This window comes from Methylocella tundrae (genome assembly GCF_038024855.1).
In the GTDB taxonomy this organism is placed as follows: Bacteria; Pseudomonadota; Alphaproteobacteria; order Rhizobiales; family Beijerinckiaceae; genus Methylocapsa; species Methylocapsa tundrae.
The window spans coordinates 1,535,109-1,765,794 of record NZ_CP139089.1 but is presented as its reverse complement, the minus strand read 5'-3'; the positions used below and the strand labels follow the sequence as shown (position 1 = coordinate 1,765,794).

183 protein-coding genes, 2 tRNA genes, 1 other RNA gene and 8 pseudogenes (1 of these 194 running past the window's edge) are annotated in these 230,686 nt (G+C 61.8%); 107 read left to right on the top strand and 87 right to left on the bottom strand.

Annotated features, from left to right (window positions below; all coding sequences use genetic code 11):
• Both SIN04_RS10565 and SIN04_RS10560 read right to left on the bottom strand, forming a co-directional pair.
• Nucleotides 1-321 carry the beginning of a sigma-70 family RNA polymerase sigma factor gene (locus tag SIN04_RS10565; protein ID WP_134488972.1) on the bottom strand. 1,854 nt of this gene lie to the left of the window's left edge, so 321 of the gene's 2,175 nt are visible here — the first part of the coding sequence; the start codon lies at nt 319-321; the stop codon falls past the left edge of the window.
• Nucleotides 305-1,168, bottom strand: a complete 864-nt coding sequence (locus SIN04_RS10560; RefSeq protein WP_197731964.1) for a WYL domain-containing protein — start codon at nt 1,166-1,168, stop codon at nt 305-307. The genes SIN04_RS10565 and SIN04_RS10560 overlap by 17 nt, the downstream gene beginning before the upstream one ends.
• Before the next feature lie 167 nt (nt 1,169-1,335).
• Here SIN04_RS10560 and SIN04_RS10555 point away from each other — a divergent pair.
• Nucleotides 1,336-1,488: pseudogene (locus tag SIN04_RS10555) on the top strand (IS21 family transposase); the annotation flags it as partial.
• A 32-nt stretch (nt 1,489-1,520) separates the two neighbouring features.
• On the opposite strand, the gene SIN04_RS10550 reads toward SIN04_RS10555, so the two are convergent.
• The 8 genes and pseudogenes from SIN04_RS10550 to SIN04_RS10515 form a co-directional block, all read right to left on the bottom strand.
• The gene (locus SIN04_RS10550) at nt 1,521-2,222 is read right to left on the bottom strand and encodes a spermidine synthase (RefSeq protein ID WP_134488968.1); all 702 of its coding nucleotides are present in this window, start codon (nt 2,220-2,222) and stop codon (nt 1,521-1,523) included.
• A 108-nt stretch (nt 2,223-2,330) separates the two neighbouring features.
• On the bottom strand, nt 2,331-2,870 hold the full coding sequence (locus tag SIN04_RS10545; RefSeq protein ID WP_134488966.1) for an exonuclease domain-containing protein: 540 nt from the start codon (nt 2,868-2,870) through the stop codon (nt 2,331-2,333).
• A gap of 209 nt (nt 2,871-3,079) precedes the next feature.
• The gene (locus tag SIN04_RS10540; protein ID WP_134488964.1) at nt 3,080-6,433 is read right to left on the bottom strand and encodes a UvrD-helicase domain-containing protein; all 3,354 of its coding nucleotides are present in this window, start codon (nt 6,431-6,433) and stop codon (nt 3,080-3,082) included.
• The gene (locus SIN04_RS10535) at nt 6,433-9,081 is read right to left on the bottom strand and encodes a PD-(D/E)XK nuclease family protein (RefSeq protein WP_341264433.1); all 2,649 of its coding nucleotides are present in this window, start codon (nt 9,079-9,081) and stop codon (nt 6,433-6,435) included. Before SIN04_RS10535 ends, SIN04_RS10540 begins: the two co-directional genes overlap by 1 nt.
• Before the next feature lie 2 nt (nt 9,082-9,083).
• Nucleotides 9,084-9,362: an ADP-ribosylglycohydrolase family protein gene (locus SIN04_RS10530; protein WP_134488962.1), complete on the bottom strand. Its 279-nt coding sequence runs from the start codon at nt 9,360-9,362 to the stop codon at nt 9,084-9,086.
• 201 nt (nt 9,363-9,563) lie between these two features.
• Nucleotides 9,564-9,807, bottom strand: a pseudogene (locus tag SIN04_RS10525) (transposase); the annotation flags it as partial.
• A gap of 81 nt (nt 9,808-9,888) precedes the next feature.
• Nucleotides 9,889-10,881 carry a helix-turn-helix transcriptional regulator gene (locus SIN04_RS10520; RefSeq protein ID WP_341264432.1) on the bottom strand — a complete coding sequence of 331 codons (993 nt, stop codon included), beginning with the start codon at nt 10,879-10,881 and terminating at the stop codon, nt 9,889-9,891.
• A 145-nt stretch (nt 10,882-11,026) separates the two neighbouring features.
• Nucleotides 11,027-11,395: a hypothetical protein gene (locus SIN04_RS10515; RefSeq protein WP_134488958.1), complete on the bottom strand. Its 369-nt coding sequence runs from the start codon at nt 11,393-11,395 to the stop codon at nt 11,027-11,029.
• 461 nt (nt 11,396-11,856) lie between these two features.
• On the opposite strand from SIN04_RS10515, the gene SIN04_RS10510 reads away from it, so the two are divergent.
• Together SIN04_RS10510 and SIN04_RS10505 are read left to right on the top strand one after the other, a co-directional pair.
• Nucleotides 11,857-12,015, top strand: a complete 159-nt coding sequence (locus tag SIN04_RS10510; protein WP_166795907.1) for a hypothetical protein — start codon at nt 11,857-11,859, stop codon at nt 12,013-12,015.
• 42 nt (nt 12,016-12,057) lie between these two features.
• Nucleotides 12,058-13,149 (top strand): IS5 family transposase, encoded by a 1,092-nt coding sequence (locus tag SIN04_RS10505; protein ID WP_134488956.1) that lies wholly within the window; start codon nt 12,058-12,060, stop codon nt 13,147-13,149.
• A gap of 527 nt (nt 13,150-13,676) precedes the next feature.
• Here SIN04_RS10505 and SIN04_RS10500 read toward each other — a convergent pair.
• Nucleotides 13,677-13,863 (bottom strand): annotated as a pseudogene (locus SIN04_RS10500) (IS3 family transposase); the annotation flags it as partial.
• Nucleotides 13,864-14,226: 363 nt separating this feature from the next.
• On the opposite strand from SIN04_RS10500, the gene fae reads away from it, so the two are divergent.
• Entirely contained in the window at nt 14,227-14,745 is a 519-nt protein-coding gene (gene fae, locus SIN04_RS10495) for a formaldehyde-activating enzyme (protein ID WP_341264431.1), read from the top strand.
• Between the two features lie 233 nt (nt 14,746-14,978).
• On the opposite strand, the pseudogene SIN04_RS10490 reads toward fae, so the two are convergent.
• Nucleotides 14,979-15,121: pseudogene (locus SIN04_RS10490) on the bottom strand (transposase); the annotation flags it as partial.
• Between the two features lie 602 nt (nt 15,122-15,723).
• Nucleotides 15,724-15,915, bottom strand: a complete 192-nt coding sequence (locus SIN04_RS10485; protein ID WP_134488952.1) for a hypothetical protein — start codon at nt 15,913-15,915, stop codon at nt 15,724-15,726.
• A gap of 557 nt (nt 15,916-16,472) precedes the next feature.
• Between SIN04_RS10485 and SIN04_RS10480 the strand changes: the two genes are divergently transcribed.
• Complete coding sequence (locus SIN04_RS10480) at nt 16,473-17,414, top strand: IS630 family transposase (protein ID WP_134488950.1); 942 nt, start codon at nt 16,473-16,475, stop codon at nt 17,412-17,414.
• 32 nt (nt 17,415-17,446) lie between these two features.
• On the opposite strand, the pseudogene SIN04_RS10475 reads toward SIN04_RS10480, so the two are convergent.
• A pseudogene (locus SIN04_RS10475) lies at nt 17,447-18,213 on the bottom strand (IS5 family transposase).
• Nucleotides 18,214-18,245: 32 nt separating this feature from the next.
• On the opposite strand from SIN04_RS10475, the gene SIN04_RS10470 reads away from it, so the two are divergent.
• Nucleotides 18,246-18,770, top strand: coding sequence for a transposase (locus tag SIN04_RS10470; protein WP_134488946.1), 525 nt, complete (start codon nt 18,246-18,248; stop codon nt 18,768-18,770).
• Nucleotides 18,771-19,170: 400 nt separating this feature from the next.
• On the opposite strand, the gene SIN04_RS10465 is transcribed toward SIN04_RS10470, so the two are convergent.
• Both SIN04_RS10465 and SIN04_RS10460 read right to left on the bottom strand, forming a co-directional pair.
• A complete protein-coding gene (locus SIN04_RS10465; protein ID WP_134492433.1) occupies nt 19,171-19,845 on the bottom strand; it encodes a response regulator in 675 nt (224 codons plus the stop codon).
• A gap of 14 nt (nt 19,846-19,859) precedes the next feature.
• Entirely contained in the window at nt 19,860-21,272 is a 1,413-nt protein-coding gene (locus SIN04_RS10460; protein ID WP_341264430.1) for a sensor histidine kinase, read from the bottom strand.
• Nucleotides 21,273-21,459: 187 nt separating this feature from the next.
• Here SIN04_RS10460 and SIN04_RS10455 point away from each other — a divergent pair, with 187 nt between their 5' ends.
• The 5 genes and pseudogenes from SIN04_RS10455 (at nt 21,460) to SIN04_RS20255 (ending at nt 24,013) form a co-directional block, all read left to right on the top strand.
• Entirely contained in the window at nt 21,460-21,972 is a 513-nt protein-coding gene (locus SIN04_RS10455) for a DUF2380 domain-containing protein (RefSeq protein ID WP_166795905.1), read from the top strand.
• A 26-nt stretch (nt 21,973-21,998) separates the two neighbouring features.
• The gene (locus SIN04_RS20260; RefSeq protein WP_166795904.1) at nt 21,999-22,388 is read left to right on the top strand and encodes an SRPBCC family protein; all 390 of its coding nucleotides are present in this window, start codon (nt 21,999-22,001) and stop codon (nt 22,386-22,388) included.
• An 82-nt stretch (nt 22,389-22,470) separates the two neighbouring features.
• Nucleotides 22,471-23,007, top strand: a complete 537-nt coding sequence (locus SIN04_RS10450; RefSeq protein ID WP_166795903.1) for a DUF3280 domain-containing protein — start codon at nt 22,471-22,473, stop codon at nt 23,005-23,007.
• Between the two features lie 140 nt (nt 23,008-23,147).
• Nucleotides 23,148-23,717: a hypothetical protein gene (locus tag SIN04_RS10445; RefSeq protein ID WP_341264429.1), complete on the top strand. Its 570-nt coding sequence runs from the start codon at nt 23,148-23,150 to the stop codon at nt 23,715-23,717.
• Nucleotides 23,718-23,771: 54 nt separating this feature from the next.
• A pseudogene (locus tag SIN04_RS20255) lies at nt 23,772-24,013 on the top strand (Tn3 family transposase).
• Between the two features lie 105 nt (nt 24,014-24,118).
• Here SIN04_RS20255 and SIN04_RS10440 read toward each other — a convergent pair.
• Together SIN04_RS10440 and SIN04_RS10435 are read right to left on the bottom strand one after the other, a co-directional pair.
• Nucleotides 24,119-25,210 (bottom strand): IS5 family transposase, encoded by a 1,092-nt coding sequence (locus SIN04_RS10440; protein ID WP_341264428.1) that lies wholly within the window; start codon nt 25,208-25,210, stop codon nt 24,119-24,121.
• A gap of 70 nt (nt 25,211-25,280) precedes the next feature.
• Complete coding sequence (locus tag SIN04_RS10435) at nt 25,281-25,574, bottom strand: hypothetical protein (RefSeq protein WP_244605768.1); 294 nt, start codon at nt 25,572-25,574, stop codon at nt 25,281-25,283.
• A 722-nt stretch (nt 25,575-26,296) separates the two neighbouring features.
• On the opposite strand from SIN04_RS10435, the gene SIN04_RS10430 reads away from it, so the two are divergent.
• The 3 genes from SIN04_RS10430 to SIN04_RS10420 all read left to right on the top strand — a co-directional run bounded on the left by SIN04_RS10430 (nt 26,297) and on the right by SIN04_RS10420 (nt 29,807).
• Complete coding sequence (locus SIN04_RS10430; protein ID WP_134488931.1) at nt 26,297-26,545, top strand: hypothetical protein; 249 nt, start codon at nt 26,297-26,299, stop codon at nt 26,543-26,545.
• Between the two features lie 12 nt (nt 26,546-26,557).
• Nucleotides 26,558-28,948 carry a heavy metal translocating P-type ATPase gene (locus SIN04_RS10425; RefSeq protein ID WP_134488929.1) on the top strand — a complete coding sequence of 797 codons (2,391 nt, stop codon included), beginning with the start codon at nt 26,558-26,560 and terminating at the stop codon, nt 28,946-28,948.
• A 274-nt stretch (nt 28,949-29,222) separates the two neighbouring features.
• Complete coding sequence (locus SIN04_RS10420) at nt 29,223-29,807, top strand: Spy/CpxP family protein refolding chaperone (RefSeq protein WP_244605767.1); 585 nt, start codon at nt 29,223-29,225, stop codon at nt 29,805-29,807.
• 114 nt (nt 29,808-29,921) lie between these two features.
• Here the strand turns inward: SIN04_RS10420 and SIN04_RS10415 are convergent, their stop codons facing one another.
• The 6 genes and pseudogenes from SIN04_RS10415 to SIN04_RS10390 form a co-directional block, all read right to left on the bottom strand.
• Nucleotides 29,922-30,287 carry a hypothetical protein gene (locus tag SIN04_RS10415; protein ID WP_134488927.1) on the bottom strand — a complete coding sequence of 122 codons (366 nt, stop codon included), beginning with the start codon at nt 30,285-30,287 and terminating at the stop codon, nt 29,922-29,924.
• Between the two features lie 19 nt (nt 30,288-30,306).
• Entirely contained in the window at nt 30,307-33,444 is a 3,138-nt protein-coding gene (locus SIN04_RS10410) for an efflux RND transporter permease subunit (protein WP_341264427.1), read from the bottom strand.
• Nucleotides 33,445-33,449: 5 nt separating this feature from the next.
• Nucleotides 33,450-35,036 (bottom strand): efflux RND transporter periplasmic adaptor subunit, encoded by a 1,587-nt coding sequence (locus tag SIN04_RS10405; protein WP_341264426.1) that lies wholly within the window; start codon nt 35,034-35,036, stop codon nt 33,450-33,452.
• Between the two features lie 136 nt (nt 35,037-35,172).
• Entirely contained in the window at nt 35,173-35,616 is a 444-nt protein-coding gene (locus SIN04_RS10400) for a hypothetical protein (protein WP_134488923.1), read from the bottom strand.
• Between the two features lie 170 nt (nt 35,617-35,786).
• Complete coding sequence (locus SIN04_RS10395) at nt 35,787-36,512, bottom strand: DUF5681 domain-containing protein (RefSeq protein ID WP_134488920.1); 726 nt, start codon at nt 36,510-36,512, stop codon at nt 35,787-35,789.
• 7 nt (nt 36,513-36,519) lie between these two features.
• A pseudogene (locus SIN04_RS10390) lies at nt 36,520-37,104 on the bottom strand (DNA-methyltransferase); the annotation flags it as partial.
• Nucleotides 37,105-37,175: 71 nt separating this feature from the next.
• On the opposite strand from SIN04_RS10390, the gene SIN04_RS10385 reads away from it, so the two are divergent.
• The 5 genes from SIN04_RS10385 (at nt 37,176) to SIN04_RS10365 (ending at nt 42,192) form a co-directional block, all read left to right on the top strand.
• Nucleotides 37,176-38,069, top strand: a complete 894-nt coding sequence (locus SIN04_RS10385) for an ImmA/IrrE family metallo-endopeptidase (protein WP_134488918.1) — start codon at nt 37,176-37,178, stop codon at nt 38,067-38,069.
• 1,060 nt (nt 38,070-39,129) lie between these two features.
• Nucleotides 39,130-40,155, top strand: coding sequence for a helix-turn-helix transcriptional regulator (locus tag SIN04_RS10380; RefSeq protein WP_166795902.1), 1,026 nt, complete (start codon nt 39,130-39,132; stop codon nt 40,153-40,155).
• A gap of 184 nt (nt 40,156-40,339) precedes the next feature.
• A complete protein-coding gene (locus SIN04_RS10375; protein ID WP_134488914.1) occupies nt 40,340-41,365 on the top strand; it encodes an ADP-ribosylglycohydrolase family protein in 1,026 nt (341 codons plus the stop codon).
• Between the two features lie 348 nt (nt 41,366-41,713).
• Nucleotides 41,714-41,959: a hypothetical protein gene (locus SIN04_RS10370; RefSeq protein WP_134488912.1), complete on the top strand. Its 246-nt coding sequence runs from the start codon at nt 41,714-41,716 to the stop codon at nt 41,957-41,959.
• Nucleotides 41,959-42,192: a hypothetical protein gene (locus SIN04_RS10365; RefSeq protein WP_134488909.1), complete on the top strand. Its 234-nt coding sequence runs from the start codon at nt 41,959-41,961 to the stop codon at nt 42,190-42,192. Before SIN04_RS10370 ends, SIN04_RS10365 begins: the two co-directional genes overlap by 1 nt.
• Here SIN04_RS10365 and SIN04_RS10360 read toward each other — a convergent pair.
• Nucleotides 42,165-43,172 (bottom strand): zinc-dependent alcohol dehydrogenase family protein, encoded by a 1,008-nt coding sequence (locus tag SIN04_RS10360; protein ID WP_134488907.1) that lies wholly within the window; start codon nt 43,170-43,172, stop codon nt 42,165-42,167. The genes SIN04_RS10365 and SIN04_RS10360 overlap by 28 nt on opposite strands.
• A gap of 591 nt (nt 43,173-43,763) precedes the next feature.
• On the opposite strand from SIN04_RS10360, the gene fdnG reads away from it, so the two are divergent.
• The 4 genes from fdnG to fdhE are packed head-to-tail and all read left to right on the top strand — an operon-like array spanning nt 43,764 to nt 49,375.
• Nucleotides 43,764-46,835: a formate dehydrogenase-N subunit alpha gene (fdnG, locus tag SIN04_RS10355; RefSeq protein WP_166795901.1), complete on the top strand. Its 3,072-nt coding sequence runs from the start codon at nt 43,764-43,766 to the stop codon at nt 46,833-46,835.
• Nucleotides 46,836-46,849: 14 nt separating this feature from the next.
• A complete protein-coding gene (fdxH, locus tag SIN04_RS10350) occupies nt 46,850-47,761 on the top strand; it encodes a formate dehydrogenase subunit beta (RefSeq protein WP_134488901.1) in 912 nt (303 codons plus the stop codon).
• Entirely contained in the window at nt 47,758-48,429 is a 672-nt protein-coding gene (locus tag SIN04_RS10345; RefSeq protein ID WP_341264424.1) for a formate dehydrogenase subunit gamma, read from the top strand. The genes fdxH and SIN04_RS10345 overlap by 4 nt, the downstream gene beginning before the upstream one ends.
• A 22-nt stretch (nt 48,430-48,451) precedes the next feature.
• The gene (fdhE, locus tag SIN04_RS10340) at nt 48,452-49,375 is read left to right on the top strand and encodes a formate dehydrogenase accessory protein FdhE (protein ID WP_134488897.1); all 924 of its coding nucleotides are present in this window, start codon (nt 48,452-48,454) and stop codon (nt 49,373-49,375) included.
• A 10-nt stretch (nt 49,376-49,385) separates the two neighbouring features.
• Here the strand turns inward: fdhE and SIN04_RS10335 are convergent, their stop codons facing one another.
• The gene (locus tag SIN04_RS10335; protein WP_134488895.1) at nt 49,386-50,438 is read right to left on the bottom strand and encodes a permease; all 1,053 of its coding nucleotides are present in this window, start codon (nt 50,436-50,438) and stop codon (nt 49,386-49,388) included.
• Nucleotides 50,439-50,727: 289 nt separating this feature from the next.
• Between SIN04_RS10335 and selD the strand changes: the two genes are divergently transcribed.
• Nucleotides 50,728-51,774, top strand: coding sequence for a selenide, water dikinase SelD (selD, locus tag SIN04_RS10330; protein ID WP_134488893.1), 1,047 nt, complete (start codon nt 50,728-50,730; stop codon nt 51,772-51,774).
• A gap of 70 nt (nt 51,775-51,844) precedes the next feature.
• On the opposite strand, the gene SIN04_RS10325 is transcribed toward selD, so the two are convergent.
• From SIN04_RS10325 to SIN04_RS10300, 6 genes and pseudogenes are all read right to left on the bottom strand, one after another.
• A complete protein-coding gene (locus tag SIN04_RS10325; RefSeq protein WP_134488891.1) occupies nt 51,845-52,225 on the bottom strand; it encodes a hypothetical protein in 381 nt (126 codons plus the stop codon).
• A gap of 26 nt (nt 52,226-52,251) precedes the next feature.
• A tRNA-Sec gene (locus tag SIN04_RS10320) sits at nt 52,252-52,344 on the bottom strand.
• 120 nt (nt 52,345-52,464) lie between these two features.
• Nucleotides 52,465-54,294 (bottom strand): annotated as a pseudogene (selB, locus tag SIN04_RS10315) (selenocysteine-specific translation elongation factor); the annotation flags it as partial.
• 105 nt (nt 54,295-54,399) lie between these two features.
• Entirely contained in the window at nt 54,400-55,809 is a 1,410-nt protein-coding gene (selA, locus tag SIN04_RS10310; RefSeq protein WP_134488886.1) for an L-seryl-tRNA(Sec) selenium transferase, read from the bottom strand.
• Nucleotides 55,810-56,210: 401 nt separating this feature from the next.
• A complete protein-coding gene (locus SIN04_RS10305; protein ID WP_341264423.1) occupies nt 56,211-57,932 on the bottom strand; it encodes a carboxylesterase/lipase family protein in 1,722 nt (573 codons plus the stop codon).
• A gap of 322 nt (nt 57,933-58,254) precedes the next feature.
• Complete coding sequence (locus SIN04_RS10300) at nt 58,255-59,181, bottom strand: helix-turn-helix domain-containing protein (RefSeq protein WP_134488884.1); 927 nt, start codon at nt 59,179-59,181, stop codon at nt 58,255-58,257.
• A 606-nt stretch (nt 59,182-59,787) separates the two neighbouring features.
• Between SIN04_RS10300 and SIN04_RS10295 the strand changes: the two genes are divergently transcribed.
• From SIN04_RS10295 to SIN04_RS10250, 10 genes are all read left to right on the top strand, one after another.
• The gene (locus SIN04_RS10295; protein WP_341264422.1) at nt 59,788-61,737 is read left to right on the top strand and encodes a sigma-54-dependent Fis family transcriptional regulator; all 1,950 of its coding nucleotides are present in this window, start codon (nt 59,788-59,790) and stop codon (nt 61,735-61,737) included.
• A 229-nt stretch (nt 61,738-61,966) separates the two neighbouring features.
• The gene (locus tag SIN04_RS10290) at nt 61,967-63,049 is read left to right on the top strand and encodes an ATP-NAD kinase family protein (protein WP_341264421.1); all 1,083 of its coding nucleotides are present in this window, start codon (nt 61,967-61,969) and stop codon (nt 63,047-63,049) included.
• Nucleotides 63,050-63,066: 17 nt separating this feature from the next.
• On the top strand, nt 63,067-64,050 hold the full coding sequence (locus tag SIN04_RS10285; protein WP_134488882.1) for a thiamine pyrophosphate-dependent dehydrogenase E1 component subunit alpha: 984 nt from the start codon (nt 63,067-63,069) through the stop codon (nt 64,048-64,050).
• A gap of 20 nt (nt 64,051-64,070) precedes the next feature.
• A complete protein-coding gene (locus tag SIN04_RS10280; protein ID WP_134488880.1) occupies nt 64,071-65,093 on the top strand; it encodes an alpha-ketoacid dehydrogenase subunit beta in 1,023 nt (340 codons plus the stop codon).
• Nucleotides 65,094-65,105: 12 nt separating this feature from the next.
• Nucleotides 65,106-66,224 (top strand): acetoin dehydrogenase dihydrolipoyllysine-residue acetyltransferase subunit, encoded by a 1,119-nt coding sequence (locus SIN04_RS10275; protein WP_134488878.1) that lies wholly within the window; start codon nt 65,106-65,108, stop codon nt 66,222-66,224.
• A gap of 506 nt (nt 66,225-66,730) precedes the next feature.
• Nucleotides 66,731-67,552, top strand: coding sequence for a transporter (locus SIN04_RS10270; RefSeq protein ID WP_166795900.1), 822 nt, complete (start codon nt 66,731-66,733; stop codon nt 67,550-67,552).
• Nucleotides 67,553-67,611: 59 nt separating this feature from the next.
• The gene (locus SIN04_RS10265) at nt 67,612-69,297 is read left to right on the top strand and encodes a pyrroloquinoline quinone-dependent dehydrogenase (RefSeq protein ID WP_134488874.1); all 1,686 of its coding nucleotides are present in this window, start codon (nt 67,612-67,614) and stop codon (nt 69,295-69,297) included.
• Nucleotides 69,298-69,604: 307 nt separating this feature from the next.
• The gene (locus SIN04_RS10260) at nt 69,605-69,985 is read left to right on the top strand and encodes a c-type cytochrome (protein WP_166795899.1); all 381 of its coding nucleotides are present in this window, start codon (nt 69,605-69,607) and stop codon (nt 69,983-69,985) included.
• A 16-nt stretch (nt 69,986-70,001) separates the two neighbouring features.
• Nucleotides 70,002-70,787, top strand: coding sequence for a substrate-binding periplasmic protein (locus SIN04_RS10255; protein ID WP_166795898.1), 786 nt, complete (start codon nt 70,002-70,004; stop codon nt 70,785-70,787).
• 494 nt (nt 70,788-71,281) lie between these two features.
• Nucleotides 71,282-71,509, top strand: a complete 228-nt coding sequence (locus SIN04_RS10250; protein ID WP_134488868.1) for a hypothetical protein — start codon at nt 71,282-71,284, stop codon at nt 71,507-71,509.
• Nucleotides 71,510-71,649: 140 nt separating this feature from the next.
• On the opposite strand, the gene SIN04_RS10245 is transcribed toward SIN04_RS10250, so the two are convergent.
• The 6 genes from SIN04_RS10245 to SIN04_RS10220 form a co-directional block, all read right to left on the bottom strand.
• The gene (locus SIN04_RS10245) at nt 71,650-73,971 is read right to left on the bottom strand and encodes a N,N-dimethylformamidase beta subunit family domain-containing protein (RefSeq protein WP_341264420.1); all 2,322 of its coding nucleotides are present in this window, start codon (nt 73,969-73,971) and stop codon (nt 71,650-71,652) included.
• Between the two features lie 107 nt (nt 73,972-74,078).
• Nucleotides 74,079-75,716, bottom strand: coding sequence for a branched-chain amino acid ABC transporter permease (locus SIN04_RS10240; RefSeq protein ID WP_134488866.1), 1,638 nt, complete (start codon nt 75,714-75,716; stop codon nt 74,079-74,081).
• 4 nt (nt 75,717-75,720) lie between these two features.
• Nucleotides 75,721-76,602, bottom strand: a complete 882-nt coding sequence (locus SIN04_RS10235; protein ID WP_134488864.1) for a branched-chain amino acid ABC transporter permease — start codon at nt 76,600-76,602, stop codon at nt 75,721-75,723.
• Nucleotides 76,603-76,609: 7 nt separating this feature from the next.
• Complete coding sequence (locus tag SIN04_RS10230; RefSeq protein WP_134488862.1) at nt 76,610-77,335, bottom strand: ABC transporter ATP-binding protein; 726 nt, start codon at nt 77,333-77,335, stop codon at nt 76,610-76,612.
• Nucleotides 77,336-77,351: 16 nt separating this feature from the next.
• Nucleotides 77,352-78,125 (bottom strand): ABC transporter ATP-binding protein, encoded by a 774-nt coding sequence (locus tag SIN04_RS10225; protein ID WP_244605763.1) that lies wholly within the window; start codon nt 78,123-78,125, stop codon nt 77,352-77,354.
• Nucleotides 78,113-79,408 carry an ABC transporter substrate-binding protein gene (locus tag SIN04_RS10220; RefSeq protein ID WP_174511173.1) on the bottom strand — a complete coding sequence of 432 codons (1,296 nt, stop codon included), beginning with the start codon at nt 79,406-79,408 and terminating at the stop codon, nt 78,113-78,115. Before SIN04_RS10220 ends, SIN04_RS10225 begins: the two co-directional genes overlap by 13 nt.
• Nucleotides 79,409-79,924: 516 nt before the next feature.
• Here SIN04_RS10220 and SIN04_RS10215 point away from each other — a divergent pair.
• The 21 genes from SIN04_RS10215 (at nt 79,925) to SIN04_RS10115 (ending at nt 102,784) form a co-directional block, all read left to right on the top strand.
• On the top strand, nt 79,925-80,584 hold the full coding sequence (locus tag SIN04_RS10215) for a response regulator (RefSeq protein ID WP_134488857.1): 660 nt from the start codon (nt 79,925-79,927) through the stop codon (nt 80,582-80,584).
• A 13-nt stretch (nt 80,585-80,597) separates the two neighbouring features.
• Nucleotides 80,598-82,154: a hybrid sensor histidine kinase/response regulator gene (locus SIN04_RS10210; RefSeq protein WP_341264419.1), complete on the top strand. Its 1,557-nt coding sequence runs from the start codon at nt 80,598-80,600 to the stop codon at nt 82,152-82,154.
• 184 nt (nt 82,155-82,338) lie between these two features.
• The gene (locus SIN04_RS10205; protein ID WP_244605761.1) at nt 82,339-83,529 is read left to right on the top strand and encodes an ABC transporter substrate-binding protein; all 1,191 of its coding nucleotides are present in this window, start codon (nt 82,339-82,341) and stop codon (nt 83,527-83,529) included.
• Nucleotides 83,530-84,405: 876 nt separating this feature from the next.
• On the top strand, nt 84,406-85,902 hold the full coding sequence (locus SIN04_RS10200; protein ID WP_341264418.1) for a carbohydrate porin: 1,497 nt from the start codon (nt 84,406-84,408) through the stop codon (nt 85,900-85,902).
• Nucleotides 85,903-86,259: 357 nt separating this feature from the next.
• Nucleotides 86,260-87,570 (top strand): transporter substrate-binding domain-containing protein, encoded by a 1,311-nt coding sequence (locus tag SIN04_RS10195; protein WP_134488851.1) that lies wholly within the window; start codon nt 86,260-86,262, stop codon nt 87,568-87,570.
• 188 nt (nt 87,571-87,758) lie between these two features.
• Nucleotides 87,759-88,655 (top strand): urea ABC transporter permease subunit UrtB, encoded by an 897-nt coding sequence (gene urtB / locus SIN04_RS10190; RefSeq protein ID WP_134488849.1) that lies wholly within the window; start codon nt 87,759-87,761, stop codon nt 88,653-88,655.
• 49 nt (nt 88,656-88,704) lie between these two features.
• The gene (locus SIN04_RS10185; protein WP_134488847.1) at nt 88,705-89,817 is read left to right on the top strand and encodes an ABC transporter permease subunit; all 1,113 of its coding nucleotides are present in this window, start codon (nt 88,705-88,707) and stop codon (nt 89,815-89,817) included.
• A 1-nt stretch (nt 89,818) separates the two neighbouring features.
• On the top strand, nt 89,819-90,559 hold the full coding sequence (gene urtD / locus SIN04_RS10180; protein WP_134488845.1) for an urea ABC transporter ATP-binding protein UrtD: 741 nt from the start codon (nt 89,819-89,821) through the stop codon (nt 90,557-90,559).
• Nucleotides 90,560-90,561: 2 nt separating this feature from the next.
• A complete protein-coding gene (urtE, locus tag SIN04_RS10175) occupies nt 90,562-91,260 on the top strand; it encodes an urea ABC transporter ATP-binding subunit UrtE (protein ID WP_134488843.1) in 699 nt (232 codons plus the stop codon).
• 31 nt (nt 91,261-91,291) lie between these two features.
• Nucleotides 91,292-91,732, top strand: a complete 441-nt coding sequence (locus SIN04_RS10170) for a N,N-dimethylformamidase, small subunit (protein ID WP_134488841.1) — start codon at nt 91,292-91,294, stop codon at nt 91,730-91,732.
• 54 nt (nt 91,733-91,786) lie between these two features.
• A complete protein-coding gene (locus SIN04_RS10165; RefSeq protein ID WP_134488839.1) occupies nt 91,787-94,219 on the top strand; it encodes a N,N-dimethylformamidase beta subunit family domain-containing protein in 2,433 nt (810 codons plus the stop codon).
• Between the two features lie 22 nt (nt 94,220-94,241).
• Nucleotides 94,242-95,357 carry a hypothetical protein gene (locus SIN04_RS10160; protein WP_341264417.1) on the top strand — a complete coding sequence of 372 codons (1,116 nt, stop codon included), beginning with the start codon at nt 94,242-94,244 and terminating at the stop codon, nt 95,355-95,357.
• A complete protein-coding gene (locus SIN04_RS10155) occupies nt 95,354-96,046 on the top strand; it encodes a tetratricopeptide repeat protein (RefSeq protein WP_134488835.1) in 693 nt (230 codons plus the stop codon). Before SIN04_RS10160 ends, SIN04_RS10155 begins: the two co-directional genes overlap by 4 nt.
• Nucleotides 96,047-96,049: 3 nt before the next feature.
• On the top strand, nt 96,050-96,337 hold the full coding sequence (locus SIN04_RS10150; RefSeq protein ID WP_244605759.1) for a hypothetical protein: 288 nt from the start codon (nt 96,050-96,052) through the stop codon (nt 96,335-96,337).
• Nucleotides 96,338-96,493: 156 nt separating this feature from the next.
• Nucleotides 96,494-97,600, top strand: a complete 1,107-nt coding sequence (locus tag SIN04_RS10145; RefSeq protein ID WP_244605758.1) for an aliphatic amidase — start codon at nt 96,494-96,496, stop codon at nt 97,598-97,600.
• A gap of 50 nt (nt 97,601-97,650) precedes the next feature.
• Nucleotides 97,651-98,121: an urease accessory protein UreE gene (gene ureE / locus SIN04_RS10140; RefSeq protein ID WP_134488831.1), complete on the top strand. Its 471-nt coding sequence runs from the start codon at nt 97,651-97,653 to the stop codon at nt 98,119-98,121.
• Nucleotides 98,115-98,855 (top strand): urease accessory protein UreF, encoded by a 741-nt coding sequence (locus SIN04_RS10135; RefSeq protein WP_423136005.1) that lies wholly within the window; start codon nt 98,115-98,117, stop codon nt 98,853-98,855. Before ureE ends, SIN04_RS10135 begins: the two co-directional genes overlap by 7 nt.
• Before the next feature lie 9 nt (nt 98,856-98,864).
• Complete coding sequence (locus SIN04_RS10130) at nt 98,865-99,560, top strand: urease subunit gamma (protein ID WP_134488829.1); 696 nt, start codon at nt 98,865-98,867, stop codon at nt 99,558-99,560.
• A gap of 11 nt (nt 99,561-99,571) precedes the next feature.
• On the top strand, nt 99,572-101,284 hold the full coding sequence (gene ureC / locus SIN04_RS10125; RefSeq protein WP_134488827.1) for an urease subunit alpha: 1,713 nt from the start codon (nt 99,572-99,574) through the stop codon (nt 101,282-101,284).
• Nucleotides 101,285-101,294: 10 nt separating this feature from the next.
• On the top strand, nt 101,295-101,939 hold the full coding sequence (ureG, locus tag SIN04_RS10120) for an urease accessory protein UreG (RefSeq protein WP_134492425.1): 645 nt from the start codon (nt 101,295-101,297) through the stop codon (nt 101,937-101,939).
• Between the two features lie 2 nt (nt 101,940-101,941).
• A complete protein-coding gene (locus tag SIN04_RS10115; RefSeq protein WP_134488825.1) occupies nt 101,942-102,784 on the top strand; it encodes an urease accessory protein UreD in 843 nt (280 codons plus the stop codon).
• A 48-nt stretch (nt 102,785-102,832) separates the two neighbouring features.
• Here the strand turns inward: SIN04_RS10115 and SIN04_RS10110 are convergent, their stop codons facing one another.
• From SIN04_RS10110 to SIN04_RS10075, 8 genes are read right to left on the bottom strand one after another with little or no spacing between them, the layout of a single operon-like run.
• Nucleotides 102,833-103,777, bottom strand: a complete 945-nt coding sequence (locus SIN04_RS10110) for a choline kinase family protein (protein ID WP_134488823.1) — start codon at nt 103,775-103,777, stop codon at nt 102,833-102,835.
• Nucleotides 103,778-103,797: 20 nt separating this feature from the next.
• Entirely contained in the window at nt 103,798-104,763 is a 966-nt protein-coding gene (locus tag SIN04_RS10105; RefSeq protein WP_341264416.1) for a phosphotransferase, read from the bottom strand.
• 22 nt (nt 104,764-104,785) lie between these two features.
• A complete protein-coding gene (locus SIN04_RS10100) occupies nt 104,786-106,066 on the bottom strand; it encodes a Zn-dependent hydrolase (protein ID WP_134488821.1) in 1,281 nt (426 codons plus the stop codon).
• Entirely contained in the window at nt 106,059-106,952 is an 894-nt protein-coding gene (locus tag SIN04_RS10095) for a DeoR/GlpR family DNA-binding transcription regulator (RefSeq protein ID WP_244605756.1), read from the bottom strand. The genes SIN04_RS10100 and SIN04_RS10095 overlap by 8 nt, the downstream gene beginning before the upstream one ends.
• Nucleotides 106,949-108,790, bottom strand: coding sequence for an ABC transporter ATP-binding protein (locus SIN04_RS10090; protein WP_341264459.1), 1,842 nt, complete (start codon nt 108,788-108,790; stop codon nt 106,949-106,951). The genes SIN04_RS10095 and SIN04_RS10090 overlap by 4 nt, the downstream gene beginning before the upstream one ends.
• A 2-nt stretch (nt 108,791-108,792) precedes the next feature.
• On the bottom strand, nt 108,793-109,707 hold the full coding sequence (locus tag SIN04_RS10085; RefSeq protein WP_134488819.1) for an ABC transporter permease: 915 nt from the start codon (nt 109,705-109,707) through the stop codon (nt 108,793-108,795).
• Nucleotides 109,707-110,687 (bottom strand): ABC transporter permease, encoded by a 981-nt coding sequence (locus tag SIN04_RS10080; RefSeq protein ID WP_134488817.1) that lies wholly within the window; start codon nt 110,685-110,687, stop codon nt 109,707-109,709. The genes SIN04_RS10085 and SIN04_RS10080 overlap by 1 nt, the downstream gene beginning before the upstream one ends.
• A 16-nt stretch (nt 110,688-110,703) precedes the next feature.
• Nucleotides 110,704-112,281 carry an ABC transporter substrate-binding protein gene (locus tag SIN04_RS10075; RefSeq protein ID WP_134488815.1) on the bottom strand — a complete coding sequence of 526 codons (1,578 nt, stop codon included), beginning with the start codon at nt 112,279-112,281 and terminating at the stop codon, nt 110,704-110,706.
• Between the two features lie 743 nt (nt 112,282-113,024).
• On the opposite strand from SIN04_RS10075, the gene SIN04_RS10070 reads away from it, so the two are divergent.
• Complete coding sequence (locus SIN04_RS10070) at nt 113,025-113,606, top strand: hypothetical protein (RefSeq protein WP_134488813.1); 582 nt, start codon at nt 113,025-113,027, stop codon at nt 113,604-113,606.
• A gap of 58 nt (nt 113,607-113,664) precedes the next feature.
• Nucleotides 113,665-114,219, top strand: coding sequence for a hypothetical protein (locus SIN04_RS10065; RefSeq protein ID WP_134488811.1), 555 nt, complete (start codon nt 113,665-113,667; stop codon nt 114,217-114,219).
• Nucleotides 114,220-114,250: 31 nt separating this feature from the next.
• Here the strand turns inward: SIN04_RS10065 and mtnA are convergent, their stop codons facing one another.
• Both mtnA and SIN04_RS10055 read right to left on the bottom strand, forming a co-directional pair.
• Complete coding sequence (gene mtnA, locus SIN04_RS10060; RefSeq protein ID WP_134488809.1) at nt 114,251-115,351, bottom strand: S-methyl-5-thioribose-1-phosphate isomerase; 1,101 nt, start codon at nt 115,349-115,351, stop codon at nt 114,251-114,253.
• A 62-nt stretch (nt 115,352-115,413) separates the two neighbouring features.
• Nucleotides 115,414-115,674, bottom strand: a complete 261-nt coding sequence (locus SIN04_RS10055) for a hypothetical protein (protein ID WP_134488807.1) — start codon at nt 115,672-115,674, stop codon at nt 115,414-115,416.
• Between the two features lie 267 nt (nt 115,675-115,941).
• Here SIN04_RS10055 and SIN04_RS10050 point away from each other — a divergent pair, with 267 nt between their 5' ends.
• Complete coding sequence (locus tag SIN04_RS10050; protein ID WP_134488805.1) at nt 115,942-116,994, top strand: hypothetical protein; 1,053 nt, start codon at nt 115,942-115,944, stop codon at nt 116,992-116,994.
• Between the two features lie 1,266 nt (nt 116,995-118,260).
• Here the strand turns inward: SIN04_RS10050 and SIN04_RS10045 are convergent.
• Nucleotides 118,261-118,337: transfer RNA gene (locus SIN04_RS10045), tRNA-His, on the bottom strand.
• Between the two features lie 224 nt (nt 118,338-118,561).
• On the opposite strand from SIN04_RS10045, the gene SIN04_RS10040 reads away from it, so the two are divergent.
• From SIN04_RS10040 to ligA, 23 genes are all read left to right on the top strand, one after another.
• On the top strand, nt 118,562-121,270 hold the full coding sequence (locus SIN04_RS10040; RefSeq protein ID WP_341264415.1) for an ATP-binding protein: 2,709 nt from the start codon (nt 118,562-118,564) through the stop codon (nt 121,268-121,270).
• Between the two features lie 127 nt (nt 121,271-121,397).
• Nucleotides 121,398-121,565, top strand: coding sequence for a hypothetical protein (locus tag SIN04_RS10035; RefSeq protein WP_166795896.1), 168 nt, complete (start codon nt 121,398-121,400; stop codon nt 121,563-121,565).
• Nucleotides 121,566-121,708: 143 nt separating this feature from the next.
• Nucleotides 121,709-122,038: a hypothetical protein gene (locus SIN04_RS10030; RefSeq protein ID WP_134488803.1), complete on the top strand. Its 330-nt coding sequence runs from the start codon at nt 121,709-121,711 to the stop codon at nt 122,036-122,038.
• A gap of 599 nt (nt 122,039-122,637) precedes the next feature.
• The gene (locus SIN04_RS10025; protein ID WP_134488801.1) at nt 122,638-123,132 is read left to right on the top strand and encodes a division/cell wall cluster transcriptional repressor MraZ; all 495 of its coding nucleotides are present in this window, start codon (nt 122,638-122,640) and stop codon (nt 123,130-123,132) included.
• The gene (rsmH, locus tag SIN04_RS10020) at nt 123,129-124,169 is read left to right on the top strand and encodes a 16S rRNA (cytosine(1402)-N(4))-methyltransferase RsmH (protein WP_134488799.1); all 1,041 of its coding nucleotides are present in this window, start codon (nt 123,129-123,131) and stop codon (nt 124,167-124,169) included. Before SIN04_RS10025 ends, rsmH begins: the two co-directional genes overlap by 4 nt.
• Nucleotides 124,170-124,171: 2 nt before the next feature.
• On the top strand, nt 124,172-124,564 hold the full coding sequence (gene ftsL / locus SIN04_RS10015; protein ID WP_134488797.1) for a cell division protein FtsL: 393 nt from the start codon (nt 124,172-124,174) through the stop codon (nt 124,562-124,564).
• Between the two features lie 15 nt (nt 124,565-124,579).
• Nucleotides 124,580-126,370: a peptidoglycan D,D-transpeptidase FtsI family protein gene (locus tag SIN04_RS10010; RefSeq protein ID WP_134488795.1), complete on the top strand. Its 1,791-nt coding sequence runs from the start codon at nt 124,580-124,582 to the stop codon at nt 126,368-126,370.
• Nucleotides 126,370-127,839 (top strand): UDP-N-acetylmuramoyl-L-alanyl-D-glutamate--2,6-diaminopimelate ligase, encoded by a 1,470-nt coding sequence (locus tag SIN04_RS10005; RefSeq protein WP_134488793.1) that lies wholly within the window; start codon nt 126,370-126,372, stop codon nt 127,837-127,839. The genes SIN04_RS10010 and SIN04_RS10005 overlap by 1 nt, the downstream gene beginning before the upstream one ends.
• Before the next feature lie 42 nt (nt 127,840-127,881).
• Complete coding sequence (locus SIN04_RS10000; RefSeq protein ID WP_423136025.1) at nt 127,882-129,339, top strand: UDP-N-acetylmuramoylalanyl-D-glutamyl-2,6-diaminopimelate--D-alanyl-D-alanine ligase; 1,458 nt, start codon at nt 127,882-127,884, stop codon at nt 129,337-129,339.
• 1 nt (nt 129,340) lies between these two features.
• Entirely contained in the window at nt 129,341-130,423 is a 1,083-nt protein-coding gene (gene mraY, locus SIN04_RS09995) for a phospho-N-acetylmuramoyl-pentapeptide-transferase (RefSeq protein ID WP_134488788.1), read from the top strand.
• Between the two features lie 2 nt (nt 130,424-130,425).
• Nucleotides 130,426-131,811 (top strand): UDP-N-acetylmuramoyl-L-alanine--D-glutamate ligase, encoded by a 1,386-nt coding sequence (murD, locus tag SIN04_RS09990; protein WP_341264414.1) that lies wholly within the window; start codon nt 130,426-130,428, stop codon nt 131,809-131,811.
• A gap of 81 nt (nt 131,812-131,892) precedes the next feature.
• Nucleotides 131,893-133,041: an FtsW/RodA/SpoVE family cell cycle protein gene (locus SIN04_RS09985; RefSeq protein ID WP_134488786.1), complete on the top strand. Its 1,149-nt coding sequence runs from the start codon at nt 131,893-131,895 to the stop codon at nt 133,039-133,041.
• Nucleotides 133,038-134,171 (top strand): undecaprenyldiphospho-muramoylpentapeptide beta-N-acetylglucosaminyltransferase, encoded by a 1,134-nt coding sequence (gene murG, locus SIN04_RS09980; RefSeq protein ID WP_134488784.1) that lies wholly within the window; start codon nt 133,038-133,040, stop codon nt 134,169-134,171. Before SIN04_RS09985 ends, murG begins: the two co-directional genes overlap by 4 nt.
• Complete coding sequence (gene murC, locus SIN04_RS09975) at nt 134,168-135,574, top strand: UDP-N-acetylmuramate--L-alanine ligase (RefSeq protein WP_134488782.1); 1,407 nt, start codon at nt 134,168-134,170, stop codon at nt 135,572-135,574. The genes murG and murC overlap by 4 nt, the downstream gene beginning before the upstream one ends.
• Before the next feature lie 198 nt (nt 135,575-135,772).
• The gene (gene murB / locus SIN04_RS09970; RefSeq protein WP_134492415.1) at nt 135,773-136,648 is read left to right on the top strand and encodes a UDP-N-acetylmuramate dehydrogenase; all 876 of its coding nucleotides are present in this window, start codon (nt 135,773-135,775) and stop codon (nt 136,646-136,648) included.
• A 99-nt stretch (nt 136,649-136,747) separates the two neighbouring features.
• Nucleotides 136,748-137,671, top strand: coding sequence for a D-alanine--D-alanine ligase (locus SIN04_RS09965; protein WP_134488780.1), 924 nt, complete (start codon nt 136,748-136,750; stop codon nt 137,669-137,671).
• 26 nt (nt 137,672-137,697) lie between these two features.
• Complete coding sequence (locus tag SIN04_RS09960; RefSeq protein ID WP_341264413.1) at nt 137,698-138,627, top strand: cell division protein FtsQ/DivIB; 930 nt, start codon at nt 137,698-137,700, stop codon at nt 138,625-138,627.
• Nucleotides 138,624-139,940 carry a cell division protein FtsA gene (gene ftsA / locus SIN04_RS09955; protein WP_134488777.1) on the top strand — a complete coding sequence of 439 codons (1,317 nt, stop codon included), beginning with the start codon at nt 138,624-138,626 and terminating at the stop codon, nt 139,938-139,940. The genes SIN04_RS09960 and ftsA overlap by 4 nt, the downstream gene beginning before the upstream one ends.
• Before the next feature lie 112 nt (nt 139,941-140,052).
• Nucleotides 140,053-141,774, top strand: a complete 1,722-nt coding sequence (ftsZ, locus tag SIN04_RS09950; protein WP_134488775.1) for a cell division protein FtsZ — start codon at nt 140,053-140,055, stop codon at nt 141,772-141,774.
• Between the two features lie 339 nt (nt 141,775-142,113).
• Nucleotides 142,114-143,010 carry an outer membrane protein assembly factor BamD gene (locus SIN04_RS09945; protein WP_423136004.1) on the top strand — a complete coding sequence of 299 codons (897 nt, stop codon included), beginning with the start codon at nt 142,114-142,116 and terminating at the stop codon, nt 143,008-143,010.
• A gap of 150 nt (nt 143,011-143,160) precedes the next feature.
• Nucleotides 143,161-144,822, top strand: a complete 1,662-nt coding sequence (gene recN / locus SIN04_RS09940; RefSeq protein ID WP_134488773.1) for a DNA repair protein RecN — start codon at nt 143,161-143,163, stop codon at nt 144,820-144,822.
• Nucleotides 144,819-146,126 carry a nicotinate phosphoribosyltransferase gene (locus SIN04_RS09935; RefSeq protein ID WP_134488771.1) on the top strand — a complete coding sequence of 436 codons (1,308 nt, stop codon included), beginning with the start codon at nt 144,819-144,821 and terminating at the stop codon, nt 146,124-146,126. Before recN ends, SIN04_RS09935 begins: the two co-directional genes overlap by 4 nt.
• A 106-nt stretch (nt 146,127-146,232) precedes the next feature.
• Nucleotides 146,233-148,335 (top strand): NAD-dependent DNA ligase LigA, encoded by a 2,103-nt coding sequence (gene ligA, locus SIN04_RS09930; protein ID WP_134488769.1) that lies wholly within the window; start codon nt 146,233-146,235, stop codon nt 148,333-148,335.
• A gap of 39 nt (nt 148,336-148,374) precedes the next feature.
• Here the strand turns inward: ligA and SIN04_RS09925 are convergent, their stop codons facing one another.
• Genes SIN04_RS09925 through SIN04_RS09915 form a run of 3 tightly spaced genes read right to left on the bottom strand, consistent with a single transcriptional unit; the run spans nt 148,375 to nt 149,948 of the window.
• Nucleotides 148,375-148,992, bottom strand: a complete 618-nt coding sequence (locus SIN04_RS09925) for a DsbE family thiol:disulfide interchange protein (protein WP_134488767.1) — start codon at nt 148,990-148,992, stop codon at nt 148,375-148,377.
• A 27-nt stretch (nt 148,993-149,019) separates the two neighbouring features.
• Nucleotides 149,020-149,184: a heme exporter protein CcmD gene (gene ccmD / locus SIN04_RS09920; protein ID WP_134488764.1), complete on the bottom strand. Its 165-nt coding sequence runs from the start codon at nt 149,182-149,184 to the stop codon at nt 149,020-149,022.
• Nucleotides 149,181-149,948, bottom strand: coding sequence for a heme ABC transporter permease (locus SIN04_RS09915; RefSeq protein WP_341264412.1), 768 nt, complete (start codon nt 149,946-149,948; stop codon nt 149,181-149,183). The genes ccmD and SIN04_RS09915 overlap by 4 nt, the downstream gene beginning before the upstream one ends.
• 680 nt (nt 149,949-150,628) lie before the next feature.
• Between SIN04_RS09915 and SIN04_RS09910 the strand changes: the two genes are divergently transcribed.
• On the top strand, nt 150,629-151,777 hold the full coding sequence (locus tag SIN04_RS09910) for an alpha/beta hydrolase (RefSeq protein ID WP_134488760.1): 1,149 nt from the start codon (nt 150,629-150,631) through the stop codon (nt 151,775-151,777).
• A 146-nt stretch (nt 151,778-151,923) separates the two neighbouring features.
• On the opposite strand, the gene SIN04_RS09905 is transcribed toward SIN04_RS09910, so the two are convergent.
• From SIN04_RS09905 to ccmA, 5 genes are all read right to left on the bottom strand, one after another.
• On the bottom strand, nt 151,924-152,469 hold the full coding sequence (locus SIN04_RS09905) for a hypothetical protein (protein WP_341264411.1): 546 nt from the start codon (nt 152,467-152,469) through the stop codon (nt 151,924-151,926).
• An 85-nt stretch (nt 152,470-152,554) separates the two neighbouring features.
• On the bottom strand, nt 152,555-153,352 hold the full coding sequence (locus SIN04_RS09900; protein ID WP_166795895.1) for a DUF2092 domain-containing protein: 798 nt from the start codon (nt 153,350-153,352) through the stop codon (nt 152,555-152,557).
• 170 nt (nt 153,353-153,522) lie between these two features.
• On the bottom strand, nt 153,523-154,296 hold the full coding sequence (locus SIN04_RS09895; protein ID WP_341264410.1) for a hypothetical protein: 774 nt from the start codon (nt 154,294-154,296) through the stop codon (nt 153,523-153,525).
• A gap of 130 nt (nt 154,297-154,426) precedes the next feature.
• Entirely contained in the window at nt 154,427-155,128 is a 702-nt protein-coding gene (gene ccmB / locus SIN04_RS09890; protein ID WP_134488756.1) for a heme exporter protein CcmB, read from the bottom strand.
• Nucleotides 155,125-155,730 (bottom strand): heme ABC exporter ATP-binding protein CcmA, encoded by a 606-nt coding sequence (gene ccmA, locus SIN04_RS09885; RefSeq protein ID WP_134488754.1) that lies wholly within the window; start codon nt 155,728-155,730, stop codon nt 155,125-155,127. Before ccmA ends, ccmB begins: the two co-directional genes overlap by 4 nt.
• Before the next feature lie 124 nt (nt 155,731-155,854).
• Here ccmA and acnA point away from each other — a divergent pair, with 124 nt between their 5' ends.
• Both acnA and leuB read left to right on the top strand, forming a co-directional pair.
• The gene (gene acnA, locus SIN04_RS09880; RefSeq protein ID WP_341264409.1) at nt 155,855-158,584 is read left to right on the top strand and encodes an aconitate hydratase AcnA; all 2,730 of its coding nucleotides are present in this window, start codon (nt 155,855-155,857) and stop codon (nt 158,582-158,584) included.
• Between the two features lie 388 nt (nt 158,585-158,972).
• A complete protein-coding gene (gene leuB, locus SIN04_RS09875; RefSeq protein ID WP_134488750.1) occupies nt 158,973-160,085 on the top strand; it encodes a 3-isopropylmalate dehydrogenase in 1,113 nt (370 codons plus the stop codon).
• A 388-nt stretch (nt 160,086-160,473) separates the two neighbouring features.
• Here the strand turns inward: leuB and SIN04_RS09870 are convergent, their stop codons facing one another.
• Together SIN04_RS09870 and SIN04_RS09865 are read right to left on the bottom strand one after the other, a co-directional pair.
• Nucleotides 160,474-160,836 carry a hypothetical protein gene (locus SIN04_RS09870; protein WP_134488748.1) on the bottom strand — a complete coding sequence of 121 codons (363 nt, stop codon included), beginning with the start codon at nt 160,834-160,836 and terminating at the stop codon, nt 160,474-160,476.
• Nucleotides 160,837-160,912: 76 nt separating this feature from the next.
• Nucleotides 160,913-161,806 carry a hypothetical protein gene (locus tag SIN04_RS09865; RefSeq protein ID WP_134488746.1) on the bottom strand — a complete coding sequence of 298 codons (894 nt, stop codon included), beginning with the start codon at nt 161,804-161,806 and terminating at the stop codon, nt 160,913-160,915.
• Nucleotides 161,807-162,118: 312 nt separating this feature from the next.
• On the opposite strand from SIN04_RS09865, the gene SIN04_RS09860 reads away from it, so the two are divergent.
• Both SIN04_RS09860 and SIN04_RS09855 read left to right on the top strand, forming a co-directional pair.
• On the top strand, nt 162,119-163,153 hold the full coding sequence (locus SIN04_RS09860; protein WP_134488743.1) for an aspartate-semialdehyde dehydrogenase: 1,035 nt from the start codon (nt 162,119-162,121) through the stop codon (nt 163,151-163,153).
• 391 nt (nt 163,154-163,544) lie between these two features.
• Nucleotides 163,545-164,882, top strand: a complete 1,338-nt coding sequence (locus tag SIN04_RS09855) for a hemolysin family protein (RefSeq protein WP_134488741.1) — start codon at nt 163,545-163,547, stop codon at nt 164,880-164,882.
• Nucleotides 164,883-164,972: 90 nt separating this feature from the next.
• On the opposite strand, the gene SIN04_RS09850 is transcribed toward SIN04_RS09855, so the two are convergent.
• The 7 genes from SIN04_RS09850 to recA all read right to left on the bottom strand — a co-directional run bounded on the left by SIN04_RS09850 (nt 164,973) and on the right by recA (nt 174,006).
• Nucleotides 164,973-166,040, bottom strand: coding sequence for a YcjF family protein (locus SIN04_RS09850; RefSeq protein WP_134488739.1), 1,068 nt, complete (start codon nt 166,038-166,040; stop codon nt 164,973-164,975).
• A 24-nt stretch (nt 166,041-166,064) separates the two neighbouring features.
• A complete protein-coding gene (locus SIN04_RS09845) occupies nt 166,065-167,579 on the bottom strand; it encodes a YcjX family protein (RefSeq protein WP_134488737.1) in 1,515 nt (504 codons plus the stop codon).
• Between the two features lie 109 nt (nt 167,580-167,688).
• Nucleotides 167,689-168,735, bottom strand: a complete 1,047-nt coding sequence (locus tag SIN04_RS09840; protein WP_134488735.1) for a hypothetical protein — start codon at nt 168,733-168,735, stop codon at nt 167,689-167,691.
• An 89-nt stretch (nt 168,736-168,824) separates the two neighbouring features.
• Nucleotides 168,825-169,340: a SixA phosphatase family protein gene (locus tag SIN04_RS09835; protein WP_134488733.1), complete on the bottom strand. Its 516-nt coding sequence runs from the start codon at nt 169,338-169,340 to the stop codon at nt 168,825-168,827.
• Nucleotides 169,341-169,494: 154 nt separating this feature from the next.
• Nucleotides 169,495-169,899, bottom strand: a complete 405-nt coding sequence (locus SIN04_RS09830; protein WP_134488731.1) for a phasin family protein — start codon at nt 169,897-169,899, stop codon at nt 169,495-169,497.
• An 88-nt stretch (nt 169,900-169,987) separates the two neighbouring features.
• Nucleotides 169,988-172,678 (bottom strand): alanine--tRNA ligase, encoded by a 2,691-nt coding sequence (gene alaS, locus SIN04_RS09825; protein ID WP_341264408.1) that lies wholly within the window; start codon nt 172,676-172,678, stop codon nt 169,988-169,990.
• Between the two features lie 263 nt (nt 172,679-172,941).
• Nucleotides 172,942-174,006: a recombinase RecA gene (gene recA / locus SIN04_RS09820; RefSeq protein ID WP_134488727.1), complete on the bottom strand. Its 1,065-nt coding sequence runs from the start codon at nt 174,004-174,006 to the stop codon at nt 172,942-172,944.
• A gap of 378 nt (nt 174,007-174,384) precedes the next feature.
• Here recA and SIN04_RS09815 point away from each other — a divergent pair, with 378 nt between their 5' ends.
• The gene (locus tag SIN04_RS09815; RefSeq protein ID WP_134488724.1) at nt 174,385-174,903 is read left to right on the top strand and encodes a hypothetical protein; all 519 of its coding nucleotides are present in this window, start codon (nt 174,385-174,387) and stop codon (nt 174,901-174,903) included.
• Nucleotides 174,904-175,139: 236 nt separating this feature from the next.
• Nucleotides 175,140-175,454: a hypothetical protein gene (locus SIN04_RS09810; protein ID WP_134488722.1), complete on the top strand. Its 315-nt coding sequence runs from the start codon at nt 175,140-175,142 to the stop codon at nt 175,452-175,454.
• Nucleotides 175,455-175,479: 25 nt separating this feature from the next.
• Here the strand turns inward: SIN04_RS09810 and cckA are convergent, their stop codons facing one another.
• On the bottom strand, nt 175,480-177,990 hold the full coding sequence (cckA, locus tag SIN04_RS09805; protein WP_134488720.1) for a cell cycle histidine kinase CckA: 2,511 nt from the start codon (nt 177,988-177,990) through the stop codon (nt 175,480-175,482).
• Nucleotides 177,991-178,471: 481 nt separating this feature from the next.
• On the opposite strand from cckA, the gene SIN04_RS09800 reads away from it, so the two are divergent.
• A complete protein-coding gene (locus tag SIN04_RS09800; protein ID WP_134488718.1) occupies nt 178,472-179,689 on the top strand; it encodes a flagellar biosynthetic protein FliO in 1,218 nt (405 codons plus the stop codon).
• A gap of 203 nt (nt 179,690-179,892) precedes the next feature.
• Here SIN04_RS09800 and dksA read toward each other — a convergent pair whose 3' ends face one another.
• The 5 genes from dksA to SIN04_RS09775 form a co-directional block, all read right to left on the bottom strand.
• Complete coding sequence (gene dksA, locus SIN04_RS09795) at nt 179,893-180,300, bottom strand: RNA polymerase-binding protein DksA (protein WP_134492411.1); 408 nt, start codon at nt 180,298-180,300, stop codon at nt 179,893-179,895.
• Between the two features lie 267 nt (nt 180,301-180,567).
• On the bottom strand, nt 180,568-181,794 hold the full coding sequence (locus SIN04_RS09790) for an NADP-dependent isocitrate dehydrogenase (protein WP_134488716.1): 1,227 nt from the start codon (nt 181,792-181,794) through the stop codon (nt 180,568-180,570).
• A gap of 106 nt (nt 181,795-181,900) precedes the next feature.
• On the bottom strand, nt 181,901-182,653 hold the full coding sequence (locus tag SIN04_RS09785; RefSeq protein WP_134488714.1) for a hypothetical protein: 753 nt from the start codon (nt 182,651-182,653) through the stop codon (nt 181,901-181,903).
• 83 nt (nt 182,654-182,736) lie between these two features.
• Nucleotides 182,737-183,477 carry a metallophosphoesterase gene (locus tag SIN04_RS09780; protein ID WP_341264407.1) on the bottom strand — a complete coding sequence of 247 codons (741 nt, stop codon included), beginning with the start codon at nt 183,475-183,477 and terminating at the stop codon, nt 182,737-182,739.
• A gap of 128 nt (nt 183,478-183,605) precedes the next feature.
• Entirely contained in the window at nt 183,606-185,159 is a 1,554-nt protein-coding gene (locus SIN04_RS09775) for a CHAD domain-containing protein (RefSeq protein ID WP_341264406.1), read from the bottom strand.
• 577 nt (nt 185,160-185,736) lie between these two features.
• Here SIN04_RS09775 and SIN04_RS09770 point away from each other — a divergent pair.
• Nucleotides 185,737-186,156 carry a DUF6197 family protein gene (locus SIN04_RS09770; protein ID WP_134488710.1) on the top strand — a complete coding sequence of 140 codons (420 nt, stop codon included), beginning with the start codon at nt 185,737-185,739 and terminating at the stop codon, nt 186,154-186,156.
• 471 nt (nt 186,157-186,627) lie between these two features.
• On the opposite strand, the gene SIN04_RS09765 is transcribed toward SIN04_RS09770, so the two are convergent.
• Nucleotides 186,628-187,479 (bottom strand): helix-turn-helix transcriptional regulator, encoded by an 852-nt coding sequence (locus tag SIN04_RS09765; protein WP_341264405.1) that lies wholly within the window; start codon nt 187,477-187,479, stop codon nt 186,628-186,630.
• 583 nt (nt 187,480-188,062) lie between these two features.
• Between SIN04_RS09765 and thrS the strand changes: the two genes are divergently transcribed.
• Together thrS and SIN04_RS09755 are read left to right on the top strand one after the other, a co-directional pair.
• Nucleotides 188,063-190,042, top strand: a complete 1,980-nt coding sequence (gene thrS, locus SIN04_RS09760; protein WP_134488706.1) for a threonine--tRNA ligase — start codon at nt 188,063-188,065, stop codon at nt 190,040-190,042.
• Between the two features lie 284 nt (nt 190,043-190,326).
• Nucleotides 190,327-191,793, top strand: a complete 1,467-nt coding sequence (locus SIN04_RS09755; RefSeq protein WP_134488704.1) for an undecaprenyl-phosphate glucose phosphotransferase — start codon at nt 190,327-190,329, stop codon at nt 191,791-191,793.
• A 135-nt stretch (nt 191,794-191,928) separates the two neighbouring features.
• On the opposite strand, the gene SIN04_RS09750 is transcribed toward SIN04_RS09755, so the two are convergent.
• A complete protein-coding gene (locus SIN04_RS09750) occupies nt 191,929-192,981 on the bottom strand; it encodes a DUF2125 domain-containing protein (RefSeq protein ID WP_134488702.1) in 1,053 nt (350 codons plus the stop codon).
• Between the two features lie 150 nt (nt 192,982-193,131).
• On the opposite strand from SIN04_RS09750, the gene SIN04_RS09745 reads away from it, so the two are divergent.
• Both SIN04_RS09745 and SIN04_RS09740 read left to right on the top strand, forming a co-directional pair.
• Nucleotides 193,132-193,659 carry a gamma-glutamylcyclotransferase gene (locus SIN04_RS09745; RefSeq protein WP_134488700.1) on the top strand — a complete coding sequence of 176 codons (528 nt, stop codon included), beginning with the start codon at nt 193,132-193,134 and terminating at the stop codon, nt 193,657-193,659.
• Between the two features lie 172 nt (nt 193,660-193,831).
• Nucleotides 193,832-194,194, top strand: coding sequence for a hypothetical protein (locus SIN04_RS09740; RefSeq protein ID WP_134488698.1), 363 nt, complete (start codon nt 193,832-193,834; stop codon nt 194,192-194,194).
• Nucleotides 194,195-194,399: 205 nt separating this feature from the next.
• Here the strand turns inward: SIN04_RS09740 and SIN04_RS09735 are convergent, their stop codons facing one another.
• Nucleotides 194,400-195,170 carry a lysophospholipid acyltransferase family protein gene (locus tag SIN04_RS09735; RefSeq protein ID WP_341264404.1) on the bottom strand — a complete coding sequence of 257 codons (771 nt, stop codon included), beginning with the start codon at nt 195,168-195,170 and terminating at the stop codon, nt 194,400-194,402.
• 135 nt (nt 195,171-195,305) lie between these two features.
• Nucleotides 195,306-195,539, bottom strand: a complete 234-nt coding sequence (locus SIN04_RS09730; protein WP_134488694.1) for a PsiF family protein — start codon at nt 195,537-195,539, stop codon at nt 195,306-195,308.
• 190 nt (nt 195,540-195,729) lie between these two features.
• On the opposite strand from SIN04_RS09730, the gene SIN04_RS09725 reads away from it, so the two are divergent.
• Genes SIN04_RS09725 through metH form a run of 3 tightly spaced genes read left to right on the top strand, consistent with a single transcriptional unit; the run spans nt 195,730 to nt 201,401 of the window.
• Nucleotides 195,730-196,740 carry a metalloregulator ArsR/SmtB family transcription factor gene (locus SIN04_RS09725; protein ID WP_341264403.1) on the top strand — a complete coding sequence of 337 codons (1,011 nt, stop codon included), beginning with the start codon at nt 195,730-195,732 and terminating at the stop codon, nt 196,738-196,740.
• Nucleotides 196,737-197,654: a methylenetetrahydrofolate reductase [NAD(P)H] gene (metF, locus tag SIN04_RS09720; RefSeq protein ID WP_341264402.1), complete on the top strand. Its 918-nt coding sequence runs from the start codon at nt 196,737-196,739 to the stop codon at nt 197,652-197,654. The genes SIN04_RS09725 and metF overlap by 4 nt, the downstream gene beginning before the upstream one ends.
• The gene (gene metH, locus SIN04_RS09715) at nt 197,655-201,401 is read left to right on the top strand and encodes a methionine synthase (protein WP_341264401.1); all 3,747 of its coding nucleotides are present in this window, start codon (nt 197,655-197,657) and stop codon (nt 201,399-201,401) included.
• A gap of 15 nt (nt 201,402-201,416) precedes the next feature.
• Here metH and SIN04_RS09710 read toward each other — a convergent pair whose 3' ends face one another.
• Both SIN04_RS09710 and SIN04_RS09705 read right to left on the bottom strand, forming a co-directional pair.
• Complete coding sequence (locus SIN04_RS09710) at nt 201,417-202,157, bottom strand: N-acetylmuramoyl-L-alanine amidase (protein ID WP_244605754.1); 741 nt, start codon at nt 202,155-202,157, stop codon at nt 201,417-201,419.
• 13 nt (nt 202,158-202,170) lie between these two features.
• Nucleotides 202,171-202,509, bottom strand: a complete 339-nt coding sequence (locus SIN04_RS09705) for a lipoprotein (RefSeq protein WP_134488692.1) — start codon at nt 202,507-202,509, stop codon at nt 202,171-202,173.
• 190 nt (nt 202,510-202,699) lie between these two features.
• Here SIN04_RS09705 and rnpB point away from each other — a divergent pair.
• Nucleotides 202,700-203,088, top strand: an RNA gene (gene rnpB, locus SIN04_RS09700) — RNase P RNA component class A.
• 52 nt (nt 203,089-203,140) lie between these two features.
• Here rnpB and SIN04_RS09695 read toward each other — a convergent pair.
• The 3 genes from SIN04_RS09695 to SIN04_RS09685 form a co-directional block, all read right to left on the bottom strand.
• Entirely contained in the window at nt 203,141-209,854 is a 6,714-nt protein-coding gene (locus SIN04_RS09695; RefSeq protein WP_341264400.1) for a hypothetical protein, read from the bottom strand.
• Nucleotides 209,855-210,229: 375 nt separating this feature from the next.
• The gene (locus SIN04_RS09690) at nt 210,230-210,739 is read right to left on the bottom strand and encodes a hypothetical protein (RefSeq protein WP_244605753.1); all 510 of its coding nucleotides are present in this window, start codon (nt 210,737-210,739) and stop codon (nt 210,230-210,232) included.
• 194 nt (nt 210,740-210,933) lie between these two features.
• Nucleotides 210,934-212,646, bottom strand: coding sequence for a carboxylesterase/lipase family protein (locus tag SIN04_RS09685; protein ID WP_134488686.1), 1,713 nt, complete (start codon nt 212,644-212,646; stop codon nt 210,934-210,936).
• A 719-nt stretch (nt 212,647-213,365) separates the two neighbouring features.
• On the opposite strand from SIN04_RS09685, the gene SIN04_RS09680 reads away from it, so the two are divergent.
• The 9 genes from SIN04_RS09680 (at nt 213,366) to tgt (ending at nt 220,338) form a co-directional block, all read left to right on the top strand.
• Entirely contained in the window at nt 213,366-213,686 is a 321-nt protein-coding gene (locus SIN04_RS09680; protein ID WP_134488684.1) for a 2Fe-2S iron-sulfur cluster-binding protein, read from the top strand.
• Between the two features lie 154 nt (nt 213,687-213,840).
• Entirely contained in the window at nt 213,841-214,878 is a 1,038-nt protein-coding gene (locus tag SIN04_RS09675; protein ID WP_134488682.1) for an NAD(P)/FAD-dependent oxidoreductase, read from the top strand.
• 31 nt (nt 214,879-214,909) lie between these two features.
• The gene (gene coaD, locus SIN04_RS09670) at nt 214,910-215,413 is read left to right on the top strand and encodes a pantetheine-phosphate adenylyltransferase (RefSeq protein WP_134488680.1); all 504 of its coding nucleotides are present in this window, start codon (nt 214,910-214,912) and stop codon (nt 215,411-215,413) included.
• 252 nt (nt 215,414-215,665) lie between these two features.
• Nucleotides 215,666-215,869 carry a hypothetical protein gene (locus SIN04_RS09665; RefSeq protein ID WP_134488678.1) on the top strand — a complete coding sequence of 68 codons (204 nt, stop codon included), beginning with the start codon at nt 215,666-215,668 and terminating at the stop codon, nt 215,867-215,869.
• Entirely contained in the window at nt 215,859-216,509 is a 651-nt protein-coding gene (locus tag SIN04_RS09660) for a Fic family protein (protein WP_134488676.1), read from the top strand. Before SIN04_RS09665 ends, SIN04_RS09660 begins: the two co-directional genes overlap by 11 nt.
• Nucleotides 216,510-216,580: 71 nt before the next feature.
• On the top strand, nt 216,581-217,144 hold the full coding sequence (locus SIN04_RS09655) for a peptidylprolyl isomerase (RefSeq protein WP_134488674.1): 564 nt from the start codon (nt 216,581-216,583) through the stop codon (nt 217,142-217,144).
• A gap of 227 nt (nt 217,145-217,371) precedes the next feature.
• Nucleotides 217,372-217,827, top strand: coding sequence for a peptidylprolyl isomerase (locus tag SIN04_RS09650; protein ID WP_134488672.1), 456 nt, complete (start codon nt 217,372-217,374; stop codon nt 217,825-217,827).
• Nucleotides 217,828-218,104: 277 nt separating this feature from the next.
• Nucleotides 218,105-219,199, top strand: coding sequence for a tRNA preQ1(34) S-adenosylmethionine ribosyltransferase-isomerase QueA (queA, locus tag SIN04_RS09645; RefSeq protein ID WP_134488670.1), 1,095 nt, complete (start codon nt 218,105-218,107; stop codon nt 219,197-219,199).
• Nucleotides 219,196-220,338, top strand: a complete 1,143-nt coding sequence (gene tgt / locus SIN04_RS09640; protein ID WP_341264399.1) for a tRNA guanosine(34) transglycosylase Tgt — start codon at nt 219,196-219,198, stop codon at nt 220,336-220,338. The genes queA and tgt overlap by 4 nt, the downstream gene beginning before the upstream one ends.
• 63 nt (nt 220,339-220,401) lie before the next feature.
• On the opposite strand, the gene SIN04_RS09635 is transcribed toward tgt, so the two are convergent.
• The 6 genes from SIN04_RS09635 to sdhA form a co-directional block, all read right to left on the bottom strand.
• Nucleotides 220,402-221,607 (bottom strand): lytic murein transglycosylase, encoded by a 1,206-nt coding sequence (locus tag SIN04_RS09635; protein ID WP_134488668.1) that lies wholly within the window; start codon nt 221,605-221,607, stop codon nt 220,402-220,404.
• On the bottom strand, nt 221,604-224,744 hold the full coding sequence (locus SIN04_RS09630) for an efflux RND transporter permease subunit (RefSeq protein WP_134488666.1): 3,141 nt from the start codon (nt 224,742-224,744) through the stop codon (nt 221,604-221,606). Before SIN04_RS09630 ends, SIN04_RS09635 begins: the two co-directional genes overlap by 4 nt.
• 43 nt (nt 224,745-224,787) lie before the next feature.
• Nucleotides 224,788-226,044 (bottom strand): efflux RND transporter periplasmic adaptor subunit, encoded by a 1,257-nt coding sequence (locus SIN04_RS09625; RefSeq protein ID WP_244605752.1) that lies wholly within the window; start codon nt 226,042-226,044, stop codon nt 224,788-224,790.
• Nucleotides 226,045-226,152: 108 nt separating this feature from the next.
• Nucleotides 226,153-227,595: a transglycosylase SLT domain-containing protein gene (locus SIN04_RS09620; RefSeq protein ID WP_134488664.1), complete on the bottom strand. Its 1,443-nt coding sequence runs from the start codon at nt 227,593-227,595 to the stop codon at nt 226,153-226,155.
• Between the two features lie 351 nt (nt 227,596-227,946).
• Nucleotides 227,947-228,726, bottom strand: a complete 780-nt coding sequence (locus tag SIN04_RS09615; protein ID WP_134488662.1) for a succinate dehydrogenase iron-sulfur subunit — start codon at nt 228,724-228,726, stop codon at nt 227,947-227,949.
• A gap of 69 nt (nt 228,727-228,795) precedes the next feature.
• Nucleotides 228,796-230,634, bottom strand: coding sequence for a succinate dehydrogenase flavoprotein subunit (gene sdhA / locus SIN04_RS09610; protein WP_134488660.1), 1,839 nt, complete (start codon nt 230,632-230,634; stop codon nt 228,796-228,798).
• Between the last annotated feature and the right edge of the window lie 52 nt (nt 230,635-230,686).

Sequence of the window (230,686 nt, the reverse complement as noted above, 5' to 3'; positions counted from 1 at the left end):
CGCCACAAGACGATGGCCCTCGCTTGAGGCAACGTCGGCAGGAGTATGACGATCATGGTTCTTTGCGCGAGGATCAGCACCTGACCTGACGAACAGATCACACAAGGCTAGGTTGCCCATCCGCGCGGCAAGATGCAGTGGAGAATCGCCTTTGGGATCCACCCCGTGCAGGCGCGGCGACCTAGCGAATTCGGCGAGCTGCTCCACACGGGCGTTTGCAATCATCCGGAGCTCAGCTGGGTCAAGCGGATGAAGTTCTCGTTCATTCGTGACTTTGCTGAAAGTGCCCAGTATCTTTGAGATTTTATCTATGATTTTCATAGATAACCTCTCGATTTAGGAGCACAATTTGCTGGTCTTGCGGTCGGCGTGCCTTCGGATCGGTGTCGAGCCCGAGGCGCCTGAGAGCATAGTAAAGCAGCGCCCGACGCACCTTGATCCTGACCCTGCCGCCGCGCATTCCGTAGTCGATCGCGATTACCTTCGCTTGTGTTTCCGAAAGCGCGGGATGCGGGCTGATCTCAAGCGTGACCTCTTCGTTCCAGTCCCGATCTGCGTCGGGCGGCACGCTGCTATCTCTGATGCCGCGGATTTCGAGTATGCGGGAGAGGAGAAAGTCCCTGAAGCACTTTTCCGAAAGGCAGAAAGCTCGTGTGTGCCAGCGGAATCCGTCGAACGCGATTGCGTGGGGCGCGATCCAGCGCCGACTAGGTTCGGGCCGAGAGAGCGATTGGTACTTGACCTCGATCGCCTCGCGCCGCCGGATTGCAGCCAATACCGAGCGAAGGGTTTCGGCATCGACGCCTCGTAGGGGCGTGGGCGCTGTAACACAGGGCGGTAACTGCCCTATCCAGGCGTCGGTGTGGTGAAGGATGCCGTCAGCTACTGAACAAAGTTGCGAAAGGTAGCGACTGGCATCTGGCTTAAGAAACCGCGGCTCGAACCGGATACCGCGAATATAAGTCCGGGCGCTCTTGTCGTAGACCATGTTGTCGGGCGCCATTCCGATGTAGCGGTTCAGGTCTGTGGACGCTTGGTTCACCGATACCCCGAACGCATCCATCAGATCTCCCCGATTCACTTGCCCCTCCCAAAACAATCGGAACTCGGTGAATTCGAGTCGTCGCTCGACGCCCCATCGCAGGGCCGTCTTCTCAATCGCCACCATGCACTCCCAGTGACATGACCCGCACCAAAACCAGGCGTACCCAGTTTCTGGTTTATCCGGTCAAGCTATCGGAAGAGTTCCGCGTACTCAATCAAAAATGGTCCAATGCGGGAGGAGGATGATCAATCTCGAAGCTCACGTTGAACGTCGATGATCTTTTCAAACACATGAGGACTACTGTGGAGACGATTTTCGTCGGTAAGGACCGGCAGCACAATCGTCACTTCGTCCAGATGCGCTCGCACCATCTCGTCGATCCCGTCACCCGCACACCGGCGTCGGGCTCGGGGAAAGGTAAAGTCGAGAACCAAATCGGCCTCTTCACGCTCGATGGTCCAGCGTGATCGCTTATTCAGGAACAAACATCGTTGTCCGTCGGATCAGTGTGGGTCGCGATCCAGATGACGTGCCGCGCGCCGCCACGCGCTCCGTTGGCGCGCACCCGGACTTCATCCACGCCAAAACCGGCCTTGCGAAGTCGCTGGGCGAAACTCCTGTCTGGTCCCGATGACCATACGGCCAGGACGCCGCCGGGACGCAGCGCCGCGCGGGCGGCCTTCAATCCTTCCATGTCGTATAGTCCATCATTGGCTTTGCGGCTCAGACCCTCGGGGCCGTTATCGACATCGAGCAAGATTGCATCGTAAGTCGACCGGCCAGACCTTATCAGGGGGCCGACATCCGATTCCAGAATGCTGACGCGTGGATCCGTCAGGCTGCTCTGGAAGAGCTCCGCCATCGGACCGCGGGCCCATGCCACGACAGCGGGCGCCAGTTCTGCGACGATGATCTCGGCCTCGGCGACGACTGCAGCAAGCGCGGCGCGGAGCGTGAAGCCCATGCCCAGCCCGCCGATCAGTATCCGTGGCCGCTCGCGGGTTCGAATTCTCGCGCAAGAGAGGGTGGCGAGCGCCTCCTCGGACCCGCTGAGGCGACTGTTCATCAGTTCGGTTTGGCCCAGCCTGATCGAGAATTCGGCGCCACGCTGCATGAGGCGGAGTTCACCGCCGCCTCCGGGTATTTGCGCCTTGTCGAGCAGGGACCAGGGAATCACTGATAACTCTTCTGCCAGTTGCGAAACATTTTGCGCCAAGACATGCACTGTCTCAAAAGTGCGCGCTTGTCACCAAGGAACGGGTCCAGGGCGCCAGTGAGCGAGCCTTTAGGGGCGTTGCATCACCATTCGCCACAGCTCCGCCCAGATGAGGGCGTCGGCTTCGGCGCGGTGGCGGCGATTTTGCTCCGCCTCTTCCATGGCCTGATGCAGACGCGCCTGATCGAAACTTTGATCCGCGGCCGCCCGCTCGAGCAAGATTCCGGGGTCGGTGCGGCGAAAAATGAAAGAGGGCTCGACGCCGGCCGCATCGAACACCTGACGGAGCCACCTCTCGTCGTAGGAGCAGGCATCCGAGAAGAGCTCGCGGCCGGCGAGCTCTGCATTCATGATCCGGGCGATTTCTTCGACCCGCCGACCGTGCTCGCGCAAATGCGCGAGGGAAATGCCATGCAGCCTTTCCGATTTCGGGCTCCACGCGTCTCTGATTTTCCAGTCGGGCGCCGGACGAACGAGATGAGCGGCGGAAACGATTTCTCCGCTGTCCATGGCGATGAAGGCCCAGCCGATCTCAATGATATAGCCGTCGAGGCTCGACGCTTCGCAATCGAAGAAGACCGGCCAGGACAAGGATGGATCGCTGTTCATTTTCACCGCATCCGATGGAGCACAATCAACAAGCATTATCTGTTTTGGCGGCATATGCGCGGCTCATGTTTCAGGACTCTCAAAGCCGCTCAGGCCGTTACGATGAAACCCTTCGCTATCCGTGTCGAGCGCTTTTGCTTGCGCACGGGTCAGGCTTCTTTCTGGCGTCGGGCGCCCGACAGGAGGAACCGAGACGGCAATCAACGTCGCTATCCGGGCAACACCTTGCCCAGCGTCATGAGGACCAGAAAAGCCCGCTTCGCGCCGGTTTCCTGACGATAGGTTTCAATCTGTGCGCGGTAGGACGCCAGTCGGGCGGCGTCGACTTCGACGTCGCTTTTCCAATCGATGATCGTCTCGATTTGGCCCTCGGAATTATAAGCGACAGCGTCGGCGACGCCGGAAACGATAATCTCGCGATGATCGACTTTGTGGCTCGCCAGGACCACGAGTTCGGGGACAAGCCGCGGACGCATTTCGGCAATTTCAGGAAGGTTCAACGTTCTGACGACGGTCGCTGCAATCTCCTCGGGCGAAATTCCGTCCTTCGCCGATTCAGATGGCGCGATCGCAAGCTGCATCAGCAATTCCTTAGCGCGTGCGACGAGAGCCGGCGCGTCGTCCGCCGCCTCGCCGTTCAGCACTTCCTCGATCAGTTTGTGAAGGAGCGTTCCTCGGGTTGCGCTACCGGCGATGGGTTGCCGCGCATCCTGGAATTCCTCAAGAGATTCGACGGTTGCAAAAACCGGTTCGCGCCGGAGTTCCGCAGCCTCACTCGTTTCACTGCGGCTGGGCTGACGCCATTCGATCTTGCGATGGCCCTCGACGATGCGCTTCGCTTCCTCGGCGAATATTTCGCGCGATTGAGGGTTTTCCTGAGGAAGGGAAGGCGACGGCATCGGGTCGCCGACCTCCTCGGGATCTATCGCTGGCTGCGATGGCAAGTCGAATTCGACCAGTCTGGCCCAGGCGCCGTTCGCCAAATCCGGCGAATGCCGGGGCAGCACAAGGAGATCGCGCGCCCGCGTTGCGGCCACATACCAGAGCCGGACCCGTTCGCGTTCGAGTTCTTCCGCGTTGCGATCCTGTATGTCGGCATAGTCCTCAGGCGCGATTCCGAGAACGGGGATAGAGAACAGATCGGCCCTGCGGTCGTGCATGAGCCCAGAATCCGATTTCGGGCGGCCTGTCATGTTGATCGGGATCACGATGGGCCATTCGAGCCCCTTGGACGCATGGATTGTGATGAGGGCGACGGACTGCTCTTCGGCGTCGGGACGGCCCTCGACCTGACGAACCGCGTCCTCCCAATTCGCGCGCATGTCGCGCGCAAAGGCGCGCAGACCGCGAACGTCATAGGCGCGCGACATGTCGAGGAAAACATCGATATTGGCCTGCGCGCGATCGGCGCCCGCCTTGAAACGCCGCTGAAGCTGCGCCCGGACGTTCAGGATGCCGACGGCGTCGCTCAGCAAGGCGTAAGGCGTCGTCGAGCGAGCTTGCTTGGCGAGAGATTGCAACGACCGGATAAGTCCGCTCGCGAGTTCGTGGTTGATCTCGTCGGGATCGGTCCAGAGATTGAGCTGGGGCAGACGATCCGGTTGATCTGGATCCAAAGGCAGGCCTTCGGCAATCTCGAGCAATTCGGCTTCCGTCAGCCCGACCAGAGGGCCTCTCAGCAGCGCGCCGAGCGCCAGCGTGTCGCGGCCATCGGCGAGCGTTCGTGTCAAAGCGATGAGATCCTTGATTTCCTGACGCCGGAAGAAGCCCTTTCCCGCCTGGGTCGAAACGGCGATGCCGCAGGTCTCGAGGGCTTCCTCGAATCGCCAGAGCTCCGTGCCGACAGGCGCAAGCAAGGCGATGTCGCCCAGCCGGGCCGGCCGCAGAGCGCCATCACGATCGCGGACAAGACGATTGCCGACGAGCCGGCGGCAGAGTTCGGCGATCCGATCCGCCTCGGCGTCGCGCTTTTCGCTGGCTTTCGCATCGTCTGCGGTCGCGATATCGAGCGCCGCCACCGCAAGAGTTTTCGGCTCGGCGCTGCGCGTCGCCGCCAGTTCCGTGAAACCGGGTTGGCCGAGGGCCGTCGACAGCGGAGTTTCAAAAGTGGTGTTGACGAATGTCAGGATCGGCTCGACCGACCTGAAGTTCGCGGTGATCTTCAACAGCGCATCGGCGCCGATGGCGTCGCGCGCGCTGATATAGGCGTTCACATCGGCGCCGCGGAAACGGTAGATCGCCTGTTTGGGATCGCCAACGAGAAACAGCGCCCCTGGCCGCAACGACCGTTTGAGAGGAGCAGCGTCGGCCTCTTCGACGGATTCGCCGCACAGGCGCCAAAGGAGGTCGATCTGCAGAGGGTCCGTGTCCTGAAACTCATCGACCAGAACATGGCGAAACCGTCCGGCCAGCGCCTGTCTGACGGTTTCATGCTCGCGCACGAGATCTCGCGCCGTATAGAGCAGGTCGTCGAAATCGAGCAGCGCCGCATCGCGCTTCCAGGCTTGCCAATTCGCGATGAGGCCGTCCATCGATCGGGCGATGCGCGCAAGGACCTCGGCGGCGGTCTGCGTGCGGAGCGCGGCGAAGGCGTCGTGACAGGCGTCGTAACGCGATTTGGCGCCCTGATGGGCTTCTGTTCCGGCAGCCTTCGGCCTTCCCGCCGCAGCGGCGGCCGTTTGCCATCGGCCCAGCGTCTTAAGTTGCCGAGCCCCGCCGGCCTGCGTGAAGCAGGCGGAGGGATTGGTGAGGTTCAGTATCCCGACCAGACCGCGGCATGGCGCAGTTGCGTCGCGGGCCAAACCGGCGATGGTTTGACCGAGATCGCCGAAACGCTGCGCCCTTGACGCCGTCTCCTCTTCCTGAAACTCCATGCGGACAAGTTCAGCGGAAAAATTCGCCGTCGCTTTCGTGAATGTCTCCACAAGTGTTGCGGACCAGTCGATGGAGCCCGGACACGCGTCGCGATTGCGCCGGCGAAAATTGGCGACTTCCCGAATGAGCGCAAGCCCTCCATCTTCGTCAGCGAGAACGAGCTCGGCGACGATGTCGTCGCCAGCCTCGCCGGAGAGCCGCTCGCGGATCCAGGCCTCGTAGATTTCCGCGAAGGCGAGGTCCCCCTCGACCGGATCGATGATCTCCGCGCCGGGATCGATCCCGGCTTCGATCGGGTAGGGTTTGATCACCGACTGCGCAAAACCATGGATTGTCGTGCAGACCAGTTGGTCGATCAGATTGTTCGCCCGGTGCAGGTTTTTCCTCTGCGCGGGGGAGATGCCTTGCGGAAAGGCGATCTCGAGATCCTCAGGGATTTTTCCGTCCGCCAAGGCGGTGACGAAACGCGAGATGCGGCTCATCAATTCGCTGGCCGCGAACTCGGTGAAAGTGATGGCCGCGATATGCTTCGGCTCGACGCCGCGAGCGAGCAGCATGGCGACGCGGCCGGCCATGACCGATGTCTTGCCCGATCCTGCCCCCGCCTCGACGAGAAGAGAGCGATCGAGTTCGGTGAGGGCGGCGAAGCGCGCCGGATGATCGGGGAGCCGCTTTTTCCTGCCGTCCATCACAGGGCCTCCCAAATCTTTGTAGCTTGCCCGAGTTTTTCCGCCGCCAGCGCGCTTTTGCGCGGTAGATAAGCAGCGCCGGCCGGCAGGGCGAACACGAAGTCGTTGTAAGCGTCCGCGGCGGCGATGCCCGGCAAGGCCAGGCCCGCCTCGATGTTCGCTCGCGCAAGGCCGATCGCAGCAGCGAGTTGCGACAGCGCCCCATCGACGTCGGAAAGGGGGCACAGGGGCTGCTTGTCTTCGGCTGCGCGCGGGTAGAGCAGCGCGGCGTCGACTTTAATGTCGGGTCCGATGAGCGTTTTGACGGCGAAGGCGTAGAGACAGCGCTGTAGCTCATCGCCGCCCCTTATCGCGACATCCGCCATGTCGTCGTGCAGCTTCCCTGTCTTGTAATCGATGACCCGGGCCGCGGAGCAATCGGCGGCGAGATCCAGCCGGTCGATATTGCCCTGGATGAAGACCCCCGTTCCGGGGATCTCGACGCCGCGGGTCGGATCCCAGGGCATATCGGCCTGCGGCGGGCCATCCGGCCGTCCAAACGGTATTTCCGTCCAACTCTTCTGCCCATGCAGCGGCGGGAGGCGATAACCGAGCGCTTTGACGGAGAGGTCTTTTGCGCGGTCGAGCGCGGCGCCCCAGATCACCGGGGGCGGCGTCGGTTGTTCGCGCTCCCACGCCAGTTTGACCGATGCAATGGCTTCATCGACGGCCTGCTTCATCTTCGCCTGGGACGCGCGTCCGAAGCCGCCGGACGCCTCGAGCGATTGCACCGCTTCCTGCAGGATGCTGTGGATGAGAATGCCGAAGGCCAAAGCGTCCAGGTTCAGCGGCTCTTCAGCCACGTCCGGCTGTTTCCAGCCAAGGGCGTAGCGCCAGACGAAGCGGATCGGGTCCCTCAACAGGAGTTTCAGCGAGGTGGCCGACAGAGGCCCCTTAAACACGTTCTGGAGGCGCGGGCGTCCAGGGCCGACGAGGCCGTCATGGGCGGTGATCTCCGGTCGCGACCAGTCGTCCCAGCAGGCGGCGCCCGATATCGCGATCGGGGTTTGCCTGAATTCGCCTGGCCGCGCCAGCAGCCGGTCCGATTCGCTAGCGGCGTGCTCGGGCGTCCGGCCGCGGCTGAGATAGATCTCGGCGAATCCATTTATCAGAGGCGACTTGCCAAGCAGCCGGCCGCCAACGTCGCGACGGCTGAAGGACATCGCGGCCGAATGCGCGCTGCTCAGGATTGTCAGGAAATCCCGCCGATCGCCATCAGCGACGGGCAGGGGGTCGAGCTCTTCGATGGGAATGATGTGATCCGGAATCAGCCTGTCTTCGGAAATCCGACGCGGCCAGCGACCGGAGTTAAGCGCCAGCAGACGCACAAAGGGCCGCGTCGCGGAAGCAAGCGAGATCGCCGACGTCCAGATGACGTTCGCCGCCGGCTCGAGGCCATCGGGAATGCGGAGCTGCGCGAGGGTCACCGTCAACGCGGCGGCCGGCCCGTCGGCGAGCGCCTTTTTCCAGAGCGCGAGCGCTTTCCCGGAAAGGAGCCTTTCGCCTGTGTCCGCCGCTTCTTCCGGTCCCCGCTCGATGAGCTGGAGGACGTCCATGACGAGGTTCGACCGGTCGATTCCCTCCGGCCAATCTTCAGGCGCGACCTGGTCGAATGCCTGCCGCCAGCGCTGGACGGTCGTGAGCGGGGCGTCCTTCGGCAAAACGCGCGCCCAGTCGCTGGGGAGCCCTGTGAGTGCCGGCGTCGCTTCAGGCAGGAGCTTGAACAACCGGCCAATCCGTTCCTGCGAAACGCCTTTCAGCAGCGTTTCGGCCAGAGCCGCCACAGTCTGCCCGTCCCGCGTCGTCACCGCACGTAGGCCGTGGACGAAATGAATCGGAATATTGGCGTCTGCCGAGAGCGCCATGATGTGATCGTCGAAGTCGGCCGGGCTCGCGACGGCGATGGCAATGTCCTCGGGACGAGCCTTTCCGCTGGCGATGAGTTCGCGCATCCACCGAACCGCCTCGAGCGCCTCATGCTGCGGCGTCGCGCATGAAAACAGCGCGACGGTCGGGGCAGGGGGCGCCTCCCGGCGGATCTCGACCGCCGTTTCCGTCAACCAGGACGGAACGGACCTGGCCTCCGCGACCCAAACGACGGGAACTGCGTTCGTCAACGCCGAAAGTAGGGGTCGCCAGCAAGGCGACATTTCGCTATGGCCACGGATCTCCACGGGTCCGATGACCGCTGGCGCATGACCGATGCGGGCGCAGGCGAGTTCGACGAGTCCAGCCGGGCGCTTCATCGAGGCGGGCAATCGCCGCAGCGTTTCAACTTCGAGCATGCGCAGCGCCCGAAGACGGGGTTCGGACGAGGTCGACAGATCGATCCCGGCGCGCCAGATCTTGTCCAGCGTATCGACCACGGCGCGAACCATGCCCGGAAGCGTCTTGATCGCGTCGAGATCGCCGAGGCTCCCGGCGGACAACGCCTTCCGAACGGCGTCCTGGAGCGCGTCAGGGTCAATCGGCTGCAGGAACCCGCCGGCGAGCCGGCTTGCCAGCTGCGACATGGTGAGGATTTGAACACCATGCTCGCCGCGCCGCGCGGCGGCGACGCGCGCCATATGGCCAGACAGTCGCGTGTGAACGACGATCGTTCGGCGCATGATCACTCCCCAATCAGAGAAATCGAGATGAAAAGGGCGGGCGTCATGCTGGGGTCATCGGTGCATTCGCCCGGCTTGAGGCGAAACGGGCGACCGCCCAGAATATCGCGGATTTCCGGGGAGCAATCCCGCTGCGAGAATTCGAGCGTCGCGCCGAGCGCGTCGCCGACGGCGAGGCCCAGCATCGCGCCGATAGCGCCGTCGGTGTCGATCTCGCCGCCGCAGGAAACCTCGGTGCGGCCGCCCTGCCGGGCATCGCCGCCAAAATGCGCATTGGTCATGCTTGATCCGGAAGCAAATCGTTTCGTGAAAATGAACAACAAGTATTATCAGGATCGGCTACGTCAGATTCGGACGGTACCTTTATGCTTAACTCATTCGCGTCCGATTGCGACACGGGAAGCGTGCTGGCGCCGATATCCTCACTCACCCGGACGCCGAGAGCATTTTTGCAAGTGGGGTGGAGCGGAATGTTGTAATCAGAGCTCATTCAGCGCCACGTTGTCGAGCATAGCATCGGCCAGCATCCGCTTGAACTTGATGTTTGCGGCCTCCAGAGCCAATAGCCTGGCCTCGGACACGTCCATCCCGCCAAACTTGGCTTTCCACATGTAAATGCTGGCGTCGCTGCCTCCTATTTATGGCGCAAATCCGCGACCGAGACCCAGCCTCTTGCTCCTTCAATATCCTGATGATCCGTTCTTCCAAAAAGCGACTGGGCTTCATGCTCTGGTCCTCAGATTGGGCCAGAGCAAACTTCAAGCTGGATTAAGCCCAGGGAGCGACGTCAATCCTAATCAATGCGCCTCACCGTTTCGATAGGTGGTGGGCCAAGACCCCTCGAGCTAGTGTACCGAGTTCATCGCGCAATTTCTCCGGCGCCACGACGGTAACCGCAGTTCCCCAAGAAAACAGATGCCAGCACATTTCCAGCGCGCCGCCGGCGCGGAAGCGCACGATCAGCGCGCCATCCGCGTCGCGCTCGGTGCTTTGCGACGGATGAAACAGCCAGCTGGCGGCCTCATCCGTCGCCTCGGGCTCAAACCGCAGCACGACGTCGATCGGCTCCTCCTGGAAAACACCGAAGGACTGCGCCGCATAGGCCGAGAGATCGAAGTCCTCGCGGCGCGCGAACCCGCGATCGAGCAGGTCGATGGAGACGATGCGATCCAGCCGCCACAAGCGCATGTCCGGGCGCTGGTCCGCATGGGCGACGAGCCACCCACGCCCGCCATAGAGAATGCCATAGGGGCACAGGATGCGCGTCGCCGGCTCCTCGGCGTTTGGGCCCTCGTAGCGAATGACCACGAGTTGCATGCCGAGAATCGCGCGGCGCAATGTTGGCAGCACGCCCGCGGCGATGATCGGCCGCGGCCCCGGCCGCATCGCAATGCCCTCGGCCTCCATCAGCGCGGCGACATCGGGCTCGGCGCGACGGAGCGCATCCGGCGCCATCACCGCCCGCAAAGTGGTCGACGCCTCCCGCAGCAGCGCCGCGCGGTCGTCTTCGCCGCGCATGGCGCATTCGCGCGCCGCGGTTTCGATCGCAGCCACGGCCTCCGGCCGGGGCTCGACGACGCCGACGAGGGCGCTTCCCGGCAGCCGCCAGCGGCGCACCCGCTCTTCATCCTCCCACCATGTCATCTGATGGAACATGGCCGCCAGGGAATCGCGCAGCCGCTCGGCCGTCCGGCGCCCGACTTCGAGCTCGGCCGCCATTTCGTCGAGCGTCAGCCCGGTGCGGCTCGCAGCGAGGCTGAGGGCAAGACGAAACAGTCGTTGCGAGGGTTGGTAGCGCATCGAATGATGGTGACAGCCCGCGTGATTCTTCGCAATCACTCTGGGGCGGCGGAGACGAATTTTATCAGGTGCGGCGGCAGGAAGTTCTGTTTTCGTACAGGTATAGTGGGACGCCCCTGAATGAAGAACCCGGGCGCGTCCTGGTTCAGAAATCGAACGGTTCAAATCTGCGGCCGTCGACGTGGAACTCAAGCAGATCATCCTCCCGATATGTTCCGATGATGAGCGTCAGCGGTTCCTGAAAATAAGGGCTCGCCGCGCCATTCTCGCACGGGTCTAAGACCGGGATTGGCAAAACGCCGGTCACGATGGCCGGCTCGCCATAGTCGGGGAGTTTCCTGTTTTTCAGGCCAGGTTTCCACTTGACGAACGGGCCCTTGGCGAAGGCGTGAAACTGGTCGAGGCGGGAGGCGAGCTCTTCGAGCTTGCGCTTGCAGAGTTCGGCTGGAGCATCGCTCGGGCCGTCGGTCGAGCGAACGACGGGGAAACTTCTGTCCTTGTGGTCATTGCGCATGAACGCCTCCACATGATTTGCTTCGATGCAAAGACAATCCCACCCCGATGCGACGGATCAGGACGTATGCCTTGAAACGCAGCGTCGGCTGAAATCACAAGCTTCAGCGCCGAAGCCGTAGACGCGGACGAACGGGGGTTCGCCAGCCCTCATTCAATCGAACAGTAAGCTGAACAGGACTGCATGCGGGCGGCGTCTCAACGCGGCGCGCGGTCGTCATCGCTCTACAATGGGAAAATCATGCTCGGGGTCTAGCTACGTCCGATCCTGACGCACAGCCCTGCCAATATTGCCTGATCAGAGGCGCCGATCAGCTATCGGGTCGCCGCTCCTGCGGGCTCTCATTGTCCTGAAGTCTTTTACGCACTGAATTGAAAATCGCGATGCGGCGTCATCGAACGACTGCGCCTTGCATAAGAAATATTGCGCGCAAACATTTGCTCGATCCGGGGGGCGGACTTATGATTGATATTCCATTGCATCGCATGGGCATTGTCCCTGGCGACAAAATCCTTGTGGACGTGCTGAACGAGGCGAGCCGGCTGCTTCAGATGAAGGGCTGGAGCAGGATCGCCATGGCGCGAAGCGCTAGCAGGCTGCTGAAAAACCCTTTCGCTTAAGCCGCGTTCATGATTCCCTCGTGTTGCGAAGGGAGCGAACGAATGCGCGGGTCGGACGAACAGGCGGGGCGGCTTTTCAGCTATGTCGATCTGGAGACGAGGGTGCGGCGGGATCATCCGCTGCGCGCGATCCGGGCGATTGTGAACGATGCGCTGTCGGCCTTGGCGCCGGATTTCGCGGCGCTTTATTCGAAGACCGGCCGGCCGTCGATCGCGCCGGAGCGGCTGTTGCGCGCCATGCTGCTGCAAGCCTTCTATTCGGTGCGCTCCGAACGGCAGTTGATGGAGCGGCTCGACACCGATCTTCTGTTTCGCTGGTTCGTCGGCCTTTCGGTCGACGATGCGGTGTGGGACGCTACCGTGTTCTCGAAGAACCGCGACCGCCTGCTTGAAGGCGCCATCGCGGCAAAATTTCTGGCGGCGGTTCTGGCTCGGCCCCGCGTGAAGAAGCTTCTGTCAAACGAGCATTTCTCCGTTGACGGCACATTGATCGAGGCCTGGGCGTCGATGAAGAGCTTCAAGCCCAGGGACGGCTCGGGCGATGAGCCGCCGCCCGGCTCCGGACGTAACACCGAGGTTGATTTCAAGGGCGAGAAGCGCTCGAACGAGTCGCACGCCTCGACCACCGATCCCGAGGCCAAGCTCTACCGCAAGGGCGCGGGCATGGAAGCCAGGCTCGCTTTTCTTGGCCACGCCTTGATGGAGAATCGCTCCGGCCTCATCGTCAACGCCTGCCTGACCCCAGCCGACGGCCAAGCCGAACGAACCGCCGCGCTCGTTATGATCGAGCCGCTCGCCAATCGCCCGTCCGGCGTGACGCTTGGCGCCGACAAGGGCTATGACGCCCGCGTTTTCGTCAATGAGCTGCGCTCGATGAACGTGCGGCCGCATGTGGCGCAAAACAACAATGGACGCCGCTCGGCCATCGACCGGCGCACGACGCGCCATCCCGGCTATGCGGTCAGCCAGCGCATCAGAAAACGTATTGAAGAAGCGTTCGGCTGGATGAAGACGGTCGCTGGTCAGCGCAAGACCAGGTTCCGGGGCGTCGAGCGGGTCGGCTGGTCCTTCGCCTTCGCAGCCGCCGCCTATAATCTCATCCGATTGCCGAAGTTGATGGGGGAAACCGCGTGATGGGGCGCCAAGCCCAGCCGGGCCCCGCCGCGCGGCGCGGGGCGCCCGCGAAAATCACGCCCCAACCCCGAAAATCGCAAAGGCAAGGCGTTTTTCAGCAGCCTGCTAGATCTAGCCGATTCAAGATGCGCAACCGCTCCGGTTTTTGTGGCGACTCTAGCGTGGCGAAGAGCGACTTTGCTTTCACCTTTGCCGCGTCGAGATTGTCGGCGACTATCGAAGTCTGATCCAATGTCGCGTGCGCCACGTCGCGCAGCCGAAGGCGAAAGAACTCAAGGGTGAAATTCATCACGAGACTGCTCTCTGCTTTGCGCTAAACATACCGCGGCAACGGGAGGCTGGAGGCGTCTATTTGGCGTCGTGGGACATAAGCGCATCAGTTAGGGCCTTTGCGCTTGCAGGGCATTGTCCAATCCGCGAAGTAAAGGGGAGTTTTAGCCAATTTGACTCGGCGACGAGGGCCCTCAAGCAATGATATTAGGCATTCGGGTTGAGAGCGGATCGCCCGGCTGACAAGTAAACCCACACACGAGATGACAAAGCCTGTCGCGATCCGGCGCCAGCTCAGCCCGCAGAAGCGCGACAGCTTTGCGCTTGCCGACGGGCCTAACATTTTTTTGAAAGGAGCTCGCGCAGCGCCGCCCCGTCAAGCATCTGCTCGGCCAGAATCTCCTTCAGCTTCGCGTTCTCGTCCTCAAGTTCCTTTAACGATTTTCTGTTCTTGCGTCATCGGAGGCGTCCTCACTGAACGCCGAGGCTTGGCTCTTCGCAACCCGCCCAACTCCGCGCCCTGCCCCGGCTCACGCTTTGGCCCTATGACGCCAATGTCCGATCAAATCCAAACGATTCACATGAGCATCTTCACCTCCACTGTATTTATTTCGTCGCAACAGGACTGTGGTCAGAGCCCTCGACCACATATATCTCTCGACTGGAGGCCGTTGCGGCGAGACCGTTCCGGCTGCAACCTGAAATGAAGATGGATGGATCCTGGCGCGCATGCGTAATTGACTTCGACTAGTCCGCCGACAGACCACATCCAAGGATAGGGCCATCGGTCCATGGAGGAGAAGCAAAATGGCCGGATTAACGATCGATCGGGTTCTTGTCGCGGAAGCCCTCGTAGGCGAGGGCAACGAATTGGCGCATATCGACCTTATTATGGGGCCAAGGGGAAGCGCCGCGGAAATTGCTTTCTGCAACACGCTTACCAATCAAAAGCGGGGCGATAATGCGCTTCTCGCGCTTGTGGCGCCCAATTTGATGGCCAAGCCAATGACCTTAATGTTCAACAAGGTCGAGATCAAGAATGCGACTCAAGCAACCCAGATGTTTGGCCCTGCGCAACGCGGAGTTGCGAAAGCAGTGGTGGATTCCGTCAAGGCTGGAATCATTCCCGAGGCCGAAGCCGAGAATGTGTTCATTTGCGTCGGAGTCTTCATCCATTGGGAGGCCAAAGACAATACGAAGATCCAGGATTGGAACTATGAAGCGACTAAAATCGCAATCGCTCGCGCCGTTAAGGGCGAGCCGAAAATAGCCGAAGTCATTGCGCAAGAAGATGTGATGCACCATCCTCTTGCAGCCCACGTTTGAAGAAGAATGCGTCGCCGCAGTCGTCGTGGCGCCGCCCTGAAGAACCTGGCCCAGAGCGCATGTCTCCATTCCGGAGAAAACAATGGACTGACCTGCCACTGAACTTTCATCCAGCGGCGATTAAAGTCCCGACCCTTTCTGTTACGCCGTTCGGCTCGGGTTGAGCAATCGGCGTAGGCGCGGAGCCTTCGTTTTGCGCTGCGCTGGAGCCGGTTGCGGTGAGGACCTCGGCGTAGGTCGCCATACTTCGCCTTCCAGTTATACAGCGTCGCCTCGAGATCCCGTGCTTGCGGGCCAGATCACCCGCCTTCGCTCCAGCCTCGTGTTCACGCAGAACTGCAATGATCTGCTCTTCGGTAAATCGCTTCCGCTTCATTCGTCCGTCCTTCAATCAAATGCCGGGCTCTAATCTCAACTGGAGGAAAAACTCAGTGGCAGGTCACAACTACAGGCTCATGGGCAATGTCCGGGCCGCGGCATTCGGTCATTGTCGCGGCATAGTTCGTATTTGCGTATGCTCCGTGATCTTCCGGCACAAGGAGCGCCAGTATCAGTTCAAGCGCGATTGACGCGCTGGCGATGCCGGAATGATCAGTGTGAAAGGCGCATATTCACTGAGCGCCTTCCCGGGCTGGCCGCGCCATTCGCGCGCCGAACTGCGCGCTTGTCTAACACCGTTCGGCTCTTCGGGCATAGCGCTGGCGGACGCCCCACAGAGCGATTGATGGGCCGCCTTGGCATGCCAGTGGGTTATGCCACTATCTTGCGACATGTGAAGCGGAGCGCCCGGTCTCAGATCGATCCAGCCGCTATTCGCGTGGCTGGCGTCGATGATTGGGCTTGGAGGAAGGGGACAACCTACGGAACCATCATTGTCGATCTTGAGCGCCGGCTACCGGATCGATCAGCGGTTTCAACTGCCAAATGGCTCAAAGCGCATCCCGAGATTGAGATTGTCAGCCGCGACCGCGCCGGGCTCTATGCTGAAGGCGCGCGCGAGGGGCGCCACAGGCGCGGCAAGTCGCTGATCGCTTTCATCTGCTGCAGAATTTTCGGGAAGCCGTCGAGCGGCAGCTCGGCCAGTTCGGCGCGCGGATCCGGGGAGCGCCCATTGGGGAAGCGCGTCGGGAAGGCGCCATCCTTGCTGTAAAGGATGAACCCGCACCACAACAATCTGCTCCCTCAGGTTTGGCGAGGCGTTGCAAGGGCTCGGATGCTTTAGAATATCGAAATGCAGCCCACCTTGTTCGCCGCGCAAACCGCCATGCTCTGTTCGATAAAATCAGGGAGCTCTACAATGCAGGAAAAACGGTCTCGGCCATCGCCAGGGAAGTCGGTTTCGGACGTAAGAGCGTCGATCGCTGGGTGCGCCTGCTCATCTTGCCGGCGCGCAACTCCATGATGCGGAAGACACAATCAACTCCAGCATACCACGAAGCCTTCCTCTTGCGCCGCTGGGCTGAGGGAATGACGAACGGGCGACGCTTGTTTGCCGAAATGCTGCAGCGCGGCTACGCGGGCTCTTACAGCCGTGTAGGGAGACTCCTTGCGCCGGGGAGGGCAGTCGCCATTCCGCCAAAGCTTAGGAAGTCTGGACCGCCGTTGTGTCTCCATGCCGCAAAAATTCCAGTTCCTGTTTTAGAGCGGGGCGCTTTTTGACGGAATCCAGATTCCCGAATCAGTGGTGATCTGATTCATGGTTCATGCTGGGGAGGAGGCCAGCATGAATGACGGCTCCGTATTCGGTTGATCTTCGTGAACGGGCGCTGGCGCGGAAGGCCTCGGGCGAGACAAACCGGGAAATCGCCGCTGCGCTACGGATCAGTCCCTCTTGCGTCTCGAAGAGGACGACGCGCCAGCGCAAGACCGGCTCGCTGGCCCCCGCTCGGATCGGCGGCTACAAACCTCGGGCGCTGTCGGGTGATTGCGCCGCGTGGTTGCGTTCGCGCATCGCCTCTGGGCCGTTCACGCTGCGAGGACTGGCGGCGGAATTGGCCGAGCGCGGGATCAAGACCCATCCAAAGGCGGTGTGGGTATTCGTCCACGCCGAGGGCCTGAGCTTCAAAAAAAACCTGCTGCCCGAGGAACAGATGCGCCCTGACGTGGCGCGAAAGCGCGCCCGTTGGAAGGCATATCAGAGCCGGATCGCGCCTTCGCGCCTTGTGTTCATCGACGAGACCTGGGTGAAGACCAACATGGCGCCTCTACGCGGTTGGGGACCACGGAGCCAGCGGCTGAAGGCCTATGCGCCGCACAGCCACTGGAAGACCCTGACCTTCATCGCCGCCTTGCGTCATGACCGCATCGACGCGCCCTTTGTGATTGACGGCCCCATCAACGGCGAGATGTTCCTGCTCTATGTTGAGAAGGTCCTGGCCCCCACGCTCTCTGCGGGCGACGTCGTCGTGTTGGATAATCTCGGTAGCCACAAAGGAAAAGCCGCCCGCGCCGCCGTCAGAGCCAGGGGAGCCCATCTCATCTTCCTACCGCCCTACAGCCCCGACCTGAACCCCATCGAACAGGTGTTCGCCAAGCTCAAACACCTGATACGCAAGGCCCAGCCCCGTGACGTCGAAGCCACTTGGAGAAAAGCCGGTCAACTCCTCGACCTCTTCGCTCCAAAAGAGTGCGCCAACTACCTCACGAACTCAGGATACGGTTCCGTCTAAAAGAGTCGCGCTCTCTAGGTCGTAGTGACGATTTACCTTAGCACTATGGCGATAGCGGCGAGGAGAACGAAGCCTCGGTAGTTGGCGATGAGCTTGTCGTATCTTGTCGCGACCCGTCGAAACTGCTTCAACTTGTTGAAGAAACGCTCGACGAGATTGCGCTCCTTGTAGAGCGCCTTGTCGTAGTGGAGCGGCGCGCGGCGATTGGATTTCGATGGGATGACGGGTTTGGCCCCGCATTCGAGGACAGCCTGGCGCAAGTGATTGGCGTCATAACCCTTGTCGGCGATGACGGCTTCGGCCTCGAAGCCTTCGATCAGGGCGTGCGCCTTGGTGATGTCGTTGCGCTGGCCTGGCCCGAACAGCAGGCGGACGGGATTGCCGAGCGCGTCGGTCGCGGCGTGGATCTTGGTGCTCAGGCCACCGCGAGATCGCCCCAAACCTTGGGCATCCGCCCCCCTTTGGCGATTCTTGCGCCGGCAGCGTGCTGGTGAGCCCGCACGATGGTTGAATCGATCATCAGCCATTCGAGGTCGGCTTCGGTGGTGAGCGCTTTCAGAAACCCATCCAACGCGCCTCGCTCGATCCAGCGGTAATAGCGTCGTTTCACCGCTTGATGGTCGCCGAAGCGCTCGGGCAGGTCGCGCCAGCGCCCGCCCGAGCGGGCCATCCATAACAGCGCATCGACGAAGCGCCGGTTATCACAGCGCGGCCCGCGCTGACCGGCCCTGCCGCCCGGCACGAGGTCGCAAAGCCGCTCCCATTGATCGTCGCGTAGCGCATCGACATCCCGAATCATCAGAGCTGATCTCCAAAAATCAGCCTTGAATCATGGAAAACGACCGCCGAGAATCCCTCCAGCGAGGAATTCGTCACTACGATCTAGGTCTGCCTCCGGCCTCGGCGCCATCGCCGACGCTGGACCCGACGACCGGTCGCAAAATTTCGTCCCTGACGGCGGCGGCGCTTTGCGTGAAGCCGCGCGGGCAGATGACGCCCCAGCAAATCGCCAGCATCAACGCGCTGAAGATCGAATCCGCCGAGTTCACCATCATGCGCCAGCTGGCAATGCGATTCCGTGGTTTGTTAATGGGCGGCTCGATTGAAAAGCTCGGCGTTTGGCTGCAGGATGCGCGCCTATCAGGTGTCTACGCCATGCAGCGCTTCGCGCGAACTGCGCGTCAGGATATCGATGCCCTCCGAAACGCGGTGCTGGAGCCCTGGAGCAATGGGCAGACGGAGGACCAGATCAATCGGTTGAAAGCGATCAAGCGGGCCATGTATGGCCGCGCCGGCGTCGAACTGCTACGCGCTCGGATGATTCCGCTTTATCAAGATGATTTGCACCAAGAGTGAAACAGAGCCGATTTAAGTACAATCCGACACCATCGTGAAAGCCGCCTAACGGTGATCTAAAGAGATCGACCGTGTGAAGCGACAAACAAAATCTACCGAGGCCCGATCAGTCTCGGCGGATCCGGGTGGACGAATCGAGGGTCTGTGTGGCTTGAAGAGGGTCTGTGTGGCTTGAAAAGCCGAAGTGAAGAATGGTCTCGTCCTCCTGAGCCTCACCCATAGCAAGCGGGATCATGGTGCAGTCGTTTCGCACGACGACCGAATGTGAGTTTGAGCTGGTGCGGAAACGACCAGATCGTGCAATTAGGCTCGGACCTCGGATACCGAAACAGCTAACGGAGATTGCTCATGCCTGATTGAAATGCAGCCATTGACTCCATCATCCCCACGTGAGCAGACCCTAATTAACGTCATCGCGACACGAGGGGCCGCCCGCATCCGGCTCCACGCGTCCGCTCTCGCCCAAAATTCCCTGCCGCAGCGCCGCGAGAACGAGTTCAATGTCGGAGGAAACGCCAAGCTTGCCCTTGATGAGGTAGCGCGTATTCGCCACCGTCTTCGGGCTGACGTGAAGAATTCCGGCGATGTCCTCGGTCGAGTTTTCCGCAAGCAACATGCGTAAAATCTCGAACTCGCGCGGCGTCAGCACATCGGTGGCGACCGGCGCATCTGCGACGCGGCTCAGCGCGAGCTCATGGTCTATGTCGGCGCTGAGCGCAATTCTGCCTTGCAGCACATCGAAGGCGGCGCGCACCAGCGCTTCGGGCGGACTGCTTTTGGTGACATAGCCCTTCGCCCCGGCGCGGATCGCCTGCACGGCGTAAGCGGCGTTCTGATGCATGGTGAAGACCAGAATGCGGGCATTGGGATCCCATTGCCGGATGCGCCTGATAGCTTCGACGCCGCCGAAGCCCGGCATGGTTAGATCCATGATGACGAGATCCGGCTTCGCTTGCTTGAACAGACGATAGGCCTCGGCGCCATCGCTCGCTTCGGCGACGATCTTGAGGCGCGGCTGTTGCTGCAACAGCGCGCGATAGCCTTCGCGCACTATCGCATGATCGTCGACGAGCATTATCGCAACGTCCGTCACGCCGCGTCCCTCGTCTCGTCCGGGGGCGTTTCCGCTGGCGGGACGGGAATTCGCGCGCGAAGGCGAAGCCCGCTCGGGCGCGAGGTCTCGATGCTCAATGCGCCGCCGAGCGCGGCGATGCGCTCGCGCATGCCAAGCAGCCCCATGCCGGATTTGACCGAGACGTCGGCCCCGGCCTTGCCGTCGTCATCGACTGTAAGCTCGATGCGCGCGCGCTGATCCGCTTCGGCGGGCTCCCGCATGTCAAGCCTCAGCGTCACCTGCGAAGCCTCTGCATGTTTCGCGGCATTGGTGATCGCTTCCTGCGCGATCCTGTAAAGGCTCGCCGCGAAATCGCGCGGCAGCGCGTCGAATTCGCCGCCAAGCTCGATTGAAAAACGCGTGCCGCCAGCGCAGCGGCCGTTCCATCCAGAAACCAAGCCTTCAAGGCTCGCGGCGAGGCCAAGCTCATCGACATCGGGCGGACGCAGGCGCAAAAGCGCGCCGCGCAGCACCTCCATCATATGCGCGGCCGTGCGGGCGATGCTCTGGCACGCGGGCGCCAGCGCCGGATACTCCCGCCGCGCGGTCTGGTCGGCGGAGGCCGCGACCGCACCGATGGCGGCGAGGCACTGCCCGAATTCATCGTGCAGCTCGCGCGCAAGATGGCGCCGCTCCTCGTCCTGGACCGCGATCAGCCGCTGCGTCAGCGCGTTGCGCTCGGCGAGCGTCGTCTCAAGGCTGCCGGCGAGATGATTGAAGACGTTGCCGACCGCCGAAAGCTCGGCGAGGTCGAAGGGCGGCAGACGCGCCGAGAGATCGCCGGCGGCGAGGCGCTGAAGCCCGGCGCGGATCGCCCGGGTCGGCCGCAAGGCGTCGGCGAGCGCAGCGTAGACAAGGACGCACAACGCAAGCAACGCGACGGCGAGGACCCCGACGAGGCGGCTCGTCTCATGCCAGCTCTGTCCGATGAGGCTCTGGCGATCAATGGACGCCACAGCCTCCCCCTGCGCCTCGCCGTGGTAGATGACGGGACGCGCCGACTCCCGGTCCGCGCCAAACAGGCGCTGGTAGAGGTCGGCGAAAAGCTGTGGGGCGCCGGCGTCGCCGGGCGCGACGCCGCTGCACAGGCGCTGAATCATCTCGCCATCCCGCGCGCGATAGGCGACGCAGACGCCGGGCGCCATCAGCGCCGGCGCAATTCTCTGCAAATCGGGGAACTGGCTGGGCGCGCCCTTGATCCAGTGGAGCTGGCCCTGTTGCAGCGCGAGGTCTTTGGCGAGGACCTCGGCGATCCAGTTCGCCCGCGCCTGCGCGGCGCGGTCCGTCTCGAACAGAACGTAAGCCGCGGCGGCGGCGAAACAGAACGCCGCCAGAGCGGCGACGCGCAGGGCGAGCCGAAGCTTGAGGTCGATCCTTGACGCTCGCATTGGCGAATTCTTTCGCGAGGTTGGCGGCCGCAGCCGCAAAGCCGCGCTTAGTCTAGAGGCGGAACCCGCCCCATGGAAGGCGCGCGCGGACGATCGGGCAAATTGCCCGGCCATAGCCGGGACGCGCGCGCTTTCCGGCCGCCCGCCGTCCGCGCAAGGTGACGGCGAAACAACGGGGATTTGCGACATGCGTCATTTACTTCTTCCGATACTGGCTGCCGGCCTGTGGCTGGCGCCGTCCTGCGGCAAGGCCGAGGATGCCGGCGCGAAGGTGCAGGGCGGCGCGATCGCGGTGATCGACTTCGACTATCTCGACACGTCGGGCGAGGTGCGCGATCAGCGCAAAGAGCATGAGGCGCGGCTCACCGCCTTCGCGGGCGCCCTCAGGAGCGATCTCGCCAAAGGCTCGCAGTTCCAGGTCGTGACGCCGGTGTGCAGCCCCGAGCCATGCTCTCTCACGGGCACGACTGTTCCCAATCTCCTCGCCGCCGCGCGCGAAGCTGGCGCGGACGTCGTCATTATTGGCGGGATCCACAAGATGAGCACGCTGGTGCAATGGGCGAAGATCGAGGCGATCGACGCCAAGACGGGGCGCGTCCTGTTCGACAAGCTGTTCACCTTTCGCGGCGACACGGACGACGCCTGGCGCCGGGCCGAAGCCTTCATCTTCGACGAGGTCACCGCGCTGCCGCCCTCGTAGCGGACGCCAACTTTGGAGAGTCGCCCATGCTTGAGACAATAAACTCTACCAAAACGATCGGCGTGCTGAGCGACGCGGTCTGGACCGCCGTCGCCGGGATCGGCGGTATCGACCGCTGGCTCCCGCTCATCGAGAGCTGCCGCGCCGAAGGCCGAGGCGAAGGCGCCCTGCGGTTCCTACGCATCGCCAGCGGTGGTGAGGTCGAGGACCGTGTCGATGAGATCGATCATCAGCCCCGGCGCTTCCGCTACACGCGACGCGCTCGCCCTTTCCCGTCAAAAACTATGTTGGAACAGTCGAAGTCCGCCCCGCGCCGAAGGATCGATCCGAAGTCTCATGGACCGTCGATATCGACGTCGCGCCGGAAGCGAAGGACGAGATGGTCGCCCTTCTTTAGGGCGCCCTGTCGGACTTGATCAGCGGCATCGAACGCGAGGTCCAGCAAGAAGCCGCGTCCCGCTGAGGTCGCTTTCATCGAATGGCCAAGGAGCCGTGCCAGTGAGGAACCCATTTTTCCTGTGTCGCCGGTTGCTCGCCGCCTGCGTCATCGCCTTGTTCGCGGCGCTCCCCGCAAGATTTCGCGCCAGCGCCGAGCCGTCGCCGATCAAGCTTGCGGTGTTTGATTTCGAACTCGACGATTTCAGCGGCGGCGCGGGAATTGCGGGCGATCACGCCGCCGACCTTGCGCACCTCGATCAAGCGACGAGCGAGGCGCGCCGGCTCATCGCGGGGTCCGGGCGCTACAGCCTCGTCGACGTCTCGGGCGGCGAGGGCGAGGCCGTGAAAGGGCGCTCGCTGCATCAATGCCACGGCTGCGAAGCCGCCATCGCGCTAGAGCTCGGCGCCGATCAATCCTTTGTCGGCGTCGTGACACGGATCAGCCGGACGGATTACGCGGTGCGGTTCCAGATTCGCGACGCGCGCACCGGCGCCCTCGTCCACGCGCGGCAAAGCGACCTTCGCCTCGGCGCGGACTATTCCTGGAATCGCGGTGCGGCCGCGCTGATCAACGATCACCTGCTCAACAACCCTTGAGGCCGCCGTCGGCGGTGCCTGTTCCCAAAAGCCTGGCGGTGCCTTCGCGAGCCTGCCGCCGATCCGCAATCTCGAGGGCGCAATTGTGCCACACGATATCGAATTAAAGAACTGTTGGATCGACGGAAAAATCGCCCTAATTGCCGCCAGCACTCGGAGAATCGACCTCAACGGCAGTAGAATTGCCGAACTTTCGGTCGATGGTGTCGTTCCTGCTAAGAGGCTGGCAACGTATCGTTGTGAAAGATGGTGGCGTTAAGCGCCGGCTTTACGAAATCGCGACCCTCGCCGTTTTGTGCCGCCGGCTGGCTTTCGGCGACATTTGGATCGAAGGAACCAGGAACTATCAACAATTCGACCGCTATCTTCTGGCGAAAGCTGACGTTGCCGAAAACGCAAAGGCGCTGGCCGTGCCGGTGGAATGCGAAGACTATCTGCGGGAGCGCAGCCGTCTGCTGGACTGGCGGCTCCATCGTTTCGCCAACGCATTGCGCCATGACCGCCTCAAAGGCATCGTACTTAGAAATAGAGTTCTTCACGTCTCGCCGACTCTGGTGATCACGCCCCCGGAAGCCGAGCGTCTGGACAGAGCCCTTGACCGGCTGATGCCGCGAGTTCGCATTACCGAGCTTCTGCACGAAGTCGACCGCTGCACCGGCTTTGCGCAGACTTTTGCCGATCTTCGTTCCGGTAAGCCGGTCGACAACTAGAACGCGCTGCTCGCGGCCATCCTCGCAGACGGCACCAATCTCGGTCTGGAGCGAATGGCCAATGCATCGCAGGGCGTGACCAAGGCGCAACTCGCCTGGATTCACACCTGGTATCTGCGCGAGGAAACCTATAGAGGGCGCTCGGAACAATTATCAACGCGCACCATGCCGAGCCCATGGCGGCGATCTGGGGCTCTGGCGAGACATCATCGTCGGATGGTCAATTCTTCCGGGCCGGATGGCGAGGCCATGGTTCCGGCGAGATCAACGCCAAATGTCGTGGTCACGGCTTTTAGCAGGCTGCTGAAAAACGCCTTGCCTTTGCGATTTTCGGGGTTGGGGCGTGATTTTCGCGGGCGCCCCGCGCCGCGCGGCGGGGCCCGGCTGGGCTTGGCGCCCCATCACGCGGTTTCCCCCATCAACTTCGGCAATCGGATGAGATTATAGGCGGCGGCTGCGAAGGCGAAGGACCAGGCGACCCGCTCGACGCCCCGGAACCTGGTCTTGCGCTGACCAGCGACCGTCTTCATCCAGCCGAACGCTTCTTCAATACGTTTTCTGATGCGCTGGCTGACCGCATAGCCGGGATGGCGCGTCGTGCGCCGGTCGATGGCCGAGCGGCGTCCATTGTTGTTTTGCGCCACATGCGGCCGCACGTTCATCGAGCGCAGCTCATTGACGAAAACGCGGGCGTCATAGCCCTTGTCGGCGCCAAGCGTCACGCCGGACGGGCGATTGGCGAGCGGCTCGATCATAACGAGCGCGGCGGTTCGTTCGGCTTGGCCGTCGGCTGGGGTCAGGCAGGCGTTGACGATGAGGCCGGAGCGATTCTCCATCAAGGCGTGGCCAAGAAAAGCGAGCCTGGCTTCCATGCCCGCGCCCTTGCGGTAGAGCTTGGCCTCGGGATCGGTGGTCGAGGCGTGCGACTCGTTCGAGCGCTTCTCGCCCTTGAAATCAACCTCGGTGTTGCGCCCGGAGCCGGGCGGCGGCTCATCGCCCGAGCCGTCCCTGGGCTTGAAGCTCTTCATCGACGCCCAGGCCTCGATCAGTGTGCCGTCAACGGAGAAATGCTCGTTTGACAGAAGCCTCTTCACGCGGGGCCGAGCCAGAACCGCCGCCAGAAATTGTGCCGCGATGGCGCCTTCAAGCAGGCGGTCGCGGTTCTTCGAGAACACGGTAGCGTCCCATACCGCATCGTCGACCGAAAGGCCGACGAACCAGCGAAACAGAAGATCGGTGTCGAGCCGCTCCATCAACTGCCGCCCGGAGCGCACCGAATAGAAGGCTTGCAGCAGCATGGCGCGCAACAGCCGCTCCGGCGCGATCGACGGCCGGCCGGTCTTCGAATAAAGCGCCGCGAAATCCGGCGCCAAGGCCGACAGCGCATCGTTCACAATTGCCCGGATCGCGCGCAGCGGATGATCGCGCCGCACCCTCGTCTCCAGATCGACATAGCTGAAAAGCCGCCCCGCCTGTTCGTCCGACCCGCGCATTCGTTCGCTCCCTTCGCAACACGAGGGAATCATGAACGCGGCTTAAGCGAAAGGGTTTTTCAGCAGCCTGTTAGAGGCACACCAGCTTCATGAGCGGTGCTGCGGGAAATCGACGCCGCCCAGTCCCGCGCCGAACAGCGCCGACCAGCTGCCGGCGCGCTCCCAGCCGCGGATCACCAGTGACTTCTTGTCCGGCGAACCCTCGGGCGTGAGGCCCGGGCGTGAGGCCCGGGCCGGGCCAGGCTTCGTCCGGCCTTTCGGCGTGGCGGATGATGAGAAGGGTGAGCTTGGCGTTCTGCCCAATCGCGGGCACCACGATCGCTGCGCCTGCAAGGAAGAGAAACTGGCGACGGACAAGCTTCATGGCTTCACTTCCTCAAAGATCGTTGTATGGGCGCCTGTTGTCGGATTGCTTCTTGTCGGGCGCGAAGCAATCGAGCGCCGCGGCGGGAACGACACGCTGTTTGCGGAAAGGATGGCGTGCTTCACGGCCTTTGCGTCGTCGCCCTGCGTTGCATTCTGAGTGGGGACGACGCGCTGTCATGGCCTGGATCTGATCCCAATGCGGCTGTCGCGCTGTACGTAATGGTGAGACTGACCCGGTTGGTGAAAAATGCTGCAGTAAATTGTGAGAGTCAACAACCATCCAGTCTCAGATATGCTGCAAATGTGAGATTGGAATAGACATTGTCAAGACTACGTCGACAAAGCGTGCTTCGAGGTTAAACGGCTTCGCGACGATGGCCACTATCGTATTTCTGAAGCCGTGGTGAACGCGAATGTTTCACCAACGTCAATGACATAAATCTCATATAAACTGCATAAATCCGTTCCCTGTCTCACGATAATCTGTACAGTCGAAAATTATATGCAATCGTAAGCCATTGAAATCGTGATCAATGGCCGGCTCGCGATTAACTGCAGCGTGACACGGCCTCAGACGCCCGCGGCTTGGCTTCTTGCGAATGGCGCCGCGGGGCAACGTTCAAAGGAGTCCGGCGGGCGTTAGAGCGACAGCTGGGATGGTGGCCGGACCAGATGAGGAAAAATGTAGGGGCGAACGAACCTTTTCATGAATCGATCAGATTGTCTTTGGCTGCCGTCGGCGTCGGGCTTACAACCACGCTTGTCGTGATCTATGTCGCATGCGCGCTCGTGGCGTTGCTGCTGCCGGGCTTGCAAGCCTCTCACGCCTGGCTCGGACTCTTTACCGCAGCCCCACTGCTGTCGGCGGCCGGACTGGTCGAGGGCATCCTGAGCAACGTCGCTTTCGCTTGGCTCGCGGCAGCAGTGTTTGTTCCCGTCTTCAACGCCGTATCATGGCGCTGCGCCTAGAAGAGCCCAATTATGGAAAATGATCAGACGACGCCCGGTGGCAATCGCCCCCACGACGGACACAACCATCAGCATGGCGGAGGCCCGACCGGCACGGTCGGATCCCAAAAGGTCACGGACCCCGTGTGTGGAATGACGGTCGATCCTCAAACGGCGGAGTTCCGCACAGAGGAAGCTGGCAAGACTTACTTCTTCTGTTCCGCGAAGTGCCGCGAGAAATTTGTCGCCGAGCCTTCGCAATTCCTCAAGGGCGGAGCCGCCGCGCCGGCCGCCGATCAGCCGCCGGCCGGAACGATATACACCTGCCCGATGCATCCGCAGATCCGCCAAATTGGGCCGGGCAATTGCCCGATTTGCGGGATGACCCTCGAACCCCTCGTCGCGACGGGCGAGACCGGCCCGAGCGCCGAACTCACCGACATGACGCGCCGGTTCTGGATCGGCCTCGCCCTCGCCATCCCGGTGTTTATCCTCGAGATGGCTGGCCACCTCACCAATCTCCACATGGTGCTCGGCGCGCACGCTGCGAGCTGGATCCAGCTGGCGCTGGCGACGCCGGTGGTGCTATGGGCAGGCGCGCCCTTCTTTGCCCGCGCATGGCGATCGCTCGTCACGCGCCATCTCAATATGTTCACGCTGATTGCGATGGGGACGGGCGTCGCCTGGGCCTATAGCGTCGTCGCTACTATCGCGCCGGGGGTCTTCCCTAGCACGTTCCGCGCCGCGGACGGGACGGTCGCGATCTATTTCGAGGCGGCGGCGGTCATCACCGTGCTGGTGCTGCTCGGCCAGGTTCTTGAGCTCCGCGCCCGCGAACAGACCGGCGGCGCGATCCGCGCGCTGCTGGATCTCGCGCCGAAAATCGCGCGGCGCGTCCGCCCCAACGGGACCGACGAGGACGTCGCGGTCGAAGCAGTGGCAGTCGGCGACCGGCTGCGAGTTCGGCCCGGCGAAAAAGTTCCCGTCGATGGCGAACTGATCGAGGGCCGTAGTTCGCTCGACGAATCGATGATCACGGGCGAGTCGATGCCGGTGACCAAGAGCGCGGGCGCAAAGCTCATCGGTGGCACGCTCAACCAAAGCGGCGGATTCGTCATGCGGGCCGGAAAGGTCGGAAGCGACACCATGCTGGCGCAGATCGTCCGCATGGTGGCCGAGGCGCAGCGCAGCCGTGCGCCGATCCAGCGCCTTGCCGATGAAGTTTCAGGCTGGTTCGTCCCTATAGTCATCCTCGTCGCCGTGCTCGCCTTCGGTGCCTGGGCGATCTGGGGTCCTGAACCGCGCTTCGCCCACGGTCTGATCGCGGCCGTCGCTGTGCTTATCATCGCCTGCCCCTGCGCGCTTGGCCTCGCGACTCCGATGTCGATCATGGTCGGGGTCGGCCGCGGCGCCGGCCTTGGCGTGCTGATCAAGAACGCCGAGGCTCTTGAGCGCTTTGAGAAGATCGACACGCTGGTCGTCGACAAGACCGGCACCCTGACCGAAGGCAAGCCGAAGGTGACGGCCCTGAAAGCGGTTGGCGGTCTCGATGAGGCTGAGCTGCTGCGCCTTGCGGCGACGCTGGAGCGCGCCAGTGAGCATCCTCTGGCGACCGCCATCGTCAACGCCGCAAAGGAGCGCAATCTGCTGCTCGGCGTCGCGACTGATTTCGACAGCCCGGTCGGCAAGGGCGTCACCGGCGTTGTCGACGGAAAGAAGCTCGTCATCGGCAGCCATCGCATCATGGCGGAAGCCGGCGTCGATTTCTCTGCTCTCACCAGCGAGGCGGAAGCTCTCCGCGGCGAAGGCGCGACCGTGATTTTCGTGGCGATTGACGGACGGGTTGGCGGCCTTCTCGCGATCGCCGATCCGGTCAAGGAGACGACGCCCGCCGCGCTCAAAGAGCTGCGGGACGCGGGCGTCCGGGTCGTCATGCTGACCGGCGACAACAAGACCACGGCCGACGCCGTGGCGCATAAGCTCGGCATCAGCGAGGTCGAGGCTGAAATCCTGCCGGAGGACAAAGGCAAGGTCGTCGCCAAATTGCGCAAGGAGGGTCGGATCGTCGCCATGGCGGGCGACGGCGTCAACGATGCGCCGGCGCTCGCCGCCGCCGATGTCGGCATCGCCATGGGCACCGGCACGGACGTCGCGATCGAGAGCGCCGGGGTCACCCTCCTGAAAGGAGATCTTCAGGGGATCGTGCGGGCCAGAAAGCTCAGTCATGCGACGATGAGCAACATCCGCCAGAACCTGTTCTTCGCCTTCATCTACAACGCGGCCGGTGTGCCGATCGCGGCGGGCGCACTATATCCCGCCTTCGGGCTATTGCTCTCCCCAATCATTGCGGCAGCGGCCATGGCGCTCTCCTCCCTCAGCGTCATCGCCAACGCGCTACGGCTGCGCCACACGCCGTTAAACTGAGGAGGCCGCGATGATGGGACTTGATGGAATGACGGGCGGCATGTCGGGGATGTGGCTGGTCGGCCTCCTGATCGTCATTCTGGTCCTCCTCGGCATCGCCGCGCTTATCAAATATCTGGGGCGCTAGACGATGAGTCAGCCGCTTAGCGCCCAAGCCCGAGGTCGATTCTGCCGACGAGCTTTCATTCATGTGAGCAAGCGTCAGCATGTGCAGACTCTGAGGGCGCATCCAAGCGCGCGTCCCATCTCAACGTCCACAAATTGCTCTCGGTCAATGCCGGCGAGGCGGATAAGGAGAATAATATTTCGAGTTGTGTTGTCGAGTGAGAACAGAAAGAGCACTGCAATGAACAAGTTCTTCGCAACGGCCGCTCTTGGTTTCGCATTGAGTGGAGCCGTCCTCTCACCGTCCATCGCCGAAGACGACGATCAGGCAGCGCCCACGATGGGGATGATGGGCGGCGGCTGCCCGACGATGGGCATGATGGGGCGCGGAATGATGGGCCAGGGCATGATGCGCGGCGGCCAGGCAAGGATGGGCGCCATGGTTTCGGGGCGGCTCGCCTATCTGAAGGATGAGCTTAAGATAACCGACGCCCAAACCGAAGCCTGGAACGGATATGCCGAGACCGTCAAGGGCCGGGTGAAGGTCATGCAGGACATGCGCGAAAGCATGATGGGAGCGATGCAAAAGGGCGGCGTCGTTGAGCGGATGGACGCCCGCATCGGCGGCATGGAGGCCATGCTCGAATCCCTGAAGGCGGTCAAACCGGCAACGGTCAAACTGTATGCAGTTTTGACTGACGAGCAGAAGAAAATCGCCGATCAGCTGATTGGCGTCGATTGCGGCGCAATGTGATCGCGCCGCCGGCCGTGCAAACGAGGGTATCGGGTTTCACCACATCTCGTCGTGGAACTCTGAACCGGCGAGGAAAGGCAAATTGCCTTTCGCTTCAGAATCCATACATGAATTTTAGTCGAACTTTCCCTGGACTGTGGCGCCGGACGGGGACGTGATCTGCACGGCCCCCTTTGGCTCGCCCTTGACCTCGGCAGGCGCCGTGCCAGTGAGCTTGTCGCTTCCAACCGGAGCCAGCGGAATGCGGGCGGCCTTGCCGCCAATGATGAGAATCGCAAGCCCCTTGTAGCCAGACGCATCGACTGGCTTGGCCAGTTCGTCGGCGAGATAAACGTCGATCGTGGCGTCCTTGACGAGCAATTCGACGTGCATCTTTCCTGCATCGACCTGATGGCCACCATGCGGACCCTTCTGGTCGTGCGCAAGCGCAAATCCGGCGGCCGCGAACAGCACCCCGGTCGAAATGAGCATCGCTTTCATGATCTTCTCCTTTGTTGGCTCAATAAGATTGCAAGGGCGTCGCCGCGGTGGAAGGCGATAGGCGCGCGGGGTCCAACGCATGTAGATTCTCCAATGGCTTGCGGCCAAATTGCATGAACAGGATGGGCGTTAAGAAGGCGTCGAGCAGCGTCGCGCTGACGAGTCCGCCAAAAATGGTGACGGCGACCGGATGCAGAATTTCCTTTCCCGGCGCATGGCCGTCGATCAAGAGCGGCACGAGCGCAACCCCGGCCGATAGCGCGGTCATGAGCACCGGCGTCATCCGTTCGAGGCTGCCCCGGATCACAAGTTCGCGCCCGAACGGCACGCCTTCGCGGAGCGACAGATTGATGGTGTGGCTGATCTTCAATATGCCATTGCGCGAGGCGATCCCGGTCAGCGTTATGAAGCCTATCATCGAAGCGACCGAGAGAGGTTGCCCAGCGATCCAAAGCGCCGCGACGCTGCCGATCAATGCGAGCGGCACGCTGCCCATGATCATCAGGGCGAACAAGGCTGAGCGATAGCGGCTGAAGAGGATCGCAAATACGAGCGCGAGCGAAATGAGGGAAAGGAGACCGATCATCCGGGTCGCCTCTTCCTGCGCCTGAAACGCCCCTTCGAGGCTCGTGAAGAATCCCCTCGGCAAATGCGCCGCCGCGATTTCGTTACGAATGTCCGCGACGATCCGCGCCATATCGGCCGACCCGTCGGCGTTGGCGAGCACGACGATGCGACGTTTGCCGTTCTCGCGCAGGATCTGGTTTAGCCCGTCGGTCTCCGTGACCTCGGCGACCTGGCGGATCGGGATCCAGCCCGACGGCGACTCGATGAGGAGGTCCGCCAGGCGGTCGGTCGTGCGACGGCTATCGTCGAGGCGCAAGATGACGTCAAAGCGCCTGTCGCCGTCCACGATACGCGACATCAGTTTGCCATTGGACAGCCGTTGAAGCTGATCGGTGATCGCAGCGGGCTGCAGTCCATAGAGCGCTGCTCCTTGGTAATCAACCGCAATCTCGATCTGCGGAACGCGGACCTGCTTCTCGACTTGAAGATCGACCAGACCTTGAATTTTTGCGAGCCTGCCGCGCAGGTCTTCCGCGACGCGCGGCAGGCCGTCGAGATCCTCGCCGAAGATCTTGAGCGCGATCTGCGCCCGCACGCCTGACAGCATGTGATCGAGCCGGTGCGAAATCGGCTGGCCTATATTGACGGACATTGGGAGGATGCGGAGGCGCGACCTGATGTCGGCGACGACTTCGTCGCGCGATCGCGCGGATTTGCCGAGATCGACCTCAATTTCGGATGAGTGAACCCCTTCCGCATGCTCGTCAAGCTCGGCGCGCCCCGTCCGCCGGCCGACGGATTTGACCTCCGGCGTCTCCATGAGAAGTTGTTCGGCGACGAGGCCGATACGGTTCGATTCAGCGAGGGATATGCCCGGCGTGAAGACCGTGTTGATCGTTAAAGTGCTTTCGTTGAAAGGCGGCAGGAAAGCGCGGGGCAGCATGACGGCGGCGCCGCCTGCACCCATTACGCCGATCAAAGCAGCCGCCATGACAAGGCGGGGATGATCAAGGGCGCGCTCGAGCGCCGCCCGGTTCGCCCGCTTGAACATGCGCATGAGCGCGCCTTCGTGCTCGTGCAGGCTGGCGATGGGCGGCAGCAGGTAATACGCCATAACCGGCGTCAACGAGATGGAGACGATGAGGCTCGCCAGGATCGAGATGATATAGGCTTGACCGAGTGGAGCGAAAAGTCGCCCTTCGATGCCGGAAAGCGCGAACAGCGGCATGAACACGAGAACGATGATCATCGTCGCATAAATGATGCCGGACCGAACCTCCTGACTCGCGGAGACAATGACATCGAAGACGGATCGAGCTTGCGCAGCGTGCCGGTTTTCTCGGAGCCGCCGGAAAATATTTTCGACATCGACCACGGCGTCGTCGACGAGTTCGCCTATGGCTATGGCGAGGCCCCCAAGCGTCATCGTATTGATCGATAATCCCATCAAGTGAAATATGATGGCGGCGCTGAGGATCGAGACCGGGATCGCTGTCAGCGAAATCGCGGTTGTGCGCCAGTTGAGGAGGAAAGCGAAAAGAACGATGGCGACGACGCCGATGGCCTCGATCAACACGCGCTCGACGTTCTGAATCGAGGTTTCGATGAAGTCGGCTTGCCGGAACAGTATGTTGTCGGCCCTGATGCCCGAAGGCAGGCTCGCCGAAATCGCTTTGAGCGCGGCCTCAATGTCGCGCGTGAGCCGAACAGTGTCGACGTCCGGCTGTTTTTCGATCGACACGACGACCGCAGGCTTACCCATGTAGCCGGCATCGCCGCGCTTCGTTTTGGCGCCGAAGCTGACTTCCGCGATCTGGCGCAGATAGATAGGGGCGCCGCTGGCGTTGGCGACGACGGTATTCGCCAGATCCTCCAATTTGAGCGTGCGGCCGATATTGCGCACCAGGAACTCGCGCGAAAATTGATCGGTAAAGCCACCGCCCGTGTTGACGCCGAACTGGGTCAACGCCTTCTCCAACTGGTCCGAGGTAACGCCGAGCGTGCGCATTGCCGCCGGGTTAGGCGACACCCGGTATTGACGAACCTCGCCGCCCATCGGGATCACCTGGGCGACGCCCGGAATGGCGAGGAGACGCGGACGGAGCAGAAAGTCGGCGGTCTCGCGCACGTCCATCGGCGATACGTCGGCCGGCGCTGTCAGGGCCAGCAGCATGATCTGTCCCATGATCGAGTTGATAGGCCCCATCTGTGGCGTGACATTCGCAGGCAATTGATCGCGCACGAGAGTCAGTCGCTCGGCGATCTGCTGGCGATTGCGATAAATGTCGGTCCCCCAGTCGAACTCGACGTAGACGATCGACAGGCCGACGCCTGAAACCGAGCGCACCCGCGAAACGCCGGGCAGCCCGTTCATTTGCGTCTCGATGATGAAAGTGACGAGCTGTTCGACCTCGGGCGGCGCAAGGCCCTCGGCCTCCGTCATGATCGTGACGGTCGGCTTGTTGAGATCAGGAAGGACATCGACCGGCAGGCGGCTCAGCGTAAGGCCGCCCCAGAGCACCAGGACCATCGCGATCGCGAGGACGAGCAGGCGATTGCGCAGCGACTGTGTGACGAGGAAGGTGAACATCGGCGTCACCTCACCTGATTGAGAAGTTCAGCCGCCTGGGTCACGACCCTGCGCCCGGCTGAAAGACCGTCGACGACAAGGACATTGTCGCCATCGAGAGGCTGGGTTCTGACGATCCGCGCCTCAAATCGCTCCGCGCCCACATGCTCATAAACGACGTTTTCGCCGTTTGAACGTCGAACGACGCTCGCACGCGGCAAAGCGAGGCCCGCGGTCGCCTCGGACGTCTCCGCAAACACGCTCACGAACTGCCCGAGCCGAAGTCCGGCCGGATCTCCGATCGAAAAATTAACCGGCGCCGCCTGATTGCGATCCGCGAAGCCGGCCCCAATAAAATCGAGTGAAAGGCTGCGACCCTCCGAGGTGCGCGCGGAAGCTTTTAGACCGGCCGCCATGGCGTTGAAGGACAGCGCCTCGACCCAAAGGTGTGCCGGATCGACGATCTGAAACAGGATGGCGTTGGGATCGGCGATCTGGCCAGCCACGGCATTGGCTGCGGCGATGACGCCGCCGACGGGCGCGACGAGCGCCTCCGGATCGCGCTTGACCGTGTCGACGGTGGCGCGGCGCGCCTTAAGGCCCTGGAGTTCGAGGCGAGCGTCATCGAGCGTCACCTGCGCGATGGCGGCCGACTTAACAAGCGTCTCATAGCGCGCGACACGCCGTTCGACGATCGAGATCTGTTGGGCGAGATCGCCCGCCTGTTGACGCAAGGTGGGCTGGTCGAGTGCAAGAAATGGCGTGGTCACATAGGCGAGGACGTCGCCCGCCTCGACGCGGGCTCCGAGACTTGGGAATCCGGCAGGCGGCGCCGAGAGACGGCCGGCGGCCGCAGCCTGGACGAGACCGCTTTTGTTTGGATCCGGAATGATGCGACCTGGCAGTTCGACCGTTCTTTTGTGCTCCTCCTCGCGGCTCGCCGTCGTCCGCACGGCAAGGACGCGTTGGGTCGGCTTCGGCATGAAAATCGAGCCGTCAGGCAGGATCTGCGAGCGGTCGCCTTTAGCAGCAGGACTGCCTTTCGCTTCGTCCGGGTGATCGTGCCCTTCATGCGCCAGCAGCCGGACCGCCCCGACCACGATGACCAGAAAGAGGGCGATAAAGGGCGTCCACAGGATCGGATGCTTCCGCAGCGTCAAGGCTGAGAAGGCGCCGAACAAGAGGCTCGCGACCGCGACGGCCATGGTCGATACGCCTCCGAGCAGAGAGCCCTGATTGGGACCCAGCAGGGGCTCCGTTTTTCTGGAACTTGTGACGGGAACTACGAGGGTGGCCGTGAGCACGTCGACATTCCCCCCATCCGTGACCGTGAAGATCAGATCGTAGCGGCCCGGGGCGCTCGCCCATGCCGCGGGGATGCGATAGGAGCCGTTTGGCGCCTTGACTGCCGTTGCTGGACCAGCAGGCGTCTCGACATCGATGATCGCGTCTCGAACGGGTTCGTTCGTCTCAAACCGGTCGAGCCAGGTTTCGAGTTCGGCTCCCTGCTTGATAGCGACGAGTTCAAAGGCTGAGGATACCGCTTCGGCGCGGGGAAAATTGCTTGAGGCGACAGGCGCCGCGGTCTCGTGATCGTGACCTTCATGTGCCATGAGGCGCGGCGCTCCGACGAGGAGCGCGCACAGAAGTGCCGCGGCGACCGCGGCGAATTTCATTGACATGGAATTACCTTCGAGCTGAACGGTCAGCGGCCGCCGGACCTTTGGGTTCGGCAGCGGCGGAAAGCGATCAGACGAAGGCGTTTGGCGGTTCGAGCAGGGATGCCGGCGTTATTCCCCTTGCGGAGACGGGAGGCGAGACCGAGTATTTCGCACCCGCGCCAAAGAGTGGCGCAATCGGAGCTTCGCCGGGGACGCTGACGCCGAAACAGCAGCCCATGCCCGAGCAGCAGCATTCGTCCTGACAGGATCCGTGCTCCGGCAGAGCGTCAAGGAGCGTTGGTTCAGCGGAAAGGTCTCTCACAGCCTGGCTAAATACGGCGTAGACCGGGGAGATCTGACCCCCCGCCAATGTTTTCGGAGAGGTTATGTCGATCGTTTGTTGATCGCGGTGGGAGACCATTTCCGAATCGCGGTGACCCGGATGGGCCGAAGCCGAGACCGGAACAAGCACTATCGCGGCCGCAAGTACGGCGACGAACCAAAGCGCAAAGCAAACGGTCGGACGGTTCACATCTCATCTTTCATAGGTTGGCATTTAGCACGGAAAAGCGGGCGTCACTATGGCAAGGCGTGGTCCAGACTGTTGATTTCCGCTTCGAACTGACGCGAGATTTTCATCGCGAACTTCTCAGCGAAAAAATCCGGGTTGCGTCCTTGTGGAAATCAACACACTTTAGGACGCTACCTTCGTCTGCGGTCCTTTGGCTCGCCGATCGCTTTGACGATCATGTCGCGTAAGCGCCGTTCGTGCTGGATGTCATCCTCGATGAAGGTTTGGTAGTGTTCGTTCTCTGGGTCTTTGAGGCTCGCGGTCATTTCCTCGATCTCGCGGTCTGATTCCTCGACGCGGGCGTAGAGGCGGTCCCACTCGATCTTGTCCTGGCGGGTCATTGGGCCCTTGATGACGACCTCGTTTCTCCGAAAGTCGAGGATAATGTCGTCGGGATGGGGGAGGGGCTCGGGGCCAGAGAGGCCGAGCCGTTCGCGCCGGTCGAGGATTTCCTCCCAGTGCTGTTTATATTCGATCGCCGTTTTCAGATAGTCGTCGTACGCCGCCTTGTTGGCGCGCTCCGTCTCGGAGAGAAGCGTCGCGAACAGTTGCTGGGCGCGAGGCTGGCCACGCGCTGCGCTGACGGCGATGGCGCGGACGACCGCCTGGGCCATTGGGATCGAGGCCTGCCGCTTGCCGTCGTTGACCATGATGCTGCGATAGGCCTCTTCAAGGATGATGCTCTTGAGCCGCTCCTCGTTGAGCGCCGGGAGCCTGTTGGCCGCGCCGTTGGGGCGGCCCTTCGGATTGTCCGAGCGGCCTGGCTGAAACCGCGACGCGGTCGGCGGCTTGCCATAGCCGACCTCGTAGGAGCTCGACTCGGCCGGCGGCAGGCGGGGTTTGCGATCGCGCGGCATCGTCGCGTCAGCCTTCGATGGGCTGGCGCGCGCGGGCGGGGGGCCACCCGGCGCTCTGAGGTTCGGCCTTCGCCGCTCTTACGCCTTTGCCCGGACTGCTCAGTGCGCCGCCTTCGAGGCCGCCGTCGTTGCCGATCTCAACAATGGCGCGGCCGCAGGCGATCTGTTCGGCCTCGTCCTTGGCGAAGAGCTCCCAGCGACGGATGATCCGGTCGCAATAGACCGGGTCGAGCTCGCATAATCTCGCGCGCCGGCCGGTCTTCTGCGCCGCGATCAACGTCGAGCCAGACCCGCCGAACAGATCGAGCACGACGCCGCCGCGGCGCGAAACATCCTTGATCGCCTCGGCGATCATCGCGACAGGTTTGACCGTCGGGTGCAGCGCCAGTTCATCGGCGCGTCCGGCCTTCAGGGTGTTGACGCCGCGATACTCCCAGACGTTCGTCCGGTAGCGTCCATGCTGGCCAAGCTCGAAACTGTTGTGATGCGCGGCGGTCCCGTTCTTGAACGCGAAGATCAGCTCGTGCCGGGAGCGATAGAACGAACCCATGCCGCCATTGTCCTTCGCCCAGACGATCAGATTCTTCAAGTCCGCTGACGTGACCCTCGATCGCGACATTGTAAGGCGGATCCGTAAAGACCATCTCGGCCTTCGCGTCCTCCATGAGAGCGGACGTTGCTCAAGCGACGCCGCAAGACGGGGGCCGGCGGCTGAACGCCGTGCTTGCGCTCGATCGCATGTCGATTGAAGAGGCGGGACCGAACCCCGACCGCCTCGCTGCGGCGATTCATGACCAGCTGGGGCACGAGAGCGGCGAGGTTCCCGTCGCCGCCATTGCCATGGCGCTCGACATTGTCGAGATCAGAGAGGCGCCATTGCGCGGCCTTGAGGGCGCTCTCGTCACGCCGGCCGACCGTAACGTCGGCATGATCGCGATCAACAGCGCGTCGTCCAAGACGAGGCGCCTGTTCACGCTGGCGCATGAACTCGGGCATTTCCTCAATCCATGGCACACGCCCGAGGACGGTTCTGGCTTCGCCTGTTCGCGATCCGATATCGGAACGCCGTGGGGCAGGCCGCCGCCGGCCGCGGCGCGACGCGCGATCCAGGAGGCTGAAGCGAGCCGCTTCGCCATCGAGCTGCTTGCGCCGAAACGGCTTGCGCGGCGCTATCTGCACGGCCTTCCCGATCTCGCGCGCGCCATCGCGCTATCGGATGAATTGGGACTCAGCCGCGAGTCCGCCGCGCGCCGCTATGTCGAACTCCACGACGAGTCCTGCGCCCTGGTTTTCAGCTCGGAAGGGATCGTTCGCTATATCGAGCGGCGTTCCGCCTTTCCTTGGCTTTCCTGCCAGCGTGGCGATCGACTCCCGATTTTACCGTCTGTCGTTGACGCCAGCGGCCTTTCCGCACATGAAGAAGCTATCGCCCGCGACTGGGTCGCGCGTCCTAGCCGAGACGCCCTGATTGTGCAGACCCTCACCCAGAGTCGAGGCTTCGCCATCACGCTGCTTGCCTTTGAGGCTTCCGATTCCGAAGACGACGAGGGTCAATGATTGAGCTCGAGGCCAAGCCTGCCCCTGCTCTTGACGCTTCGCCGCCCTAGCTTTTTCCCTGAACCCGCAAGCCTAATCCCTGCCAGACGCTCGGTCCCTCCCTGATCGCCGCGAACGATTTCCCTGTTTTTTCGCTAGGGAATTTGTTTGCTAAAGATCTGTGTTCGCAATGGAAAACGGCCTTCTATCGCGCGTCCTCGATCAATATTCGACGCCTTTTCCCTGTATTTTCCCTGTTAACCAGAAATTTCGAGGTGAGACCGGTTCGCGGTGGACTGCGTCGTCAGCCACGCATTCCCGCGATTCCGGAACGGGCGCAGTCTCGGCGAAAAGGCCCGCGGTTTCGGGATCTTGGTGCGGCGGCCAGCGTCCCGGAGACTCTCATGCAGCGGAATCCGCCCGCTCCTCGGCGCTTTTCAGGCCCCGGTCTCTGGGGCGTTTTCCAATGTGCGGGATTTCGGAATTACGGGCGCCCGAGACCGGTTCGATTCTCGCGCAGAGCGGTTCGATTTGGGCTTGTGCGGGGGGATGGACCGAGACAAGTGCGTCCCGCTTCGGTCGGGTCACATCGAGCTTGCGGTGAGCGGCGGGAGCGCTTGGAAGCCTCGTCCCAGCTAAGGCCGAGCATTTGCTCTTGGATGGCCGGGGCGTTGAGCAGGCCTGGGGAAGGCGACAGACCGTCAGGCCGGCGGCAGCAGACCGTCAGCGACCGCCTGCATGATTTTGGGCGGGAGGAAAGCCAGCGGCGCAAGGCGGCAGATATGCGCTCGGCGAGATGCTGGGCGCCGGCGATGGCGTCGAACGATGCAGTCTGTCCAGAATGGATCGCGCCCATCCAGCGGCGCGAGCAGGCGATCGCCTGCAACCGCGTGTCTCGCGTTGCAGAATCGATGGTCGCGGCAACCGCGGGCGCGCGCGCGGCGAGCCGCCGACTTCAGCCCATCGGGAGATAGCGACGTCATTCATCGTGCGCAGCGGTGCGTGGCGACCTCGGCTTGACAGCAAACGACGATACGGGATTGCTACGTCATCTTCGGACGTTCAGCAGAGGCGGCACATCATGCGTTTCGAAAAGTCGGTGGGCGTGTTGAGTCTCGCGCGCGCGCTCGCAGCTAGCGCGGAAGGTCTGACGATCGAGGAAATGGCGGAGACCGCGGGCGTCAGCCGTCGCACGGCGGAACGGATGCGCGATGCTGTGGAGGCCACATTCGGCTTGCTTGAGCGCGTGGAAGACGGCCGCAAGATGCGCTTTCGCATCGCCGCGCGCGGCCTCGGCAATTTCGCCGTGGCGCCGACGGCGCTCGAACTGACCGAACTGGAAAACGCGGCGCGCGCCCTTGAGACTGGCCGAGATGTCGGCCGCGCGATAACCTTGCGGTCACTGGATCAGAAGATCCGCGCCAGCCTGCGCGAGGCTGATCGCCGGCGGCTCGACATTGATGTCGAAGATCAGATTCGCGCGGAGGCCTTCGCGCGGCAGGTAGGGCCGCGTCCGCTCGCCGACCCGGCCGTGCTCAAAGCGCTGAGAGAGGCCCTGCTCGCCGGCAGGATCATAAGGTTTCGTTATGAAGGCAACCACAGCGACGCCGCGCGTCGACACACGGTGGTTCCCTATGGGATCCTGTTCGCGCCCCGCTATTACCTCGTCGCCAGCGTCAAGCGAAAGCCGGAACTGGCGCTTTTCCGTCTCGACCGCATTCACGACGTTGAGGTCACCGACGAACCAGGCGCGCCGCCGGAGGGATTTGATCTCGCCGCTTATGCTTCACGCTCGTTCGGCGTATTTCAGGAGGAGCCCGAGGATATCGTACTGCGCTTTGATGCGTCCGCGGCCGCCGACGCCCGCACCTATCTGTTTCATCCAACCCAACAGATGGCGGATGAAAATGACGGGTCGGTGACGGTCAGCTTTCGAGCGGGAGGCCTGCTCCAGATTGTGCATCATCTGATGACCTGGGGACCGACGGTGACGATCCTCGCGTCCGAGCGGCTCAAACAACTCATGTGGGACCAGGTCGCGGCGCTTCACGCGCATCACCGCTTATCGAAAAGCAGAGCCCGTGCAAGCAAGACGGCAACGTCATGATTGATTTGCCCGGAGGCGAAGATCGCCATGCGCAGGACGATGCGGCGCGCTGGAAGCAGATTCGTTTCAGCCGATAAAATCATAGTTCGGAGGTCCCTTATCGGGAGCGTCCGAGTCTGACGTAGTTGCTCATTATAAATTTCATGGCTCATTTTCGAGGAACGATTTTTCTTTAGGATCAAACATGATCAGCGAGTCCTTTTTCGACGACGACCTTCAAGACCGCGGCAGAACTGGCGTTTCCCGCAGCCGCGAGATCAATCTCGACCGCGCTCTTGGCGCCTTACTTGGCCTCGCCGTCGGGGATGCGCTCGGTGCGGCGCTCGAATTCTCAAAGCGGGATAGCCATCCGGAGGTGCGCGACATCATCGGCGGAGGCCCATTTAACCTGAAACCCGGCGAATGGACCGACGACACCAGTATGGCGCTGTGTCTGGCCGACTCTCTTATCGCGCGGCGCACTTTTGATCCGCTCGACCTCATGCGCCGATTTGTCCTCTGGTGGCGCGAGGGGGAAAACAGCGTCACCGGCCGCTGTTTTGATATCGGCGTCGCGACGCGGGAAGCGCTCACTGATTTCCATCGGACAGGCAAGCTTGCCGGGGTAGGGCGAGGAGACCCCAACCGGGCCGGTAATGGCTCGCTGATGCGGCTTGCGCCGGTCGCATTGTTTGCCGCGCCCGATCCTGATGTAGCCGCCACCCTTGCGGAGCTGCAAAGCAAGACAACCCATCCGGCGGTCGTATGCCAGGCGGCCTGTGCTTTTTTTGCGCGGCTTCTTGTCGAAGCCATTGCCGGAGGCGACAAGGAGGAGGTTTTGCGCGATCGAAAATTGGGCGAAAGAGGCGTCGTCGGCGCCATCGCCGCTGGGGCGTGGAAGAGCAAAACCCGCGAGACGATTTCCTCTTCCGGATATGTCGTCTCAACGCTTGAGGCGGCGCTCTGGGCCGTTGGGCGGAGCGACTGTTTCGAGGAGGCGCTGATCCTCGCCGTCAATCTCGGGGGCGACGCCGACACCGTTGGGGCCGTTGCTGGCCAATTGGCGGGCGCAATCTGGGGCCGCCGCGGGATCCCGCCGCGCTGGCTCGAAAAGATCGCCTGGCGTCAACGTATCGAGGAAAGGGCGATGGCGCTGTTGGAAGCCGGGAAAAGACCGCCGCGCGCGACCCCGATCGGTTTGATTTCAAGTTTTGGACTTCGGGAGCGATAATGCGCCGAACGATCATCGTCCACACCCGATTGTCCAGCACATGGCGCGCGTCGGCGCGGCGCGGCGAGCGCGTAGCACGCGGTCTCTATTAGACCATGCGAGTTCTTCCGCGTTCTGGCCCGTGAAACGTTCCGTTTCAATGGGCGTGTTGGCGCCAGGATAAACGCGGCATAGTCAGCTGGGTCTACCGCATAGGCGCCCTGATCGGTTCTCTTGGCCGAAAGCCGTCCGGATCGGATCGCCCGGAGGATAGTGCTCTTGCTCTTGCCCGATAGTCGCGCGGCTGTACGCACGCTGAGGAAGGCATAATACCCTCGTATTGTGTTTATTATTTTCAAGGAGATTATTATGAAGACGTTTTGGGTTATCTTTGCTTGGATTGTTTTTGGTATAGTGGCCATTATCTATCAACAGGGAAATTGGAACGCTCCAGCAAACGAACTTTTTCAAATTTGGTTTTGGGTTGGCGTATTCGCTTCCCCTTGGATTGGGCTTATTCTCGTGTTTAAGTTTTACAAAATGTTTTGGGGCGGCCTTACTCGGTACACTTCAAGGGAATGGCATCGCGGATATTATATGGATGATGAACTTTGATGAAAATCTATGTGGGGAAATACGTCAAGGCTGTTGCTTTCGAAAACCGTAGGGTATGTCTTAAAAAGACGACGTTTGGCTGGCTAGAAGAGCCTGACAATGTTGACGCGTTGAGGCGGGCCGCCTCGATAAAGAAGCCCGCCTCGGGCGCAAATATTTATACGCCTCTTCCTGCGGCGGCGGCTGTCGGGCGGCGCCGCGCTGGTCAGAAGCTCAAGCAGATCTTCCCGTAGTGCTTGTTGCTTTCCTGATGGCGGAAAGCTTCCACGATGTCCTCGAGCGGAAACTCGCTGTCGATCACGGGTTTCATGCCGGTTGCGTCGATAGCGCGGATCATGTCCATCTGATGCTTGCGGCTGCCGACAAGAACGCCTTGCAAGCGCAACTGCCGCACGAGGGCCGGCACGAGGGGAAGGGGGCCGGCGACGCCGGTCAGGATGCCGATGACCGAGATATGGCCCCCGACACGGGCGGCGGTCATGGATTGCTCGAGGGTCGCGGGGCCGCCGACCTCGATCACATGGTCGACGCCGCGGTTGCCGGTAAGGCGGCGGGCGGTCTCTCCCCATGCGGCGTCGGTCTTGTAGTTGATGACATGGTCTGCCCCCATCGCCTTGAGCCGCTCGAGCTTTTCGCCGCTTGATGAGGTTGCGATGACGGTAGCGCCGGCCATTTTCGCAAATTGCAACGCAAAGATCGAAACCCCGCCCGTTCCCTGAACCAGAACGACGTCGCCAGCCTTGAGAGCATCGTCGACATGCAGCGCCCGCCATGCCGTCAGGGCCGCGGTCGTCAGCGTCGCCGCCTCGACGTGGCTGTAGCCTTGTGGCGCATGGGTGAAGGCGGTCGCCGGACGGGTTACGATCGCACGGGCATAGCCGTCGACGCCGTCGCCCGGAACGGTCGCAAAACTGTCAACAGCAGGAGCGTCGGCGAGCCAGGTAGGGAAGAAAGTGCTGACGACATGATCGCCGACGGCGAACTCGGTCACCTCCGGGCCGACGGCGCAGACTTCGCCCGCGCCATCCGACATCGGAATGCGCCGCTCGCTCGGTCCCCACATGCCGCTCACCACCGCATAATCATGATAGTTGAGCGAGCTTGCGTGAAGTCTCACGGTTATTTCGCCGCGCTGCGGCTCTGGCGCCTCGCTCACGCCGACGACCACGCGCTCGAATCCTCCGCCGGGCTCTACGAATATGGCTTTCGGCATTTGTTTTATGTCCTCCTGCTTTTGGTGAGCGGGGAATTCAGTCTCGGCGAGGTTCCAAGGCAATAACCATGGCGTCGGCGGCGCAGCTTTCTGCGCCGTGTTACAAAAGGATTCCGGGCGAGCCGCCAGAGCCGGCAAATCAACCTCGCGCAATGATCGCGCTTAACGGATGGTCTGCGTATCTTAACGCCTAATGCCTGAGCGCGAGCATGACAAGCGCGAACGGAGAGCCGCCAAACTCCTTTCGTCAATCGTCTCTCTGGCCAGGCGGCGCCAAATCCAACGCACGCCCGGCGCCAATCCGCGAAGACACAGGCCGGGGGCGCCCTAATCGGCGCCGTTTCGGGCAGGCGCCCCGAAAGCGACGAACCGCGCCTGCTTCGTCTCGCCCGACGCCATCCACATGATGCGTGCGCCGGCGTCAGTGCGGTCTCGACCCTCGCGCCCGGATCGCGGAGGTATGATGTCGCGTCGTCCAGGCTGGCGCGACTTTTCCTTGTGACGCGGGCCATATCGTCTATATTTATGCGTTGATTGGACTGCCCTAGAGTGTCTGTTGGCTATGGCCAAGATCCGCGGGAGCGTGCGCTCATGAAACTCAGTCGGCGTGGATTCATCAAGCTCACCGGCGCCAGCTTGGCGGTATCGAGTCTTGGCGCTCTCGGGTTCGGCCTTTCCGGCGAAGCTTTGGCTGCTTCCGTCCGCCCGTTCAAGCTCACGGCGACGACGGAGACCCGCAACACCTGCACCTATTGCTCCGTCGCCTGCGGGATCTTGATCTACAGCATGGGAGACCGCGCGAAGAACGCGAGGTCCAACATTATCCACATCGAGGGTGATCCCGACCACCCGGTCAACCGCGGCACGCTGTGTCCGAAGGGAGCGGCGCTTCTCGACATCGTACATGCGCCGACGCGGCTGCAATCCCCGAAATATCGGGCGCCGGGCGGCGGCGAGCTCAAAGAGGTTTCGTGGGATTTCGCGCTCGGCCGCATCGCGACCCTGATGAAACAGGATCGCGACACGAATTTCATCGCGAAGAACGCTGCCGGGGCGACGGTCAACCGATGGCTGAGCACCGGGATGCTGGCGGCGTCCGCGTCATCGAGCGAGACCGCTTATCTTACGTGGAAGATCGCCCGCTCCTTCGGGATGTTGGTCTTCGACAATCAGGCCCGCGTCTGACACGCGCCGACGGTGGCCAGTTTGGCCCCATCATTCGGTCGCGGCGCAATGACCAACACCTGGCAGGACATCAAGAACGCCAATGTCGTGCTGGTCATGGGCGGCAACGCAGCCGAGGCGCACCCCTGCGGCTTCAAATGGGTGATCGAAGCGAAGATCGAGAACAACGCCAAGCTCGTGGTGGTCGATCCGCGCTTTACCCGCACGGCGTCGGTCGCGGACGTTTATGTCCCGATCCGGCCGGGGACCGACATCGCCTTCCTTAATGGCGTCATCCGTTACCTTCTGGAGCAGGGCGCCATCCAGAAGGAATATGTGCGCGCCTACACCAACGCCAGCCTGATCGTGAAGGACGGCTTTGCTTTCGAGGACGGGCTGTTCTCTGGCTATAAGGAGGACACGCACAGCTACGACAAGTCGAGCTGGAACTATGCGCTTGATGACGAAGGCTATGCCAGGGCGGACGATACATGGACGGACGCGCGCTGCGTCATCAATCTGCTGCGCGCCCATGTCGATCGCTACACGCCGGAGATGGTGTCGCGCATCTGCGGCACGCCGCAGGATAAATTCCTCAACGTCTGTCGGCTCTTCGCTACGACATCCGCGCCCGACAAGGCGCTGACGAGCCTGTTCGCCCTCGGCTGGACGCAACACTCGATCGGTTCCCAGAACATCCGTGCGATGGCGATGGTTCAGCTTCTGCTCGGCAACATCGGCGTCGCAGGCGGCGGCATGAACGCTTTGCGCGGCCATTCCAACATTCAGGGCCTTACCGACGTCGGACTCCTCTGGAATCTGATGCCGGGCTATATGGTGCTGCCGACCGAGACAGAACCGACCTTCCAGAAATATATGGAAAAGCGGCAATTCAAGCCGCTGCGGCGTGGCCAGATCAGCTACTGGCGCAACTATGGCAAGTTCTTTGTCAGTTTCCAGAAGGCGATCTACGGCGACGCGGCGCGCTCGGACAATGATTGGGCCTATGACTTCCTGCCGAAGTCGGACGCAGGCAGCTATGACATCATCCGCGCCTTCGAGATGATGAACCATGGCGAACTCAACGGCTACATATGTCAGGGCTTCAATCCGCTGCAGGCCTTCCCGGACAAGGGCAAGATCCGCCGCGGCCTCGGCAAGCTGAAGTATCTCGTCGTGATGGATCCGCTCGACACCGAGACTTCACGTTTCTGGGAGAATTTCGGGCCGCAGAATCCGTCCGACCCGGCCTCGATCCAGACCGAAGTGTTCCAGCTGCCGACGACATGCTTTGCCGAAGAGGACGGCTCTCTCGTCAATTCGGCGCGCTGGCTGCAATGGCACTGGAAAGCGGCGCCGCCCCCTGGCGACGCCAAGTCCGACATCTGGATCATGGCGCAAATTTTCCACCGCATGCGCGAGATGTACCGCAAAGACGGCGGCGTGTTTGCGGATCCGATCCTCAACCTGACTTGGGCCTATACCGATCCGACCGAGCCCGATCCTGAGGAATTGGCCAAGGAAATGAACGGCAAGGCTCTCGCGGATCTCAAGGACGATACGGGCGCGGTGACGACGAAAGCCGGGCGCCTGCTCGACGGCTTTGCGCAGTTGCGCGACGACGGCTCGACTGCGAGCGGCTGCTGGATCTTCTCCGGCTGCTACACCGAAAAGGGCAATCAGATGGCGCGGCGCGATGCGACCGACCCGCGCGAACAGGGCATCGCGCCGAACTGGGCCTGGGCGTGGCCGGCCAACAGGCGCATTCTTTACAATCGCGCCAGCGCCAACCCCGCGGGAAAGGCCTGGAATCCGGGCAAGCCGATCATCGAATGGAACGGCAGCCAATGGACGGGCATAGACGTGCCCGACTACGCGCCCGCCGCGAAGCCGGCAGATGATATCGGGCCGTTCATCATGAACGACGAGGGTCTTGGACGCTTGTTCGCAAGAGACCAGATGACTGAGGGGCCGTTCCCGGAACATTATGAACCATTCGAATCGCCGTCTCAGAACGTGCTGCACCCAAAGGTGCGCACCAATCCCGCGGCGCGCGTCTTCGCTGACGATCGCGCGGCGTTCGGGACCGCCGCGGATTTCCCCTATGTCGCGACGACCTACCGGCTGACCGAGCATTTCCACTACTGGACCAAGCATGCTCTGATCAATACGATCCTGCAGCCGGAGGAGTTCGTCGAAATCGGCGAGCAACTGGCCAAGGAAAAAGGCGTCCTTCAGGGAGGCTGGGTGCGCGTCGCATCCAAGCGCGGCGCGATCGTCTGCAAGGCCTATGTGACGAAGCGGATAAAGCCTATGCTGGTCGACGGCAAGACAACGCACGTGATCGGCGTGCCGATCCACTGGGGGTTCACTGGCATGGCCCGCAAAGGCTACGGCGCCAACACCCTGACGCCCTCGGTCGGCGACGCCAACACGCAAACGCCTGAATTCAAGGCCTTTCTCGTCAATCTCGAGAAGGTTGGCGCCCCCGTCGCCTGAAGGAGCCCGAACTGATGGCAGACCTGCAGTCCCAGGACCTTATCCGGCGCTCGGCTTCGACCTTGACGCCACCTTCAGTGCGCAACCACGAACAGGAAGTCGCAAAGCTCATCGACGTCAGCCGCTGCATCGGCTGCAAGGCGTGCCAGGCCGCGTGCATGGAGTGGAACAATCTGCGGCCGGAGATCGGAAGCTTTGAAGGGTCCTATGACAACCCGAGCGATCTTGAGCCCGCCGTCTGGACGCTCATGCGCTTCACCGAGTGGGACAATGACAAGGGCGATCTCGAATGGCTGATCCGCAAGGACGGCTGCATGCACTGTGAGGATCCCGGCTGCCTGAAGGCGTGCCCGGCGCCTGGCGCGATCGTCCAATACGCCAATGGCATCGTCGATTTCATCAGCGAAAATTGCATCGGCTGCGGCTATTGCGTCAAAGGATGTCCCTTCAACATCCCCCGGATCAGCAAGCAGGATCATAAATCCTATAAATGCACGCTCTGCTCCGACAGGGTTTCGGTCGGCCTAGAACCCGCCTGCGTCAAGGCGTGTCCGACCGGCTCGATCATGTTCGGCTCGAAGGAGGATATGAGCCATTGGGCCGGTGAGCGCGTTGAAGAACTCAAATCGCGCGGCTTCGCCAACGCCGGCCTTTATGATCCGCCGAGCGTCGGCGGCACGCATGTGATGTATGTCCTCCATCATGCCGACCGCCCGTCGATCTACGCGGGACTGCCCGACAATCCCCGCATCAGCCCATTGGTGTCGGCCTGGAAGGGACTGCTCAAGCCCCTCGCGCTTGCCGGCATGGCTTTCGCGGCCATCGCGGGATTCGCGCATTGGGTCGTGGTCGGGCCAAACGAAGTCGAACCCGCCGATGAGGCGAACGCGAAACGCCTGTTCCACGCTGCGGATGACGCATCATGAACTATCCGAGAGGGACGCTGATCCGCAACACCACAGGCGAGCGGATCAATCACTGGATCACCGCAGGCTGCTTCGCCCTTTTGCTGCTGTCTGGCCTCTCCATGTTCCACCCCATGCTGTTCTTCCTGTCAGGGCTGTTCGGCGGCGGCCAATGGGCGCGCGCGGTCCATCCGTGGATCGGCGTGGCGCTTCTCGTCAGCTATGCGGGAATGTTCATACAATTCTGGCGCGACAATCTCTGGAACGCGGACGATCTCGCATGGCTCAAGGCCGGCGCGCACGTCCTCAAGAACGAAGAGGAGGAGATCCCCGAAATCGGACGATTGAACGCTGGCCAGAAAGGTGTGTTCTGGTCGATGACCCTGTTGGTGCCGACATTGTTCGTCAGCGGCATTTTGATCTGGGACGTCTATTTTTCGGGCCTGACCACGATCGAGACGCAGCGCGTCGCGGCGCTCGTGCACTCCCTTGCGGCGATCGCCGCGATCATCGTTTGGATCATCCATGTCTATGCGGCGTTCTGGGTCAAAGGCTCGATGCGGGCGATGACGCAAGGCTGGGTTACGCCGGGCTGGGCTTGGCGGCATCACCGCAAGTGGCTGCGGCGCCTGGCGGCGACCGACTCCAGGGGGCCAAACCCGCGAGCCGGCGGCGAGCCGCCGCGCTGATGGAGAAGACGAGGCGAGGCCCATGAGACAAGGTGAAGTGACGCCTAAGGGCGCCTGGATCGGTGATCCGCTCGGCGGCGTCAAGGCGCCGGAGCCGCTGATCCTGCGTGACCCCGCGAGAAGATTCGCCAACACCGCAAGCCGATTGGAGGCTTTGTCGGGCGGCCATCCGATGATGGAATGGCTGCGGTTCATGGCGCGGCTCGCGAGCGCTCAACACGCCGTCGCGGCGAAGCTGGGGCCTCTCTCGCCTCCAGCGCAAGCCGCGGTGGAGCTCGCTGTGGAAGCGCGCATGCCGCCGCTCGCAGCGGATGGGCGCCGGCGAGATCCAGTGTGGCGCGACGGCCTCGCTATGCTGCTCGACAGTTTAGGCGCCGAAATTCTCCGAGCGCCTGCGGTGGTGACGGGATTGCGCGATCGGAACGCCGAAGCGCTCGAGGGCCTCGCCGATGGTTTCCTCCATGGCGATCTGGACGTTGCGGACGCAGGCGCCGCGCTTTACGTGGCGGCCGCGCTGCAGGTCTATTTCACCTGCCTCGCCGCGGCTTTACCCGCGTCATCCTTGCGATTGCTGCCGCAGCGCGGACTATGCCCTTGCTGCGGCTCGACGCCGGTCGCGGGCGTCGTGACCGCATCGGGCCCGACGCCGGGAACACGTTATCTTTATTGTTCGCTCTGCTCCACGGCGTGGAACCATGTGCGCGCCGTGTGCGTCACCTGCGGCGACTCGCGTGCGCTCGCGCTCAAGGGAATCGAGGGCGATGCGGGGTTGGCCAAGGCTGAGACCTGCGACACGTGCCACACTTACGCGAAGATGCTGTACCAGGCCCGGGACATGCGGCTCGATCCCTTCGCGGACGACCTTGCGACGCTGGGGCTGGATATTCTGGTTAGCGAGGCGGGTTGGGCCCGCCATGCGCCGAACCCGCTGCTGCTCGTCGGATAGGGCGTCCGTTCTAGAATCGCAACGCCACGGCCAGCAAACCGCCGATCACGCCGAACGCCACGACAGACGCCGTCACGAGCGCAAGCACCCGCGGCGGGAACGAGCGTGCGAGCATCGCAACAGACGGCGCGCTGATCGGCGGAAGCGTCATCAGCAATGCGCCGGCCGGTCCAACGCCCATGCCGAGCGAAAGCATCGCCTGGATGATCGGCACTTCGCCCGCGGTAGGGATCACGAAGATCGTCCCCGCAACCGCGAGCGCGACAATCCAGATGAGGTGATTGTCAATCTGCGGGTCGATTTGCGGGAACAACCAGGCCCGCGCGGCGCCGAGCAGCAGAACCAGCACGATATATTCGGGCACGAGCCGCACGCTCATGCGCCACAGAATCCGCATCCAGCGCGTGAAGGCGCCTGAGGTCGGCGTATTCCCGACCAGCGTGGCGAGGCGCGCCTCCGCCTCTTCCGCTTCCTTCGGCGTCACCATCCGATTCACCAGGTAGCCGAGCCCGAACACCATCAAAAGCCCCAGCGCGAGACGCAGCGCGCTCCAGTTCCAGCCGAGAACGAAGCCCATGAACACAATCGTCGCCGGGTTCAATACTGTGTTGCCAAGCCAGAATGCGATGGCTCCGCCAGCCGAAGCCTGGCGCTCGCGCAACCCAACGACGATGGGCGCGGCGCAGCAAGTGCACATCATGCCGGGGATCGACAGCAAGCCGCCCGCGGCCACGCTTCCAAATTCCGTGCGGCCGAGCGCCTTCGCCACCCAATTGACCGGCAGCAAGGCCTGGGTCGCTGAGCCGAGCAAGAGCCCGAGAACCATCGCCTGCCAGATCGCTTTGCCGTAGACCCACGCATAATCCAGCGCCGCGCTGATTGAAGGGGACGGCGGACTCGCCGCCTTGCCCATCAAAATAGACTGGCCGATGGAATGAGTCGCCGCCGCCACAAACGCCCTATTGTAGTAAGGGAGCCATTTTACGTAGAATAGACCGGCCGCCGCGATCAAAAAGAACGTGATCCATCCCATTGCGGGATTATTCTGTCGCGTTGTATTCATCGCTTTTCCAGTGGCTTGCTTGTTAGCGGAAGCCTGTCTGCCATTTCGTGCAAAAGGGGCTGGTCTGGGCGAACAAAATATGACTTCAATGGCTTGTCGAGATAGGACTGGATGATCAGCCCCGTCTCGACCCCGATCAACCTGCCCAGCGTAACCGCACGCGCACGCGCTGTCGATGGAAACGATCCCAATCGATGAAGCGGATTACCGGCTCGCCGGCTGTCGCGGATAGACTCGAACGATCCTCGTCGCCAGGGCGCGGGCGGCGCTTTTTGAAGAAGGCCTGTCGATGTCGACCTCTCCCGTCCGTCTGACCAGCCTTGCTCATGGCGGTGGCTGCGGCTGCAAGCTGGCGCCGTCCGTGCTGCAGCGGCTTCTCGCCGGCCAGCCGCAGCCAGGCCCCTTCGCGCAACTCCTCGTCGGCACGGAAACGGGCGACGACGCGGCGGTGTGGCAGATCGACGACCAGCAATGCGTCATCGCCACCACCGATTTCTTCATGCCCATGGTGGATGATCCGCGCGATTTCGGGCGCATCGCCGCGGCCAACGCACTATCCGATATCTACGCAATGGGCGGAAAGCCGATCATGGCGCTGGCGATCCTCGGCATGCCGCTCGACAAGCTGCCGATCGAAACCGTGCGCGCGATCCTGCAAGGGGGCGCCTCGATCTGCGCCGAGGCGGGCATCGCCGTCGCCGGCGGCCATTCGATCGACGCCCCGGAGCCGATCTACGGCCTTGCTGTCATCGGGTTGTGCAGTCCGGGCCATATCCGTCGGAATTCCGGCGCACGGCCCGGCGATGCGCTGATCCTGACCAAGGGCATCGGCGTTGGCGTTTATTCCGCGGCGTTCAAGAAGGAAAAGCTGACGCAGGACAGCTATGCCGAGTTGATCGCCTCGACAACCCTGCTGAACCGGGTCGGTCCTGCGCTGGCTGAGGACGCGGACGTGCACGCCATAACCGACGTGACGGGCTTCGGCCTGCTCGGCCATGGCCTCGAAATGGCGCGGGGGGCCGGCGTCGGCCTCGACATCAACTTCGGGCGCGTCCCGCTTCTGGCGCAGGCGCAGGCGCTGGCCGAGGCTGGATACGCAACCGGCGCCTCCGGGCGCAACTGGGCGAGCTATGGAGAAGGAGTCGTTCTGCCGTCCGGTCTGCCGGGTTGGCGGCGCACGCTGCTGACCGATCCGCAAACCTCAGGCGGCCTGCTGATCGCCTGCGCCGCGGGCCGCGCATCGTCCATTCGCGACGCCATCGAGGCTGCGGGCTATCCGCGCGCAAGCATCATCGGGTCGGTCACGTCAGGAGACCCGGTTATTCGCGTCGCATAGCGCGGGACGCGTGATGATGTTGGTCCGAAAAGTCTGCAACTTTTCGGTATCATGCGCCAACGCTTCTCCTTCAGCGCGCGATGATCTCTTCGACATTCAGGCGTAACCCGCGAGCGTCGAAAAACGCGCCTTCATTGAGGATCGAGCGATCCTTTTCGAGATGGCGCGTCAGCGACGTGAGCCGCTGCCTTGCGACCGCGTCGGCGACCAACCCGGCTTGATCGGCTTCGAAGAAGGCCGCGCCGTTCCAGGCCGCGCCGGAGCCGTCGAACAGCCGCGTCATGTCCGTCCAGCGCGTCTCGTCGGCGATGACATGAAGATACGAGGAGCACAACAGGGCGACCGAGGTTTCGTCGATCTCGACCAGCACGATCAGCACCGAAAAGGCGCCGACCCGGCCGAATGTCTGGACCAGCCAGTCGTCGAAATCGGTGGCGCGCGCCGCAGTCATCTCGAACCGTCCCGGGACAGTGCCGGCGGAAGAGAGCGGGAGTCGAACCCACCCGGGACAGGCTCGCCGCCCCATTCGGATTTGAAGTCCGAACGCCCCACCGGGGACGATTCTCCTCCATCGGAGCCGCCGGACGGAAGCACGAAGGGTCCGAACATGTCCAGCCGGCGCTTGTTGATGCGCCGGATGTCGGCATGATTCACCGTGACGCCATGCCGGTCAAAGAATTCAAGGATCTGGATCGCGACCTTGCGGCCGTTGGAGAGCTTGTCGCGAAACTGCGCCGCAGTGAAAGCGCCGCCCTCCGCCTGAACCGCGACGCCGGCGGCGACGCCTGCCATTTCGTGAACGGTTGGACGCAGGAAGAAATGGTCATGCGCGATCTCATCGGCCCAGCCCATCCGTCCCGCCAGCTTGAGCAGCCTGCGGACTTCAGCCTCAGGCCGCCCCGTTGATCCGGCGATGTCGCGCACGCGGGGCGGGCGGAATCGCGCCGCGCCGCCGAGCAAGGGCGCGATCTTGGCCCAGACCTCTTCGTCCTTGGCTGAGAGACGCGCTTCATGCGAGGCAAGACGGACAAAAGCGCCATCGAGAACGACCTCGCCATTCAAGGCCGCCTTCTGCAGGGCGATGACGAACGCTGGCGCCGGCAGGCGCGGTTGCAGCGCGAGCCGCAGTCTTTCCCGGCCAATGCCCTGAAGGTCGGGATTTTCGGCATGAAAGATTGCAAGCCGCTCCATCAGGCTCGACGTGAAAATCCGCCAGCGTTCTGGCGCGATGGCGATTTTTGACGCGCCCGCGTCCAGAATAACCAGATCCAGCGCCTTGACCAGCCGATCCGTTTGGGCGGCGGACAGGGTGCGATCGCGCGCGAAGACCGCAATATCCGCCGCATGGGGTGGCGCGGCAAGCAGGGCGGAGAACGAGGCCACCGGGTCGGAAAATTCCAGCGCCGCGCGTTGCGCCGCCCGCTCTGGCGTTCGCCGTCGCCGGGCTGGCGGACGAAGATCGATGAGACGGCCGCCGCCGATCGTTCGCTGGGCCGAGGCGTCCCGGATGACATAGCGATCCAGCGCAGCGGCGGCAATCGGCCGGTCGAGCACCAGTTGGACGCCGCCCGAGTCGCCGGGCCGAATTGGATCATCGCCGAGCAGGACGACGCGCGCTCCAACTTCGGCCGAGGCGTGATGCAGTCGCGCCGGAAACCATTGGCCGATCGGCTTCGGTTCGCCGGGCAGCACGCGCAACACTGCGTCGATTCGGTCTGTCGGCGCATGCAATTCGGGATCGAGCGCCATATCGCCGCGCTGGATCGCGTCTTTGGAGACGTCCGGGCCGGCTAAATTCAGCGCGCAACGCTCACCCGCGCGCCCGGTCTGCGCTGATCTGTTCTGCGCGTGCAGCGAGCGCACCCGCGCCGGCAGACCGGACGGGCTGATGAGGACCCGGTCGCCTACGCGCACCGCCCCGGACAAGACGGAGCCGGTGACGACGACGCCGACGCCGGACAGCGTGAAGGCGCGGTCGACCGCAAGGCGAAAGCGGCCCTCCGCCGAGCAATCCACGCTTTCGGCGGCGGCCGCGGCAAGCCGGGCGCGCAACTCAGCGACGCCCTTTCCGGTCAGCGCCGAAACCGGCAGGATATCGGCGCCCTCAAGCCCCGTTCCGGCGATCGCGGCCCTTATCTCGCCCGTCAGCTGGGCCAAACGTTCAGGCGCGGCAATATCGGCCTTGGTCAGCGCAACGAGACCGCGCCTGACGCCCATCAGATCGACGATCGCCAGATGCTCCAGCGTCTGCGGCTTAATGCCGTCGTCGGCGGCGACGACGAGCAGGGCAAAATCAATTCCGCTCGCGCCAGCCAGCATGGTGTGCACGAAACGCTCATGGCCGGGCACGTCCACGAAGCCGAGAATCGCGCCATCTTCCAGCGGAAGATAGGCGAAGCCGAGATCGATGGTGATGCCGCGCGCCTTCTCCTCCTTAAGGCGGTCGCCGTCGATCCCGGTCAGCGCTTTGACCAGAGCGGTCTTGCCGTGATCGATATGGCCGGCGGTCCCGATGATCATGACGCCGTGTCCGGCTGGGGCTGCGCGCCGCGGCCGCCGTTCCCGGCCGCGGCTCTTGCTTCGGCCAGCGCATCGCGGCGCGGCGCGTGCGGCTCCTTCAACCGCTCAAGCCAGCGCATCGCGGTCCAACGCCGAGAGAGTCGACACAAAGGCCGCTTCATCGGTCAAACATCGCATATCGAGCGTCAGGGCGCCATCCTCGATCCGCCCGATCACCGGCCGGGGCAGGTTGCGCAGAGCGGCCGCCAGCCGCTCCAGCGCGCGGCCTCCCGCGCCTGAACGAATGACGAGGCCGGCGCTGGCGATCGTATCGAGCGGCAGCGCGCCAGACCCGATCTGGCTGCGACATTCGCCTATCGTCACGGCAAAAGCGGCGCCGACCGCCTGCGCCACTTCCGGCTGCAGCCGGCGCGCCTGCGCTTCGATCTCCGCTTGAGTTCGCGTCAGCAGCCGCAGTGTGGGCAGACGCTCTGCAAGACGATCGGGGTCGCGGTAAAGCTTCAGCGTGGCCTCGATGGCCGCCAGCCGGATCTTGTCGATTCGCAATGCGCGTTTCATCGGGTTGCGATTGATGGCGGCGATAAGCGCGCGCCGGCCGACGATGAAGCCAGCTTGCGGTCCGCCGAGCAGCTTGTCTCCAGAAAACGTCACCACCCCGGCGCCCTCCGCCACCGCCTCGCGCACGGTCGGCTCTTTTTGCATCCCGTAGCGCGAAAGATCGATCAGCGTGCCGGACCCGAGGTCGTTCATCAAAGGCGCATTCGCCTCGCCGGCGATCTGCGCCAGCTCAGCCCCGCCGACCTCGGCGGTGAACCCCTGAATACGGTAATTGGAGGTGTGCACCTTGAGAATGACTCCGGTCTCCGTGCTGAGCGCCGCGCGGTAGTCCCTGGCATGAGTTCGATTCGTCGTCCCCACCTCGACCAGCCTCGCGCCCGCTCGCGCCATGATGTCCGGCATGCGGAAGGCGCCGCCGATCTCGATCAATTCTCCGCGCGACACGATCGCCTCGCGGCCATTCGCCAGCGTGTTGAGGGAGATCAGCACCGCCGCCGCATTATTGTTGACCACCGTCGCATCCTCCGCGCCGGTCAGGGCGCAAAGGAGCGCCCGCACATGATCGTCGCGTTCGCCTCGCCGGCCCGTCTCGAGGTCGAACTCCAGCGCCACGGGTTCGCGCATCGCCGCCATCGCGGCCTCGACCGCCGCCTCGGGCAGCGCCGCCCGGCCGAGATTGGTGTGCAGAACCGTGCCGGTGAGGTTGAACAGCGGGCGCAGACCGGAGCGGTCTTCTTGGTCGAGCCTCGCGAGCGCAAGGAGCGCAACATCCTGCGCGCTGGGGACGGACGGCGCGCCAGCCCTTAACGCCCTGCGCGCATCGCCCAGAACCGCCCGAACCGCATCTGTCGACGCAATGCGGCCAAAGCGCTCCAGCAGCGCCGGAGCCGCGGCGGCGCTAAGAACCGCGCTAACGGATGGCAGATCGCGAAGAGACAGCGCTCGCGAACCTTCCATGTGTCTCAACCGCCAGCTTGGCGCGGATAGGCCTTGCGACTCGCCGCGCTGAAAGACGATGTTTGATCAGATATTGTCCCCATTACCGGCGATCATAGCGAATTTCTTTTAGCCTCGTTCACATACCTTATCAAAAAGTTCGCCGGCTGCTTGACCGCAGTGTCACGGACATGGATCAAGAAGGTGGTCTTGGCCGCGATCGAGGGCGCGAAGACGCTGGCCGCACTCACGCGTCAATGGGATGCCACCCGAATCAGATCACCCGGCGCAATTGCTCGAACGGGCAGCCGAGCTATTCGGGGCTGAGGCTCGTCCGAAGCAAGCAATGCCGCGAAATTTGGAGATAATAAAAAAGTGACGGTCCGGGGACCGTCACTTCGCCGCATCGGCTATAGATTGGACTAAGGATAGATCAGGACCTTATCCCAGAAGCCGCATTTGTGATTTGCCGAGAATTGGGCGTCCGTCAAGGTTGATAGGAACGGAATGTCCTCCGACAACCAGAAAGGCGTTTTCGCCGTGTAGGCCGGCCAAGGGGCATTCCCCAATCCGTTCGGATTGCCTGTCCAGGCGAAGTTCGTCCAGGCGGCAACGAGCTGATCGGAGAGATCTTCCTGCTTCTTGTTCAGCTGGTGAGGGATTCCCTCCGGCCCGCCGTGATAGAGGGGGAACAAGAACTGAATATCACTGGTATGATAGGCTAGGGCCTGGAAGCCGGGCATCTTCGGGAAATAATAAGGCGCCGTGCGCTCGTCGAATTCGTAAGCGTAATACGGCACTTGAGGAGCTATGATCTGACTGTAGTGTCTGGTGATGCATGCGCCGGGGTCTGTCGCGACCGCGTCCCAGGCCAATTGCGGCGAGGCATAGGCATCGACAGGGTAGTGAGCCAGAACCGCCCGAACAGTCCCCGGCGGATAGGCCGGCGGCGTGTTGATCGGTCCGGCGTTGCCGCTGTAGGTAGTGGTGACAAAAGCCGTATATTGCGCCGCAGTCGGCGGCACGCGGGGAGGACCGGAAAAATATTCCGTAATGCCAAGGCCAAAGTTGGCCTCATCCTGCACGCGTCCATTCATCATCGGCATATGGCTGAACTGGCCGCTCTTCCAGGCCGCGCTAGGCTGTATTGGAATAATTGTGCCGTCCTGCAGCGGGCCTGTTATGTAGGCGCTTTGAGTGCTCGCCGTTCCCGCAAGCGTCTCAATTTGCTGAGCCGTCAAGCTGCGCAGGCATTTGGCGGTAGCCGCGTCCGAGCCGGCGCCGCAGCCTGCCGCGACCGAGAAAGCCGTGCCTCTTGCTTCAGCAGTCGCCAGCGTCGGTACTGCGCTCGGGACGCTGCTTTCGTAGATCGCGCGGTGAAACAGGCCGGAGAACAGAGGCGATATCACGGCTACGCCGGTGTCCTGGGCGCCCGCGGACTGGCCGCCGACAGTGATGTTGTTCTTGTCGCCGCCGAATTGTCCGATGTTATGCCTCACCCATTTGAGCGCAAGCAGTTGATCGAGCGTTCCGTAGTTGCCGAAATTGTGGCCTTCCGCGTCCAATGCGGGATTTGCCAAAAAGCCCATCAGATTTAAGCGATAATTGATGGTGACGACGACCGTGTGGCCCTGGGCTGCGAGCTTGCTCGCATCATAGTCATTGCTTTCGCCATCGACATTGCCGCCGCCGTGGATCCAGAAGATGACTGGAAGCTTTTCTCTTGCCACGGGATCGACGTTCGGCGTGAAGACGTTGAGATAAAGACAGTCCTCGTTGTTGTTGGCGGGGCCAGCGAACACGCCGAGAGTCGTAATCTGGGCGCAGGTCGGCCCATAGGCTGTCGCCTGTAGAACATTGGTCCAGGGCGCATGTTTATGCGGCGGCTTCCAGCGCAAATTGCCAAGCGGCGGTTCGGCGTAGGGAACGCCGAGGAATTCCGCGACGCCGTTTTTCAGGAATCCCTTGACCGGGCCTTCCTTGGTCTCGACGCGCAGCGGGTTCGCCGCATGGGCCTGCATCGGCGCCGTCAGCACTCCTGCAAAGGCGCACACGCCGAGCGCCATGCCGACGCTTTCCCTGACGCGCCGCTTTACTGTTTGCGCGGGTGAGCGCGTATAGCGCCGTTCTGATCGTTTCAACATTGCTTCCCCCGATGACTTTGCTTAACTGCCGCCTACTTATTTGACGACATTTGAAAACGCATAGCGCCAGGGCAGCGCTCAATCTTCCATGAAATTCCGATCCATATCAGGATCTGGATATTTTCCGTCACAATATGCTTCTGACAGGAGATCGGCTCAGATTCACCTCGGACGTCCGGCGCTCAAGCTCGTCCCGATCGTCTTTGCGTCAGGGATCAAGCACTCGTCTTTCGCCAACAGGCGCCGTCATTATAGGAATCAAACCGGCTCTCTGGTCCGAACGCATGGTCAATCGTGTTGGGTGAGCCCGTCCGTGACGTCTTCAGGAGCTTGGCTTATTCGGCGGCGTTGTTTTGCCTGGTCGCATTTCAGCTCGATAGCGGGCGGGCGTTACGCCTACGACGCGACGAAAATAATCGTTGAGGTGGCTTTGGCTGTTGAATCCTACCGTCAGCGCAATATCGATCAGGGACAACCTGGGCTCATGCAACAGCGTCTTCGCCCGCTCTATCCGCTGTTCGATCTGAAATTGATGGGGAGGCCTCCCCATTGCCTGTTTGAACGCCCCACAGAAATATCTCGGGGTGAGTTCGACAAGACCTGATAGTTCTGTCAGCGTAATGTTACGATGGAGATTGGTTTCGATATACTCGACGACCATTCGCAGTTTTGTATCGTCAAGTGCGCGTATTGGCTCGAAGCGTGATCCGCCATCCTCGAGGAAATACGCCAATTCCGTGAGGAACATCGTTGCTGTGTTTTCGAGGAACATCGGCCCGCGCGGGAAACCGTTCGCGCATTCTTTCCTGATTTCTGACACGACCGTCCATGCCAGACGGTCTTTCGTCCATGAACAATCCACCGTCGCTCGTTCAGCGAAAGATTTAACCCGATGATCGTCAAGGACCGATTGAGGGTCGATGAATAACCACAATCCCTGTCCGCTCCCTCGGCAGTTGGCGCGAAACTCGCAGCCGGGCGGAAGAACGACAAGGTCGTGGGATCCCATCGTTGACGTCCACGCCTTTGCCAACGCCGGCTTGCTATCGAGCCGCCAATTCACCTCGCTGCCGGGATTTTGAAAGAGGATGCCTATGGCCAGATCCTTGCGAAGAAAATGGCGTTGACAGCTGCTATCAGCGCCCTGCGTCTTCATCAGCACGGATCCGTTCGACCAAGAAAGCTGTTCCTCCACATCGACAACATTCGCCGGGCCGCCATCTCCCGCCGGCGCTTGAGAATGGTTCATGGATCGTTCCCCCGAATTTGAGTTTTTTTCTTAGTGCCTAGTGGAAACTAAACAAGCGACACGCCGGTATCAATCATGCGTCGCACAAATAATGGGGCAGCTGGTGAATAGAAGAGGCAAGGCGTTCTCGGGACAAGCATCATGTGTGAACGATCATCGCAAGAAAAGGTGAGAAGCACGTCAGAAAATACGTGATTAAATCGTGTTTTTCGGCGCGGGCGCGTCAAACGGCGGGCGTTGTGCTTTCGCGCCGATGCGACAAAGCTAGGTTTGGCCTCGCGGACTTTAGGCAGGTTCTCGCTGATGCAGGCGGGCGAATTGCGACCGCACGAAAAGCGACGCGCCGGTCCTTCTGGCTCATGATTCCATCAACCGCCAGGGTAGCCGCAATGTTGGTTCGAGCGGGTTAAGACGCTCATGGAACGGGATTAGAATAACGCGTAACTTGCCGGACGCCGCTGCGGGCGGCGAAATATTTCGTCTGTTATTTGTCCTCCATTCGAGGATAGATGTTCGACGTTGAAATCGTGGGGAGCCGGATTTGCTTGAATATTGCTTTAATTTCCCTGATGATCGCGCCAAAAAGATTTGGGGAGTGAGACTTGGGTGAAGCGGAATCAGGTTGCCCATATTGATGAGGTCGTCGGCCTCATGACGGGAAAGGTCTCTGACCGGGACAAAGTTATCCATGATTCATGGCGGCGCTGCATAGACCAGCACGGGCTCGACCCGATAGCCTCGCGCGTCGCCTATATCCTGCCGCAGGAGCGGCTGACCGAACACCGGGAGGCGATGGAAGAGTTCCTGCGAACGGCGCGATTCGGCCTCGAAACCCTGTATCGGCAAGTCTCATGCCTCGACTATGTGATGCTGCTGACGGACGCCAAGGGCGTCACCGTGGATTTCATGGGCGATCCGACCTTCAGCGACAATCTGCGCGGGGCGGGTCTTTATCTCGGCGCTGATTGGCATGAGCCGCTCGCTGGAACATGCGCTGTCGGCACGTGCATCGCCACGGGCGAGCCGCTCGTCGTGCATCAGAGCGACCACTTCGACGCATCCCATATATCCTTGACCTGCACCAGCGCGCCGATTTTCGATTCCTATGGCGATCTCGCGGCTGTGCTCGACATTTCCGCGCTACACTCCCCGGAGCCGAAAGTCAGCCAGCATCTTGCCCTGCAGCTCGTCCAAAGCTTTGCCCATAAGATAGAAAACGCTAACCTTCTCAATCGCTTCCGAAGCGACTGGATCCTCAAGCTATCGAACGCCCAGGAGTTTGCCGATATCGACCCGGATTTCATTCTCGCGGTCGATAACAACGGCTGCATTATCGGCCTCAACAACCGTACGCGTCAGCTTCTGGCCCGCGAGGCGACGCTCGTCGGACGGGCGAGCACGAGGGTCATCGGCGAGCCCCTGTCCACTTTTTTCGATTGCGACGTCACATCGCTTCCCCAGTTCGCCCGCTTCCGGCCGACCGATCAGCGCATGATGCGGCTTCTGGCGAGCGGCACCGCGCTGTTTGCGCAGGCGATGCCTCCCCCGGCCGCGACGCCAGCGCGGCCGTCGCCCGCGGCCGAGGTCAATCTGCCGCCGCCGCTGCGGGAGATGTTCTGCGACGATCCGATCATGTCGGGCGCGATGAAACGGGCCGCGAAGCTTGTCGGCACGCAGATGAGCATTCTGATCCAGGGGGAGACCGGAACCGGCAAGGAACATCTTGCAAAGGCGCTGCACGCGGCTTCGCCCCGCGCCGGCAAGCCCTTCGTCGCCGTCAACTGCGCGGCCCTGCCTGAAAGTCTGATCGAAAGCGAACTTTTTGGCTATGAGGCCGGTTCGTTCACCGGAGCGGCCTCCAAAGGCAAGAAGGGGCTCGTGCTGGAAGCCGACGGCGGCACGCTTTTCCTGGATGAGATCGGCGATATGCCGCTCGCCTCCCAGACCCGCCTCCTGCGCGTGCTGGCGGAGCGGGAGGTGACGCCGATCGGCAAAGTCAAGCCTTTGCCCGTCAACGTGCGCGTCGTCGCGGCGACTCACCGGGACCTCGTCGAACTCGTGAAGGCGAAAAGCTTCCGCGAAGATCTCTACTTCCGTCTCAATGGCGCGGTGCTCACGCTTCCCCCGCTACGTCAGCGCGCCGACGTAAGATGGTTGATCGGCCGTCTTCTGGCGCGCAGGGCGAAGGAGGATGGCGCGGCCTATCGCTTGACCGAAGCGGCTCTCGCCGCTCTTTGCGCCCATTCATGGCCAGGCAACGTCCGCGAACTGGTCAATTGCCTCGATTACGCCAGCGCCGTTTGCTCAGAGCATGTGATCGACGTCGAAGACCTGCCAGATATCATTTTGCGAGCCCAGGGCGCCCCACGGCGCGGGGACGCCGGCGCCGCGGAGAGCGAGATCGGTCCCGACACGCTGAAGGGTCTGCGAGAAGCGCTGCGCGAGCATCATTGGAACGTCTCGGCCGTTGCCCGCGCGCTTGGCGTCGATCGGTCGACTGTGCATCGCCGCATGCGGCGCTTCGGGCTCGTGCCGCCGCAAAAGCGCGATCCCTGACTCTCCAGCACTGATGATAGCTTCAGTTGGCGCGCCAGATTCGCCGCCACACCTGTTGCAGCCGATCGCCTCAGGCGAGGCGGGAGAGGCGCCTCACCCGCGACGCGAGGAAAATCATAACCAATTGATTTAAATACATATTGCTTGCCGCCGCGACGCTGGCGCCATGCTTGCTGTCTCCTTCTCGATCCGCCGCGAAGAAAAAAGAGCGGGTCGCCGGGAGAATGAGTTGACGCTGACCGTCGGTATAATCGCAAATCCTTTTTCGGCGCGAGACATTCGTCGAGTGATTGCCGACGCATCGAGCGTGCAAATTGCCGACCGCGCCAACGCTGTGCTGCGGGTGCTTGCCGGACTCTTTGCCTGCGGCGTGACCCAAGCCGTGATGATGCCGGATCGCTCCGGACTGTTGCAGCATGTGCTGCGCGGATTGTCGCGCGCACGCAATCAGGGGCTTCAGCGCTACCCTGACGTCACGCCTCTCGACATGCCGCTATGGGGAACCGTCGAGGACACGCGCGCGGCGGCGACCTTGATGCGCGCCGGCGGCGTTGGCGCGATCATCGCTCTTGGCGGCGACGGCACGCATCGCGCCGTTGTGTCCGCGTGCGGCTCGACGCCCATCGCCGCGATCTCAACAGGAACCAACAACGCTTTCGCCGAACAGAGTGAGCACACAGTCGTCGGGCTTGCCGTTGGCGTCGCCGTGACCGGCCGGGTTCCCGCTGATCTCGCATTCCGCGCCAACAAGCGCCTGGACGCTGCTATTGGCGGGACAACGCATATCGCCCTGGTCGATATTGCGCTCATCAGCGACCGCCATGTCGGCGCGAAGGCGCTGTGGCGCACGGAAACCTTCCGCGAATTATACGTCACTTTCGCCGATCCGACGCTCATAGGAATGTCCGCCATCGCCGGCCTTCTTGAGCCAGTCTCCCGGCAGGAGCCTTTCGGTCTGCAGGTGATGTTCGCCGGGGAGGGCGCGGGCGCGCGTCCGCGCGCAATCCTGCGCGCCCCGATCGCGCCTGGACTGATCGCGCCGATCCGGCTCGCAGACTGGCGCAGGATCGCGCCGGGTGAGGCGATCGTTCCACGCTTGGAGGCAGGTTCGCTCGCGTTTGACGGTGAGCGGGAGATTACCTTTTCGCGCAATGAAAAGGTCTCGATCACGCTGCGTGACGGCGCCTTCCGCAGTGTCGATGTTGCGGCCTGCATGCGCGCCGCCGCAACGCATGGCCTGCTGCGCGAAGAAATCATGAACGAGGACGCAGTTGGCGGACCTTTGCTTTTGGCGGCGTTCGCGGCGCAATGAAGATCACGGAGAAAGAAATGAGCGACAATCCCTTTCCAATCGACAAGGCCGGGCTTCTCGAAGCCTACCGCATGATGAAGACCATCCGCGAGTTCGAGGAGCGGCTGCACATTGATTTCGCGAAAGGCGACATACCCGGCTTCGTTCATCTTTATGCAGGCGAGGAAGCGGTTGCGACCGGCATCATGATGCATCTCAATGATCGGGACCGGATCGCCTCGACCCATCGCGGCCACGGCCATTGCATCGCCAAGGGCGTCGACGTTCATGGAATGATGGCTGAAATCTATGGCAAAGTGACGGGCTCGTGTCAGGGCCGCGGCGGCTCCATGCATATCGCGGATCTGTCCAAAGGCATGATGGGGGCGAACGGCATCCTTGGCGCTGGCGCGCCGCTCATCTGCGGCGCCGGGCTGGCGGCGAAGTTCCGCGGCGATGGCGGCGTCGGGATCTCCTTCTTCGGCGACGGGGCTGCGAACCAGGGCATGGTTCTCGAAAGCATGAACCTTGCGGCCGTCTGGAACCTGCCGGTCATCTTCGTTTGCGAAAACAATGGCTACGCGGAAGCGACGTCGCGTGACTACGGAACGGCTGTGAAATCCTATGTCGATCGCGGCGCGGGTTTCGGCATTCCCGGCGTCGTCGCCGACGGAACGGATTTTTTCGCGGTTTATGAGGTGGTCGGCGAGCTCATCAAGCGCGCGCGCGAAGGCGGCGGCCCGGCGCTCCTGGAATGTGAGGTCATTCGTTTCTTCGGCCATTTCGAAGGCGACGCGCAAACCTACAAGGCAAAGGGAGAGAATGAATACAACCGCGCCAACCGCGACTGCCTGAAAATCTTCCGCGCCAAAGTGACGGAGGCAGGCGTCATTAGCGATGCGGAGCTCGACGCGATTGATCAGCAGGTGGCGGACCTCATTGAGGATTCGGTGGCCAGCGCGAAAGCCGCGCCGCTGCCCTCGCCGAAGGATCTGATGTCCAACGTATACGTCTCGTACTGATAGGAAAGGAACAACGGACCATGGCTCGCAAGCTCAGCTATAAGATGGCCGTCAACGAGGCGCTCGACCTTGAAATGACGCGCGACCCGACAGTCATTTTGATGGGAGAGGATATCGTCGGCGGCGCCGGCGCGCCCGGCGAAGACGACGCCTGGGGCGGCGTGCTCGGCGTCACCAAGGGGCTTTACGCCAAGCATGGCGCGCGCGTCATGGACACGCCTTTGTCGGAATCGGCCTATGTCGGCGCGGCTATCGGCGCCGCGGCGTGCGGGATGCGCCCTGTCGCCGAGCTCATGTTCATCGACTTTATCGGCTGTTGCTTCGACGAGATCTTCAATCAGGCGGCGAAGTTCCGCTACATGTTCGGCGGCAAGGCCGAGACTCCGGTCGTGATCCGCGCCATGATTGGCGCCGGCTATCGCGCCGCTGCTCAGCATTCGCAGATGCTGACGCCGCTCGTCACACACATTCCGGGTTTGAAAGTCGTCTGCCCGTCCAACGCCTATGACGTTAAGGGGCTGCTCATCCAGTCCATCCGGGACAATGATCCCGTCATTTTTTGCGAGCACAAGAATCTCTACTCGCATGAAGTCGACGTGCCAGTTGAATCCTACACGATTCCCTTCGGAGAGGCCGCCATCGTCCGCGAGGGCAAGGACGCGACAATCGTCACATATGGGTTGATGGTGCATCGCTCGCGGGACGCGGCCGAGAAGCTTGCCAGGGAGGGCGTCGAGGTCGAAGTCATTGACCTGCGCACGCTCTCGCCGATTGATTGGGACACCGTTATTGAAAGCGTCGAAAAAACCGGACGTCTCATCGCTGTCGATGAAGCCCATCCACGCTGTTCGATCGCCTGTGACGTTTCAGCCTTTGTGGCGCAACACGCTTTTGGCGCGTTGAAGTCGGCGCCTCAAATGGTAACCGCGCCGCATTCGCCGGTGCCGTTCTCGCCGACGCTCGAGGATATCTACATTCCGACGGCCGACGCCATCGCCGCCGCGGTCCGGAAGACCATCGTCCACAAAATGGCGGCAGCCTGAGGATTAAGCGTAATGACGGATGAACGCATCAAGCCATTGGTGATGCCCAAATGGGGGCTTTCGATGGCCGAAGGCAAGGTCACGGGCTGGCTCAAGAAGCCCGGATCGACGATCAAGCTCGGCGACGAACTGCTCGAAGTCGAGACCGATAAAATAACCAATGTGGTGGAGGCGGGCGATACCGGGGTTTTGCGCCGCATTATCGGCAGGGAGGACACCGTCTATCCGGTCAAGGCGCTTCTCGCCGTGCTCGCGGACCCCGAGGTTCCAGAGGCCGACATCGACGCCTTTATAGCCGGCTATGTGACGCCCGCGGCCGGGGAAGACGAAGCCGAGGACGCGGGACCGAAATATGAGTTCGTCGATACGGCCGCCGGGAGGCTCCGTTACGCGAAGCGTGGGCAGGGCGGCGAGCAGATTGTGCTGGTGCATGGCTTTGGCGGCGATCTCGACAACTGGCTTTTCAATATCGACGCTCTGGCGGACAACGCCACCGTCTATGCGCTCGATCTCCCAGGTCATGGCCAATCGACCAAGACGCTTAGCGAACCCTCCCTGGAAGGCTTGTCCAAGGCGCTCGTTGATTTCTTGAACAAGGTCGGCGTCGGCAACGCGCATGTTATTGGGCATTCGATGGGCGGCGCGATAGCGCTGAAGACGGCGATCGATCATCCAGAACTTGTCAAATCGCTGACGCTCATCAGCTCGGTGGGATTGGGTGAGGATATCAACATCAGCTATATTGAAGGATTCGCCCATTCCTCGTCCCGGCGCGAGTTGAAGCCCGTGCTCGAACAGCTGTTCGACGATCCAAATCTCGTCAGCCGGCAACTGATCGACGACCTCCTCAAATACAAGCGGCTTGATGGAGTCAACGAGGCGTTGGACGCGCTGGCGAAGAATCTGTTCGCCAACGGCAGGCAGGCGTCTGTGTTGAAGGAAGAGGCGGCGAAAGCGCAGCGGCCGGTCGCTGTCATCTGGGGAGCAGGCGACAAGATCATTCCAGTCTCTCACGCATCTTCCCTGCCGGCAGGCTGGCGCGCGGAGGTAATCGAGGGTGCTGGCCACATGGTGCAGATGGAGAAGGCCAACGCCGTCAATGCGCTGATTCGCAAACATGCGGGCATCTAAATCATAAGCGCCGGGCTAAATGCGGGTCGATGAAGATGATGAGCGAAATGGCATAAATACGGAACGCGATATTCCCGGCGTCAAACATCGTGTCTGGACGTTTGCGCGGCGGCGCGACCATCGTGAGACTCGCAGAAGACCAGATTGAAAGCGGCTCAGAACTGCGTCGGCATTATACCGGCGCAAGCTGCTCGTCATGGAGCTGCGAGCCTAAAAAACTGGTGTAAAACAGAGACATAATAAAAAATAGAATTGTGCTGCGTGGTTTGTTTCTTTCATGAAGCGCGTGTTCATGAAACCTTCGGCGACACTTAGTGGGGTGGACGTTGACCAAACCGGTCAGGCGCAATCTAGGCCGCATTTCGAATGCGGTGGAAGAGGGGAGAGGGAACATGGAAAAGAGTGAAGCGGGCGCATCATGCCGCGCAACATCGAGAAATGATGGATGTCATGAAAAAACGGCGCGGCGCAGCCCACTGTTGACGGCGGTGGCGGCGGCGTTTGGCTTGGCTGCAACGCCGGCGCTAGCAGACAACATTACATTCGCGGTGATCGGGCCGCACGAATATGATTTGCCGGTCAATTTCAAGCCTTTCAATGTTTTTGTCCAATATGGCGAAAATAACATCGGATCACAGGCCTATAACAACAGCGGCGGCGCCATCAACGGAAGCAAACAGAATCAGTTCGTCGGCCTTTCGAAATATGTGTATTTCTGGTGCTTTCCCGGCATCAGCGATATTGGGTTCGCTTATGAAGTCATCACGCCTGAGGTTGGAGTCACTGGCCCCGGAACGGGCAATGGCGTCAGAGGCATTGGCGACACGCTGACGGGTCCTGCGATGTGGTTCAAGCCGACGCCGAATTCGACGCTCGGCGTGCAGAACTTCCTGCAGCTTCCCATCGGCATGCCAAGGGTTACGAATGGCTACTGGGCGAATTACTCCAGCATCTTCTTTGACGCGCAGTGGCCGGCGGTCAGTCTCACCGGAAATCTTGGCGCCGTCATCCGTTCGAATCAATCATTGCCCGGCCAGCCACAGGCCGTGGCTGGCACGACCTTTCATTTCAACGCTCGTCTCGGCTGGGTCAACCCGACGATCTTCGAGCCGTTCCTTGGGGTCGACTGGCAAACGCAGAGCAGCGCCTACCAGGTCGTCGACGGCCTCATCCTGGCGCCGCACAGCGAAGAGACGGCGCTCGGCGCCGGCGTCATGTTCAAATTCTCGCCGACGATGTCGCTGACGGTGCGCTACTCGCACTCGGTGCAGGGGCGCAACGTCGATATGACCAACGCCGGATATTTCAAACTCGCCTATGTGTGGTGATGCGACGACAGGCGTCGCTGCATCTTCAGGGCGCAGAGCAAAACAGGGGACAAAAGCAAATGGGACTTGATGTGTTGCGGCGGCTCGCGCTGGCGAGCGGAACCGCTTTGGCGGTGCTGTGCGGCGCCGCCCTGTCTTCTCGCGCGGCGGATTCGCTTACCGCCGGTAACGCCAATCCGAATGATTGGCCGGAATATCATCGCACGTGGAATGCCTGGCGCTATAGTCCGCTCGAGCAGGTCAACACCAAGAACGTCCAGAAGCTGCACGTCGCCTGGATTCATCAGCCGGGAGACATTACGAGCGGACTCTTGTCGACGCCGCTCGTCGCTGACGGCGTCTTTTACTATGTCGCGGCGAATGACAATGTCTTTGCGCTAAATGGCGCGACTGGCGAAACCATCTGGCACTATCAGCCAAAACTTGCTCCTGTGGCAAGCCAGAGCTTCTACGCTTCACAAATTCGAAATATTTCGATGGGGCACGGATTCGTCTATCTTGGCACGCTTGACGGCCGTGTCGTGGCGATTGATCAGAAGACCGGCAAGGAGGCCTGGTCGACTCAGCTCACCGATCTCAAGAAGTGCTACGGATGTCTGTTCTCATCGACGCCTGTGCTCGCTGGGGACGTGCTCGTTGGCGGCACGACGGGCGGAGATCAGCCCATCGCGGGCCAAATCTTTGGCGTCGACGCTTTGACCGGCAAGCTGTTGTGGACGTTGAAGACGACGAAGGACGATCCGAAAAGCTGGCCCGGCGACACGGGCGCGGTCGGCGGCAGCACCGCATGGAACGTCGGCACCTATGATCCAACGAGCGACACCGTGTTCATCGGCGTTGGCAATGCGGCTCCGGATTTTTACTGGAACGATAGACACGGCGACAACCTCTATGCTGCGACCATGCTGGCGCTGGATCCCAAGACGGGCAACATCAAATGGCATCGTCAGGAAGTTCCGGGCGATCACTATGATTATGACGCAGTTTATGAGGCCCTCGTGGTGGACGAGGGAAAACGCCAGCTCATCGTGCATCTCAGCAAGAGCGGGTTCGTTTTCGTCATGGACAAAGCGGACGGCAAGCTCGCCAATGTCTGGCCGCTTGCGCAAAACTATAATTGGGTGAAAAGCATCGACCCCAAGACGGGCGAATTGACCGGGCAGGTCGGGGACTACCCGCTCGGAAAGGAAACCGTTGTCTGTCCCTATCTGCTTGGAGTGAGAAGCTGGAATCCGGGAGCGTATAACCCGAAGACCAAGCTCTGGTACACCAATGCCATGGAAGCCTGTGAGACCTTGATTCCAGCCAAGCAGGACGTATCCAAAATCGGCATCGCAGGGCTCTATCTTGGCGTCGAGAAACTCGAGGCCGTGAAGCCGCCGGATGCGCCGGCAAGCGCCCGTCTCGATGCGCGAGATCCGATCACCGGCAAGCTGAAATGGTCGGTGCCTTATTCCATTCCGGGCCTTGGCGGCGTGCTGACTACGGGCGGCGGCCTTGTCTTCAACGGCGATCCGCAAGGGCTGGTGCACGCCTATGACGCCGAAAACGGCAAGGAGCTCTGGCATTTCAATGTCGGCTCCGGCGTTCGCGCGGGGATCATCAGCTACGCGGTCAACGGCAAGCAATATATAGCCGTGCCAGCTGGCTGGGGTTCGCTTGCGCCGGGGTTCATGGCGAGCGCTTTCCCGGAGGTCGGCAAGCTTCAGGGCGGCGCCGCGATGGTGGTGTTCGCGCTCGATTAGCGGCGGGGGCTTCGGCGCTGCCGGGGGAGGCCCAAACGGTTAAACTAGAGCATGATCGCGTAAACCCCCGGACGATCATGCTCCTTTTTTTTCGCGCGATCTCATTTGGAGCGGAAGCTTTTGGGCGATGTTTGGAGAGCGAGCTTGGCCAAAGAGTTTGGACGTGCGGCGCCGGCCTGCAAAGGGGTTTGCTTCTGTGATCAGGAAGTCGAAAACTTGAGCCGTCCAAATAAGTCGCCGATCCGGCGGCCGGGTAATTGAGCAAGAGGAGCTAATGGCCTACCGATTAAGCGAAAGAGCACATTCATTGTTGTCCCGCGCTGGTTTCTTCGGCGTTGTGTTTGCCGGCTGCCTGAGCGCGACGGCGGCCGTCGCCGAAGATAGCTCGCCGACGCCGCCTTTCAATCTCACCGATCCACAGATCATTGATGAGGGCCGGGTCCAATTCGCGCAGACATGCGTCTACTGTCACGGCAATGCGGGCAGCGGAGGAAAAGCCGGGCCGATCTCCGGGCGGACGGATCTGACGCAAGACTATCTGTTTACGACAATCTCGAATGGAAAACGGGCAGGGTCTCTGGTCATGCCAACATGGAAGGACTCTCTTGATGAGCCGACGATCTGGAAGCTTGTCGCCTATGTTCTGTCTTTGCAGGCGAAGCCCGCGCCGGAGGCCAAAACGCAATAGGGCGCTGGCGCTTGGGTTGGCCTTAAGCCTTTCCGCGCTCGTCGGCGCTGGCGCGCCAGCCTCGGCGCGCCCGCTTGACGAAATATTGGACGCGAAGAGCCTCAACATCTGTGTGCAGGAAGACAATCTGCCGTTCTCCAGCGCTCAGGCGAAGCCGGGCGGCGTTTTCCTTGATCTTGGGGCCGCAATCGCGGAGCGTCTCGGCGTCGAGGCGAAATATACATGGTTGTTCTCCGCCGAATATGTCCGCAAGACGGATTGCGACCTCATTCCGGCGGTCGCCAATCTTCCTGGCGACGATCCTATTCGCTTGACCATCCCCTATATGGCGGTTCGATCGGTGCTGGTCCTGGCCAAGGACCATCCGCCCGTCAAGGAGCTGGACGAATTCCGGACGGGCCATATCGCAGTCCTCGCCACATCATGGGCGAGGCATGTGTTGAACGCGGCCGGCTTTCCGCTCTGGGTTCGCTTTCTGACGAATGACGAGATCCTGGACGCGGTTGCAAAGGGCGAAGCCGACGCTGGGATCGTTCCTCTCCCCGCCTATCAGTGGCGCATGCGCCGGGACGCCGGGGCGCCGCTGCGGGTTGACGAAGCGGTGAAGCTCGATCCGGGCTTCAACTTTCAGGTGTCGATGGGGCTGCGCCGCACCAACGCCGCGACGGTCGCGCGCATCAATGAGATCCTTGGTCAAATGGTGGAGGACGGATCGATCGAAAGGATATTCGCGCGCTATGGCCTCGCCTACGAGCCCCCGGCCATCGTCGCCAATCCCGAGCCGGGCACGGCGGCTAAGTGATCTCGGGCGCGCACCGGACGAAGGCGGCCGGGGCGCCTCTTTCAAAGCGGCCGTGTGCTCCAACGTGGGCAAGACGAGAAGGCTGCGCGAACGCTGACTGGTCGGGATCCGCGTTCACCGGCGGCTGCGACGCCCGCGGAAGCCGATGCCGGCCATGTTGATTATGATGGCAAAGCCCGAGTCTCACCTTGTGCCGCGGTATTGAGCGCGGACGCTTCGGCTCTCTGGCAAAAAGCGATCGTCGGCCCCTTACGCAAAACCGGCGCGATCCGAAAAGTTGCCACATTGGCGCGCAAGACGTTGATTCAGCGCTAGCTTCTCAAACCGCGGCCCGTCCTGACGAAGACTTGGCCTTAAGATGCATCAATAATTGTTGTCGCCGCCGAAATTCTGAGACGCTGATCGAGATACTAGCGCGACGCCGACTCCGGGCTTAAATAACCGGGCATGAGTTGGGAAAAACCCGACCAGCCATCGAAACTGGAGTTTATGACATGAAAATCCTTCAATTAGCGCTCGTGGGGGCGCTGGCCGCGGCGACCGCGGGAATTGCCGAGGCAAAGCAGGCGTCCTCAAATCATGGGGCTTCAAGCTCTGCTGTTGAAACGAGCGTTCAGACAGGCCGCTCGGCCGGAGTGTCCGGACAGCCGGCTTACAATGCCAATCAGGGCCAGCAATTCACGCCCATGGCCCCGGCGCGCGGGCCCTATCAGGTCTATTGATTATCCCCGCCATCCGGGCGCGATGCCCGCGCCGAGGCCCTCAGGGGCAAGAACAGGCCTTTGAGATGGAAGCTGGAAAGAGGCGCGACAGGCTCGCGCCTCTTTCGACTCCGCTGCGTCCGCGTGCGTGAACGATCTTTCTACTTCCACTGCTTCTCCTCGTTGACCCAAAGGCAGCCCGGGAGCATTCCAGGCTTGATGAAAGCGTCGACGATATTGCCCAGCATAATTGATATATTGTTCTGAAAATTCTTCGTAGGAAGCGCCTGGCCGAAAGCAATGGACCCAGACGAGAATACCGCGCCATTGTTGGGCGCGTTGAAATAGACCATATCCGCGCGGATCCGATAATCCTGCGACCCGGCGAGGCCGGGATAGGGGTAGAGGATTTCCTCGATGGAGAGCATATAATTGTCGCTGTGCCCCCCGGAGGATGCAATGATTTTCGCGTGCGGCGGCGTGCCGTACTGGAGGTCGTATCGGTCAAGCTCAAGGCCCGCCGCTCCGCCGTAGGCAAGGCCGCTGTCGCCGAGGATTTCGCCCTCGACGCCCTTCATCATCCACGACACGGTGCGATGATAACTGTCCGGCATGCGCCGATAGGGCCTGCTCGTCTCAAAGCCTTCTCCGATGAAGCCGACGCCGAGGCATTTTTGCGGGGGGCGCCCGAGATTTTTCCAAAGTCCGCTCTTCTGGCCGGTCGTCGCAAGATAATGTTCGCCGGGCCGCGCGCTCCAGGCGCGCATGCCGGAATCAAGCTTGCGCACCTCCATGGTCGAGGGATCATCGTCCCCGAAAGCGACGTTCCAGTAATATCCGTTCCCGCCCATGTAGATGTATCGGCCGCCCTCCGCGATGTAATCCTCCGTCGCGTCGAGCATCTTCTCCGAGTAATATTCCGGGTGGGTGCCGCTCATCACGCATGTGTAGGGTGCGATGGCGTCGACGCCTTCGCGATGCAGGTCTTCGTCGGTCAACACCTCATAGTCGTAGCCCTTGTGCTCGAGCCATGCGACGATCGACAGATCAGCCGGGAACTGCCAGGTCACGCCCATGCTCGATATACGATGTTTCGGCCGCATGTTGACAAGGGGACGATGATAGGACGAATAGCAGACGCCATTGCCGTCAGCCCAGGCGTCATAGGTCGAGAGGCCGAACTCCCAGTTCTTGTACATCTCTATGTCGATTTCCGAGACGATCGGCGGCTGTCCCGTCATCGGCTGAATGATCTGCGCGTCGAAGCTCAAATGCTCGTTGGCGTAGGCGAGATAGCTTGCTGTCGGGAATAGCAGGGCAAGACGCGCCCTGGGTGTTGTGGGCCGCACGAAAAAGACGACATGTTCTTCGCCGAGCCCCGTGCCGGGGCCAGCCCGAAGTCTGATCGCGTAAGCGCCGCTCTTGAGGCCCGCCGGCAATTCGACGCTGCGGGTAACCTGCCAATTCGAATCGATCATCGCGTCGTAATGAAATTCGACCCCGCCATATTCATGCGGCGCGAGGCGGAAGCAGTCGTTGCGGCCATTCCAGTTCCATCCGGTTTGGCCCCTTACCGGGCGATTGTAGCCTTTGGCGTCGAGATGGTAGGGCCCGGCGTCATGGACGATATCGCCGATTCCGTGTTCCGTATAGCCGATGGTCGTGTCCCAATAGGCGGCCATGCCGTCGGGCGGGGGCAGGGCGCCGCTCATGATCGTCCCCAGTTCATGCCATGTGAGGACGCGAGCGTGAACACCCGGCCGGTCAATCTTTCCGCAATAGGTCTGTGAGACGAAATGGCCTCGTGTCTCATGCCAGTCCCGCGAGCCTGCGATCAGAAACGGCGTATCGGGCAGATGCTTCTGGCGAAAGCGAAAAGCCTCCGACACATGCGAGCGGTAGTCGATCGGACAGACCTTGCCGAGCAGGCTGTTGTAGCGGTTGGCGACGCTTTCCTGATGGATCGTCGCGCGTCCGGTCGCAGCATCGAGGGTCGCGGCGACGAAATACCACATCTTGGGAATGAGCGGCGCTTCGGTCTCCACGTAGTCGACCTCGTCGCCTTGTCCAACCCAGAATTCGAGATGGCCTTTTTGATTGATTCCGAGGCAATAGCCGAAGTTCTTGACGTTATCCCATCGTCCGAGAAGACACTGCCTCAGCCCCGCTTCGGGCAGGCTCGGCAAGATAAAGGCGTAGAGCGTGAGGCTGCCCTCGACCGCGAGGCGCTTTTGTGGATCGGCGACTTCGAGAAACGAGCCGATCTGCGTGTATTGTTTCTTGACCTGCCACTCGCCATTGGCCTCGCAGGAAATCTCTTCCTCAACGAAGCCCGGCCCATCCGGGTGCTCATCGCCGTGGATCAGACGGACCAGCTGAGCGCTCGCCGTCGTCGCGCCGTCGGCGTTGACATGAATGTCGATTGTTTCGCCAGGCTTGATGCTGATCTTGTTTGCGTAACCGAAAAGTTTGACCTGAGCCATGGGGCAATCCGAAACGAGTTTCAAAGGGCGGCGCGCGTGATTTGATTGGGATAAAGCGAGGCCTCGCTTGTCTCAATCAGGCGGACAGCCGAAGGGGCGATGACGCGTCAGGATTCGAGCAAATCCTGCACGCGACGCAAAAACACGCCATGATAGGCGTCATTCTGAGAGGCGTAGATCTTGTCCTCCACGACGCGGGGGGCGACGCCGCGATGTCCGGAGAGAGCGACGATGCGGTAGGCTTTGAATGGCTCGACGACTGTGATCGCATATTTGTCCGCCTGAGGCGCGCGACGGAAGTAGAGCAGAAGACGTTCAAGCGCCTCGCTATGCTGGCCGAGGGGGCTGCGCTCGTGCTCCGCGATGAGCTCGGGCGAAATCAACGCCTTCAGATAGTCGCGCTGCATTTTGTCGTAGCGGCGCCAGTACAGCAGATCTTTGTTCTTCGTCTCTGTGGCTTCCTCGGGCAACATCTCGCCTCCTTTCTCGGCGCGCGTCGAACGCCTTTCGCTTTTCTTCTTGTCGCGCCAGGCGCGGAACTGGGCCTTTATCCCAAACAGGCCGCCGCGCAGAAACAGCACGGCGCCGAGCATGATGAGGCCGATGATGAGCAGTCGGATCGGACCTAAAAAGATCAAAACCTTGTCGAGAAACACGACGATCGCGGTGCCGACGACGGCGCCTTCGGCGCGCCCGAGGCCGCCGATGACCAGCATCGCGAGACCAAGCAGAACCGTGTCAAAACTGAAGATCGAAAAGGCCACGCCGCGGTAATGCGCTGAGTAAAAGCCGCCGATGAAGCCGAGCGCGATCGAGGATATGACGAATACCTGGATCCGGGCCCGGCGATAGTCGACGCCGGTCGCCTCGGCGAAGGCCTCTCGCTTCTCCGGCGCCATTCGCAGGATCCGTCCAATCCGCCTGCCGTTGATCAGACGATAGAGGCAGAGCGCCATGATCATCAAAATGAAGCAGACGTAATAGGCGAGCAGGGATTGGCTTTGTTGATTCCAATTCTGCGGGATGTAGGTGTCTGCGCCGTAGAGGCCTCCGGTGGAGGATCCAAACAGCTTGGACTGCAATGTGTAGACACGGCACAGCTCATTGAGGCCGATGGTGAGCAGCGCGTAATAGAATCCGTCGAGCCGTATGGCCGGGATTGCGATGAACAGGCCGGCGACCAGCCCAATCACAGCCCCGATAAAGGGCAGTGCGTACCAGGGCGCGCCGTACTGGATGGAGAGATATGCCGAGCCGAAGGCGGCCGCGCCGACGACGGCGTAGGTCGCCAGCGAATAGATTCCCGCGGTGCCGATAATCAGCATCCAGCATAGATTGATCGCGGCGTAAATGGCGAAGGTCGCGCCGGCTGTCAGCAGCGTGTTGGCCATGTCTCCGGGTATGACGAGGGGCGCCAGCGCAAACGCCACAAGACCAAGCAGCCACCAGATGGGGCGCTTGTCGACGATGGTCTTTTCTCGACGCATCGTCTTTGCATTGTACTCGCCGCGAATGTTCAGCATGCGGCGCCGCGTCGGCCAATAGCGCAGGCGGCCCCACAAGGCGCCGCCGTGACCTGGCCATTTGTAGTAGTAGCGCAGCCGCCCGACCGGGAGCATCGGAACCTTCGAGCGCCGCGTCTTGTCCCAAATGTCTTGAGGGCTGACGTACTCGCCCGTCGGCAATTCCTCGACGGCGTTTTCGACGTCCCAAAGATAAAGCGGATTGCGCCAGGAATTGGTCATGTGTTCAAGCTTCCCGCGCTTTGTCGAGGATGCCGGCGATGCCGCGGGGGCGAACCAGCAGAATCAGGATGATGAGGATGAACTGGGTGATCAGTACATATTGGCCGCCAAGAGCGACGCTGGTGAACGCTTCGTTGAGGCCAAGAAGGATGGCCGCGATGACGGCGCCGCGGACGCTTCCAAGACCGCCGCAAAGCGCGATGCTGACGCCCTTGATCATCGGCGTCAGGCCCCCGAACGGCGAAATGTAATAGGTCTGAGACAGCAGGACGGCGGCGAGCCCTGCAAGTCCTCCCGTGATCGCCATGACGTAGAAGCCGGTGCGCCTCACTCCGATGCCGACGATTGCGGCCGCGTGCGGATTCATCATCATGGCGCGAATTTCGAGGCCGCGCCGGCTCGAGCGCATCCATTGCAGGACAGCCGCGACAACGATGATCGAGGTGAGGATGTTGCCGACCTTATCCGCGGTTAGCACCACATGGCCGAAACGGATCTTCCAGGAGCCGAAGATCTCAGGCAAGTTTTTAGCGCGCGGCCCAAACCACCACATCAGCGACTGCGTCCCGATGAGATTGATGGCAAGCGTCGCGATCAAGCCGCGCACGGTGAAATTAGGCTTGTCATGTATAGGGATGAAGGCGAGCGCGCAGACGAGCAGTCCCGCGGCGGCGCCAGTCAATATGCCGGCGATCAGCACGACGGCGCCATAGGTTGAAACATATTGCGCGCAGAGCCATGCGCCATAGCCGGCCGCAGCGAAGATGAAGCCATAGGCGAGGTTGATGAGGCCGACGCTCGACCATGTGATCGATATGCCGATCGCAAGCGTGCCATAGATGCATGCGAGGACGATGGCGTTGATGAGGATGAAGCCAAAATCCATGCTGAGATCAAAGCTCCCGCTTGGTCTGGAATCCGAAAGTGGCCGAAGCCTCTCCCTTCAGTTTTCCGACATGCATGCCTATGATGCGATCGACGCGGCCTTCGAGCAGCGCGACATTCTGTTCGGCGATCACCATGGCGGACGCGCCGAGATCGACGCTCATCAACGCGTCCATCACGCCTTTGCCGATTTTTGGCGCAAGACCCAGCGACGGTTCGTCGACGAGAAACAGCGAGGCCTCGGCCATCAGGCCGCGGCCGATCGACACCATGCGCCGCTCGCCGCCTGAAAGGCGTCCGACAGGAACGCGCATCAGCTTTTTGAGCGGCGGAAAGATTTCGAGGATGCGTTTCTTTCTCTCTCCCCGTTCCTTCCAGGCGCGCGGCGTGAAGGCGCCGGAATCGAGGTGATCCTCAACCGACAGGCCGTGAAAGATTTCGTCGCCTTGCGGGATCAGGGCGAGGCCCTGCCGCACGACGAGATGGGTGTAGCGGCCGGGTCCCTGGCTTCGCGTCCGGCCGACTTCCGCGCCATTCAAACGGATGGAGCCGCGCTGCCATCCGGTCAGTCCCGCGATCGCGTAGAAAAGCGTCGATTTGCCGTGACCGTTGAGGCCAACAAGTCCGACGCGCTCGCCGGAGTAGATGATGAAATCGAGATCATGGATGACCCGCATCGGCCCGTAGCCGGCGGATAGACCCTTGACGTTCAACACCTCGCGTTTCTCTATCATGGGGTCGCATCGCGCCTCATTCCAGCGCTCCCTCTTCGACATTTTCGAAATAGGCTGCGTGCACGCGCGGATCAGCGAGGATGTCCTTGAGCGAGCCTTGCGAAATGATCTCTCCGGCGTCCATCACCATCACGCGGTCGGCGATGGTTTCCAGAAGCTCGATGCGGTGTTCGACGATGATAATTGCAACCTCCATTTCCTTGGAGAGAAGGCGGATCAGGTGATCGATCTCGTCGACTTCCGAATTAATCAGTCCCGCGGCTGGCTCATCCATCAAGAGGAGGGGAGGGCGGCGCATCAACAGACAGGCGAGGAGAAGCTTGCGGCGGTTCAGCGTTTCGAGTTGAGACGTTGGCTCGTCATCGCATACGCGCAGGCCGACAAGTTCGGCGCCATATTCGGCGTCGAAGCGAGTGAGATATGGCTTATAGGCCTGACGCGCCGCTTTGAACGTCTCGCCGACGGTGAGTTCGTCTGGCACGACAGGCGTCTGGTAGGTCCGCCCGACGCCAAGCCGCGCGCGTGCGTGCAACGGCAGGCGCGTGATGTTCTCGCCCTTGAACAGAACCTCGCCGCTCTTTGGCTGGATACGGCCGGACAAGACTTCAAACAGGCTGGTCTTGCCGGCTCCGTTCGGGCCTATGACGCCGAGCACTTCACCACGGCGCACGTCGAGGCTGACGCCGTGAAGAATCTGCCGCCCGCCGAGATCGAGATGGATGTTCCGGCATGCAAAAAGCGGGGCGCCCGCGTTGCCTGCGCCGGATAGCGCCATTGTCATCCCCACCATGGCGCCGGCTGCAGTTTCGATTGCTTGATGTCGTAGGGATAGATGATCTTGTGCTCGGCGTTCTGAACCTGGACGTAGAGCTGGCTCATGCCCTTTTCGAGCTCTGACGCCGAGACGGGATGTCCGTCGTCCGGATAGTGGGCGGCTTCCTGATATTCGTTGCGCATGTCCATGTAGCCGCAGACGCCGCGATAGGGGTTGGCGCGCACCCAGTCGCACACCGCCTTGAAGTTCGAGGGATCTCCCGTCGCCTCCCATGCGGCTTTCAGATAATGCGCGATGTCATAGCCGTTGCCGGTGTAGACGAGCCCCATGACGCCGGGAAAGCGCTTCTTGTATTTGGCGCGGAAGGCGTTGCCGCGTTCATCGGCGTAGACGCCGAGCACGGTGCTCCAGCAAAAGCCATTGGCGGCTTCGCCGGCGAGCGTCAGGAATTCCGGTTGGGAGGGGCCATATTGCAGATAGACGAGCGAGTCCTTCACCGGATCGGCGACGAATTGCTTGCAGAAAGCTGCATATTCGGCCGCGACCCAATGGTCGATCATGATCGCACCCGCGTCGGTCTGCTTGAGCTTTTCGATGACGGGACTCCAGTCCTGCACCGGAAATTGAATGTCCGTGACCGCGGCGAGCTCAAAGTTGCTGTTCTTCAGCGCCTGCTGCGCCGCCTTGGAGATGGTCTGGCAGTAGGCGACCTGCTCCTGAACAATGTGGACCTTGCGATTCTTTGGCTTCCAGGCGCCGGAGTCCTCCATGGCCTTGAGCCAGACCGGATAGGTGTAGCCGTAGTGAACTTCCGACGGATCGGTCTGGAAGATATGGCTGTATTTCGTGGGATTGGCCTTGAACGCCTCGGTGGCGGCGCGCTGCGTGTTGCCCTGCAGGTAGGGGCATTTGTATTTGGCCGAGGCGTCCATCGCAGGGATTGGAACGAAGAGGAAAGCGTTGGAGATCGCATCCACCTTTGCGTCAACGCAGGCTGCGATGGCCTGCTGGCAGCTTTCGGGAGAGAGCTTGTCGACGTCCGTGACGAAGAGCTTCAGCGGGCGACCGAGAATGCCTCCGGCGGCGTTGATCTCCTCCATCGCGAGAGTCGTGCCGTTGAGATGGTCGAGATCGTCGGCGACGCCGGCCGCCGCGGTTTGTGAGGTCGGCACGCCCAGTACGATCGGCTTCGAGTCGAGCGCGAAGCCTTTGGAAATATAAGGAGCGGGAAATATCGTCGCCGCCGCCCCCGCGGCTGCGCTGAGTACGACCTCTCTCCGATTGATCTTTCGAACCATATCCCTACCCCTCTTGTGGAATGTTTGTTTGTGGCGTGCGCGCGCTTCCTCTTTTTGGGAGGCCGGCCCGGAGCTAGCCAATATGTCCTAATGCTGATTGTATGTTGTTGCTGTTTCGTCTAGGATGTTAAGTGGCTGGCGCTTGCAGCGTCAAGCAAAAGCTTGCGTAGTGATGAAAAATATTTCTTATGAAGCAATGATAGCCGCAATGTGCGCCAGTGTGCCTAAAATTCATCCGACGTTCGATGGGGATTCGGGATTTGGCTGGACGCGCCTCGCCACATGTGTCTAGTTGGAATGCCTAGATGTTTGGACAGATTACGCTTTTGGGTCAGCCGGTTTTTAGTCTTTTTATGGCTGGGACCTATGTTCGCCGAGGGCCTCGAGCGCGCTTTTCGGTCGCGGCCTGCTATGATAGAAACCACAACGTTCAGCGCGCAAATGATGCGGTGAGTCGCACGCCTTTGTCGTCTTCGGCTCCGCGCCCCAGCTTTGAGCGCCTTTGAGACCTATAAGATGAAAGTTCTGATCGCTGACGATCACTGGGTCGTGAGAGAATCACTGAAACAGGTCATGCAACGTCTGCAAAAGCAGCTCGCCGTCTTCGAAGCTGCGACCTTCGACGAAGCGATCACGACCTTGCGCGAGCATCCCGACATGGACCTCTTGCTTGTCGATCTCATCATGCCCGGTTTTGACGCATTCACGGGCCTGCATAGGCTGAGAACCGAGTTTCCCGAGGTGCCGATCGTCGTCGTTTCAGTGCATGAGGATGTCGAGCACGTCATTCGTTCGGTCGAGCAGGGCGTTATCGGCTATATCCCGAAGTCGGCCAGCGGCGCCGAGGTCGAGCGCGCATTCGAACGCGTTCTCGCGGGCGAAGTCTCATTTCCGCGCCGGATTATCAAACAATCCTCGAACGGGGCGCAGCGCGCGGCGCCGGATGCGGCGGGGGAGCCCAGCGTCGATCTGCTCACCAATCGGGAGCGTGACGTCCTTTCGCTGCTCGGAAAAGGCTATTCGGTCAAGCGGATCGCCTGCGATCTCAGCCTGACGAGCCATACGGTTCGCGTGCACCTTGGCAATATGATGAAGAAACTCGGGCTTGAGGATCGCTCGGCGACGATCCACTACGCTGTCAATGTGGTCAATGACGCGAAGTTGAGCGAACGCTGAAGGGACGGGTGGAGTGAGGGTCGACGCGGCGTCGCAGGTTGAGAAGGACGCGCAGCAAGCCGCCTCTGACGCGCTCGCCGGCGGCCTCGACGCCATTGCGACGGGAATCGCAATTTGGGGGAGCGATCGGCGTCTGCGCTACGCAAACCGGCCGTTCTGCGACTCATTCGGTTCAGGCGGTGAGGTGCTGGGCAGCGGCATCCTGTTCGCTGATTATCTGCGCCGCGTCGCGCGGTCGAACGAATGGCTCCTTCCCGTCTTAAGCGACGCATGGATCGCCGGCGAGGACGCCGAGTTCGGGGCCGACAAACAAAGCGAGGTCGCCCTGGCTGACGGGCGAACCCTTGACGTCGTGCAGAAGCCTATCGCCGGCGGCGGCATGGCCCTCACCATCCATGACATCTCGAAGGCGAAACAGAACGAACGCGCTCTGCGGCAGGCGAAGGAACAGGCGGAGACGACGGATCAGGCGAAATCGCGGTTCCTGCGCGCGGCGAACCACGATCTCCGGCAACCTCTCGCCACTTTGCGAATCCTAATCTATAATTGCATGAGCGAGGAGGATAAGAGCCGGCGCGACGACATGCTCCACGTGATGGAGATCGCCGTCTCAATCATGGAGGATTTGCTCGGCTCCCTGCTGCAGATCGGACAGCTTGACGCTGGCCAGATTCTACCGCGCGTGACGACTTTCCAGCTTGTCGATCTCTTCCAGCGTCTTGACGTTCAGTTCCGGCATCTTGCGGCCGAGAAGGCGCTCGACCTCCGCTTCGTCGCGCCCCGAGGCGCCGTGACCTCGGACAAGGCGCTGCTCGAGCGCATTCTTAGCAATTTCGTCGCCAACGCCATCCGCTACACTGATTATGGCGGAATCGTCGTCGGCTGCCGGCATGTCGGGCGCTCGTTGCGCATTGAGGTCTGGGATACCGGCCGCGGCGTCGAGGCCGAGCATTTGCCGCGCATCTTCGATGAGTTCTACAAGGCGCCGGACGCGACGCGAGCGAAGAAGATGGGCCTCGGGCTCGGACTGAACATCGTGAAGCGCCTCGCCATTCTCCTGAAACATGAAGTGACGGTGCGCTCCATTCCCGGTCGCGGAACCGTGTTCGCGGTGGTTGTTCCGCTCGGCAATGTTTGGCACAGCGCCATCGGCGAACCGGAAATCAGCGAGATGCTCGGCGGCGAGTTCGTCGGCGTATCGACGCTTCTCATCGAGGACGACGACGTGCTGCGCCGGGCCATGAAGGAGCTGCTGGAGCGCTGGGGCGTCGACGTTCACGCCGTCGAAGGCAAGGCCCAGGCGCTACGCCTGCTGCATGAGGAAAACCTCGATCCAAAGCTCATCATCGCCGATTACAATCTGCGCGGCCAATATGGCACCTCGATCATCCGCGCCGCCCGCGAGATCCTCGGCAGGCCAGTGCCGGGCATCATCGTTACCGCTGATACGGATCCGCGTGTGATCGCGCAGGTGAAGGCGGAGGGCTTTCCCGTGCTCATCAAGCCCGTCAGTCCACCCCGCCTTCGCGTTCTCATGCACAATCTTCTCTTCGAACCCGGCCTGATCTAAGCGCTGTTTCCGAAAACTGGACGCCGGCGTTCGGATGAAGATGACGCCAAATCAAAAAATGCGAGGCAAGGTCGGATTGGCGCGCCAGCGCAACCTTGCTGAGCGCCCAGGATCGCAGTCGTAGCCAACGGTCGTCAAAGCCATGTCAACATCACCTCAAGGCGCACCAATACCGATCGGCAGCATGGTGCCTCTCTCCGGGCCCTCCGCGGCCGACGGCGCCGAATTCCGCAAGGGAGTCATGCTTGCCGTCGAGGAGGTCAATGCGCGCGGCGGCATCTATGGGCGGCCGCTCAGTCCGGTGTTCGTCGACACCAAGCATCAGAGCGCGGATGAGGTTGTCGCCGCGGCGCGAAAGCTGATCGAGCTTCACAACGTCCATGCGATCATCAACGGCTACAATATCGGGCCGCAGAATTCCGAATATGAACCGATCGCCGACGCAGGCATCATCTATATTCATCACAATACGCTCTTGCAGCACCACGATACGATCCTCAGCGATCCGGATCGCTATTTCGGTTGCTTCATGGGGGACCCAGCTGACTATTGGTACGGCCAGGGCTTCATCAAATTCATTTCATGGCTGCGCGACAGCGGACAATGGAAGCCTCAATCGAACCGCATCGCGATCATTTCCGGATCAAAGCCCTATAGCATCGTTATCGCCAACGCCATGGCGGCGGCGGCGGCGCAGTTTGGCTGGAAACTCGCCTTCGGCCCCCATATCGTCGCGACGCCGACCACCGACTGGCGCGACGTTCTGGCGCAGGTGCGCGCCGTCAAACCCGCGGTCATCGCCAATACGCATTTCTACGCCGGCGACCTCGCCTCCTTCCAGCTCCAGTTCATGGAGCAGCCGACCAACAGCATCGTCTATCTGCAATATGGCGCGATGCATCAGTCCTTTGTCGACATCGCGCAGGACAAGGCCGTGGGCGTCATCGTCAGCACCGTCATCGGCCTGTTGCGCGATGACATCGGCCAACGCTTCGCGCGGCGCTACATCCAACGGTTTGGCGAGGGCTCGACGCCGCAGGTCGGCTGTCAGTCCTATAGCGCTGTCCATCATTATGCGATTGCAGCCTGCATCGCCGGCGGCGCCGGCGCCCCCGGCGCGTTCGATCAGAACCGCGCAGTCGCCCGCGCCCTCCGCGAGACGATCTATCGCAGCGTCGCCGGCATCATCCGGTATCATCCCGACTGGCAGGCCGCCGCGCCCTATCCCGACTATGTCCATGATCCTTCCCTCGGGCTGCCGCATCTTTTTTATCAGATCCAGGACTGGAAGAAGGGGGCTTTGGCGCTCATCGCTCCCGAACCTTATAATACGGAGCGCTTCGTCGCGCCCCCATGGATATCGCCCGATTCCTGAACGGCGGCGCGCCCCGATGCGCCCATCTTCACACGGTCGCGAACATGATGCGCCGCGCTGAGGGAAATGCATCAATTTAAGCAATTGCGATAAACTTGGGCAGCCGTTTGTCGGCAGGCGCCGGCCACTGCGTTTAACCGAACGCTTTTCCCCAAAGCTGGCTGATGATCTCACAAGCCCGCGCAGGCCCTGATGAATGGGGCGCGTCAATCCCCGCCGGATTTCAAAGGGCGGCCTTCGATCCGGTCTGAAGATCCAAAGGGCCGAGACATAAATTGCGATTTTCTCATCAAGCCAAGTCTTACGTTTTCCGTCCGAAGCGGCGGCGCAAGGCGGTCCGGTTTGACGGACGATCAAGCTTCGCCAGCGCCCGGCAAATAAGCAGATGCGCCAACTCATCCTCCGCCCCGCGAGTAGGCGGAAGGTCCAATCGAACGGCACGGTTTCTGCTTTGCTCTCGAACAATAAATGATGCGAAAATATCACTCTTAGGAATATTTGTTTATTCGGACATTGACAGTCTCCGCTTCGTACATCAAGCCTTAGACGTATCAGACAGAAAGGCTAGGAATATAAGGGTCAGTAAAGAGTAGATGTTTTGACTAGGAATCGGGGGGCTCGCTGAGTTTAAATTGAGCTGTCGATCGGCCTGCGAGACAAGGGCGCGCCTATAGCTGTGATGTCTCTTCAAACGAGATGCGCGGTGGATATTGAGCGACTTCCGGCTCCGGCGAACTGCATGAGCGATGCGGCTTTGCCGCGCTTTGGTGAATGAATTTCCCAGCGATGGGGTTGCGAAGCCGAGTCCAGACTCGGATGCGAGCTGGCTAACGGATCGGGATGAGATCTCGGTCCGGCTAATTTCAGGAGTAGAGAATGTCGAATACAACTGCTTCTGGCGGATCGTCTCCGCCGACGTTGACGCGAAAGTCGGAGGCCGCCGCGCCGGCGCATAAACGACGGGGGCGCTCAGGCGTCGTCGCTGGATTGACCGCCGCGGCCTTTTTGGGTTTGGCGTCGGGCGCGTTGGCTCAGGAGGGAGTCGGTCAGGCGGCGCCCGGCGCGAATCCGCAGGACGTCAATCCCAATCTCGTGGTTGGTCTCGAGAAGCCGGTTGTCAAGCCAGGGTTCAATGGGCCTCTGGCCTCGATTTTCGCCCCTCTGGCGGCGGAAGGCTACACGTTTCATGCGCTCGCGCTGGACTTCGTTCAGGGCAACCCAAGCGCCGGACTGGTGACGGGCCGCTATTCGAACTCCGCCTACTTCATTGTGGGCGGCGACGCGGATCTCGGCAAAATCATGGGCCTGCAAGGAACCTCGCTTCATTATGAGAACACGTTCTTCGGCATCGTCGAAAACCTGAATCTCGCGCCGCAGATTGGCGATAGTCTCGTTGGCTATCAACCTCCCTACACGCCGGCGAGTGCTTGGTTGTCCATCATGACCCTGGAGCAGAAGCTCTTCGATGATCATCTCGACATCGAAATCGGCAAGACCCATCCGGACCGCTATTACGCTCTGCCCAACTGTAATTCCATCAACAGCTGCTTCCAGGACATTCTCTATCTTAATGCGGGCTGGACCTCACCGCAGCGCGGCGTGTGGGGCGGCAATGTGAGCTACAAGTTCGACGGGCCGGTCTACGCCGAGGCCGGCGTGTTTTCCGGGAGCCCTGGAACGAATTATCAGACGGGTTACAGGTGGTTCAACCAGGAAGATCCGCAGGGCGTGATCGCCATGGGCGAGATCGGCTGGAAGACCACCTTTGCAACCAACCCATACCCGGGCACTTATTCGTTCACCGGCTTCTATAATTCGCAGAGCCATGTCGATAATAATGTCGCGACGGCGTTTGGCGTGACCAACACCAAGAACGGAACGTCCGGCGTGGTCCTTCAGGGTGACCAGGTTGTCTGGCGGGCCGATGGTGGAACTGAGAAGAATCTAACTCCAACCGCTATTTCGCTCTACGGCAGCGCCGGCTTCGCCCTCGATTCGACAGTGCCGGTTTCCAGCAGCGTTTACGTCGGCGCAAAGCTCAGTTCGCCATTCGCCGGCAGGCCGGGCGACAATTTCGGTATCAAATTCAACTGGGAGCAACTCAACCCAAATTATAACGCGTATCTCTCCGCGGCCAATTTCGTCGCCGGCGGCACAGGGGCTCCGTTCAATCGGAACAAATATGTCATCGAGGCGAATGCTCACCTCGCGCTCCCTGCAGGCATGGCCTTCGAGCCGGTCTTTCAGTATGTAATCAACCCCAACAGCTTCTGGAACCCGAGCACGGTCACACGCCCCAAGGACGGCGTCTATATTGGCGGAACCTTTGTTGTTCCGCTTGGCGTTCTCCTTGGCATCGCCGCTCCGACCTGATCGCCCTCTAATTTCTCAGGTGAAACTAATCAGCCGGCGAGCGCGCGCTCGTCGGCTGTTTTTTTGCAAAGAGTACGTGTCCGCCCAAGCCGGCTCAAGCGCGCCGTTGCAGCAGGCGCCTATAGAACGTGCAATACGCCTAATCAATAGAGCTAGATGAATATTAGGCGTGCAAAGAAGCGACCGGCGGGTGTGTAGATTATTTTTGACGGAATACGCTAATCGTAAGATCCGGAAAATGATCTAATTCCAGGAAAAAGTATTGACGAAAGGTCTAGGTTTTCCTATAAAGCAAATATGTTCACTGCAAGTGAAAAATTGAGCAGTGTGCGCATTTCGTAGCCATTGGGAGATCCTATGGATCAGTCTCGCCGCAAATTCCTCAAGACCACGTCACTGGCAGCCGCCGCCATTGCTGCGCCGAACATCTGGATCCCGATGGCGGGCGATGCTTGGGGCGCGACCCTCAAAAAGGGCGAGCCCATCAAGGTCGGGCTCCTCTTTTCGCTGACCGGCGGCCTTGCCGTGCCGGAGGAGGATTCCACGCTCGTCATGCAATACGCCATCGATGAGATAAACAAGAGCGGCGGCGTAGCCGGACACGAAATCGAGCCGGTCATCGTCGACGCGAAATCGGATTTCAATGTGTATTCGGAGAAGACCAAAGAGCTGATCCTACGCAACAAGGTCATCGCGATTTTCGGCTGTTACACCTCGGCGAGCCGCAAGGCGATCCTGCCGACGGTCATGTCGCAGAACAGTCTGCTTTACTACCCGACCTGTTATGAGGGAGCCGAGTGCAGTCAGAACGATATCTGCACGGGTCCGCTCGCCAATCAGCATTCGAAAGACCTCATTCCCTTCATGGTCAAGAATTTCGGGAAGAAGGTCTTCTTCGTCGGCTCGAACTACGTCTGGCCGAAGGAATCCAACAAGAATGCGAAGGTCTGGCTGAACGCCGCCGGCGGCGAACTGGTCGGCGAAGAATATATCCCGCTCGGCAGCTCCGAATTTGGGCCGATCCTGAACAAGATCCGTGACGCAAAGCCGGATTTCATCTTCTCGACTGTCGTCGGCGCCTCTGACATCGCTTTCCACAAGCAGTTCAAGCAGGAAGGCTTCAAGGTCGACTCAATGCCGATCGCCTCCCTCACGACCGGGGAGATCGAAACAAGGGCAATGGGGAATGAATTCGGCGCCGGTCACTTCCTGTCCGCGCCCTATTTCCAGGCGCTCGACAATCCCACCAATCACAAATTCGTCGAAGGTTTTTTGAAGAGCAAATACGGCAAGAACGGAGTGACCCACTACAACATGGAGGAGACCTACATTTCGGCCTATGTCTTCAAATATGGCCTTGAGGCCGCGGCCAAGAAGGCCGGCGGCATTGATGGGATAACCTCGAAGATGATCCGCGACGCCAGCGGCGGCGTCAGGGTCGAGGATGGCGTCTCCCCTGAAGGCCTCATCTGGATCGACGACCAGAATTTCAACACATGGCTCAAGCCGAAAATCGGCCAATGCCAGGCTGACGGCAGCTTCAAGATCGTCAAACAGGCGGACGCGCAGGTCGCGCCTGATCCCTATTCGATCTACCCGGACGTCGGCGTCTGCACGCCCACGGGCCTCAAGGCGCCGGACGGAAAGATCCGCGCCAATGTGATCTGAGCCAGGGCGTCATTTGAAGCGCGGCGCGCGCTCCGGATCGACGTTGTATTTCGACCGGGAGGAGCGGAGGTGGCCTATGAGCTCGATGTGATCAGGCTCAAATCGCCACGATCCGGCCCCGGCGGCCCATTGCATTCTCGCCAACCTGCGTTCGCCGCCCGCACGGCGAACGCAATCGGAGACGACTGATGACAGGACATTTCCTATCCGCCGACCTAATCCCAATTTTGAATTCGCTGATCCTGGGTCTCAGCATCGCCAGCATCTGGCTCATTGCTGCGCTCGGACTTGCGATCATCTACGGGACGATCGGCGTGATCAATATGGCGCACGGGGAGTTCATCATGCTCGGCGCCTACACATCATACGCCCTGCAATCATCCGTCGGCCTTCCGTTTCTGCTCTGCATACCGGCGTCCTTCGTGATCGTCGGTTTGATCGGACTGCTCCTGGAGCGGGGGCTGATCCGCTACCTCTATAAGCGGCCTCTCGACACGCTGCTGGCGACATGGGGCGTTTCGCTTGTGCTGACGCAAGTCGTCCGCCTGATCTTCGGCAGCGACCCAAAATACATCGCCGTGCCCGAGATGTTCCAAAGCAATGTTCAAATCGGCTTCGTCAATCTCTCCGTGCTGCGCATCTTCATTTTCGCCCTGACCATCGCGCTCGTCGCCGCGACGGTGTTTCTCTTCTACCGCACGCGGTTCGGAATGCAGGTGCGCGCGGTCATGCAGAACAAGGAAATGGCGGCGTCTTTCGGAATCAACGCCGACCGGGTCTATATGGTGACCTTTGCTATCGGCGCGGGCCTTGCGGGCCTCGCGGGCTCTCTGTTCGGCGTACTGGCTATCGTGTTGCCAACCATGGGAACGGCTTACGTCGTGCAGGCTTTTCTCGTTGTGGTCGTCGGCGGCGGAACGATCATCGGCAGCGTCGTCGCCTCTGGCCTCACCGGCGAACTGCAATCGATCTTCGCTTACGCCACTAGCGACACTTTCGCACGATTTATCCTCTACCTGCTGATCGTCGTTTTCCTTCGCTTCCGCCCAGCGGGATTGTTCGCTCCGGCGAAAGCACGCCGCTAACGTTCAGCGAACAGGCTGGCCCAGATAAGCGCAGGCAGGAAATAATATTATGCCAAATCTATACTACAACAAGACCGCGCAATGGTTTGTCTATGCGCTGCTATTCGTTCTTCTCGCGATCATTCCGTTGACCGTCAGCGACTCGTTTCTGCTCAATCAGTTCGCGACTTACGGCGTCTATGGCATGCTTGCCGTATCCATCAGCCTCGGCTGGGGCTTTGGCGGCATTCTCAATCTCGGACAGGGTATTGCGTTCGGGCTAGCCGCCTATGGCATGGCGATGACGATGCAGATGCAGTCGCAGGACGCGGCCAATCCGATGCCGCCCTTCATGCTCAACAATAGCCTCGACCATTTGCCTGCGCTTTGGATCCCTTTCCAGAGTACGACTTTCGGAATTATTCTCGCCCTGGTGGTGCCGACCCTTTTCTACGTCTTTTTCGGCAGCCTGATGTTCCGCGCAAGAGTATCGGGTCCTTTCATCGCAATCATGACGCTCGCCATGCTCAGTGCGCTCTACACCCTGATCCTTGACGTTCAGCCCTATACAAACGGGGCGAATGGCATAACGCCGCCGGCGCCGCTCAAGATTTTTGGCGCTGACATCGATCCCTACAGCGCCGTCAGCTACTGGATCGTCTATGGGTTTTTGTTGCTGACGACGGTCGGCGGCAAGCTGCTGACGCAAAGCAAATTCGGGCTTGTGACACAGTCGCTGCGCAGTGATCCCGAGCGCGTCCGCTTTCTTGGCTATAACGTCGCCTCCTACGAGACTGTGATCTATGCGCTGTCCGGCCTCATCGCGGCGATCGCGGGCTGCTGCTCGGTGATGCTGGTGCAATATGTTTCTCCGGCTCAGCTCGACGTGAATTTCAGCATCGGAATGGTCATCTGGGCCGGCATAGGCGGCCGTTTTTCGCTGATCGGGTCTATGCTCGGCGCCTTCATCATCCAGGGCGGCCAAAGCTATCTCGGCGACCAGTTCCTGGCGACATGGCTGCTGCTCCTCGGCGGATTCTTCATCCTGGTCGTGCGTTTCCTTCCCAAGGGGCTCGCGGGTTTGCTGGAGCAGGCGCTTGGCTCGCTGAGCGCCCGCTTTGCTCCGCAACGCGTCAGACGGCCGCTCCGCGCTGCGGACGCGCCCAGCAAATTGGAGGCATGAGATGGGCGTCCTCGACATCCACCATCTGCATAAGAGCTTCGGCGGCACCAAGGTGATCAATGATTTCAGCCTGGAAGTGACGGAACTCACCTTATGTTGTCTCGTCGGCCCGAACGGCGCGGGCAAAACCACCACCATGGATCTGATCACCGGCCGGCAGAAGCCGACGTCGGGTCAGATCATCCTGCGCAACGAAGACATCACCGGCCTCGGCGAGCATGAGATCGCGCGCCTTGGCATCGGCCGCAAGTTTCAGGTGCCGGCTGTGTTTCGCGATCTCACGGTGCGCCAAAACCTGGAGGTGGCCTTCAGTCGCGAAGTCAATCCTTTCAAGAACATGTTCTCCATGCGGCCTTCCGGTCTCAAAGCGAAGCTCGATGAGGTGTTGAGCGTCACAGGGCTTGGCGCGCGCATTGATACCGAGGCCGGAACGCTCTCGCACGGGGAGACGCAATGGCTCGAGATCGGCATGGTGCTTATGCAGGATCCGGCAATTCTCCTTCTCGATGAACCGGTCGCGGGAATGACTGAGGCGGAGATCGAGAAGACCGTGGGCATTCTGAACGAGCTGAAGAAAACCAACACGCTGATCGTCGTCGAGCATGACATGGCCTTCGTCCGGTCGATCGCGGACGTCGTCACCGTCATGCATATGGGCAGCCTCCTGGCGCAAGGCTCGATCGAGGAGATGGAAGCCAATGAACGGGTGCGCGAGGTCTATCTCGGCGATCCGGAGGATTAGAGATGCTTTTGGGACTCAATCAAGTCACGTCCTATTACGGCAAAACGCCGATTCTCAAGGATATTGGATTTGATCTTGAGGAAGGCCAATGCCTTTGCGTGCTCGGACGCAATGGCGTCGGCAAGACGACTCTGCTGCGCACGATCATGGGGCTGACGGATAGAATGTCTGGCGGGATCCAGATCTCCGGGGACGACATCAGCAAAGCCCCGACCTATCAGCGCGCGAAATATGGTCTTGGCTATATCCCTCAAGGGCGTCAAATCCTTTCGAATTTCACCGTGAAGGAAAACATACTTCTTGGCACCTTCGCACGCAGCGACGGGCTGTCGGAAGTGCCGCCGCTTTGCCTTAGCCTGTTTCCCTATCTTGCTCAAAATCTCGACAAGCGGGCAGGGCTTCTTTCGGGCGGCCAACAACAGCAACTCGCGATCGCGCGCGCGCTTGCCACAAATCCCAAGATCCTGCTGCTGGACGAGCCAACAGAAGGGATTCAACCAAACATCGTGCACGAGATCGGTCAGACGCTGCGGCGCCTCAATACCGAATTCGGCATCACGCTCATTCTGACGGAGCAGCACATCAAGGTCGCGCGCAAACTCGGCGATGCGTTTTTGATGATGGAGAACGGACGCATCGTCGCTCGGGGACCCATCGCGGAGATGACGGACGAGCTGGTCGAGCGACACATGACCATCTGAGACATACCTATTCCGACAGGAGGAATCGATCATGCAACCAATACCAAAAAAGGGAACCCCGGAGCGCCAGCGCCTGATCGACGAGCACAAAGCGTGCGTTGAGTCGATGAAGGGCGTGGCGGGCTTTTCGGTGTTGAAATGCGAGACCCCCGGGGACACGACGACGGTAGGGGGCGGCTTCTACGACGACCCGCTGCTGCGTCGCGTTCTCCTTCGCATGCGGGGTGAAAGCCCGAAGGGCAAACTTATCGTGATCTGCACGAAAGTGGATAAGGAGTGGCGCATTGCGCGTCTCAGCGGCATCCGCGGCGTGCCGCCGAAGTTTATCGACGACACGGTTTATGCTGACGAGCAGGAGATCCAGCACACGATCTTTTTGATGCGTCTTGAGGAGCTGTCGGAAAGCTACGGCATGCCCGACGACTTCAACGAGGGGTGGAAGCGCAGGGACGATAATTGGCCGGTGACGTGAATGACGCCGCCTTTCCCAACGCCCTCTCACAAAAGCAAAGTTTTGGAGTAGATGATGACATTCATGAGGCTGACGGGCTACGCCGACAAATTCAGCGTGCATCCCGGCGACACCATCAAATTCTATGTGAATTGCGACGGCCCAGCCGAATACACGGCCGAGATCGTGCAGATGATCAATGGCGACACCAATCCGCGCGGTCCGGGCTACATAGATAAGCCGATCCTCGCGGACGTTAACAAGACCTACAAAGGCCGCAAACAGATCATTCACGGCGGATCTTATGGCTACGTCCCAGACGCAAGGCCGTTTCATGTGGAGAGTTTCACGCTGCAATGCTGGATCTGGCCGACGGCGCCAAAGACCCATCCGCAATATTGGAAGCATGGCGCGCAAGGTCTCGTCACGAAATGGTCGAATGATTGCGGCTATGGACTCTTCATCAATGAGGACGGCTGTCTCGAGCTGCGCATCAATGAGCATCGCATCACGACGGGCGCGCCGATCCGTGATCACGCCTGGCATTTTGTCGCCGCGACCTTCGACGTCGCTACCGGCGCCGTCACGCTCTATCATGAGCCGCAGGTCGCCTATGCGCTCGACCCCGTCATTGAGCCGGTCGAGACCACTTTGAACGTGGCGATCAGCCATGCGCCGGTCCCGGTCGCGCTTGGAGCCTATGTCGAGGCGCTTGCGCCCGACGATCCGCTCGCCGCCTCGTCGAAGCCCGCCGGCGTCGTCTTCACAGGCAAATACAATGGCAAGATCGATAGCCCGCGCATCTGCAATAAAGCTCTTTCGCGGCAGGACATCGAGAGCATGAAGCTCGGCGCGCAGCCGGGACTGACGGAGCGCCGCAACAGCGGCCCGAGCGGGCGCCTGTCGGAGACGATCGTCGCCGCCTGGAATTTCTCGAAAGGCATAGACACCATCGTCGCGACGGACGAGGGCCCCTACCGGCTGGATGCGCAGCTCGTCAACTGTCCCAATCGCGGGATGACCGGCTACAATTGGTCGGGAACCAAGTTCGACTGGAAGCACGCGGCGGAAGAATATGGCGCGATCAGCTTTCACGACGACGACGTCGATGACGCGCGATGGTCATCGGATTTCGAGTGGACTGTGCCGCCGAGCGGAATCAAGAGCCGCTTCTACGCTGTCAAGCTGACGACCGCCGAGGGCGACGAGGAGTTCATACCTTTCTGGGTCGTGCCCCGCGTTGGCGAGGAGACTTCAAAAATCGCGGTTATGGTTCCGACGATCAGCTACATGGCTTATGCGAATGAGCATGTCGCCTGCAACGCCGGCGGCGCGGAGCTTTTCGTCTATCGCGTGCCGATCATGCAGCAGCAGAATATGTTCCTGTCGGAGCATCGCGAATATGGCGGCTCGATCTATGATACGCATACCGACGGGACAGGCATTTCGATTTCGTCGCGGCTGCGGCCCATTCTGAGCATCAGGCCGAAATATGATCACTTCCTCGCCCAGGCGCCGTGGCAATATCCAGCCGATCTTCATCTCATCTATTGGCTGGAGACGCTCGGCTATGAGTATGACGTCTTCACGGACGAGGACATCACTTACGACGGTCTCGCGCGGATCGAGAACTACAACGTCATCATCACCGGGTCGCATCCTGAACACAACAGCGGGCCGCAGCTCGACGCGCTTCACAATTATACGCAGCGTGGCGGCCGGCTCATGTATATGGGCGCCGACGCGTGGTACTGGGTGCATTCCTTCCACCCGGCCTATGATCACCTTGGACGCGGCGTCGTCACGGAGATGCGGCGTTGCGAATCCGGCATCCGCACATGGCGCGCCGATCCTGGCGAATATTACCATCAGGGCACGGGAGAGCTCGGCGGCATGTGGCGCTTCCGCGGCCGCTACCTCCACTCCGTCGCCGGCGTCGGCATGTCGTCGGAGGGCTTCGACATATCGAGCTATTTCTCGCGCACGCCGGATAGTCTCGATCCCCGCGTCAGCTGGGCCTTCGAAGGCATCGGCTATGACGAGAAGCTCGGAAATTTCGGACTGGTCGGCGGCGGTGCGGCGGGTCTCGAACTCGATATTGTAGACACGATGCTGGGATCGCCGCCGCACACGCTCGCGGTCGCCACCTCGGCGGGACGCCACACGGAAGCCTATCTTCTGGTGATGGAGGATTTCGGTTTCAATCAACAAGGCACGGATGGCACCACGCATCCTCGTGTGCGCGGCGATATCGCCTATCATGAAACGCCGAATGGCGGCGCCTGCTTCGCGTTTTCGTCGATCGCCTTCTGCGGCTCCTTGCCGTGGAACAATTGCGACAACAATATCTCGAAGCTGGTGAAAAACGTGCTCGATCGCTTCTCGGCCGACGGTCCGCTGCCGGCCCCGCCAGCGGAGGCGATCAAGCATCGCGGCAGAGCCGATTACGATGCAAAGGCGCTGGAGCATCGCAGCCGCAAAGAGCGCGGCGAACCGCTGCCGGCGTAAGGGCGGTGACTTGGAGGATGGCATGATGAACCGCACGGGCGCCGGACTTACCGCTGAGCCGCCGGGCGCCGGATCCGGCCATTCCTTCCAGGAGCGGGCGGTGGGGGACGCCGCCCGCTCCCTTCCTCCACGGGCGTTCCGTTCGCTGGACTTCGCGAACCTTGAGGACGAAGGGATCTGGACGCGCTCATGGGTGTCGATTGGATTCAGTGATGAAATCCTGGCGCCGGGTGATGTGCTGCCATTCACGGTAGGCCGCCACGGGGTTCACGTGGAGCGACAGGCCCACGGCGGTCTCATCGGCCGCTTCAACAAGGCGCAGCACGGCGGGTGTCGCGCTGTGCCGCTGCAGTGCCAGACGGGAGCGAAAACGAAGTGCTCTTTCACCGCCTGTGGATACAGCCGTGACCGCCGTCCGATCACGAGAAGCGCCGCCGATGCGGAGCTGGCGCTCGATCAGTATCTCGGCTTGAGGCCGGAGCGGCTTCTGCCCGTCGCAGTTAGAATGTTCGGCGGCCTCATCTGCGTCAATGTTGATCCATTGGGCGCCGGTGCGCCGAGCTGGCGGGACGCGACGATCGCCGTGGAAGACGTGGCGGCGGCGGAAAAGCGAGGAGCTGAAGCGACGCACTGGCTCGAATTCGACGCCGATTGGAAATTGCTTGCGCATCATCTCGCAGCCGGCGCCGAGGAATCGAGCGGCCCTGACTTTATCCGCACGCTGATTAGGCTCGACAGCGGCGCTCTGGCGGCCGCGACGATTCTGTTTCCGAATGCGATCGTCATCCGGGCGCATGGCCAAACGTGCACCGTCATTCTACAGCCGACGGCGCTTGGGCGCACGCTCTGCCGCATACGCCTTGGCGGAGAGTTTCCGACCGATGACGCATATAGCGCGGCGCTTCGGCTCTGGCTGGGCGAGATCGCGCCACGCCTGTCGGCGGCGGAGGCCGCGCAACTCGCCGCGCGTTTCGACCCGACGGATCGAGAGTCGGAAGAGGCCGAACGCGCGCCGTTGAGAAACGCGGCGGCTCCCGCGGCGTGGCTCCAATCCGTGGTGAATGAAGCCATTCGATCGACTCCGCCGATTGCCGGCGAGGCCTTCTACGCAACATCGCAGACAGGGAGACGAGCATGAGCGCGATTGCAGTAGCGGAGCGCGACGAGGTAGCCGTGGCAGTCGCGGCGTTCAAGTCGGGCGACTATCCGGGCGCCCTTTCGCTCTTCACCACGATGGCCGAGGCGGGCGATATGGAAGCGCAGGCGTGGCTCGGATCCTTCTATGCCAACGGAATTGGGGTCGAGGCGTCGCTACCGACCGCCTTCGCCTGGTATTTGCGCGCCGCTGAACAGGGTCATGTCCAGGCGGCGACCAATGTCGGGGCGATGTTGGCGATGGGGCAGGGAACGCCTCGGGATCGCCCCGCCGGAGCAAAGTGGCTGTCGCGGGCGGCTGAACTTGGCGACCAGATGGCGCAGTATAATCTTGCGACGCTTCTCTCCAAAGGCGATGGGGTTCCTTTGGACAATGAGAGCGCCGCTCAACTCTATCGTCGCGCGGCGGAGGCCGGGCATTATCCCTCGCAGGCGCGGCTTGGCTATTTCTACGCCAATGGCGTAGGCGTTGCAAAGGATCGCGTCGCCGCCTTCGCGTGGCTGTCGCTGGCCGCCCAGCATGGCGTCGGAACCGCGTTGACGGCCCTTGAGGCGCTGATCGCCGACATGTCGGGCGAGGAGAAAAAGCGCGGCCTCGCCCTTGCTCAGCAGCAACGAGGCCGGATGGCGGGCGGAACCGCGCCCGCGACGATCAATCCAATCCCAGGCTGAATCATGACGTACAGCGTGCAGCAGATCAAATTTGAATTCATCAGCTATGTGAAAGAATTTGGCGGCGATTTCCGCGAATGGTCGATCGGCGTCGCGGATGACGCTCCGAAAGCGCTTTTCGAGATCAACAAGGTCGATGCGGCGCGCGACATCTGGCTTTGGAAGCCCGCCGTCTCCGCATCGGCGGCGGCCATGGTTCATGCCTGGATGACGGGCCGCCAGCAAGCTCATTCGGTCGCGGGTGACGTTGCCTCGGGCGCCAGCGTGTTCATGTTTAGAAAGACGAATTGATCAGCGGGCCGGGGAATGTGGATTGTGACATCGACAGCGCCGACGGAGAGCTGCTTGCTCTTCCGTGGCGCAGTCTTTGCTAAGATTTTGGGCAGGCCGATCGGTTTGGTGTGAAGCGCCGTCGCGCTGAGAATTAAGCAAGCAGGGAGCACAGCCATGATGCATGGTGATATTTCGAGCAGCAACGACAGCGTTGGCGTTGCCGTTGTCAATTACAAGATGCCAAGACTTCACACGAAGGCGGAAGTCCTGGAGAATGCGAAAAAGATCGCCGACATGGTGGTCGGCATGAAATCCGGCCTCCCGGGCATGGACCTTGTCATATTCCCGGAATATTCGACTCACGGCATCATGTATGACGAAGCGGAAATGTACGCGACCGCCAGCGCTGTGCCGGGCGAAGAGACTGCGATTTTCTCGGCCGCTTGCCGGAAAGCGAAAGTATGGGGCGTATTCTCGATCACGGGAGAACGCCACGAGGACCATCCGCACAAGGCGCCCTACAATACGCTGATCCTCATCAACGACGAGGGCGAGATCGTTCAGAAATATCGCAAGATCATGCCCTGGACGCCGATCGAAGGCTGGTATCCCGGCGATCGCACCTATGTCTCGGATGGCCCCAAAGGGCTGAAGATCAGCCTCATCATTTGCGATGATGGAAACTATCCCGAGATCTGGCGTGATTGTGCGATGCGAGGCGCTGAGCTCATCATCCGCTGCCAGGGCTACATGTATCCGGCCAAGGAGCAGCAGATCCTCATGTCCAAGGCGATGGCCTTCGCCAATAATTGCTATGTCGCCGTCGCTAACGCGGCGGGTTTTGACGGCGTTTACACGTACTTCGGCCACTCCGCGATCGTTGGCTTCGATGGCCGCACGCTCGGCGAATGCGGCACGGAGGAAATGGGCATCCAATACGCAGGCCTCTCCAAATTTTTGATCCGCGACGCGCGCCGCAACCAGCAGTCTGAAAATCACCTGTTCAAACTGCTGCACCGTGGCTATACAGGCATGATCAATTCGAAAGAGAACCAGCCTGGCGTTGCTGAATGCCCCTATGATTTCTACAGGCGCTGGATCGAGGATCCGGAAGCGACCCGCGAGGCTGTCGAGGCCATCACCCGCACCGGCCTTGGCGTCGAGGAATGTCCGATTGACGGGATCCCTCCGGCCGGAAAGGCGAAGCCGCCTGTAAAACTGGTGGAAACGCGGCAAAAAAAGCCCGCGAGCCCGCGGACTCTCAAGGCCGCTTCACGTTAGAATTTGGGCATAACGCTCAAAACATCTGGCCTTAGGACTCTATTAAGCACATGCGCCTCATCGAATCTATTCTCGGAAGCCGGCTCGATGAGGCGTTTGCGACCCCTCTGCACCATCTCGAGCATCACGGCGGCGTCGACGTTCTGACCCTGCAGAGCGCCGACGTCGCTCGACGCCGCCTGCGCGCCCGGACCGACAAAGGCGAGGAGATCGCTGTTGCGCTACCGCGCGATCAGGCTCTTTTCGACGGCGCCGTTCTGGCGCTGGAAACAGGTTACGGCCTGGTTGTGCGAGTCGCCGAACGACATTGGCTCCATCTCGTCCCGTGCGACAGGCAAAGCGCCATCGAACTTGGCTATCACGCCGGAAACCTGCACTGGCGCGTCGCTTTTGAAGGCGAAGCCCTTCTGGTTGCGATCGAGGCGCCGGTCGAAGATTATCTCGTGCGGCTTGGCGATCTTATCACTTCGGGCCGCGTCACCTCGTCCGTGCGCGCGTCTGACAAGGTGTCCGCGTGCTGACGCAACTGCTTATGCTTCAGCACGCGGATACGGCGTTTCCGAGCGGCGGTTTTGCTTTTTCCAACGGCATTGAAGGGCTCGCGGGGCTCGGCCAGCCAATGACGCCGATGGATCTCGCGAACGCAATCGCGGCGTCGCTTCGCCATCGCTGGGCGGGCGCCGATCGCGTCGCTCTTATTCGTGCCTTTCGCGCTCACGATGATGACGATAGGCTCGCCCGCATCGACACGGCTTTCGAGGCCGCGACGCTCGCCGAACCGATGCGCGCCGGCTCGAAGCGAAATGGACAATCCCTGCTCGCGGCTCATGCGCGGCTCGGCACGCCCGGCGCGGCGCATTTGCGGGAGAGACTGCGTAACGGCCAACTCCACGGCCATCTGCCCGTCGTTCAGGGCGCGCTCTGGCGCGCTGTCGGAATCAAGGAATGCGACGCGGCGCTGATGTCCGGCTACCAGACGGCGTCGAGCATGACGGCGGCGGCGGTCCGCCTCGGCCAGATCGGCGCCATCGAGGCGCAGCGCGCCCTTTTCAGCGCGCTCGCACTCCTCGCGGACATTATCCAGCAGCCGGCGGACGACGTGAATTTGCAAGACCGGCAAACGATTGAGCCAGAGGCCGAAGCAGTTGAGCCCCGGCGCACAGAAGACGCCCCTATATTGACGAGTTTCATCCCCTATATCGAAATCGCGGCCATGCGCCACGCCGCGGCCGATCTGCGTCTTTTCGCCAATTGAGGCTGATCCATGTTGCTTACCCCGACCGAAATGGAGCGGTTGACAATCTTTACCGCCGCCGAACTCGCGCGCAAGCGTCGCGCGAAAGGGCTGAAGCTGAATTATCCCGAGGCCGTCGCGATCATAACGGATGAAATTCTCGAAGGCGCGCGGGAAGGACGCAGCGTCGCCGATCTCATCGCCTGGGGTTCGACCATATTGACGACTGAGGACGTCATGCCGGGCGTCGCCGCGATGACGCCTATCCTGCAAGTCGAAGGCCTGTTTCCCGATGGAACGAAACTCGTCACCGTGCATGAGCCGATCCGGGCCGTCGAAGGGTCCGAGCGCGACGATCTGGAGCCTGGCCTTATTACAGCGGTCGGAGGCGAGATCGAGCTTGCGCCGGGGCGTGCTCGAACGACCCTTGATGTGGTCAACACCGGCGACAGGCCGGTGCAGATCGGCTCGCATTATCATTTCTTTGAAGTCAATCGGGCGCTCGACTTCGATCGCAAGAGTGCGATGGGGATGCGTCTCGACATACCGGCCGGCACGGCCGTGCGCTTCGAGCCGGGCCAGCGCAGAACCGTGACTTTGGTGGCCTTCGGCGGCGACCGCTCGTTATCGGGGTTGAACGATCTGTCGCGCGGCATGGACGATAGCGAAGCGGCGCGCGAGGCTGCTCTCTCTCGCGCCAGAGCCGCCGGCTTCAAGGGCGCGTGAGGAGAACCCAGATGGCAATCATTCCGCGCGCTGATTATGCGGCGATGTATGGCCCGACCGTTGGCGATAGCGTTCGTCTTGCCGACACTTCGCTCGTCGCCGTGGTCGAAAAAGACTATGCGGTCTATGGCGATGAATGCCTTCATGGCGGCGGCAAGACCCTGCGCGACGGCATGGGGCTCGCCGCGGGCGTCACCAACGCGGCGGGCGCGCTCGACTTCCTGCTTTGCAACGTGCTCGTGATCGACCCGGTGCTTGGGGTCGTCAAGGGCGACCTTGGCATTAGGGGCGGGCGCATCGTCGGAATGGGCAAAGCCGGGAATCCCGCGATTATGGACGGCGTCGATCCGCGCCTCATCGTCGGCGCCGGCACCACCGTGCGCGATTGCGAAGGCCTCATCGCGACCGCGGGCGCGATCGACGTGCATGTCCATTTCGATTCGGCGGGGCTTTGCGATCACGCAATTGCTTCCGGCATTACGACCATGATCGGCGGCTCGCTCGGCCCGATCACGGTCGGCATCGACTCGGGCGGCCCCTTCAACACCGGCAAAATGTTGCAGGCGGCGGAACAATGGCCGATCAATTTCGGCTTTCTCGGACGCGGCAATTCGCACAAGACAGCGCCGTTGGTCGAACAGATCGAGACCGGCGTTCTCGGGCTCAAGATCCACGAGGATTGGGGCGCGATGCCGGCGACGATCGACGCCTGTCTTGGCGTCGCCGACGACTATGATTTTCAGGTCCAGCTGCATACCGACACGCTGAACGAATCCGGCTTCGTCGAGGATACGCTGCGTGCGATCGGCGGCCGCACGATCCATATGTATCATACCGAGGGCGCTGGCGGCGGCCATGCGCCGGACATCATCCGCGTCGCGGGCTTCTCGAATTGCCTGCCGTCTTCGACCAACCCGACCAATCCCTACACGATCAACACTTTCGACGAACATCTCGACATGACGATGGTGTGCCACCATCTCAACCCGGCGATCCCGGAAGATGTCGCCTTTGCCGAAAGCCGAATCCGCGCGCAGACGATCGCCGCCGAAGATGTGTTGCATGACATCGGCGCGATCTCCATGCTTGGCTCCGACAGCCAGGGCATGGGCCGCATTCATGAAGTGATCTGCCGGACCTGGCAGCTCGCCTCGAAGATGAAGGATCAACGCGGGGCGTTGCCCGAGGACAGGCAGGGCTTCGGCGACAATGCCCGAATTTTGCGCTACATCGCCAAATATACGATCAACGCCGCGCGGACCTTCGGCATCGCCGATCACGTTGGGTCGCTGGAAGATGGCAAGATGGCCGATATCGTGATCTGGCGTCCGGCCTTCTTCGGCATCAAGCCGGAACTGGTGATCAAGGGCGGCTTCATCGCCTGGGGCGCGATGGGTGATTCCGCCGCCTCGCTGATGACTTGCGAGCCGATGATGATGCGTCCGCAATGGGGCGCGTTCGGCCTCGCCAAGCAGGCGCTCTCCGCCTGCTTCGTGCATCCGCTGGCGATCGCGCGGGATCTTGCGGGCGAGCTCGGGTTGCGGAAATCGCTGCTGCCAGCGAAGGGAACGCGAAAATTGTCCAAAGGAGATATGATGTGGAACGACGCCTGCCCCAACATCCGCGTCGATCCGCAAACCTTTGACGTTTTCGTCGACGGGGAAATCGCCACCTGCGCTCCCGCCCGCGAGTTGCCGCTCGCGCAACGCTACATGCTGAGGTGATCGGTTGACAATCAATGAGCCGCGACAGAGCGACGCAATAAAACCGGCTTCGGCGGCGCGCATCGGGATCGGCGGTCCCGTCGGCTGTGGCAAGACCGCGCTGATCGAGGCGCTCATTCCCGTTCTAGCCGCGCGCGGCGTCGATCTCGCCATCATCACCAATGATCTCGTCACGAAGGAAGACGCGGAGCGTCTGCGCCGGTCCGGCCTCATTGATCCGGCCCGCGTCGCCGCGGTTGAGGCGGGCGCCTGTCCGCACACCGTCATTCGCGAAGATCCGACGCTCAACATCGTCGCGGGCGATGAACTCGAGGCGCGCTATCCGGGGCTTGATCTGATGATCTTTGAATCCGGCGGCGACAATCTCGCCTCGACCTTTTCGCTTGATCTCGTCGATTGGTGGATCTTCGTCATCGACGTCGCTGGCGGCGGCGATATTCCGCGCAAGCGCGGCCCCGGCGTCATGCGTTGCGATCTCCTCATCGTCAACAAGATCGATCTTGCGCCCCACGTTGGGGTGGACCTCGGCCTCATGCTGAGCGAGGCTCGAAAGCTGCGTGGGGACAGGCCGGTTTTGACGTCAAATGCACGCAGCGGCGAAGGAATCGCGGCCGTGGCCGACGCCATCATCGACTCCGTCCTGTTCAAGTTCTAGCCATGCCCGGCAATGCGCTTGCGATCGAGACCGGACGCCGGTCGCATGCGAGCCTTGTCTTCGCCAAGGGAGGCGGGCGCACCTTCCTCAACAGCCAGAGGGTTCCCTACCCCTTCCACATCACGCGGCCGTTCTGGCTCGACGCCGCGTGCCCGGATCTTGCAACGCTCTATCTGCAATCGGCTTCGGGCGGCGTCTACCGCGGCGATCATCTGCGCCTCAGCGTCGAGGCGAAAGCGGGCGCGAGGGCGCATGTCACAACTCAATCGTCGAGCGTCGTGCATGACACGGGCGCTTCGCCCGCGCGTCAGGACACATCCATGGTCGTCGCGCCGGCGGCCTTTCTTGCGCTGACGCCCGACCCACTCATTCTGTTTCCGGGCGCCGCGTTGACGAGCGCGCTCACGATCACGATCAACGCCACATCGCGCGCGATCGTCACGGAAGGGTTCGCCTGTCATGACCCGTCGGCGGCCGGTCGAGCTTTTCAGGACCTCGAGCTGCTGTTGACCATCGTTCGGGATGGGGAGGTTATCGTTCGCGAGCGCAGCCGCGTTTCAGGAGAAGACGTGTTCTCTAAGACCTCGCCGCTCGGCCCCTATCGCGCCTATGCGTCAATGATCATTCTGGCCCCGCGCGAGGCATGGCCCGACGCGCTGGAGCTTCAGCGCGCGTTCGACGCCGAGGGCTGCCTAGCCGGCGCCAGCACGCTTCAGGGCGGCGCCGGCTTATGCCTTCGGTGCCTCGCTCCAGACGGAGGCGCGTTGCGCGATGGGCTAAAGGTGGGCTTTGATGTCGCGTTCGCGGCGCTGGCGGGCGCAACGCCCGCGCGACGCCGGAAATAGGCGTCAGCAGGCTTTGAGCGGCGCAGGACAATGATCCGCGCTGGCGCATCAGACCGAGTTGAGATAATCGACCCAGCGCGGATCTCTCATAATCGACCGCGCGCGCATATGCTTCCACGCGCCATATTTATAGAAATCGAAATCGAGGGTCGAAACCTTGTTCTGAACCATCGCCCACGTCGCCCATTTTATATCGGCGAGCGCCTTATGGACGACGAGGCGGGCTTTCATCGCAGGATCAAAGCTGCCGAAATAGGTCTCGATGATCTCATTCTCCACCGCGTCGCTGAAGAACATCTCTCCGCACCAGACGCCCAGATCATAGCAGCGGTCATTGTTGGAGGCATATTCATAGTCGATCAGCATGATCGATTTGTCCGCGCCAAGCATGAAGTTTCCCGGCATCGGGTCATTGAAGCAGGGGACGAGATCTATGCCGGAAGCCTCGAGCGCCGAGCGCGCCAGCCCGTATTGCTTGGAGAGCCACTCGAAATCGGCGGGCGCCTTGCCGCCAAGACTCCACACCTGATCGAAGTGTTCGTCGATCATGTCGAAGACAGTTTTCGTCAGCGGCAGGAGACCGGAATTGTTGAACGCGCGATAAACGCCGACCGCGTTGGCGCGGATCGTCGCATCGAGAAAATCAGTGTTCGTGCAAGGCCGCCGGCCCTCGATGAAATCATTGATCTCGATGCCCTGATCGGCAAGGTAATCATGAACGCGTGGGCCGATCCCGAGCGCTTCGGCGCGCCGGCTCGCAGCGAGCGCCGCGGCTCGATCAATGAACATCTCGGTTCCGCGGCCAGGTATTTTGACGAAGAAACTTTTGCCATCCACCGCGACGCGCCAGTTAACGTTGCTGATGCCGCCGTGAACCGGGCTGTAACGTAGCCCGCGCTCGCGCCACGGCGCGATCTGAATGAGCGCCGCCTCAATCTCGCGTTCGGCGTCGGTAAAGGCCTCGCCGAGCGACTTACTGCCTGCTCTGTCCAATATGGTCCGCCTTTTTCAGATTACAGATGCCTCAGCATATCCTCGAACCGCGCATCGCGAATCGTCATGCGGCAACGCAGAAGCCGCCACTGCGCATATTTCAGAAATTCAACGCCCTTTCGTGCTGAAACGACGTTCATGAGGCTCGCCCAGAGTCCCCAATAGAGATCATCGGCAATGGCGTAAAGGCGGCAACGGTTGAGCGCTTGGGGCCGGACGCTTCCATCGAATTCTTCTATCCCCGTGAGCATTTCCTCTTCGAAGGCGAAAGCCTCGTTGAGCAACACGCCGAGATCGTAATAGGGGTCGCAATTGCAGGCGTTGTCGAAGTCGACGAGTTGAATGGCGCCACTCGGCCCTATCATGATGTTCGACGCCAATCCGTCGCCGTGACATGGCTTTGTATCCCACCCGGCGGCGGAAAGAGCGCGCTCCGCATCATTCACGGCGTCGAGCATCCACCAGGCGTCGGTTGCGGCTTGGGCGCCCGCCGCCTCGAGGTCTGTGCGCATTTGGCGAATGCCGTCGAAGATCGTCCAATCGTGGGCGAAACGAGGCCCGGCGTTGATCGCTTTCTTTGCCGCGATGACTTTACAAAGGATGAGTTCGCCGGAGATGTCGTCCATGGTCGCCGTGCGCCACGACTCATCGAGCCGGTCGAACACAGTGGCGCGTTGCGCCTCACAAAAGCGCCGCGGCGAAGGCGTCACGCCAAGTTCCGCGGCTATGCTTGCGGCCTCGAAGGCGTTGACGGGATCGATCGTCGGCCAGAGATCCTGATGCAGGATTTTGACGAACAAACGCTGGGGCGCGTCGCCAACATCCACTGCGAAGCACGAACTGTCCACAGCGCGATGCGTCGGGGAGATGACGGCCGGCGCCGCGCGCCAATAGCGGAACGTCAGACCCGCCCATTCCGGCGCGGACGCGATAGCCGCCTCAAGCGATCGCTCTTCAACGGTCTTGATGTCTGCGGGCGCGTTCATGGGCAAAGCTCCGGAGGGATTGTCACGCGGCGAGGACGTCGCCATTGACGCAAAAGCGCCACAGCATCCCGGCGAGGATCTGCGCGCCGAGCGCGCGATCCGGCTCGCTCGTGAATTCGGATGGGTGATGCATCACGCCGCCGACGCTCGGCACGGCGATGACGACGGACGGACAGACGGCGGTCATGCTGATCGCGTCGTGGCCGCCGATCGTATCGAGGAGCAGCGCCTTTTCGTCGAAATCGCGCGCCGTATTCTGAGCGAGCCGAACGAGGCCCTCGTCCATCAGCCCGGCCTTGCGCCGATCGATGGAGCGGACTTCGAACATAACGCCCGCGCGCTCCGCCGATTGGCTGATTTTAAGCTCAAGTTCTCTTTCGGCGGCCGCTAAAACTTCGGGCGATCCAGACCGCAGTTCGATGAACAGCACAGCTTCGTTCGGGACGACGTTCGGCGAGTTGGGGAAGACTTCGAGCCGTCCGACGGACGTATGCAGTTCGAGACCTGCGCGATCCGCCATGCCTTTTAGTTCAGTGATGAGATGGGCCGCGGCCAGAAGCGCATCGCGCCGTTCCGCCATCGGCGTCGGTCCGGTGTGCGCCTGTCTGCCGAGAAAGGCGAGGCGATATTTGACCGCGCCCCAGTAGCGGCTGAAAACACCAAAGCGAAGTCCCGCGTTCTCCAGAGAAGCTGCGCCTTCGATGTGGAGTTCGATATAGGCGTCGGGGATCTTCGGCGCCGCTTCGCCGAGATATTGAATCGCATCCAGTGCTTCGCCGACGCTGACGCCTGAGCCGTCCCGGCGCGCGAGCGCGTAGGCCGCGTCGATCTCGCCGGCGTAGACGGCGCTGCCGAGAAGGCTCGGCTGAAACCTTGCGCCCTCTTCATTCGTCCAATTGACGATGATGAAATTGGCTTTGGGCTTTAGCCCGCTCTCTGCGACTTCGCGCTTGATCGTCCGCACGGCCGCGCAGGCCGCGACGACGCCATAGGCGCCGTCGAAGCGCCCGCCATTTGGCTGGCTGTCGAGATGCGATCCGGTCATCACGGTCGGCGCATCGGGGCCGGCCCAGTCGAGAATGCCAAAGATGTTGCCGATCCGATCGACCGCGACCTTCAGTCCTTCGCTTTGAAGAAATGAGACCAGCCAGTCGCGCGCTGCGGCGTCCTCCGGCGACAGGCTGAGGCGATTCATCGAGCCGTCGGGTCCGCCACCGATGGCGGAAACCTCGTCCATCAGGTGGTGCAGATCGCCGGCGTTGATGATCGGCGTCGCCGCCGTTTCAGACTTCGTTTCAAACATAGAAGATTTTTACTCCGGCTTGTTCAAGTTCGGCGGAAAAGTCCGCGTCGACTGGCGAATTGGTAATCAGCGATGTTATCTGACGAGCGCTCAGCGTGCGGTTCGGCGCCTCGCGTCCGAACTTGGAGCTGTCGGCCAGCATGACGATCTGCTTCGATTGTTTGACCAGGGCGCGGCGGATGGCGGCTTCCTCTTCGCCGAAGTCCATGAAGCCATGCCGGTAGTCGACCGTTGCGACACTGATGAAGGCCATGTCGAAGAGATGTTCGCCGATCGCCTCGATGGTCGTCGGGCCGAGCAGGGCGCGATATTCCGGCCGAAGCTTGCCGCCGATGATAAAGATATCCCCCACGGCCTGCTGGCCGAGCGCCTGCGCGACATCCAGCGAATTGGTGTAGACGGTCATCCGCTTGCGGCCGGCGAGATGCCGCGCAAAGGCGAGCGTCGTCGTTCCCGCGTCGATGAAAATTTTCATGCCGTCGGCGACGAGTTCGGCGGCTTTAGCGCCAATGCGCGCCTTCTCGCGGGCATTGACGCGCATCCTGTCGGAAACCGGCTGATCTCCGTCGGTCTGCTGCTTGACGCCGCCGCCATAGGTGCAGCGCAGATGCCCCTCATGTTCGAGATGTTTGAGGTCGCGCCGGATCGTCTCGCGGCTGACGTGCAAGGTCTCGGCAAGTTCCTTGACATAGACGCGGCCATGCTTGCCAAGCTCGGTCAGGATCGTTTGCAGCCGGAGCTCGGGCAGGGCCATCGCGGGGGTTCCGATGAGATGATAGGCGGGGCGGTGCTCGACGAGCGCGCGCAGCCCACGGCTGAGATCGCAAAGCTTAGCGCGCGAGTTCCGTTCAATCCACAGATCTTCGGAATCGGCGGCCGGCTTCATGAAGCTTGCCTTGTCTGGCTCCGCGTCTCGCCGCGCGGCGCCCGCATTGGATCGATAAGAAAGCAGGCTGCGAGGTCTTTGCCGCCGCGCGACATCAGGACGGGGCTTTCGCGCAGGCAGCGCTCGAACACATGGGGGCAGCGGCTGGCGAAACTGCATCCCGGCGGCAAGTCGATGGGGTTTGGAGGCTCGCCCTCGAGGAGGCAATCTTCAGAGCGATAGCGGCGCTCCTCCAGCGTCGGGACGGCGCTGAGCAGCGCGCGCGTGTAGGGATGACCGGGATCAAAGAAGAGCCGCGTGTTTTCGGCCAGCTCCACGACTTCGCCGAGATACATCACGGCGATGCGGTTGCAGACGCGGCGCACCATGGCGAGGTCATGCGAGATGAAGACGTAGGTCAGACCGTGCTTGGCTTGCAGCCGCTCGAACAGGTTGAGCAGCTTGAATTGTTCCGTTTGGTCGAGCGCCGAGAGCGTCTCGTCCATGATCAGCACTCTGGGCTCCAGCGCCATCGCGCGGGCGACATTGACGCGCTGGCGCTGGCCGGCGCTGAGGCCGAGCGGCAGTTCATCGTAAAGCCCGCCGGGAAGCCCGACTTCACCCATGACGGCGAGGGCCCGTTCGCGCGCCCGCCTGCCGCTCACCCCGTGCGTTCGCAGCGGCTCTTCGATGATTGCCCCGATGGACGTTCGCGGCGGAAGCGAGCCGAAGGGATCTTGCAGGACAAGCTGGAAATTGCGGCGAAATTCGAGAAGGTTTTTGCCGGAAAGATTTGCAATATCCTTCCCGTTGCAAAGAATCTGCCCGGAATTCGGAAGCTCCAGCCGGCTGAGCAGCCGCATCAGCGAGGATTTTCCACAACCCGATTCGCCGACGACGCCAAAATTCTCGCCTGCGAAAACGTCGAAGGTCACATTGCGGACCGCGCGCACTTCGCTGTAGCTCGCGAAGGTTCCCCGCTTCTTGACGCGATAGAAGCGCGTTGCTTCGCGAATGCTGATGACGGCTGCGCCGCTTTCAATCGGCGCGACCTCGATCGCATCATTCGTCCAGATCTTGGGAATTTCCGCGATGAGAGAGCGCGTATAGGGATGTTGCGGCGAAGCGATCAGATCGCGCGGCGCCTGGCGCTCCACGACGGCGCCTTCGGCGAGGACGAGCATTTCGTCGGCGGCCTCGATGGCGGTCGGCAGGGAAGATGAGACGAATACGATCGCGGTCTTGAACCTGTCCGTCAGTTCACGAAGCAATCGCAGAACCTGCGCGGCCACCGTGACGTCGAGCGGCTGCGTCACATTATCCGCCACCAGAAAGGCGGGGTTGGTGACGAGCGCGTCGACGATCAGCGCGCGTTGCATCATGCCGCCACTGAACTGTGACGGATAGTCGTGGAAGCGATGGTTCGGCGAAGGAATACGAACGGCGGCGAGGAGGTCGATGACGCGCTCGCGAGCTTCAGTCGCATCGATCTCCGGCGCAACGGCGCGCAGCTTTTCGACGATCTGCCGTCCGACCGGCAAGGTCGGATCGAGCGCGCCCATTGGATCGGCTCCAACATAGGCGATTTCCCGGCGCGCCTCGCGGAGCTTCGTTCCCTTCAGCTCAAGAATGTTCTGATTTTTGAACGTCACAGCTCCGGAGACGATTTCCAGGGGCGGATCAATCCAGTTGACCAGCGCGCGAGAGAGCACCGTCTTGCCCGATCCGCTGGCGCCGATGATGCCGAGAATTTCCTGGGGCGCGAGATCGAAGCTGACGTTGGATATGATCGGCCGTCGGCCCGACGCGGCGTTCAGATCGACGCTGAGGCGGCGCACGGAAAGGACCGGCGCTTGCATGTTCACGACGCGCCTCCATGGATGCGATTGCGGGCGCGTTCGAGCGAGGCCCCGATCAGATTGATGGAGGTGAGCGTCAGGCACAGAAAGACGCCCGGCATTGTTGCAATCCACCAGGCATTGAGCAGATATTTGCGGCCGTCGGCTATGATATTGCCGAAGGTCGGCGTCGGCGGCTGCACGCCAAGTCCGATGAAGCCCAGAATGGATTCGAAGATCATCATGCGCGCGACGTCGAGCGCCGAGACGAAGATGATCGGCGGCACGATGAGCGGCGCGAGAAGGCGCGTCAGAATGCGAAAGTCGGATGCGCCCATAAGCTGCGCGGCGCGGACATATTCGCGCTTTCTTTCCGTCATCGTCACGCTGCGCGTGACGCGCGCATAGATCGGCCAGCTCGAGAGGCCAAGCACCAGTATGATGGCCGGAATGGTTGGCCGCGATACCCCGAGCACCGAGATGGCGAGGATGATCATCGGGATGGAGAGTTGTGCGTCCGTGAGGCGCATGATCCCCATGTCGATCCTGCCGCCGAAATAGCCTGCGATCATGCCGAGAGAGCAGCCGATGCATAACATGACGGCGACGGTGGAGACGCCAATGAGGAAAGAGTAGCGCAGGCCGACAAGGCTGCGCACCAGCATGTCGCGGCCGATCTGATCCGTTCCAAGCGGGTGGCGCATCGACCAATGGTCGCCCATGAAGATCGGCGCCAGCAGCCTGTCATGCACATTCATCTTGGTGGGATCAATCCCGCTGAGCTCCGGATAGAAGGCGGCGGCGAGAAGCAGCATCGTAAAGAGCGCGAGGCCGACGCGAAATTCGTTCAGGGCCAGCGACGCTCTCCAGATTCGTCGCGAGATCGACGCGCTGCGCGGCGCCGGCGAATGGGGAAGCGAAGCGTCGATAGCCGCCATCAGTAGTCCAGCCTCGGATCGATCATGGTGGCGGCAAGATCGACCGCGATGTTGATGAGGACAAAAATAGCGCTGGTGACGATCGCGATCCCCTGTATCAGCGGAAAGTCCCGCTGCAGAACGGCGTTGATCGTGAGCAGGCCGAGCCCCGGATAATCGAAGATATATTCGACGATCAGAACGCCGCCGAGCAGGCCGCTGAACTGCACGCCGAGCAGATTGAGAAGGGGCGCCGATGCGTTGCGCAGCGCATGATTGACGATGATGCGTGGCCGGCTGAGGCCGCGCACGCTGGCGGTCGCGATGAAGGGCTCCTGCATGATCGAGGCGATCGAGCCGGACAGCGTGCGGATCAGCGCCGGCGATAATTCGACCGCGAGCACGATGGCGGGCAGGATCGTGTAGGCAAAGCCCTGATAGCCGATCGCGGGTAGCAGGCGGAGCTTGACCGACAACAGCAGGGTGAGCACGATGCCGAGCCAGAAGTTGGGCAATGAGATGAATAGCGAGGAGATGTAAAAGCCGAGGCGGTCCGGCCATCGGCCCGGCGACAATCCGGCGGGAATGCCGATCAGGAAGGAGAACGCCAGCGCAAGAGCAATCGAGACGGCCGCGAGTTGGAGCGTCATCGGCAGCGTCTCGCCGATGAGATCGAGGACCTTCGCCCGTTCGCCGCGTGTTGAATCGTCAAAGCTCGCGCCTCCGGTCGCGGCGCCGTTGGCGGGCCGCACAAAGGACTCGCCGAGATCGCCGGCAACCACATGGCTGGCGTAGCGGCCAAACTGGACGAGGATTGGATCACGCAATCCCATTTTCGTTGCGATCTGCTCGATCAGCGCCTCTGGCGCCATGCCGCCCGCCATCAGCCGCACCGGGTCTCCCGGCACGACGCGCAGCAAGGTGAAGATCAGCAGCGACACCAGAAAGACGATCAGGGCGCCTTGCGCCAGACGTCTCGCCAGAAAACTGAGCACGAACATGCGCGTTCCCGAGCGATCAGACGAAGGTCGATTTGGAAGCGTCCATCGAGCCGTCAGGGTAGATGAAGAGCCCCGTCAGGTCCTTTTGCATGGCGTGGATCATCACCGAGGTGAAGAGCGAGAGGGCTGGAACCTTGGTCGCGAGCAAAGGCATGGTCTCTGTCTGTAGAACGACCTTGCGTTGATCGAGTGTCGGCGCATTGCGCTCTTTGTCGAGGGAGGCGTCGATCTCCGGATCAACGATGCCGGTGATGCGCTTTGAGCTTGAATGGAAATGCGTGCGCAGCACGAGGTCCGGCTCTGGCGATCCCGTCGACCAGCCGCAGTCGATCATATGACCGGGACCGCCGCCGGGGCGATCATAGAGGCGCTCGTTCCAGGCCGCGGGCTCAAGCACGGTGAGCGTCACCGGAAAACCCTGCTCCTGCAGCATGGCGGTGATGACCTCGCCATATTCTTTCGTCTTCGGATAGAAGCCGGCCGAGGTGATATATTCGAGCGGGGGAAGGCCCTTGCCGTTTGGAAATCCGGCCGAAGCCAGCAGCGCCTGACACGCTTTGGGATCATAGGCCGGATAGTTCTTCAGATCGACATAGCCGAATTTCACCGGCGACACGTAATTGCTCGAAGCGTGCCCGGCGGAGCCGAGAATATCGAGGATCTGCGCGCGGTCGATCGCGTGGCAGGCGGCCATACGCACGCGCGGATCATTGAACGGCGGCTTGGAGCAGCGGAACCAGAGATATTTGTTTTCGACGGAGACGACGCTGCTGATCGCGATCGCCGGATTCTTCTTCAGCGTGTCGACCTGTTCGGGCTCGAGGCGCTCGACGATCGAGGCCTGACCATTCATCAGCGAGAGCATCCGTGTCGTCGCGTCGCCGACGAAGTTGAAATGAATCTCGGGGATTTTGGGCGCGCCCGCGTAATAGGTCGGATTGGCCTTGAGGATTGTCTCATTGCCCTTTTGCTCGCCGAATTTGAACGGCCCGGTGCCGTTGAGGCGCTGCGTCAAAGGCCCTGAGGGGCCGCCCTTCACGTCGTCGGCGGACATGATTGGCAGGAAGGACGCAAGGAAGATAAAGAGATGAGCCGGATAGCCGCCCTTCGAGGTGTCGACGATCACGGTATAATCGTCGGGCGTCGTGATGGTCAGCGTCTCGTTCGATCCCGGATACCATTGCGCCGGGCGATCGGCGCGCGAGCCATACTCGAACGTCGCCTTCACGTCCTCCGCCTTGAACGGCTTGCCGTCATGAAAGACGACGCCTTTTCGCAGCTTGATCTCGAGCCTGCTGGGGTCGAGCAGGGTGATCCCTGTCGCGAGATCGTCGGTCGTCTGTTGCGGATTATCGAGGCGCATCGGGGTGCGGGTCAGAAAACCCATCACGAAGCCTTCGACATTCTTCTGCGACAGCGTCGTATGGGCGGTCGGGTCCCAGTTTCCGGTGATGTTTTCGGCCGAGAGAAACGTCAGGGTCTTCCCGCTTTGCGCGAAGGCGGACGAGATGAAGAAACCGGGATTGATGCTGGCGTAGGCGGCGCCGGCCCCGAGTGTGGCGGCGTGAGACAGGAAGGTGCGGCGATCGATCATCGGCTTTGTCTTCTCCGGGAGGCCGCCCATCAATGTGGTTTTTGACGGAAGCAGCGCAAACAGTCATGAAAACCTCAGCAATGACCGTGCCACTCACGGCGGATCCACGTTGCACCTCTTAACAGGACGGAGAGCCGCCTTGGCCGTGAGAGCGCGTCAAATATAGAATAAACGCGTATTATCTTATAGTTATCTAGACTCTGGTCCGCTGTGGCGTCGGAAAGGCGGGAAAGGCTGAGCCAGCGTAAAAACGCGCCACCGCGCCCAATCTTCGATCACAAAGCCACAAAACCACACCGGCTGAGGATTGCGGCCACGCGCGCGGGCGTTGCCCTGCCAGCGTCGTCGGACGGGAATGCGCTTTGCGGGATCTGCCGGTTGGCGGCGCGGCCGCCCGAGACGCTTTAAGATCAAAGGGTCTTGGGGCGCTATTGCGACCCAAACGACAGCGCGCCATGCGCCGCGCGTCATGGGGGCTACGCAAAGTGGAGTAAGGCCAAGAGGTCGATCCAGCTCAAATTAACCTGGAGCCCGTAGCTTCTTACCGGAAAAAATGCGAAATACCTTGCAGCTTTTTTTAAGGCTCCGGCAGTATCATCCGTTGCGGCGCCCGCTTGGCCTGTCTGCGCGCGCGCCGGCTTTGAATGATATCATTAGTGCTCCTTATGTCCTTGGTTTGACGCTTGATCCTGTCCAGAACCTGTGCCCTTCCTTGAACGTCAAGCCCTAGCGAATGGATTGTCATGAGCGAACCCAAACTGGCGGATGATCTTGCCCCTCGCGTCGCGCCGACGCCCAAAGCGAGCTTCTGGCTGAGAGAGCTTCCCTACCTCGCTGTTCTCGGCCTTATGCTGCTCGGCGTCGGATATACGAGCGTTTCGCGGCGTCCTCTCGTGGGCTATTGGGAGTTCATGGCGTTGATCATCGGCATCACCGTCGTTTCGACGGCATGGGTCGAAGCCGAAACGAGGAACGCGCGCTTCCGTCTGATCATAACGCAAGCGCTCCATTGGCTGTCGTTCCTTATCGCCATGAATCTGGCGCTGCTGCCTGGCGTGCAACGGCTGCTCAACCCGGAAGCGACCGGCCTCACCGTTCTTTTGCTGCTGGCGCTTGGCGCGGTCACGGCGGGCATCAATATATTGTCCTGGCAGATCTGCTTCATTGGCGTCGCGATGGCGTTTTCCGTCCCGGTCATCGCCTGGCTGCAGCAGTCGGCCATCGTTATCGTCCTCGGCATTTTCGTCGCTCTCATCGGCGTCGGCGTCGTTTACTCCTGGCACAGGAGCGCGCAACGCAGCCAGAGCGCGGGCGAAAGGGATTGAACGCAGTCCGCTCCAACGCGCCTCTCAGAATCGCACCTTTCATATCGAATGGACGGCCATGAGCGCACCAACAGAAGCTGAAGATCGATTCTATCGTTTCGAGCACCCCGAAGGGCCGGGCTTCTGGGTTCGGGAACTGCCCTATCTCATCATTCTCGCGCTGACGCTTGGCGGCGTCGGCTACATCAGCATGGCGCGCCGGCCGCTGATTGGCTATTGGGAGTTCATGGCGCTGTTTATGGGCGTCGTCTGCGTCGCGTCGGGCTGGCGTCACGCCGCTGATTCCAGCGGACGGTGGCGTCTGATATGGACGCAGGCGCTGCACTGGGGGGCGTTTCTCGTCGCCATGAACCTGGTGCTTCTGCCAAGCGTTCAGGCGATCGCCGATTCTGACACCACCAGCCTCACGATTCTCCTTTTGCTGGCGCTTGGCACCTTCATCGCCGGCGTTCATATCGCGTCCTGGCGCATGTGCGCCAATGGCGTCATCATGGCGCTTGGCGTCCCAGCCATCGCCTGGCTCGACCAGTCAGCCCTTTTGTTGACCTTGGGATTGCTCATCATTGTCGCGATCGGCGCGACCATTCTGTGGTGGCGCCGCGCCGTGCGATAGGGACGCAGCCTCTGGCCAGCCTTCTTGTTCATCAGGCGCGGATGCGCTCCGGAAAGGCTATGGCCAGCGCCTCGCGGCTGGCGGCGATCACGCCTCGTTCAGTGATCAGCCCCGTCACAAGACGAGCCGGCGTGACATCGAAGGCGGGGTTAAGCGCCCCACTGCCTTGCGGGATCAGGCGCACTTTGTGAATGTCGCCGTCGGCGCCGAGTCCAAAAATATGACTGACTTCTTCCTGTGCTCTGATCTCGATCGGGATTTCGGCGAGGCCGTCCGAAATCGAAAAGTCGATCGAGGGGGAGGGCGCTGCAACATAGAAGGGCACATGATTGTCGCTCGCCGCGAGCGCCTTGAGATAGGTGCCGATCTTGTTGCAAACGTCGCCTGTGGCGGTTGTGCGATCCGTGCCGACAATGACGAGATCGATCTCGCCATGCTGCATCAAATGACCGCCGGCGTTATCGACAATCACAGTATGCGGCACGCCATGCTGCCCAAGCTCCCACGCCGTCAGCGCCGCCCCCTGGTTGCGCGGACGCGTTTCATCCACGAAGACATGGATTTCGAGGCCGGCTTCCTGCGCCTTGTAGATCGGCGCCGTCGCTGTGCCCCAGTCCACTGTGGCGAGCCAGCCGGCGTTGCAATGCGTCAGTATATTGACCGAGGCGCCTCGCGGCTTGCGCGCGGCGATCCCTTTGATGAGTCCGAGGCCGTGCCTGCCGATCGCTTCGCAAAGGGCGATATCGTCCTGCGCCATTTGCGCGGCCTGATTGAAGGCGGCGTCGAAGCGTTCCGGCGGAGCCATGGGGGCCAGCATGCGCCGCATCGAGTCGAGCGCCCATTGGAGGTTCACGGCGGTCGGCCGCGTCGCTTTGAGCAGCCCGCAAGCGCGCTCCAGATTGTCGTCTGAAGGATCGGCGCGCATTGCAAGCGCGAGCCCATAGGCCGCTGTAATCCCAATCAGGGGCGCGCCGCGCACCTGCATGGTTTTGATAGCGCGCCCCGCAGCCTCGACATCCGCGATCGAAATGAGTTCGAAGCGGTGCGGCAGTCGGGTCTGGTCGATAACCGTGACGCTTGCCGTGGCTTTATCGGCCCAGATTGTCGTAAAAGCCTTGCCGTCGACGCGCATGATAAAGCTCCTTCGCAGAGCTTCAGTCTAAGCGTGTCCTTCGCCGATGCGAAGCGCCGCCGTCAGCAATTGCTGCAGATGCCGTTCTCGACTGCGTTGTCGCGCCGCTGGATGGCGCGGTCGAGCGTCGTCACGCCGGCGCTTTGCGAGGCGCCTGGATGCGGGACGGTCTCGCCGGTCGGCGTCAGATAATCGCGGTTGATGAGGTTCGGGGCCGCTGGATCGCGTGATCCATCCGAAGGGTCTGGCGCGCTCGTTTGCGCGCTCGCCGCGGCGCTCATCGCCATCATCAAGACCAAAGCCGTGAGGTTGCTCCCGCCCATCTGATCCTCCTACCGTGCGTCATCCAAACGTTGCATAGTCCCCTGAACCTCGCATTGATTTGACGCATGCAACTCTGGCGGGCGTTCAAATTGAGGTGAAAGATTTTGCGGCAAACCGTTCAAATGTACTGTTTTGCAAGAGAAAAACGACGGAAACGGCTCAATTTGGCCCCGTCCGTGCGATCGGCTCTGCCTAACTCTTAACGCAGATTTAAGGGAAGAAGTTCAATTCTATCCTGAATTATTAACCTTCCGAGGATGAGGCTTATGGACGATTCCGACGACAAAGCCGCCCCGCAGTCCGGCGAACTCAGTGCCGGCCACGCCGGTGCGAGCCAGGACATTGCGGCGGAACATCATGCAGGCGCGGATCAGCGGGACGCTGAGAGCGAGGGGGACGCTGCCGCGGCTGATGCGGAGCCGCGCCGGTTGGGCCGGCCGAGCGGCGCCGAGACTTCGGGCTCCGATTCGCGTCAGGCGCATGGCGCGCATCTCAGCGCTTACGACGCCGGCCTGTCCGATCTCACTCCCTTCTTTCCGCGCGAGGCCAACGGAGCCTGGGATGCGCCGCCGCGCGGGCGATTCGCGTCTTTTGTCGATTTTGGCTCGAACGTGGCCTTCGTTCTCTGCGTGCTGGGTTTTGCCTTCGCTGCGGGAACCTATTTCTTCGGCGGCGCACCGGGCTCCGGCGCGAAGCCGGCGACGGAGGCCGCGTTGCCGGACAGCGCGGACCTTGCCCGCAAAACCCAAAAGATGGTCGAGGAGATCAGCGCGCTGAAAGCCAATGTCGAGGCGCTTCGCGTGCAGGTTGCGCAGGAACAGGGCGGCAAAGAGCAGCGCGGCATCGAGAAGAGCGTCGATTCGCTGAAAACGAGATTGGATGCGGTGAAGACGGAAACCAGCGGCGCCCTGGCTGAACTCTCGACCAAGGTGGATCGGCTTCAGCAAAACCCGGCGTTGAAGCAGGTCGCTGAACGGCTCGACCGCATCGAAAAACAAACAGCGCTTCCGACCGGCTCCGTTGTTCCGATGGTGAAGGCGGCGACGCAAAACCGCAATCCGGCCGTACAGGCGAAAGCGCAGCCGGCGGATGTCCCCCCTGCGCCAAAGCGGCTTGCGCTGATCACCGATTGGGTCGTGCGCGACGTTTACGACGGCGTCGCGCTGGTCGAGAATGCGCGCGGCTCCATCGAGGTCGCTCTCGGCGATCAGATTCCAGGCGCCGGGACTGTAAAAGCCATCGAGCGGCGCGGCGGCGGCTGGATTGTCATCACAAGCCGCGGCCTCGTCGATTACGATCACAGCATCATGGTCCCATAAGAGCCAAGAGGCCCCATCTCCGGAAAATAGCCCTTGCGCGGAAGGACCGCGCAAGGGCTTTTCCGTGTCAGCCAGCTGGAGGCCTACCAGGCCTAATCAAGCCCCTCGAGCCTTGGCGGGAAACTGGGCGAGAAGGCCAGTCGCCGGGAGGAAAGCACAGGCCCGGTAGACGAAGTCGATGCTCGTCATTTCAGCCAGAGCGCGAAGAACGGCCGCCGCTCAACCCGCAATGCCGAAGGCGAAGCAGAAAAAGGCCCGCCTCCGTCCCGATTTTTCCGGGCATGTGTTCCGACGCATAAACGAAAATGGCGGCGAAAGCCGATGACTTCTGCGCCGCCGTGCGAAAGACACAAATCATAGTAATATCAAAGGGAAGGAAATAATAACGATCCTAGAGGACAGACGGATATCCGATCAGCGGAAGCAACCGGGCCACGATTGCCCCTAAACAGACCAGCACCACTAACAGCTTGAGAAGCTGCGCTAGCCGCGCTTCCGGACAGAACCTATCGATGACCCAAAACAAGATGGCGCCGACAACAATAATAATCAGGATTCCAATTATGAGCGTAAGCACGGCTACCTCCAGTCATCGTAGCGGGAACGTCGGCAAGCCTACCATCGTCCTCTTGTTTTGAAGAGCCCTAAGAATGATCAGAACTGAACGGGGCGTGCGATCTTAGCCGCCGGAGATCGACGCAGGGGCAGAGCGAGGCCGGTTGAGAAACCGGGAGCCCGGCACGCTGCAGTCGCGCCGGTTGGTTCCCGAAGAAACCTGAAATTGGTAGGTGCTAAGATGCCGCGACATTGCGGGGAGCTGACGCAGAAAGATGTAACTTTGCGCACGCCTCGGCTGACGCCATTTTGCATAGCTCAAAATCAATAAGTTAAGGATTAGGAGTCGCCAGCGTGGCGTCCCAAATCGAGATTGCCGCGCTTACCAGCGCAAGTCCCGAGCTGAAGGCGAGACGAACGTCTGTCGCAAGGTGGACGACACGCCCCGCCTTGGTGAACTGGCGCGAGATTCAGGCGCCATAAGGCGCCGATCCCACGGCTTCGCTCACCGTGCGGCTCTTGGGTTCAGCAAGTTTGCCAGTTTCGAGTTGACATTGAACCGGGCGGGAGAGCGCTCGGCGCGCGCGCAACGCGGTCGCGCTGATTCGGCTTCAGCGGCACTAGTTGCACGAAGCGCGAGATGGGGCTTCTGCCAGCGCCGTCTCGCTACGGCCAAGAATTTGTCAGGAGACTCTAAATCATTGATTTTATTGGTACCGCCACCCCGGCTCGAACGGGGGACCTCTAGATCCACAATCTAGCGCTCTAACCAACTGAGCTATGGCGGCGCGACCAACAGGCGGCGATTCCTAAAAGGAACGATCGCCGATTGCAAGCGCGGAACGCAGACGATCTCGCCGGCGGGCCGGCGAATGCCGGCCGTGATCCGGGTCCAGAGGCCGAAAGTTAAGGATAAGTCATCAATTTTTACTGAATCAAGCACTGTCAATGGACCTCGGGTCAGGGGGGCGTTAGCATTCGATTAAGGCTGTTCAAAGAGAAGCCCATCGACATGACCGGCATTTGCTTTGAGCTCGGGCTGACCGAGGATGACGTCGCGCAGGCATTGCGCAGTCTGTCGCCGAGGCTCGCCGCCAATACTCCGGTTCTGGCGCTCGGCGGACAGCACGCGGGGGCGCCCCGGCAGGCGGTGTTCGCCAGCGCGGCTATCATGCGTCTCTTTGGCGCAACGACACTTGCGGGACTCTCCGAAAGCATCGGTTCGGCGGCGAGGCCGGGCGCGGCCCCCATCGAAGCGGCAAATCCGGCGGCGGAACGGCTGAGGGAGCTCTCGGAAACCCTGCCGCTCAATGGTCCGGCGCGTCTCGAGCGCCTGCGTTTTGGCGTTGGCGGAGCGCCGCGCGCCATCACATTTCTGTGCCGCCGCCTGGCGGTCAAGGGCGCGCCGCCTCTTTTCTTGGCGGCGGCGCTCGATTCTCCTGCTTATCGGTCAGAAGCGCGAGCGGCGGTCGTCAGCGACTCCAGCGTGCCGGGCGGCCTATCGCCTGCGACCGATCCAGCGGCGTCAAAACAGGATGGGCGGGAGAACTCGCGACATGCCACGGGCTTTGAGGAGATTCGCACACGGCTCTCGCGGTCTCGTCGGACAGGGGCCGATCGTTTCCTCTGGCGCACGGACGCCGACGGCCAAATCGTCGAGATCGGTCCGCGGCTGCGTGAAGTGATCGGCGGAACGTCCGGCGATCTGTTGGGCCGGCGTCTGTTTGAGGCCGCGGCGCGTTTTGACGCCCAAACGAGCCGGCGGCTTGCGCAACTGATGGAGCGCAAGGAGAGCTGGGCCGGCGTCGAGATCGACTGGCCGATCGCCGGCTCGAGCGCGATTGTGCCGATCACGCTCGCCGCATCGCCGAGCTTTGATCCGCAGCGCCGCTTTCTTGGTTTTCGCGGCTTCGGCCTCATTCATCTCGACCGCTTCACTGCCAGCCGGGCGCATGAGCCGGCCGCGGGGCCGGAGGCGGCGGATGTCGTTCCTTTACCCGAACCGGCGCGAGGGGAGCGCGGGACGGCCCGTCCCGAGGCAAAAGGCGTGCTCAAAGGCGCCTTGAGCCCGGACGAACAGCTCGCGTTCCACGCTATCGCCTCGACCTTGAGCGGGGTCGCGCGCCCGGCCGGGACGCCAGCGCGAGGCGAGGCGGCCAAGGGATCGGCGGATCAGCGTGAGCCAAGCTCCGGGTTGAGCGGGCAGTCAGAGCGGGTTCTTGCGGGACCTCAAGACCCCGTCGAGATTTCGCGGGACGAAGTGGCGGCCTTCGATGCTCTTCCGATAGGGATACTGATGCTCTGCGATGGCGCGCCGGCCTTCGCCAATCGGTTCCTGCTCGATTGTCTGGGTTGCGTCGATCTGCGCGGCGCCGAAGCGATTGGGGCGATCCGCGCCATTCTCCAGCGCTTGCCGAACCTCACGCAGGGGGATGGCGTCGAACTTCGCGATAGCTCGGGGAAAGCCGTTTCACTGCGGATGCGACGCGAGGATCTCCGACGCGGCTCAAAAAAGGCCGAGCTGGTGTCCCTTCTGGCGCGTCACGACGCGCCGCGGCCGAACGCCGACGCGGAGCTGCGTCATTATCAGCGCGAGGCGCGCGAGCTCAACGCCATTTTGGACACGGCGATGGATGGCGTCGCCGTTCTTGACGCGGAAGGCCGCATCCTGGCGCTGAACCGTTCAGGCGAAGCGCTGTTTTGCTACGACAAGGCGGAGGTGGCGGGAGAGCCCTTCACCGCGCTCATCGCCCCCGAGAGCCGCGAGCGCGCCCAAAGCTATTTTGAAGGCCTGAAATCGAACGGCGTCGCGAGCCTCCTCAATGACGGCCGGGAGATTTTGGGCCTGACGCGGCAGGGCGGCGTCATTCCGATCTTCATGACGCTCGGCAAGGTCGGCGCCGGATCGAACGCCGCGTCCGATCAGCGCTTCTGCGCCCTTCTGCGCGATATGACGCATTGGAAGAAGGTCGAGCGCGAGCTCGAAGAAGCGCGCCAGCAGGCCGAACGCGCGAGCGCGCTCAAATCCGATTTTCTCGCCAAGGTCAGCCATGAAATCAGGACGCCGCTGAACGCGATTCTCGGCTTCGCCGAAGTCATCATGGAGGAACGCTTCGGACCGATCGGCAATGACCGCTACAAGGATTACTTGAAGGATATCCACAGTTCCGGCGCGCTCGTGATGAGCCTCGTCAACGACCTTCTCGATCTGTCGAAGATCGAGGCGGGCAAGATGGAGCTTTCCTTCGAATCCGTCGACGTCAATCGCATCGTCACCGAATGCGTCTCGATCATGCAGCCGCAGGCGAGCCGGGCGCGCGTCATCATGCGGCTATCGCTGGCGCCGCAGCTGCCGCATATTTTCGCCGATGAGCGCTCGCTGCGTCAGATCGTGCTGAATCTTTTATCCAATGCGATCAAGTTCACGCAGGCGGGCGGCCAGGTCATAATCTCGACCGCGCTGACCGACGCCAACCATGCCGCCTTGCGCATACGCGATACGGGGGTCGGCATGTCGGAGGATGATGTCGAAGTGGCGCTTGAACCCTTCCGGCAGATCTCAAGCTCGCACGTCGCTGGCGGAACAGGGCTCGGCCTGCCGCTGACGAAGGCGCTGGTCGAAGCCAATCGCGCCTCTTTCTCGATCAAGAGCAAGCTCCATGAGGGCACGCTTGTCGAGGTCGCCTTTCCGCCGGCCCGCGTCGTCGCCGATCGCACGTAGCGCCGCGAAGCGCGACATTGCCGGCGATCTTTTGGTGCCTCAATTTCTTGGCCTCGGCCCCTTGGCTCATGGAACACATTGCGCCAGCGCTTGTTATCCTGGATGGATACTCATGAGGAAGCCAAAAATGGTCGAAAAAGATAAGACGCCGACGAAAGAACAGCTAAGCAAGGACCAGAAGGACGAAGAGCTCGAACACGAACTGGAAGACTCATTCCCGGCGAGCGATCCGCCCTCAATGACCCAGCCGAATGGCTCGCCTGGCGCGCCAGATCACGACAAAAAGCGGAAATAGGCTCAAGAACGACGCGAGACGTGCTGGAAAAGGATAGTTTACCGGGTTGGGTGGCCTTTGCGCCGAGCTCCTTGCTGCGTTTGCCATGAAGATGCCCCATTTCGCCTGCTCTCATGCGGCTCTTCGGCACGGGAGGATTTGCTGTGACGCGACTTGAACTGGGAGTTCTGACCGCCTTCTTCTTTGGCGTGTCTGCTTGCGCCAGTTTTGCCCAGACTAGCCAACCGGCTGTCAACGCTGATCCATCGATCAGCCCTCCCGCGAAGGCGCATGGCAAGAAGATCCCTCACAAGAAGACAGGCGCAGTTCGGGGCAGTTTGCTGCCAGATTCTGATGAAGCGGACAAGGCGGCTCGCCTGGCCGAGGGGCGGAAAAAGTTCTTTGAGCAGTCGAGCGGCTTCGAAAACGGGAGCACGGATATGCCCCTTTCCATGGGCGGAAATGGGCAGCCCACGATGGGGTTCAAATTCTAATCCGACTTTAGTGGCGGCCCCGCGCATAAAGCGCGGCTTCCGTCGCAAAGGCTCGCGGAAAGAGCCGTTACGGGCGCATATCGAGCGCCGCCGATGCGCGGGAGGCGGTTAGGGCGCCGGCCGGGCACTGCGGTGGGTCCGGCTCCGCCATCAAAGCCTCAAGACGAGGCTGGCAACGCGCCATCGCCTGCATTCACTTTGAGCTTTTGCGTCCCGGTTCCAAACGACCGTCTGAAATAGCGCAAAACCCGATCCGAAAAGCGGCTCCTGACCAGGTTCGCGCTCTCCAAGTTCTTCCTCCGGCTTCGCAGACATGAAATTGGGCGGTTCGTAGCCGCTCGTGAGCCGCAGCCGTTGCGGTGTTCCGTCCTGTTCTGCGCGCCATCCTTTCAAACTGGATCTGTTTTCGTCTGACGCTGGTGCGCGGCCGCGCCTTTTTTGCGCCATTTTGGGCCTTCAGCCCAAGGGAATCGCATTGACCCCCATATGATCCCATGTTATCCCAAATCGTCCCGTTCAAGCGTATGTGCGTCAGCGTTGGATTCGGCCAAGTGCGCCGCGCCCCGATTTAAACAGCAACCCGGTTTCGAGAGGGTGGAGTGGACATATATGTCTCGCACTACACCAATAAACTCGACGCTAAAGGGCGGGTCTCGATCCCGGCGCCGTTTCGCGCGGTGCTGGCGCGCGACGGGTTCGATGGTCTCTACGTTCATCCCTCGCTCGATCAGGAGGCTCTCGATTGCGGCGGCCATGCCCTGTTGAGGGAAATCGATGGACTGCTTTCGGGCTACGCTCCCTATACGGAGGAGCGGGACATGCTTTCGCTCGCGCTCATGGGAGCGAGCGAGATCTTGAAAGTCGATTCGGAAGGGCGGGTGATCCTGACCGAAACCTTAAAGGCCTATGCCGGCATTTCGAACGAAGTCACTTTCGCCGGAATGGGGCACAAGTTTCAGATCTGGGAGTCCGGCCGTTTTCGCGCACGCATGGGGGAGGCCAGAACCCATGCGCGCGATTCCCGAAGACAGCCGAACTCCAGACCCGCAGCGCCGGACGCTCCGCCGCTGCGATCACATGGAGCACGGGAATGAATGCGGGTCGCGGCGATGAGGATCATCTCGCCGCTGGCGGACCGGCCCGGCACATTCCCGTGCTTCGTGATGAAGTTCTGGCGATCGCCGGTCCGCGCGCGGGCGGCCTCTACCTTGACGCCACTTTCGGCGCGGGCGGTTATTCCCGTGGGCTTTTGGCGCCCGCCGGGGCGCGCGTCCTGGCGCTTGATCGCGATCCGCTCGCCGTCAAAGGCGGCGCTTCGCTCGTTGAGGCGGCGGAAGGCCGGCTCACTCTTGTCGAGGCGCGCTTCTCGCAGCTCGCCGACGTCGCGCGGCGGCTCGATTTCTCCGATTTCGACGCCGTCGTTCTCGACATTGGCGTTTCGTCCATGCAGATCGACGACGCCGAGCGGGGTTTTTCCTTTCGCGGCGACGGCCCTCTCGACATGCGCATGCAGCCAACGGGACAGAGCGCCGCCGACATCGTCAATAGCGCCGATGAGGCGACGCTTGCCGATATCCTCTATTATTTCGGCGAGGAGCGCGCCTCGCGCCGCATCGCCCGCGCCATCGTGATGGATCGCGCCAAAGAGCCTTTCGTCTCGACCGCCGCGCTCGCCGGCATGATCGCCCGCGTCGTCCCCGGCAAACCCGGCGACATTCATCCGGCGACGCGCTCCTTTCAGGCGCTGCGCATCGCGGTCAATGACGAACTCGGCGAATTGGTCGCCGCTCTTTCCGCCGCCGAAGGCGTTTTGAAGCCGGGCGGAAAGCTGATCGTCGTCACCTTCCATTCGCTCGAGGACCGCATCGTCAAGCAGTTCTTTGCCGAAAGATCGGGGCGCGGCGAGGCGCCCTCGCGCCGCCTGCCGGGCGAGGCGGCGCCGAAACCGCCGACTTTTCAACTGCCGGGCAAGCAGCCGGTCATCCCATCGGTCGCCGAGGTCGCCGCCAATCCCCGCGCGCGCTCGGCCAAGCTCCGGCATGGCGTGCGGACATCCGCCCCGGCGCGTCCGGTCGACGCCGAGCTCATGGCGCTGGCGCGCTTGCCTCAACGCGCCGTCAAGGGACGCTGATAATGGTGCGAATTCTCAATCTTCTCGCCGTCGTCGCCCTGATCGGCTCAGCGATCTACGCCTATTCGATCAAATATCAGACGATTTTCCATGCCGAGCGCATCGTCAAGCTGAAGCATGAGATCAAGGCCGAGGAAGACCAGATCGCAACGCTGCGTGCGGAGTGGTCGCATCTGACGCGGCCCGAGCGCATCGAGGCGCTCGCCGATAAATTCCTCGACCTGCAGCCGACAGGGCTGCGCCAGATCGTCAGCGCCGACGCGTTGCCGGCCAAGACCGCCAGAGCCGATGGGATCGGCGACAAGCTGGAAGCTCTCGGTCTCGCCGAGCCGACCAACACGCCAGGCGACGCGGCGGCGAGCGCGCCCACGACGCCGTCCACTCCGACCCGATGAAGATTGTAAGTCAAGATGACCGACCGCTTTGATTCACCTGGGAAAGACCGCGCAGGCGCGAAGGCGCAGCGCGCGCATCGGCTGGGAGCGTTTTTCGCAAAGCTGTTTGCCACCGATCTGACGAAAAGCCGGACGCGGATAAAGCTCGTCGCCTGCGTCTTTATCGCGATGAACGGAGTCATCGCCGGCAAGCTGATCTATTTCGGCCTGCACCAGGAGCAATCCATCGGCGCGAAGCGCGGCGGCGATGTGATCGCGGCGGCGCGGCCGGATATTCTTGACCGCAATGGCGAAATTCTCGCAACCGATATCAAGGTGATGTCGGTCTTCGCGGAGCCTCGCCGCATCATCGACAAGGACGAGGCGGTCGAGCTTTTGACCGCCGTGTTGCCGGACGTCGACGCGAATGATCTGCGCAAGCGGCTTGGCACGCGCAAAGGCTTCATCTGGGTGAAGCGGGCGGTTACGCCGAAGCAGCAGCAGGAGGTCTATCGCCTCGGCTTGCCCGGCGTCGGCTTCCTGCCTGAAAACAAGCGCGTCTATCCAAACGGCCCGATCGCCGCGCATGTTCTTGGCTTCGCCAACCTCGACGGCGTCGGCATTTCGGGCCTCGAGAAATATATCGACGGGCAGGGCCTCGCCGATCTGCACGGCGCGGGCTTCAGCCTGACGCCCGAGACTTTGGCGCCGATCACCACCTCACTCGACCTCAAGGCGACCTATGCGGTGCGCGACGAACTGGCCAAAGGCGTCGCCAAATTCAAGGCGAAGTCGGGCGCAGCCGTCATTCTCGACGTCAACACGGGCGAGGTGATCGCGATGGCGTCCTTGCCGGACTATGACCCGAATACGCCGGCCGACGCGCTCGACCCAAATCACATCAACCGCGTCTCCGTCGGGGTCTATGAAATGGGTTCGACCTTCAAGGCGATCTCGATCGCCATGGCGCTCGATCTCGGCAAGGTCAATCTCAACACACGGGTCGATGCGCGCGATTCATTGCGCTATGGCCATTTCACCATTCATGATTTCCACGCCCAGCATCGCATGCTCACCGTGCCGGAGGTGTTCACCTATTCATCGAACATCGGCGCGGCGCGTCTTGCCCTGATGGTCGGCGTCGAAGGCCACAAGGCGTTCTTGCGCAAGATGGGACAATTGACCCGGCTGCACACGGAACTGCCGGAGACCGCCGATCCGCTGGTGCCGAAAAACTGGGGCGAACTCAACACAATGACCATCGCCTTCGGGCAGGGCCTCAACGTTTCCCCGTTGCAGGCGATGATGGCCGTCGGCGCGCTCTCGAATGGCGGCATCCTCGTCAATCCGACCTTCCTCAAACGCAACGCGGAGGACGCGAAGAGGGACGCGCCTCGCGTCGTAAAGCCCGAAACCTCCGAGTCGCTGCGTTATCTGATGCGCCTCAACGCCGAGATCGGCTCCGCGAAAATGGCTAATGTCCAGGGCTATTTCATCGGCGGCAAGACCGGCACGGCCGACAAGATCGTTCACGGCCATTATGCCAAAGACAAGGTGTTTACGACCTTCATGGCGATCATGCCGGCCGACAAGCCAAAATATCTGATTCTGACGCTGATGGATGAGCCGCAGGGCCTGCCGGAAACGGGAGGATACCGCACCGCGGCCTGGAACTCCGGCAGCGTCACCGGCAAGATCATCGAGCGCGTCGGCCCTCTGCTTGGCATTCCGCCGCGCTTCGAGCTTCCGACGCAGCCCTTTCCCCTTCTCGCCAAACTGGGCTATGGGATGGCCAATATCCCCCAGACTGGCGGAAGGGAGCACTGATGCGGCTCGCCGAGCTTCTTCCCGGCGCACCTTTACCTGAAGGCCTGATTGAGCGGGAAGTTGCGGAGATTAGCTGCGACAGCCGTTCGACGGCGCCGGGGGCCGTGTTTTTCGCTATTCCGGGAACGCGCTCCGACGGCCTCGCCTTCGCGCCGCAGGCCATCGCCCGGGGCGCGATCGCGGTTGTCGCGCAGACGCCGATGGCGCGCGAGATCGCCGGCGCGCCAGTGATCGCGGTCGGGGACGTCCGCGCGGCGCTCGCGGAGGCGAGCGCAAGACTGTTTCCGCGCCAGCCAGGGACGATCGTCGCCATCACCGGCACCAGCGGCAAGACCTCGGTCGCAGCTTTCGTGCGTCAGATTTTCGCAGCGCAGGGGTTCGCCGCCGCCTCGCTCGGCACGCTTGGCGTCGTCGCGCCATCCGGCTCCGTCTATGGCGCGCTGACGACGCCGGATGCGATCAGCCTGCACAGGACATTGGACGATCTCACCGGCCGCGGCGTCACGCATCTGGCTCTGGAAGCCTCTTCGCATGGCATCGTCCAGCGCCGGCTCGATGGGGTCCGGCTCAGCGCCGGCGCCTTCACCAATCTGTCCCGCGACCATCTCGACTATCATGCGACGATGGAAGACTATCTGGCCGCCAAGCTGGAGCTTTTTGAGCGCCTGCTGGGGCCGGGGCAGAGCGCGGTCGTCGACGCCGACAGCGAGGTCGCGGAAAAAGTGATCCGGGCCTGCGTGGCGCGCGGCCTCAACGTGCTTTCCACCGGCGTCAAGGGTAATGGCGTGACGCTCTTGTCCGCGCAGCCGGACAGCGTCTCGACCCGGCTCGAGGTCGTCTACGAAGGCCGGCGCTTTATGGTCACGCTTCCGCTCGCAGGCGCGTTCCAGGCCTCGAATGCGCTGGTGGCGGCCGGGCTCTGCATCGCGACGGGCAGTCCCGCGGAGCAGGTTTTCGCGGCGCTGGAGAATCTTGAAGGAGCCCCGGGCCGGCTCGAGCGGGTCGGCGAGCGCAAGGGGGCTCCCGTCTATGTCGATTATGCGCATAAGCCCGATGCGCTCGAAAACGTCTTGCGCACACTGCAGCCTTACGTCAAAGGCAGGCTCGTCGTCGTCTTCGGCTGCGGCGGCGACCGCGACGCCGGAAAACGGCCGATCATGGGCGAAATCGCGGCACGGCTCGCGGACCGGGTCATTGTGACGGACGACAATCCACGCAGCGAGGACGCGGCTTCGATCCGCCGCGCCATTCTGCTGGGCGCGGCCGGCGCGCTCGAACTCTACGAAATCGGCGATCGCGCCAGCGCGATCCGCGAGGCCGTCGCGATGCTGGGCCCTGGCGATGTCCTTCTGATCGCGGGCAAAGGCCATGAAACGGGCCAGATCATAGGCGATGCCACCTTGCCGTTTTCGGATTCCGACTGCGCGCGCGCGGCTTTGAAGGATGCGGCATTGAAGGATTTAGCCTAAGTGAGCGAAGCAGTCAGCCGCGCCGACGCAAATCAGGGTGAGATCAGCGTCAGGGAGCCGGCGGGGATCATCTGGACGAGTCTCGGCCTTGTCACGCCGCTCGGCGCGCGCGTCAGCGGCGGCGTGCCGAAGGGCGGCGCTACCGGAATTTCGATCGATACGCGAACCTTGCAGGCGGGCGAATTGTTCTTCGCCATCCATGGCGCGAACAGCGATGGCCATGACTATGTCGCGCGCGCCTTCGAAAAAGGCGCGCTTGCCGCCGTCGTCGATGAAGCGCACGCCGGCGCGCTGACGGGGCTTGGGCCCCTCTATGTGGTGCGCGACGTGCTCGCCTCGCTGGAGCGTCTCGGCGTCGCCGCCAGAGCGCGCGTAAAGGCGCGGGTCGTCGCGGTCACGGGCTCCGTCGGCAAGACCTCGACCAAGGAGGCGCTGCGGCTGGCTCTGACGCAAGGAGGCGCCGTGCACGCCTCCGTCGCCTCATATAATAATCATTGGGGCGTGCCCTTGACCCTCGCGCGCATGCCGAAAGAGACGCGGTTCGGCGTCTTTGAAATCGGCATGAACCATGCCGGCGAAATCACGCCTTTGAGCGAAATGGCGCGTCCGCATGTTGCGATCATCACGACGGTCGCGCCCGTCCATATCGAGAATTTCGCCAGCGTCGAGGCGATCGCCGACGCCAAGGCCGAGATTTTCGACGGCCTGGAGCCGGGCGGCGTCGCCATTCTTCACCGCGACAATCCTCACTATCAGCGGCTTTACGCCCGCGCCAAGGCTTCGCCCGCCGGGCATGTCGCGAGTTTCGGCGACCATGAGAGCGCCGAGGCGAGACTGATCCGGGTGCGGCTTTTTCCGGATTATTCGATCATCGAGGCGCAGATCTGCGGAAGGCGCCTTCATTATCGCCTCGGCGCGCCAGGGCGCCATCTCGCCATGAACTCGCTCGCCGTATTGCTTGCCGCGAAGGCCTTTGGCGTCGATCTCGACGCCGCCGCGGGCGCGCTGGCGTTTTTTACCGCGCAGCCGGGAAGGGGCCAGAGATTGACCCTTGCCGCCGTCGACGGACCATACGCGCTGATCGACGAGAGCTACAACGCCAATCCGGCTTCGATGCGCGCCGCCTTTGAACTCGCCGGAGCCTTGCCTTTGCCGAGCCCTGGACGGCGCATCGCAGTCCTCGGCGACATGCTGGAGCTTGGCGTCAAAGGCGCGGCGATGCACGCCGAACTCGCCGACGATCTCAGAGCCAATCATATCGATCTTGTTTTTGCTGCGGGGCCCTTGATGAAATCTCTCTACGACGCTTTGCCTGTCTCCATGCAGGGCGCCTGGCGCGAAAGCGCGAGCCTTTTGGAGCCGGAGGTCGCGGCGGCGGTCCGCGCCGGCGACATCGTCGTCGTCAAGGGATCGAACGGCAGCAGGATGAGCGTCATTGTCGGCGCCCTGAAACAGGGCGGCGCCGATGGCGACGCGGCGCAAAACGGGCGGACTTCGTGAAATGCTAACCTGGCTTACCGAGTTTTCACCCCATTTTCAGCCGCTGAATCTTTTTCGCTACATCACCTTCCGTACCGGCGGCGCCACGGCGACCGCGTTGTTTTTTGTCTTCTTCTTCGGTCCGCGCGTCATCGCGGCGCTGCGCATCAAACAAGGCAAGGGGCAGCCGATCCGTCTCGACGGTCCGCAATCGCATCTCCTCACCAAGAAGGGCACGCCGACGATGGGCGGCTTGATGATCCTGTCCGGGCTCATCGTCTCGACCCTGCTCTGGGCAAACCTCCGCAATCATTATGTGTGGGTCGTGCTCTTCGTCATGACCGGCTACGGACTGATCGGATTTTATGACGATTATCTGAAGGTGACGAAGCAGACCGACAAAGGCTTTTCCGGCCGGCTGCGGCTGGCGCTCGAGGTCGGCGTCGCGGTCATCGCCTGCTATGCGATGATGCGCTTCGGCACGCCGCATACGACGGCGCTGGCTTTCCCTTCGATCAATGGCTTCATCATTGATCTTGGCCTGTTCTTTCTTGTCTTCGGGCCTCTCGTCATCGTCGGCGCCGGCAATGCGGTGAACCTCACGGACGGCCTCGACGGGCTGGCGATCGTGCCCGTGATGATCGCCGCCGGAACCTTCGGCATTATCGCCTATCTTGCCGGCAATGCGATCTTTTCGACCTATCTTGGCATTAATTTCGTGCCGGGCGCCGGCGAACTCGCCGTCGTGACGGGGGCGGTCATCGGGGCGGGCTTGGGCTTTCTTTGGTTCAACGCGCCGCCCGCCCAGATTTTCATGGGCGACACTGGATCGCTCGCGCTCGGCGGCCTGCTTGGCGCAATCGCCGTCGCAGTGAAGCATGAGATCGTGCTGGGCATCGTCGGCGGCCTTTTCGTCGTCGAAACGCTGTCGGTCATCGTGCAGGTGATCTCGTTCAAGCTCACCGGCAAGCGCGTGTTCAAGATGGCGCCGATCCATCATCATTTCGAACAGATGGGCTGGTCGGAGCCGCAGGTCGTCGTGCGCTTCTGGATCATCGCCTTCGTGCTGGCGCTGATCGGACTCTCGACGCTGAAGCTGAGGTGATCATGACGCCGGTCACCGCATTCAAGGGTAAATCCGTCGCCGTCTTCGGGTTGGGCGGCTCGGGCTTTGTCACGGCGCAAGCTCTGGTCGCAGGCGGAGCGCGCGTAAATGTTTGGGACGACAATGAACACGCGCGTGAAAAAGCGCGCGCCGCCGGTCTCAGAATCGAGAATCTGGCCGGCGCCGACTGGAGCGCCTTCGAAGCCCTCATTCTTTCTCCCGGCGTTCCCCTGACGCATCCGGCGCCGCACTGGACCGTCGTCAAGGCGAAGGAGGCGGGGATTGAGGTCATCGGCGACATCGAACTCTTCTGCCGCGAGCGCCGAAAAATCGCGCCCGGCGCGCCTTTTGTCGCGATCACCGGCACCAATGGAAAATCGACGACGACGGCGCTGGTCGCGCATCTTTTTTCGAGCTTTGGCTTTTCCGTCGAAATCGGCGGCAATATCGGCACGCCCATTCTGGCGCTGGCGCCGCCCGACAAGTCGCGCGTCCATGTGATCGAATGCTCGTCCTACCAGATCGATCTTGCGCCTTCTCTCGATCCTTCAGTCGGCATTTTGCTGAATGTCACGCCCGATCATCTCGATCGGCATGGGACGATGGAGAATTACGCGGCGATCAAGGCGCGCCTGGTCACCGGCGCCGATCACGCCGTCATCGGCGTCGACGATGAATTCACCCGCGCCATCGCGGCCAGATTGCGCGAGCCCGGACGCGAGATCACGCTGGTTTCGGCGGCGGGCCAGAAACTCGACGAGGGCATCATCTACGAAGGCGGCCGCCTTTTTCGCCGCGAAGGGGGGCGTTCCGATCTCATCGCCGATCTTGCAGGCGTCGCATCGCTTCGCGGCGCGCATAATGGCCAGAACGCCGCCGTCGCGATCGCCGCCCTGGGGGCCCTGGGGCGCGATCATGCGCGCGTCGCCGCTGGACTCGCCTCGTTTCCCGGCCTCGCCCATCGCCTCGAAGAAGTCGGGCGGCTGGGCAAAGTGCTGTTCGTCAATGATTCCAAGGCAACCAACGCCGACGCCGCGGAAAAGGCGCTGCTCTCCTTCGACGAGATCTTCTGGATTCTTGGCGGCCGCGCCAAGCAGGGCGGCATCGAGCCGCTGCGGCCATTGTTCGGCCGCATCGTCAAAGCCTATTTGATCGGCGAGGCGAGCGAGGCTTTCGCGCAGACGATCAGCGGCGCTTTTCCTGTCGAGTTTTGCGACACGCTGGAGAATGCGGTCCCGATGGCGGCCGAGGACGCGAGGGCCAGCGCGCTCGAAAGTCCCGTGGTCCTGCTGTCGCCGGCCTGCGCCTCTTTCGATCAATTTCCCGATTTTGAAAAAAGGGGCGACCGTTTCCGCGCGCTTGCGAAGGCTTTGATGGACAAGCCATAGCGCGAAGAAGGAAAGGTTAACCAAAAGCGTACAAAATCGCTCCGAATCGAGAGTCGGGGCGAATAATCGGGGATCGGCACTATGGCGTCGCGCGCGGAACGATCGGCTTTAGCCAACTGGTGGTGGACCATCGACCGCTGGATGCTCGCCGCCATCGCGGCCCTGATCGTTCTCGGCCTCGTCCTTACCATGGCGGGGAGCCCGCCCGTGGCCGAGCGTCTTGGCTTGCCGACCTTCCATTTCGTGCACCGTCAGGCGCTCGCCATGATCCCGACGATCGTGGTGCTGCTGCTGAGTTCGTTTCTGACGCCGAGGCAGGTGCGCCGCGCCGCGTTGATCATTTTTATCGTGGCGATGGCGCTCATCGTCGCGGCGCTGCTGTTTGGCCATGAGGTCAAGGGCTCCCGCCGCTGGATCTTCGGCATTCAGCCGTCCGAATTCCTAAAGCCCGCTTTCGTCATTCTCGCCGCCTGGGCCTTCGCGGAAGGCGGCAAACGCAAGGACGTGCCAGGCAATCTGATCGCTCTCATGTTGCTTCCGCTGACCATCATTCCATTGATTTTACAGCCGGACTTTGGTCAGACGCTGCTCATCTCGATTGTCTGGTCGGCGCTTTTCTTTATGGCTGGCCTGCATTGGTTCTGGGTCGTCGGCATTGGCGGCGCGGGCTTCGGCGGCGTCCTGCTCGCCTATAAATTCGTGCCCCATGTGCGCGTGCGCGTGCTGAAATTCCTTGATCCCGCCGCCGGCGGGGGCATCGTCGACACGTTTCAGGTCGACACCGCGCTCGACAGCTTTCTGTCCGGCGGATGGTTCGGGAAGGGGCCGGGCGAGGGCACGGTCAAGCGCATCCTCCCCGACGCCCATACTGATTTCATCTTCGCGGTGACGGGGGAGGAATTCGGCATCGCCGCCTGCCTTTTCATCGTCGCCCTCTTTGCCTTCATCGTGTTGCGCGGGCTCGTCATGGCGGATCGCAACGAGGATCCGTTCTGCCGCCTCGCCGCCGCCGGCCTCGTCATGATGTTCGGCATCCAGAGCGCCATCAACATGGCGGTCAATCTGCATCTGATGCCGGCGAAAGGCATGACGCTGCCCTTCATCTCCTATGGCGGCTCTTCGCTCGTCTCATTGGCGCTCGGCATCGGATTTCTCATCGCGGTGACGCGCAAGCGGCCGGGGTCGCGCATGTTCGCCAGCGCAGGGGCGCAGGACGAGCGTTACGCATGAGCGAGCAAGGCACGAAGTTTGAGCGCCCCATTCTTCTGGCGGCGGGTGGCACGGGCGGCCATCTCTTCCCGGCCGAAGCGTTGAGCAACGCCCTGTCCGCGCGCGGCTACGCCATTGAACTCTTCACTGACTCGCGTGCGGAAAAATATGGCGGGGCTTTTCCGGCGCGGGCGATTCACATTGTCAGCTCGGCCTCCCCGCGTAGCGCCAGCCTGTTGTCGCGCGCCTCGGCGGCCCTCGCACTGGCGCGGGGAACCTTCGAGGCGCGCCGCCTCATCAAGCGCATTCGCCCGCTCGCGCTCGTCGGTTTTGGCGGCTATCCGAGCGTGCCGCCAGTGCTCGCGGCGACGCAACTCGGCGTGCCGACGGTTCTGCATGAAGGCAACGCCGTCATCGGCAAGGCCAATCTGTTTCTGAGCCCTCGCGTTGACGCCATCGCCAAGGGGTTCGAGACTCTGAAGGGCGTCAGCGCGGCGATCGCGGCGAAAGCCCATCTGACGGGCGACCCGGTGCGGCCAATGGTGATCGAGGCGGCGAAAATCCCGTTTCCGGATTTTGCCGGGGGCAAGCTGCGGCTGCTCGTCACCGGCGGCTCGCAGGGCGCGCGGATCATGTCGGACGTGGTTCCGGGCGCGATCGAGCTTCTGCCGGAAGAGGCGCGCAAAATGCTCATTCTCGTGCAGCAGGCGCGCCCTGAAGATGAAGAGCGCGTCCGCGCCGTCTACCGGCGACTTGGCGTCGAGGCCGAGGTCAAATCGTTTTTTTCCGATCTGCCGCGCCGGATCGCGGCGTCCCATCTCGTCATCGCGCGCGCCGGGGCCTCGACCGTCTCAGAACTCGCCGTCATCGGACGCCCGGCCATCCTCGTGCCGTTGCCGCATGCGCTGGATCAGGATCAGGCCGCCAATGCGGAGCAGTTTGCCTTGAGCGGCGCCGCATTGGTCGTCGCGCAGAGCGCATTTTCGCCGCAATGGCTCGCCAATGCCATAAGCTCGGCGCAAAACGACGCCGAGGGCCTCGCAAGGCGCGCCGCGGCGGCCAAAGGATCGGGGATCGCCGACGCCGCCGACCGGCTCGCCGACCTTGTCCTGCGGGTGGCGGCTGACACGGAGAATAAAACCAGGCGATGAAACTTCCGCACGAATTAGGCCCCATCCATTTCATCGGCATCGGCGGCATCGGCATGTCCGGGATCGCCGAGGTATTGCTTAACCTTGGCTATTCTGTGCAGGGCTCCGACGCCAACGAGAACGCGAATGTCCTGCGTCTGCGCAAGAAAGGGGCGATCGTCCACATCGGTCATCGTGCGGAAAATCTCGGCGACGCCGAAGTCGTCGTCGTTTCGACCGCGATCAAGCGGGATAATCCAGAACTCGGAAGCGCCCGTGAAAAGCGGCTGCCGGTCGTGCGCCGCGCCGAAATGCTCGCCGAACTGATGCGCCTCAAGCAATGCGTCGCGATTGCCGGGACGCATGGCAAAACGACGACGACTTCGCTCGTCGCGACATTATTGGAGGCCGGAGGGTTCGATCCGACCGTCATCAACGGCGGCATCATCAACGCCTATGGCACCAATTCGCGGCTTGGGGCCGGCGACTGGATGGTCGTCGAGGCCGACGAGAGCGACGGCACCTTCCTCAAATTGCCGGCCGACGTCGCGGTGATCACCAATATCGACCCGGAGCATCTCGATCATTTCGGCACATTCGACGCCATCAAGAAGGCGTTCCGCGCGTTTGTCGAAAACGTCCCCTTTTATGGTTTCGCGGTGATGTGCCTCGATCATCCGACGGTACAGGAGCTCGTCGGTCAGATCGAGGACCGGCGCGTCATCACCTATGGCGAGAACCCGCACGCCGACGTGCGGCTTGTCGATATTGATCTTTCCGGCGGCATTTCGCGCTTCAGCGCGCTCATTCGCGACCGCAAGACGGGCCGTGAGATGACGATTGAAAAGATTTTGATGCCCATGCCCGGCCATCATAATGCGTTGAACGCCACCGCCGCGATCGCGGTCGCGCATCAGCTCGGCATGAGCGCGGACCAGATTCGCGGGGCGCTCGCGGGCTTTGGCGGAGTCAAACGGCGTTTTACCCGCACCGGCGAGTGGAAGGGCGCGATCGTTTTCGATGATTACGCGCATCATCCTGTCGAAATAGCCGCCGTGCTGAAGGCCGCCCGCGCATCGACCAAAGGGCGCGTCATCGCCGTCGTGCAGCCCCATCGCTACACGCGTCTGCATTCGCTGTTCAACGAATTTGCGAGCTGCTTCAACGACGCCGACGCGGTGATCGTGGCGGATGTCTATCCCGCGGGCGAATCGCCGATCGAGGGCGCCGACCGCGACAGCCTCGTCGCGGCGATCAGGGCGCGCGGGCACCGCCAGACGCTGCCGTTGCAAAATCCCGGCGAACTCGCGGGCATGATTCGCCAGCTTGCCAACCCCGGCGATTACATCGTTCTGCTCGGCGCCGGCAACATCACGCAATGGGCCTATGCCCTGCCGGGCGAACTCGCGGCGAAGGCGGCGTGACGCCCGCTTGTCGCTTCGCGCCATCGTCATGGCCCTTAAGCCCTCAGCCTGAGAAGGGTCTCAAAGACGCGCCTTTAGCCAGGAGGGCGGGCCGCTTCATGGTGAGCGGCTGCGCGCCTCAAGACGGACTTTGATATCGTGCTTCAGAAGCCGCATTCCGCGCCGTTTCCCGACCTCATTGCGGATCTGCGCGAAGCCATGCCTGATCTGCGCGGCGCCCTTTCGGCCAATGCGCCGCTCGGGGCGCTGACCTGGTTTCGGACCGGCGGCGCCGCGCAGGTTCTTTTCGAGCCCCAGGACGAGGCGGATCTTTCCTATTTCCTTCAGCGGCTCGACCCCGCGCGGAGCGTGCTCTTTCTGGGCGCCGGCTCCAATCTTCTGGTTCGCGACGGCGGCATCGAGGGCGTCGTGATCCGTCTTGGCCGCCCGTTCGAGACGATCACGATCGAGGGGACTTCGATCAAGGCTGGCGCCGGCGCGCGGGACATGAAGCTCGCTTTGTCCGCCGCCAGGGCCGGCGTCGCGGGACTGAGTTTTCTGCGCGGCATTCCGGGCTCGATCGGGGGCGCCCTGCGCATGAACGCGGGGGCCTATGGCGCCGAGATCAAGGATTGCCTCGTTTCCTGCCGCGGCGTTGATCGTGGCGGACGCATCCATACCTTCAGCAATGCCGACATGGGTTTTTCCTATCGCCATAGCGGCGTAGATCAGGGCGTGATCTTCACTGAGGCGACGTTTGCGGGCGTTGCGGGCGAGGCGGAAGCGATCATGGCCCAAATGAACGACATCTCGCAGCAGCGCACCAAAACGCAGCCGGTCAATACGCGCACCGGTGGCTCGACGTTCAAGAATCCGCCCGGGCGCAAGGCCTGGGAGCTGATCGACGCCGCGGGCTGCCGGGGCCTTGCGATCGGGGACGCGCAGGTCTCCGAACTGCACTGCAATTTTTTGATCAATCACGATTCAGCCAGCGCGGCTGATCTGGAGGCTCTTGGCGAAGAGGTGCGCGCAAGAGTGCTCAAAACGAGCGGCGTTACGCTCGAATGGGAGATTTTGAGGGTTGGGACCGCTTGAGCGGCCGATCCGAAAGCTTGCGCAGCAAGCGTCCCGAAGGACGAGGGACGCGCGTTAAAATTTCCGCCGCCTTCCATACAATTCAACTGGATTATTGCCATGACCAAACATGTCGCCGTGCTGATGGGCGGGCTGTCCGCCGAGCGTGAGGTTTCGTTGCGCTCCGGCGAGGCATGCGCGAAGGCTCTTGAGGCCGAAGGGTTCAACGTCACGCGGCTCGATGTTGACAGGCAGATCGGCGAAAGGCTCGCGGCGCTGAGGCCCGATGTCGCCTTCAACGCTCTGCATGGTCGTTACGGCGAGGATGGCGTCATCCAGGGCATTCTCGAAATGCTCGCCATTCCCTATACTCATTCGGGCGTTCTCGCCTCGGCGCTCGCCATGCGAAAGGATCGCGCCCGGGACGTGCTGCGCGCCGCCGGCGTTCCTGTCGCAAAGGGCCTGACCGTCGATCGTCTTGAGGCGGCCAAGCGCCACGTCCTGCCGCCGCCCTATGTGGTGAAGCCGCTCAGCGAAGGCTCCTCCTTCGGCGTCATCATCGTGCGGGCCGATCAGGCGCATCCGCCGCAGGAGTTAACGCGCGCCGACTGGTCCTACGGCGAGAAACTGCTGATTGAGAGCTTTGTCGCCGGACGCGAACTGACCTGCGCGGTCATTGGCGACAAAGCCTATGGCGTCGTCGAAATCCGGGCGGCCGACGGCGGCTGGTATGATTATGACGCAAAATACGCCCCCGGCGGCTCCATCCACATCCTTCCGGCAAATCTTAAAGAATTTGTTTACCAAAATGTACAAGAGTTAGCTCTTGTGGCGCACAGGGCGCTCGGCTGTCGTGGGGTAAGCCGGACCGACTTCCGTTACGACGATTCTCCTGGGGGAACAGGGGAACTCGTCGTGCTCGAGGTCAACAGCCAGCCCGGAATGACCGAGACCTCCCTCGTGCCCGAGATCGCCGCTTTTGCCGGCATGTCTTTTGGTGAGCTTGTTCGATGGATGGTCGAAGACGCTTCCTGCGATCGTTAAAAGAATCGCAGACCGGATTTGCGCAGATGGCCCTCGCCATGCCGGCGCTCGCCGGCGGAGCCTTGAGCCGCCGCGCGCCGGAGGCGCCGCGGCTGAAGGCGCGCGCGCGCGCAAGACGCTCGAGGATCGGCGTTCATCATCGCATCATTGAACGGCTGAGCCAGCCGGGCGCAACCTTCTGCTTCATCGCCACGCTGTTTCTCGCTACCGGCGTCTATGGCGCCATAAAAGGCGGCGAGTATGACGCGATGGTCGCCGCCGATGGCGAGCCCGCCGACATTCTCGCCAAGGCGCTGGGTTTCAACATCAAGGCCGTGACGATCGCCGGTCAGAGCGAGATGACGGAGGCTGAAATTCTCTCCGTCTCCGGAATCGGGCCGCGAAATTCGCTCCCGTTTCTCGATGTCGCGGAGGTTCGCGAGCGGCTGCAAAAGGTGCCTCTCATCAAGGAGGTCAGCGTCACCAAGCTCTATCCCAATCGCCTCCTGATCGAGGTCGAGGAGCGTCAGGCGTCGGCTCTCTGGCAAAAGGATGGCGTGGTGAAGGTCGTCGCCGCCGACGGCATGACGATCGACGCCATGCGCGACCGGCGTTTCGTCAAGCTTCCGCTCATTGTCGGCGACGGCGCCAATATGAGACTTGGCGAATATCTGGCGTTGCTCGAGGCCGCCGGAGATCTGCGCGAAGAGATCCGCGCGGGAGTGTTCGTATCCGGCAGACGCTGGAATTTGAAAACGACCGATGGCGTCGACATCCTCCTGCCGGAGATCAACCCGCAGCAGGCGATCGCAACGCTCGTCAGACTGCAGCGCGAATCGCACATTCTCGACAAGGCGGTGCTGTCGATCGATCTGCGCGAGCCGGATCGCCTGGTCGCGCGGATGACGGACGAGGCCGCGGCCGAGCGCGCCGAACACGATCCGCATAAACCGAAGCCGAAAGGCGGTCAGATATGAACTCCGGCGTCATGCCGCCGCGTCTGCGACCCCTGTCGGAGCGCAGAAGCGCGATTCTTTCGGTCCTCGACATTGGAACGTCGAAGATCGTCTGCCTGATCGCACGGCTCAATCCGAGCGGAACATCCGAGTCTCTGCGCGGACGCACGCATCGCTGCCGCATTCTTGGCATCGGCCATCAGCGCTCGCGCGGCATCAAAGGCGGCGCGGTCGTCGATATGGACGCGGTCGAAGAAGCGATCAGGCTCGCCGTCGACGCCGCCGAGCGCATGGCCGGGGTCGAGGTCGAAAGCGTCATCATCAACGCGACGGGCGGCCGGCTCGGCTCGCAATTGTTCGACGCCAAGGTCGCGATCGGCGGCCGCGCCGTCGGGCAGGCCGACATCCATCGCGTCCTGGAGGCGTGCACGGCGCGCGGCGGCCGCGACGGCCGCGCTGTGCTGCATTCCCTGCCGATCGGCTTTTCGATCGGGGAAACCCGCCGCATCGAAGATCCAAGAGGCATGATCGGCGACGAACTTGGCGCCGACATGCATGTTTTGAGCTGCGACGCGGCGGCGGCGCGCAATCTGATGCTGGCGGTCGAGCGCAGCCATCTGCGCGTCGACGCCATGGTCGCGACGCCCTATGCGGCGGGGCTTTCAACGCTTGCCGACGATGAAGCCGAACTCGGCGTCGCTCTCATCGACATGGGCGCCGGCACCACCTCGGTCAGCGTCTTTTCCGGCGGCAATCTGACCTATGTCGACGGCTTCGCGCTCGGCGGCAATCATGTCACGACCGACATTGCGCGCGGCCTCAGCATCAGGCTCGCCGACGCCGAACGGCTGAAGACCCTTTATGGCGCGTGCCTGCCCTCGGCCTCGGACGAGCGCGAGACCATCGCCGTCGTCCAGGTTGGCGAGGACGGCGAGCATCCCGCTCACTTGCCCAAGGCCAATCTGATCTCGATCATCAAGCCGCGCGCCGAAGAAATCCTCGAACTCGTGCGCGACCGGCTGAAAGCCGCGGGCTTTCCGGCCCATGCCGGACGCCGGCTCGTTCTGACCGGCGGCGCAAGCCAGCTCACCGGCATGCCCGAGGCGGCGAAGCGCATCATTTCGGGTCAGGTCCGCCTCGGCCGTCCACTCGGCGCCCAGGGGCTTCCGGAATCGGCGAAGAGTCCGGCCTTCTCGGCGGCGGTCGGCCTCCTCGTCTACCCGCAAGTGAGCGGCAATGAACATTTCAGGCCCTCGCGCGGCGCCAATGCGCCAGCGCCCGAGGCGGACGGATACATCGGCCGGGTTGGCCGGTGGCTGAAGAGTAGTTTCTAATCAAATTCTGGGCTAAGCAGGAAAGGTGGCGGCCTTTCCTGTTTCGTCAAATGAAGCAGAAAATCAATCCTGGGCGACCTTGACCGGCGCTCCAACGTCGAGAGGCCAGACGATGACGATCAATCTCAAAGCACCCGAGCTCAGGGAACTCAAGCCACGCATCATGGTGTGCGGCGTCGGCGGGGCCGGCGGCAACGCCGTCAATAACATGATCGTTTCGGGACTGATCGGGGTCGACTTCATCGTCGCCAATACCGACGCCCAGGCGCTCACCGCCTCGCGCGCCGAGCGCATCATCCAGATGGGTCTCCAGGTGACCGAAGGCCTCGGCGCTGGATCGCAACCCGAAGTCGGCCGCGCCGCCGCCGAAGAGGCGATCGAGGAAATCCGCGACCATCTGACCGGCGCCCATATGTGCTTCGTCACCGCCGGCATGGGCGGCGGCACGGGCACGGGCGCGGCGCCGGTCATCGCGCGGGCCGCCAGAGACATGGGCATATTGACGGTCGGCGTCGTCACCAAGCCGTTTCAGTTCGAAGGCTCGCGTCGCATGCGCGTCGCCGAGGCCGGCATCAACGAGCTGCAAAAAGCCGTCGACACGCTCATTATCATCCCGAACCAGAACCTGTTCCGCATCGCCACCGAAAAGACGACTTTCGCCGACGCCTTCGCTATGGCCGATCAGGTGCTTTACTCGGGCGTCGCCTGCATCACCGATCTGATGGTGAAAGAAGGCCTGATCAACCTCGACTTCGCGGACGTTCGCGCCATCATGCGCGAGATGGGCAAAGCCATGATGGGCACCGGCGAGGCCTCGGGCGACCGCCGCGCCATTCTCGCGGCCGAAGCCGCGATCGCCAATCCGCTGCTCGACGAAGTGTCGATGAAGGGCGCGCGCGGCCTCCTCATCTCCATCACCGGCGGCAACGACCTGACGCTCTATGAGGTCGACGAAGCGGCGGGCCGCATTCGTCAGGAGGTCGACGAAGACGCCAACATCATCCTCGGCGCCACCTTCGATTCGAGCCTTGACGGCATCGTCCGTGTTTCCGTCGTTGCGACGGGCATTGATCAGCCGGCGGGCTCCTATGAGCTGAACGCCGCCGAAAGCCGCATTACCGAGGTCGCCAATCGTCTGCGCGCGCAGACCGCGGCGCGTCCGATCGAGACGGCGCCGCAGCCGGTCTTCGAAGCGGCCGCGCCGGAGTCTTACGCTCCGCCCGCCCGGCAGGCCTATGAGGAGCGCGTCCCCCACGCCCCGGCGCAGCAGCAATATGCTGCGCCTCATCCCGGCAAGCAGGGGGTCTACATTGAAGAGTCGGCGCCGCCGCAGCATCGCTACGCCGAGCCCACGCCGCAGCAGGCCCATGCGGTCGATCATTTCGAGCCGGGTCCGTTCATCCCCGGCGCGCCCGATTCGCCGGTCGTCCGGCCCCAAAGGATGCCACAGATCGACGATCTGCCTCTGCCCGCGCAAAATCAGATCCGCGCCCATCGCGGAGAGCCGCCGCTGCAGGCCCATCCCGAGGCAAAGCGCCGTTCGCTGCTGGAGCGCCTCGCGTCTTTCGGCGCGGGCAAGCATGAAGAAGGCGCGCACCCGGCCGCGCATGAACGCCCCGCGCCGCAGCAGGCGCGCCCGCAGGCGCCCTCTCCGGCGCAGCAGCGCCCGCAGCTGCCAAATCCGGTCCATGCCGAATATGGCAAGCGCCCGCAGCAGCCGGCGCCCCAGCGCGCCCCGCAGCCGCAGCTCGACCCGCATGGCAGGGTCGCCTATCAATCGCGTGAGGAGGATCAGCTCGAAATTCCCGCCTTTTTGCGCCGTCAGTCGAGCTGAAGCGCGGCAAAACGAACGACGGCTTGGCCAGTCGGCGCTCTGGCCGGCCGGCCGAGGCGTCGAAACATGACTTAAGCGCGGCGGAACGCCTGAAATTATGCCATAAAACAAGAAGATGGCGCTGAGATCAGGCGACGCTCCGCAGCCTTATCTGATCGTCCCCTTCAAAGTCGCGCTCGAAAATGTGAACGGACAGGCGGGGCGAGCTTTCGGCGCCACACTAATGCCGTTGTGTCGCCTCACACCAAAGCAGGCGCATGCGCGGCGGTTGCTTTAGGCGGCGGTTGCGTTAGGAATGCGTTGATCTGGACACTCCCAGGCGATGATCGAGCACACTGCATGACCTATGCCTCCAATGACGTTCGGCCGTCGCCGCCACGGGCCGCGCCCCGGCTTTTGCTCAGGATGAGCGCCGCTTGCGCGCTTGCGCTGACCGCTGGCGCATGTTCGGGACTGGATTCGCTGAATCCGATGAATCTGTTCGGCGGCGATAAATATAAGACCGAGGTCGTCAAGGATACGCCCGCCGATCAACTCTATGACCAGGGCCTCGCCCGGCTGAAAAGCAAGAATTACGACGGCGCCGCGAAGACATTCGCCAATCTCGACAAGCAATATCCCTATTCGCAATGGCAAAGGAAAGGTCTGTTGATGACCACCTTCGCCCAATATCAAAACGGCAGCTATGACGACGCCGCCGGTTCGGCCAAGCGCTACATCGGGCTTTATCCCAACGCGCCCGATGTCGACTACGCTTACTACCTCCAGGCGATGTCCTATTATAATCAGATTCCGGACGTCAGCCGCGACCAGGAGCGTGCATCGAAGGCTGCGGATCTGTTCCAGCAGATCCTCGATAAATTCCCAAAATCCGAATATGCCGAGGACGCGCGCTACAAGCTTCAGGTTGCGCGCGACCAGCTCGCCGGCAAGGAAATGATGGTTGGGCGCTATTATCTCAATCAGCGCAATTTCGTCGCGGCGGTCGGCCGCTTCCGTGAGGTTCTGGCCAAATACCAGACCACCCGCCACGCTGAGGAAGCCTTGATGCGGCTGACCGAAGCCTATCTGGCGCTTGGGCTTCCCCAGGAAGCGCAGACGGCGGCGGCTGTTCTCGGCCACAATTATCCTGATTCGGTCTGGTACAAGGACGCCTATGCGCTTCTGAAAACCGGCGGGCTGGAGCCGAACGAGGATAAGGGCTCCTGGATCTCCAAGGCTTTCCACCTCGGCTGAGGTTTTCAGCGCTTCCCTTTTGGTGCGTTCTATTGCATTTTCCGTAGGCGATCCTCTATCCATATCGCTTGAAAATGCTCTCGCTTTTTGAGGCGCCCGCGCCGAGCGACGCAAAGATTTCTCTGGCTCGTGCGGGGAGGCGTCGGCCGGATGCTGGTTCAGCTCTCCATCCGTAACATCGTCCTGATCGACCAGCTGGATCTGACGTTCGGCGGCGGCCTCACGATCCTGACCGGCGAGACCGGCGCCGGCAAATCGATCCTGCTTGACGCCTTTTCCCTGACGCTCGGGGCGCGCGGCGACGGCGCCTTGGTCCGGGAAGGCGCGGCGCAGGGCCAGGTGACGGCGGCCTTCGACCTTAGCCCCGATCATCCGGCCCTTGTGACGGCGAACGCGCAGGACATCGAGACGGATGGCGGCCTCATCCTGCGGCGTGTGCAATTGGCGGATGGCCGCACGCGCGCCTTTGTCAACGATCAGCGCGTCACATCGCAGGCGCTGCGCGCGATCACGCGGGAGCTTGTCGAAATTCATGGCCAGCACGACGATCGCGCGCTCGTCGACGCCACGACCCATCGCCAGCTGATCGACGCATTCGGCGGCCTTGACGCCCGGCTTTCAAAAGTCCGCGCGGCGCACGCCGAATGGCGGGGCCTCATGGCTGAACGGGCGCGCGAGCAAGCGCGCATCGAGCAGGCGCGCGCCGACGCCGATTACCTGCGTCACGCCTTCGCCGAGCTCGACAAGCTGAAGCCCGAGATGGACGAAGAAGAGGCGCTGGCGGCGCGGCGCACAGCCATGATGCAGGCCGAAAAGGTGACGGCCGATTTGCGCGACGTGTTTGAGGCCGTCGCCGGCGATCATTCGCCGATGTCATCGCTTTCCGCCGCCTTGCGCCGGCTGCAGCGCCGACAGCCGCAGGCGCCGGCCCTGATCGAGCCGGCCGCGCTGGCGCTTGATGCAGCCCTCGGCGCCCTGGACCTCGCGGGGCAGACGCTCGAACAGGCGCTGCGCGACGCTGATTTCGATCCGCGCGAACTGGAGCAGGTCGAGGAGCGGCTATTCGCTCTGCGCGCCGCAAGCCGCAAATATTCGGTTCCTGTCGCCGGGCTTTCGCAATTGGCGGAGACCTTCGCGGCGCGGCTTGGCGATCTCGACGCAGGGGAGGCGAAACTTCGCGCGCTCGCCGCCGCGGTCGCCGCGTCGGAGGCCGATTATTTCACCGCTGCGAAAAGCCTGTCGGAAGCGCGTAAATCCGCGGCCGCCGAGCTCGATCGTACGGTCAACGCCGAACTCTCGCCGCTGAAGCTTGAAGGCGCGCGCTTCTCCACTGCGATCGCGCCTGAGCCGGCCGGGCCCGAAGGCGTCGACCAGATCGAGTTCTGGGTGCAGACGAATCCTGGAACGCGGCCGGGTCCTTTGATGAAAATCGCCTCGGGCGGCGAGCTCGCGCGCTTCATGCTGGCTCTGAAGGTAGCGCTCGCCGACAGGGGCTCGGCTCCAACTCTCGTTTTCGACGAAATTGATACGGGCGTCGGCGGCGCCGTGGCCGACGCCATTGGGCAGCGCCTGTCCCGGCTCGGAAAGCGCGTGCAGGTTCTGGCCGTCACGCACGCGCCGCAGGTCGCGGCGAGAGCCGAGGACCATTTCCGCATCGCCAAGGACGCAGCGGAGCCCGGCCGCGTCGCGACGCGCGTGCTGGCCCTCGGCAAGGACGCGCGGCGGGAGGAAATCGCCCGCATGCTGGCGGGAGCAACGATCACCGATGAAGCGCGCGCCGCCGCCGCCCGGCTGCTGCAAGGCTCGAGATGATTCCCGATCTCGCCAGCCGCGTTCACGATCATTCCTACCGCGTCGATCCGATCATTCGCACGCTGCTCGACACGGATTTCTACAAGTTCCTGATGTTGCAGATGATCTGGAAGCTGAAGCCGGACGTCCACGCAACGTTCGGACTGCACAACCGATCGGGCGCCGTCAGGCTCGCGGACTGCATCGACGAGAAGGAGCTGACCGCACAGCTCGACCATGCGCGCTCGCTGCGCTTCCAGAAAAATGAACTGATCTGGCTCGCCGGAAACAGCTTCTATGGCCGGACCAAGATTTTCGAGCCGGGTTTTCTCGAATATCTCGGCGATTTTCGCCTGCCGCCCTATCAATTGTCGCGTCGCAACGGCGAATTCGAACTTCGCTTCGAGGGGCTTTGGCGCGAGACCACGATGTGGGAAGTGCCGGCGCTCGCCATTCTCAATGAATTGCGGGCGCGCTCGGCCATGTTCAGGATGGGCCGTTTCGAGCTCGACGTCCTCTATGCGCGGGCCAAGGCGAAGCTCTGGAGCAAGGTCGAACGCCTGCGGATTCTGGCGCGCGAGGGGCCGCTGAAAATATCCGATTTCGGCACGCGCCGGCGGCATGGATTTCTGTGGCAGCGCTGGTGCATCGAGGCGCTCCGGGAGGGCGTCGGCGAGGCCCTGATCGGAACCTCGAACGTCAAGCACGCAATGGACCTCGGACTCGAGGCCATCGGCACCAATGCGCATGAGCTGCCGATGGTTTACGCAGCTCTCGCCGAGAACGACGCGGCCCTGCGCGAGGCGCCGTTCACCGTGCTCGAGGACTGGTCGCGCCTTTATGACGGCAATCTTCTTGTGCTTTTGCCCGATACGTTCGGAACCACGAATTTTTTGAAGGCGGCGCCGGATTGGGCCGCCGACTGGACGGGCGCGCGCCCTGATTCAAAGCCGCCGATCGAAGGCGCGGAGGAACTGATCGACTGGTGGACGGCGCGGGGCCGTGATCCGGGTCAGAAACTGATCGTTCTCTCCGACGGCATGACGAGCGATTCGATCGAGGCGAGCGTGCGCCATCTGCGCGGCCGGGCGCAGGTTTCGATCGGCTGGGGCACCAATCTCACCAATGATTTCGCCGGCTGCGTGCCGCATGGCGCCGATGTCGATGTGATGCCGCCTTCGCTGGTGTGCAAAGTGATCGAGGTCGAGGGCCGTCCGGCGGTAAAACTCTCCGACAATCCAGCGAAGTTTTTGGGGCCAAAGGACGAGATCGCCCGCTATGAGCGGGTATTTGGCTATCAGCCGGGCGTGTGGCGGCAGGCGTAGGCGCAAAGCCTGGCGCACCTGTGGTCATTGCTCGCCGACGCCCATTCAGCTCTGACGCCATTTGCCTGCCTTCTCGGCTTCCCGCGCCCATGCTAATTCTGCCGCTATGAAACAGCCAAAGCCCGTCGATACGCTGACCCTCGGGCAGGCGCGCCGTGAACATGCGCGCCTTGAAGCCGAGATCAGCGCCCATGACAGGCGCTATTACACTGAGGATGCGCCGACCGTCTCGGACGCCGAATATGACGCTTTGCGCCTGCGCTATGGCGCGCTTGAGGCCGCTTTTCCAGAGCTTTCGACGCCCGCTTCACTCACCAAAAAAGTCGGCGCGGCGCCGTCCGAGAAATTCGCAAAAGTCCGCCACAAGGTTCCGATGCTCTCGCTCGGCAACGTCTTCAGCGACGAGGACGTGGCGGAATTCGCCGCGCGCGTGCGCCGGTTTCTCGGCCTTGCGCCCGAGGCAAAGCTCGCCATCACGGCGGAGCCCAAGATCGACGGACTGTCCTGCTCGCTGCGCTTCGAGCATGGCGAACTGGTTCAGGCTGCGACCCGCGGCGACGGCTTTGAGGGCGAGGACGTCACCGCCAATGTGCGCACCATCGGTGAAATCCCGGCAAAGCTGCGCGGCGAGCCGCCCGGCGTTCTCGAGGTGCGCGGCGAAGTCTATATGACGCATGGGGATTTTGCCGCGATGAATGCGCGCCAGATCGAGGCGGGCAAGCCTGTTTTCGCCAATCCGCGCAATGCGGCGGCAGGCTCGCTGCGCCAGCTCGATCCTTCCGTCACTGCGGGGCGTCCGCTGCATTTCTTCGCCTATGCGTGGGGCGAGGCGAGCAGCCTGCCGGCCGAGACCCAAATGGGCATGGTCGCCGCCTTCAAATCTTTCGGCCTGCCGGTCAATCCCTTGATGACGCTCTGCCATTCGGCGCAGGAACTGCTTGAACAATACTACCGGATCGAGGCGATGCGCGCCTCTCTCGGCTATGACATCGACGGGGTTGTCTACAAGGTCGATTCGCTTGCGTTGCAGGAGAGGCTCGGCTTCGTCTCGCGTTCCCCGCGCTGGGCGATCGCGCATAAATTTCCCGCCGAACAGGCGACGACCGTTTTGCGTGACATCGAAATTCAAGTCGGCCGAACGGGCGCGCTGACCCCCGTCGCGCGCCTTGATCCGGTGACGGTCGGCGGCGTCGTCGTCTCCAATGCGACGCTCCACAATGAGGACGAGATCGCGCGCAAGGATATTCGCATCGGCGATACGGTAAGAATCCAGCGCGCCGGCGACGTCATCCCCCAGGTTCTCGGACCCGTGCTGGAAAAGCGCCCGCAGGGCGCCAAGCCCTATGTTTTTCCCGACCATTGTCCCGTCTGCGGGTCGGCGGCGATCCGCGAGATCGACGAAAAGACGGGCGTCGCCGATGTCGTGCGCCGCTGCACAGGCGGCCTTATCTGTTCGGCGCAGGCGGTGGAACGGCTCAAGCATTTCGCCTCCCGCAATGCGCTGGATATCGAAGGGCTCGGGGACAAGCAGATCGAGCAGTTTTATCATGATGGGCTGATCAAGACGCCCGCGGATATTTTCACGCTGGAGGTGCGCGACAAAGCCTCGTTGAAAAAGCTGAAGGACCGTGAGGGCTATGGCGAGACCTCGACCCGCAATCTGTTCAGGGCGATCGAGGCGCGGCGGGAGCCGCCGCTCAACCGCTTCATCTATGCGCTCGGCATAAGACATGTCGGCGAGACCAATGCGCGCCGTCTCGCGCGTCATTTCGGCTCATTCGCGGCGCTGCGCGAGACCGGCCGCGCCGCCGCCGAGGGTTCGGAGGCGCGCGCGGAGATCAATAATATCGAAGGATTTGGCGAAATCGTCGCCGAGGCCATCGCCGATTTCTTCGCCGAGCCGCATAATGAGCAGGCACTGGACGCGCTGCTCGAGCATGTGACGCCGCAGCCGATGGAGGCTATCGTCTCGGAAAGCCCGGTCGCCGGCAAGACCGTCGTTTTCACCGGCGCGCTCGAACACATGACGCGCGACGAGGCCAAGGCGCAGGCGGAGCGGTTAGGGGCCAAGGTCGCGGCCTCGGTGTCGAAAAAGACCGATCTTGTCGTCGCCGGTCCAGGCGCCGGATCAAAGCTCGCCAAGGCGGCGGAGTTTGGCGTCGAGACAATCAGCGAGGAAGACTGGCTGAAGCTGACGGGGCGGCGTTGAGGCTCGCGCGAGGATCGGCGCCCAGCGCCAATCGCGCCTTTACGAGTTTGCTCCCGCCGCCTTCTTGATCTCCGGCAGGAGCGTCGCCGCATAGCTCTCATCGCTAAGGGGGCCGACGAAGCGATAGGCGACCGTGCCGTCGCCCCTGATGATGAAGGTTTCCGGCACGCCATAGACGCCAAGGTCGATCGCGGCGCGGCCATTGGGATCGGCGCCGATCGTCGCGTAGGGGTCGCCGTCCGCTCCGAGAAGTTCGCGCACATTGGCGGGCGTATCCTTGTAGGCGAGGCCGACGAGGCGCACGCCGAGATCCTTCAGCTTATGATCGCCCGCGATCCCCATCAGCGTCGGATGCTCCTCGCGGCAGGGCACGCACCAGGACGCGAACACATTCACGATGGTTACATGGCCCTGGCGCAGATCCGCGTCCGAAAGGCCATTCGCGCCGGGCAATCCTTCGACGCCGGCGAGCGTGAAAGCTGGAACCTCCCTGCCGATCAGGGCCGAGGGCAGGCGGGACGCATCGCCCGCGAACAGGCGCAACAGGAACAGCGCCGCGATCGCCCCGAAAAAGAGCAGCGGCAGAAAGACCAGGAGAGAGCGTCTCTTGGCCGGAACAGGGGCCGCCGGTTGCAGCTGTGGTTCTGTCGTCGTCATGTGAATATGCGCCAGGAAAGCATCGTTTTAAGGCTTCGTCCTATCGTCGCGTTCGCCACGCTGCGGAAAACGCGAAAGAGCTCGCTTCAGCGTGAAATAATCGCGAAGAATTGCGAAGATCATTCCCGCGATGACGACAAAGCCGACGCCATAGGCGGCGACGATGAAGCCAAAGTGCGGATCGGCGGTCAAAGCGCGGTCCCCAGCGAGGCGGAAGAGGCGGACATGCTGGTGCGCTCGGAGTCGGCTGTCTGGATGGACAGACGGCGCAGACGGCGGCGAAGGATTTCATTGCGGATGGCGAGCAGATGAAGCGTCAGAAAAAGGAAAGTGAAGGCGAGCGCCATGACGATGAGCGGCCAGAGCATGGTGGGCGCGATCGCCGGGCCACCGAGACGAAACACAGACGCCGGCTGATGCAGCGTATTCCACCAGTCGACAGAGAATTTGATGATCGGGATATTGACGGCGCCGACGAGGGTGAAAATTGCCGCTGCGCGGGCGGCCTTGCCCGGGTCCTCGATCGTCCGCCAGAGCGCGACCAGCGCCAGATAGATCAGAAAAAGCACAAGCACCGAGGTCAGGCGCGCATCCCACACCCACCAGGCGCCCCACATCGGCTTGCCCCACAAAGATCCCGTGACGAGGCAAAGAAAGGTGAAGGCGGCGCCAAGAGGCGCGGCGGCCTTTTGCGCCGCGTCGGCCAGCGGGTGACGCCAGATCAGTGTGCCGAGCGCCGCCGAGGTCATAACCATATAGATGAACATCGAAAGCCAGGCGGCGGGCACGTGCAGATACATGATCCGCACAGTCTCGCCCTGCTGGTAATCCGGCGGCGCGACGAACCAGGAGAGATAAAGGCCAAGGGCGAGCAGCACGGCCGTCGCCGTCGCCAGGAATGGCGTGGAGGCGCTGACCAGTTGAAGAAAGTTCGTCGGATTGGCGTAGTTTCGCATGCCCTTTGCCCGAATCTGCTTCGATCTGCGCCGAACGGTTCAGCTATCCTCGTAAGCCCCAAGCGGATCGCGCCAAACTGTCTATGCCGGCGGTCGATCAAACGCAAATTGCCGGGACGGGCGGCGACGGATGCGCTGCTTGAGCTCGGCGGCGAGCACGGCGCGCCGATAATGGACGCCAACAACAAGGCCATATCCGCTCATGGGCAGGGTTCTCTGATTAATGTAAGGAACTTTTTTCGAGAGCGTGGTAAAGCTTAAATATACCTAAATATATGGTAGATTTGTGATTTTTGTGGATCCAGCGCAAACGCCAGGGATAGACACTGCGTCAAAAACTGTTGAACATACCGTGTATTGCAACGTTTATGCTGGCATTTTTCGCATGTAAAATATCCATTTTATTGTAGAGAACTGACTTTCATGGAAGATTATTCGCAACGCGACTGAAATGTTTTCCCCGTCGTCACAAAAACTTGAGTGACGGAGAGAAGCCGCAATGGCTCAGGGGGAATCTGTCGAGGCAAATCTGCTCTTCGAAGTGGAAGAATAAAGAATTGCCGAGCGTCGATCCCTCCCGTTCTCGCAAGCCAATGCGGCTCCAAAGAACAAAGGGGGCATAGGTGAAAAATCGACTAGCGAAATCGACCGCATGCGCGCGCGCCGGCGCAGTCGCGGGCATGGCGTTACTTCTCGGTGTCGCGATCGCCAGCGCGGCTGATGACGGTTTCACCGGAGGCGGCGGAGGACCCAAAAAAGGGCCCCTGTTCCTTGGCAGCCAAGGCGTGATCTACGAAGGCGGCGTTTACGACAACCCCTCGAACCCGACCACAATGTCGGGGCAGATGCATGTGTTTTATCAAATTCCTTCGGGTTACAGATGGGGGCAGCAAGGCCCTGGAGCCAAATATCCGATCATAATGATCCATGGCAGCCAGCAGACCGGCGCCAATTTCCTCGGAACGCCGGATGGGCGGCCCGGGTGGGCGCAGTTTTTCGCGGAGAATGGCTGGCCGGTGTTTGTGATCGACCAGCCTGGACGCGGCAAATCCGGCTATTTCCCGAATGCTTATGGTCCGCAGGCCGGCAATCCGTCTCCCACGACGGTCAAGACAATGTTCACCGCGCCGGAGCTGACGGTTCCCCTGCAGTGGCCGCAAGCCAGGTTCCATACGCAATGGCCGGGCGGCTATGGCAGCGGCGTGCCCGGCGAATACGCCTTTGATCAGTTCTTCGCCTCTCAGGTCGCCAATATGCCGAACGGCGATCAGGCCCTCGACCTCACCACCAAGGCGGTGACGGCGCTGATCAAAGATATCGGCCCCGCGATCATCATTACCCACTCGATGTCTGGCCCGGTGAGCTGGTTCATTCCGCAAGCCAGCCCGGGCAAGATCAAGGCCGTCATCGCGGTCGAACCAACAGGCAACTCGAGCCTGAACGGCGACACTGCGCCCGGAACCACATGCGGGCTTAGCAACGTCTGCCTGAAATTCAATCCGCCGGTCAGCACCGGCGCTGATCTGAACCTTGTCAAAGTTGCGCCGCCGAGCGCCAATAAGAAGAGCTGCTGGCTGCAGAGCGGCCCGGTCCATAAGCTGACGGGCCTGACCGGAATTCCGATCCTGATCGCGACGGGCCAAGCATCTTACCATGCGACCTACGACTATTGCACATCGAAGTTCCTCACCCAGGCCGGGGTCAAGAACGAGCATGTGCCTCTGGCGACGGTAGGCATCCTGGGCAACGGCCACATGGAAATGCTCGAGATGAACAACCTGATGATCGCTGCATTTTATCAGAGTTGGCTCGCCGCCAACCTGAAATAAGCAACCGGCGGCGCGGCTGGCCGCTTTGGTCGGCCGCGCTCGCATGAACGCTGACTAAATTCAGCCCGCATCGATCCGTCGGCTGTCCGCGCCGGGGAACGCGTCGCCATTCTGACAATCGAGGCTCCGGTCGTTGCACTGTAGGGCTAAAGCGGCGGAACGACCCGATAATAGAGGCCATTGGCGCCGTAATAGGGCTGGTACCAGGTCCCGCCGCAGACGTAATAATTGACGCCGTTGGCATATTGGTAGGGGCAGCCCGCTGGCACCGTCGCGACCATGCTGCCGATCGCAACGGCGGTCGCAGCCGCCGCGATGCCGACGGCCGCCGCGCCGCAGCCCCAGCAGCCGCCGCCGTAATAGCCGTTGACCACGGCGGGTCCGTGGAAGCCGCCGCCATAATAGCCGCCGGCGTGCCAGCCGTCGGCGTGCCAGGTGCTGCCATTCACGGCGCCGCCATGCCAGCCGCCGCCTGCGACGCCGCCCGCGTGCCAGCCGCCTGCGGCGACGCCACCCGCATGAAAGCCGCCACCGGCGACTCCGCCCGCGTGCCAGGCGCCGCCAGCGGCCCCGCCGGCGTGGAAGCCGCCGCCGCCGAACCCGCCGCCGCGGAACGCGTCGGCGGTATTCGAAGCGCTGACCGCCAGCGCCAGAGTCAATAGAGCCGCGCCCGTGAGCAAACTGCGATTCATGGCTGAAACCTCAATATCGAGCGTCATTAAGAATGCGAGGGCGTTTCAAACGTAGGCCGAAAAATGATCCGGCGGAATAACCAGCTCAGGGCTTTTTCTGGCCCGGGTCCTCGTCCGGCCGGGCAAACGGAATCTGCTTTGTCGCGGCTGTCCGTTTCGGCGCAAAGGCCTCGTTCGATACGTCGCCATCGAGCTTCCAATTGGAGAATTCGACCATGTGACGCGGCTTGTCGGCGTCCGTCCCGGTCGCCCAGATGAGGCGCGGCAGCTTGTCGTCCGCTCCGATCCAGATTTGCAGATGCACCTTCTCGTCTGAAATCGAGAGCACATTGGTGGTCACGCCACCGATCATCGCCGATTGGCCGATGACGAATGCGCGCGTCAGGCCGCTCGTCAGAGCCTTGTATGGATCGGACACAAGAAAATCGACGAACGGGAAATAAATGCCGGCTTTTTGATAGATTTTCTCCAGCATGTCTTCGAGATTGCCGGGGACCTCCGCGATGGCGATGAGATCTTCTTTTGGCCTCAGCACGGCGACCGTCGAGCCGTCGAAATAGAACTCGGACGGAGGTCCATCGCCAGGCACGATCACGCGCAGCTTGTTCGGCCGCACGAGCAGCACCTCCGAACGGCTGTAATAGAACAGGGGCTGGCCGTCGCGCGCGGGGACGTCGAAAGCGCCAAGCGCGTGAAAGGCGATGCTTTTGGCGGCGGAAAGCTTTTCGCTCGTCGCTTTCAGGATTTCGAGCGCAGCCGGCTCGATGGCTGGATGCGCATCATTACTGGCGGCCGGCGGCGTCGCAGTTTCCGCGAAGGCTGCGCCGGCAAGCCCGGAAAACATCAACGCCGCCGCGAGCGCCCCTATCCCAAATCGTTTCATGATCGCCTCTTGGAGCAAATGCCCGGATCTTCTGGCATTCATGAGCGCAATTTGTGAAGCTTTCGCAAAAAAAGTAAATCACTGTCGGTAGTTTTGCACATTCATTCATCCAGAGCCGTCGCCGCGCATCCGGGACCGTCGCCGCAGCGGCTTCGGGGATCGCGGCGCCGCTATCGACGGCCGCCGAACCCGCCTCCACGGCCCCCGGGCCCTTCGCCGCCGCCGCGATCGCCGAAGCCGCCACCGCCACGATCGCCGAATCCGCCTCCTTCGGCATGTCTTTCGCCCGCCGCGGCGCCGCCTGCCTCGCCGCCAGCGGCAGCCGCGCCCTCAGCATGCCATCCTCCGCCCGCCGCCGCGGCGCCGGAAGTCCATCCCTCGCCCCCCGCGCCCGAGCGCCAACCGCCGCCTCCGGCGGCTTCGCCCGCTACATAGCCCGCGCCGCCGCCATAGGCCGCGCCGCCGCCGCCATAATATGCGCCTCCGCCGTCGCCGCCGCCCAAGACTGCGTCCGCGCCGATAATGCTCGCCGCCGTATCAGCGCCTGCCTGCCAAGCGCCGCCATGCCAAGCGCCGCCGGCCGCCCCGGCGTGATAACCGCCGCCTTCAGCCGCCGCGGCCCCGCCATGCCAGACGCCGCCACCGGCGGCGCCCTCGGCGCCCGCATGGAAGCCGCCGCCCTCGGCGCCAGCTGCGCCGGCATGGAACTCGTTGCCTTCGGCGCCGGCGCCTCCAGCGCGGACGCCGCCGCCCTCGGCGCCGCCTCCGAACCCTCCCGCCCCCGCGCGCCCGAAGCCTCCGGCCCCGGCGCCTCCAACTCCGCCTCCTCCTCTATCGGCGCCGCCGCCGCGGACGCCGCCCTCGAAGGCGTTGGCGGGTTTCGGCGCGCCAATGGCAAGCGCCAGGGTCAATATGGCTGCGCCCGTGAGCAAACTACGGTTCATGGCTGAAACCCTCAAAACAGAGCAATCTGGAGCAAGTGCCCTCGATTGATGCGCTGAACGGATGAAGGCTCATGAAAATCAAAGCTTAGAATTGTAAATCATAGGCCGATTGTGTTGCCTCGCCGCCCGGCTATTCGCTCATCTGGCGCAAGGCCGCCGCCGCTGCGACCGGCGCGCCGACGAGCGCCAGAAGGCTGAGCGCGCAGAGAATCAAAAACGGCGGCGCGAAGGGTGATCCGTTGGCGCCGGCTCCAGCCGCGGCGACGCCGAAGATCAGCGCCGGGACGCAGAGCGGAAGGATCAGCACGGGCAAAAGGAGGCCGCCCCGGCGCAGGCTGACGGTAAGAGCCGCGCCGATCGCGCCGATCAAGGTCAAGGCGGGCGTCCCGACGAGGAGGGACAGAGTGACGCTCCATAATTGGTTTACCGGAAGCGCCAGCATCAGACCGAAGAAAGGAGCCGCTATGACGAGCGGCAGTCCGGTCAGGAGCCAATGCGCGAGACATTTCGTCAGCACGATCAACTCGAGCGAGGCCCGGCTCGTCAAAAGCAGATCGAGCGAACCGTCCTCATGATCGGCCTGAAACAGCCGGTCTAGCCCCAAAAGCGTCGCAAGCAATGCGGAAATCCACAGCATCGCCGGGGCGATGCGTCCGAGAAGGGCGAGATCGGGGCCGACCGCGAAGGGCGTCAAGGTGACGAGGATGAGAAAGAACACAACTCCGAGGCTGGCGCCGCCGCCGATGCGCTGGCCGATCCGCAATTCGCGCAAAAAGAGCGCGTGAAGAGGAGATCTCGCGGCCTCTTTGCCCGGCGTCTTTTCGGTGTTCAAGCGGCGGCTCCGAGCTGAAGTTCGCGCGCTGCGAGATGCAGTTTCGCATGTGTCGCGGCGATGATGACGCCGCCGTCCGACACATGCGCGGCCATGATCGCCGTCATCAAGGATTGCGAGGCGGCATCGAGCGCGGTGGTTGGTTCGTCGAGAAGCCAGATCGGCCGCCGCGCCACAAGGAGTTTCGCCAGCGCCGCGCGCCGTTTCTGGCCCGCCGAAAGATAGGTCGAGGGCAGATGCGCGACATGGCCGAGGCCGAATTCGGCGAGCGCGGCGGAGGGCGCCATTCCGCCGCGCCCGCAATCGAGCAAGGCGGCGTGAAACTCGAGATTCTCGACAACGGTAAGCGCGCCTTTGAGAGCGTCGGCGTGCCCAATGTAATGCGTCTGTTCGCTAATACTTTCGTCGCATGCGCCGTCAAGCAAGAGTTCGCCCTGAGCCAGCGGAAGCAGGCCAGCCAGAGCGCGCAAAAGGGTTGATTTTCCAGCGCCGTTGCGCCCGGTGACGACGAGGCTTTCGCCATCCTGAAGCGCGAAAGAAAGATCGGAAAAAATGACGCGTCCGCCGCGTTCGACGGAGAGGCGTGAGGCTGAGAGCCGCATGAGAAAAGCGCACCGATGCCGCATAAAAAGCTTGGGCTAACTGTCTAGCATCCGTATAGCTGTCGGCGTAGAAATTATTTATAAGCCGGGTACCTTCCTTTCCCGACGTGCGGAGATAATGCTCATGGCCTCGCTCGACAGTTTCAAAAGCCGCAAGAAACTCACCGTCGGACGCAAAACCTATCACTATTATTCGCTGAAAGCGGCTGAGAAAAACGGCCTTGCCGGCATCTCGCAATTGCCTTTCTCGATGAAGGTTCTCCTCGAGAATCTGCTGCGTTTCGAGGACGGCCGTTCGGTCACCAAAGAAGACATCGAATCGGTCGCCGCCTGGCTCGTCAATAGGGGCAAGACCGAGCGCGAAATCGCGTTTCGTCCGACCCGCGTTTTGATGCAGGATTTCACCGGCGTTCCGGCCGTCGTCGATCTCGCCGCGATGCGCGACGCGATGACGAAGCTCGGCGGCGATCCGCAAAAGATCAATCCGCTGGTGCCGGTTGATCTTGTCATCGACCATTCGGTCATCGTCGACGCCGCCGGCAGTAACAAGGCCTTCAAGATCAATGTGGATCTCGAATATGGCCGCAACGGCGAGCGCTACCGCTTTTTGAAATGGGGCCAGGGCTCGTTCGACAATTTCCGCGTCGTGCCGCCGGGCACCGGCATCTGCCACCAGGTCAATCTCGAATACCTCGCCCAGACCGTCTGGACGAAAAAAGAAAAATATAAGCCGGCGCGCGGCAAGGCCGAGACGGTCGAGGTTGCTTATCCGGATTCGCTCGTCGGCACTGATTCCCACACCACGATGGTCAACGGGCTGTCCGTGCTCGGCTGGGGCGTCGGCGGCATCGAGGCGGAAGCCTGCATGCTCGGCCAGCCGCTGTCCATGCTGCTGCCGGAGGTCATCGGCTTCAGGATCGTCGGCGAACTCGGCGCCGGCGTCACCGCGACCGATCTCGTCCTGACCGTGACGCAGATGCTGCGCCAGAAGGGCGTCGTCGGAAAATTCGTCGAGTTTTTCGGCTCGGGACTCGCGCATCTTTCGCTTGCCGATCGGGCCACGATCGCCAATATGGCGCCCGAATATGGCGCGACCTGCGGCTTCTTCCCGGTCGACGCGGAAACGCTCAACTATCTCACGACCTCGGCGCGGACGCCGGCGCGGGTTGCGCTCGTTGAAGCCTATGCGCGGGCGCAGGGCCTCTATCGCACACGCACGGCCGCCGATCCGGTCTTCACCGAGACGCTCGACCTCGATCTTTCGACAGTCACGCCGTCAATGGCCGGCCCCAAGCGCCCGGAGGGGCGGATCGCACTTGGCGCCGTCGGCAGCGGCTTCAAGACCGCGCTGGAAACGGAATATCGCAAGACCGCAGACGCCGACAAACGCTACAAGGTCGAAGGCAAGGATTTCACCCTCGGCCACGGCGACGTCGTCATCGCCGCGATCACCTCCTGCACCAACACCTCGAATCCGAGCGTCCTGATCGGCGCCGGACTTCTCGCCCGCAACGCGGTCGAAAAGGGCATTGGCGTGAAGCCTTGGGTCAAGGCCTCGCTGGCGCCGGGGAGCCAGGTCGTCGCCGAATATCTGTCGGCTTCCGGCCTGCAGAAATCGCTGGACAAGCTCGGCTTCAACCTCGTTGGTTTCGGCTGCACGACCTGCATCGGCAATTCGGGACCGCTCGCGCCGGAAATCTCGAGATCCATCAATGAGAACGGCATCGTGGCGTCGGCCGTGCTCTCCGGAAACCGCAATTTCGAAGGCCGCATCAGCCCCGATGTCCAGGCGAACTATCTCGCCTCGCCGCCGCTTGTGGTCGCCCATGCGCTCGCCGGCACAGTGACCAAAGATCTCGATACCGAGCCGCTTGGCCACGACAAGAAGGGCAATCCGGTTTTTCTCGCGGACATCTGGCCCTCAGATGAAGAGATTGCCGAGTACATCGACGCATTCGTGACGCGAAAAGTGTTCAAGGAGCGTTACGCCGATGTGTTCAACGGCGACGTCAACTGGCGCAAGGTGAAGGCGCCGGAAGGCGAAACCTACAAATGGGACATGGGTTCGACCTATGTGCAGAATCCGCCCTATTTCGAGGGCCTGAAGATCGAACCGGAGCCGGTCAAGGAGATCGAGAGCGCGCGCATTCTGGCCTTGTTCGGCGACAAGATCACCACCGACCATATTTCGCCGGCGGGTTCGATCAAGGCCGCTTCTCCGGCTGGATCCTATCTCCTCGAGCGCCAGGTCTCGGCGGAGAACTTCAACCAGTATGGCACGCGGCGCGGCAATCATGAGATCATGATGCGCGGCACCTTCGCCAATATCCGCATCAAGAACTTCATCCGCCAGACAGCTGACGGGACGACGCCCGAGGGCGGCTACACCAAGCACTGGCCCGACGGCGCGGAAATGTCGATCTTCGACGCCGCCATGAAGTATCAGGCGGAAGGCGTGCCGCTCGTCATCTTCGCCGGCGCCGAATACGGCAACGGCTCATCGCGCGACTGGGCGGCGAAAGGCACCAAACTGCTCGGCGTCCGCGCTGTCATCGCTGAGTCCTTCGAGCGCATCCATCGCTCGAATCTCGTCGGCATGGGCGTTCTACCGCTGACGTTTGAGCCCGGCACGTCATGGAAAAGCCTGCAGCTCAAGGGTGATGAGGAAGTCACCATCCACGGCCTCGGCGAGTCGCTGCAACCGCGCCAGAAAATGGAGGCGGAGATCAAATACGCCAACGGTCAGGTTAAGAAGGTTCCGCTGCTGTCTCGCATCGCGACGCTGGACGAACTCGACTACTTCAAGAATGGCGGCATTCTCTCCTACGTCCTGCGCCAGCTCGCGGCCGCGTAAAGCATGGCTCCGAAAAGTTGCAGACTTTTCGGATAAGGCCATGCGTTGAAGGAGACCATGGCCCCGAAAAGCTGCAGACTTTTCGGATGAGGCCATGCGTTGAAGGAGACCATGGCCTTGAAAAGTTGCAGACTTTTCGGATGAGGCCATGGGGAAATAAGTGGCGTGATCTTGGAAAGGCGGCGTCCTTTTCCGAGAAGATTAGCGTCGAAACGAGCGGACAGAGCGCATAAACGATCCTTGAAAAATCGCGCTCCAGGAGCATGATGCCCAAAGGTCTGAGACCTTTGGGAGCCACATCATGCGTCGAAACAAAGGCTTTTGATGAGCAGGATGCGTTTTCGTGAACGCGTTCTGCGGCAAAGCCCGATGCACCGGACATTGAAACATGACAACATATAAGCTTCTCGTCCTGCCTGGCGACGGCATTGGCCCCGAAGTCATGGCCGAGGTGGAGAAAATCGCGGCCTTTCTAACCTATGAGGGGTTCGTCAAGTTTGAAGTAGAGAAGGGGCTCGTCGGCGGCAGCGCTTACGACGTTCATCGCTGCGCCATCAGCGAAGACGACATGGAGCGCGCGCAAGCGGCGGACGCCGTCTTGCTCGCCGCTGTCGGCGGTCCGAAATGGGATAATGTTCCCTATGAGCTGCGTCCGGAGGCGGGGCTGCTACGCCTGCGCAAGGACATGCAGCTTTTCGCAAATCTGCGCCCGGCGATCTGTTATCCGGCTCTCGCCGATGCTTCCTCGCTCAAGCGCGAGGTGGTCGACGGCCTTGATCTGATGATTGTCCGCGAACTGACCGGGGGCGTCTATTTCGGCGAGCCGAAGCAGATCATTGATCTCGGCAACGGCCAGAAGCGCGCCATCGATACGCAGGTCTATGACACCTATGAGATCGAGCGCATCGGCCGCATCGCCTTCGAGCTTGCGCGCAAGCGCCGCAACAAGGTGACTTCGTCGGAGAAGCGCAATGTGATGAAATCGGGGGTGCTCTGGCACGAGGTCATCTCGGCTCTGCATGTGCGCGAATTTCCCGATGTTCAGCTCGAGCATCAGCTCGCGGACGCCCTCGGCATGCAGCTCGTGCGCCGACCCAAGCAATTCGATGTCATCGTCACGGATAATCTGTTCGGCGACATGCTTTCAGATGTCGCCTCCATGCTGACCGGTTCGCTCGGCATGTTGCCTTCGGCGTCGCTTGGCGAGAGAAACGCGACGACCGGCGCGCGCAAGGCGCTCTACGAGCCTGTGCATGGCTCGGCGCCCGATATCGCGGGGAAGGGCATCGCTAATCCGATCGCCATGATCAGTTCGCTCGGGATGGCGCTGCGCTATTCCTTCAATATGGACGACCTCGCCGACCGACTCGACCGGTCGATCGCGAGGGTCTTGGAGAAAGGACTTCGCACAGCTGACATTGCGGGCGGAGCGACGAAAACCATATCAACGAGCGAAATGGGCGACGCCATCCTGGAGGAGCTGAAAATCGCGGTGCATTAGAGCAGAATGCGGTCCTGGAAGTCCGCAACCTTTCGCCATCATGCACCAGCCGGGATTTTCAGCCGCAAGAGCGGGACGCCCGTCAAAAACAAAAGCGACCGGACACCGCCGGTCGCTTTTTTAATTCCGCCTGGCCGCCTGGTCCGCCGCGCGGGCGCGCTCGCCTCCGCAATGCTTCGCGCAAATTCACGGACGCGATGTCGCTAGAGACAAATGCATGTGTTTCAACGCATGATGCCGGCCCGAAAGGTCAGCAGTTTTTCAGCGTCAGGCTCCAGAGCATATTCCGATCAGATCGGTTCGAGCTGATCGACGAGAATATGCTCAAGCTTTTGACTCTGGAGCGATCTCTGATCGATCGAGTGACCCCATTCGATCGGAAAGCGCCCTAGTCGACCCGCGGCGTTTCGAATTGAAGCACCGGTGAGGGACGCCCGGGAACTTCAAGCGGCCACGGCAACTCCTCGTTGCCGAATTTCGACCGCTGAGCCACCTGATCCGGCGTCCGGTTGAAAGTGGTGTTGGCCGTCACATAGCTCGACATGCTGCCGACCGGAACGACGGGTCCCGGATCGAGAAAGCTGCGCTTGTTGACAGTGAGGGGCGGACGCTCGCCCGAATAGGCGACCGCGACAGGCGGCGCGCGATGCGCGCGCGTCTTGGTCTGCGCGGAAGCCGGGATAATTACCGACGCGAGAGCCGCAGCTGCGAGAACGATCGAAGCATTATGGCGATGGGCGACAAAAGACATGTCAAAATCCTCTAAAGCTACGCTTATAACGCATCACTTGCGCTTTCGTTCAAGTAAAACGAAGGAAAAATTCGGGTTATGGCGCCGCGGGCCGTAACCGCCGAGATTCATTGTCTAAAAGCGCATTGTTTGAAATGGCTTCCCTGCAGGCCGTGGCGTCTCTCAGATCCCGGGCGGCGAAGAAGGCGGCAAGGTCCGTGTCGGCGACGCTTGGCAGGAGGTCGATTTTGTCGATGAGGCAGGCGAGCGCTTCCTTTGTCAGCGCCGGCGCAGCGTCGCCCTTTGTGGCGGCGCAGGCAAAGCCGGCGATGCGAAGATCTGCCGGTTTTGTTGGCGCGAGAGGCGCCGGCGATGTTTCCGCGTCGAGGCTGCGAAAGCCAAGGCAGGTCGCGTCCGGCGCGCCAGCGCGGGTCATATTGAGATCGGCGGCCTCGAACATCCCCAGTCTGGTCGGCAGCGCCGTCGGCTGCGCGGCGAAGGTGATCGCGCGTCCCGTTTCGGCGGCGCGGCGGGCGAGGTCGACGAAAAATGCGGCGGCTGGCGCGCCTTCGGTTCCGACGCGATAGACGATCAGGCGCAAGAACGGACCAGATCCGCCGACGTCGCCAAAGACCATAATATCCTGGCGCCCGTGGCCGGTCCGATGCAGCTGGACCTCATAGGTCTTGAGGTCAAGCGCGAACTCCGGGGAGGCGAGGCCGAACAAGGGCTGAGCATTAGCGACGGTGGTCCAGACCGGCAAAGGCGCCAGGGGGCCGGCGCGGGATTCGGGGGAGGGCGCGTCGTTCGCGGGGCGCCAAAGCGCCAGCGCGCCGCCAAAGATGATGGAGCCGAGAGCCGCGCCGATGAGGCGCCGCCGCAAACGCCTGGAGCGTTTGGCTCGCGACAGCGGCAGCCGGCGCGGCTCGAAATGGAACGCCTCACGGATCTCGTTCGCCGGTCCTTGGTCTTCGAACGCAAAACGCCGCATTTCAGCCTTTCCTCGCGCCGCGTCGAGCGGCCCGGAGGCGACTATGCGTTTCGAACATTGCGCCAAACGTTACCGGCCGCCCGCTGTTTGCTATTAGGCTCAACGGAGCCTTTACGGGGCCTCTCTCTGTTAACGCCTTCTTGAGCGTAGCCGCTGCGAGGCCTTGCGCCCGTCGCATTGCAGCTAGGGCGCGCATCGCTTATGTACAGGGCGGATAACGATCGCAAATAAGTGAGCAGGTCCGCCAGCCCGAGTATCGGGCGCGGGCCGCGCTGCGTTGCCGGGGCGCAGGCTCCCGAATTGGAGAATAAGATGGGTTTCAAGGTCGCAGTCGTCGGCGCGACAGGCAATGTCGGGCGCGAAATGCTCGACATTCTTGCAGAGCGCCGTTTTCCGGTCGATGAGGTGGTCGCGCTCGCCTCCTCGCGCTCGATCGGAACGGAGGTTTCCTTCGGCGACAAAACCCTGAAATGCAAGACGCTCGACAATTACGACTTCAGCAGCGTCGATATATGCCTAATGTCGGCCGGCGGCGCGGTCTCGAAGGAATGGTCGCCGCGGATCGGCGCGCAGGGCTGCGTGGTCATCGATAATTCCTCCGCCTGGCGCTATGACAGCGACGTGCCGCTGATCGTTCCCGAAGTCAACGCCGATGCGATCTCCGGGTTCTCGAAGCGCAACATCATCGCCAATCCGAATTGCTCGACGGCGCAGCTCGTCGTCGCGCTGAAGCCCTTGCACGACAAGGCGAAGATCCTGCGCGTCGTGGTCTCGACCTATCAATCGGTGTCGGGCGCCGGCAAAGAGGCGATGGACGAGCTTTTCGCTCAGACCCGCGCGATTTTCGTTTCCGATCCGGTCGAGTCGAAAAAGTTTCCAAAGCGCATGGCGTTCAACGTCATTCCCCACATCGACGTCTTCATGGAGGACGGCTCGACGAAGGAAGAATGGAAGATGATGGTCGAGGTGAAGAAGATCCTCGATCCCAAGATCAAGCTCTCGGCCACTTGCGTCCGCGTGCCTGTCTTTATCGGCCACTCGGAGGCGGTGAATATCGAGTTCGAGAATCCGATCAGCGCCGATGAAGCGCGCGATATTCTGCGCGAGGCGCCGGGCTGTCTCGTGATCGACAAGCGAGAAGCTGGCGGCTACATCACGCCGCATGAGGCGGCGGGCGAGGACGCGACCTATATTTCGCGCATCCGCGAGGACCCGACGGTCGAGAACGGCCTGATCCTCTGGGTTGTCGCCGACAATCTCCGCAAGGGCGCTGCGCTGAACGCCGTTCAGATCGCCGAAGTGCTGATCAATCGCAAGCTGATCGCGCCGAAGCAAAAAGCGGCGTGAAGCCGCCGCTGCTCGAATGCAGTTGCGCGTCCGGCGGCCACGCATGGCGTTGAGCGGCAATCGCGGCGAGAATGTCATCGGCGGCGCGCAGTGCGCGCGGCGGTAAGGATGGCGTCGTTCGTCGCGGCCATGAACAAGGTATCCGTCAAGGCGCGCTCGACGATCCTGGAAAAGCGCGGAAAAGAACAAATGACGAACTAAAATTTCGAGGCAAAGCTTTGCGATGAGCCCCGGAAGGCGGCGTAGAGGCGACCGGTCGGAACGATTGGCGCCGTCCAGATTCAATCGAGGTCGTCGCAGCTAGGGCATGTTTGTGGCGGTATCCGCTGATGCCGCCATTTCGCATTTTACGAGACGCGCCGGTTCGCGTCGGCAACATTGAGAGGAGATCATGCCCCCCGGAGATGGCAGTTTGAGCGATATTCTCGGAATCGTGTCCGTTCTCGTGCTGGTGGCTGCGAACGGGTTTTTCGTTGCAGCCGAGTTTTCATTGGTTTCCGTTCGCAGAAGCCGAGTGACAGAGCTCGTCGCCTCCGGCCGGATAAATGCTGGCGCCTTGCAGCGCGCAGTCGGCAATCTTGACGCTAATCTTGCGGCGACCCAGCTCGGCATCACAATCTCCTCGCTTGCACTCGGCTGGATTGGCGAGCCGGCGCTGGCGCATCTCATCGAACCTTTGCTGATCGGCCTGGCGGGAGCGTTCGCCGGCGCGGCCTCTCACGCTGTCTCCGTCGCAATCTCCTTCGTCATCATCACCGCATTGCACATTGTGCTTGGCGAACTTGCGCCGAAGAGCCTCGCGCTTCAACGCAGCGAAGCGACGGCGCTTTGGGTGGTGCGTCCGCTCGGATTGTTCCTGTTCCTCCTGCGGCCGGCAATTGCTTTGCTCAATGGCCTCGGCAACGCGGTGCTCCGCCTGTTCGGTCTGCGCCCAGGCGCCGGCGAGGAATCGCTGCACTCGCCGGAAGAGCTGAAGCTGCTGGTCGCGGCGAGCCAGGAAGGGGGCCTTTTGCATCTGGCGCAGCAGGAAGTGGTCGAGAGGGTTTTCAATATCGGCGACCGCCGGATCAGCGACATCATGACCCCCCGCCGCGAAGTCGATTGGATCGACGCCGATGATGATCGTGAAGAGATCCTGCGAACCATTCGAGAATGCCGCCACGAACAGCTGCTGGTCGGCCGCGGCGATATTGACGAGCCGACGGGCATGATTTTGAAAAAAGATCTGCTCGATCAAGTTCTCCGCGGAGAGACGCTCGATCCAATGGCGGTCATCCGTGAGCCCCTCGTCGTTCACGAGGCGACATCGATTTTCAGAGTGTTGGAGCAATTCAAGAAGGCTCCGGTGCGCCTCGCGGCAGTCGTCGACGAATACGGAAGCTTGGAAGGAATTGTCACGCAAACTGATTTGCTCGAAGCGATCGCTGGCGATCTGCCGGACGTCGAGGGCGAAGAACCGGACATCGTCGAGCGCGACGACGGCTCGCTGCTGATCGACGGCGCGATGCCGGCTCACGATGCTTTCAGCCGGCTGATCTTGCGGGCCCCGCCAGGCGATGCTGATTTTCATACGATCGCCGGTTTCGCGCTCTGTCAATTGGGGCGCCTTCCCGAAGTCGGGGAGCATTTTGACTATGGCGGCTGGCGCTTCGAGATCGTCGACATGGACGGCCGACGGATCGACAAGCTGCTCGCGCAACGAACCGCTTCTCTGGGCGCGCCAAAATAGCCTCCGTGCGCAGTCTGACTGCAAAGCCAAACGCCTGATCCGTTGGGGACCAGACCTCGCGCCTGCGGCCCTTCAGACCTTAAGCAGCGCTCACCCTTTCGGCTCGGTCTTGCTGAACAGGAAGGGCGCGACGTCGCGCACGCCGGGCGCCCTGCCGACGGCGTAGGGCATCGGGCGGCAGACCGCCATGGCCGAGAGGCCGACGCGGGCCGTCAAGAGGCCGTTCAGCACCCCCTCGCCAAGGCGGGCGGAGAGCTTCGCGGCTATGCCATGCCCGAGCACCTGCTGCACGATGCTGTCGCCAGCCGCCATGCCGCCGGTGATCGCGATATGCGCGCCGATCGAGCGCAGCACTTTGAGAAAGCCGAGGAGGCCCGGCCGTCCGCCATAGATCGTCGAGATGCGCCGGATGAGACGGATTGCCTGCGCGATCACGAAGACGACGTCGATGATCGCGCGCGGCGCGATCGCCGTCACCATCGAGACCCGCTTGGCCGCGCTGGCGATCTCCCGGCGCACTTCGAGATCGAGCGGATGGATCAGCGTGCGCTCGGCGATGTCGATGAGGTCGCGGCCGTCGACGATGTCATGGGCGAGTTCGCGTAACTGGTCACGGGCGAGGGCGGTTTCGGCGCGCGCGGCGTAAAGCGCGCTGAGCTCCTGCACGAGGCGGCGTGCGTCTTTGAAGTCGTCGGTCTCGCGCGCTTTGGCCAGGCCGATGTGCAATTCGGCGATGCGGCTCTGGCGCAGCACGCCCGCGGCCTCCCGGCCGGCGAGAACGAGGAGCGCGAGACCGGCGAGCACGGCGAGGCCGAGGCCGACGGCGCCAAGCAAGGGCGCCTGGGCGAAAAGATCATCGACAAGATGGTTGAGCCAGAGGCCGAAGCTCAAGGTGACGAGGCCGCCGGCGGCCGACCAGAAGAGGCCGCCCCACGACAGGAGCCAGGGCCGCGCGAGGCCCTTTTTCTGCGCGACCTCGACGGCCGCTTCCTCGGCATTGCCGCCGGCCTCCGCCATCGCCTCTTCGACTTCCGCCTCATAGGGGTCCCGCGTCGGCTCGATCAGCACTGGCGCGCGCGGATTTTCAGTCTCCGCGCTCGATTCGAGATTGAGATCTTGCAGGCGAAACGCGCGCGGACGTTTGGAGTCAGGCTGCATGGAGGCGCCCTTCGTGTATGAGCGTCACGTCAGTTTGTCCCCGAGAAGGAACTGAAGCGCGCGATCCAGACGGATATGGGGTGGCGAAAGCAGGGATCCATCGGCGGCCCGCGTCGCGACTGGAGGGCGAAAGCGCACGAAGCGATAATCGATCTCATGCGCCAAGGCCGGGCGGCGGGGATCATGCGCGGGATCGCGAAAGACGGCGCGCGGATCGGCCGGAAGCTCGCCCGGAAAGATCGCCGCCTCGGTCTTGCCGTCGAAAAGTTCATCGCCGATGCGTTCGCCATCGAGCGGGACGCCGATGACCGCTTCGAGCGCGGGGCCGCCATGGCCGTTGACCCTCGCCTCCCGCGTCGCGCGCACCGCCGCGAGCGCGATGACATCGACTTCCGCGCCGACATTTTCAACGCGGGCAATGGCTCTCGCGGTCAAATGGTGCAAGATCGCCTCCAGCCTGTCATGGCTGGTGTGATGCAGGTGATCGGCCTTCGTCGCGGCGAAAAGAATTCGATCGATCTTCGGTCGGAAAAGCGCTGACAGAACATTGCCGCGACCGGCGCGGAACGCGGTCAGCACATCGCCGAGCGCGAGTTCAAGATCACGCATGGCCGCAGGTCCCGCGTTGAGCGCGGCGAGCGCGTCGACGAGGACGATCTGCCGGTCGAGCCGCGAAAAATGGTCCCGGAAGAAGGGCTTCACCACATGCGCCTTATAGGCCTCATAGCGCCGCTCCATCATGGCGGCGAGAGAGTCGGGCGCGAAAATGTCGTTTGGCTCGATGGCGAGCGGCGCGAAGGTCAGCGCCGGCGAGCCGGCAAGATCGCCCGGCATCAGAAACCGCCCGGGCGGCAGGCTCGAAAAATTATATTCCTCGGCGCGGCAGGCGCGCAAATAAGTGGTGAAGAGCTCGGCCGCGCGGCGTGCGTCCTCCTCGTTGAATTTAGCCCTGGCGTCTTTCAACGCCGCAAATCCGCGCCATTGCGCGGAGAGAGGCGCGCGGGCGGCGGTGGAGGCGGCGGCGAAGGATTCCCTCGACCATTGTGCGAAGGACTTCGAAAGCAGCGGCAAGTCGAGCAGCCACTCGCCCGGATAATCCACGATGTCGAGCGTCAGCGCATGGCGGCCGGGGCGCAGACCGGCCTTTTGCTGATATTCGAGGCGAAGGCGCAACTCCGAGATGCGGCGCGTCGACTGCGGCCAACGGCGCGCCTCGACGCGCCCGTCGGGGCCGGCTAGCGCCTCCATGTGATCTTCATAGGCAAAGCGCGGAACATTATCGTCCGGCTGCGGCTCGAGAGCGCCGCTGATCAGTCGGCCTTCGGCGTGGACGCGAAACACCGGCAGCGGATTCTTGCGCCCGCGAAGGCTTGGGCTTGTCGCTTTGGTGAGATGTTCGATCAGCGCCGTAATGAAAACGGTTTTGCCGGCGCGTGACAATCCGGTGACGCCGAGCCGCACATGCGCGCCCGCCGACAGATCAACAAGGCTCTGCGCGACGGCCCGCGCTTCAAATAAAATATCGGAAAACAGGGGCAAAGGATAATCCGGCTGGCTTTTTGAAAACTCGGCTCCGGCGCGCCGCACGCAGATGCGACAAACCAAACGCAATCGTTTGAATCAAGCCCCTTTACGAGGATCAAACGGGTTACCGCGCCGGATCGCCAGAGGTTTTGGCGACGGCGCGGGTCTCCCGGTCCCGTCGCGCTTCCGCCTCGATCGCCGCCGTGATGAGATCGAGGCGCGCCGCCAGAGGGCCGATTTCAACCCTCGCCATGTTTTGCATGAGCCGCGACAGGCTGGAAAGGGGCGTCCCATCGGCGGCGAACAACTGTAAGTCATCATCCGGGCTCGCGACGACGCCCTCGATGGCGCGAAGCGCATATTGACGGATGCGCGCGGTCTCGTCGACGCAGCTCGGGCCTGGCAGAAGCGGAGCGAGGTCCGGGGCCTCGAGCGCGGCCAGCCTGACGGGCGCGCGCGACGGCAAATTCTGTTCGCCCATGCCGACGGCAATCTCGGGTGCGGCCATCAGTCTGACCGGCCTGTCAGCCACGACCGAACGCCGAAGTTTTGGCGCCGGAAGGGTTGCCGATCCTTGCGCCAGCCTGGGCGCGGCGAAGCCTCGACGGTGCGAGGCTAGCCAGCGCGCTCGCAATGTATTTGCTATGCCGCGGGTCGTCAGCGCGCCAAGCCGAATGGCGCCGCCCCGGCCTCGAGCGGCGCTGACCCCGCCGCACTTAGCGGGCGCCCAGCGAGAGAGAATCGCTTGGGCCGAACGACGATTATAGACCAGATAATAGCGCCGCAGCAGCATCGCTGCGACGACCGCTCCCTCCGAAGCGGAAGCAAAGGCGACATGGCCCTCGGAATCGGCGGCGATCTCTCCCGCCCAGCCTGCTCTTTTGACGCACCAGTAATTGTTGAGCTTTACGCAGCGCGGCGTCCCCAGCCGATCGTCGGCGATGACGTCGGCGAGAGATCGCGGCGACGCGTCGAGGCTGCGCGCCGCCTCCCAACGCCAATTCGATACAGCCCGTTCAACTGGAAGAAATGTGGCGCGAGACATAGCGAGGGCCGACATTTTCTCCATGCTCGTCCATGTCCGAGCGGCTCCATTCGCGTCTGCTTCAATGTTGACCGAGGCCGTTGAACCGAGCACAAGCGCAACGACGCCGAACAGTTCCAGAAGCATGAGCCTGTCCCCTCAGCGGGCCGCACACCGGCCTGGCTTCTATCCGCCGATTGTCGTTGACGTCTGCGTAATGCTGAAGCGCCGGCCCGTCACTTTTCCAAGGTGGCGAGCGTCACAAAACGTTCGAGGCGACCTCGGGCATGATTGGCGTCGCTCCAGTCGATCGGAGCCAAATCTATCACGGCGAGGCAGGGAGCTGGAAATTGCGCGCGCAACCTTGCGAGATCCGCTTTATTTCCTGCTTTCGAGAGGACGTTGGCGGCTTCGGCGAAGCCTGGATTATGCCCGATCATCAGAAGTGTGTCGATGCTTGAGGGCGCCTCGGAGAGCACCGCAAAAATCGTCTCCGCGCTCGCGTGATAGAGCGCCGGTACGGTGACATAAGACAGCTCGCGGCCAAGGCCACGCTCAACTTCCTGAAGCGTTTCGAGCGTTCGCTGCGCCGGAGAGACAAAAACCAAATTTGGCGCGAGAGCCGCCGACCGGAGGTAGGCTCCTATTCTAACAGCAGCGCTGCGGCCCCCCGGCGTCAGCCGCCTATCAATATCTCTTCTGTTAGCCGACGGCGCAGCTTCGGCATGACGAAGGAGGAGGAGCCGAGGCATGCGAAGCGGAACTCATCTGGAAATTATGCCGGAGCAAGGTTCACCTCTGGCATGCCTTTATGACATATTAAAGAGCCCGCCCATCACACTTTAACAACGAGGGTCGCCGGCGTTTTCGCAGCGCCCGGCAGGTGGTCGCTTGAGCGTCGGCCTTTCATGGATTGCGATAAGTCTGAGACAAGCGTTCGACGTTCGCCGCCGCCTTTTCACCGGCTTCTTCCACGGTCCTTACGCCTGAATCCAGCGATTTCGTCCAGAGCTGCGCATAGGTCTTGCTCATTTCGAGCGGAAGCGAGGTCATCAGCTCGCTGAACTTGCGCGTATGTTGAGACAGATGCTCGAAAGCCTCCCTCATGAAATTGGTTTGAATTGTGAGGATTTCTGACAGGCCTCGGGCGTTGCGAAGTTTCTCGATCGTATCGGTTGTATGCTCGATTGATTGGCGCGACATTTCTGCGATTTCAGCTGCGAACGCCTGCAGATTTTTCGTCGTCGACGACAGGGTGCTCGCGCTGAGGTCGGCAGCCGCGTTAGCGTCCTTAAGATTGATATCGGACATGATCTCCCTCCATGGGCCATCAAGCCTTACAACCGCTCACTCAATGAGGAGTTGCATCGCGCCGACATTAATTGAGCAGGCCCAGCTTTCAGGCGGCGGTTTGAGCCGCCTGAAGGGCGTCCCCGATAGCGGCCAACGCCGCATCGACGCCGGCGCCGTCCGGGCCCCCCGCCTGCGCCATGTCGCGCCGGCCGCCTCCGCCCTTGCCGCCCAGCTTTGCCGCGGCAAGCCGAACGAGGGCGACCGCATCGAAACGATCGACGAGATCTGCGGTCACGCCAACGACAATTCCGGCCTTGCCATCATCATCCACGCTGGCGATCGCCACGACGCCAGAGCCGACGCTCTGCTTTGCTTCATCAGCCAGCGATTTTAGATCTTTCAACTCGATGCCCGTCACCGACCGTCCAAGGAACGTGATTCCGCCGATGGATTGAGCGCGATGTGACTGACTCTCATCTGCGCCGCCCATCGCCAGTTTCTTGCGGGCCTCGGTCAGCTCGCGTTCTAGCTTGCGCCGCTCGTCGAGGAGCGACGCAAGGCGTTTGGCGGCGTCCTCCTCTGGCGCCTTGAGGAGCCCTGCGACCTCATGGAGCCGATGTGCTTGGGCGTTGAGATGACGTCGCGCGCCATCCGCGGTCTTGGCTTCGATGCGCCGCACGCCGGCTGCGACCGCCGACTCGGATACGATGGTGATGAGTCCGATGTCGCCGGTCCGGGAAACGTGAGTGCCGCCGCACAATTCGACCGAAAAGGCGCGGTTGGCGCGGCCCTCGCCGTCATCTTCGCGGTCCTGCGCGTAACCCATCGTCACGACGCGAACTTCATCGCCATATTTTTCGCCGAATAGAGCGCGCGCGCCTGAATGGATCGCGTCGTCGACGGCCATCAACCGCGTGACGACGGGCGCGTTCTGAAGAACCGCGCGGTTGGCGATATCCTCCACGCGGCTCAACTCGGCCTCCGAAATCGGCTTCAGATGCGCGAAGTCGAAACGAAGGCGATCTTCCGCGACGAGCGAGCCTTTTTGCGCGACATGATCGCCAAGCACGAGACGCAGCGCTTCGTGCAACAGATGCGTGGCCGAGTGATTGGCGCGGATCGCCGTGCGGCGGGCATGATCGACTGCAAGTTCGAGAGCAAGACCCGGATGAATTTCGCCGGCCTCGACGACGCCCTCATGCACGAAAAGATCGCCGAGTTTCTTTTGCGTGTTCGTCACCCGGAAGCGCACGCCGCTGGCGCGCATGACGCCGGTGTCTCCGACCTGTCCGCCCGACTCGCCATAGAAAGGCGTCTGATTGAGGATGATCGAACCAGTCTCGCCAACGCCGAGGCGATCGGCTGGCAGCCCATTCTTGACGATCGCTGTGACGACGCCTTCGGCCCGCTCCGCGTCATAGCCGAGAAAATCAGTCGCGCCGGCTTTCTCCTTGATGGGGAACCAGATATTTTCGGTGGCCGCCTCGCCGGAGCCGGCCCAGGCTTTACGGGCCTCAGCGCGTTGACGCTCCATAGCGGTGTTGAAGCCTTCGACGTCAACGCTGAGCGAACGCGCGCGCAGCGCGTCCTGAGTCAGGTCGAGGGGAAAGCCGTAAGTGTCGTAGAGCTTAAAGGCGACCTGGCCGGGAAGGGCCGCGCCGCCCGGAAGATCGCGCACCGCTTCATCGAGAATTGAAAGACCGCGTGCAAGCGTATCAATGAAACGCGCCTCTTCGAGGCGGAGCGTTTCGACGATCAGCGGTTCGGCGCGCAAGAGTTCTGGATAGGCTTGCCCCATCTCGCGCGTCAGAACCGGAACGAGGCGCCACAATAGTGGTTCGCGGGACCCGAGGATCTGCGCGTGGCGCATGGCGCGCCGCATGATGCGGCGCAGGACATAGCCGCGTCCCTCGTTCGACGGTGTAACGCCGTCGGCGATGAGGAAGGCGCAGGCGCGCAAATGGTCGGCGATCACACGGTGACTGGCCTTTTGCGGTCCGTCCGGCTCAACCCCGGTCGCATCCGCGATGGCGTTGATCAGGACGCGGAAAAGATCAATGTCGTAATTTGACGTGACGCCCTGGAGCAGGGCCGCGATGCGCTCGAGGCCCATGCCGGTATCGATCGAGGGCCGCGGCAAATTGATGCGCTCATCTGGCCCGATCTGCTCGAACTGCATGAAGACGAGGTTCCAGAATTCGAGAAAGCGATCGCCGTCTTCGTCGGGACTGCCGGGAGGGCCGCCCTGGAGCTTGTCGCCCTGATCATAGAAGATCTCGGAGCAGGGGCCGCAGGGGCCGGTGTCGCCCATCGCCCAAAAATTGTCGGAGGTTGCGATCCGAATGATTCTTGAGTCCGGAAAGCCCGCGATCTTCTTCCATAACGCGAAAGCTTCGTCGTCGGTGTGATAGATCGTGACGAGAAGCCGGTCCTTCGGCAGGTTGAATTCTTCCGTAATCAATTTCCAGGCGAGTTCGATCGCGAGCGGCTTGAAATAGTCGCCAAACGAAAAATTGCCGAGCATTTCAAAGAAGGTATGGTGCCGTGCGGTATAGCCGACATTATCGAGGTCATTGTGCTTGCCGCCGGCGCGGACGCATTTCTGCGCGCTCGCGGCGCGCGTATAGGGACGCTTTTCGAGGCCAGTGAACAGATTCTTGAATTGAACCATCCCCGCATTGGTGAACATCAGGGTCGGGTCATTGCGCGGAACGAGCGGCGACGATGGCGCGATCTCATGACCATGCCGCTTGAAAAACTTGAGGAACCCCGAGCGGATCTCGTTCACGCCGTTCATTTGCTTTTCCGTCTTAAGCCTTTGCGTTCGCGCGCAGCAGCTCTCCATGAATTGGTGCAAAATGCGTGGCGCGACGGCAAAACGCAAGTCGCGGCGACGCGCCTCAAGGCGCGGCCGGCGCCATCGTCAATGCGCCGGAGGCCGGCTTCGAGCCGCAGCATCGCCAGACGTACGCGAAAGACCAGAAGCACGGCTTGTTCCCGCGCCGCGATCATGCTCGAGAACCGGCCGATCGCGGCGAAGGCCTAAGAGGCCGGAAAGCGTCATTCCTCGCCGCCGTCGGCGACGTCCAGAATCTTGTCGGCGATCATCCCCGAATTCTCACGAATGGCGAGCTCGATCTTATCGGCGATCGCCGGATTGGCCTTCAGGAAAGTCTTGGCGTTCTCACGGCCTTGCCCAAGCCGTTGGCTGTCATAGGAGAACCAGGCTCCTGATTTCTCGACGACGCCGGCTTTCACGCCAAGATCGATCAGCTCGCCGATTTTCGAAATGCCCTCGCCATACATAATGTCAAATTCGACTTGTTTGAAGGGCGGCGCGACCTTGTTCTTGACGACCTTGACGCGCGTCTGGTTGCCCGTCACTTCGTCGTGATCCTTGATCGATCCGATGCGGCGGATATCGAGCCGAACCGACGCATAGAATTTCAATGCGTTGCCGCCTGTCGTCGTCTCGGGGCTGCCGTACATGACACCGATCTTCATGCGGATCTGATTGATGAAAATCACCATCGTTTGCGAACGCGAGATCGACGCCGTGAGCTTGCGTAGAGCCTGACTCATCAGGCGCGCCTGGAGACCTGGCTGGCTATCGCCCATTTCCCCTTCGATTTCCGCGCGGGGGGTCAACGCCGCGACCGAATCGATGACCAGCACGTCGACCGCGCCCGAGCGCACCAGCGTATCGGTAATCTCCAGCGCCTGCTCGCCGGTGTCCGGCTGGGAAACCAGAAGATCTTCGAGATTGACGCCGAGTTTTCGCGCATAAATGGTGTCGAGCGCGTGTTCCGCGTCGACGAAGGCGCAAACGCCGCCCTTTTTCTGGGCTTCGGCGATGACATGCAACGTCAGGGTCGTTTTTCCGGACGATTCGGGACCATAGATCTCGATGACCCGCCCGCGCGGCAGTCCGCCGACGCCAAGGGCGATGTCGAGACCGAGAGAGCCGGTCGGCACGGTTTCGATTTCGACGACTTTCTGATTCTTGCCAAGCCGCATGATCGAGCCTTTGCCGAAGGCGCGTTCGATCTGTGACAGGGCGGCGTCAAGGGCCTTGGTCTTGTCCACGGACGATCCTTCTACGAGGCGGAGATTGGCTTGACTCATGTGATTGATCCTTCTGACACAGGCTAGGCGAGGAGTGCAATGCGATCTGCGTTGCTATTGAATGTACTGTATTTGTTCTCGTTCGCAAGTTCTTTTTATGTTCTACTTATCCGGCATATTTCTCAGCCTGTGACGCCCTCGGCAGAGGGATATGCAATTGGTGGCTGTGGAAAAGCGCAACGAGAGATAGAAAAATAATCGGGTGACGCGTCGCGCCGCCGCCCGGCTGGACAAGCCAAAAGTTTGGCTATGGTTAACGCCATGCCTCGAGGCCGCGGCGGCCGGATGTGACGGCCTTTCGCAGCTACCGCGCGGGCAGGGCACGGCAATTGCTTGCTCGCCGCACGTCAGCCAAATCCCGAGAGCGCGCGCGATTCCATGTCAGAAATCAGCCAACCGTGGAAGCTTCGAGCCAACAATATCGTCCAAATGGACAATCTGATCGATTTCGGGGACGTGCTGCCGGAGGTGAATAAGATGCTGCAGCGCGGCGTGTCGCTTTACCGGCGCGATCCGGTCGGCGCTGACCTTGCCTTTCGCGAGGCGCTTGCGCTGCGGCCTGATGCTTTGCCGAGCTATCTATGCCTTTATAAAATCCATACCTATCAGGGTAATCTCGACGAAGCGCTGACGATCGCCGAGGCCGGGCTAGAAGAGGCCGCGCGTCAGGCAGGATTGGACGCCGATTGGACGCTCTGGAGAAGCGGCCAGATTTCCTCCGACGTCAATGGGCCAGGCCATTTCGCGCTTTATACGTTGAAGGCCCTTGCTTTCATCCATTTGCGCCGTGACGAGAAGGCGAAATCGCAGCGCTATCTCGACAAGATCTCCGAGCTGGACGCGATGGAGCTCGTGGGAGGAACCGTCATCGCCGCTTTGGCGGCTGCGGTTGACTAGAACAGGATCAGTTGACGCGATTGACGGGCTGGAAGTGAAACAGACCACCGCCTCTAGAGCGCTTTCCGATCGAATGGAGTCATTCGATCGATCAGAAATCGCTCCAGATACAGAAACCTGAGCATATCCTTGTCGATCAGATCGAACCGATCTGATCGGAATATGCTCTAGCGCTGACTTCGCAATCGCTAAAACAAGAAAGCAATCGCTAAACCAGGAAAGGATGTATGGAGACGATGCAAACAACATTCATTCGAAGCACTTCGGACGGACGCAAAGTGGAAGTGATCGGCGCGCTGATTTGCATTGACGGCAGTCCTGTCGCCGATCAACTGGTCGAGGTCAAGGAGCATCCAAACAAGGCGGCGATCCTGCATGCGCTTCCGAACGCGGCCTATATGGCGGGCCCGATCGTTCTGACCGTCGAGGAAGGCTCGCTCGTTCGCGGCGCGCTCGCCGCCGCGAAAACCGCCGAAACCGATCCGGTCGAGATCGAAAAGCGCTTCCGCGGCGCCTGGAACGCGCGCAGCCGCGAGGCGGGCATCGAGTAAGACGTCTTGGCCGCGAGCGCGGCGTTCAGCTCGCCGCGGCTTTGACCGCCTCGATCAATTGCTTCAACGAGAAGGGTTTCGGCAGAAAGCCGAAATCCTCGCCCTCGGGAAGGTTTTTGGCGAAAGCTTCCTCGGCGTAGCCGGACACGAAGATGACTTTCGCCTTGACGCCGCGTTTGCGCAATTCGCCGAACATGGTCGGCCCGTCCATCTCGGGCATTACCACATCCGAGACGACGAGATCGATTTTTCCCTGATTCTGCTCAACGATGTCGAGCGCCTCCAGACCAGAGGCGGCCTGCAGCACGCTATAGCCGCGTGAAGCGAGCGCGCGGGCGCCGAAAGCGCGGACGGCCTCTTCGTCCTCCACGAGGAGAATGGTGCCGTGTCCGGTGAGGTCGGCCGCGGGCTTTGCCGGCTCGACCGAAGGCGCGGCCTCATGCGACTCGGCGACATAGCGGGGCAAAAGGACGGTGAAAGTGGCGCCCTTGCCGGACATGCTGGAGCAAAAAACGTAACCGCCGGTCTGCTTCACGATGCCATAGACCATGGCGAGGCCAAGGCCGGTGCCCTTGCCGACTTCCTTCGTCGTGAAGAAAGGCTCGAATATCTTGTCTTTGACTTCGGGCGGGACGCCGTGTCCGCCATCCTCGACTTCGATGGCGACATATTCGCCCGCAAGCAGCGAATTCTCGTCAAAAGACGCGCATTCGTCGGGCATGACGTTGCGGGTTCGTAATAAAATGTCGCCGCCCCCCGGCATCGCGTCGCGCGCATTGACGATCAGATTGACGATGACCTGCTCGAATTGATTGAGGTCGGCTCTAACGAGCCAGAGGTCGCGGCCGTGCCGCAACTCGAGGTTGATCTTTTCGCCGACGAGCCGGCGCATCAGCATTTGCAGATCCGAGAGCACGTCGCCGAGCTGCAGCACCTGCGGGCGCAGCGTCTGGCGGCGCGAGAAGGCGAGCAGCTGCCGCACCAGCCCGGCGGCGCGGTTGGCGTTCTGCTTGATCTGCATGATGTCGCGGAAGGAGGGATCGGTTGGCCGATGATTGGCGAGCAGCAAATCCGAATAGCCGATGATGGCCGTCAGCACATTGTTGAAATCATGCGCGACGCCGCCGGCGAGCTGGCCGATCGCCTGCATCTTCTGCGATTGCGCGAAATTGTTCTGCAAGGTGCGCTGTTCGGTGGTGTCGAGCGCGTAAATGGTCGCCCCGGCCCCGTCTCGCTCGTCGGACGCGGAAATGAAGAGGCGGGCGGAGCGGTCGCCGTCCCCGGCCAGCGCGACGTCGACGGGGGGAATATCGGTTTGTGACCCGGCGGCGGCGGCCAGGGCCGTTTCGAGCGCGTTGCGGTCGCGCTCCAGAATTCCGGCATAGATTGAGCGTCCAGCTCCGACATCGGCCCATTTCAAGGCTTCGGGCATCAGCCGGGCGAAAGCGGCGTTGGAGCGCACGATGCCTCCGTTTGCGTCCAGAATGGCGATCGCCATTGGCGTCGAATTGAAAACCCGCGCGAAGCGGACTTCCGCCGCGCGCAGATCCTCGGCCGGCTCCTCGCCTGGCGCGCGGTTTAGCACGAGGGTGCGCGAGGGTCCGGCGGCTCCGTCACTCCCGAAAGCGACGCGATGCAGCAGGCGGACGGGCAGGCTCTGACCGCCGCGCCGTTTCAGATCGAGGTCGAACTGTTCGGTGCGCACCTCGCCCGCGCCGCCTGCGATCGAGGCGATCAGCGAGGCGCCGTCGCCGGCGAGGAAGTCCGCAAGCGCAAGACCACCCGAGCCGACCTGCGCGAGATCATAGTCGAGCCACGCGGCGAGGGTCGCGTTCATATAGGAAACGGCGCCGTCGCGATCGCAGGAAAAGAACCCCGCGGGCGCATAATCGAGAAAGTCGATCGCGTGCTGCAATTCCTGAAAGACATTCTCCTGCCGCTCGCGCTCCCGGGTGACGTCTGCGACGGTCCAGATATTGGCGCGCCTCACGCCTGCGAAAGGCAGCGGCCGGACCTTGATCTTGTACCAGCCGACGCGTCCGTCGCCGCTGAGCGGCGGACTGAGGCGCAGCTCCTCGACATTGGGCTTGCCGTCGCGCGCCGCCTGAGCAAGCCGGTAGATGGCTTCGGACACGTCTGGCGCGCCGGAAAAAAGGCGCTCCACGGGGCGCAGATCGGCCGGATTACGGGCGCCGGACAGGTGCATGTAAGTCTCGTTGGCGTAAATGATCTTGCCGGGGGCGTCGGTTGCGATCAGCCCTTCCTGGTTGCCGTCGCAAATCAGCTTTGTGATGTCGTTTTTGGCGGCTTGCCCCGCGAACTGAAGAAGACCGACCGCGAAAGCGAAGACGGCGAAGACGCCGACGACCGCGAGCGCCGCGAGGAGGCCCATCACGACATTTCCGGCCTCGTCCTTCGGCAGGAACGAAAAGAGCGCCGCCGCTCCTGCGAGAAACAGAGCGAAAACCAGGACGAGGGCGGGGCTGCCTGCGCGCTCGGTCCTCTCGAAGGCGGCGGGAATCGGCTGGTCGGTCATGGCTGTTTGTCCGCCGTAGGCAAAACGCGAATCAGACCCCGCCGCGCGCCCAGTCCCGCCGAGGCGCGAAGCGCGGAGGCAGGCCAGGCCGCTTTCGCGCCGGCGTCCTGAAGTCCGCTCGCCGCCGCAAGCTCGGGCGCTCTATCGTCAGGCGCGCTTCGACCGCGAGGATGCAATTCCCGATTCGCGTTGGCAATCGCATCGAGGAAGATTTCCTCAATAAACGTCTCGCACAAGAATGTCATGATATTACAGCGCATCAAAGCGGACGGCGTCCAGTCAAGGCTCCCATCGCGGGAAGAAATCGCCGCCGCGGCGTGTTTTCGTTTGAAGGGACTGGCGTCGCCCGAGTGAAAATCTTGCGAGCCTTGATCGAACGAGCCGCATTTTCTAAGGTGCGGCGTCATCTTGTGTTGCTCGCGCGCGATCGAACGAGTCACGATGCAGATTGTCATCCCATGTTTTCGAGCGAGCCCAGCTAATGCAGGCCATATTCGACAAGATGTCCGAGAATAAAAGTTTGACCTTCATCGCTGCGGCAATCGTTCTTCTGCTCGCTTTGGCGCTCATCCTCGTCGTTTTCCGGTTTGCCACTGGGCGTCGCGTGAAGATGCCGGGAGCTGGCAGGACGCGGCTTCCGCGGCTTGGCGTCGTGGACGCCTTCGACCTTGATCGTCAGCGTCAGCTTGTCATCATCCGGCGGGATAATGTCGAGCATCTGTTGATGATCGGCGGTCCGAACGATCTCGTCATCGAATCGGAAATCATCCGCGCGGAAGGGCGGGAGAGGCCACGGGAAAAAGATCTGCGCGAACCGAAAGAGGCGCCGCAGAGCCAGGTGGCGGGCCAAGGTTCGGGTCCTGCCCCGGCGCCCGGCCCTCCGCCGTGGCAGCAGCCCGAGCTTGAACCCGTGGCGGCGCGCGTGGCCTCGCGCGAGCCGTTGGGCCGCCGGGCTCCCATTCAGCCCGCCACGCCAATTCCGTCGCCGATCGCATCGGAACCCGAATCAGTTGCGCCGGCTCCCGCCGCAGATCAGTTCTCTGTTGCGCCGCCGTCCGTTCCGCCTGCTTCGCCGACGCCTCCGGCATCGCCCCCCCGATCGCCGGCCTTTCCCCTTCCGCCCCGGCGAACCGCCCAGCCGCTCACGCCGCCGCAGCGGACGCCACGCGAACCTCTCCTGCGCCCAGACCTTGCCGCGCGCGGAGAAGGCGCCTCCGGGCCGGGAAGCGTTTTTCCGCGCGCGCCATTGGCGACTCCTTTCCTGCGGCCGTCGCCGCCGCGCCAGCTAGCCGAGATGATGGCGAAGTCGGCGGCCGTATCAGTCTCTTCAACGGCAGCGGCTCCGAGCGCACCCGCGGAGTCTCCTGCCGAGGCCGCGCCGCTCGCCGCAGAACCATTATCTCAACCGCTGGCCACGCCCCCGGCGAACGGGGAGGGCGCTGGAGATGAAACTGCCGCCGCCGCGCCGCCGGCTCCGATCGTCGAGAAATTGGAGCCTGCGGCCCCGGAGGCGGCGCAGACTGCGCCGGCCGAGCTTGCGATCGTCGCGGAAAAACCAGCGGATGATGTCGAGGCCGCGCCGGAACGCGGGGAGGAGTCCGAGCCGCAGCCGGAAAAGCCCGCTTCCTCGGCGTTCGATCCGATCGATTCGCTCGAAGAAGAAATGGCGAAGCTTCTCGGACGGGGACCCAGTCGTTAAGCCTCGGATTCCCAATCGGGCATCAATTTCGGGGGGAGGCGGCGATTCGAACTGCGATTACCGGACCTGAGCTTAGCTACCCCATGATCTCTTCAATCGAGCGGTCGGGGCATCGAAGCTTGGCCGAATCGGGCCGCTTCTGGAGCATGATGATTCCTCAAGGGATCGATTCTGCTCGCTATTTTAGCCCTTGATCAGTCTGTTTAGCTGTCGCGGTAGACGCGTTCGCGTTTTTCGTGGCGTTCCTGCGCCTCGACAGAGAGGGTTGCGATCGGCCGCGCATCGAGACGCTTCAAACCGATAGGCTCACCGGTTTCCTCGCAATAGCCGTAGGTTCCATCGTCCAATCGTCCAAGCGCCGCTTCGATCTTTGAAATCAGCTTGCGTTGCCGATCGCGCGCCCTGAGCTCAATGGCTCGATCGGTCTCCGAGGAAGCCCGGTCTGCGACGTCCGGATGATTTTCATTCTCGCTTTGCAAGGCGACGAGCGTCTCGCGGCTTTCGCGCAGGATATCTTCCTTCCATGCCAGAAGTTTGCGACGAAAATACTCGCGCTGACGTTCATTCATGAACGTCTCTTCTTCAGAAGGTCTATAGGCGTCTTCGACCATTTCGGCAGGCACCGGAAAGTCTCCCCAAACCCAATTGCCAGCCTTATACCGATTGCGGCGCGCATATTCAATCGTAAGTCTCGCCCGCGTCTTGAGTTATTCCTTTTTGCGGGGGCGCCCTGCCTATGCGGCATTCACATCTGGGCGGGCGAATCGGATGGCGCCGGAGCAGCGCCTCTTCAAGTAAATGTCAAGAGATGATAATTGTACTGGACGCCTGGCGGCGGCGAGAGCAAATCCGGCCGCCGCGCTGGATAGACGAAGCGTTCAGACCTTGAGGGCGCCCGACATCGCCTTGCGTAAATTGTCGTCGACCTTGTCGAGGAAGCCAGTCGTCGAGAGCCACTTTTGCTGGGCGCCGACGAGGAGAGCGAGATCCTTGGTCATGTAGCCTGACTCGACCGTCCTGACGCAGACCTTCTCCAGTGTTTGCGCGAAGGCCGCGAGTTCGGCATTGTCGTCGAGCTTGGCCCGATGCGAGAGGCCGCGAGTCCAGGCGAAGATCGACGCGATCGAATTCGTCGACGTTTCCTTGCCCTGCTGATATTCGCGGTAATGGCGCGTCACCGTGCCGTGCGCGGCCTCTGCTTCCACAGTTCTGCCGTCCGGGCTGAGCAGCACCGAGGTCATAAGGCCAAGCGAGCCGAACCCTTGCGCGACCGTATCCGATTGGACGTCGCCATCGTAGTTCTTGCACGCCCAGACATAACCGCCGGACCATTTGAGCGATGACGCCACCATGTCGTCGATGAGGCGATGCTGGTAGGTAATGCCGGCCGCCGCGAATTTATCAGCGAATTCGGTCTCGAAAATCTCCTGGAACAGATCCTTGAAGCGCCCGTCATAGGCCTTCAGAATAGTGTTCTTCGTCGACAGATAGACGGGATATTTGGAGGCGAGGCCATAGTTTAGTGAGGCTCTTGCAAAATCGCGGATGGAATCATCAAGATTATACATCGACAGCGATACGCCAGCCCCGGGATATTTATAGATTTCCTTCTCGATGATGGAGCCGTCGTCGCCTTCGAACTTGATCGTCAGGCGTCCCTTGCCCGGCACCCTGAAATCGGTCGCGGCATATTGGTCGCCGAACGCATGGCGGCCAATCACGATCGGCTGCGTCCATCCCGGCACCAGACGGGGAACGTTCTGGCAGATAATCGGCTCGCGAAAGATCACCCCGCCCAGAATATTGCGGATCGTGCCGTTTGGAGACCTCCACATCTGCTTCAGATTAAATTCTTTAACGCGCGCCTCGTCGGGGGTGATGGTCGCGCATTTCACGCCGACGCCGTGCGTCTTGATCGCGTTCGCAGCGTCCACCGTGACCTGATCATTGGTGGCGTCGCGATTTTCGATGGAAAGATCATAATATTCCAGATCGAGATCGAGATAGGCCAGAACGAGTTTCTCGCGAATGTAACGCCAGATGATCCGGGTCATCTCATCGCCATCAAGTTCGACGACGGGATTGGCGACCTTGATCTTGCTCATTATTTCGACCTTTTCGAGTTGAGTGCTGGAAATGTCCCGACCGTCTTTCGCCGCGTCTATTCGATGCGCTGAAAAAAGGACGGCTCGGTGGGGAGAAGCCGCGGTCTCATTTGGGCGCGTCGCCGCGCAGGGATTGGCTAAAATCCGGGTCGGCCTGGGCGCTGAGCGCCTCGAAGCTCGCCTGGTTCTGCGGCGTCGCCGCTTTGTAGGCTGCGAGGATCGCGGGTTTCTGCTCTGGCTGCAAAGTCAGGATCTGGCGCAAATCGCCTTTCATGAACTCCTGCAGGTCCCTGTCGAGCGGCGCGGGAGAAGCGAGCGCCTGCTCGATACGGGCCGCCGCGAGGGACGCGTTGTTTGGCGCCGTGAAATAGGACATTTGCAGCGCGATCATTCCCTTCGCCTCCGCGGCTTTGCCGGACCCGGGCGGCAGTTCGGCTAAAAGCAGCCATGCCGCGCCGTTGACCGGAGCCAGAGCGACGGCGGCTTCTGCGTTGGCTTTTGCGCGCTGTAGACGCGCGGCGTTGGCCGCGTCAGGGCCATGCGTCCGGTATAGCCAGATAATATCCGCGTCGGTATAGGCGGCCTGCGCGAAGAGGTCTCCCCTGACGACGCCGAGCCGCGCCGCCCAGAGGGCGTTGTCGCGATAAGCCGCGACGGCCGCTGCGCTCGTCCTGTCGAGCGGGAGAGCAATCGCCTGCGGCAGCAGCAACGCGGTGACGAGCAGCCATAGGCCTGCGATCACGAGAACGCCCGAAAAGGCGAGAATGCTGATGCGCAGCCCGACCGGCTCCGCCAGGAAAAATTCGTCGTTCGCCTCAGGCGCGAACATGAAGCCCGGTCGGGGTGGTTCCAAACTCATCGATCACTCCCTCCTTGATCATTCGCGCGCAGACGAGCGGTTTGCAAGCCGGATTGCAACACAATAACCCAAAGCCCAAAATTCTAGATGAAGTCGATTTGATCGCGCTCCAGTCTCAGGCAGGTCAGGCGCCCCGTGGCGTAGGCGCCCGTATCGATGTCGATGCGATTGCTCCGTACCTCCGGCTCCATGACAGGCGTGTGGCCGTGAACGATGATTTTTTCAAATGACTCCTCGTGCGAGAGAAATTCGTCCCTGATCCACAGCAGATCATCGTCGCGCTGCCGGGAGAGCGACGCCCCCGGCCGGATGCCGGCATGAACAAAAAAGAAGTCGCCACATGTGTAGGACAAAGGAAGGGAGCTGAGAAATTGATGGTGGCTTTTCGGCAGAGCGCGTTGCAGGCCTGCGGAGAGCTCGCCCTCTTCCTCCTCGTCCGGATTGAGGCTCGGCCTCAGGCCATAAGATAAGAGCGTCGTCAATCCGCCATATTGGCCCCAGGCGCGCAATATCGCCGGATTACGCAGAAATTCGAGAAGATAGAGCTCGTGGTTGCCTTTGAGGCAGACGGTCCGGTGGGCTTTTCCGCGATTGATCAACTGCGTCAGAACGTCCGAAGATTTCGGGCCGCGATCGATATAATCGCCGAGAAAGACCTGGATGGGATTGGCTATCGGATGCCTGAGCAGGTCTGCGTCGATTCGGACGAATGTCTGTTCGAGCAGGTCGGCGCGCCCATGAATGTCTCCAATTGCATAGATTCTGACCCCTTCGGGGACAGTGGGAGCCGCTGGCGCGGTTCCGATCAGGCGCGGTTTCCACATCAAAGCAATATTTCGACATTCGATGACTTGAAGCGTCCATCGGGCTTTGGCAAAGGCGGAGCCACGCTTGATCGGCGCTTCACGGACTTCTTGTTTACTTGTTAGGGCATTTTCCCGCCAAGGGATAGTCAGAACGGCTCAGCCTCGGCCACTTCGGAATAGGCTTCGAGCGCCTGCTCCAGCCATTTCTTGCCGTCCTCTTTTGGCGTCGTCCAGCGCGCCGCCGCTTCGAGCGCGAGAGGGCCGACGTCGCCCACTTCGGCCCGCCAGAGGCCGATGTCGATCCGCGCCGCCGTCAGACTGGCCTCGTCATCATGCAGGACGCCAAGACAGGATTGGAGTTTATCAAGACCGCCAAGCAGCCGCTTCATGCGCTTGCGATCCGCAACGCCTGAGACGCCGACGAAAAACTGCGCCATGTAACGCAGCTTTTTCGCTGCGATTCGAACCGCGTGCTGCGCGCCCGCATCGAGTTCTGCGAGGTCACGCGCCTCTCGCAGCAGAGCCGCCAGCCGCTTTTTCAGCCGCCTGCGGATGAACTGGGCCACCGGCTCGAGATGGTGGCCGGAGGGACGGCGCCTCCACGCGCCGCAGTCGATCCATTCGGAGAAGTCGATGAGAAATATTCGCCAGCGCTCGGATTGCACGGCCTCGCGCGCGGCTTCACGCGCGGCGAGGCGTCTGTGTTCGAGCCATGTCGAGAAGTCATTGGCCGCGGCGGCGCTGGCCGCACGAGAGGTTTCCGGCGCATTAGCGAGCATGATGTCGCGATCGCGCGCCTCTCCAAAAAGGCGCGCGAGCCTCCGCAATTCATCATTCATTCTTGCAAAGGCGTCGTCGCGCGCCATGGGTTTGAAGAGAGCAAGCGCCGCCCGCAGGCGCCGCAACGCGATTCGGCCCTGGTGAATAGCCTCGACGGGATCGGGACTGGATTTCGACGTCAGCACAGCCGCGTTGAGCATGAAATCATTCAAGCAAGCGCGGCAGATGGCGCTGAACGCCTGCTCTCCCGTCATATCGGCCTCAAGGCGAGGGCTCGATGCTTTCGCCGGATGGCCCCACAGGCCATCGACCAGCCTCCGGCCGCGCTCGGCCTTGCTGATCAAGCTTAAGTGGAGAGGAGCATGCGCCGTCAGTTCGCGCGCCAGCGTGAATAGCTCCTGTTTGTCGCCGCGCTTCAGTTCGAGCTCAAGCTCGGAAACGGGGAGCGTCTCCCGCTCGGCCCCCGCGCTTTTGATCCGGCCACGGTCGATCGCCACCTCGATGGCGGCGTTTCCCTCCGTAACCATAAAGGCGACGCGCTGGACGTCGACCTCGAACGTCGGACGCAGGCGCGCGCGGACGGCTTTATCGATTACATCGGCGAAAGGCGTTTCGTCGATCATCGTTCCGTCGGGCCGTGGGGGAGCGTCGGAGGGGTCCCAATTGATCCGCCGCTCCCATTCTCCCCGTTCGAGGAGCGCGCAGCCCACCTGCTTGATCGTCTGGATCGAAACGTCGCCCGTTCGGCGAACGCGGAGCGCCAGGCCGCGCTTCCAGAGATACTTTTCGGGCGTGTCGAAATAAATGGCGTGACTGCGCGCCGGCTGCGCGCCGGCGAGCTTATCGCGCAGGCCTGGCAAGGTTCGAAGCCTGGCGAGATCTGCTTCGTCGAAAACGAGTTTAAGTTCCATCTCGGGCATTGCGACCCCAATCTAGACCGTTCCTTTATCAACGACCCGCCCAACGGTCGAGGATTAAGACTTTCGTCGATGAGAACTCGCCCTCATTCCGCCAAGGAGCGGGCGAGCGCCGGTGAGATTCTGTGCCCCGCCGCCGGATTGGCGGGCGAGTCGCCGGGTCCGCGGCGTTTGCACAAGGCAAGACTTCCAATCCAACGTCAGCGACGACGTTGCGGAAAAATGGCAAGACTTTGTTCATTTACGCAAATGGGTCTTGTAACAGAACCGCCGCTAAACTAAACAAAAGCAAGAAGCAGCCAGTTATACGTAGCACAGATAAGAAAATTATTAAATTATAATCTGTAATAGAATGTTGAAAATCGAAAATCGTCACTTCTCCGCTGCTGTCCTGAACATTTCTGTTCATCAGGTATTCATGTGAACACGCTATAGTTGAATTAATATTCTGGCGTCGCGTAAACGTTTCAGCCTCTCAATAAATGCACTGTTCTGGGGCCGCTGGTCTTTTGCCTGAAGGCTCTCGATCTCCCCGATGCATGTTGAAATTTTGTCCCAAGAGGAATTTAGGTGAATAACAATGAACAATAGAATTATTGTTGATGTTCTCGTTGAGGCGAGCCGCCTTCTTGAAACAAAGGGCTGGAATAAATTTGCCATGGCGCGCAACGACCGTGGCGAAGCTGTCAATCTCGACAGTAGTGAGGCTTCCTGCTATTGCCTGTCCGGCGCTCTTTGCATGGCGTGGCGCGCGGTTGATCCTGCCAACGAAGAGTTTTATTTCAAATATTTTGAAAAGAAATTTTCGGATGTCCTGCGCGAAAGTCATGGCTTTGACGGGACTTTTACGCAATGGAACGACTCCGTCGCTACATCCCGCGACCATGTATTGAATGTAATTCAGTCGGTTATCACCTCGCTTCTTGACGAGGGCCCTTATAAAGAGAGTCCTCCGTTATCGCCCCGATTTTTGATAGAGCAAGAGAAGCGTTGGGCCTGACAGAAGTAAAGAGCTGCCGGCGTTCAGCGTCCGGCAGGGAAGAGTTTTAGAGGCGCTTTCTGTTCCCCTGAAAGCGCTTTTACCTGTTGAATTTCCGTGGCCGTCACTGGCCAAATGGTAGATCTATTTGATCCTGAGAGGCTGCGGCCTCTCTTCTTTTTGACGCGGGTCGCTTCGGGAAAAATCGAGTCGTTGTTCTGACAGCGCCGACATGGCGGGAGAGAACGCATCGGCTCTTACATGCCGTCCTCAAGCGCGATTCCAACGTCAAATCCACGAATTCAAAGCGCTCAGGCGATCGCAATTTAGTGCAACGCCACCGAGCCTGAAACGCGAGCGAGGATGCTGGAGTGTAGAAGCCGATTTTCGGCGACGTCCTCCAGCTCTCGCAACAGAGCAGGGCCCTTTGGGGGCTCTGCTCCGGCTTCGGGCCTCTATTCAGCCCTATGATGCGGCGGCGATGGACCCTGCCTATACTTGCAAGAGGAGAGCCACCAACTCGCCCTGGCGATGCGTCGCCGTTTTCGCGAAGACCGACTTTAATTGATTTCGCGCGGTCTCACGCGAAATGTTGAGTTCCGCGGCCGCCGTGTCTGGACCTGCCCCACGCGCTATGATGCAGGCGAGTTTCGCTTCAGACGGCGTCAGAGAAAATGTTCTCGCAAGAAGGGCGGCCGGCGGCCCGGGCCGCGGACCCAAAGCGTTCAGCGTCACGAGCGCCCGCACGTCTGCTGAGGGCCAGCGCGCGCCGCCGTCGATCGGCCAGATCCGCAAGAGAATCGGCAGACTGTCCTGACGCGGGACAATGATCGGTTCCACCACCGGGGCAATTTCCGCCATCGCATATTCGAATTGATCCACATAAATGCGAAGCCTGTTTCGGGCTTCCGGATCACGTATGAAAAGGCGCCTTTGGCGCACCCTTATGTCGTTATTGAATAAGGAGGCTGCCGCATCGTTAGCCTCGACGACAAAGCCGTCGAGATCAAGCAGGAGGGCCGGCTGAGATAAAATGTTCAGCGGGTCCGTCGAATTCCAACTGGAGCGGGATGATCTCGAGAGAATTGCAACTTCGGTAACTCGACGCGTGAATGCGGCAAGAACCCGCTTTTCTTCGCATTCAGAATCGATTTCATCCAAATACATTGCGAAAGGAGTCATAGCATCGCCAAATTTTTCAAATCTATGTTTCGCGTGCGCGTGATGAACGTCAGTTTTGAATGTGCATCCGCCACGACTTCGTGTTTGCAAAAAATTTAGATAAAAGACCTTCAAAAGCCCTATTTTTTCCAGCGAGCAGAACGCGCGAGCTTTTTTGCTCATCACTTTCTGTTCGTTGCCAACTACCCACTTAATGTTTTGTCGAACCTGCTAATGTGCGTTATCGCACGGGCGTGTGTCGGATTACGAAGATGAATAAATCGTTAGAAATAAAGGGTGATGAATTAAATATAATAACATCTGCCATATAGGACGGTCCTTGGTCGGCGAATTGAAGCTTGCGCCGGATTATCTACCGCCTATATACAAAGCTATATCACGTTTCTTTGTCCTCGCACAAATCGACTCTCTCATTTGAGCAATATTCCCTGCGTTGCTTGGCGTCCCGCCGACCGCGTCGCGAGAGCCAGGGCAAGACGGAAGCCATTTTGCATCCAAATAATAGATTAATTTTAGCCTCGCCCTGGGCGGATCTGTTTCTTACATCAACGCATTCTTATGCCGGCCGCCGTGAGGCCGGCCCCGCGAGTTTGCGGGCTGGGCTTGAGCCGCGGGGATAAACGCCGTAAGTCCCGCTGGAGAGCATTTTTCTCCGGGGCAGGAACCCTCAGGTTGCCCCCATTGCACGATCGAATGCGCTTACGCCGATTGGTTTCGGCGAGTGAGCGGTGAGGAGTTGTAGAATATGATTAGCGTGACTTTTCCGGATGGCGCTTCCCGCCATTTCGACGCTCACGTGACCGGACTGGATGTCGCGAAGAGCATTTCGCCTTCGCTCGCCAAGAAATCCGTCGCCGTGGTGATCGACGGCGCCTTGCGCGATCTCTCCGATCCCATTCCGGGCGGCGCGACGATCGAATTCGTTAGTCGTGACGATCCCCGCGCGCTGGAGCTCATCCGGCATGACGCCGCGCATGTGTTGGCGGAAGCCGTGCAGACGCTTTATCCGGGCACGCAGGTGACGATCGGCCCGGTTATCGAAAACGGCTTTTATTATGATTTCTTTCGGGAGGAGCCGTTCACGCCGGACGATTTCCCCGCCATTGAGAAGAAGATGGGCGAAATCATCGCCAGGGACAAGCCTTTCACCAAGGAGGTCTGGACCCGCGATCGGGCGAAGTCGTGGTTCGAGGCGCGCGGCGAAGCGTTCAAGGTCGAACTCGTCGACTCAATTCCCGGCGACGAAGACCTGAAAATCTATAGGCAGGGGGATTGGCTCGATCTCTGCCGCGGTCCGCATATGACCTCAACGGGCAAGGTCGGCGCCGCATTCAAGCTGATGAAGGTCGCCGGAGCCTATTGGCGCGGTGATTCGAAACGGCCGATGCTGCAGCGGATTTACGCGACCGCCTTCGCTTCGCAGGAGGAACTCGCAGCCTATCTGAAGCAGATCGAAGAAGCCGAGAAGCGCGACCACCGGCGTCTTGGCCGCGAGATGGACCTGTTCCATTTCCAGGAGGAGGGGCCCGGAACGGTGTTCTGGCACCCGAAGGGCTGGACCCTGTTTCAGACGCTGATCGCCTATATGCGGCGGCGGCAGGAGGCGGCCGGCTATGTCGAGGTGAATACGCCGCAAGTGCTCGATCGCGCGCTCTGGGAAACCTCGGGGCACTGGCAGACCTATCGCGACAACATGTTCGTGACGCAAACCGAGGACGAGCGGATCTTCGCGCTGAAGCCGATGAATTGTCCGGGCCACGTGCAGATTTTCAAGAATGGATTGAAGTCTTACCGTGATCTGCCATTGAAGCTGGCGGAGTTCGGCGTCGTGCATCGCTATGAACCCTCCGGCGCGCTGCACGGCGTGATGAGGGTGCGCGCCTTCACTCAGGACGACGCCCATATATTCTGCACCGAAGATCAAATCATGGACGAGAGTTTGAAGGTGAATGACCTCATTCTCTCGATCTACGAAGATTTCGGCTTCGACGACATTGTGATCAAGCTTTCGACGCGCCCCGAGAAGCGCGTCGGTTCCGACGAAGCCTGGGACAAGGCGGAGGCGGCCCTTACGCGAGTGCTGGAAGTCCTTGCGGCGCGGGGCGCGAGGACCGCCATTAATCCTGGAGAGGGCGCGTTCTACGGCCCGAAACTGGAATATACGTTACGCGACGCAATCGGCCGCGAATGGCAGTGCGGAACCATTCAGGTCGATTTCAATTTGCCCGGTCGGTTTGGCGCCTTCTACATTGACGCCGATAGCGAAAAGAAGACCCCTGTGATGATCCATCGCGCCATGTTTGGTTCGCTTGAGCGCTTCACCGGCATATTGATCGAGCATTTCGCAGGACATCTGCCGCTCTGGCTTGCGCCGCTGCAGATCGTCGTGGCGACCATTACAAAAGAGGCCGACGACTACGCGTATGAGGTGATCGCCGCGGCTCGCAAAAAGGGGCTGCGGGTGGAGGGAGATCTCCGTAATGAGAAAATCACTTACAAGGTGCGGGAGCATTCGCTCGCGAAGGTTCCGGTTCTGCTCGTCGTTGGCAAGCGCGAGAGCATTGACGGCGCAGTGTCGATCCGGCGGCTAGGCTCATCCGCGCAGACGACGGTTGCGCTCAGCGAGGCTGTCGAAGCGCTGGCCGAAGAAGCGTTGGCTCCCGATCTCCGGCGGAGTCATTTGGATGTTGCGGCGCAAAAATTGCTTATAAACTTACTCAATTGAGGCTTGCGCCTCAAGGCGGGTTCGTCAAAACATGCGTCCGCGGTTTTATTGTTCCTTTCGTAGCGCTCGATATCTCAGTTTCGTCGTTGCGAGAAGGACATGATGAAGAGCTGCGGTTGAAAGAAGTGCTGGGAGCGCGCCCGCTTAAAGTTTACGTGAATATCCAATGTGCTCCTCCGCACAGAACTCTTTTTGGCGCTCGCCTAGCTTGGTTTTAGGTTGATTTTTCCAGTTTATTGTAGCTTAATGTTGATAAGCAACCTGCTGAACAGTGCGAGTCTAAAATGTACTTTAACCGCTTGAGTCAGATTGCGGAATCGGAGGTCGACGCTCGTACGTCGATTTCAGCTTCATCAAGGCTTCATGTATCTTACAAAAACATTGAGGTTATTGCCGGACTTGTTGACATTTTAGTAATCACCTTTGCAAGCGTATTTGGTGGGACGCTTTATCAGCATTTTTGGTCCGGGCCAAATACAGCGATTGAAGTCAGCTTGGGAGTCGGCCTTTCAGAGGGGCTGCTCTACGCCTATGTGGCGAGTTCGCGGGGACTTTACCGGTTGCCCGTTCTGCTGTCGCCCTCACGCTATCTCGGCCGGATTTTTTTGGCCTGGGCCATTGTCAGCCTTTTCGTCGCTATCTTCCTGGTGTTTCTCAAGGGCGACGCTCTGTTGCCGCATGGCTCAATCGTCGCCTCAGCTCTCTTGCAAGTTTCGCTGCTGCTTCTTGCCCGCTGGTTTGCCGAGAAAACGTCGCGATCTTTAATGGCCAAGGGAAGCCTGCCCGGACGGAGGGTCGTCACGATCGGCGAGCCTTCCGAATTGATGAGATTGAGCACAGCTGTTCTTTTTCGCTATTTCGGCATGAACGAAGTGGTGCGCGTGTCATTGCCCGCCGCCAAGGCGTCATCACCGGACGACGTGCTTGTCGATCTCGACCGGGCGCTCCATGAAGCGCGCGAACGCGGCGTTGACGGATTTGTCCTGGCGCTCCGCTGGAGCAGCAAGGAACTTCTCGAAACCGTTCGGGAACGGTTGCGCGCGTCGCCGCTTCCCGCTCATCTGCTCCCGGACTATACGATCAGGTCGGTATTGGGACGACGCGCCCTGTCGACCAATGGCCCCGAACTTAGCCTCGAAATTCAGCGCGCGCCGTTGACGACTATGGAAAGAGCGGTCAAGCGGACGCTGGATATCCTATGCGCTTCAATAGGAATCGTGCTTTTGACGCCGCTGTTTCTTTTGATCGCGGTTCTTATCAAGCTCGACAGCAAAGGGCCGGTGATCTTCAAGCAGCGGCGTAACGGATTTAACGCCAAGCAATTCGTCATTTTCAAGTTTCGCTCGATGACCGTCCAGGAAGACGGGGCGGTCGTGACGCAGGCGCGGCGCAATGATCGCCGGGTGACGAGGGTCGGCCAGTTTTTGCGCCGGTCAAGCCTTGATGAATTGCCCCAGCTCTTCAATGTGCTCATGGGCGACATGTCTCTGGTCGGGCCGCGCCCCCACGCTCTGGCGCACGACAATGAATATAAGGTCCTGATCGCGAAATATGCATTTCGCCATCATGTCAAACCCGGCATGACCGGATGGGCCCAGGTCAATGGACTACGGGGCGAAACCGGCCGTCTCGAGCAAATGGTGGAACGGGTCAAATTGGACCTCTGGTACGTCAATCATTGGTCGTTTGGGCTCGATATCAATATATTGATACGCACCTGCTTCGAGGTCTTGCGCAACCGCGCCTACTAATAAGCACTTTGATTGAATGAAAAGCATATCCGTTACGTGGGACGGCGTGCGATAAGGCAAAGGCCGGAGCCGAAGCTGTTTTCTGTCGTGCGCGGCGATGCGGCTGATTGTCGCAGCGGCCAACCCGGAATGACCTCAATAAAGCGACGGCAGGCGCACGGGCGTACGAATCGGCCCGATCAATAGCCAGCCATCGGCGATGCGCAGCGGCAGGCGGGCCGCCTCGGCTTGCTGCTTTCCCTGCGCATGGCCGAGGAAATTCGTCAACAGGGAGCTTGCCGTCAGAACGCGAGGGTCAACTCCAAGGCGCCCAAGCACAGGATTCAGCCCCTCAAAAGCTGTATCCAACTTGCCACGGGGACGGTGCGCCTCATCAAGATCAAGACTGCCGCGCGCGTCGAGTTTTGCGCTTCCGCTCGTCAGCAGCGCGGTTCTCACATCGAGACGGCCGCCCTTTTCACGCCATCGCTCCATGTCCTCGAAGAGCGTTCCGGCGGTCGAAGAATCAACTTTTGTGACCGTCCCCGCGAGGATCGCGTCGAGCGGCGCGTCGAGGCCGAGCACATCGCTCATCGACGGAATTGCGACGCCATTCATGGCGATGTCGAAGTTCAAAGCGGCTTCGCCGTCAGGTCTCGGAGTTATCGAGACCTGCACCGTCTTGGCTCCCGAATTCAGCGCCCCAACGCCAATCATTGATCCCTTCAGCAACATTTGATCGCCCTCGAGGGAAAAACGGGTCAACGCGTCGGGCGGTCCTTCTATCGTCAAATCGAGTTTCGCCCACTGCAGCGCGAGGTCGAGTTTTCCGTCTGGCGTCTTGCCGGTAAAGGGGCTCTCGAGCTGCGCCGTGAGGCGCTCTGGCCGCAGCACGGAGGACGATGCGCGAAACCCATGCAACGACCCTGTAAAATCGCCGCCAACGATTTTGCCGCGAAACTGGAGGCTGGCGCAGCTCATTTCGATGTCGAGCGGATAACCGCCGATGTGGCGCTGAGGGCAGCTCCAAACGCGCCCGAGCGTGGCCTCGCGCGCGATCCAGGCAGTCACGACGGCGTCGGTTTGACGGGCCGCCGCATACCAGAACAGCGACCAGCCGGCTGCGGCCGCCCCCAATATCGTCAATGCTATGAGCGCGAGAATGCTCGACGTCCGGCGGCGCCGTAGCGCCGCGCTTTTCATTGGCATATGCGCCTCCTTTGCGGACAAACGAGCCGGGCCTTGGGGCGCGCCAATCGATCAGCCGCGCCGCCGCGTGCGAGCAAAAGCGAAAGCGCCGAGTCTTTTCGCGATGCGCTTCTTCGTTTATAGCGCGTCCTGGCAAGGAGCAAATTTGCGATGGCGGCCGCGGAGGATCTCTGGGTGTTCGGTTATGGCTCGCTGATGTGGCGGCCGGGGTTTCATTTCACCGAACGGCAGGGCGCGCTGGTGCGCGGCTATCATCGTGCGCTCTGCGTCTATTCACATGTTCATCGCGGCACCAGCGAGCGGCCGGGCCTCGTGCTTGGCCTCGATCGCGGCGGCTCGTGCAGGGGCGTCGCATTCCGCGTCGGCGCCTTGCAGGCCGCCGCGACGCTCGACTATCTGCGGGCGCGCGAACAGGTAACGTCGGTCTATCGCGAGATCGTCCTGCCGGCGATATTAGGGGATGGCCGCCAAATCGAGGCGGTCTGCTATGTCGCCGACCGGACGCATATTCAATATGCGGGACGTCTCGATCGCGAAGAGCTTCTGCGGCTGATCAATCAGGGGGTCGGCGTTTCAGGCCATAATTTCGACTATGTGAGAAATACGCACGCTCATCTTGCGGACCTCTCGATCCACGACGAAACGCTGGAATGGCTTACGCGGCAGATGGGCGGATAAATTCAGCAGGCGCTCGGATATGCTCAAGTTTTTGAATCTGGAGCGATTTCTGATCGATCGATTGACTCCCTTCGATCGGAAGGCGCTCTAGCGGAAGACAGGCGGCTTCCAGAAGGATGAGACCGCGAAACAAAAAGGACGCTGGCTACGACGTCAGATCAACGATGACGGCGTGACGCGATTTTTCGTCCTTTGCAAGAAGGTGAACGTGCCACTCGCTGACGCCAGACCGCAGGGCTGCGCCAACGCCTTCGGCATCGCCGCAAAACTGTCCCTCCAGCCAGCTAAGATCAAAGACGGCGACGCGCCGCCTCTTGCCCCCGGCGTCGCGCGCGACGGCCACGGCGACCGCGCCGTCAAATTCAGGAAGGCCGCCGAGCACTTCGTCGGCAAGAACGGGAAAAACAGAGAAAATGTAACATTGTCCGGAAGCGCCGCGCCATTTGTGGAAATGAGCCGCCAGGGAATCTCCCGCGAGGCAACGGAGAGGCGCATTTGGACCGAGGAGCCGACGTCGAAGCTCTCGTGGCGCTAGCGAGCCAAGCGCCTGGCGATCCACCGCGCGCTTCTCTCGAATTGACCGAAATCTGATGCTGCGCTGCGGAACTACTATGCCCATCGGCCTCGGGTCCCCTCATCACTGAAGGAACATAAATAGAACATGGCAAGATTTTGTCAACCATATCGCCCGAATGTTTCGCTTGGCCGCGTCCTTTTGACTCGCCCGCAGGCCTTGCAGGTCAGCCTGCCGCGCTGTTCGCTTGCGGCGGCAGCACGGTCCTCAGGGATGGATCGGCGGCGATTGATTCATCGATGAGTCTTGCCGTGGCGGTTTCGATTCGCGCTTGCAAGGCGCGCATGAAATTCTGCTTGTCCGCGTCGGGGGCCATCGGGGGGAGGAATTCGATGACGACGCGCCCCGGCCGCCGCAGAATGCCCCGGCGCGGCCAGAACAGGCCGGAATTCAAGGCGACAGGCACGCATATGGCGCCGGTGGACAGGCATAAATGGGCGACGCCCGCTTTATAGTCGGGTGGGGCCCCCACGGCCTTGCGAGTGCCCTCAGGGAAGATAAAGACCTGCCGCTCCTCGGCGATGGCCTGACGCACCTGCCGCGTCAGATCGGCGAGAGCCTGGCCGCGCTTCGCGCGTTCAATGCCAATCTGCTCGGCGCCTTTTAGATACCAGCCGAAAAAGGGGATCGACATCAATTCGCGTTTCAACACAAATGTGAAGTCGCCCATCTGCGTGGTCAGCGCGAAGGTCTCGAGAGCGGACTGATGTTTCGCGGCGATAATGCAGGCGCCTGAGGGAAGATTGTGAAGCCCCCTGAACTCGACCGTGGTTCCGCAAATCCATTTGAGCAGCCACAAAGAGTTGCGCGACCAGATCCGCGCGAGCTCCTGAACGGCGGCGCGCTTCCTCAACAGAGTAGGCAGGCCCAGGAACGCAAGAACGGTTATATTCGCGTAGAATAGAACATTGAAGAGCAAGGAGCGGATGACTGTCATTCGTTTGTCTGATCTTGTTCCATTTTGGCGAAGCTCGCATCGAGCCCGCGCGGTTCAGGATCGCGCCTCCATCCGCCCGCCGGCAGACCCGGCATTGCGAATCGCTACGCGCGCGCTTCTGAGCCGCATTGAGGACTAGCTGCGCTTGCATTTTGAGCGGAATTCCTTGCGCGCTTTGCCGTGCAGACCTTTGGCGTCGGCCTGGTCGGAGCATTCCTTGGCTTTGGCCTTCTTCGCGGCGTCCGAGGCCGCCGGCTTTGCGGCGGCAGCCGCGGGCGCCGCGGCGGGGGCCTGCTGCTGCGCGAAGCTGATGTTTGCGAAGGACAGCACGAGCGCGCTGGCGATGATCCATGAAAAAGCGTTCTTCATACACGCACCCTCCAAAACCGACGCGATTGATCCCACGCTTCAGCGTCAATCGCGGCGCGACCTTATCTCTGCCGAGGGGCCGAACCAAGGCGAAAAGCTGAAGCTTTCAATTCGCAGTGCTCAAAAATGAACTTTACATATAAAGATATCTGCATATATATCGAATAACGAATTGCCAGGACGGCTTACGATGCCCCAGTCTCAACATGCGCCTTTCGACGTCATTCTCAACGGCTTGACCGCCGCGGGAGAGGCGACGCGGCTGCGCCTCCTTGCGCTCCTAGCCGAAGCCGAACTGACCGTGAGCGAACTTGTGACGATCCTCGGGCAATCCCAGCCGCGCGTTTCGCGTCATTTGAAGCTGCTCGCGGAAGCCGGACTTGTCGAGCGTCACCGTGAGGGATCCTGGGTTTTCTTTTTCATGAGCCAGAGCGGTCAGGCCGCCGGATTCGCGCGCGATATCGTTGCGCGCCTCGCGCCCGGCGACGCCCACCTTCTTGCCGATCGCGCCCGGCTCGCGGAGGTGCGCCAGGCGCGCGCGGAGCAGGCGGCCCGGTACTTCGCCTCGCATGCCGCCAACTGGGATGAGGTGCGCGCCATGCATTTGCCGGAAGAACGCGTTGAGGCTGCGATCCTCGAGGCGGTCGGAACCGGGCCGTTCAACGCGGCGCTGGATCTCGGCACGGGGGCCGGCCGCATGCTCGAAATTCTGGCGCCGCTTGCGACGCGCGCGGTCGGCGTCGATCAGTCGCCGCAAATGCTCAGCGTCGCCAGGGCGCGTATTGAGCGGATCGGCCTGCGCAACGCCCAATTGCGTCAGGGCGACATTTATGCGTTGCCAGTCGAACCGGATTTCTATGATCTCGTCGTCATGCACCAGGTTCTGCATTATCTCGATGATCCTTTGCGCGCTATTCGTGAAGCGACGCGGGCGTTGCGGCCAGGCGGGCGGCTCGTCATCGTCGATTTCGCTCCCCATGAAGAAGAGAGCCTGCGATCCGTCCATGCGCATCGCCGCCTTGGCTTTACCGCCGAGGAGGTCGCCGGATATATGACGGCGGCGGGGCTCGAAGTTTCGATGCGGCGCGATCTAGCGCCCGAGCCGGGCGAGGGCGGCAAACTCACAGTTTCCCTGTGGCTCGGCCGCGACCGCCGCGTCATCGCTGATCCTCTTCCTTTAACTGCGCGAGAAGTCGCATGAGCGAAAATGCAAGCTGTGACCTGCCGCGCGCAAGCCGCACGCATCAGCCTGACATCCGGGTGTCGTTTGAGTTCTTCCCGCCAAAGACCGTCGCGATGGAGGCGCTTCTTTGGGAGTCGATCAACCGGCTTGCGCCGCTTGGACCGAGTTTCGTCTCTGTGACCTATGGCGCGGGCGGATCGACCCGCGAACGCACCCATTCGACGGTCGCGCGCCTCGCCAAAGAGGGGGTTGTGAAGCCGGCCGCTCATCTCACCTGCGTCGCGGCGGCGCGCAAGGAGATCGACTCCATCGTACAGGGCTATTGGGACGCCGGCGTCCGCCATATCGTGGCGCTGCGCGGCGACCCGCAGGAAGGCGTCGGAACCAAATACTGCGCCCACCCCGAAGGATACGAAAGCTCCTGCGCGCTTGTCGCCGGCATCAAGCGGATCGCCGATTTCGAAGTTTCGGTGTCCGCCTATCCGGAGCGGCACCCGGAAAGCCTCTCGCTCGAAGCGGACCTCGATTTCATGCGCGCAAAGGTCGACGCGGGCGCGAACCGTGCGATCACCCAGTTCTTTTTCGAAAACGAAATTTACCTGCGCTATCGTGACAGGCTGCAAGAGCGTGGCGTCGATATTCCGATCGTGCCCGGCATCATGCCGATGCAGAATTTCAAGCAGACGGCGGGCTTCGCCAGGAAGGCGGGCGCCAGCGTGCCGCAATGGCTCGCCGACCGCTTCGAGGGATTGGATGATGACCCTCAGACAAGGCGTCTCGTCGCCGCCACGGTCGCGGCGGAGCAGGTGCTCAATCTCGTCGATCACGGCGTCCGCGATTTTCATTTCTACACCAACAATCGCGCCGATCTCGTCTATGCGATCTGCCACCTTCTGGGGCTTCGGCCAAAACTCGAACAAAAGGCCGCCTGAATGACTCATCGTTTCAATGGCGAGGCGACCCGCAACGCCTTCCTCGACGCCGCGCGGAAAAGAATCCTGGTGCTGGACGGCGCCATGGGCACAATGATTCAGCAGCGCAAATTCACCGAGGAGCAGTTTCGCGGCGAGCGCTTCAAAGATTGGCCGAGCGACCTTCGCGGCAACAACGACCTCCTGTGCCTGACCCAGCCCGAGGCGATCGAGGCTATTCATCACGCCTATATCGAGGCGGGCGCGGACATTATCGCGACCAACACATTCAATTCGACGCGCATTTCGCAAGCCGACTACGGCATGGAATCGCTTGTGCGCGAACTGAACTTCGAGGCGGCGCGTCTCTGCCGCGCGGCAGCCGACGCCGTCGGGCGCAAGGACGGCCGGCGCCGCTTTGTCGCTGGCGCGCTGGGCCCGACGAGCCGCACAGCCTCGATCTCGCCCGACGTCAACAATCCCGGCTTTCGCGCGGTCACCTTCGATGAATTGCGCGAGGCCTATGCTGAATCCGCGACGGCGCTCATCGAAGGCGGCGCGGATATTTTGATCGTCGAGACGATCTTCGACACATTGAACGCCAAGGCGGCGCTGGCCGGCGTCAATGACGCCTTCAAGGCGCTCGGCGTCGAGACGCCTGTAATGATCTCGGGCACGATCACCGACCTTTCCGGCCGCACCTTGTCCGGCCAGACGCCGACGGCTTTCTGGCACTCGCTGCGCCATGCCAATCCTTTGACGATCGGCCTCAACTGCGCGCTCGGCGCGCGCGAGATGCGCGCGCATCTCGCCGAACTTTCGCGCATCGCCGATACCCTCGTCTGCGCCTATCCCAACGCCGGCCTGCCCAATGAGTTCGGCCTTTATGACGAGAGCCCCGAATATATGGCGGCCCTCATTGGCGAGTTCGCCGAAGCGGGTCTCGTCAATGTGGTCGGCGGCTGTTGCGGCACGACGCCCGCGCATATTCACGCCATCGCGCAACGCGTGAAGGACGTTCCACCGCGCGAGGTTCCTTATATCGCGCCTTTGCTGCGCTTGTCGGGGCTCGAGCCTTTCACGCTCACGCCCGAAATCCCTTTCGTCAATGTGGGCGAGCGCACCAATGTCACCGGCTCGGCGAAATTCCGCAGGCTGATCAAAGAGGGCGATTTTTCAGCCGCGCTCGACGTCGCGCGCGATCAAGTCGCGATGGGCGCCCAGATCATCGACGTCAACATGGATGAAGGCCTGCTCGATTCCGAAAAGGCGATGGTCGAATTTTTGAATCTTGTCGCAGCCGAGCCCGATATCGCGCGCGTGCCGGTGATGATCGACTCATCCAAGTTCTCTGTCATCGAGGCCGGCCTCAAATGCGTGCAGGGCAAGGCCGTCGTCAATTCCATTTCAATGAAGGAAGGCGTCGAGAAATTCATCCATGACGCCCGCATCGTGCGCAGCTATGGCGCCGCTGTCGTCGTCATGGCTTTCGATGAAAAAGGTCAGGCCGACACCTTCGAGCGCAAGGTCGAGATATGCTCCGCGGCATATAAAATTCTGACCGGGGACGTCGGCTTCCCGGGCGAAGATATCATCTTCGATCCGAACGTCTTCGCCATCGCGACGGGCATCGAAGAGCACAATAATTACGGCGTCGATTTCATCGAGGCGGCGCGGGAAATCCGCAAGCGTTTTCCGCTCGTGCATATTTCGGGCGGCGTCTCCAATCTCTCTTTCTCGTTTCGCGGCAATGAGCCCGTGCGCGAGGCGATGCATTCGGTGTTTCTCTATCATGCCATCAAGGCCGGCATGGATATGGGCATCGTCAACGCGGGCCAGCTCGCGGTCTATGCCGAGATCGAACCGGAGCTGCGCGAGGCCTGCGAGGACGTCATCCTGAATCGTCGCGCGGATGCAACGGAGCGTTTGCTTGCGCTCGCCGAAGGCTTCAAGGGGCAAGGAGGCGCCGAGCGATTTGAGAAGGATCTTGCCTGGCGCGACGAGCCGGTGGGCAAGCGTCTCGAACATGCGCTCGTCAACGGCATGACGGAGTACATTGACCGCGACGTCGAGGAGGCGCGCGCGGCCAGCGTGCGGCCTCTCGACGTGATCGAAGGCCCGCTGATGGCGGGCATGAATGTCGTCGGCGATCTTTTTGGCGCGGGCAAGATGTTCCTGCCGCAGGTCGTCAAATCCGCGCGTGTGATGAAGCAGGCGGTCGCTTATCTTCTGCCTTACATGGATGAAGAAAAGCGCCTGAACGGCGGCGGCGAACGCTCGACGGCGGGCAGGATATTGATGGCGACGGTCAAGGGCGACGTGCACGATATCGGCAAGAATATCGTCGGCGTCGTGCTCGCCTGCAACAATTATGAGATCATTGACCTTGGCGTCATGGTCCCGGCCGCGAAAATTCTGGCGACCGCCCGTGCGGAGAAAGTCGACGCCATCGGCTTGTCCGGCCTCATCACGCCCTCGCTCGACGAGATGTGCTTCGTCGCCGCGGAGATGGAGCGCGAAGGGTTCGATTTACCTCTTCTGATCGGCGGCGCGACGACGAGCCGCGTCCATACGGCAGTCAAGATTCATCCCAATTACACGCGTGGCCAGGCGGTCTATGTCAATGACGCGAGCCGGGCTGTCGGCGTCGTGCAGTCGCTGCTCTCGAAAACCGCGCGCGACGAGACCATCGCGGGCGTGCGGGCCGAATATCAAAAGGTTGCGGAGGCGCATCAACGGTCGGAAGCAGAGAAGCAGCGCTTGCCGATCGCCAGGGCCCGCGCCAATGCGCTGAAGCTCAACTGGCCGGATTACGCGCCGCCGCGGCCGGCGTTTACCGGGACGCGCGTGTTCCGCGCCTATGATGTCGCCGAGCTCATTCCCTATATCGACTGGACGCCCTTTTTCCAGACCTGGGAATTGCGCGGCCGCTATCCCTTGATCCTCGATGATCCGAAACAGGGCGAGGCGGCAAGGCAGCTTTTCGACGACGCGCAGGCCATGCTGAAGCGCATCGTCACAGAGCGCTGGTTCGATCCGAAAGCGGTGATCGGCTTCTGGCCGGCGGCCGCGATCGGCGACGACATCACGCTCTATACGGGCGAGTCCCGCACGGAAAAGCTCGCAACTTTCCATACGTTGCGGCAGCAATTGCAGCGGCGCGACGGCAAGCCCAATCTGGCCCTCGCCGATTTCATCGCGCCGCACGACAGCGGCAAGGGCGATTACATCGGCGCGTTCGTCGTCACCTCCGGCGCGCAGGAAGGCAAGATCGCTGATCGATTCGCCAAGGCCAATGACGATTATGGCTCGATTCTGGTGAAGGCGCTCGCCGACCGCATCGCCGAAGCGCTGGCCGAGCGGATGCATGAACGCGTGCGGCGCGAGTTCTGGGCCTATGCCACGGACGAGGATTTGACCGAAGAGGCGCGGCTGCGGGAAGAGTATCGCGGCATCCGCCCGGCGCCCGGCTATCCGGCCCAGCCCGATCATACCGAAAAGGCGACGCTGTTCGACCTGCTCGCGGCTGAAAGACGGATCGGCGTTTCGCTGACGGAAAGCTTCGCCATGTGGCCTGGCGCCTCGGTTTCGGGACTCTATTTCGCGCATCCGCAAGCGCATTATTTCGGGGTGGCGAAAATCGAGCGCGATCAGGTCGAAGATTACGCCCGCCGCAAGGGGATGAAGGTTTCCGAGGTCGAGCGCTGGCTCGCGCCGATCCTGAATTACGTTCCGGCGACCCTGGCCGAGGCCGCGGCGGCGGAGTAGCACGACGCGTCGGCGCTAGCCTTGAGGTCGCGCCGCCAGCAATTTCCGTAGAGTGACGACGGTCGAGAAATCGGCCGTCCCGTCAACCAGCCCCGGCCTGAAATGGCGCTGGAAGGCGCGGACGACCAATTGCGTCTTCTTGTCGTAGACGCCGCTGAAATCGATCCCATAGCCATAGCGCGCCAGCAAGGATTGCAGCTCTTCGACATCGGCGCCGCTGGCGTCCTGTTCGAGGCGCGGGCCGTCCGCGATCGGGCAGGGAGCGACGTAATGGCCAACGCCTGCTTTGGCGAGCTGCGCCCAGGGAAAAAACTCGCCGGGATCGATCTTCCGATCGGGGGCGATGTCCGAATGCGCGAGCACTCTTTGCGGCGTGATCCGCCACCGCCCCACGATATCGAGGCAGAGGGCCGTGACGGTTGCGATCTGCGCCTCGGGATAGGGAAAGGCGGCGGCGCCGTCCTTATGGCCCGGATGCGCGATCTCGACGCCGATCGAAATATCGTTCATGTCGGTTTCGCCGGCCCATGAGCCTTTGCCGGCATGCCAGGCCCTGCGCGTCTCGGGGACGAGCTGCCAAAGGGCGCCGTCCGGCATCACGACATAATGAGCCGAGACCTGCGTTGCGGGATCACAGAGCAGACGCACGGCGGCCTCGCCCGTCGCCACCCCGGTATAATGGAGAATGAGCGAATCGGGCGTGCGTCCGCCTTTGCGCTCACCGTGGTTTGGTGAGGAGCAAAACGCCGCTGGCAAAGCTGTATCTGTTTTAATAGCCGTAATATCCCTGGCAGAAGGCGTTGCCGTAGGGGTCGTAGACGACCCGCGCGCAAGCGCGCGGCGGCGGCGGCGGCGGATAATAACCGGGCGGCGGCGGCGGCGGATTTGCTGGACGGGTGTTAGCGCCAACGATCGCGCCTGTCGCCGCTCCGAGCGCCCCGCCGACGAGCGCCGCGCCGACTCCCCCGCCCGTGGCCGCGCCGATCGCAGCGCCCGTGGCGCCGCCAATGGCCGCGCCGCTTCCGGCCCGCTGTTCAGGCGTATAGCCGCATCCCGCAAGCGCGAGCGAAGTCGCGAGAAAGACAGTCGGCAGGAAAATTTTCTTCATTGCTGATCCTAGCATCGCCTGGGGCCTCGCGCCAAAAAATCGAGACTGCCCCGGGAGGTCAAGTTAGAACTGGGCGCCGTTAAGATTTTCCTTCGATTGCGATTTTTTCGACACAGATCAGGGAGGAGGAACCAAAGCGATTGCGCGGCCTCCATTGACTGGCCGCCTCTTCACGCCTATGTCGCAAGCGCCAGCCGGCCGGATGGCCGCCGCCTTAGGGCGGAGGAAAGTCCGGGCTCCACAGAGAAACGGTGCCGGATAACGTCCGGCGGGGGAGACCCCAGGGAAAGCGCCACAGAAAATAAACCGCCATCCGGCCCTGCGCCGGCGGCAAGGGTGAAACGGTGCGGTAAGAGCGCACCGCGCGCATGGCGACATGAGCGGCACGGCAAGCCCCACCGGGAGCAAGACCGAATAGGGGCGACGCGAGGTTCTAAAAAACCTTAGATCCGTCTCTGGATCGTCGCCCGGGTTGGTTGCTCGAGGCGGCCGGCGACGGCCGCCCCAGAGGAATGGCCATCACGCGTCGCGGGTTTCCCGCGCGCCATACAGAACCCGGCTTACAGGCCGGCTGGCAGCATCAAATGGAAGCAGTGCAGGGCGCGGCTCGCCGCCGCGCCCTTCCTTCATTCTATCCGAGGCGGCCCGAGGCATGGGCAAGCATCGTGTAGACCATGCCGGTCTCCGAATTCAGATAGGTCTGCGTCGCCGTTTCATCGGCGTTGTCGCGGTTCAGCTCGGCGAGCAGACGCTCGAATTCCTGCACATAGCGGTCGATTGTGGCATGGAACTCCGGATCGAGCCGATAGCGCCGGCGCACCTCGTCGAAGGTTTGCGCGCCGCGGCCGAGATAGATGCGGCGCGAGAAAGCGTTGGCCTCGCCGCGGCGATAGCGCTCCCAGGCCTCGGCGGCCGCGTCAGGGTCGATCATGCTGGCGACGTCGAGCGAGATGGCGTCGAGCGGCTGGCCCGCCTGCTGCGGTCTCGCGCCGACGCCTTTCGGTTTGATGTCCCTCATGATGCGCGGCGGCGCCGGCGGCTCGTCGGTCGAGGCGCGCGCGAGCAGATCGGACAGCCATCCGCCGCGTTCCGGCGTCGGTGCTCCCTCCGGGCGGGACGGCGCCGGGGACGCTTGCGGGCGGCGGGGCTCCGCCGTCTGGGGCGCCTCGAGCGCGCGGGCGGGTTCCGCCGGCCGAGCCGGCGGGGGCGCAGGGCGCCTTGCGGGGGCGGCGGGCGCGCGGTCCGCAGCGGGAAGCGGCGTCGACACATCCAAGGAGCGGCCAGAGCGGGTGACGATTTCGCTCAGCTCCTTCAGGGCCTTGATCTCGTCGGCGACGATTTTGCGCATCGCTGCCGCTTGCTGCGCCGTCTCCTGCGGCAGATCCGCAACGCTGGTCCTCAAGGCTTCCCGCGTCGCCGCGAGTTCGCTCTGAATTTGGCGCGCCATCTCGCGCAGCTCCGACGTCGCGCTCTCGAAGCGTTGCGATGTCTGGGTGAAGATGCCGCCGATTTCGGCATTGGTTTCTTCATAGGCGGCGCGCATCGCTTCAGCGGTGCGTTCGCGTTCCTGCGCGATATTGGCGCGCATGTCGGCGAATTGCCGGTCGATATCGCCGCCCGCCGATTGCGATGTTTCGGCCACATAGGCGCCGAGTTCGCGCGCCCGGCTTTCGGCGCTCTCAAAGGCGTTCTCGATCAACCCGGCGAAGGAGCCGAGCACGCTGTCGAAGTCGTCGCGGCGCTCCTTGATGGCGCTCAGGAGCGCATCGAGCGAGACCCGCCGCGCCTCGAGCATCTGGTCCAGTTCGCCCTGCGACCTGACGAGTTCGCCAGCCGAAGCTGCGAGGCTTTCCTTGTGGCCGGCGATCGCCTCGGCAAATCCGCTGGCTTCATAGACCGTTTCTCCGGCCGCCTGATTGAGCCGCTCGACTTCCGTCGAAACGTTCCCCAGCACGGTTTTGAATTCCTCCATGCGATGGCTCAAGGATTCTTCCACCGCTACGAAATTCGAGCTGGCGACATTGATCGCATCCTGCAGCGATGCGCTGCCGCTGACGAGGCGATCGATGACCTCGGTCATTTCGGCGCCGAGCTTTCCATTCGCGTCGACAAGCGCGCCGATCGATTCTGATGCGCCGGTCTCGAAGGCGTCGCGCAGATTGACGAGCGAGCGTTCAAGCGCCTCCGTCAGTTCGCTTTGCTTCGCGCTGAGATGCTGCACGATCGCCATGCCGCGGCCTTCGATGGTCTGCGTGACCAGATCGCCGACATTGGTCATTTCTTCAGCGATTTCGTTGCCGCGCTCCGACAAGGCCGAGATGAGGCCGAGGCCGCGGGTTTCGAACAGCTCACGCAGATCACTCGCGCTTTGCGCCAGCGCATTTTGCAGATCCAGACCCCGGCCGCCGAGCGCGCCTTCTATCTCCGCCAGCCGGCTCGCCAGCGTCATGCTGATTTCATTGACGCGCACGCCGAGCGCATCGCCGATCTCGCCGGCGCGGCCTGCAAGGGTCGCGTCGAGGTCCTCGGTCGCTTGTGAAACGAGATCTCTGATTTCGGAGGTTCTCCCTGACAGCAATGCGGCAAGCTGACCGGCTTCGCGGTCCAGCGCGGCGTCGATGGCTCCGGCGTGATGACCAAGCGTCTCGTCGATTTCGCTGGTCCGCGCCGCGATATTGTCGGCGACCGCGCGGCCGCGCGCATCGAGTTCGCTCGATACGGCGTCGAGACGGCCGACGACTTTCTCCTCGAATTCCGCGATGCGGCCGTCGAGCGTTGTCGCGATGGCGCCCGCCTGGCCGCCGAGCGCCGCGTTGATTTCGTCGGCCTTTTCGCCGAGTGTCTCGGCGAGAGTCGTCGCGCGCATCGAGAGAACGGACTCGATCTCCTGCGCCTTGCCGTCGAGTGCGCGGATGACGTTTCCGCCGCCCTCGCTCAGCATTTGCGCAATGTCGCGCGCCCGTGCCGTGAGCGCCTCGTCGAGAGCCGCCGCCTGGGTTTCAAGCCCGGTGTCGATCCGGGCGATGAGTGCGTCGAGCGCCTGTCCGATTTCATGCGTCCGGCTTTCCGTGCGCGCTTCGAAAGCGTCAATCTGCGCTTCCAGAGCCTGCGCGGTCTCGCCGGCGCGCAGGGCGAGCTTGTCATTGAGGTCGCCGCCGCGGACGGTCAACGTATTCTCGATTGCTCCGAGGCGATCCGCCAGCGTCGCCGTGAAGCGTTCGGTCTGATCGCCGATGCTGTTTGCAACGGCGCCGCCGTGGCCAAGGAAGGTTTCCTCGAACATCACGAGGCGGTCCGAGAGCGCTTCATTGATGCGGTCGCTGTGCGTCGCGATGGCGTTGATGGCTTCGGAGGCGGTTTCAGTAAAGCGGTCGTTGAGATCGTTGGCATGGTAGCCGATCGCCGCGACGGCCTGTTGCGCCGTGGCGTCGAAGCTTTCCTGAAGCGCCTCGGTCTGGCTGGCGAAGGCGAGCACGGCTTCGTGACTGCGCCCGACAAGTTGCTCATTGAACTCCTGCGTCTGGGTCGTCAGCACGCTGAAAGCTTCGCCGAGCATCAGGGTGAGGCGCTGCTCGAGGCTTCCGGTATGATCGGCGAAAGCGGCGAGCGATTGGCGCCCGACCGCTTCAAGACGATCACGCATTTCATCCGAATAGCCGGAAAGCGCGCCGAGCGTTTCGCCGAGCGTCGCCGCGAGACTTGTCTGCAGCGCTTCCGTGTGCGCGGCGAGCGCGCCGACGGAATGCTGGGCCGACGCCTCGAGACGCTGATTGATCAGTTCCGAATGGGACTCGAGCGCGCCGAGCGTCTCGCCGACATTTGAATTGAGGCGATGGCTCACTTCGTCCGTGTGGCTGGTCAGCGCCCCAAGGGTCTCGCCGATCGATCCAATGAGGCGGTTATTGAGCGCGTCGGTGCGCTCGGCCAACACAGCAGCCGACTGTTCGGCGCTCGACCTCAGGCGGTCGCTGATGTCGGCCGAATGCGCGGTCAGCGCTTCGAACGCCTCTGTCAGCGTAGCGCGCAGGCGCTCACGCAGGGCGTCGGTCTGACTGGTGAGGGCGCCGGCGGACATCGCGGCGGTGTCTGCGAGGCGCTGGCTGATCTCCGCCGCATGATCGCTCAGTGCGGCAAGGGTCGAGCTGACGGCTCCTGTCAGGCGTTCGTGCAATGTCTCGATCGGGGAGGCGAGGGCCTCGGCCGATTGCTGGACGCTTGTCTCGAGGCGCGCGCTGACGGCGTCGCTGTGGCTCGTCAGCGCCGCTAGCGTTTGCGACAGCGTCGTCTCGAGGCGCTGATGCACGGCGTCGGCATGGCCGTTGAAGGCGTTGACCGTCAGATCGGCCATCGCGCCGAGCCGTTCGCTCATCGTCTGCGAATGTTGCGTCAAAGCGCCGAGCGTTTCGGCAAGCGTTCCATTCAATCGCTCGTGCAAAGCCTCCGTGTGCTCGGCGAAAGCCCCGACGGAATATAGCGCGGTCGCTTCGAGCCGCTCGCTCATTTCGTTCGAATGCTCGTTCAAAGCGCCAATCGCGGCGTTCAGACGCTCGTGCAGCGCCTCGGTCTGTTCGGCGAGGGTGTCGCCGGACTGCTGAGCTGTCGTGGCGAGGCGCCGGCCGATCTCCTCCGAATGGGCATTGAGCGCGCCGATCGTCTGGCTCAGTTGCTCGTGCAGCGCCTCGGTCTGTTCGGCGAGGGCGTCGCCGGACTGCTGGGCCGCCGCGGCGAGGCGCTGGCCGATCTCCTCCGAATGAGCGTTCGCGGCGTTGATCGCGGCGTCGAGCCGCTCGTGCAGCGCCTCCGTCTGCTCCGCGAACGCGCCGGCCGAATGCTGCGCCGTCTCGGCGAGCCGCTGGCTGATTTCGTCCGAATGGAGATTTACCGCGCTGATGGCGGCGTCGAGCCGCTCGTGCAGCGCCTCCGTCTGTTCCGCGAGCGCGCCGGCCGAATATTGCGCCGTTTCCACAAGACGCTGGCTGATTTCGTCCGAATGTTCGTTGACGGTCCGGATGGCGGCGTCGAGACGGTTCTGCAGCGCCTCTGTCTGCTGTGTCAGCGCGCCGGCCGATCGCTCGGCGCCCGTGGCGAGGCGGCGGCTGATTTCGTCTGAATGCGCATTGAGAGCGCTGATGGAGACATTCAGGCGATCTTGCAGCGCCCGGGTCTGATCGGTCAGCGCGCCGGCCGACTGCTCCGCGCTTGCCGCCAGACGACGGCTGATTTCTTCGGAGTGCCCGTTGAGCGTGCTGATGGCGGCGTTCAGCCGCTCGTGCAAAGCTTCGGTCTGCTCGGTGAAGGCGCCGAGCGACTGTTCCCCAACGGAGCCCAGCCGCTCGCCGATGTCTTCCGCGTGGCGGCTCAAGGCATCGAGCGTCGCCGTCATCCGCTGCTGCAATCCATCGGCGTAATCGGTGAGCGTCGCGACGGAATGTTGCGCCGAGGTTTCAAGGCGCCCCGCGACCTGTTCCGAACGATCGCTCAATGCGCCAAGCGTGTCGCCGATGGTGGCGTTCAGACGCTCATGAAGCGCCTCGGAGCGGCCGGCGAAGTCGCTGGCGGCTTGCTCGGCGGCGGTTCCAAGACGTTCGCTCATGATCGCCGAATGATCGTTGAGCGCTGCGAAAGTTCCGTCGAGGACCGAGGAGAGCTGCTCGCTCAGCGCGTCCGTCCGCCCGGCGAAAGCGGCGATCATATCCTGGCTCGTGAGATCGAGATGATCATGCACGTGTTCGGCGTGGCTGGTCAGGGCTTTGATCGTCTCGTCGAGCGAACTGGCGATGCGTTCGCGCAGTCCTTCGCTATGCGCGGACAGGGTCTGCGCCGTTGATTCCGCCGCCTCGGCGAAGCTGCGTTGCAGTTCACCGCCGTTACGCTCGAATTCGGACTGGAGTCGCGTGTGGCCGTCCTCGAAGACGGTGACGATCGCGCGGCTCGACTGATCGAGAGCGTCGCGGGCGGCCTCGGTGCGTTCAGCGATCAGCGTCGCGAAACGCTCGCTCGTTTGGGCGAGATTGTTGTGCAGGGCGTCGCCCTCGACGGCGACCACTTCGTGCAGGCGATCGCCGGTTTCCGCAAGACGCGTCGCAAGGCTCTCGCCGCGCGAGGAGATCGTCTCGGCGATTTGGGCCCCGGCGGAGTCGAGGCGGTCCGCCAGCGCGTCGCCCCGCATCCCGAGGTCGGCGGATAGAACCTCCTGGGCGTTTTGCAGCCGTTCGTTAAGTTCGGCAAGGCGCTCATCCAGCGTCTGCGCGATCCCAGCGCTCGCCTGTGTGAGATTGGCGGTCGCGTCGTTGCCGGTCTGCATAAGACGGTCGATGAGGTCGTTGCCGTGGCTGGAGAGATGCTCGATGAGTTCGTAGCGGCCGCTGCTCAGCGCCTGTTTGATTTCATCTCCCTTGGCGTTGAGCGAGGCGGCCACTCGGCCAGCGGCTTCGCCGACGTGTTCGGAGAACCGCGCCGAAGCATTTTCGATGTCGCGCGACACCGTGTCATGGGCGATCGAAATAGCGCCGCGCACCCGATCGGCGTTCGAGAGAATGGATTCCCGTTCCGCCGCCAGTTCGTCGATAAGCGCGCGCACGCGCCGCTCATTGTCTGAATAGGAGCGCTCCAGATTGGACACCTCCGATCGCACCAGTGTCTCGAGTTCGCCAGCCCGCGCCAGCGCGCGTTCGATGCCGTCGCCCATTGAAGCGACCTCTCGGCGGATCGCCTGCGAGAGCGTCACCATCTGCTCCGTGGCGATCGTCTCAGGTTCGGCGAGACGCATTGCGACTTCGGTCATGGATCGCGACGTGACGCGCATTTCCTGCGCGCGCCGGATCATCATGGCTGTGATGAAGAAGAACACCACCGGCGCTGCGATGGTGAGGAAATACAGCGCGGAGGCTGGCAGGGCCGAGCCGTTCGGGCCAGTGAAAAGATCTTCCCGATGGGTGAGGAGATAACCGAGCGTCAAGACGATCCAGGCGCCTGAGCAGAGCGCCGCGACGATCGTCGGCGTGCGGCTCGAGCGAGCCTGAAGCGCGCGCAACATTTCTCCGGTCGCGTGACGGTCGTCGTTGGCGGGCGAGGCCGCGCGCCGGATCTGCCCGCCGGCCGCCTCTGCGACAGCCGCCGAGAAGCTTGAGCTCGGCGCCGAGAACAGCGGATCTTCGCTGGTCGAAGGAAGCTTCGGCCCCGAACCCTGCTTCCTCTCGGCGGGCTTTTCACCTTTGTTTCCCTGATCCCTCGGCGGTTCGGCGCCCCCGAAGGCATCGCCCATTCCGGCGCGAAGGTTCAACGCTTCCTCAATGGCAAGAAGCGCCTCCGCCGCGGGATCGTGAGTTTTGGGAGAGCTCGCCATCTGGTTCCTCTTCGAAGTCGTCACAGGCGCGCATGAAGTTCAGAGCAAATACATCAGCGCGAACGCAGGCAGAGAGTTAATCAAATCTTACTTTACATCCCTAACGGAGGGATTGAAACCCGATGGTCGGCGCTTCTGGAAACATCGTTAACGCTGCGGCGACGATCGGCGGGTCTTGACCTTTCGATCCGATTTCAAAGTTTCGCGGAGATCCGCAAATGGTCCTGACTTCCCGGTTTTTTGATGTCTTTTCAGCCCCCCGCCTGCCCGAAAATGCTTCGAGCGTCGCCAAAAAGCGTAGAATCGAAAGGCAAACTTGATTTCGTTGCGATCGCGGGCGGCCGTTACGCAAGCATTCGCCCGCGCGCCGGCGATTCAATCGCACCATCTGCGAAAGGAACGTCGTGCCGGGCGGTCTCGGGCTTTCGATGAAGGCCTCGAAATCCTTGCCAGAACGGCGGCGATGCGCACGCGGGGCGCAAGATCAATGATCTCGGCACAGCGCGCGGGCGCCTCGGCTACTCGTGGGATCGGTTTCTTGTTTATGCAACCGGCGGCTTTGCCTATGGCCAGGTAAATTCCGCGGTAAATCTCTCGGGCCCGGGCGGGACCGGATTCTCGATTTCCGCCACGCCGCGTACTGGCTGGACCGTTGGTGGCGGCTTCGAGTATGCAATCACCAACAATTTGACGATCAAAACCGAATACCTTTACGTCGATCTCGGCAATAACAGCGCATTGTTCAATGGCGCGATTCTCGGTGCTGTCGGCGTGAATCTGAATCAGAAGACCACCGCGAACACTGTTCGTGCTGGCCTGAATTACAAATTGGATTGGTTTTTGCCGCCCGCCGCCCTTGTCGCCAAATAATGCCCTCCGGCTCATCTGCGTCCAGCAGGGCTATGGCCGCCTTCGGACATCTATTTGCAGCGCCGGACATAGAGATCCTATAGGGCCGCAACCCGGCGATGCAGACATTAGCCCTTCCAGGCGCTTAAGGTTTGAGGATCTTTGGCGATGGGTAGCGGCCATGGTCGCGACCGCTACCCGAGTTCAGCTCAAGGAATTGCGCTTTTGTCCTAGTAAGTCAGCAGCTTATCCCAAAGATCGCACTTGTGCGCGGATGAGAACTGCGCGTCCGTGAATGTCGACAAGACTGGAATGTTTTCGGAAAGAAAGGAGGGTCTGTTCGCTTTGGCCTTGTAGCGCGGCCATGGGCTGTTTCCCTGTCCATTCGGGTTGCCCGTCCAGGCGAAGTTCGTCCAGGCGGTCACGAGAGCGTCGGAAAGCTGCTCCTGCTTTTTGTTAAGAGCGTGCGGAATGCCATCCGGTCCACCGTGATAAAGGGGGAATAGGTACTGGATGTCGCTCGTATGGTAGGCGAGAGATTGAAATCCCGTCATTTTGGGAAAATAGAATGGAGCGGTTCGATCGTCGAACTCATACGCGTAGACCGGCGTTTGATCGGCGAGCAATTCATCGTAGTACCGCTGTGTGCATGCGATCACGTCGGTCTCGACCGCATCCAGCGCCAGCTGCGGAGTCGTATAGGCGTAGAGCGGATAGCGAGCCAGGACCTTATTAACGGCGCCTGCGGGATAGGCGGGAGGCGAGCCGCCAGGTCCCGCGTTGCCGCCGAAAGTTCTGGCCACGTAGGCATCGAAGGAGGCTTCCGTCACCGGAGTTCCAGAGAAGTATTCTGGAACGGCGATGAAGAAATTGCCCTCGTCCTCGGTGGTGCCGCTCATCACGGGCATGTGGTTGAACTGTCCATTTTTGAAGGCCGTGGTAAGAAGGCCGCTCGGCAAAATCCGTCCGTCCGCTACAAGAAAGTTGCCGTAGGGTCCGCTGGCGCTGGTCGTTCCTTGCAGCGCCATGATTTGCTGAGCAGTCAGGCTGCGCAGACATTTGGCGGTCGCCGCATCAGAGCCGGAGCCACAGCCGGCCGCGGCCGCGAAAGCTGTGCCCTTCGCTTCGGCCGTCGGCAATGGCGTCGGCTCGACGATTTTGCTTTGAAAGATGCCTCGATCGAACAGCCCCGCGGCGAGGGGGGATATTACGTTGGCGGCTGTGTCGACCGAACCCGCTGACTGGCCGCCCACGGTGACGTTGTTCTTGTCGCCGCCGAACTGAGCGATATTCCGCTTCACCCATTTGAGCGCGAGCTGCTGATCAAGCAGGCCATAGTCGCCGAACAAATGGCCTTCCGCGTCCAATGCGGGGTGGGCGAACCAGCCGAGCAGGCCGAGGCGATAGTTGATGGTGACGACAACGGTGTGGCCTTGCGCGGCTAGTTTGCCTCCATCGTAATCGTTGCTCTCCCCATCCATGTTGCCGCCGCCGTGAATCCAAACGATGACCGGAAGCTTTTCATTGCCAGCCGGATCGACGTTCGGCGTAAAGACGTTCAGATAAAGGCAGTCTTCATTGTTGTTTGCCGGGCCTGCATATAAGCCATTCTCCGTGATCTGCGCGCAAGTCGGCCCGAACGCCTTCGCTTGCAACACGCCGTTCCATGGGGCGTGCTCTTTCGGCGGCATCCAGCGCAGACGACCGACCGGCGGCTCGCCGTAAGGAATGCCGAGAAACTCGGCCACGCCATTGACAATGACGCCTTTGACGCGCCCCTCGTGCGTTTCGACCTTCAGATTGCTCGCGGCCTGAGCCTGCATCGACGCCGTGATCGCCCCGACGGCCAGCGTGAAAGCAAGCGCGGCGCTGGCTCTGAAAGACGGGCCCGTTTTGTTGGATCGTGAACAGACTGACGGCCGCAACTTTGCAAGCTTGGACATTTTCCCCCCATAAATTGTGCTTCTTCTCACGCGCATTTGGTGCGGTCGGCGACTATAATGGTGACGCTGCGGCTCAATCTTCCATGAAATTCCGCCGCCTATAATAATTTGGCTATTCGCCTCGGGCTGAAGTTCGATTCGCACGTTTCCGGCTGTTATCGCGGCGCCCGGCATTGACATGCTGACAACAAGCAACTGATGCTGAGATCTCAATTTATGCGGCCGTGGCTGTCGCATCGCACCAGGATTTATGCGCCGCGCTCCGAAACTGTCGGTTGCGTCGGACAGCCGCTTAAACGCCGTGCACATTGAACGTGTCGTAAACCGCCGCTTGGCCGAAACGAAACGTCCGCGCCGAGTGCGCTGATTTGGAGCCTTGCATCTTCGTTCGCGTCGTCGAAGCGTCTTCGCTGTCGATGGCGCGGCGCGCGGACGGTTGCCGCCCCACGCGATAGAAATCACCCTTTCGTCGAGACGCCGCCGACTGCCAAACATAGCGCGTTCGATCGCCTGGCGATCGTCAACGCGCCAATGCCCTCGAGCTATTCGCTTTCACCCGCGCTGATTTTACACTCTTGCACGATCATTGAACTTCGGCCATGAACTGCGGCCACGTGGTATTAGAGTTGAACCCCTATCCTGTCCGGAGCCGGATTCGACGCGGGCGACCTTTGGTTCGCGAGAGAAGCGGCCGCCGGAAGAACGTTTAAGCGAGATCCATGCCAAAAATTACTTTCGTCGACTCGCTCGGTGAAGCGCGCACTGTCGAGGCGGACATAGGCTCCACCGTAATGGAAGCCGCGATTCGCAATGCGATCCCCGAGATCAGCGCGGAATGCGGCGGCGGCTGCGCCTGCGCGACCTGCCACGTCTATGTCGACGAGGCGTGGGTTTCGCTGACTGGCAAGGCCTCGGACCAGGAAGAGGACATGCTGGACTTTGCTTATGGGGTGCAGCCGAATTCGAGGCTTTGCTGCCAGATCAGGGTGACGCCGGAACTCGACGGCCTGAAGGTTACGACGCCGGACCGGCAAGGCTAAGGCCGTGGTCGGGAGACGGCGGCAGCTTTCCATATCTCGGCGCGCATGCTGCGTTTGCGCCCCGGCTTGAAGCGAAATATTCCGATCCGGTAATGGCGGCGGCGCGGCGCCTGCTGTCGCGGGATCATTGGAGCAGGGCAGTTCGGAGCAGGATATGAGTGAGATCATCAAGACCGACGTCGTTATCGTCGGCGCTGGACCCGCCGGACTTTTCGCGGTGTTCGAGCTAGGGCTTTTGGACATCAAATGCCATCTCGTCGACATCCTCCCGAAAGCCGGCGGACAATGCAGCGAACTCTATCCGGAAAAGCCGATCTATGACATTCCGGGCTACCCGATCGTCACCGGGCAGGGCCTCGTCGATCATCTTTTGAAGCAGATCGAGCCATTTCATCCGACCTTCCACTTCGGCGAGATGGTCGAGGGTCTGAAAGCCGTCGGCACGCCGGAAGCGCCGCTGTTTCATCTCCGCATGAGCGGCGACGCAATATTCGAGGCCAAGGCGGTCATCGTGGCGGCTGGCGGCGGCTCGTTTCAGCCGAAAAAGCCGCCGATCGAAGGCATTGAAGCTTATGAGGGCAAATCGGTCTTCTACGCGGTGCGCAAGATGGAGGATTTCCGCGGCAGACATGTCGTCATCGTCGGCGGCGGGGATTCGGCGCTGGACTGGACTCTCAATCTGCAGCCGATCGTCAAGCGTCTGACGCTGATTCACCGCCGCGACGATTTCCGCGCAGCCCCGCATTCCGTTAAGGCGATGCGCGATTTCGTCGCCAATGGGCAGATCGACCTGCACATCGGCCAGGTGTCCTCGCTTCGCGGCGAGGCGGGAGAACTCTCATCGCTCGCCGTCAAGGGCGCCGATGGAAGCGTCACCGACCTTGCCTGCGAGCGGCTGATCCCCTTCTTCGGGCTCACCATGAAGCTCGGTCCAGTCAGCGAATGGGGCCTCAATCTTCACGAGAATCTTGTTCCGGTCGATACGGAGCGTTTCGAGACCAATATTCCCGGCGTATTCGCGATCGGCGACATCAATAGCTATCCCGGCAAGCTGAAGCTCATCTTGTGCGGCTTCCACGAGGGGGCTTTGGCGGCGCAGCGCATTTACCACTATGTCTATCCGGACAAGCGGCTGACCTTCCAGTACACGACCTCATCGTCAAATCTGCAAAAGAAGCTTGGCGTCGTTTGAACGCCCGCCTTTTCTGCCTCGGAAGCAAGGCATGACCCGCGTCGCGCTCTACACCGGCTCGTTCGATCCGTTGACCAACGGCCACGTCGACGTGATCGAAAGCGCGTCTCGTATCTGTGACGAACTCGTCATCGGCATCGGCTCGCATCCGTCCAAAACGCCCTTGTTTGGCGTCGAGGAGCGTGTCGCGCTGATCAAGGAGGTCTGCGCGGAACTGGTCGCGGCGCGATCCTGCAAGCTGTCGGTGCAGCCTTTTTCCGGGCTCGCCGTCGAGGCGGCGAGGCGGGTTGGCGCTGAAATCCTGGTGCGCGGCCTGCGCAACGGCTCGGATCTCGATTACGAGATGCAAATGGCCGGCATGAACGCGGCGATGGCTCCTGAGATCCGCACCGTATTTTTCGCCGCCTCGCCCGCAGTCTGTCACATTACAGCGACATTGGTGCGGCAGATCGCAGGGATGGGCGGGAATGTCTCCAGTTTCGTGCCGGAAGCCGTCCTGCGCGCCTTGGACCTCAAACGGCGCGGAGCCGGATAGATCCCTCCGGCTGAAATTTCTTGAGCCTCCTTTTGCAGGGGGCGATTTTTGGCCCGAACGCCAGCATCGATCATTTCCAAAATATCCGCCGAAGACATAAGCATTTGTAAAATATCGTTTGGCTGCACGGGCGGTAACTGCATGACAGCTGAGGAAGCAACCAACTTCTAATTCCGATGTTGATTAACCTGCGCGGTATATGGTTTGGTCCGCGAGAGAGTCGGCGTCTCTGAACCGGACGGAGAGAATAAAATGACCGAAGCCCTTGAGGCGCTAATTGCCAAAGCCCAAAAGGTTCAAATGACGGATGGGCAACTGCGCGAGCAGCGGCTGAGCTTTGTTTATGGAAACACACACATTGAGAATGTGCGGATTACACGCGAAATGGTAGCCGAAGCAGACGAAAAAGTGGCCCAGGAAGAGAAGTCGCACCGGGCCGAGACCGATGAGCGATGATCGCCACAGCAAGGCTGATCCGGTTGAACTGATCATCGACCCGGACCAAAAGGCCCGAAGAGAGGCTGAAAATGGAGTTCGGCAGTTTAACGCGGCTCTCGAAATCATTAAGTCTCATATTTTGGAACCCGACAAGAGTTTTCGCTTAACGCAGGCTTTGATTCTCCGACTTCACGAAAAAGCTTTGGCTGGTATTCATCCTCTGGCAGGAACGTATAGAAATACTCCAGTATTCATTGGGAAAAGTAAGCACCTTCCACCTCCTCATCTAGAAGTCCCTGATTGCGTGGCGGAAATGTGCAGTTATGTAAATACAAATTGGGATGAAAGGAATGCGATTCAATTATCGGCCTACGTCCTATGGAGAATGAACTGGATACACCCATTCGCGGACGGAAATGGCAGGACGGCAAGAGTTGTTTCGTATGTTGTGCTTAGTATCAAACTAAACAGTGTTCTTCCTGGGACCCCTACAATTCCGGATCAGATCGCCGCAGACAAACAACCTTACTACGCCGAATTGGAGAATGCAGACGCTTCTTGGAAGCACGAGAGATTGGCCCTTTCCGGTATGGAGGCCATGCTGGAGCGTATGCTCGCACAACAGTTGCTCAGAGCAACCGAAGAAGCCGGCAATTAATAATTTGGTTTCCGGTCCGCCATTTCAAATTGAGATCGAAAACTAATTGTCAAGCAAAGGATGGACACGCGATGTTGAGCCGATTGATCATCGCTTTTGGCGCGGCAATAGCCCTTTTCGCCGGCGTCGCTGCGGCGTCCGCGCAGGACCTCAAAGACACGATCTACCTCGATACGAAAGACGGCCGCATCACGATCCAGCTTCGGCCGGACCTTGCGCCAAAGCATGTCGCGCAGATCGAAACTTTGACCAAACGCGGCTTCTATGACGGAATCGTATTCCATCGCGTCATCGACGGCTTCATGGCGCAGACCGGAGACCCGACCGGAACGGGGACTGGCAAATCGGACCTGCCAAACATCAAGGCCGAATTTTCATCCGAGCATTTCAAGCGCGGCACAGTCGGGATGGCGCGCTCGCAGGATCCGGATTCCGCGAATTCCCAGTTCTTCATCATGTTTGGCGACGCCCCCTTCCTGGACGATAAGTACACGATCGTCGGCAAGGTCGTCTCCGGCATGGATGTCGTCGACAAGATCAAGAAGGGCTCGAAGGCGGACAACGGAACCGTCACCGCGCCGGACAAGATCATCAAGATGCAAATGGCGGCGGACGCCGCTCCGGCAAAGAAATAGGGCCAAAAGAGCGCTTCTCGGGACGCTATCCATAAGCCGCCGGAGGCCGCTGTTTACCTTGCCGCGCGCATAGGGTATTGCATCGCGATCATCGGCCCAAATTTGAAAGCGCTGCTGCTTCCAAAACCGAACGAGGAAGGCGTCCCCGCCTTTCGATCTTGAGGCCCTTCCGACGCGAACCGCGCCATTCAGGTTCGCCCACTCAAAAACTCACGCAGGAGTTTCGCATGCCAGAAGCTGGCAACACCCTCACATTAGAGACGACGCAAGGCCCCGTGGTGATCGAGATGCGGCCGGATCTCGCGCCAGGCCACGTCGCCCATATCAAAAAGCTCGTCGAGGAGAAATTCTACGACGGCATTGTGTTTCATCGCGTGATTGACGGCTTCATGGCGCAGACCGGCTGCCCGCATGGGACCGGCACGGGCGGCTCGAAGTATCCAAATGTCAAGGCCGAGTTCAACGCCGAGCCGCATGTGCGCGGCGTCGTCTCGATGGCGCGCGCGCAGGACCCGAATTCCGCCAATTCGCAGTTCTTCATCGTATTCAACGACGCCCGCTTCCTCGACAAGCAATATACCGTCTGGGGCAAGGTCATCTCCGGCATGGAGAATGTCGACAAGATCAAGCGCGGCGAGCCCGTGCGCGATCCAGACAAAATCATCAGCGCAACCCTCAGCTAAAACCAACAGCCTGGTTGACGCCTGTTGGCAATGGGCGGATGCGTGCGCTGCTTGTAAGACAGCGCCGCATCGCTTTTTTCGCCCGTTCCATTTTTCACGACTTTGCCTTGCGTTTCGCTCTTTGGCCTATCCCGCATCACGTTATCGCCGGCGCGTAGTTTTGACGCCATTGTCATCCACTTGCCGCCGCGTATTAGTCGGACTTCAACTCTCGATTTTCTGTTTCGATCCGCGCATGAAAAAGTTGGAAGCCCAAACGGCGCCTTTGAGATCTTGAATGCGCGTAGATCTTTTTGATTTTGAGCTGCCGGATTCCTCGATCGCTTTGCGCCCGGCGCATCCGCGCGACGCCGCGCGAATGCTGGTCGTGCGATCCGAAGCGCCGTCCGCGCCGGCGCTGGAAGACAGAATCATCCGCGACCTGCCCGATTTGCTTTCGCCCGGCGATATTCTCGTCGTCAATGACACGCGCGTCATTCCGGCTCGCCTTCAGGGCCGCCGCGTCAGAGGCGAGGCGGAGGCGCGCATCGAAGCGACCCTGCACAAGCGCGAAGGCGCCAGTCTCTGGCGCGCTTTTGTCAGGCCCGCGAAAAAGCTGAAAGCGGGCGAGATGATCACCTTTGAGGCGGCCGGCGCCGGGTCGCTTGAGGCCGAGGTTGTCGAAAAGGGCGAAGAGGGCGAAGTGCTGCTCGGCTTCGCAGCCTCGGGGAGCGATCTCGACGCGGCGCTCGATCGCATCGGGCAAATGCCGCTGCCTCCTTACATTTCGGGCAAACGTCCGGCCGATGAGAGTGATGCGGACGATTATCAGACGCTGTTTGCGCGCCGTTCCGGCGCCGTCGCCGCGCCGACCGCGAGCCTGCATTTCACGCCCGCCCTCATCGCGGCGCTGTCCGCAAGGGATATTATGATCGAAAAAGTGACGCTTCACGTCGGCGCGGGCACGTTCCTGCCGGTCAAGGCGGCCGATACCGAAGATCACAGGATGCATGCCGAATGGGGCGAGGTGAGCGCGCAAACCGCGAAAACGCTGAATGACGCCCGCCGCGGGGGACGTCGCATCGTAGCCGCCGGCACCACGAGCCTGCGCATTCTGGAATCGGCGGCCAAGGACAATGGCGCCGTCGCGGCTTTTTCCGGCGATACGTCGATTTTCATCACGCCTGGCTACAGGTTCCGCGCGGTCGACGTGCTTCTCACTAATTTCCATCTTCCGCGCTCGACGCTGTTCATGCTGGTTTGCGCCTTCTGCGGTCTTGAAACCATGCAACGCGCCTACGCTCATGCGATCGCCCACGGCTACCGCTTCTACAGTTATGGCGACGCCTGTTTGCTGTTTCCCGCAGCGGCGAACAAAGCGGGCGACCTATGACGCAAGAATTCCATTTCGACATCGCCGCAACCGACGGCGCGGCGCGGACCGGCGTTATCACGACTCCGCGCGGAAAGATCAGGACGCCGGCCTTCATGCCGGTCGGCACGGCGGCGACAGTCAAGGCGATGCATCCGGAAGCCGTAAAAGCGCTCGGCGCAGACATCGTGCTCTCCAACACCTATCATCTGATGCTGCGGCCCGGCGCCGAGCGGATCGCCGCGCTCGGCGGTCTCCATCAATTCATGAACTGGCCGGGGCCGATCCTCACCGACTCGGGCGGCTTCCAGGTGATGTCGCTCGCAAAGCTGCGCAAGCTTGATGAGAATGGCGTCACCTTCCAGTCGCATATCGACGGGGCGCGGCATGTCTTGACGCCGGAGCGTTCGATGGAGATCCAGGACCTCCTCGGCGCCGACATTCAGATGCAGTTCGACGAATGCGTCAGGCTTCCATGCGAGGAGGCGGAGGCGCGCCGCGCCATGCTGTTGTCGCTGCGCTGGGCGGAACGATCGAAGAAAGCCTTTGCGCAAAAGCCCGGGCGCGCTCTGTTCGGCATCGTGCAGGGCGGCGCGTCGGAGGCCCTGCGGCTTGAGAGCGCGCGGGCGCTGGTCGATATGGATTTCCAGGGCTATGCGCTGGGGGGCCTTGCCGTCGGCGAGCCGCAGGAGGTGATGCTGGCGATGATCGACTGCGCGGCGCCGCATTTGCCGGCGGCGAGGCCGCGCTATCTGATGGGCGTCGGCTCCCCCGACGATCTCGTCGAGAGCGTCGGGCGCGGGATCGACATGTTTGACTGTGTGATGCCGACGCGCGCCGGACGTCATGGTCTGGCCTATACCCGCGCCGGAAAACTCAATCTGCGCAATGCGCGCCACGCCGATGATCGAGCTCCGGTCGATGCTGATTCCGCCAACGCCGTGACGCGGACCTATTCCCGCGCCTATCTCCATCACCTCGTCAAATCCGGAGAGATCCTCGGCATGATGCTGCTAACCGAAATCAATCTCGCCTATTATCAGGATCTGATGGCGGGCCTGCGCGCGGCGATCGCGGCGCGCCGGCTCGATGAATTTTGCGCGCAGACGAAAGAGGGCTGGCGCGGGAGCGATGCGGGCAGGCTGGAGGCTGACGACTGACGCCCTCAGGATGAAGGTGCGCTGCTTCGCGACGCTTCAGCAGGGACGTCATCCACACCGGCGCTAATTCTGCGTCAGCCGCCGCAACACTTCCTGCGAGCCATAGCCGTCCGCCGGGCTGATCTTCGCGGCAATCTGGAACGCATGGATGGCGTCGCGCGAGGCCTGGCCGAAGCGCCCGTCGATGGCGCCGCTATAAAGCCCGCGCTTTTGCAATTCGCGCTGGATCAACGATTTGTCGGCGCGGCTGAGGAAGGCTTCGCCCGCGGGCCAGCGGCCACGCAGTTCCCCTCCGCCATTGATCCGATCGGCGAGCAGGCTCAGCGAAAGCGCGTAAGAGTCGGAGTTGTTATAGGCTTTCAGCACCCAGTAATTGTCGGACAGCAGAAAAGCCGGACCAGCGGCGCCGGATGGCAGGAACAACGTCGCGTCGCCCTCAGCACGCAGGGGGCTCCCATCAGCATTGACGACGCCCTGCGCCTTGAATGCCGCGAAACTGCGATGCAATGAGGCGAAATCAAACCCCGGCGGCAGCACGACCTCCATGCCCCACGGCAGGTTCGGGCGCCATCCGGACTGCCGCAAAAAATTGGCGATCGAGGCAAGGCTGTCCTGCGGCTTGTCCCAGATGTCGGCGAAAGCCGAACCGTCGAAACTTGCGGCATATTTCAGATAGGCCGATGGAATGAACTGCGGATCGCCCATGGCGCCGGCCCAGGAGCCCTTCAGCTTCTCGCGCGGCGCGAGACCCTTATCGAGAATGACCAGCGCCGCGATGAACTCATCGCCAAAAAGCGCGCGGTCCTGGCGTTGATAGGCGAGCGTCGCGAGCGTGCGCACAATATCCTTGCCGCCCTTCGCCGCGCCGAAATCGGTCTCCATGCCCCACGCCGCGACGATGATCTGCGGCGGCGCGCCGAAACGCTGCGAAATACGCGAAAGCTCCGGGTTCCATCGGCGCAACGCGGCGCGTCCGCGCAAAATTCTTGGCGTTGAGACGGCCTCCGCGAGATAGGCTTTGAGCGGCTTGTCGAACTCCGGCTGTTTTGCGGATGCCGTGGGCGCGGACGGATCGGGCGTCAGCCCTGTGATCGCCGCCTCAAAGGTTGCGCGCCGGACGCCCGCCGCCTCGGCGCGCGGCCATAAGGATTGGAGATAGGCCTGAAAGCCGGAATCGCTCTGGTCCAGCGCCGATAAGGTCCCTGGGAAGCCGAACGCCAGCAGCGCGAAAACGCAGATGATAACGCAAAGCTGCTTGCTCTGCGTCATGACCGGCCAGCGTCCGTCAGCTTTTGCTTTTTGTTCGGCCACTTCCATTCGCGCAGGGACTCGAATGTCACATAGAGCATGGGGATAAGAAAGACTCCAAGCGCGCTCGCCGCGATCATGCCTGAAAAGACCGGGGTGCCGACGCCGCGCCGGCTGATCTGCGCCGCGCCATGCGCGATGACCAGCGGGAGCAGGCCGAGAACAAACGCGATGGAGGTCATCATCACGGCCCGAAACCGCATGCGCGCGCCAAGCACGGCCGCTTCACGAATGTCCATGCCTTGCTCGCGTTGATCCTTGGCGAATTCGACGATCAGAATGCCGTTTTTCGCGGCGAGTGCAATAAGCACGACGAGACCGATCTGCGCATAAAGATCAAGCGCCAATTGCGCGATCAGGATGCCAGCGAAGGAGCCGAGCACCGCGACTGACACCGACATCAGCACGGGAATGGGGATAATCCAGCTTTCATACAGCGCGACGAGGAAGAGGAAAGCGAACAGCAGCGCCAGCGTCAGGATGACGCCGGTCTGGCCGGAGGCCTCGTGCTCCTGAAAGGCGGTGCCGGTCCATTCATAGGTGTAGCCCGGCGGCAGCGTCCGGGTGGATAGCGCGTCCATCGCCGCCAGCGCGCCGCCGGACGACACGCCTGGCGCCGGCGTGCCATTGATCGTCACCGAACGGTAATTGTTATAGCGCGTAATGACCTGCGGGCCCACGATCGTCCGCATTGAGGCGAGCGCCGCCATCGGCACCATCGTATTCGATTTGTTGCGCACATAGATTTGCCAGATCGACGAAAAATCGCGGCGATCGGCGGCGTCGGCCTGCAGATTGACCTGCCATGTGCGCCCGTAGAGATTGAAGTCGTTGATATAGGTTCCGCCCAGCGTCGCCTGCAGAGCGGAGAATATGTCGGCGATGTCGACGCCGAGCGCTTGCGCTTTTTGGCGGTCGATGTCGAGGAAGATTGACGGATTGGTCGCGGTGAAGGTTGAGAACACGCGCGTCAGCGCCGGGTCCGCGTTGGCCGCAGAGACCATGGCCTGCATGACGCTGGCGATGGCTGAGGGATCCTGTCCTTCAAGGGCTTCGAGCTGATATTCGAAACCGCCCGTCGTCGAAAGGCCGATGATCGGCGGCAGGTTGAATGCGATGACCGAGGCGGTGCGAATGGACGCGGCCTCGCGCGTGATTTTGGCGATCAATGCCTGCGCCGAATCCGCTTCTGTCGGGCGGTCGGCGAAGGGCTTCAGTTTGGCCACAATGAAGCCTGCGTTGGGTTCGCTGACGCCATCGATGCGCGAATAGCCGATGATCGAGAAGGTATCTTGCATCTGCGGCATGGCCAGCAGCAGCTTCTCGACTTCTCTCATCGCGTCGCTGGTGCGCTGGACAGAGGCGCCGTCCGGCAGCTGGATGGACAAAAAGAAAGCGCCCTGATCTTCTTCCGGCAGAAAGCCGACTGGCGTTCGCAGCGACAGAGCGTAGATGGCGCCGCCGCATGCGGCGACGATGATAAGGGCGATCGAGGCGCGCCGCACAAGAACCGTCACGATCCGCCCATAACCGTCGCGCGCGCCGTCGATCGCGCGCAGCACGCGTCCCATCAGCCCGCTGCGATGCCCGCCCGGCCGCAGCACAAGGCCGCAGAGCGCAGGCGATAGAGTCAGCGCATTCAACGCCGAGATCAGCATCGAAACGCTGATCGTCACTGCGAATTGGCGGAACAATTGTCCGGAGACGCCGGGAATGAAAGCGATTGGAACGAAAACCGAGAGAAGCACGAGCGTGATGGCGATGATCGGCGCGGTGATCTGCCCCATCGCTTTCTTCGTCGCAGCGGCCGGGGAAAGATCGGGCTCCTCTTCCATGACCCGCTCGACGTTCTCGACGACGACGATCGCATCGTCGACGACGATGCCGATGGCGAGCACGAGGGCCAGCAGCGATACGGTGTTGGCGGAATAGCCGACCGCCAAGAGCACCGCGAATGTGCCGATGAGGCTGACCGGCACCGCGACGGCCGGAATGATGGTGGCGCGCACGGTGCCAAGAAAAAGGTAGACGACGACAACGACGAGCACGAACGCCTCGGCCAGCGTCTTCAGCACTTCGTGAATGGTGTCGGAGACGAAAGTCGTCGAATCGTAAACGATCTTGGATTTCAAACCTGCGGGAAAGCGAACCGCGACCTTCGCGAGGGTTTTCTGTACGGCGGCCGCGGTTTGAACCGCGTTGGCGCCGGGCGAGAGATAGATGCCGATCGCCACCGCAGGCTTGCCGGAGAGCCGGCTCTCATTATCCATGTTCTGCGCGCCGATCTCGACGCGCGCGACATCGCTGATATGAACGATCGAACCGTCGGGATTGGCGCGCAGCACGATTTTCCCGAACTCCGCCGGCGTTGTCAGACGCCCCTGCGTTTGCAGGTTGAGCTGGAACTGCTGGTCATCGCCGATAGGCCGTGCGCCGATGCGTCCGATCGCCGCCTGAACATTCTGCGATTGGATGGCTGCGATGACGTCTGATGGCGCGAGATCGAGGCTGACCAGCCTCTCGACGTCGAACCAGATGCGCATCGAGTATTTGAGAAGGCCGAAGAGCGAGGCCTGGCCGACGCCGGGCGTGCGCGACAGTTCATCGAGCACGTTGATCGTCGCGTAATTGGTGATGAAGAGCGGATCCTGCTTGCCGTTCTCGCTGTAGAGCATCATGAACTGCAAGATCGCCGAGGAGCGCTTTTGCACGATGAGCCCCTGATGCGTGACCGTCTCCGGCAGTTGCGCCAGCGCCGTTTGGACCCTGTTGTTGACATTGACGGTGTCGATGTCGGGATTTGTGCCGAGTTCGAAGCTGACGGTGAGATTGTAGCTGCCGTCATTGCCGCTCGTCGATTTCATATAGATCGATCTGTCAACGCCGACCATCTGGGCTTCGAGCGGCTGCGCGACGGATGTCTCGACAACCTCGGCGGAAGCGCCTGGATAGGTTGCCGTCACCTGCACCTGCGGCGGCACGATGTCGGGGAACTGTGACAGCGGAATGCGCAGCAAGGCGAGGGCGCCGGCGATCGTGATGACGATCGCGATCACGATGGCGAGCCGGGGCCGATCGACGAAAACCGCGGAGATCATTGGCCAGCCCCATGCGTGGCGTTGTGATGTCGTAATCCGTCGCTTATTTCGAGGACTCCGGTTGCGGGCCGGGAGTCGCCGGCGAGGCTTGAACCGCCAATCCAGGATGAACGCGCTGCAATCCCTCGACAATGACGAGATCGCCGGCGTTCAGTCCGCTTTCGATGGCCGCTGTGGTCGGCGTCGATTGCCCGAGCTTGACGTTGCGCCGCTGCGCCTTGCCGTCGGCGTCGACGACGTAGACGAAATCGCTTTGTTGATCGGCCAGAATCGCCGCTCGCGGAACGGCGAGGTACTCGACCGGCTTGACGCCCTCAAGAAATACGCTGACGAACTCCGTATCCGTCAATTCGCGCAGCGTGCCGCCGGCGCTTGATTTGACCGGTAGCGGCGGATTGGGAATCACAGCGCGCACCAGTATCGTGTCGGTCGCCGTCTGCACCGTATTGTCGACGAAATCGAGTTTGCCCTGCTGATCGTAAATGCGCCCATCCGGCAGACCGAGCCGGATTACGATCGCATTGAAGCCGCCGATCGGAGCGTAATGTTGGCGCAGGGAGATCAGCGTGCGCACGGCGACGGGAAAAACCACATACATGGGATCCTGGCTGACGACGGTGACGAGAATGCCGCTGCTCGGCGTCACGACATTGCCTGGCGTCATCGCGGTCCGCCCGATCTTGCCGTCGATCGGCGAGCTTATGATTGTGTAATCGAGGTTGATTTTCGACTGTTTGACGTTCGCCTGCGCGCCCAGCAATTGCGCCGCGTAGCTGCGCTGCGTCGCCAGCGCGGTGTCGACCGTCGCTTGCGCGCCTGACTGCGTCTGCAACAGTTTTTGAGCGCGGTCGAGCTGGATGTTGGCGTTGTCGAGCTGCGCCTGGAATTGCTGCGCCACCGCGGTTTTCGCTTCGAGGTCCGCCTCAAAGGGCCCGCGCTCCAGACGGTAGAGCACGTCGCCTTTCTTGACTTCCGCGCCGTCAGTGAAATCGACATGTTCCAGAAAAGCGGTGACGCGCGCGACAATTTCCACTTTGTCGACGGCCTGGACTCTGCCCAGGAACTGGCTGGTCTGCGTGATCGGTTTCAGTTCTGCTCTGACGACGCCGACGCTCGGCAAGGAATTTGGCGTTTCGGCCTCAGCGGCGGGGGCCAGCGAGGCCGCGGCGAGAGCGATCGCAAGGCGGCCGACCCTTTGCGTCAGGGTTCGCCATTGCGGCGGCCTCGTTCCGCCATTCTTCGCCCGGATCGCGGCGACTGGCCAAAGCCGTGCCTTCAAAGGTAACGCTGATGGTGACACGACGGCGCTTCCAGTCGAATCGTCGAAAGGCTGAAGCCTAGGTTATTTTCGCCACGCCAGGAACCGGCAAACGCTTGCCGCCGCCGGAATGTTGCGACGCGCCGCCGTCTATCTCGCGCCTTCCGGTTCCTTTGCCGACTGCGTCTCAGCCTGGGCGTCGGCCGTTTTGGTCGCGGCGCCCGTGGTCAATTTAGCGTGACCTTTCGCTTTCGGCGCCGAGTGGTTTGCAACTTTCGATGGTTCCGGTGGCTGAGCCGATGGCTCGGACGAGGCGACCGCGATTGCCGTTTTCGCCGGCGGCTTGTGCGCGGTTTTTAGCGAGGCTGCTTTCGCCGCCGTTTTGTCGTGGCTCCTCGTCACTTGCGAGGACGGCGCGGGTTCAGTGGAATTTTTCGACGCTTCGCCAGCATTGGAGGGGGATTGCGCGTCGCTTTGCACAGGGCTTATCGCGGCCGCCGTCGATTTAGCGCGACCTTTCGCGTCTTTCGCTTTCGGCGCCGGGTGATTCGCAGCTTTCGATGGTTCCGGGGGCTGAGCCGATGGCTCGGCCGAGGCGACCGCGATCGCTGTTTTTGTCGCCGGTTTGTGCGCAATCTTTGGCGCGGCCGTTTTCGCGGCCGTCTTGTCGTAGGTCTTGGCCACGGAGGATGGCGCGGCAGGCGAAGCTAAATCTTGCGTCGCCTCCAAACGTTTTGGCGCGGAATCCACGGTCCCGGCTACGGCTGAGGCTGAGGCGATGGCCACGCCCTTATTTGCCGCTGGTTTATGTGCGACTTTAACAATCGCCTTGTCGTGGCGCTTTCCGGGAAGCGCGTTCGGCGGCGCTTCAAGCGACTCTTTCGTCGTCTCGGCGAGTGGGGGCGAAGGCGCGGCGCCGTCCTGCGCGAGACTCGCCACGGCAGGATCGCAAATCGGCGCGTTTGCCGGCGGGGGAGGGGAGACGGAAACTGCGGCGCTGGACGTTGAAGCCAGCTCCGTGGCCGGCCGGGAGACGGGCGCGGGCGTGCTCATCTGCGGCGCGGAAGAGGAGGGGGCGCCGCCCTGCAGGAACGCGAACAGGCCATTGACGGGATTCGGCGGCGCCGGCGGCGGCGCAGGCGGCGCTTCGGCAACGGCCGGCGGCGACTCCGCCGTGCGCAGCTCTGTGAGCAATTGCTTCCTCTTGGCGGCATAGTAATAGCCGCCGGCGAACAGCGCGACGGCGCGGTCCTCGTCGCCCTCCGCCACCCGATAGGCGTTGGAAAGATAGGGAATCGCATAAGTCATATTGATTTTCGGATCGAGCAGGCCTTGCGGCGCGCCTTTGTAGCCCATCGATCGCGCCGTGCCGTATTTGATCTGCATCAGGCCAAAGCAATGATTGTGAACCAGCCTCGGATTGTAGCGGCTTTCGCGCATGACGATGCGATGCACGAGACGTTCTGGAACGCCATGCTTCTCGGCCTGCTTTGCGATGAATTCGTCATAGCTCGCGGGATGCTCGGGCGTTTCGGCGAAGCCGAACGAGCAGGCGAGCGTTGCAATCGAAAGCCCAAGACAGATGCGTCGCATGGTTAACTTCCCCCAGCCATGGACCGTGCTGTCCGAGTGTGGCGGGAAAGTGGCGCAAAGCTTTAGATCCGCGCGGTTGCGACATATCCGCAACAGCCGATGTTATTTTACTCGGCTGCTCTTTTGGCTGTTACGACGCCGATGGATCCGCCGTCAGCGCTCCCCTTCGGGGTGGGGATCGCTTTCGATGCGCCGCAGGAAGCCCCGGCGCCTGGCGTCGTGCGCAACGCTATCGGCCGCTGTCGAAGGGCGAATCCGGGCGGCGGCAGACGTCGAGATCAGCGCTGACAGTCACACGTCTCGCGATGACCGTCGCGATAACCGTCGAAGGTCAAAATTAAGAACCACCGTTCAAAGCTGACGTTCGACCATCATGTTCTTGATCTGCGCGATCGCTTTGGCGGGGTTCAATCCCTTCGGACAGGTTTTCGCGCAATTCATGATCGTGTGGCAGCGATAGAGGCGGAAGGGATCTTCGACATTGTCGAGCCGCTCGCCGGTCGCCTCATCGCGCGAATCAATCAGCCAGCGATAGGCCTGCAACAGCACGGCGGGGCCAAGATAGCGGTCGCCGTTCCACCAATAGCTCGGGCAGGAGGTTGAGCAGCAGGCGCAAAGGATGCATTCATAGAGGCCGTCGAGTTTTGCGCGATCCTCCGGCGCCTGCCGCCATTCCTTTTCGGGCGTCGGCGATTTGGTCTGCAGCCACGGCTCGATCGAAGCGTGCTGGGCGTAGAAATTGGTGAGGTCCGGCACCAGATCCTTGACCACCGACATATGCGGCAGCGGATAGATCTTCACGGCGCCCTTGATGTCGTCGATCGCCTTGGTGCAGGCGAGCGTGTTGGCGCCGTCGATGTTCATGGCGCAGGAGCCGCAGATGCCCTCGCGGCAGGAGCGGCGGAAGGTCAAGGTCGGATCAACCTTGGACTTGATCCAGATCAGCGCGTCGAGCACCATCGGTCCGCAATCGTCGCGGTCGACGAAATAGCTGTCTATACGCGGGTTCTCGCCGTCGTCGGGACTCCAGCGATAGATCTTGAACTCGCTCACTTTTTTGGTGGACGCCGGCTTCGGCCAGCTTTTGCCGGCGATGGGACGCGAATTTTGCGGAAGAAGGAATTCGACCATAGTGGAGTTCCCGGAGTCAGATGAACGTGGTTCTCAAGAATCGGCGTTGGACGGAGCGTCCGGGCCGCATCAATAAACCCGCGCCTTCGGCTCGATATATTGCATCTCGTTGGTCATCGTGTAGCTGTGCACCGGGCGGTAATCTATCGTCACGCTATGGGCTGCGGGATCAATCGAGGCCAATGTGTGCTTCATCCAGTTGACGTCGTCGCGCTGGGTATAATCCTCGCGCGCATGGGCGCCGCGCGACTCGGTGCGGTTGACGGCGCCGTCCATTGTGACAACGGCCTGGATGATGAGATTGTCGAATTCCAGCGTTTCCACGAGATCCGAATTCCAGATCAGCGAGCGGTCGGTGACGCCGATCTGATCCTTGGCTTCCCAAACCTCATGGATGAGCTTCGAGCCTTCCTGGAGCGTCTCGCCGGTGCGATAGACGGCGCAATTGTTCTGCATCACCTTTTGCATCCGCAGCCGCAGTTCGGCGGTCGGAAGCGAGCCCTTCGCGTAACGGAAACCATCGAGGCGCGACAGCGCGCGATCGGCGGAATCGGGCGGCAATTCCGGCTGCTTCGCGCCCGCCGTCACGAGTTCGGCGGCGCGCATGCCGGCGGCGCGCCCGAACACGACAAGGTCGATCAGCGAATTGGAGCCAAGCCGGTTCGCGCCATGCACCGAGACGCAGGCGGCCTCGCCGAGCGCCATCAGACCGGGGACGACCACATCCGGATCGCCGTCCTTCTTGATGACGACTTCGCCATGATAATTGGTCGGAATGCCGCCCATATTGTAATGCACCGTCGGCAGCACGGGGATCGGCGCCTTGGTCAGATCGACGCCGGCGAAAATCTTGGCGCTCTCCGAAATGCCGGGGAGGCGTTCATGCAGGATTTTCGGGTCGAGATGATCAAGGTGGAGAAAGATATGGTCCTTGTTCTTGCCGACGCCGCGGCCTTCGCGGATTTCCATCGTCATGGCGCGAGAAACCATGTCGCGCGGCGCAAGATCCTTCACGGACGGGGCGTAGCGCTCCATGAAGCGCTCGCCCGAGGCGTTGGTCAGATAGCCGCCCTCGCCGCGCGCGCCTTCGGTGATGAGACAGCCCGCGCCATAAATGCCGGTCGGATGGAATTGCACGAACTCCATGTCCTGGAGCGGCAGTCCGGCGCGTAAAACCATGGCGTTGCCGTCGCCCGTGCAGGTATGCGCCGAGGTCGCCGAGAAATAGGCGCGGCCGTAGCCGCCGGTGGCTAGAATGACGAGCTGCGCGCGAAAGCGGTGGATTGTGCCGTCATCGAGTTTCAGGCAGACGACGCCGCGGCAGCGCCCGTCTTCCATGATGAGGTCGATGGCGAAATATTCGATGAAGAATTCGGTATTGTAGCGCAGCGCCTGTCCGTAGAGCGTATGCAGCATGGCGTGGCCGGTGCGGTCGGCCGCCGCGCAGGTGCGCTGGGCTGGCGGCCCCTTGCCAAAGTCGGTGGTCATGCCGCCGAACGGACGCTGATAGATGCGGCCGTCCTCGGTGCGCGAAAAGGGCACGCCCCAATGTTCGAGCTCATAAACCGCGGCGGGCGCGTTTCGGCAAAGATATTCGATCGAATCCTGATCGCCGAGCCAGTCCGACCCCTTGACGGTGTCGTACATGTGCCACTTCCAATTGTCGGGGCCCATGTTGGCGAGCGAGGCGGCGACGCCGCCTTGCGCGGCCACGGTGTGGGAGCGTGTCGGGAAGACCTTGCTGATGCAGGCGGTGCGCAGCCCTGCCTGGGAGCAGCCGACGGTCGCGCGCAATCCGGCTCCGCCGGCGCCGACCACGAGGACATCGAAGCTGTGATCCGTGATCGGATAAGCGGAACCAAGGCGCGCTGGCCCGGCGCTGCCGTTCGATGTGCTGTTGGAGGCCATTCTATCGCCTTTCGAAATATGTCTTTGACACGCAGGTCGTGGTTTTCACGCG

What these genes read in the sequence shown, in the direction of transcription:
- SIN04_RS10560 (WP_197731964.1), bottom strand. Translation starts at nt 1,168, where the DNA reads ATGGTGGCGATTGAGAAGACGGCCCTGCGATGGGGCGTCGAGCGACGA.
- SIN04_RS10545 (WP_134488966.1), bottom strand. Translation starts at nt 2,870, where the DNA reads ATGAACAGCGATCCATCCTTGTCCTGGCCGGTCTTCTTCGATTGCGAA.
- SIN04_RS10540 (WP_134488964.1), bottom strand. Translation starts at nt 6,433, where the DNA reads ATGGACGGCAGGAAAAAGCGGCTCCCCGATCATCCGGCGCGCTTCGCC.
- SIN04_RS10535 (WP_341264433.1), bottom strand. Translation starts at nt 9,081, where the DNA reads ATGCGCCGAACGATCGTCGTTCACACGCGACTGTCTGGCCATATGGCG.
- SIN04_RS10530 (WP_134488962.1), bottom strand. Translation starts at nt 9,362, where the DNA reads ATGACCAATGCGCATTTTGGCGGCGATGCCCGGCAGGGCGGCCGCACC.
- SIN04_RS10520 (WP_341264432.1), bottom strand. Translation starts at nt 10,881, where the DNA reads ATGCGCTACCAACCCTCGCAACGACTGTTTCGTCTTGCCCTCAGCCTC.
- SIN04_RS10515 (WP_134488958.1), bottom strand. Translation starts at nt 11,395, where the DNA reads ATGCGCAATGACCACAAGGACAGAAGTTTCCCCGTCGTTCGCTCGACC.
- SIN04_RS10510 (WP_166795907.1), top strand. Translation starts at nt 11,857, where the DNA reads ATGATTGATATTCCATTGCATCGCATGGGCATTGTCCCTGGCGACAAA.
- SIN04_RS10505 (WP_134488956.1), top strand. Translation starts at nt 12,058, where the DNA reads ATGCGCGGGTCGGACGAACAGGCGGGGCGGCTTTTCAGCTATGTCGAT.
- fae (WP_341264431.1), top strand. Translation starts at nt 14,227, where the DNA reads ATGGCCGGATTAACGATCGATCGGGTTCTTGTCGCGGAAGCCCTCGTA.
- SIN04_RS10480 (WP_134488950.1), top strand. Translation starts at nt 16,473, where the DNA reads ATGACGGCTCCGTATTCGGTTGATCTTCGTGAACGGGCGCTGGCGCGG.
- SIN04_RS10470 (WP_134488946.1), top strand. Translation starts at nt 18,246, where the DNA reads ATGGAAAACGACCGCCGAGAATCCCTCCAGCGAGGAATTCGTCACTAC.
- SIN04_RS10465 (WP_134492433.1), bottom strand. Translation starts at nt 19,845, where the DNA reads ATGCTCGTCGACGATCATGCGATAGTGCGCGAAGGCTATCGCGCGCTG.
- SIN04_RS10460 (WP_341264430.1), bottom strand. Translation starts at nt 21,272, where the DNA reads ATGCGAGCGTCAAGGATCGACCTCAAGCTTCGGCTCGCCCTGCGCGTC.
- SIN04_RS10455 (WP_166795905.1), top strand. Translation starts at nt 21,460, where the DNA reads ATGCGTCATTTACTTCTTCCGATACTGGCTGCCGGCCTGTGGCTGGCG.
- SIN04_RS20260 (WP_166795904.1), top strand. Translation starts at nt 21,999, where the DNA reads ATGCTTGAGACAATAAACTCTACCAAAACGATCGGCGTGCTGAGCGAC.
- SIN04_RS10440 (WP_341264428.1), bottom strand. Translation starts at nt 25,210, where the DNA reads ATGCGCGGGTCGGACGAACAGGCGGGGCGGCTTTTCAGCTATGTCGAT.
- SIN04_RS10435 (WP_244605768.1), bottom strand. Translation starts at nt 25,574, where the DNA reads ATGAAGCTTGTCCGTCGCCAGTTTCTCTTCCTTGCAGGCGCAGCGATC.
- SIN04_RS10425 (WP_134488929.1), top strand. Translation starts at nt 26,558, where the DNA reads ATGGAAAATGATCAGACGACGCCCGGTGGCAATCGCCCCCACGACGGA.
- SIN04_RS10420 (WP_244605767.1), top strand. Translation starts at nt 29,223, where the DNA reads ATGCCGGCGAGGCGGATAAGGAGAATAATATTTCGAGTTGTGTTGTCG.
- SIN04_RS10415 (WP_134488927.1), bottom strand. Translation starts at nt 30,287, where the DNA reads ATGAAAGCGATGCTCATTTCGACCGGGGTGCTGTTCGCGGCCGCCGGA.
- SIN04_RS10410 (WP_341264427.1), bottom strand. Translation starts at nt 33,444, where the DNA reads ATGTTCACCTTCCTCGTCACACAGTCGCTGCGCAATCGCCTGCTCGTC.
- SIN04_RS10405 (WP_341264426.1), bottom strand. Translation starts at nt 35,036, where the DNA reads ATGGCACATGAAGGTCACGATCACGAGACCGCGGCGCCTGTCGCCTCA.
- SIN04_RS10395 (WP_134488920.1), bottom strand. Translation starts at nt 36,512, where the DNA reads ATGCCGCGCGATCGCAAACCCCGCCTGCCGCCGGCCGAGTCGAGCTCC.
- SIN04_RS10385 (WP_134488918.1), top strand. Translation starts at nt 37,176, where the DNA reads ATGAGAGCGGACGTTGCTCAAGCGACGCCGCAAGACGGGGGCCGGCGG.
- SIN04_RS10380 (WP_166795902.1), top strand. Translation starts at nt 39,130, where the DNA reads ATGCGTTTCGAAAAGTCGGTGGGCGTGTTGAGTCTCGCGCGCGCGCTC.
- SIN04_RS10375 (WP_134488914.1), top strand. Translation starts at nt 40,340, where the DNA reads ATGATCAGCGAGTCCTTTTTCGACGACGACCTTCAAGACCGCGGCAGA.
- SIN04_RS10370 (WP_134488912.1), top strand. Translation starts at nt 41,714, where the DNA reads ATGAAGACGTTTTGGGTTATCTTTGCTTGGATTGTTTTTGGTATAGTG.
- SIN04_RS10365 (WP_134488909.1), top strand. Translation starts at nt 41,959, where the DNA reads ATGAAAATCTATGTGGGGAAATACGTCAAGGCTGTTGCTTTCGAAAAC.
- SIN04_RS10360 (WP_134488907.1), bottom strand. Translation starts at nt 43,172, where the DNA reads ATGCCGAAAGCCATATTCGTAGAGCCCGGCGGAGGATTCGAGCGCGTG.
- fdxH (WP_134488901.1), top strand. Translation starts at nt 46,850, where the DNA reads ATGGCAGACCTGCAGTCCCAGGACCTTATCCGGCGCTCGGCTTCGACC.
- SIN04_RS10345 (WP_341264424.1), top strand. Translation starts at nt 47,758, where the DNA reads ATGAACTATCCGAGAGGGACGCTGATCCGCAACACCACAGGCGAGCGG.
- fdhE (WP_134488897.1), top strand. Translation starts at nt 48,452, where the DNA reads ATGAGACAAGGTGAAGTGACGCCTAAGGGCGCCTGGATCGGTGATCCG.
- SIN04_RS10335 (WP_134488895.1), bottom strand. Translation starts at nt 50,438, where the DNA reads ATGAATACAACGCGACAGAATAATCCCGCAATGGGATGGATCACGTTC.
- selD (WP_134488893.1), top strand. Translation starts at nt 50,728, where the DNA reads ATGTCGACCTCTCCCGTCCGTCTGACCAGCCTTGCTCATGGCGGTGGC.
- SIN04_RS10325 (WP_134488891.1), bottom strand. Translation starts at nt 52,225, where the DNA reads ATGACTGCGGCGCGCGCCACCGATTTCGACGACTGGCTGGTCCAGACA.
- selA (WP_134488886.1), bottom strand. Translation starts at nt 55,809, where the DNA reads ATGGAAGGTTCGCGAGCGCTGTCTCTTCGCGATCTGCCATCCGTTAGC.
- SIN04_RS10305 (WP_341264423.1), bottom strand. Translation starts at nt 57,932, where the DNA reads ATGTTGAAACGATCAGAACGGCGCTATACGCGCTCACCCGCGCAAACA.
- SIN04_RS10300 (WP_134488884.1), bottom strand. Translation starts at nt 59,181, where the DNA reads ATGAACCATTCTCAAGCGCCGGCGGGAGATGGCGGCCCGGCGAATGTT.
- SIN04_RS10285 (WP_134488882.1), top strand. Translation starts at nt 63,067, where the DNA reads ATGAGCGACAATCCCTTTCCAATCGACAAGGCCGGGCTTCTCGAAGCC.
- SIN04_RS10280 (WP_134488880.1), top strand. Translation starts at nt 64,071, where the DNA reads ATGGCTCGCAAGCTCAGCTATAAGATGGCCGTCAACGAGGCGCTCGAC.
- SIN04_RS10275 (WP_134488878.1), top strand. Translation starts at nt 65,106, where the DNA reads ATGACGGATGAACGCATCAAGCCATTGGTGATGCCCAAATGGGGGCTT.
- SIN04_RS10265 (WP_134488874.1), top strand. Translation starts at nt 67,612, where the DNA reads ATGGGACTTGATGTGTTGCGGCGGCTCGCGCTGGCGAGCGGAACCGCT.
- SIN04_RS10250 (WP_134488868.1), top strand. Translation starts at nt 71,282, where the DNA reads ATGAAAATCCTTCAATTAGCGCTCGTGGGGGCGCTGGCCGCGGCGACC.
- SIN04_RS10245 (WP_341264420.1), bottom strand. Translation starts at nt 73,971, where the DNA reads ATGGCTCAGGTCAAACTTTTCGGTTACGCAAACAAGATCAGCATCAAG.
- SIN04_RS10240 (WP_134488866.1), bottom strand. Translation starts at nt 75,716, where the DNA reads ATGACCAATTCCTGGCGCAATCCGCTTTATCTTTGGGACGTCGAAAAC.
- SIN04_RS10235 (WP_134488864.1), bottom strand. Translation starts at nt 76,602, where the DNA reads ATGGATTTTGGCTTCATCCTCATCAACGCCATCGTCCTCGCATGCATC.
- SIN04_RS10230 (WP_134488862.1), bottom strand. Translation starts at nt 77,335, where the DNA reads ATGATAGAGAAACGCGAGGTGTTGAACGTCAAGGGTCTATCCGCCGGC.
- SIN04_RS10225 (WP_244605763.1), bottom strand. Translation starts at nt 78,125, where the DNA reads ATGGTGGGGATGACAATGGCGCTATCCGGCGCAGGCAACGCGGGCGCC.
- SIN04_RS10220 (WP_174511173.1), bottom strand. Translation starts at nt 79,408, where the DNA reads ATGGTTCGAAAGATCAATCGGAGAGAGGTCGTACTCAGCGCAGCCGCG.
- SIN04_RS10215 (WP_134488857.1), top strand. Translation starts at nt 79,925, where the DNA reads ATGAAAGTTCTGATCGCTGACGATCACTGGGTCGTGAGAGAATCACTG.
- SIN04_RS10205 (WP_244605761.1), top strand. Translation starts at nt 82,339, where the DNA reads ATGGTGCCTCTCTCCGGGCCCTCCGCGGCCGACGGCGCCGAATTCCGC.
- SIN04_RS10200 (WP_341264418.1), top strand. Translation starts at nt 84,406, where the DNA reads ATGTCGAATACAACTGCTTCTGGCGGATCGTCTCCGCCGACGTTGACG.
- SIN04_RS10195 (WP_134488851.1), top strand. Translation starts at nt 86,260, where the DNA reads ATGGATCAGTCTCGCCGCAAATTCCTCAAGACCACGTCACTGGCAGCC.
- urtB (WP_134488849.1), top strand. Translation starts at nt 87,759, where the DNA reads ATGACAGGACATTTCCTATCCGCCGACCTAATCCCAATTTTGAATTCG.
- SIN04_RS10185 (WP_134488847.1), top strand. Translation starts at nt 88,705, where the DNA reads ATGCCAAATCTATACTACAACAAGACCGCGCAATGGTTTGTCTATGCG.
- urtD (WP_134488845.1), top strand. Translation starts at nt 89,819, where the DNA reads ATGGGCGTCCTCGACATCCACCATCTGCATAAGAGCTTCGGCGGCACC.
- urtE (WP_134488843.1), top strand. Translation starts at nt 90,562, where the DNA reads ATGCTTTTGGGACTCAATCAAGTCACGTCCTATTACGGCAAAACGCCG.
- SIN04_RS10170 (WP_134488841.1), top strand. Translation starts at nt 91,292, where the DNA reads ATGCAACCAATACCAAAAAAGGGAACCCCGGAGCGCCAGCGCCTGATC.
- SIN04_RS10165 (WP_134488839.1), top strand. Translation starts at nt 91,787, where the DNA reads ATGACATTCATGAGGCTGACGGGCTACGCCGACAAATTCAGCGTGCAT.
- SIN04_RS10160 (WP_341264417.1), top strand. Translation starts at nt 94,242, where the DNA reads ATGATGAACCGCACGGGCGCCGGACTTACCGCTGAGCCGCCGGGCGCC.
- SIN04_RS10155 (WP_134488835.1), top strand. Translation starts at nt 95,354, where the DNA reads ATGAGCGCGATTGCAGTAGCGGAGCGCGACGAGGTAGCCGTGGCAGTC.
- SIN04_RS10150 (WP_244605759.1), top strand. Translation starts at nt 96,050, where the DNA reads ATGACGTACAGCGTGCAGCAGATCAAATTTGAATTCATCAGCTATGTG.
- SIN04_RS10145 (WP_244605758.1), top strand. Translation starts at nt 96,494, where the DNA reads ATGATGCATGGTGATATTTCGAGCAGCAACGACAGCGTTGGCGTTGCC.
- ureE (WP_134488831.1), top strand. Translation starts at nt 97,651, where the DNA reads ATGCGCCTCATCGAATCTATTCTCGGAAGCCGGCTCGATGAGGCGTTT.
- SIN04_RS10130 (WP_134488829.1), top strand. Translation starts at nt 98,865, where the DNA reads ATGTTGCTTACCCCGACCGAAATGGAGCGGTTGACAATCTTTACCGCC.
- ureC (WP_134488827.1), top strand. Translation starts at nt 99,572, where the DNA reads ATGGCAATCATTCCGCGCGCTGATTATGCGGCGATGTATGGCCCGACC.
- SIN04_RS10115 (WP_134488825.1), top strand. Translation starts at nt 101,942, where the DNA reads ATGCCCGGCAATGCGCTTGCGATCGAGACCGGACGCCGGTCGCATGCG.
- SIN04_RS10105 (WP_341264416.1), bottom strand. Translation starts at nt 104,763, where the DNA reads ATGAACGCGCCCGCAGACATCAAGACCGTTGAAGAGCGATCGCTTGAG.
- SIN04_RS10100 (WP_134488821.1), bottom strand. Translation starts at nt 106,066, where the DNA reads ATGTTTGAAACGAAGTCTGAAACGGCGGCGACGCCGATCATCAACGCC.
- SIN04_RS10095 (WP_244605756.1), bottom strand. Translation starts at nt 106,952, where the DNA reads ATGAAGCCGGCCGCCGATTCCGAAGATCTGTGGATTGAACGGAACTCG.
- SIN04_RS10090 (WP_341264459.1), bottom strand. Translation starts at nt 108,790, where the DNA reads ATGCAAGCGCCGGTCCTTTCCGTGCGCCGCCTCAGCGTCGATCTGAAC.
- SIN04_RS10085 (WP_134488819.1), bottom strand. Translation starts at nt 109,707, where the DNA reads ATGGCGGCTATCGACGCTTCGCTTCCCCATTCGCCGGCGCCGCGCAGC.
- SIN04_RS10080 (WP_134488817.1), bottom strand. Translation starts at nt 110,687, where the DNA reads ATGTTCGTGCTCAGTTTTCTGGCGAGACGTCTGGCGCAAGGCGCCCTG.
- SIN04_RS10075 (WP_134488815.1), bottom strand. Translation starts at nt 112,281, where the DNA reads ATGATCGATCGCCGCACCTTCCTGTCTCACGCCGCCACACTCGGGGCC.
- SIN04_RS10070 (WP_134488813.1), top strand. Translation starts at nt 113,025, where the DNA reads ATGAGCGAACCCAAACTGGCGGATGATCTTGCCCCTCGCGTCGCGCCG.
- SIN04_RS10065 (WP_134488811.1), top strand. Translation starts at nt 113,665, where the DNA reads ATGAGCGCACCAACAGAAGCTGAAGATCGATTCTATCGTTTCGAGCAC.
- mtnA (WP_134488809.1), bottom strand. Translation starts at nt 115,351, where the DNA reads ATGCGCGTCGACGGCAAGGCTTTTACGACAATCTGGGCCGATAAAGCC.
- SIN04_RS10055 (WP_134488807.1), bottom strand. Translation starts at nt 115,674, where the DNA reads ATGGGCGGGAGCAACCTCACGGCTTTGGTCTTGATGATGGCGATGAGC.
- SIN04_RS10050 (WP_134488805.1), top strand. Translation starts at nt 115,942, where the DNA reads ATGGACGATTCCGACGACAAAGCCGCCCCGCAGTCCGGCGAACTCAGT.
- SIN04_RS10040 (WP_341264415.1), top strand. Translation starts at nt 118,562, where the DNA reads ATGACCGGCATTTGCTTTGAGCTCGGGCTGACCGAGGATGACGTCGCG.
- SIN04_RS10035 (WP_166795896.1), top strand. Translation starts at nt 121,398, where the DNA reads ATGGTCGAAAAAGATAAGACGCCGACGAAAGAACAGCTAAGCAAGGAC.
- rsmH (WP_134488799.1), top strand. Translation starts at nt 123,129, where the DNA reads ATGAATGCGGGTCGCGGCGATGAGGATCATCTCGCCGCTGGCGGACCG.
- ftsL (WP_134488797.1), top strand. Translation starts at nt 124,172, where the DNA reads ATGGTGCGAATTCTCAATCTTCTCGCCGTCGTCGCCCTGATCGGCTCA.
- SIN04_RS10010 (WP_134488795.1), top strand. Translation starts at nt 124,580, where the DNA reads ATGACCGACCGCTTTGATTCACCTGGGAAAGACCGCGCAGGCGCGAAG.
- SIN04_RS10005 (WP_134488793.1), top strand. Translation starts at nt 126,370, where the DNA reads ATGCGGCTCGCCGAGCTTCTTCCCGGCGCACCTTTACCTGAAGGCCTG.
- mraY (WP_134488788.1), top strand. Translation starts at nt 129,341, where the DNA reads ATGCTAACCTGGCTTACCGAGTTTTCACCCCATTTTCAGCCGCTGAAT.
- murD (WP_341264414.1), top strand. Translation starts at nt 130,426, where the DNA reads ATGACGCCGGTCACCGCATTCAAGGGTAAATCCGTCGCCGTCTTCGGG.
- SIN04_RS09985 (WP_134488786.1), top strand. Translation starts at nt 131,893, where the DNA reads ATGGCGTCGCGCGCGGAACGATCGGCTTTAGCCAACTGGTGGTGGACC.
- murG (WP_134488784.1), top strand. Translation starts at nt 133,038, where the DNA reads ATGAGCGAGCAAGGCACGAAGTTTGAGCGCCCCATTCTTCTGGCGGCG.
- murC (WP_134488782.1), top strand. Translation starts at nt 134,168, where the DNA reads ATGAAACTTCCGCACGAATTAGGCCCCATCCATTTCATCGGCATCGGC.
- murB (WP_134492415.1), top strand. Translation starts at nt 135,773, where the DNA reads ATGCCTGATCTGCGCGGCGCCCTTTCGGCCAATGCGCCGCTCGGGGCG.
- SIN04_RS09965 (WP_134488780.1), top strand. Translation starts at nt 136,748, where the DNA reads ATGACCAAACATGTCGCCGTGCTGATGGGCGGGCTGTCCGCCGAGCGT.
- SIN04_RS09960 (WP_341264413.1), top strand. Translation starts at nt 137,698, where the DNA reads ATGGCCCTCGCCATGCCGGCGCTCGCCGGCGGAGCCTTGAGCCGCCGC.
- ftsA (WP_134488777.1), top strand. Translation starts at nt 138,624, where the DNA reads ATGAACTCCGGCGTCATGCCGCCGCGTCTGCGACCCCTGTCGGAGCGC.
- ftsZ (WP_134488775.1), top strand. Translation starts at nt 140,053, where the DNA reads ATGACGATCAATCTCAAAGCACCCGAGCTCAGGGAACTCAAGCCACGC.
- SIN04_RS09945 (WP_423136004.1), top strand. Translation starts at nt 142,114, where the DNA reads ATGACCTATGCCTCCAATGACGTTCGGCCGTCGCCGCCACGGGCCGCG.
- recN (WP_134488773.1), top strand. Translation starts at nt 143,161, where the DNA reads ATGCTGGTTCAGCTCTCCATCCGTAACATCGTCCTGATCGACCAGCTG.
- SIN04_RS09935 (WP_134488771.1), top strand. Translation starts at nt 144,819, where the DNA reads ATGATTCCCGATCTCGCCAGCCGCGTTCACGATCATTCCTACCGCGTC.
- ligA (WP_134488769.1), top strand. Translation starts at nt 146,233, where the DNA reads ATGAAACAGCCAAAGCCCGTCGATACGCTGACCCTCGGGCAGGCGCGC.
- SIN04_RS09925 (WP_134488767.1), bottom strand. Translation starts at nt 148,992, where the DNA reads ATGACGACGACAGAACCACAGCTGCAACCGGCGGCCCCTGTTCCGGCC.
- SIN04_RS09915 (WP_341264412.1), bottom strand. Translation starts at nt 149,948, where the DNA reads ATGCGAAACTACGCCAATCCGACGAACTTTCTTCAACTGGTCAGCGCC.
- SIN04_RS09910 (WP_134488760.1), top strand. Translation starts at nt 150,629, where the DNA reads ATGGCGTTACTTCTCGGTGTCGCGATCGCCAGCGCGGCTGATGACGGT.
- SIN04_RS09905 (WP_341264411.1), bottom strand. Translation starts at nt 152,469, where the DNA reads ATGAATCGCAGTTTGCTCACGGGCGCGGCTCTATTGACTCTGGCGCTG.
- SIN04_RS09900 (WP_166795895.1), bottom strand. Translation starts at nt 153,352, where the DNA reads ATGAAACGATTTGGGATAGGGGCGCTCGCGGCGGCGTTGATGTTTTCC.
- SIN04_RS09895 (WP_341264410.1), bottom strand. Translation starts at nt 154,296, where the DNA reads ATGAACCGTAGTTTGCTCACGGGCGCAGCCATATTGACCCTGGCGCTT.
- ccmA (WP_134488754.1), bottom strand. Translation starts at nt 155,730, where the DNA reads ATGCGGCTCTCAGCCTCACGCCTCTCCGTCGAACGCGGCGGACGCGTC.
- acnA (WP_341264409.1), top strand. Translation starts at nt 155,855, where the DNA reads ATGGCCTCGCTCGACAGTTTCAAAAGCCGCAAGAAACTCACCGTCGGA.
- leuB (WP_134488750.1), top strand. Translation starts at nt 158,973, where the DNA reads ATGACAACATATAAGCTTCTCGTCCTGCCTGGCGACGGCATTGGCCCC.
- SIN04_RS09870 (WP_134488748.1), bottom strand. Translation starts at nt 160,836, where the DNA reads ATGTCTTTTGTCGCCCATCGCCATAATGCTTCGATCGTTCTCGCAGCT.
- SIN04_RS09865 (WP_134488746.1), bottom strand. Translation starts at nt 161,806, where the DNA reads ATGCGGCGTTTTGCGTTCGAAGACCAAGGACCGGCGAACGAGATCCGT.
- SIN04_RS09860 (WP_134488743.1), top strand. Translation starts at nt 162,119, where the DNA reads ATGGGTTTCAAGGTCGCAGTCGTCGGCGCGACAGGCAATGTCGGGCGC.
- SIN04_RS09855 (WP_134488741.1), top strand. Translation starts at nt 163,545, where the DNA reads ATGCCCCCCGGAGATGGCAGTTTGAGCGATATTCTCGGAATCGTGTCC.
- SIN04_RS09850 (WP_134488739.1), bottom strand. Translation starts at nt 166,040, where the DNA reads ATGCAGCCTGACTCCAAACGTCCGCGCGCGTTTCGCCTGCAAGATCTC.
- SIN04_RS09840 (WP_134488735.1), bottom strand. Translation starts at nt 168,735, where the DNA reads ATGCTTCTGGAACTGTTCGGCGTCGTTGCGCTTGTGCTCGGTTCAACG.
- SIN04_RS09835 (WP_134488733.1), bottom strand. Translation starts at nt 169,340, where the DNA reads ATGCCTCGGCTCCTCCTCCTTCGTCATGCCGAAGCTGCGCCGTCGGCT.
- SIN04_RS09830 (WP_134488731.1), bottom strand. Translation starts at nt 169,899, where the DNA reads ATGTCCGATATCAATCTTAAGGACGCTAACGCGGCTGCCGACCTCAGC.
- alaS (WP_341264408.1), bottom strand. Translation starts at nt 172,678, where the DNA reads ATGAACGGCGTGAACGAGATCCGCTCGGGGTTCCTCAAGTTTTTCAAG.
- recA (WP_134488727.1), bottom strand. Translation starts at nt 174,006, where the DNA reads ATGAGTCAAGCCAATCTCCGCCTCGTAGAAGGATCGTCCGTGGACAAG.
- SIN04_RS09815 (WP_134488724.1), top strand. Translation starts at nt 174,385, where the DNA reads ATGTCAGAAATCAGCCAACCGTGGAAGCTTCGAGCCAACAATATCGTC.
- SIN04_RS09810 (WP_134488722.1), top strand. Translation starts at nt 175,140, where the DNA reads ATGCAAACAACATTCATTCGAAGCACTTCGGACGGACGCAAAGTGGAA.
- cckA (WP_134488720.1), bottom strand. Translation starts at nt 177,990, where the DNA reads ATGACCGACCAGCCGATTCCCGCCGCCTTCGAGAGGACCGAGCGCGCA.
- SIN04_RS09800 (WP_134488718.1), top strand. Translation starts at nt 178,472, where the DNA reads ATGCAGGCCATATTCGACAAGATGTCCGAGAATAAAAGTTTGACCTTC.
- dksA (WP_134492411.1), bottom strand. Translation starts at nt 180,300, where the DNA reads ATGGTCGAAGACGCCTATAGACCTTCTGAAGAAGAGACGTTCATGAAT.
- SIN04_RS09790 (WP_134488716.1), bottom strand. Translation starts at nt 181,794, where the DNA reads ATGAGCAAGATCAAGGTCGCCAATCCCGTCGTCGAACTTGATGGCGAT.
- SIN04_RS09785 (WP_134488714.1), bottom strand. Translation starts at nt 182,653, where the DNA reads ATGAGTTTGGAACCACCCCGACCGGGCTTCATGTTCGCGCCTGAGGCG.
- SIN04_RS09780 (WP_341264407.1), bottom strand. Translation starts at nt 183,477, where the DNA reads ATGTGGAAACCGCGCCTGATCGGAACCGCGCCAGCGGCTCCCACTGTC.
- SIN04_RS09775 (WP_341264406.1), bottom strand. Translation starts at nt 185,159, where the DNA reads ATGCCCGAGATGGAACTTAAACTCGTTTTCGACGAAGCAGATCTCGCC.
- SIN04_RS09770 (WP_134488710.1), top strand. Translation starts at nt 185,737, where the DNA reads ATGAACAATAGAATTATTGTTGATGTTCTCGTTGAGGCGAGCCGCCTT.
- SIN04_RS09765 (WP_341264405.1), bottom strand. Translation starts at nt 187,479, where the DNA reads ATGAGCAAAAAAGCTCGCGCGTTCTGCTCGCTGGAAAAAATAGGGCTT.
- thrS (WP_134488706.1), top strand. Translation starts at nt 188,063, where the DNA reads ATGATTAGCGTGACTTTTCCGGATGGCGCTTCCCGCCATTTCGACGCT.
- SIN04_RS09755 (WP_134488704.1), top strand. Translation starts at nt 190,327, where the DNA reads ATGTACTTTAACCGCTTGAGTCAGATTGCGGAATCGGAGGTCGACGCT.
- SIN04_RS09750 (WP_134488702.1), bottom strand. Translation starts at nt 192,981, where the DNA reads ATGCCAATGAAAAGCGCGGCGCTACGGCGCCGCCGGACGTCGAGCATT.
- SIN04_RS09745 (WP_134488700.1), top strand. Translation starts at nt 193,132, where the DNA reads ATGGCGGCCGCGGAGGATCTCTGGGTGTTCGGTTATGGCTCGCTGATG.
- SIN04_RS09735 (WP_341264404.1), bottom strand. Translation starts at nt 195,170, where the DNA reads ATGACAGTCATCCGCTCCTTGCTCTTCAATGTTCTATTCTACGCGAAT.
- SIN04_RS09730 (WP_134488694.1), bottom strand. Translation starts at nt 195,539, where the DNA reads ATGAAGAACGCTTTTTCATGGATCATCGCCAGCGCGCTCGTGCTGTCC.
- SIN04_RS09725 (WP_341264403.1), top strand. Translation starts at nt 195,730, where the DNA reads ATGCCCCAGTCTCAACATGCGCCTTTCGACGTCATTCTCAACGGCTTG.
- metF (WP_341264402.1), top strand. Translation starts at nt 196,737, where the DNA reads ATGAGCGAAAATGCAAGCTGTGACCTGCCGCGCGCAAGCCGCACGCAT.
- metH (WP_341264401.1), top strand. Translation starts at nt 197,655, where the DNA reads ATGACTCATCGTTTCAATGGCGAGGCGACCCGCAACGCCTTCCTCGAC.
- SIN04_RS09705 (WP_134488692.1), bottom strand. Translation starts at nt 202,509, where the DNA reads ATGAAGAAAATTTTCCTGCCGACTGTCTTTCTCGCGACTTCGCTCGCG.
- SIN04_RS09695 (WP_341264400.1), bottom strand. Translation starts at nt 209,854, where the DNA reads ATGGCGAGCTCTCCCAAAACTCACGATCCCGCGGCGGAGGCGCTTCTT.
- SIN04_RS09690 (WP_244605753.1), bottom strand. Translation starts at nt 210,739, where the DNA reads ATGAGCCGGAGGGCATTATTTGGCGACAAGGGCGGCGGGCGGCAAAAA.
- SIN04_RS09685 (WP_134488686.1), bottom strand. Translation starts at nt 212,646, where the DNA reads ATGTCCAAGCTTGCAAAGTTGCGGCCGTCAGTCTGTTCACGATCCAAC.
- SIN04_RS09680 (WP_134488684.1), top strand. Translation starts at nt 213,366, where the DNA reads ATGCCAAAAATTACTTTCGTCGACTCGCTCGGTGAAGCGCGCACTGTC.
- SIN04_RS09675 (WP_134488682.1), top strand. Translation starts at nt 213,841, where the DNA reads ATGAGTGAGATCATCAAGACCGACGTCGTTATCGTCGGCGCTGGACCC.
- coaD (WP_134488680.1), top strand. Translation starts at nt 214,910, where the DNA reads ATGACCCGCGTCGCGCTCTACACCGGCTCGTTCGATCCGTTGACCAAC.
- SIN04_RS09665 (WP_134488678.1), top strand. Translation starts at nt 215,666, where the DNA reads ATGACCGAAGCCCTTGAGGCGCTAATTGCCAAAGCCCAAAAGGTTCAA.
- SIN04_RS09660 (WP_134488676.1), top strand. Translation starts at nt 215,859, where the DNA reads ATGAGCGATGATCGCCACAGCAAGGCTGATCCGGTTGAACTGATCATC.
- SIN04_RS09655 (WP_134488674.1), top strand. Translation starts at nt 216,581, where the DNA reads ATGTTGAGCCGATTGATCATCGCTTTTGGCGCGGCAATAGCCCTTTTC.
- SIN04_RS09650 (WP_134488672.1), top strand. Translation starts at nt 217,372, where the DNA reads ATGCCAGAAGCTGGCAACACCCTCACATTAGAGACGACGCAAGGCCCC.
- queA (WP_134488670.1), top strand. Translation starts at nt 218,105, where the DNA reads ATGCGCGTAGATCTTTTTGATTTTGAGCTGCCGGATTCCTCGATCGCT.
- tgt (WP_341264399.1), top strand. Translation starts at nt 219,196, where the DNA reads ATGACGCAAGAATTCCATTTCGACATCGCCGCAACCGACGGCGCGGCG.
- SIN04_RS09635 (WP_134488668.1), bottom strand. Translation starts at nt 221,607, where the DNA reads ATGACGCAGAGCAAGCAGCTTTGCGTTATCATCTGCGTTTTCGCGCTG.
- SIN04_RS09630 (WP_134488666.1), bottom strand. Translation starts at nt 224,744, where the DNA reads ATGATCTCCGCGGTTTTCGTCGATCGGCCCCGGCTCGCCATCGTGATC.
- SIN04_RS09620 (WP_134488664.1), bottom strand. Translation starts at nt 227,595, where the DNA reads ATGCGACGCATCTGTCTTGGGCTTTCGATTGCAACGCTCGCCTGCTCG.
- SIN04_RS09615 (WP_134488662.1), bottom strand. Translation starts at nt 228,726, where the DNA reads ATGGTCGAATTCCTTCTTCCGCAAAATTCGCGTCCCATCGCCGGCAAA.
- sdhA (WP_134488660.1), bottom strand. Translation starts at nt 230,634, where the DNA reads ATGGCCTCCAACAGCACATCGAACGGCAGCGCCGGGCCAGCGCGCCTT.